Source organism: Castellaniella sp., assembly GCF_034675845.1.
In the GTDB taxonomy this organism is placed as follows: domain Bacteria; phylum Pseudomonadota; class Gammaproteobacteria; order Burkholderiales; family Burkholderiaceae_B; genus Castellaniella.
Window position 1 is genome coordinate 1895945 of sequence record NZ_JAUCCU010000001.1, and the last position, 225366, is coordinate 2121310.

Here is a 225366-nt window from a genome sequence, read left to right on the forward strand (position 1 = left end):
CCCGCGCGTTTGGCGCGCGCCCCAATCCCGAGCTCCGGACCGAGCAGTCCCGGCCATGCCGGGACCGGCCGACCTGCGCCATTCCATCCCGCCTTTGCGCGGGCGGATTTAAAACCCGGGTATCAGTCCGCAGGGACTTATCTTAAGGTGCAGCATCTCCCCACCTCCCCGCCTGCAGGCGGGTCGGATGAGATAGGCAGCGGACAGTCCGCAGGGATTTATCCCTTCATCACATGGAATAGTTCGGGTTCTGGGCCGATGCGGCCATCGGCCTTGTTCAACGTCGCGATACGGGCCATCGCCGCGTCATCCAAGTGCAGATTCCAGAGATTGAAATTTTCGCGGATACGATCCGGATTGGCAGATTTCGGGATCACAATATGCCCCATCTGAATATGCCAGCGCAAAATCACCTGTGCCGGGCTGGCCTGCAGCTGATGGGCCAGTTCCTGGATCACAGGGTCCGTCAGGACCTGGCCCTGGCCCAGCGGGCTCCATGCCTCAGTCAAAATGCCGTGATCAGCATGGTAGGCGCACAATTCGGTCTGCTGGAAATATGGATGCAGCTCAATCTGGTTCACCACCGGCAGCACGCCGGTTTTATCCAACAGATTTTGCAGATGATCCGCATTGAAATTGCACACGCCAATGGACTTTGCCCGGCCATCGTCGCGCATCTGGATCAAGGCCTCCCAGGCCTGCAGATACATTTTTTCCTTGGGGACAGGCCAGTGGATCAAGTAAAGATCCACATAGTCCAGCTGCAGGCGGTCCAGACTTTCCTGCAGGGCGGATTTTGCGCTGTCCAGCTCGTGACGGTTATTCCAGAGCTTGGTGGTGATAAAAAGGTCTTCGCGAGGGACGCCTGATTGGGCAATACCCTGTCCGACTTCAGTTTCGTTATAGTAGATGTAGGCCGTATCAATGGCCCGGTAGCCTGCTTCGATGGCGGCCTGGACGGCCGGTGCAGTCGCATCGCCAGTCACCTGCCAGGTGCCCAGACCCAATTGCGGGGTGCGGCGTCCATCATAAAAGGTCAAATAAGGTTGATTGGATGACATAAAAGTCTCCGATAGTTGGGCGGGCGTATGGCTCGCAGATTGTCGGTCAGTCACCGAGGTCGGATGCCCCGATTATGTCTGTTTTGGGGCGGTCGCCAACAATGGATTTTTTCTGGAGTAGATCAATGAGTGTACATAGACCAGCGCAGCGCGTCACGGTGCCGCAGCTGATGGCTTACAAAGGCACACGGAAAATTGCGGCACTTACCGCCTATATTGCCCCGATTGCCCGCTTGCTGGACGAATCCGTGGACATGATTCTGGTGGGGGATTCCACCGCCATGGTGGGCTATGACATGCCCGATACCCTGTCCATCACCACCGAGATGATGTCAGCGCATGCCGCTGCCGTGGTGCGTGCCACCCAACAGGCCTGCGTGATCGTGGACATGCCTTTTGGCAGCTACCAGCAGTCCCCCTCCCAGGCCTTTGCCAATGCCGCCGCGATGCTGGCGGCCAGCGGCGTGGCCGGGGTAAAGATCGAAGGCGGCCGGGTGCTGGCCGAGACCACGCGATTTCTGGTGGATCGCGGCATTCCAGTGCTGGCCCACGTAGGCCTGATGCCGCAGTACGTCAACACCATGGGGGGCTTCAAGGCCCAGGGCATGACGGATGTCGCCGCCCGCCTGATCCTGGAAGATGCCCGGGCCCATGCCCAGGCAGGTGCCTTTGGCGTCGTGCTCGAAGGCATCAGCGAACCCCTCGCCCGGCAGATCACTGCCGATCTGGACATCCTCACCATCGGCATTGGCGCATCACCGGGCTGCGATGGCCAGATCCTGGTGACGGAAGACATCCTGGGCCTCAGTGGCGATCGAATCCCAAAATTCGCAAAACGCTTCGGCGATGCGGCACAGGTCATCCGGGATGCGGCACGGGATTATGCCCAATCCGTGCGGGAAGAAACCTTTCCTACGTTAGATCACTGTTTTGGCGTGCGGCCAAAGGCATAACATAACGAAACTATCATTTTCAATTCGGGTATTCGTGGGGATGCCTTTGCGTTGCCACGAGGCCCGTCCAGTACATCATGGAAATACGCCAACTAGAGGCGCTCAATGCTGTAGTCACCAGCGGTAGCGTCACGGCAGCGGGTCGGCTGTTGGGGCGCTCTCAGCCCGTGATCAGCCGCCAGGTCAGCGACCTGGAAGCCGAGCTGGGTTTTGTGCTGTTCGAACGAACTCGCCCCACCATTACCCTGACCGAGCCCGGGGTCCAGTTTTATCAGGATGTACGCAGTATTCTGGCGGATCTGCAACAGTTGGAATCCCATGTGATGGGGCTGCGCAGCGGCGAAATCCGCCCCTTGCGCATTCTGGCCACAGCCGATCTGGCGCATGGCTTGCTGCCGACCGCGTTGGCGTTGGTGGATCGCTTCAATGCTGTTTTCCCCCAGAAACTCATCCTGGAAGAGGCCGTCTACGAAGTCACGGCGCGCAGCGTACTCGAACGCCGGGCGGATTTTGCGCTGATCAATCTGCCGATCGATGTGGATGGACTGCAGGTGCATTGGTGCGGTCAGGCGCCGTGCCAGTTGGCAATGCCCGCCTCTCATCCCTTGACCCGGCAGTCCATGATTCACCTTGAAGATATCCACAATACCGATGTCATTACCCTGCTGGGGCGCTACCGCATGCGCTTTCAGTTGATCAACAGCCTGGTGCAACTGACTTCCCGCGATAAACGTCGTCACATCGAGGTCGCCAGCCAGCAGACCGCTTTGTCCATGGTACGGGCGGGTCTGGGTGTGGCCTTGATCGATCCCTTTTCCGTGCATCCGCATTCCGCAGCCGACATCGTATTGCGTCCGATTGCCACGGATATTCCATACCGCATCGGGGTGGTCTCCCCTGTGAATCATATCTTGACTGAAGGTGCCACCCGTCTGATCCGTGGGCTCTATACCCATGTGCGCAGCACCATCCCTCAGTTTCTCGATACTGATGTCAATGGTCTGCAGGCCCAGACCATCAATCCGCTGACTAATTTGAAGCAGGCCTGATCCCTGGCATGTTGCTGTCTGATCTTCCCTGGTTGTTGCTGGCGCTCCTGCTTGGATTGGTCGTGGGGTGGTGGCTGGCCCGTCGCCCCTTTGCGGATCTACAGGCCGAACTTCATGATCGAGACCTGACGCTCATCCAGTTGCAGGCCACCCATCAGGAAAAGCTCGTTGCTCTGGCTGAAATCAAACAGGCCTTCGAGCAATCCAAGGCCTCTATGCAAGCGGAGTTTCAGCATCTGGCCAACCAGGTACTAGAGGAAAAAGGCCAGGTTCTTTCCGCCCACAGCCAGGCCTCACTGGATGGCTTGCTGCGGCCTTTTCGCGAGCAGATCGATGGCTTTCAGAAGCGCGTGAACGACATCCATGATGCGTCCCTGCGCGGACAGGCCCAGCTAGGCGCCGAAATCCGCCATGTGCTGGAGATCGGTCTGAACATGAGCGCACAGGCGCATACCCTGGCCACCGCCCTGAAGGGCGACAAAAAAACCACCGGTAACTGGGGCGAGGTCCAACTAGAACGCAGCTTGCAGTTGGCCGGCCTCATGCCGGGCGACCACTACCAGGCCCAAGCCAGCTTGCGCGATGAGGCGGGTAATCGTCTGCAGCCGGATTTCATCATTAAACTGCCCGATGACAAACATCTGGTCATCGACAGCAAGGTCTCGTTGGTGGACTATGATCGCGCCATTGCCGCAGACACGGATGCCGAACGCGAGTCCGCCCTGGCTGCGCATGTACAGGCGGTACGCCGCCATATGGACGACCTGGCCCGCAAGGACTACAGCAGCCTGATCGGACTGAAAAGCCCCAGTTTTGTATTGATGTTCATGCCGATCGAACCTGCCTACATCGAAGCCATGAAGCATAGTCGGGATTTGTTTGATCACGGCTATCGCCATCATGTCATTTTGGTCTCGCACACGACCTTGATGCCGATTTTGCGGACGGTGGCCAATCTCTGGATGCTGGCCCGCAGCAATGAACAGACCCGGGCGCTCAGCGACATGGCCGGCAGCCTGTATAAACAGGTGGCCACGGTGGCCGAGCGCCTGCAAAGACTGGGCAACACCCTGAATACGGCGAACACACAATACAATAGCGCGGTCGTGGCAGTGGCTGGCCAGCAAGGCCTATATGGCAAGGTCAGTCGTTTCGCCGAGCTTTCCACCAAGGCCAATAAACAGCTGCCGGTGCTAGAGCCCACGCACGCCGATATCGAGGTCCAGCGCCTGGATCTTGTCCTGGCGGACCCAGCGGCATCAGCCGCAGGGGTGGCCGGAGCTTCCACGGATATTGTTCAGGGCGCAGACATCCAAAACCATGATGCATGACGAGACATTGGACAGCGCCTTCCAGCAGGCAATGGTCGCTTCGGCCCTGTATGCCGTTGGTCAGCCTCCCCAGCCTATTGGCTTGCACCAGCTGGGCGAGGCCGCCGCTGCACCTGGCCTGTTGTGGGTTGGATTAAAAGACCCCACTCCCGATCTCTTGCATGCCATTGGAGAGCAGCTGCGCTTGCCAGAGCGCGCGCTTGAGGAGATCATCACACTGCACCGGCGTCCGAAAATCATCGAATATGATGGTTTGACGCTGTTGGTGGCGATTACCGTTGAAGTCACCGAAGAACGGCCTAGCTTCGGGGATACCCAGATGCTGATTGGCCCAGGTTATTTGTTGACGATCCGGCGGCATGCCCAGGGAACGCACCAGATGCTGCGCAGTCTGCTGGCCGAATCACCCGAGTTCCTGGGGCGGGGCGGCGATTTTGTGGCCTCGGCGCTGCTGGATCTTCTGGTGGATCGCTACGTACAGGCGCTGGGTCACATGGAAGCCAGGGTCGAGAGCCTCGAACATCAGTTTTTGCTGCGCGGCTTTCAGGAAAAAGATATCCGGCATCTATACCGCTTGCGGCGGGATTTGCTGCGCATCCAGACGGCAATTTCTCCGTTGGTTGAAATCTGCCGCCGCTTGGCCCGGGTGGAGACCCGGAATATCGACTCGGATAGCCGAGTCTACTTCGGCGAGGTTGCGGATCGCATCCAGCGTGTCATCGAGGGTTTTGCCGGCTTGCGTGAAGCACTGGTCTTCGCCTTCGAGGCCAGCATGATGATCAGCCAGATGCAGCAAACCGACATCACGCGCAAACTGGCAGCCTGGGCGGCTATTTTGGCCGTGCCGACTGCCGTGGCGGGGATATACGGCATGAACTTTCATGATATGCCCGAACTCAGCTGGGCCTATGGGTATCCCGCTATGTTGCTGGGGACAGGCAGCGCATGCGGGTGGCTGTACTGGAAGTTTCGCCAGATCAAGTGGCTGTAGCGGGACGGCGGCGAATCATCCATACGCCTGTGGGTCGGTCGCTATCGATGGCGTTGCCGTGTGCTCAGAAGATAGGCCCCATAGGCCAGGGCGGTAAAGCCCGTCAGAGTGGCAGGGACCAGCAGGGCATGTTCGCCCAAACGCTGGAATAACCAGGCCCCGACAATGCTGCCTGCCACAAAAGGACCCACCACCATCAGGCATAGGCTCAGGCGCAGACGGTCCACTGGTATGCCGCGCAGCATATGTCCCAGATAAATGCCCAGGTCGGTCAGAATTCCTGTGACGTGACTGGTGCGCACCACCGCACCGCTGTAGGCGCTGACCATGCCGTTTTGCAAGCCCATGGCCATGGAAGCCAGATACAGGCCAAGCGGGTCCGAGGCATCCAGGAAGGGCACCGCCGCAAACAGCAGCAAAGACTCCAGCCCCAGGGCCGCGCCGTAGCGTCGGCCCAGTTTCAGCGAGGTCTGTTGCACGATCGCGCCGCTGGTGGCGGCCCCCAGGATGAACGCCGCGATGGTCAGGCCCCAGTGGATTGCCTGCGCCTGATCGAAGTCAGCCAGGGCAATGCCCAACAAGGTGGTATTGCCGGTCAGGTTGGTGATGGGCTCGTGCTGAAATCCCAGATAGCCAATGGCATTGACCAGACCGGCAATCAGGGCCAGGATGGCGGAGCCTATCCAGGCCCAGCGGGGTAATTGTCGTAAGACAGGCATAATAACCAAGGTGATGGATTAATGATGGGCGGCGATGAGCGACTATACCGAAATCATTCGATTATTGAATCAACAGGGCTGGGCGGTTTCCGATACGGTGGTGTCCGAGCAATGGCAGGCCGATCTGCTGGCCCAGGCGCAGCAATGGTGGGATGCCGGGCAGTTTTCGGGTGGGGAAATCGGCCGCAGCGATACTGATGCGCGCCAGCCCGCGATACGCGGGGATTCCATCTGCTGGGTGCAACCTGATGCAAAAATTGTGGAGCATCCCTTTTTTACCTGGATGACGCGGTTTCGACAGGTATTGAATCAGGACTACGGCATGGGACTGCGCAGCCAGGAATTCCATTTTGCGCGTTATGACCAGGGGGCAGGCTATAAAAAGCACATCGATCAGCACCGTGGCACCGACCACCGCAAAGTCTCTATCGTGCTGTACCTGAACCCTGGCTGGGACGCGCGCAATGGTGGTGAACTCTGCCTGTACGACCCTTATGCACCGGATGTCGAAATCCAGCGGTTTTCCCCCTTGGCCGGGCGGCTGGCAATTTTTGTCAGCGGCGTGCTGCCGCATCAGGTATTGCCTGCCCATGCGCCTCGCTGGAGCCTTACAGGTTGGCTGCGGACCGACACCATCGCCGGGGTGCCTGAATAGCTGATCTCAAAAAGGCGGGTCCAGGTCTGCGTCCTCGTCGGCCTGACCTGCTGCGCTGGCCAGATCGGGAATATCCGAGGCGTCCAGGGCCTCGGCCAGGGCCTTTTCCACCGCATCAATCCGTTGTTTGCAGACCTTATAGGCGGCCACGGATTCATTGACGATATCCAGCAGATCGTCGATGTTGGGCTCGGTCTGATCGCGCAATGTGCTGGCGTGCGTCTGCAGTACATCATAGGCTTGGCGAAACGTATGCAGGGTTTGGGTGGTTTTTCGGGTCATGATGGTTTTACGGGCAGTTGCCCGTCCTTGAATTGAATCTGCAGCTGGGCTTGGCCCTGGGCCTGGCTCAGACTGCTGATGGGGCGCTGGTCGGACGCGCGCACAATGACAAAGCCGCGAGACAGGGTTTTGTCCGGGCCTTGACCAATGATCTCGCGCAGCAGGCTCTGGGATTCTGTCTGGGCTGATCGGACCGACACCTGGGCGCGCTCGAAGATACGCTGCACTTGGGTCAGAATGGCTTGGCTGGCAATCTGCCGGGTGGATTGTGATTGCGACAATACCGCCAGAAAAGATCGCTCTGCGTGCCCTTGGGCGTGCTTGATGTGCTGCTGTGCCTGGTGCTGCACGCCCTGCATCAACTGGGGCACCCGTCGGGCAGCGCTGGCGACGTGCAGGCGGGCCTGATCGCGGATACGGGTTTGCATCAGGTCTACGGCGGTAGCGCAGTGGTGGGTGCTCGACTGTGCATATCCGAAGACGGTCTGTACCAGGGCGGCGGCTTCGCGCACGCGCTGCACGATGCGCTGTTCGATGCCGGTGATGACCTTGCTGGGCGTGTCGAACCGTAAATGCGCAACCTCGTCTGGCAGGGTGTTGTCACGCTCGTGACCGATGCCGGTCAGTACGGGGATGCCCAGGTCGCAAATCGTGCGCGACAGATCATAATCATCCAGCCAGGCCAAGTCGCTGACCGCCCCGCCGCCCCGAATAATGGCGACGGCGTCAGGGAGGGCATCAGGCGGGAAGTCCGCCAGCGCGGCGTGCAGGGCCGCCACGATATCGCGGGCGGCGCCTTCGCCCTGGAAGCGGCTGTAGGCATAGACGAAACGGCAGACGCCATGGCGCTGCAGTCGTTCAGCCTCGCGGTGGAAATCGCCCAGGCCAGCCGCCTGGGCAGGGGCAAGCACCAGCACGCAGCGGTAATCCCAGGGGGTCGGCAACTGGCGGTTCTGCTCGAATACGCCTTCGCGTTTCAGGCGGGTACGGATCTCTCGGCGGTGAGCTTCCAGTTGGCCCAGGGTGTAGTCGGCGTCGATGGCGTCGATCTGCAGGCTCAGGCCATATTGCACATGAAAGACGGGGCGGGCATGCACCAGCAGCTTCATCCCGGCCCCCAGCACTGCGCCGGTGGCTTGTTCGAAGGCGGGCAGGATACGGCTGGCCACGGATTCCCAGATCATGGCGCGGGCCTTGGCCAATTGTCGGCCATCGGCATCGCGTTCCGAGACTTCCAGGTAGACGTGGCCTTGCGCCCGGGCCTCGGTAATTTCTACGATGATCCACACGCCTTGGGCGTAGGCCTGGGCGACCAGGGATGAGATGCCCTGCAAGAGCTGCGATAAAGGGATGCCGCGCAGCGTATCCATGGCGCTGCCGGTGCTTGTGTGGGCAGGGCGGGCCAGGGCGGCGTCGGTGTGCTCGTCTGCGGCGGTGGGCAGGCTGGGCCTGCCGACAGACGCCGGCAGCAAGCTGTCCTGCGCCTGCATGGGCGGCAGCCAGCGGGCAAATTGTTCCGGGTCCATGCCTTCCAGGATGTACCAGCGCTTGCTCTCCCAGTCGAAGCGTGCCCCCAGGGACTTGGCTTGGTCTTTTTCCCGGAAGGGGACATCAAGGTACTGCTTGCTCATGGTGCCCTACTGAAAAAAGCGGGATTCGTTTTTTTGCAGAATCACCCGTAGGCGCGCCATGACGTCGAGGTTGTTGCGCTCCATGTTGGCCAGGGCGGCCAAAGCCTGTTCATGCTCGCCGGCATGAAAATACGTAATGGCCGCACGGGCCTGGCGGTGTACTTCGCGGTGGGGGATTTCCAGGGCCAGAAAGCCTTCGTCCTGGGCAAACAGCGAGTCGCCGTCGCCTTGGTAATACCATTGCCCCAGGCGGCACTGGGTTTCATCAGGCACATCGTCGGCGGTGGCGTTGGATAGTCCCAGAAAGATACGGTAGACGTTGAGCTTGATTTCCAGTTCTTCCAGATTGGCCAATTCGACTTCGGACAGAATGGCGGCAAAGGCCAGCGTGGCGTTGCTGCCGTGAGACAGCGCCAGCATTTTCGAGGTGCGCTCCAGCACCGTGTGTGCGTCGGTGCTGAGGGCGTCGGCATGGTTGGCGTTGCGTTGGTTCAGGCCGTCGATTTCGCCCGTCTGGGTCTGGATGTCGGAGATCAGGTGGTTGATCTCGCGGGTGGCGTCCCCTGTGCGTCCGGCCAGGCTGCGGACTTCCTGGGCGATCACGCTGAAGCCGCGTCCGGCGTCGCCCGCCCGGGTGGCCTCGATGCCGGCATTGAAGGAAATCAAGTTGGTGCGCTTGGCCACGTCGTCGATCAGGCCGACGAAATCATCAATGCGCTTGGTTTCGGTCCGCAGAGAGGCCACTCGGGTTGCGGAGTCTCGCACCCCGGTATTCATGTCGCTCAGGCCCTGGACAATGGTCTGCAGCGCGTCCCGGCTGGCTTCGGACTCTTTGGCGGCGCGTTCGGCGGATTCCCGGTTATTGCCCAGCAACTGGGACAGGTCGCCAAAGGATTCTTTCAGGGTGATGACCGAGTCACCGAATCGGGATAGGTTTTCCAGCAACAGGCGACCAAGGGCCTGTTCTTGTTCCAGAACCTGATTGCGCTGCTTCAGGTCGTCGCATTCCTGGGATAGGGCCTCGATGCGTTGGCGGGCCTGAACCGAGCCCAGCAATTGTTCTTCGACAGTCTTGCGCTTGCGTAGCATAAACAAGGGGAGTCTCCGTGGTGTGAGTATCAACCCCTTGATTCTAACGGCTTGGTCCCGCGGCCATGCGGCCGCGCGATGCGGCGGTGGGGATTAGCTGTTGGCTTGGCAGGCCAGCAGGTCGTCGTCGCGGATGGTCCAGCTGTCCGAGCCGTCGATGGTGACCTCCGAGATAATGCATTCGTCGCCGTCTTCATCGACCACGCGCACATCCCACACGCCCTTGCTGACATCCGATAAGGTCAGGGAGTCGCCTTTTTCCAGGATGTCCTTGCCCAGATGGTCCTCGCCCCAGTTGGTCTGACTGGAGGGGGCAAAATAGATTTCCTGGATATTCCAGGACGACTGATTGATGAACTTGACTTGTGCAGCCTGGGCGATCAGCGGAGCACAGAGGATTGCTGCGGTCAGCGCCAGGGTGTAACGTAGTTTCATGTTAACTCTCCTTGGGAAAAAGACGTCCTGTTATAGGACGATGATGGGAGATCGGATTCTACGGTGGCGGTTGACTAGGCAGTAAATTTTTTTCAGGCCTGATGTGAAGATGCAACAAAGCTGTTTTTGGGTGCAACTTGTGCTTGATATTGTCAATATTGACTGTGTGGTTTTTTGATATATTCGTCTAAACTGTCTAACAATCAATAACAACGAGACACCTTATGCCCATTACTCAGATTAGTGCGGGGCCGCAGCGTTCCGTGGCGCTTAAATCCAATGGCATGGCCTGGGGCTGGGGGGCTTTCAAGACCGCCTATCCGCCGGTGCCGGATGATCTTCCTGCTGAATTGTGCGCGCCGGATAAGGCCGAGGTCGGCCACCATCGCTACGCTCAACCATATCCGCAGATGATTAATCCCGGTACGCCATTTCAGTATGTGGCGGATGGGGCGGTGCATGTGTTGGGGGCCTGCGCCAGTGGTGCCTTGCTGGCCTGTCGACCTGTGATCGCGCCAGACCATGGCGCAGCGCACCGGCCTGTACCGTCTGTGCCTGCGCAGATCCAGCAATTGCTCAGCATGCAGACGGTCAGCCTGGCCTTGCTGGCGGACGGAGCCGTCTGGTCCTGGGGCTTTCAACAACAAGGCCAGTTGGGCCGCCCGGCACAGCCCGGACAGCACTCGCCAGCCGTGCTGGACGGCCTGCCACCAGTTCAGCAGTTGGCCTGTGGCACCGCCCATGCTTTGGCACTGGATCACGCGGGAGGGCTCTGGGCTTGGGGCGCCAATCAGGCCGGGCAACTGGGGCAGGGCAACCTGCAGGTATCCATGCGGCCTGTCCAGATTGATATGCCTGTGGCGATCAGCCAGATTGCGGCAGGGGATACCCATAGCCTGGCGCTGGATGTGGCCGGTCGGCTTTGGGCCTGGGGGGCCAATAACCATGGGCAGGCCGGTCGTGCCGATGCGGCCTATTTCACCCGGCCCGTTCAGGTGGATACCGCCTTTGTTCCGCAGCGGCTTGATGCGGGCATGTTTTATACGGTGGCCTTGTCCGACCAGGGCGAGGTCTTTGCCTGGGGCTGGAATGGCCTGGGACAAATTGGGCAGGCGCAGGCCCATTCGTCCCCTCAGGCGGTGCAGATTCAGGGCTTGGCCCATATCACCCAGATTGCCGCAGGCGCTGGCCATGTGTTGGCCAGCGATGATCAAACCGTCTATGCCTGGGGCGATAATCGCAGCGCGGCCTGTGGGCGATCCGCCGACCAGACTATTGTCTTGCGGCCTAACTCCATTTACCTGGCCTAAGGGGCATCCTCATGAATCAGTCTCAGCAACCCGATGCCGCCGACCCCAAGCGCCGCGATATTCTGCGCTGGACGGTAGGCTTGTCTGCCGGTCTGGTGCTGGCCCCGCTGGCGGGCTGTGATGGCGGCAGTGATGACAGTTTTAGCGCCACCGTCGACACCCTGCCCGAGGCCCCCCGCATCGTGGCCAAAAACGGCCTGATCGATATCGACCTGGAAGCCGCCTATGCCCATAACAGCGTCCAGCTTGCCGCCAGCGCCCAGAATGCTTATCCGGGCGAATCGACTCAGCAGGCCACGGATCTGCGCAGTTATAACGGCGCCATGCTGGCACCCACCTTGCAGTTGAATGCAGGCGATACCCTGCGCGTCTTGCTGCATAACAAGCTGCCAGGCAACAATACAAAATACTCGTCCTTGCCATACCTGAACTACCAGAACAGCACCAATCTGCATTTTCATGGGTTGCACGTCAATCCCGGCATCATCCGCCCTGGGGTGTATGGCGATTATGTGGTGGATACGCCGGATGCCGGGGTAGTGCCGGGGGCCAGCCGCCAGCACGAAATCCACCTGCCTGCCGACCATACCAATGGCGTTTATTGGTATCACCCCCATTTGCATGGCTCTACCACCACGCAGGTGGCCAATGGCATGTTTGGGGCGATTCTGGTCAACACGCCGCGCAATGATTTCGATTTGCCGGATGATGTTCGCGACCGGGTGATTTTCGTGCATCGCCTGAACCTGTCCGATGGCGGCCGCAGCGATAATCTATACGACTACGTCAATAACAAAAACAGCGCCTTCATGCTCAATGGCGTCTACCAGCCCACCATCGTCATGCGTCCGGGCGAAATCCAAAACTGGCATTTCCTGAATTCGGATGTGTTCTATCCATTCAATCCCGTGTTGGATGAACACACCCTCTGGCAATATGCCCGCGACGGCAACTCTTTTGATCGCGTGTTCCGTCCGGTCAATGCGGCGACCTCCGTCCAGATGGATGGCCGTCACTGGCCGGGCAATGTGCTCTACCCGGGCAACCGCAGCTCGGTCCTGGTGCAGGCCAGCCAGACCCCCGGCACCTATTATCTGCGGGCGGCAAAAGCCCCTTCCAGCACCGGCGAGGAAATTGTGGCGCGTATCGTGGTCGAAGGCCGTCCGGTCGAAGCCGCCTTGCCCAGCCCGCATCGTTTGCCGCTGTATAACGCGCACCAGCCCATCACGGATGCTGAACTCGCCCAGCATGGTGGAAAAACCCGGGCGGTGATCTTGGCCATGCTGAATAAGGACAGCGACTTGTTGGTGCAGCCCATCCCCGCCGGCGAGGAATGGTTCATTCCGCCTGGTGATGGCGTGTCTTTGACCGACACCGTCTTTGCCACTGGCAATGTCGGCACTAAGCTGGCTCCGTTTCAGTCCGATTTGGCGGTGACCCAGACCATTGCGCTCAATGCTGTCGAGGAATGGACCTTATATAACCTGAACGGCTATCCGCATCCATTTCACATCCATGTCAATGACTGTTATGTCGTCAAGGTCAACGGCGAAGACATAGAACCCTATTGGGCCGACACCATTCCTTTGGCACCCAACGGCACCTCTGATCAGCCTACTTCGATCACTTTCCGGAGTCGTTTCACAGACTTCACCGGCAAATTCGTCTGGCATTGCCACGCACTGGATCATGAGGACCTGGGCATGATGGAATTGGTCGAGGTGCGCACGTAGGAGCAGATATATTGGTTTGTGGGCAGGGGGATGCTGTTAGCATAGGGCGTCTACCATAAAATCACAGCCGGTGGGCCACCGGCTGATTCAGTCATGCCAATATCCAACTTTAAAATCAAACTTCGCCCCCTGGAGCGCGTCGACCTGCAGTTCGTGCATCAGCTGGACAATAATGCCATCGTGATGCGGTATTGGTTCGAAGAACCCTACGCCACTTTCACCGAGCTGCAGTCCCTGTACGATCAACACGTGCACGACCAAAGCGAACGCCGTTTCATTGTGGAATGCGAGGGCGAGAAGGCCGGTCTGGTCGAATTGGTGGAAATCGATCACGTGCATCGGCGGGCCGAGTTCCAGATTATCATCGCCCCCGAATACCAGGGCAAGGGCCTGGCCCCCCGAGCCACCAAGCTGGCTTTGGAATACGGATTCAAGGTCCTGAATCTATATAAAATCTATCTGATTGTGGATCAGGAAAACAAAAAAGCCATCCACATCTATACCAAGCTGGGTTTCCAGGCCGAAGGCCAGCTCAAAGACGAGTTTTTTGTCAATGGCGAATACCGCAGCGTGATTCGCATGAGCCTGTTTCAGCAGGATCATCTGAAACTGCACAAGCCTGTCGCCCCCAAACAAACCGAAAACGCAGCGCTCTAAGGCAGTGGTTCAGGTGGGTGCCTACGCCTGCAATTGGTAAGCTGCAATGCCTTGTTGGCGGGCGTAGTCGGTGGGGCCGCTGCTTTCCTGGGGCTTGCTGGTTTCTTGCAGGAGTTCCTGCTGGGCCTTGATCATCATGGCCATGGCCTGGGCCGCAATCGCGCGATCCTGGCTGGAAGGGTCGCTGGGGGCCGTGGCGGCTGCGCGCACGGTGCGCATCTTGTCGATGGTGGCCTGCGGGTTGCCCGACACGGTGGACATATCGATCGAGACTTCGCCGCCGATGGCGTATAGCTGGCCATCCGGACCGCGTTCGTAGCTGAAGCTGGCCGACCCGGCCAAGGCACCCCCGGCCGCCTGGTGGGCGGCTTCGTGTTGGCGGACTGCCTGATCGCGGGCCTTCAGCTCCTGAATCTGAGCGAGCTGTTCTTCGGAGTATTCCCGATCCTTGTTGCCGGCCTCGGATTCCTGGGGGCGGAATCGACCGGCTTCGGTGCCGTTGGCAACGCGATCATGGTCTGCCCCTGGCGTGTGGGCCACGGCCGACAGATAGGTGGTTTGGGGCTGGACACCCCCGATGGCAGAAATGGGCATGAGTGCCTCTCGGGTGGGATATTCAGCCCATTATAAGGCGTGATCGCGCCGCAGCAGCACGGCGCTGATGGCCACCACCACGCAGACCACGGCCAGGGCGTCTTGCCAGCTGGGCCATTCACCAATGAAGATGCTGCTTAGTATGCCGACAATCGGCACGGCGGTGACGCTCATGGCGCTGGTGGAAGCCGGCAAGGCGCGGGCCATGGCGAACCAGATCACCTGGGCTGCGCCATAGTTCAGCAGCACCGACCACAGCAGCACTCCCCACATGGCTGGGCTGAAATCCCAGGAAGGCGCAGGCTCGGTGCTGGCGGCCAGCACACCAATGGCAATCGACGATAAGCCCAGCATCCAGATCACCAGGGTTTCGGGGGCCAGGGTCAGTTTGGCGCGCTGCATCCAGACGGTGCCCAGCGCCCAGCAAAAGGCCGCCGCCTGCATCCAGACGATGCCTGCGGGATTGCCCGCCAGTGCATTGAGTTCATTCCACAGCAGGAGGGCAATGGCCACCAGCACGGCAGCGACTGCCAAGGCCAGCCGCCTGGTGAAGCGTTCGCCATAAAAAAGCACAGCCAGCAAGACCGTAAAGACCGGCATGGTAAAGCCCAGGATCGCCGCCCGGCCGGCAGGCAATAGCGATACCCCGATGATGGACAGCCCGTGCCAGCCCATGACATTGGGCAGGCCCAGCACCACGACGCTGCGCCATTGGGCCTTGCCGCGCGGCAGCACCGGGATGCCCTGCCGCCGGTAGTAGATCAGCAATGCCAAGGCACCACCAGCCATGGTGATGGCCCGAAACCACAGCGGGCTCCAGTCGCGCAGGCCCAGTTTCATCACAGGCCAGTTCAGGCCCCACATCAAGGTCAGCAGGACCAGGCCGAGCAGTTGGCGAGCGTTCAAGGAAAGGGCCGTTTTGCAAGTAATTAGTGTGAGATGAACCAAGCTCCGGCTGCCGTCAGGATTTTCTGCGGCGTGCAAGAAGGCTTGAGACAGCGTGTTGGTCGCCATCGATCACAGAACCTTATCACGACTGACGGAGCGGGGAGCTGCCGGCAGCGGCGGATTTTCGATTGTCGGCAGTCTTCCCTTGTAAAATTCTGTGGTGCCGGGTGGCATGCTTGTCGTTGATCGCTGTCCTCATAGGGAAAAATCATGTCGGACCCTTCGTCCTCGCTCAGAGAACTCACGTTGCGTGGCGTGCTGCTCGGGGCGTTCATTACGCTGGTGTTTACCGCCTCCAATGTCTATCTAGGCCTGAAGGTGGGGATGACATTTGCGTCATCCATCCCGGCTGCGGTCATTTCCATGGCCTTGTTGCGCGTTTTTCATGACTCCAATATTCTGGAAAACAATATCGTCCAGACACAGGCCTCGGCGGCGGGCACGCTGTCGGCCATTATTTTCGTCTTGCCGGCACTCTTGATGATGGGATATTGGTCTGGCTTTCCCTTGCTGCAGACAGCCATGATCTGTGCCGGGGGTGGAATTCTGGGGGTGGTGTTCACCGTGCCGCTGCGCCGGGCGCTGGTGGTCAATAGCGACCTGACATATCCAGAGGGCGTCGCTGCGGCAGAAATTCTGCGGGTCGGCCAGGCCAGTCAATCGGACGCGAGTCCTCAAAAAGGCCAAGGCTTTCGAGAAATCCTGCTGGGCGGTGTCTTGGCCGGGGGCTTTAGCCTGTTGACGGGCGGGTTCCGGCTGGCCGCCGATAGCGTCAGCCATTGGTTCAGTGTCGGGCGGGCAGTGTTTCAGCTGCCGCTGGGGCTGTCGTTTGCCCTGGTGGGGGCGGGCTATCTGGTGGGTATCACCGGGGGTATCGCCATGCTGGTGGGGGTGTTTCTGGCCTGGGGGGTGGCCGTGCCCTGGCTCACGCAGTTGGTGCCCATGCCGGATGGGACGACGCTGGCGGGCTTTGCCTCCGGGGTCTGGGTGGCCAAGGTCCGCCTGATCGGCGCTGGCATGATTGCGATTGCCGCCATCTGGACGCTGATTACCTTGATTCGGCCCATGCTCGAAGGCATGCGGATTTCCCTGTCCGTCCTGAAAAACAGCCGAGAGACCGTGCAGCAGTCGCGGATGGATACCGACTTGTCGCCGGGGTTGCTGGCCAAGCTGACCGGGCTGATCGTGTTGCTCCTGGGGGCGACCTTCTGGTCTTTTGTGGCGGATTCCGGCCTGCCGCCGGTCGCCGCCTGGACCCTGGTGGTCGCGGGCACCCTGATGGCCTTTTTATTCGGGTTTTTGGTGGCGGCGGCCTGCGGCTATATGGCGGGCCTGGTGGGCTCATCGGCCAGCCCGATTTCCGGCATTGCCGTGATTGCCATTTTGGCGACATCCATGGTGTTTATCGGCCTCGGTCAGGCCCTGCAGGTCTTGGACAGCCCTGAATCCATCCGGTTTTTCACGGCGTTAGCGCTGTTTTGCACCTCGGTGGTGGTGGCCGTCGCGGCGATTTCCAACGATAACCTGCAAGACCTGAAGACCGGCTGGCTGGTGCATGCCACCCCGTGGCGCCAGCAGATTGCGCTGATCATCGGTTGTGTGATTGGGGCGCTGACGATTCCACCGGTGCTGGAGCTGCTGTACAACGCGTATGGTTTTCTGGGCAGCCTGCCGCGCGCGGGCATGGACCCCAGTCAGGCGCTGTCCGCGCCTCAGGCGTCCTTGATGATCACGATTGCCGAAGGCCTGTTCAGTCATACGCTGGACTGGACCTATATTCGCATCGGGGTTTATGTCGGGGTGGCCTTTATTGTCTTTGATGCGTTGCTGGGGCGGTTGGCGGGCCATCGCCTGCCACCGTTGGCAGTGGCCATGGGGGTCTATCTGCCGCCCTCGATTGCAACCGCGCTGTTTGTCGGGGCCTTGATCTCCTGGTACGTCAAGCACCGTATCCGGGTGCAGGCCACCACGGGCAATCAAGACGCAGCCCCCCGCCTGGAGGCCGCCGAACGCCAGGGGACATTGTTTGCCTCTGGCTTGATCGTGGGCGAAAGTCTGGTCGGCGTGGCGCTGGCTATTGTGATCGTGGCCTCTGTTGCCTCCGGCGGCAGTGATGCGCCGCTGGCCCTGGTGGGGGCCAGTTTCCAGCCAACGGCTACCGTGCTTGGCCTGCTGGCCTTTGTCGGCATGTGCCTGCTGTTTATCCGGCGCTTGCTGGCTCGGGCGTAGTGGGTTCGGCAGATAGCAGCGCTGCCGCCTCGCGGGCCGCCACGCGGCCCTCGTCGGTGGGGATCACCCAGATTTCGATGCGACTATCGGGGGCGTGAATGGCCCAGGCACTATGGCCTCGGGCCTGTAGATTGCGCTCGGGGTCGATGCGCAAACCCGTCCAGCTCAGGCGCTCGCAGACCTGTTGGCGCAGGACGGCGTCGTTTTCACCGATGCCGCCGCTGAACGCCAGCAGGTCCAGGCCATCCAGGCAGGCGGTCAGCGCGCCGGCCTCGCGCACGATGCGGTGGGTGAACTGGTCGATGGCACGTTGTGCGTTGACGCTGCCGTCGGCCCGCAGGCGGCGCATATCGGCCGAGATCCCGGAGACCCCCAGCAGGCCGCATTGTTTATACAGCAGCTTTTCGATGCGTTCGTGGGTCCAGCCCTGCTCCAGCAAATACAGCAGCACGCCGGCATCCAGCGAGCCGCTGCGGGTGCCCATCATCAGCCCGTCCAAGGCGGAAAATCCCATGGTGGTGGCGACGCTGACGCCATCGCGCATGGCGCACAGGCTGGCGCCGTTACCCAGGTGCGCCATGATGGCGCGCCCACGCCCGCGCAGCGTTTTTTCTTGCAGCACCGATTGAATATATTGGTAAGACAGGCCATGAAATCCATAGCGGCGGATACCCTGAGCCTGCAGCGACAGGGGCAGGGCGAAGGCATAATCGACTTCCGGCATATGGGCATGAAATGCCGTGTCAAAACAAGCGATCTGCGGAATGCTTGGGAAGGCGGCCTGAAAACGCCGGATGCCTTCCAGATTATGGGGTTGGTGCAGCGGAGCCAGGGAATTCAGGCGGGACAGGTTTTCCAGCACCTGCGCAGTGACGCGGACGCTATGGGTATAGTCGCTGCCGCCGTGCACCACCCGGTGTGCCACCGCCTGGATGCCCTGAGCGGCATCCAGGGTCTGGACCAGCTTCTGCAGCCGCTCTAGTGCGACATGAAAAGCCGACTGTCCGGTTGCCACCGATAGGCTTTCCTGGTGCGTCTGTCCCTGGTACGTCCAGGCCATTTCCGGCTGACCGCCGGGCTCCAGTCCCTGGATGTTGCCTGCCAGATTATGGGGCTGGGCGTGTCCCTGGTGCAGGGCATGTAAAGAGAACTTCAATGAAGAAGATCCGGCGTTGACAGCGAGAATGGCCATGGATGTGCTCCGTCAGGCAGTTGTGTGGGATCAGCCCAGCTTCCAGGCGTCCTGGGTTTGTTTCTGGCGTTCGTGATGTGCCGCCAGAACAGCCAGGATGGCAGAGGCCACGCGCACGCTCGGGCCATCGGCCCGGCTGGTCAGGGCAATCGGCACGCGGGCGCCCAGCACCAGGCCGGAGCCGCTGGCCCCAGCCAGATACTCCAGCTGCTTGGCCACCATATTGCCGCTTTCCAGATCCGGCGCGGCCAGAATATCGGCCTGCCCCGCGACCTCAGAGCGGATGCCCTTGGTGCGGGCCGCCTCCATGGAAATGGCATTGTCAAAGGCCAGGGGGCCGTCCAGCAGGCCGCCTGTGATCTGTCCGCGATCCGCCATCTTGCACAAGGCCGCCGCATCCAGGGTGGACGGGATGCTGGGGGTGACCGTCTCGACGGCAGACAGAATGGCGACCTTGGGCTGTTCGATGCCCATCACCTGGGCGAATTCGATCGCATTCTGGATGATGTCGGCTTTTTCCAGCAGGTTGGGACGGATGTTGATGGCTGCATCCGTGATGATCAGCGGTTTGGCGTAGAGCGGCACGTCGAAGCGAAAGACGTGCGATAGGCGCCGTCCTGTGCGTAGACCGGGCTGAGACAGGACGGCCTTAAGCAGTTCGTCGGTGTGCAGGCTGCCCTTCATCAGGGTTTCGACCTCGCGGCGGGCCGCCATGCCAGCAGCCAGTTCGGCGGCGGCATGGCTATGCTCGACGGCGATGATCTCTGCGCCGCGCAGATCAATGCCGGCTTCTTCGGCGATGCGGCGAATACGGCCCTCAGGGCCAATCAGCACCGGCTGGATCAGGCCGTAGCGGGCAGCGTCCATGGCTCCCTGCAGGGAACCGGCATCCACCGGATGGACCACGGCGCAGCGCACGGTTTCCAGTTCGCGGGCCTGGTCCAACAGCGCATTGAAGCGGGCCTCGGGGTCGAATAGCTGGATATGCGGGGCGTTGATCCGTTGCACGCGGACTTTTTGCGTCGGCGGCATAAGCTTGGCCTCGCCCTTGAGGACGACTTCCCCGTTCTGGTTGGTCACCAGACAGGCCATTTCGACCCGTTTTTTCTCATCGTCTTTTTTCGACACGGTGACTACCACAGTCAGGGTGTCGCCGATGCGGACGGGCCGGGTGAATTTCAGTTCCTGACCCAGATAGATCGTGCCCGGGCCGGGGAACCGGGTACCGAACAGGGCGGAGATCAGGGCGGCGCCCAGCATGCCGTGGGCGATGACACCCTCGAACATGGTGGCGTCGGCGTAGGCCGGGTTCAGGTGGGCGGGGTTGATGTCGCCCGACACGGCAGCAAAGGCCTGGATATCATCCAGCGTGACGGTGCGCAGCAGCCGGGCGCTTTGGCCAACGTGGAGCTCGTCGTAGGTGACGTTCTCCATCCAGGCATCGTCAGTGGTGCTGTCTATATTGGTGTGTGTGTTCATCGCTTGGCAGTCCGCAGTCAAGGTCAATCCATGGCGTGGACGCCGCCGTCCACGTAGATAGTCTGGCCGGTCATGCCCGAGGCGGCATCGGAGCACAGAAAGGCGCTGAGCTGGGCGATTTCATCCAGCGTCACCAGGCGCTGCAAGGGCGCTTTACCCAGGGCAGTTGCCATCAGTTCGTCAAAGTGCGCAATGCCAGAGCCTGCGCGGGTCAGGATGGGGCCGGGCGAGACAGCATGCACCCGGATGTTTTTCGGACCTAGCTCCATGGCCATGTACCGCACCAACGATTCCAGGGCGGCCTTGACAGGCCCCATCAGGCCATAATTAGGTACGACTTCGCCCGAGCCCAGATAGGTCATGGACAGCATGGCCCCACCATCCGGCATGTGCGGTGCGCACAAGCGGCCCAGCTCGGCAAAGCTATGGCAGGACACGCTCATGGCGCGGCTGAAGCCTTCGCGCGAGCTATCGACCACATTGCCGTGCAGGTCAGCCAAGGGTGCCCAGGCGATCGAGTGGATGACAAAGTCCAGCTGTCCGAAGCGCTCGACGGCGTGATTCACAATGGCTTCCAGTTCGCCGGGAACCTCTACATCGCAGTGCATGAGATGCATGCCCAGCGGCTCGGTGTGCGGCTCGACAAAGCGGCGTGCTTTGTCGTTCAGGCAGGAGACGACGACGTCGGCACCCTGGGCGCGCGCCAGACGGGCGCAGCCAAAGGCAATACTGCTGTCGTTGGCAACACCGAGGATCAGGCCTTTTTTGCCGGCCAGGCTAAAGAGTTTGGCAGTCATGAAGAATGTCGGAGATCAGAAGGGGGAAGGGTCTGACGGGGTGATTGACGCCCGGCAGACACAGGGAGGGGAAAACATGAGGTAAAGAGGAATATCGCCAATGGCTAACCTTCGATGTCATCGAAATGTGCTTGCAGGCTAAGGCCTGGGGCGTCGTGGGCAAAGCCGCGTTGCTGCAGGCGATGGCTGGCGATCAAAAGAATGTCGCGGGTGGCGGGGGGGCCCACTTGGGTGCTGTGGGCCATTTGGGTGATTGCCTGATAGCGCATCAGCAGCAAGGCGCGGAGTTCGTCGCGCATGACTGCCTGGGGGCCGACGGCGCGATTGTCCGCAGCGTCATCCTGCAGCACGGCATCCACTTCGCTGGGGCTGCGCAGCGGCAGTCCCAGCGAGCGGGCCAGCAAAGCGATGCGGGCGCCCGTGCTCTCGAAGTAGCAGACCATGCGCTCCAGCTGCCTGGCCGCCGCATCGCGGCGGGGATTGGATTCAGTCGGCATAGCGTGTCATCACATAGGTGCCTGGCGCGTCGCACAAGGCCTGGGCCTTGGGAATAGGTCGTGCCGCGATGGGTTGGCCAGAGCGCGCTGTCAGCCAGGCGTGCATGGCCTCCCACCATGAGCCCTGTGTCGTGGGGGCTTGTGCCTTCCAGTCGTCAGGATCGGTCCAGCCCATATTGTCCTCGACGCTGTCGATCTGGTAGCTGCGGCGGGGGCGGCCGGGTTCGGAGACGATCCCGGCATTGTGGCCGCCTTCGGCCAATACAAAGCTGACGTGGGTATCGGTTTGCAGGTGGATCTTATAGACGGACTTCCAGGGGGATACGTGATCCCGCGTGGTCGCCACCACCATCATGGGGGCGTTGATGTCCATCAGCGCCACGGTCGTTCCGGCAAAACGGTATTGGCCGGCGGACAGGGCATTATTCAGGAACAAGGCGTTCAGGTATTCGGCGTGCATCCGGGCCGGCAAGCGCGTGGTGTCGGCGTTCCAGCTCATCAGATCAAAGCTGGGGTCGTCTTCGCCCATCAGGTAACGGCGCGTGTTGCGTCCCCACAGCAGCCCGCGCGAGGCCAGATAGACAAAAGACCCGCCCATTTGCTTGCCGGACAGGTAGCCGCGTTCATTCATGCTTTGCCGCAGCGTGGCCAACTGCGCATCGTCGATGAATACGCCCAGGTCGCCGGGTTCAGCAAAGTCAGTCTGGGCCGCCAGCAGGACCACAGACGCCAGTTCGGGCAGATCGGCAGGGATCAGGGCCTGTTCCTTGGCTGTGCGTTCAGTGGGCTTGCGCGCCAGGCGGCCCAGCGTGGCGGCGACGATGGCCAGGAATGTGCCGCCCAGGCAGTATCCGACGGTATGCAGGCGCGGTGCCCCGCTGGCGGTCTTGGCGGCGGCCATGGCGGCCAGTACGCCGCTGCTGAGGTAATCCTGCATTTTCAGATCGCGGTCGCTGGCATCGGGGTTGCGCCACGAAATAATGAATACCGTGTGTCCTTGATCGACCAGGTATTTCACCATGGAGTTATGCGGCGACAGATCCAGGATGTAGTACTTCATGATGCATGAAGGCACGATGAGGATGGGCTCGGGCTGGACCTTGTCGGTGCTGGGGCTGTATTGGATGAGTTCGATCAGGTGATTGCGAAACACGACTTTGCCGGGGGTAACGGCGACGTCTTTGCCTACCTGGTATTCCAGGGGTTCCAGCGCGTCGGCCGGGGTATCCGGGTTGGCGGTCAACTGCTCCTGCATATCTTGCAAGAAGAACTCCCAGCCATCGCGCAGCGATTGCCCACCGGTTTCCTGGGCAGTTTGCAGGACTTCCGGGTTGGTCCATAGCCAGTTGGACGGCGACAGCGCATCCAGAGTCTGGCCGGTGAAGAAGTTCACCATATGCTGGTGGTGGGCGCTGACGCCGTTGCCTTGTTGGGCGGCCTCGCGAAACCAGGTGTCCATGGCTTTATAGCCTGCGGTGATGGCGTTATAAGGCCATTGCCCCCAGGCGGGGTTGCTGAATCGGGCGTCTTTTTCCGTGGTTTCTGACGTGGCTGGGCTCATGGCCGATGCCCATGCCTGCTGCCCCAAGTCCAGTGCGCGCTGCGCCAGCATGGCCTGGCGTCCAGGGGAACTGAGCATGTGCATGGCCCAGTCGGTATGTGCCAGCGCCAAGGCGATGGGCGACAGCCCGCCACAGGTGCGCGCCCACTGGGCGCGGACGGATTCGTCCAGCGCTTGGGCGGCAGCGAGTTGGTCATCCTGGCGGGTGGCGGCCGTGGGGGCTGAGCGTTTAGTCATGGTGAAAATCTCGTCCGTATCAGTAGGGGGCCAACGCGAGAAGCGCTTTATATATTTACTGGATGAAATAATGTTTTTCGCGAATCCTCTATTATCGCCGAAATAACATTACTTTCAATATGGTTATTGCTGAAATTTTCGATCTTAAGTGTAGAAGTCGACCTGATGATGACTATTATCAACATGATGCGGGTACATGGATTTGAGGTGGATCAAATGCAGTGAGACTGGTATGCAAGTGTGATAAAAATGACTCAAATCACTTCTGCTTCTATGGAACGCCATGCAAAATATCCACCAACAGGCTGTCCTCGATGCGCATTTGCTGCAGTTGGTATCCCATGACCCTCGCCTGGAGGCCGTTCGGCAGGTGGCTGGACCATTGCACCCGCGCATGCACCCGTCCGGGTTCGAGGGCCTGGCCCGGGTGATTTGTGGTCAGCAGCTGTCTGTGGCCAGTGCGGGCGCCATCTGGCAGCGTTTTTCCGAGCGCGGAGATGCTGCGCGTGATCCGCAGGCTTATCTGTTGCGATACGAAACCGGTCTGGAGGGCGTGGGCTTATCACGCAGCAAAATCCTGACGCTGCAACGGGTGGCTCAGGCCCTGGGGCAGGGCCAGTTGGACCTGGATGCCGTGGTTGGTTTACCGGTAGCTCAGGCCATCGCCGCCTTGACCCAATACAAAGGCATAGGCCCTTGGACGGCAGAGATCTATTTGATGTTTTGCGCCGGGCATCCCGATGTGTTTCCGGTGGGGGATCTGGCCTTGCAAAAATCGGTCAGCCAAGCGCTGGGTCTGGAGCCGGGTATCAAGCCCGCAGCGCTGGCTCGGGTCGCTTCAGCCTGGGCCCCCTGGCGATCAGCGGCAGCGCTGTTGTTCTGGCGGTACTACGGGGTGCAAAACCGCAAGGACGCCCTGCCGGTTTAGCCAATCATGGGGCGGCAGGGAGGGTGACAGACTGCGTTTGATTCGTGGTGGCTTTAGTTCAGCTTTTGCAGTTGTTTGGCGATGCCCTGCAGCATGCTGTTCATATCGGTAGGGGGGCTGGGCAGCACAAACCGCGCGGGGTCGGGTTTTTTGCTGGAGACAGTCTTTACTGCGTATTTTCCCGAGACCTGAAGTATGCCCTGATGGTCTTTGGGCAGGGCTTGTCGGATATCCTGCACGGCCTGCGTGCTGGTCATCATCGCTGCAGCGGTATTCAGATAGGCTTGGCTGAGTTCCGTCACCGTGGCGTCGTCGGTCAAGACGGCAGTCAGGGTTTCAGGTGGCTGCTTGGGCTCGCGGATCGTGATGTTGTAGCTGACCCCCCGGATGCCGGCCACGGTGACAGGCTTGCCGGTATTCTGGACCGATTCGATGGCCGGGATGCGGTCGGAAATATCCAGTCCGGGCTGATTCAGGCCTTTGGCGACCTGGCTCAGTGTGCGCATCATTTCGCCCATTTCCATCACGCTGCCCTGTTCGGCTTGGACCATATAGGCCTTGCCGTCGCGCAGCACCATGTATTCGTTGGCGTTTTGTTCGCCCATGCGTACCGTCTGTGGGTCCAGCCATTCGACCTGGAATGTCTTGTTTTCATCGGTGGAGATGGTGGCGCTACCCGCTGCATGGGCCAGCGGCGTCAGCCCCAGGCCTGCGCACAGCAGTATCCAGGCTGGCAGTGCTGAAGTACGCCGATGGCTGGTGCGGTCTGCGGGGGGCGGCGTAATCATCGAAGCCGAATACGGATGGTCATTGTGATGAGACATAGTTGAATGGGCTGGGTGAATGTGTGAAAGAAGCCGGGACGCCTGTATATCCGCCCGATCCGAGATGCCCAACCATACACCAAGAGACATCCGATTGGCAGAAAAAAAAGTAGGTTATCAGTAGGGTTTTGCGTTAAGCTTCAAGCAAAGTCACCTGATGGCCCGGGGGAGACTTGGCCGAAAAGGAGCGCACTATGTCTGCGATAGCAAAACGGTATTTGTCTTTTTCTGCCCTGGCGGTCATGTCGATGCTGCTGGCCGCGTGTTCTGATTCGGGCTCGTCATCGGGTGGCGAACAGCACGCATCCGCGAAACCCAACATTCTTTTTATCGTGCTGGACGATCTGGGTGTGGATCAGATGACGTCCTACGGATATGGCGGTGCCGGCCCTGCCAAAACACCCAACATGACCGCGATTGCCCGTGCCGGGGTGCAGTTTCGCCATGCCTGGGCCATGCCGGACTGCACCCCGACGCGGGCCTCTTTCTTCACGGGGCGCTATCCCTCCAGCACCAATGTTCTGAATGCCCTGGTGGCCACCGATTTGGCCAATTCTTCGCCATCTCCCTACGAGATGACTTTGCCGAAGCTCTTGAAAACACAAGGCTACGTCAATGCCCTGATTGGCAAGATGCACATTACCGGGTCGGACCTGAACGGTGCATTCAATCTGCCCTATGGCTACGACAGCATGTGGAAGCTGGGCTGGGATTATTTTGATGGGTTTCTCGATGGCGCCCCCTATAACATTGATACGCGGGCAGGCCTGGCAACCTTGGGGGACGACGTCAACGGCGGTCCTTATAAATGCGGTTTTGTGCCGACGACCCGCATTGATGCGACTCATGGCGCGGATGCAGGGGCCTGCTATTTGGCCGATGGTACTTGCTCGACGCTCTCGATTGGTGGCGATGTGGTCACGCCGGGGCGCAGTTGCCTGGAACGTGGCGGGATTCTGGACCCAGGTCAATCCTGCAAGGCGACCCTGCCCAGTTATCTTGATTTCACTGCACAAAACGGTTATTACACTGGACGCTGGGTAAAAAGCACTGCCCAGGGCGGTGGCCATGTCATTCCGGCCTCCGATCCGTCGTCACGCGGTTATCGCAGCGTTCTCGAGACCGAGCGGGCGCTGGAGTGGGCCAAGCAACAGTCTCCCAGCCAGCCTTGGATGCTGACGGTGGGGTATTCGGCCATCCATACGCCCTTGCAGTTGCCGCCTGTGGCGTTGATTGCGGAAGATACGCCGGGCCGCAATGACAATCTGGTATGTTCACCGCTGGCCGACTCCGAAAGCACCCCCGTGCTCACGCAGGCGACCGATATCATCGATAGCCATCTCATCACGAATCTGATGGTCGAGGCGGTGGATAGAAAAATCGGCGATTTGTTGGTCGGCTTGGGGCTGGCCAGCTACCAGAACGGCGTGCTGGATTACCGGCCCGAACAAACGAATACCCTGGTGGTGGTCGTGGGGGACAACGGCACCTATGTCAACAGCGTCAAGTTCACCGCACCGGGGCGCTTCGATCCCACCCGTTCCAAGGCGACTCCTTACCAGACCGGCGTCTGGGTGCCGTTGCTGATGGCGGGGCCGATGGTCGCCTCGCCGGGCCGTGAGGTCCCGCACATGATCAGCTCGGTGGATCTATATCAACTGTTCGCGGATGTCGCCGGGGCGGACATGAACGCTGCCATTGCGCCTGACCGCCCGGTGGATGCGCAGCCGATGCTGGCTTACCTGAATAACCCCGAACAGCCTCGTATTCGTGCCACCAACTTTACGGAAATGGGGACCAATATTCGCGCGGTGGGATCGGCTGCTAGCGAATATCCCTGCGTGGTGCCTGCTGCAAACAACGTCTGCACAACCTTGTTTCCCCAAAAAGGGGTGTGTCTGGCCCAGGGGGGCATTTGGTATGGAGACAATCAATCTTCTGACACCGCGGGTGTGCCGGCCGAGGGCTACAACAACTGCTGCCAGGTACAGGCATACCGTCTGGCACAAAATCAGGCCACGACCTTCCTGCCCACCGCCACCAAAGCCGTGACGGATGGCACCTACAAGCTGGTGCGTCAGACCCGCAATCAGTGCGATCCAACCATGGGCAGCGCATCAGACCCTAGTGCGTATGCCTATAGCCCGACCCGCTTTGAAGTCATGGACGAACTCTATCGGATCAATACGGCGGCGCCGAACCCTCTGCTGGATCGGGAGGGCAGTGAACTCATCGCCATCAGTCCGCCCCCCCTGAACACCGCCGCTCTGGACGGCGAGCAGCAGCGCGTCTACGCCAGCCTCAGTGCCGAGATGGATCAGCACGATGCGGTCGCCAGCTATAACCAGGACTATGACAGCGTCAGTTGTCCGGGCGATGGCAACCGCGATCTGGTGGTCAACCAAGCCGACCTGGATCATTGGCAAGAGCTCAGCCGCCTGAACAACGGCCAATCCAGCTGGTACGACTTCAACCACGATGGCAAGACGGACGCGGCGGATCGGCAGATCATTCAAAACAACCTGGGCATGGTCTGCAGCAGTAGTTGATAAACGGTTCGACAGGCAGCTTGGCGCCATCTGGATGATGGCGCTGGGTTGCTGATGCCGAAGGATACAAGGGTGTAGTATGGTGCCAGAGTAGTCTTCGCAACCATTGAATCCAGAGGAATTGCACTATGACCGTTTCCAATGTTCAGGCTGGCACTGTTCTCAGCCTCAAGGGCAAGACGGCCCTGATCACTGGCTCTGCCAGTGGCCTGGGCAAGCGCATTGCCGAAGTCTATGCCGAGGCAGGTGCCAGCGTGGTGATTGCGGACCTCAAACTGGAAGCAGCTCAGGTCACCGCCGATGAAATCACCAAAAGTGGCGGCAAGGCCATGGCCGTGGCCATGGATGTGACCAACGAGGATTCCGTCGACCAGGGCTTTGCGGCTGCCGCCAAGACCTTTGGCGAGGTGGACATTGCCATTGCCAATGCAGGCATCCAGATTGTGTGCCCGATTCAGGATTTCCCCTTTGCCGACTGGAAAAAGCTGCTGGCGGTGCACTTGGACGGTGGCTTTTTGACGGCGCGCGCGGCAGTGCGTCAGATGATTGCCTCCAAGCGCGGTGGTTCAATCATTTTCATGGGGTCGGTGCACTCCAAAGAGGCCTCGAAACTGAAAGCGCCTTATGTCACGGCAAAGCACGGGCTTGAAGGCCTGGCCAAAGTCATTGCCAAAGAGGGTGCTCAGTACAATATCCGCACCAACGTTATTTGTCCCGGCTTTGTCCGCACACCGCTGGTCGAAAAACAAATCCCCGAGCAGGCCAAGGCACTCGGCATCACCGAGGACGAAGTCATCAAGACCGTGATGCTCAAGGACACGGTGGACACCGAGTTCACCACTGTGGATGATATTGCTCAGGCCGCACTGACCTTTGCCGCCTGGCCCAGCAATGCGCTCACCGGTCAGTCGCTGGTCGTCAGCCACGGCTGGTTCATGCAATAAAGCTGATCCGTCGTTCGTCTATACGGCTCGGGGCCTGCTGCTTGCAGGCCCCGAGCCGTATTCGTCAGACGATTGATTGGCAGACATCGACCCAGTGGCCGTTGGCCAATTCCGCCAGCCGCGCGGGGGTGATGCGCACGGCGCTGTCCAGTGAGCCGGCGGCAGGCATGACGATGGGATAGTTTTGCAGGCGGATGTCACAGTACACCGGCAGTGCTTGCGCCAGGCCAAACGGGCAAACACCCCCGACAGGGTGGCCAGTCAGCGCGGCGACTTCGTCAGCGTTCAGCATCTTTGGGCGTCCGCCCAGGACATGTCTCAGCTTTTTATTGTCCAGCCGGGTATCACCACAGGCCACCACCAGGACCACTTGATCTGCCGTCCGCAAGGATAGGGTCTTGGCGATTTGACCGGGCTCCACCCCGTGCGCCTGAGCCGCCAGTTCGACGGTCGCAGTGCTTTGACCCAGTTCCAGGATCTGGATGTCGGGGGCGTGTTCCGCAAAGAATTCGCGGACGGATTCAATCGTCATGCTTGTTCCCTGATCTATTGTTGGATATGTCCGGCCCGAACCGATAAGGGCCAGGTGATTTTCCGCAGGACGGTGGGGCCTCCCCAGCTTTTGCGCAAGGTGGCTGCAAGTTCATCCACGGGATTGATTCCCAGGGCATTTTCTGCCGCTTTGACGGCTGACCATGTCTTGAGATAGCCAATCAGATCATCCAGGCGCCACTGCAATTCGATGGCCAGCGGGGGTAGGGCAAGTTCCTTGAACGGGAATGGCAGGTTGCGGTAGCCGGTGTCGACATGGCGGCGCTCAGTCGGCCAATAGGAAGCAATCGTGTCGTGATAGAAGTGTTGGATTGCGGCATCGACAGCACCGTCCACATGCAGCACACCATAGGTGATCAGAGCAATGGCTGCTTGTGGCCGGGCCACGCGTTGCGCCTCGACGTAGAACTTTTCCAGGTTCAGCCAGTGGGCAGCTTGGGCCACTGTAATCAGGTCTACGCTGGCATCGGGAAGTCCACAGTCCTCTGCCAGCGCTATGCGGTAGATCACGCGGTCGTGCGGCCGCGCCTTTTCGATCTGGGTGGCGCTGGCATCGCTTGCAATCACCTCATCGAAACGATCAGCCAACAACGTCGATAGCTGCCCGGTGCCGCAGCCGCAATCCAGCGCCCGGGTCAGGGCGGGGCTGAGTCGCGCCAGTTCCTGCACCAGCGAGAGGGGGTAGCTGGGTCGATGGGCTGCGTAGCTGGCAGAGTTGCTGGAGAAAAAATCTTTGAAGTGTGTTGTGGCCATTTGCGCCTCTTGCTTGGGTCCCGGCTAGGCCATGGCAGACGCCAAAGGTGTCAGGGCGGCTATTGGGGCAGGCTTTGGGGGGTTCATCATACCGCCAGGACGCCACTGAACGGAAATGCCTCGGTGCACACCAGAACATCTTACGGTGCACGATAAGACAAATGCTCCGCTGATTTGATGCCTAACATGAAAGGAATAAAAAATATCGTAGGAGACACGCATGATCAACACGGATCAGCAGCCCGAACTTGCTGCCATTCGGGAATATATGGTGATTGATGGCCAACCCTGTACGGATGGGGTGGGGCGTTTGCCAGTATTCAACCCGGCTACCGGGGAAGTCATCGCCCAGCAAATCGAGGCCGGTCCGCAGCAGGTTGATCTGGCTGTCCAGGCGGCCCGCCGGGCTTTCGAATCATCGGCATGGCGCGCCTCGCTGCCTGCCACCCGAGAACGCCTGCTGCTTGCGTTGGCGGACCGCATCGAGGCCGAGGGCGAATCCCTGGCCCGGCTTGAAACCCTGAATAACGGCAAGCTGCTGGCAATCTCGCAAATGCTCGAGGTCGGTGCCAGCGCTCAGTGGCTGCGCTACATGGCGGGGTGGGCCACCAAGATCACGGGTGATACGCTCAGTCTTTCCATTCCGTTTCCTCCGGGGGTCAAATACCACGGCTATACGCAACCAGAGCCCGTCGGCGTGGTGGCTGCCATTGTGCCCTGGAACTTCCCGCTGCTGATGGCAGTCTGGAAAATCGCGCCGGCGATTGCCGCTGGCTGCACCATTGTGCTCAAACCCGCAGAAGAAACACCGCTGACTGCCTTGCGCTTGGCCGAACTGGCTCTTGAAGTCGGCTTTCCACCTGGGGTCATCAATGTCATTACAGGGCGCGGTGAAATCACCGGCGCGGCGCTGGTCGCACACCCAGATGTCAACAAGATCGCCTTCACGGGCTCCACTGAAGTCGGCAAGCTCATCGCGCATGCGGCAGTTGACGACATGAAGCGGGTGTCCCTTGAACTGGGCGGAAAATCACCGGTTGTCATCATGGATGACTGTCCCGTTGATCTTGCTATCCAGGGTGCGGCTGGCGCGATCTTTTTCAACCAGGGACAGGTCTGCACGGCAGGGTCCCGGGTATTCATTCAGGACGGCATTTATGATCAGGTCGTCGAAGGCCTGGCGGCAGCGGCGGATAGCCTGAAAATGGGGTCCGGGTTTGACGGAGACACCCAAATCGGCCCCATGATTTCCGCCCGCCATCGGGATCGGGTATCCCGCTACATCGACGAGGGGCGTGCTTCGGGCGCACAACTGCTGGCGGGTGGTCAAACCTGGCAGGGGGCTGGGTATTTTGTCCATCCCACGGTCTTTGCCAATGCCACGCCGGATGCATCCATTGTGCGCGAAGAAATCTTCGGCCCCGTGGTCGTTGCCGCCCGCTTCCAGCAAGAAGAAGACGCCGTGCGCTTGGCCAACGATACCCGCTTCGGGCTTGGGGCCAGCATCTGGAGCAACGACCTGGCCCGCGTTCAGCGCATGGTGCCGCGCATACAAGCCGGAACAGTCTGGGTCAATACGCACAATATGCTCGATCCCTCCATGCCGTTTGGCGGCTACAAACAATCCGGCGTCGGGCGCGAACATGGCCGGGCGGTGATTTCTAACTATATAGAAACCAAATCAGTCTGCATTGCCTATCCCGATTCCGTTTAAATTATTTCAATTTTCAGTATCACCCTGACGATAGAGCCCGCACAGATCGGGCCTCAAGGAGACAACGATGACGTTAATGCGTAAAGCACGCAATGCAGTGCTAGTTGCTGCGCTGGCTGCGGCAGGTGCCGCACAGGCGGGGGACCCCAGCGCCCGCGATTGGATTCCGGCGCCTCCGGGCACCAATCTGCTGGCTGTTTATTTGCTGGGCCTGGGCTCACATGGTTTCTACGACCAAGGCAATCGGCTGGATGGCGGGCCGACGGTCGACGTGCAGGGTATGGTGCTGCGGCCCATGCACTTTGGTGAATTATTCGGCAAGACGGTCCAGTATGAACTGATTTTGCCGGCTTTCCGCACCACGATCGGCATGGATGGCTTTCCGGATGATCGGGTGACCGGGGTGGGGGATGCTCAACTGGGCGCCGCCGTCTGGTTCGTCAACAACGAGGAAACCAAGACGTGGTTTGCCTGGGAACCCTTCATTACCGTACCTACTGGTAAATATCACAGCAACCATGCAGATGCCTCCCCTGGCAAGAATCGCTGGACTACTCTGCAGGACTTTGCCTTTGTTCAGGGATTTGGTGAGTCCACCTTCCTGGAAGCAGTGGCCGAGTTCGAGTTCTTTGGCGATAACAACAATTACTACGGTTCCACGCTCAAAAAATCCCCGGCCATTCGCCTGATGGCACTGGCGTCCACCAACATTACGGCAGACACCTATGTCGGCATGCGCTATCGCTATGAAACCGGCGGGCGCGAAAAAATCGATGGTGTCGAGGCGGTTGGCCGTGCCAACAATCACCAGTTGGCCTTCGAGGTAACCCACCAGCTGAATGACGCCAACCAAGTGCAATTGCAGTACATCCATGACCTCAAGGTCGAGAACGGCCCTCGCATGCGTGGCGTACAGCTGCGCTATGTCTACGCCTTCTAAGTCCTACCCAAGGAGACACACAATGAAAAAAGTAGTCTTTAGGCTCTCATCGCTGGCAAGCCTGTTGTCCATGGCTCTGCTGGTGGGGGTCACGACCAATGTCACCGCCCAGAACCTGCCTGTCGAACAGCTGACGGGCGGTCATTCTGTCAAGGTTGATCCGGCTGATCGGGTTTACGTCATGGATGCTGTGTTCATGCACCTGACTGATAGCCGATTCAATCAGTTCGACCGTAATACCGGCAAATTTCTAGGCATGATCCCCACGTCGTTCAATGGCTTTGCCCAGGTGTCCAAAGACGGCAAGAACGTCTATGTGGCGACCACCTACTACGAACGTGTCACGCGCGGCAAACGCACGGACGTGATCGAAGTCTGGGACAACTCCACCCTGAGCTTCGTCAAAGAAATCGAATTGCCCCCCAAAAGAGCCGGCGCGCTGAACTACAACGGCATGTTCCGGCAAACCAACGATGGCCAGTTTCTCTTGCTCCAGAATGCCACGCCGGCTGCCTCGGTCAGCGTCGTGGATATCCAGAAAGGTGCTTTCGCCTCTGAGGTCACCTCGACAGCAGGCTGCTGGAGCACCATTCCCCTGCCGGGTACGCCGCGCAGCTTTTCCACCATTTGCGGGGATGGCGCGCTGCTGACGATCAACCTGGACAAAGACGGCAAGGTACTCAGCCAGAACCGCAGTCAGCCCATGTTCTCGGTCAAGGACGATCCCGTCTTCATCACGCCCGGACTGCTGTCGGATCGCATGGTCTTTGTGTCGTTTTATGGCAATGTTTATACGGCCAAACCCAGCGCAGACGGCATGAGCTTTGAGCCCAGTTGGTCATTGCTGGACCAGGCCGATCGCGCCCAGAACTGGGTGCCGGGTGGCTATAATCTGCTGGCTGTCGAACCCAAGAGCGAACGCCTGTACATCTTCATGCACCCCGAAGGCAAGGAAGGCTCGCACAAGAACCCGGCTGTCGAGCTCTGGGTATACGACCTGAAGTCCAAGAAACGAGTCGCCCGCATCCCCGGATTGGATGCCTTGTCCATGGACATCATTCCCGGGAAAAAGCCCCAATTGTTGACGCTGGACGGGGGTAATGCGCACATTTACGACATCTCTGCCCCAGAGCCCAAGCTCGTGCGGACGATTGAAGGGGTCAGCGAGTCAGCACTGCAGATCATGGGGTGGTCGGGGAGCGGCAATGGGTGATCCAATCATTGTCTATTCAGCCTTGGCCGTGCTGGTCGTTGTGCTCTGGCTGGGGGCTTTGGATAAGCTGCGCCACTTCGCCGAGTTCGAGGCGGCGGTCACTGCCTATCAACTGCTTCCGGCTGCACTGAATAAACTGTTCGCCGTGGTGTTCGTTGCGGTTGAACTGGCCAGCGGGGTTTTGCTGCTGATGCCGCAGGCTCGAACCGAGGGAGCCCTGGCCGCACTGGGTATTGTGCTGCTGGCTTCAGTCGGCGTCGTCGTCAATCTACTCAGGGGCCATACCCGCATCAGTTGCGGCTGTGGTGGGCTGGCGCAGGACTCCACCGGCTTGTCCTGGTGGCTGGTGCTGCGCAATGCGCTGCTGGCCATGTTGGCCGGGGTCGTTATGGCGGGCATGGGCGTGCGCGACCTAGGTTGGCTGGATGGCCTGACCTTCTTTGGTCTGACGCTTTCGCTGCTATGCCTGTATCTCGTTTTCAATCAGTTGATCGCATCACATCTAGAGATGCAAAAAAGGAGTCAATCATGACGGCATTGATCATATCTAACGTGATGTTGTGGGCGGTTGTGCTGGCCTTGCTGCTGGTGGTTCTGGCGCTCACACGACAAATCGGCGTGCTCTATGAACGGGTCGCTCCTATGGGGGCGTTGACCATCGACAAGGGGCCGGCGGTTGGTGATCCGGCACCGCACTTTGACATGAACGATCTGCTGGGACGGCCGCATCAGATCGGTTATGCGGGCACGCACAGCCAACTGCTGTTTTTTGTTTCTCCCACCTGCCCGGTGTGCAAGAAACTACTGCCTATCCTGAAATCGGTCGCGCAAACCGAGCGCGCCTGGTTGAACATTACCCTGGCCAGCGATGGTGAAATGCCCGAACACCTGGCTTTTTATCGCAAGGCCGGGCTGGAATCCTTCCCCTATTTGTTGTCTACTGAATTGGGCATGAAGTTCCAGATCAGCAAGCTCCCATATGCCGTTTTGATGGATGAACAAGGCATTGTGCGGGCCAAGGGCCTGATCAATTCGCGTGAACAGCTCGAAAGCCTGTTCACCGCCAAGGAAATCGGGGTGGGGTCTGCCCAAGAATGGCTTGAGCAAACCTCCGTCAAGGAAATTTCACGCAAGGAGAACAGCAATGCGCTGGCTTGATCAATTCGGAGAGGCCTTTACCCGCAAAGTGGCCCATCAATCGTCGCGGCGCAGTGTCTTGTGCTCGATCAGCAAGGCATTAGTCGGGTCTGCTTTCATCATGCCGGTCTTGCCTGTCCTGCGTAATGCAAACGCGGCAACCGCCAAGACAGACCTGGACGTCGCCACCGAGGAAGAACTTTCTTCTTGCGACTACTGGCGCTATTGCGCGGTCGATGGTTTCTTGTGCACCTGCTGCGGCGGCTCTGCCACCAGTTGCCCTCCGGGCAGCGAACCCTCGCCAATTTCCTGGGTGGGCACTTGCCATAATCCCAAAGACGGCAAGGATTATCTGGTCAGCTATCATGACTGCTGCGGCAAGACAGCGTGTGACCGCTGTTATTGCGGTGGCCAGGTGCGCGAGCGTCCGGGCTACGAGTTCTTCCTGCACAATGATGTCAACTGGTGCATGGCCAATAGCAATACGATCTACCATTGCACAGTATCCACCATTGTGGGGCTGGGTAAGAATTGATCTTTTTGGAGTCAATGCCATGTTCAAGCCCAAGCATCTTGCTTGGGCCGGCCTGGTTCCCGGTCTGGTTCTAGCGGTTTTTGTCCAGGCCGGAGAGGTCGGTCTATCTCCACAGCAATCCATGGTCGAGACCTTGAGTGCCAGCACCTCGGCATACAAGGACTACATGCTGAATTGTGGGGGGTGTCATCGCTTCAGTGGCGAAGGGGTTGCTCGTAATGCCGTTCCTGATTTTCGCAATTCGATTGGGATGTTCACTCACTTGCCTGAAGGGCGGGAATACATGATACGCGTGCCGGGTGCGGCGCAATCCTTGCTGGGCAATGCCGAACTGGCAGAAGTGCTCAACTGGATTGTCGCCACATATAGCCCGGCACAGCTAGCGGCTGACTTCAAGCCGTTCACTGCCGGCGAGGTCGGGGCGGTGCGGCCATATCGCTTTGATAATGTGGTGGTAGAGCGCCGTAAATTGACCGAGCGTCTCAATGAACAGGGGCTGACGCCATCTGCTTATTTATATGGTGCTAATTAATGTTGCTTGCCGCCGGATGCCTACGGGTTTATCCGGCTGGTCTGGCGAAGCAGAGGCCTGTAGATTCACATAGGTCTTCAGTAGGAAGGCCCATATTAAAATGATAGCCCTCGCACCTTCCCCAGAACCACCAGTCACGCCTGGCTGCTGGCTGCAAAGCAAGCCGCGCCGGTTCAACGACCGGGCAGCGTGGTCGGACGCCATCAGCCAGCACTTTGTGCCCCTGGAAGTTGAAACCCCCGACGCCGGGCCTTTTTATAATCTGGCGGCCAACGAAACCCTGGGGTGTCTCCAGGTGTCCGAACTGATCACGTCCGCCCAGCGCGTGCGGCGCACGCGTGTATTGGCTAACCGTTCTGATTCGGCCCAGTATAAATTCAGTATTCAGCTTTCTGGACGATCTCAGATCGTGCAGGACGGGCGCACGGCGATTTTGCTGCCGGGGGATTGGGGGTTTTACGATACTTCGCGCCCCTACGAGGTCTGTGTCGATTCCAACGCCCATTTTCTTGTACTGCGCATCCCCTCCGCGATCTTGGCTGTCTGGGAATCCACGCTTCAGACGCAGTTGGCCACTTGTTTTGGTTCTGGCGATGGCAGCGCCCGGATTGCTGTGGATGCCTTGCGTTCATTGGTGGGCCAGGGGCAGGCCTTGACGTCAGAACACGCTGACCGGATTTCCGCCACGGTCATGCAACTGTTCGCCCTCAGCCTGGTTGGCCCATCCGATACGGTTGCCGAGGCCAAGCTCGATGATGTCCGGCAAGGCCAACTGCGGGTCATCATGCGTCATATCCATCAAAATCTGCATGATGCCGACATGACTGCCACGACATTGGCCCTGCGCTTCAGGATGTCGCGCCGATATTTGTATAAGCTGTTTGCCATGCAGGATCTCAAACCCGCAGATTACATTCTGGGCGTCCGGCTAGAACGCTGCCGTGATCTGTTGGGCGACGACGGCTGTGCGCGCTCGATGACCGAGATCGCGCATGCGCATGGCTTTCTGGATTCTTCTGCCTTCAGCCATGCCTTTCGCCGCCGCTTCGGCATGTCTCCCACCGAATGGCGCTCAGAATCGCTGCAAAAACCAGTCTCCTGATTTTGCCGCAGCCCCCATTGTTTTGATGCAAACAAGCAGGTGCCACAGAAATTCAGTAGGCATGCGCTTGTCATGGGTATTTTCATCGGATGATAATCATCATTCACCGAAGAAGCGGGGAAATAAGCTAGTATGTAGCAATCCATTCTTGATGGTTTCTGGAATAGAAAGGAAAAAAAAATGTTTAAACGACTTTCTATTCAGGCAAAGCTGATGCTCAGCATGCTGGCCTGTCTGTTGCTCTTTGCGATGATTTCCGCCGCCCTGAATTTCATTCTGATGGGCAGCAGCTTGCGAGATCGCGCGGTGACCCAAGAACTCCCCGCCGTGGTGGGCGAAATTCGTAACGACGTCTTGCGCCAGATTGCCGCGCCGCTGGCGGTGGCGCATTCGATGACGGCCAATACCTATCTGCTGGATTGGGAAGCCCAGGGGCTGCCTGACGCCGGGGCGGACGGTTGGACGAAGTTTGCCCGCTCCATCAAGGATCGCTTCAAGGCTGCCACCGTGTTCTGGGTTTCTGGGGCGACGGGAAAATACTATACCGATGTTGGCCTGAATCGCACTTTATCGCGTGATGATGCCCGCAATCAGTGGTTTTATAGTTTGTTGGAAGCCCCCGAGCCGGATCGCCTGGATATCGACCGGGATATGGGCGCAGGCGCCACAGAGGGCTATATGTTGTTCATCAACACTCGCTTCGACGCGGGGGATGGCAAGATCGGCGTCACGGGTCTGGGTTTGTCTATCGATGACATGGCAACGGCTGTCAGCGCCTACAAGATCGGAGAGTCCGGCTCAGTCTCCATCGTGGGTGGTGATGGCGCCTATTTGATGAATGCCGATCCCGCCCTGATTGATGGCAAGCATTTCGTCCGGGATCAACCGGGTTATACCCCGGAATTCATCCAGATGTTGTTCAATCAGCAGCCTTTTGCATACGTAATCCGTGCCGGACAGCATGGCAAACAGGTGGTCGCATCTTCTTATGTGCCCGAACTCAGGATGTATGTGCTGGCCGAGGTCCCCGAAAGCGAAATCCTGGGTGCGGCGCAGCGCACCTTGTGGCTGACCACGCTGATTGCCGCACTGGTGGGCGGTGGCCTGGGTCTGATCGTCATCTATCTGGTCAGTCGGGCGATTGCCGCGCCGGTGTCGCGGGCAGCGCGCATGCTAGAGGAAATCGCGGATGGCGATGGCGATCTCAGCCGTCGGCTACAGGTTGAGACCAACGATGAAATCGGTGTGTTGGCACGGGCGTTCAATCGGTTCATCGAATCCCTAGAGCGCATGGTGGGGTCCGTGCGTTATTCCGCCGATTCGATTTCTCTGGCGACCTCAGAGGTCGCACAAGGCAACCAAGACCTTTCTGCGCGCACCATCAACCAAGCCAGCGCCCTAGAGGAAACAGCAGCCTCCATGGAGCAGCTGGGGGCCACCGTGCATCAGAATGCGGATAATGCCCAGCAGGCCAATCAACTGGCCCTGCGTGCCAGCGAAATCGCAGAGCGCGGGGGCACCGCAGTGGCCGAGGTCGTACAGACCATGCAAGGCATCAACCAGGCCAGTCAGCGGATTGCCGACATCATCAAGGTGATTGATGGGATTGCCTTCCAGACCAATATTTTGGCCCTGAATGCTGCAGTCGAAGCGGCCCGTGCTGGTGAGCAGGGGCGCGGCTTCGCCGTGGTCGCCAGCGAGGTCCGCGCGCTGGCCGGGCGCAGTGCTCAGGCAGCCAAGGAAATCACCGTCTTGATTCACGACAGCGTCGAGCAGGTGGGCAAGGGCAATGTCCAGGTCGAACAGGCCGGCGCCACCATGCAAGAAGTGGTGGATGCGATCCGCCGGGTGACTGGCATCATGGGGGAAATCAGCGCCGCCAGCCGAGAGCAGGCCACCGGGGTCGCGCAGGTAGGGGAAGCCGTCGCACAAATGGATCAGGCCACGCAGCAAAACGCCGCGCTGGTCCAGGAAATGGCCGCCGCTGCCGACAGCATGCAGGCCCAGGCTCAGGAGTTGGTGCAGGCGGTCGCGGTATTCAAAGTCGTGGAAGCCAGGCATGCGCAGCCAGCCCTTGGCAAGGCCTCAAACGTGGTCCTGCTGAAGTAAAAATCACTGGGCTGGCGGTCGTCCCCGCCATGCGGCCCATGCGATCAGCGCCCAGGCGCTGATCATCAACATTCCGCCAATGGGCGTGATCGCGCCTAGCACCCGAGTGCCGGTCAGGACCAGCAGATACAGGCTGCCGCTGAAGATCAATACGCCGACCAGCATCAGTCTGCCGGCCCAGCGGGCGCAGGACTGGGCCAACTGGGGCCACAGCACGGCAAGCAGCAGCAGGCCCAGGCCGTGCAGCATCTGGTACTGCGCCGCCGTCCGCCAGGTCTCGAGTAGCTCGGGGACGACAAGGTGACGCAAGCCATGGGCGCCAAAGGCACCGGCAGCAACCCCTAGCGCCAGCAGCAGTGCGCCGCAGAAAATCAGTATGCGGGGACTGGTTGGAGGTAGTGGCATGCGTTTCCTTTCGTGTGTTTTGCCCAACAGTCGCAGGCAGATTCAATCGACATATTGGTGGTGGTCTGGTTTCTGGGCCTTGTCCCGATACATGCTGGCGTCGGCGTGCGCCAGCAAGGCAGTGCTGTTGTTGCCATCCTGGGGGAACTGCGCCCGCCCGATGCTGGTGTCGATTTGCAGGGGCGTGCCATGCCAGAGAATGGGTTGCCTGAGCGTGTTCTGGATGCGTTTGATCAGCGTGGTGATCTCGTCGGCCTGAGAGGTTTCAGGCATATCCGTCGTGATAATGACGAATTCGTCGCCGCCCAGACGGGTGACGGTGTCGGTGTCCCGGACGCAGGCCAGCAGGCGCTGGGCGATTGTGCGCAGCACGGCGTCGCCGGCGGCATGACCAAACGTGTCGTTGATGGGTTTGAATCGATCCAGGTCCAGCAGCAGGACGTGGCCCTGCAAGCCCGTGCGTGCGGCCCGGCGGATGGCGCGGCTTAAGTGCTCTTCCAGTAGCAGGCGATTACCCAAGCCCGTGAGGGAGTCATGACGTGCTTGTTGGCGTAGTTCTTGCAACTGGGTGTTGTATGTCTGGGTGACTTCGGAGATTTCTTCAGTCCAGCCCGTTGGGATCGGGGACAGCATCCGGTGGTTGCGCATGGCGTGGCGCAGTTGCTGGAGGGGTTGTCCGATGGTGCGATTAAAGGTCCAGAGCGCGCTAGCCAGCACGGCTGCCAACATGGATAAAAAAATAGCCAGTTGTGGCACCAAGCCACGGGAAACGGCGGCAAAGACTGAAATTGGCTGGAACGCAATGCTGAGGTCGCCCAGGAGGTGGGTACGGCCGTTTTCATCGACATAGTGCAGCGGGGTGCTGACAGTGTCTTCGCTATCGAGGTTGGGCAGTTTACCCACCTGAATCAGCTTTTGAGCGCATTGGTCCGGTGCGCTGGCCCCTTGTACGCTGGCCTGCAAGGACATGGCCTGGATAATGCCGCGCGCCGTCAGGCTATTGCAGTCCCACAGCGGTTTGATCAGAACTTGGGCGAAGGTTTTCAGGGTCTGGCTGCGTTGGTTCTCGGCTTCTGTGCGTTGATCCTGGTAATAGAGCCCGGTGGTAATGGCAGCGGCCAAAATATAGGCTAGGGCCAGTAATGGCAACAGCAGGCGCAGGAATTGCGTATACAGTTTCTGGGGTTGCGATGTCACGATATCTGTGGGTGCAGCAGCAGATGCTGATATTTCTGGGGCACGATGTCCTGAGCATAGAACGGGTTGTCCAGATCAATGACCGTGCGTCCCTGCCAGGCGCTGCTGGGCGGCAGGTGGCGAGTCTGAGCCCAGACGGACTCGAATTTACCGTTGCTGCTGATGATATCGAAACCTTTTTCCAGGGCTTGGTACAGTGCGTCAGCACTGGGATGCGAAGAAACCCAGACAAAACGATACCATGGATAATGCAATAACAAGGACTTATCCAGGGCAAGCTGTGGGAAAGACTGGCGGAAATGCCGCAGAAAATAATTCAGGGATTCTTCCAGGCCCATGGGAAACAAGTCGATCACCCCGGCTTGCATTTGTTCGGCGAATTCGCCGTTGCGCCAGGCCTGGACTTCGCGTGTGGTGATGCCTGCTGCGCGGTAGACTTCCACATCCCACCAGCCTGGGCCCTGTCCGATGATCAATGTTTTCAGGTCGGCCAGATTGTGCACCTGGGCGAGCTTGTCTTGCTGATTTTGCAGCACAAAGGATGCGCGCCAGCCCAGCAGGCCGCGCTCTAATGGCACGGCAATCATTCTCATGCGTCCTTCGCGCACCATGTCCAGGCGGGTGGGGGTGGCCGGCAGCAAGTTGATGTGAATGCGGCCCGCGCTGATTTCATGCAGATTGCGTTCTTCGGAAGCGTGGGGTGCTTCGACGAATTCCGCCGGAAAATCTGCGGCTTCCAGTGCGGCATGCAGTAATGCGATACAGTGCGCCAGGGATGGTTCGGTTTGCACGACAAAACGCGGCACTGTTGCAGCGGCAGAAAATCCGGGCAAGCAGGCGCCTGCCACTAAACCCAGCAGATCACGGCGGCGGATCGAGAATGCGGTGTTCATCCAGAGGGGCATCGTATTCGGGGTGAGTCGGATAGTGTACTGTAGCCCATGCTGCACTGGACCAGGTCGAGTCGGGGCCTGTGTGGGTATTATCTCCTTTCAACCACAATAAGCCTTGTGTCATGTCTCATCAAAATGCCTCGCGACATCGTCGTCCTGCCGGGGCGCGGCGCATCGCGCAGGTGCCTCCTGCGCAGCCCCGCTTACTGCTGTTCAACAAGCCCCATGGGGTTCTGACGCAGTTCAGCGACGATCAGGGGCGTGCCACATTGAAAGATTTCATCGACGTGCCGGATGTTTATCCGGCCGGCAGGCTGGATCGTGATAGTGAAGGTCTGTTGTTGCTGACTAACGACGGACGCCTGCAGGCCCGTATCGCCGATCCTCGGTACCAACAGGCTAAAACCTATTGGGTGCAGGTGGAGGGCCAACCGAGCGAGGCCCAACTGAGGCAGTTGCGCACTGGTGTGGTCCTGAAGGATGGTCCCACCCTGCCCGCGCAGGCGAGCCTCTTGGCAGAGCCATTGCTTTGGGCGCGCATCCCGCCGGTGCGGTTTCGTAAAAGCATCCCGACCGCCTGGTTGGAGATCACCATTCACGAAGGTCGCAATCGTCAGGTGCGGCGCATGACTGCCGCAGTGGGCTTGCCGACCTTGCGCCTGGTTCGGGTGCGTATTGGTCCGTGGGATCTGACCGGGCTGCAACCCGGCATGTGGCGCGAGGCCGCTACGCTGGTCTGATGGCGATCGGCGATTCGACGCGGATCAGGTTCGGCGGCCCCATATGCCGATACACAAGGTCATCAGAATGCCCGCCAGGGCAAAACTGCCGGTCGCCAACCAGGTCCACTGCCATCCACCGGTCGCGTGGACAACCCAGGCCACCACGGGCGGCCCCGAGAACTGTCCCAGGGATGAGCACTGCTGCATCCAGCCGACCGTGGTCGAGGTGGTCTGCGGTGTCGGGGCATAGCGTATCGCCAGGACGAACAAAGTAGCGGGGATCAGGCCACCCACCATAGAAAACATCAGAACGGCAAAGAACTGGCCGGTGGTCGACAAACCTGCGCCAAAGGCGGCAAAGGTGCAGACGATCATGGTCAGAAAGCCGGTCATCAGCAACCGACGCGCGGATATGCCCTGATGCAGCAGCTTGCCGGCCGTCAGGTTGCCGATGATGTTGGAGCCGGCGACCAAGGCCGTCAACAGGCCGGCAGTCGAGCCTGAAATCCCTGCTGTCACATAGATCGACGGCAGAAAACCGATGACGGCGATCCACTGCCCTGCATAGACCCCGAACACCAGGGCAATCAGCCAGACGTTGGGCGAAGCCAGCGTGGTGCGGACCAGCGACCAGGATGACTGGCGTTTTGGTGTTTGAGCGCGGGCGACCGGATCGGGCGGGACAATACGCAGGGTCAGCAGCATCACCAGCAGGGTCAGAGCGCCCAGCGCCAGCCATAGCGCCTGCCACGAGGCGATGCTCAGCAGCCAGGAGCCGCTTAATAGGATCAGCACCGTGCCGAGTGGCATGTAGCAGCTCCAGAGGCTCATCAGACGGCTGAGGTACTCGGAGGGGACCAGACGTTTGATCAGTGCGGGCACCGGCATGACGGCCAGTAGAAAGCCGCAGCCTTCCAGCCCGCGAAACAGCAAAATCAAGGTCTTGGACTGGAATAGAGCGCCAGTCGCCGATGCCAGGGCCAGAATCAGCAGGCCCGTGATCACGCAGCGGCGCAGTCCGATCCGTTCGGCAAAAAGACCAGCCACCAGCCCCAGGGTCATGCCGCCCAGTTGTACGATCGACAGCAGAAAGCCGGATTCAACCAGATCCAGGCCCAATTCGATCTGTAGCGCAGGCAGCGCGGGAGGCAGCTTCCAGATGTGCAAGGCGGCGCAGATACCGACCAGCACCAGAAAGAATGGAGCTCGTAATGGGTGGGCAGGGCGTGTGGGGAGGGGGGGTTGGGTCATGGGACTCATTGCCGAGTTTCTTTCGGGGTAAAGCTCAGGCAGGCATGGCCGGTTGCTGCCCGGACATCGTGCTCGGGCAGGCGGTAGCTCTTGAAGCCCATCGAACGGCAGCCGTAGGGGAGGCGTGGGTCGAAGGTGATGTAGAAATGCGCGCATTGATTGCAGGCGATCGGGAGACGGACATTGTGGTTCACAGAATCATTCATACATGGGCCCCCCACCTGCAGTGTCGCTATCGAAACACCACTGTGCGTTTGCCGTTCAATAAAATACGATGCTCGACGTGCCAGCGCACCGCGCGTGACAGCACCACGGATTCTATATCGCTGCCGATTCTGGAAAGATCCTGCGGGTTCATGGCATGGTCGACACGTTCGATATCCTGCTCGATGATCGGGCCTTCATCCAGGTCTTGGGTCACATAGTGGGCGGTTGCGCCAATCAGCTTGACACCGCGCGCGTGCGCCTGGTGATAGGGGCGTGCGCCCTTGAAGCTGGGCAGAAAACTGTGATGAATATTGATGGCCCGACCTTCTAATGCCTTGCACAAGTCGGTCGACAGGATCTGCATATAGCGCGCCAGCACCACCAGATCAGCATGGCTTTCTTTGACCAAGGCAAGCAGGCGTGCTTCTTGCGCGACACGCGTGTCGGCCGATACGGGCAGATGATGGAAAGGCAGACCGTGCGCGGCAGCCATCGGCTGAAGGTCCAGGTGATTGGACGCTACACCCACGACTTCCGCTGCCATCTGTTCGTTGCGCACTCGAAAAAGCAGATCGTTCAGGCAATGCCCCTGGCGGCTGACCAGAATCAGCAGCCGCGTTTTGCGGCTGGCATCGTGAATGTGAAACTGCATGCCGAAGCGTTCAGCCACTGCTAGAAAGTCTGCTTCGAGTTCCGTGTCGGTGCAGTGCGCCGGCAGGGAAAAATGCACGCGCAAAAAAAACTGCTGGCTGTCCAGATCGCCAAACTGTTGCGCATGCACGATATTGCCGTGATGTTGCAGCAACCACGCGCTGAAAGCGTGGACGATGCCCATGCGGTCGTGACAGGAAAGCGTCAATATGTAATCGTGCATTAAAGCAGGGTGATTTCCGGGAACAGGCCGGTCGTCACGGGTCCGTTGTTTTGTCAGCCGTCACTGTACAACAGGTGCCTGTGCTTTGGCGCCGAGACAGACTATAGTCCGGGGAATCGAACTTACACGGAAGTTAACGGCCACCCGCCGGAGGTTTTTAATCTGACGCAGGGTGGCAGTGGGAGACCTGACCATGGAGTTGGTAAAAATCGCCCTTTTATTTGCCGTGACGGCGCTGGCCGAGATCATTGGCTGCTATTTACCCTGGCTGGTCCTGAAACAGGGCAAGCCAGCGTGGCTGTTATTGCCGACTGCTGTATCGCTGGGTTTGTTTGTCTGGCTGTTGACGCTGCATCCGACGGCGGCGGGGCGCACCTACGCGGCTTACGGCGGGGTGTACGTCGCTGTTGCCCTGATCTGGCTGCGCTGGGTCGATGGGGTGGTCCTGACGCGTTGGGATATGGCGGGTGCCGTCATCGCCTTGGTCGGTATGGCGATCATTGTTTTGCAGCCATCGGCGGCTGGCTAAGCCCGGCTGTGGGGTACGTCTTAGTATTCCCTGACCTTGCCGCGTAACTGCTTGGTTGCGCTGCGTTCGGATTTGGCCTGCAGGCGGCGCCGTTTGGCGCCCTGGGTCGGGCGTGTGGGCCGACGGATGACCGGGACGTCACTGGCTTGGTCGATGATTTCCTGCAATCGGGCCAGTGCCAGCAGCCGGTTATGCACCTGGCTGCGGCTGGTTTGTGATTTGATGACGATGATGCCTGCCGCCGTGATGCGGTGGTCAAGCAGGTTCAGTAGCCGTTCCCGGATGTGTTCGGGCAGCGACGATGCGTGAATGTCAAAGCGCAGATGAACCGCGCTGGAAACCTTGTTGACGTTCTGGCCACCGGCGCCTTGGGCCCGGATGGCGGTGAATTCAACCTCGTGTTCCTGGATAAGATGCCTGTGGTGTGTCAAAGCCTGATCTCGTCTGAAATGGGTGGATGCTATTCAAGCAGCAAGAGCGCATCGAGATCAAGAATCGTCATCTGGCGCTGCCCAGTCTGCAGAATCCATCCGGCGTCTTCGAACTCTCCCAGTCGACGGCTGATGGTTTCAGGCGTCGTGCCGAGAAACGAGGCGAGATGCCTGCGGCTCATGGGCAAGTCGAATTGGGTAGAGTTCACTCGTTCCGCCTGATCGGCCAGGTACTGGGCCAGGCGGGCGTTGATCGAAACTGTGGTAATCGCCGCTGTTTGTTTTTCACTGGAGCCTAGGCGCCGGGATAGTTCTGCCAGCATGTGCAGGCCGATACCGGGATATTGCAGCAGAAGTTCCTGCACGTCGGCCCGGTGGATGGTACAGATTTCGGATGCCTGCATGGTCTCGGCGTAGGAGTCATGGGCCGTGGCCGAAAACAAGCTCAGCTCTCCGGCAAAATCACCTGGACTCAGGATACGGACCAGTTGTTTTTTGCCTGTGTCGGCAAGGCGGTAGACCTTGATCGTGCCTTGATGGATGATGAAGATTTTATTGGATGGGTCGCCAGGGCGATGAATGAACTGTCCGCTTTCATAGCTGTGCATGGATGCTTTGTCGGCAATCACCGCCAGTTCGTCAGGCGGCAGATGATTGAAGATCGGCACGCGTGAGACGCACAGCGCGGGGATATGTTCGCACATGGCATCGGGTGGTTGACGCGGTATGGGGCTCATCTTGAGACCTTTTTAGAGATGACCGAATCGCCGCAGATGCTGTGGGCACCAGGCTTGAGCATCTGCTGCGATCCAGCCCTGATTCAGGTGGCGGGCTGGTTCATTGGGCCAGCGTGGCCGGTTACGTCATGGGCATTCTTGCCTGCCGACCCTTGTGCGCGATAGCGTATGAGTCTAACGGCATTCAGGGTGACCAGCAGCACGCTCAGTTCGTGGACCAGCATGCCGGAGGCCAGGAAGATCTTGCCCAACAGCACGCCTGCGAGCAGTAGAACCACGGTGCCGACCGCCAGAATCGTATTTTGCTGCATATTGCGGACGGTGGCCTTGGCAAGAGAATAGGCATGTGCGAACTGATCCAGCCTATCCGACATCAGGACAATATCCGCTGCTTCCATCGAGATGTCCGTACCGCTGACACCCATGGCCAGTCCAACGTCGGCGGTCGCCAACGCGGGGGCATCATTGATGCCGTCGCCCACCATCGCGACCCGGTAGCCTTGGTTTTTGAAGGTATTGACCCATGCCACTTTATCCTCTGGCAGCAATTCGGCGTATACCGCATCCAGGCCAAGCGCATCTCCAACCAATTGGGCCGTATGGCGATTGTCGCCGGTCAGCATGATGGCTTTTTTCACGCCCGTGCGGCGCAGTTGTCCGATGGCGGTCCTGGCCTCCGGTTTGATCTGGTCGGCAATCGAAATGACGCCGGCCAGCTGTTTGTCGATGGCGATCAGCACGGCGGTATTGCCTGTTTTTTCGCGCTCGGTGGCATAGGCCTCGATGTGATCCGCAATAGCGACGCCCTGGTCTGCCATGAGCTTGCGGTTGCCGATAGCCAGGTGTGAGCCAGCGACGGTGGCGATCATGCCCCCGCCTTTGATGATGGCGACATGCTGCGGCTCCTGGTCCAGGATGAGTTTGCGCTTCCTGGCTTCAGCCACGATCGTTTGCCCCAGGTGGTGTTCGGACAACCTCTCGGCCTCAGCCACCAGGCGCAGTAGCACGTTCTCGTCCATGCCCCAGCTTTTCAATTCGGTGACTTCGGGCTTGCCCTTGGTCAGGGTGCCGGTTTTATCGAAGATGACCAGGTCGATTTTGGACAGGTTTTCCATGATTTCACCGCCCTTGACCAGTACGCCGTTACGCGCGCCGTTCCCGATGCCTGCCACCATGGATACGGGGGCGGAGATGACCAGTGCCCCTGGACAGGCGATGACCAGGAAAGTCAGTGCCAGTTCTACGTTGCGTGTCAGGGCGTACACCAGCACGGACAACACGACGATGGTCGGGGTGTAGATATTGGCGAAGCGATCGAGAAATTTCTGAGTGGTCGTTTTGGATTCCTGGGCATCTTCCACCATGTCGATGATTTTGGCGAAAGTGGTGTCGTCGCCGACGCGGTTGGCGGTGACTTCGATATAGCCATTATCGATCATGGTGCCGCTGAACACGCGGTCGCCCAGAGTCTTGCTGGCCGGGACGGATTCGCCGGTAATCGCGGCTTCGACAATCAGTGCCTGGCCCGAAACAATGACACCATCCACGGCAATTTTTTCGCCGGATCGGATCAAGACCCGATCCCCCTTGTTGACCTCTTCGACCGGGACTTTGATATGACCCTCTGGCCGGATCACAGTGGCCTCTGTGGGGGTCATGTCGATCAAGTTGCGTAGAGAGGATCGCGTCTTTTCCAGGGTGCGCATTTCCAGATACGCACCAAAAATAAAGAGGAAAGTCACCACGGCAGATTCGACGTACTCGCCGATGATCAAGGCGCCGATGACCGCGATGGTGACCAGCAGCTCGATACTGAAGGCCTTCATGCGCAGTGCCTTGAAGGCTTTGATGGCAATGAAATAACCTGCCACGACAGAGGATGCGATCAGGACGTAGTCCTTGTACTGAGCCAGGCCTGTCAGGTGCAACGCAAAGGCAATCAGCAGCATCAGGCCGGTCACGCCGGCGATATGGGAGTTTTTGATGTGGTTCATGACATGCTCCGGGGTATCGGGATCGGGTTATCTGGATTTCGACCCCGATCAGGGACCGAAATCCAAGCGTCTTTATTTAGGCGACTTTCTTGGATAACACGGGATAACCGAGCTTGACGATGATGTCCTGCAGGGCGTCGGCATTGGTTCTGTCGGCATCGAATTCAGCCCGGATCCGCCCTGAATTGAACATGACTTTGACTTCCTGAACGCCATCGGCTTTGCCTACCGTGTGTTCTATTTTCTTGACACAGGAAGGACAGGTGAAGGGTTCCATATTGAAAACGACCTTGCTCATGGCTTGGCTCCTTAAGAATGAATGGATAGCTTCATCTTAAGGAGAGCAGGTGCTTGCATGCCTTGACGGGGGACAAGTTTCAGAAATGGTGGAGGTTTTATCCGCCAATTAATGCATGGCTGCTACCGTTTTAGCGGTGACATCACCTTGTTGTCCCCCAAACTCGACCCGCACATAATTGATCAGTTCCGCAAGCTCGGCATCGTTCAGCGCCCCCGCGAACCCAGGCATCGCCTGCCGCCCCTGATTGTCGGGAAAGTCTTTTTGGCCCAGGCCGTGCAGCATGACCTGAAGCAGGTTGTTGGGGTCCGGATTGCGCACGGTCGAGTTGCCCGCCAGTGCGACGGTCACATTGGGCTTGCCTTCTCCGCTGGCCGAGTGGCACCCTGCACACAAGGCCAGATAGTGCTTGCGGCCTGCCTGGACGGAGGTGACTTCGGCAGGCGTGGCCGGTGCGAGCAATGTCGCCGCAGCCGGCGAATCGCCAGTCAGGTATCTGACAGCCGCCTGATTGTCGGCGTCCGATAGATGTCTGAGGCTGTAATGAAAGGCTTCGTACATGCTGCCATAAGCGGAGCCTTGGGGTGCAATCCCTTTGGCCAGAAACCGCTGCAGATCTGCTGTGGTCCAGCCGCGGTCTGCCAGCGCGGTCGGCGTGATGTTGGGTGCATGGATGGCTTCGGCGTCCCCGCCTTCCAGGCTTTTTGTCAGTGTCATCTGGCCGACGATGCCGCGCGGGGTATGGCATTCGATGCAATGCCCAAGCACGTTGACCAGATAACGGCCGCGCACCCATTCGTCAGAACTGCCCGTCGACACGGCAGGCAATTCCTTGCTCAGGAAAAGCAAGTTCCAGCCGCGCATCAGCACTCTGATGTTGAAGGGGAAGGGAACGCCGTTCTTTTGGTTTGGCACGGCGGCGGGTTCGATGCTCTGCAGGTAGGCAAAAATGGCATCGCTGTCTGTGCGCGTCATCCCCCGGTACGAGGTATAAGGCATGGCGGGATACAGGGGGTGATCGGGTGCGATGCCATCATGCAGCACCTTATAGAAATCAGCCGAGGTCCAATCTCCGATGCCATAGTCCCTGTCGGGCGTGATGTTGGTGCCATAAATGGTGCCAAACGGGGTGGCGATGGGTACACCGCCCGCAAATGGCGCGCCGTCTTCGCTGGTATGACAGGCTGCGCAATCGCCCGCCTGGGCCAGGTATTTGCCACGCGCCAGCAGTTGCACGTCCGGGACATTGCCCTGCGCATCGACCGCCGACGTCTCGTAGGTGGGTTCCAGCACGCCCGATAGCACAACCCCGCCAACGACCAGCGCAAGCACAGCAACAGTTCCGGCAACGGTAGTCATTTTCATGGCAGCTCGTTCTTCGTGAGACCCGGCGTATTCAGAATGACATCCTTGACTGCTTGGTGATAGCGCACATAGCCCGTACATCGGCATATGTGGTCATTCAGCGAGTCAGTGACATACGTTTCGATCTGGTCTGGCGCGATGGGTTCGCGCTGCAGGCGTTCGAGCAGAACCGTGGCGGCATTGACGAAACCAGGTGTGCAGTAGCCACATTGAAAACTATAGAAATCCAGAAATTTTTGCTGGATGGGCGACAGTGCGGTGATCGCGCCGTTTTCGTCGCGCTGGGCATGGCCTTCTATGGTGCGCAGCTTGCGGCCATTGAAGTAGCCGACGCCGGTAATACAGGTGCGTATTTCCTCGCTGTGCCCGTTGTCTCGGTCGAGTATGACGACGCAGGCGCGGCAGACACCCTGTCCGCAGCCAAGACGAGTGCCAGTCAGATGCGCGTATTCGTGCAGAAAGTCGATCATCATCAGGGTTTCAGGCACCTGCACTGGCCCGATGGACTGCCCATTGATCGTCATGGACACTGTGATCGTGGCGATGCTCATGCCAGTGCCTCCTGAATTTTCTCGGGGGTGACCGGCAGGGAATAAAACCGTTGCCCGGTTGCGTGGGCAATGCCGTTCACGATGGCGGCCACAATCGGAATCATCACGACTTCGGCCATGCCCTTCGGGGGGTCGGTGTCAGATAGCGGCGGGAGGATTTCTGCGGTTTGCTGCCAGAGCGCCACGTCTTTGGCGAGAGGCAAGTGATAACGGTTGAAGTTCCAGGTGCCGTTGCCGGGGCCGTCTTCGTACAGCGGCAGATGTTCATGGAGCGCATGCCCGATCCCCATCGCCAGTCCGCCCTGTATCTGACCTGAAACCAGTTGGGGCGACAGCAGCGTGCCGCATTCGATGATGGAATGATGGTTCAACAGTTCAACCTTGCCACTGGCAAGATGCACCGCTATTTCGGCCAGCGTGCCCATGGCGGAATAGTAGGTCACGGCGGCATTGTTGCGCTGGACGGGCGAGTAATAGACGGCATGTCGGCGGATCACCTGATAGTGGCCCTTGGTCGTGCTTTGGGTGCCCAGGGTATCGTCCAAACCTGCGTCGATGCTGACCACGCGCTGGTCGGCCGATCCATTGGTCCGACCAGATGGGTTTTTGTCGGTTAGTTGTCCATCGGCTGGTGCTTGGGCGCCAAAGCACAGGGCCAAGCCATCCAGCGGTAGTCGTTCGGGCTTGTCGTTTATCATGAAATCGGCTTCTGCCCACTGCCAGCGGTTAAAGCCGTGAACCACGGCCCCTACCACCAAGCCCATTGCGTGGGCCTTACTGGCCAACTGCGCCAGGCCGAGCGGCTGCATGCCGTCAGCGGTCAGCATGCCTTTGACCCAGCGTGCGTCTTCCCGGCGGACCACGTAGGGCGCGGCCTGCCCGCCGCCGATGCCACTGGTCCAGATGGCTTGCGCCGCAGGCCACAGGCCGTGCGTGAAAACAAGACGTGCTGCCTCGCGCGTGGTGTGCGTGTAATAAAAAGCCGAATTGGAGGCACTGGCGGGTGAGGCCAGGGCCGGAGTCCAGGCCGGATCGGTCGATAAGCGGTCCTGGTCTGCCTGGCTCATCAGATAAGGGTCGCCGGATGACACCATCGGCAGATCGGGCCAATCGACGATGGCGACACCAATATCATTGGCAGGCTGCCCTAGCCAGCGCACGCAGGCCAGTGCTTGCGACGTGCTCATGCCTGTGCCAATCTCCGTGCCGGTATGGCGCAGCAAAATACGGCCATCGGGCGAGACTTCTACTTTTGCAAAGGAAGACTCGGCACCTGTACCGAAGTCCTTTTGTACGCACGCAAATCCCACGCCGTACAGCTTGCCCGGATGTTCGGTCTCGTAGGCGTTTTTGCGTTGGACGCGTTCGGTCCAGAGCGGATGTAATTGTGCTCTTTTCAGGACGTCTTCGGCGCGGACCTCTCCGGCGGGGATGGCACCCTGGGTGTTCTTCATCCCGGTTTTCAGCACATTTTTAAGCCGGAAATCAATCGGGTCCAGCCCAAGCTCTTGGGCCAATTCGTCCATCAGCATTTCGGTTGCCGCCATGGACTGCAAGGTGCCATAGCCCCGCGCCGAGCCCGCGTCCACCGCCCGCGAGGCATCCGCCCTGGACATCATGTCGGATTTGGGCAGGTAATAGATCGACTGCGCCGCCGTGGCGCTTACCATCACCACGGATGGCGACAGATTGCAGCGCCCGCCGCCGTTGGCCACCATGTCCACGACACAGGACTGGATCATGCCGCTGTTGCGGTCGATACTGATCTGGTAATCCATGTCAAAAGCATGGCGTTTCAGCGCTGTCTGGAATTGCTCGTAGCGATCATTGGCGATACGCACCGGCCTGCCGTCTGAATACAGTGCACAGACCAGGCCATAGAAGGGCATGCTGAAGTGATCCTTGGAGCCATAGCCCACGGTATAACAAGGATGCATCACCAAAGTCCTGGCCCCGAAGCGGCTCTTGGCCAGCATGTCCGCCGCCGTCGCAGCGACTTCACTGGGCGACTGCGTAGGCACCACCATGTGCAAGGTCTGATTTGTCTGGTCGTACCAGCAGTTGGCGTTATCGGGCTCCAGTGCGGCGGTATCGACCGATTGGGTCTGGTATTTGCGCTTGAATACCAGCCAATCGGGGGGCGGGTTTTCCAGCTCTTGGCGGATCTGTTGCGCGTAGTACATCCCTTCTTCGCCGACCGCGCCGTGGTTTTTGCCATCAGGCCATACCGGCAGCCGCTTACGCATCTGGCTGGGGAATATCGGTGCGTCCTTGAGGCTGGAAAACACGTCTTCGGCATAGCCGTCCTGGCCACCCACCCGCACATAGCGAAAAGTGCCCCAGGGATCGCGTTGCAGCGGCCCGGTGTGCTGGCCGTACTGGATGACATCGTCCTGAAACTTCAGGGCGTCCTTAGCCAGGCGGAATCGGGCGAAATCGTGAAAAATAAGAATCGCCACCGCATGGCCCAGATACGCCGGTGTCTTGCCTGCCGGCAAGAGCATGTCCTCGCCGTAAAAATCGGAAAACGCCACGCCGTCGCGCTGCAGGTCGTCGGCGGTCACAATGCGATCGGGCTTCAAGTCCGCGCCCAAGCGCGATAAATCAAAGCCGGTATAAATCGAATCGGCGAGGGTAGCGCGCAATATCAGCGCGTGGCTTTGCTGATCTGGCCAGTTAGGCAGGTCGCGCGCCCGGATGTCGCGTGCGAAGATTTTGCTGCCGGTGACCTTTGCAATGCCATCGACCCGGAATCTGGCCAAGCCCGTGGACGGGTCCCAGTGCATGGGAGTCAGCAGCTTTTGCTCAAAGAGTGCTGCGTAGGCGGATGACCCGAAGGGCGCGATATAAGTGGTAATGCCTGCCAGCGATACCGCTTTCAGGAAATGGCGCCTCGATATTTTGGCACTGGTCATCTCTTTTCTTGGGCCCCTGGAAAGATGCGACGGAATAACAGCTTTATACCGCCCGGCAGTTAAACAAGCTAGCCGGGACAAACACCCAGCCAAGCCCATATTGCCATCACGCCGGATACATCGACACACCGTCGTATCATGTAAATTGATAGCAAAGATATTCCCCAAGGGACCTCCATGACACAACTGCCCGCCACATCGGCGCCCACCGTGATTGTTCTGGCAGCAGGCCAGGGTCAGCGGTTTCGGCTGTCCGGCGGCGGCATGCACAAGCTGGATGCCCCGTTGAATGGACTGTCGGTGTTGCAGCGGGTACTGCAGGCTGTGGCTGCGTCGGGGTTGCCTTATCATGTGGTTCGGCCCGAACAGGACGTGGAAGGTGATGCTCCTGGCATGGGTGACTCTATCGCGCGCGGTGTGCGGGCGACGGCGCAGGCCACAGGCTGGCTTATCCTGCCTGGCGACCTGCCTTTGGTCACGTCCGATAGTCTGTGCCAAGTGGCGCTGAACCTGGTGTCGCACCCTGTCGTGGTGCCTAGGTGGAATGGGCAACCAGGCCATCCGGTCGGGTTTGGCGCAGCGTGCTTTGCCGCGCTGACCGCCCTGCGCGGTGATACGGGCGCAGCTTCCATTGTCCGTGTGCACCGGCAAGCCGGCACCTTGCTGACCCTGCATCTGGACGATCCTGGCATTGCGACAGACATCGATACCCTGGACGATCTGGCACGGGCCGAAGCATTGCTCGCCGCATGTCATTCTTGATGGAATACAGCGCCATGGAAAGCACGGATATTCGAGTTCTATGCACGCTAAGAGACTGGCGCGCCGAGGGGCAGCGGGCATTGTTGGCAACCGTCATCCGGACCTGGGGGTCTGCGCCCCGGCCTGCGGGTGCGCTGATGGCCTTGCGCGAGGATGGGCGCGTCGTGGGCTCGGTGTCCGGCGGCTGCATCGAGGATGATTTGATTTTCCGCTATACGCGTGCGCATGACGGGCCAGGCATGCCCGCTGGCCTCCCCCAGGTTGTGCGCTATGGCGTGGACGCAGACGACGCGCACCGGTTCGGACTGCCCTGCGGCGGTACACTGGAAATCTTGCTGGAATTCGACCCGCAGCAGGCCTTGTTAGGGGAACTGGTGCACAGGCTGAAACAAGGCGAACTGGTGCGCCGCACAGTCTGTTGTGACGATGGCCGCGTCACGCTAGAGCATGCCGAAGCGCCTCAGTCGCTGCGGTTTGATGGCAGCCGCCTGACGAATATTTTTGGCCCTGAATACCGCATGTTGCTGATCGGTGCGGGGATATTGGCCGAATATCTGTCCACGATGGCGTTATTCAATGGTTTTGCCGTGACGCTATGCGATCCACGTGTGGAGCACATGGGTGCCTGGTCCTTATTGGGCGTACACAAAACCACCGAGATGCCCGATGACGCGGTGGTCGCGTTCCAGCCTGATCGGCGTAGTTGCATCATTGCGCTCAGTCATGACCCCAAGCTCGATGACCTGGCGCTGCTGGAGGCAATTCACAGCCCTGCGTTTTATGTGGGTGCCATCGGCTCGCGCCGCAATAACCAGCGCCGCCGCGCCCGGATGATCGAGTATTTTGATGAAACCGAAGCATCGCTGGAAAACTTGCGCGGGCCTGTTGGCCTCTATATCGGCAGCAAGACCCCAGCCGAAATCGCGGTAAGCATCATGGCGGAAGTCCTGGCCGTCAAAAACGGGGTGCATCTGCCCCGCGAACTATCTTTTAGCTGAATATTGCATGCCCGTCTCCGAATCCTTCAATTGCCCTTGTGGGCTGCCGAACACTTATCATGCCTGCTGTGGCCGTTGGCATCATGGGCCCTTGCACCTGCAGGCGCCCGATGCACAGGCTCTGATGCGGTCACGCTACAGCGCCTATGTGCTGGATGAGATCGACTACCTGCTGCAAACCTGGCATCCCCGCACCCGTCCGGCCTCGCTGGCGCCCAATGAATCAGGCACCAAGTGGCTGGGTTTAGAGGTGCGACACCATGACAGCCAGGATGCGGAGCATGAAACCGTGGAATTCGTGGCGCGGGTCAGAGTGAATGGCCGCGCATCGCGCATGCACGAAGTCAGCCGTTTCGTGCGCGAAGCCGGGCGGTGGCTGTATGTGGACGCGATGGCAGAAGCCTAGCATCCTGGGCGATTCCGCCGTCTCTTACAGGAGGATTTTGTGAATTACATCCAGACGGAAGCAGCATCGCGTGTCGCGATCTTGATTGACTGCGACAACGTTTCACCAGATATCCTGGAATATGCACTCCTGATATCAGCACAGTTTGGCAGAGCCACAATACGACGCGGTTATGGCAATCAAAGAACCTTGGCCGATAAGTGGCGTGACGTGCTTGTTTCTTCCGCATTTACCCCTTGTCTGCAATACCAATATGCCTCTGGTAAAAATACGGCCGATCTTGCGCTCGCACTGGATGCGCTTGAGGCCCTATTTGACGAGCAAGCTGATGTATTCTGTCTAATCACCAGTGACTCGGACTTTGCCTATCTTTGTCGTAAGCTACGCGAACGTGGAGCCATGGTTTACATCATTGGAGAACCCAAGACGCCAAGCGCTCTGCGTAATGCCAGCGATCAATTCTTTGAATGGATCCGCGAGGAGGGCGTGACTACACGGCTCGGGGATGCGAGCCCAGAGGACTGTAAGCAAAAGATAGCGGGCGCCGAGGATATAGTAAATGACAAGCCAAATCGTCAGCAACGGCCTATTTTTGTTGTTAAAGCAGTCACCTTGCTTGCTAGTGAGTCAGCGGACGATAAAGTCCATCTTGGTCAGCTCGGACAATATCTTAAGCGCACTGACCCAGCCTTTTCACCAAAGACATACGGGCATACAGGTTTGTTGGAGATGCTGAGAACGTATGACCTACTTTCCGTGCATAAGGAAAATACCGGGGGATGGTCTGCGAGCTTGGTGAAAACCAAGCACTGAGCGCTGCTTTAGAGGTGTTCCCGCATCTGGGCTGCGATAATGCTTGTGTAATGGCTTTTGATACTTTTGAGGCAGATGATTGTGTCATTAGGCATATCATATGGCTGGACGAATGGGCGATTTACACAGAACTAGCAGCATGGCAACTTCCTTACCGAACCATACCGATAGCGGCCAATGGCTAGCGCAAATACGAGCCTGGGCGCACGAACTCGGGTTTTCGCAAATTGGCGTCTCGGGCGTGGATCTTTCCTCGGCCGAGCCGGATTTGCTGCAATGGTTGGCCCTGGGTTACCACGGCAACCTGCATTACATGGAGCGCCATGGTCTCATGCGGGCGCGTCCAGCCGAACTGGTTCCAGGCACGATCAGCGTGATTACCGCACGCATGCCCTATTTGCCGCGTGCTACCACCCCACCTGACTGGCAAACACGCGAACTTTCAAGACTGGATCAACCGGGCGAGGGTGTGGTGTCGCTTTATGCGCGGGGACGCGACTATCACAAGGTCGTGCGTGCGCGGCTGCGAAAATTATGCGATCGCATCGAGACGCTGGTCGGCCCATTTGGTTATCGCGCTTTTTCGGACTCGGCGCCTGTGCTGGAAAAAGAGCTGGCCAGCCGCAGTGGCCAGGGCTGGCGCGGCAAGCATTCCCTGGTGCTCTCACGCGATGCCGGGTCGATGTTCTTTTTAGGCGAAATTTTTGTGGATTTTGCACTGGAGCCCACCGACCCGGTCAGCGCCCATTGCGGCACCTGTACCGCCTGTATCGACATCTGTCCCACGGGGGCGATTGTCGCGCCGGGCGTGGTCGATGCGCGCCGCTGCATTTCCTATCTCACCATCGAAAATCATGGCCCCATCCCCGAGGAACTGCGCCCGCTGATGGGCAACCATATCTATGGTTGCGATGATTGCCAGACGATCTGCCCTTGGAACAAATACGCGCAGACGACCGATCTGCCCGACTTTGACGAGCGTTCGCCGCTGGTGGGCCATCAACTTGTGGCGCTGTTTGCCTGGGACGAAGCCACTTTTTTGAAAAACACCGAGGGCGGGCCGATCCGGCGCATCAACCACGAACGCTGGCTGCGCAACATCGCCGTGGCGCTGGGCAATGCGCTGCGTCAGGCCGATCCGGAGCAGGTGCAGGCCTTGCGTGCCGCGCTGCTCAGCCGTGCCGACCACGCCAGCGCCCTGGTGCGCGAGCACGTTGCCTGGGCGCTGGCACAGCGCGACTAGGCAGGTGGTCGCCTATACTGGAGCCCTTATTGACTATCTCGCAGCTTGCGCTGTGCCTTGTAGCCAACAATGACTGATTTTCCCAATTGCCCCGAATGCGCCGCCCAGGATACCTACCAGGATGACGAGCACTATATTTGTCCGCATTGCGCACATGAATGGTCTGCCGAAGCTTCGCCTGCCGACTCATCAGACGAGGCCCGAGTGGTCCTGGACAGCAATGGCAACCCCTTGGTGACCGGAGATGCCGTCATCCTGATCAAGGACCTGAAGCTCAAGGGCTCGTCCAACACCATCAAAAAAGGCACCAAGGTCAAGAACATCCGCATCGTCGATGGCGATCATGAGGTGGACTGCAAGGTCGATGGCATGGCGGTGATGCTCAAGGCCGAGTTTCTTAAAAAGGCCTGACACTTTGTTTTGAGAAAGCAATATCATTTTCGCCAAGGTCCCCAGGGGCTGCTGGCCTGGGATGTGGATCGCCTGCTGGTGTTGGCGGCAGGCCTGGATGCCAAAGAAATCCCGCTGGAATCGCTGGGCGAACTGGACGAGCCTTATTGGTACGAAATCGGTAACGCTGTCCCGACATGCCGGTCCATCGCTGAGCATCTGTGCTTGGTGCAGGCCGCTGACCTTGCCTACCCAATCATTTTGTGTCCGGCCGGTCGGATCATGGACGGCATGCACCGTGTGGTGAAAGCCCTGGTGGCGGGCTATCCGACCATTGCTGCGGTACGTTTTACTGAAATGCCCGCTGCGGATTATGTGGGCATTGCGCCGGATGATCTGCCTTATGACGATGCTTGAAAGCCTTGGCCTATCGCCGGTGGATGGCAAGCCAGATCGTGGGGCTATCGGGAGATGTGGCATCCACACGGTGCCTGAGGCCCGCCGGAAGCCAGTAGTGGTCGCCCGGTGCCAGTACAACAGCGGTGTCATGGCCTTCGACTTGCAGTGTGGCTGACCCTTGCAGGACAATAACCCATTCGTCTTCGTCTTGTTCATACCAGAAGCCAGGTGGGCTTTTCTGCCCATGGGAGACAATGCGTTCAATCCGCAAGCCGGGCATATCCAGCAGATCATCGAAGGCCTCGCAGGAGGTATCTGCAGGCATGCTCGCAAAGAGGTTAGCTAGCATATTTGGGTTGTCCTCACTGATTTTTCTGACGTTAATCTGGCCGAAACATCAGTCCGCCGTGATCGATTGTGACCCGGACCGCCTCCAAGTTATGGGGGGTGACGTGGATCATGCCTTTGCCAGGAATGTCGATTTCGGAAATCATGAACAGGGCAAGTGATGTGACGATTGGAACCACGAGCAGCAAGACATTGCTGTCTGATTTGCCGCGCATGTTGTAGCCAATCAGAAAATTAGAACAAATGCCGAAAAGAATCAAAATAATCCAGGCAGTGCCTGGGATTTGGTGCCGCCAACTGGCCATGGTTTTCTGTTGAGCGGTGTATAGATCGTTGGCGGCGTTCAGGGCGCTGGTCATGACCGAATTGGGGTGTTCTTTGGCAATCCGGCTGATCAATTTCCACATATGGGTCTGTGTGCGGATGGATTCCAGGCGAATGGCGTCACGCTGCTCTTCATCCGCCGTATCAAAGAACTGAATACGCAGATCCAGATAATCATGCAGCAGCTTTTGGGCCTGTGTTTGTTGGCTGGCATTGGCCAACAAAGTGGTGCGCTGAAAGGCATTGCCAATGGCGATGGCTTCATATTCTTCTGCGCTGATGCGGTTGTTATAGCCGTCGATGGCAATCGACAAGATAAACCCCATCAGCAGGCCAAACAAGGAAAGGGTGGCGCCCAGAATAATGCCTAGTTCCTCGCTCAGGACTGTATCCCGTTTCTTATGCCGTACCCACAAGTGCTTGCCCAGAAAGGCCGAGGCCCCCAAAATCACAAAGATAGATAACAGCATGGCCCAGGAGTACATGTCGATGAAGTCAATAAAGCTATCCATGAAAGCAAGGTCCTATCCTGTTGTGCTGTGTGGTTTTTCGAGGCATGGTACTCGGGTTTGCGCCTGTTCAAACGCCCGTGCCAGGGCGTCATAATAGCCTTCATCGTCCATGCCACAGTAGTTCAGAAAATCGCATGCTCCTTTGCCGCCCTGTCATACAACGATTCGGCATCAACACCAAAGGCCGGGATCTTGCTGTGGGCGACATTCACGGATGTTTCAGCAAGCTGGAATCTATGCTGCAAAAAATCCGGTTTGCGCCGGAGGAAGATCGGCTTTTCTCGGTGGGCGATCTGGTTGATCGCGGACCAGAATCGCACCATGTGCTCGATTGGCTGAATCGCCCTTGGTTCCATGCTATTTGCGGTAATCATGATCTGATGACTTGGCGCAGGGCTATCGGTGATCCATATCCCGGCGTCGATCATACGATGCACGGCGGGCAATGGCTGGATGCATGCAATACAGCCGAAAAACAACAGATCGCGCAGCGCCTGCGTGCATTGCCTCTGGCGATAGAGGTGGAAACAGCGCAGGGCATCATCGGGATCGTGCATGCTGACTTTCCTTATGATGACTGGCAGGCCATGCACAGAGAACAACCCAGTGATGATGACGAAAAAATTTGCCTGTGGTCATCGGATCGTTATCGTGCGCAGTACACACAACCGATCAAGCATGTGCGAGCTGTGGTGCATGGGCATACGACTCTGCCGAAATTAACCCAATTGGGCAATGTTTTCTATATTGATACAGGTGGTTGGCGTGCCGATGGAAGGTTCACGCTGTTGGATTTGCAGAGGCTAAAAGCGGTTTGCTGATTACTTCATTGTCACGCCGATCTAACGCGGCTCCGGCATCGCTGGGGGACGGCTCCACTGAGCGTTGTGGATTTTCCTGCTTCAGGGCGTCGTCATGTCTTTGATTTACTGGCTAAAATACGCCAATTAAATTAAGGAATCATTCATGAATGCCCGTCTGATGCGGCTGTGTGGGGCGCATTTTTACTTGCAAAGGCTGGGTGGGCCCGTCATTGTCATGTGCGTGCTCGCCTGGTTGCTGCTTTCGTTGCCGGGGGTTGCCCGTGCTGCGGTCGAAGACATTGTCTTTCCGGCACAAGTGCAGCAAGGTGCCATGGTGATCGGCAAGGTGCCGCCCAATAGCCAGGTCGTCTATGGCGAACGCAGTCTGTCTGTGACCGATTACGGTACCGTCGTATTTGGCGTGGCTGCAGATGCCAATGGGCCTTTGCAACTGCGGGTGATGCCCCCCGGGGGGGCTGCGGTTCAGGTCGATATCACGGTGCAGACACGCGACTGGCCCACTGAACGGGTCAGTGGCCTGCCGCCCAAAACCGTTTCACCACCGCCCAAATTGGCCAAGCGCATCCAGGCAGAACAGGTGCGCGTGGCCCAGGCGCGTGCGCACAGCGATTTGGGGACCGGCTTCGCGCAGGCCTTCATTTGGCCCGTGCGCGGGCGTGTGTCAGGGCGCTTTGGCAGCCGACGTGTCTACAATGGCGTACCAGGGGCCGGGCATTCGGGCATGGACATCGCTGTCCCACAAGGCACCCCCGTCAAGGCACCCGCCGGGGGCCGGGTGGTGTTTGCCGATCCCGATCTGTACCTGACTGGGGGGACGGTGCTGCTTGATCACGGCTATGGCATAGGGTCTAATTTTCTTCACCTGTCACGCCTGGATGTTCGTGTGGGTGATGTGATCCGCCAAGGCCACGTCATCGGGCTGGCCGGTGCAACTGGCCGGGCCACAGGCCCCCATGTGCATTGGGGCATGACGTGGTTTGATGTGCGCATCGACCCCTTGCTGGTGGTAGACAGGCGGCCGTAACGCCTTGTGGCTGCGTCATGATGGCGAGCTTTTATGAAAAGCGCCAGCAGGCGTGCAGCAGTGGGGTACTGAGTATGCTGATCAGGTGGCGGTTCAGGTAGTCGGTTTTATCCGGATTTGGTCTGAATCGTAATGTTGCAAGCCCAGTGAAGGTTGCAAATCTGCGTAGACACCGATGAATATACAGGTGTGTGGCTGTTTCTTCTGGCGGCCGGGTGTAGCGGCCCTCTTCGGGCAACTGGCTTTGCAGCATAGGAAAAGCCCTTAGGAATGCCTTTGCGTAAAAATCAACAGGGCGTTCGTCTTTACCGTATTTTTCCAGCAAATATACGGTGAATAAAAAAGATTGCTGGGCGAAGGGTAAATCAGGATAGCGATCCCAATAGGCCCAATTGAATTGACGGATATAGCATTCCAGCAGGGCTGGATACAGGCCATCACCGTCATTGTTTTTTAGTAATTTTCGGCATTTCTGGCTGATGATCAGCCGCCCTTTGTATTTGCGGACAAAACCAGCCAGCGTGGCAAGGACATGCACGATGTGCAGTTCGATGAAGTCTGTCTCTGTACTGACGGGGCCATACCAACCATCGTCGTCTTCATGAAATGTTGATCGGTAGTCCTCGGCCAGTGTGCGGCAGACTGCGCGAGGCAGGTTGCCCTTGGCCGTCGGCTTTAACCCGTCATCGCCCATAGCATCTCTCAGGCGCAGAAATAACCAGACTAGCGGCGTCTGACTGCATGCGCTCAGAGGCACTTTATCTTGGAAGGCAACCAGGGCAGGGCTGTCGAATGGTGCGTACAGGATCTGGCTCATCTGTTCGGGTGACAAGCCATGGAAGTCATCCACTGCGCGGCGGTTGTGCTCGATAAAGAATGTCTCTGCGCAGGTCTGGGCGGATTCGATTGTTGGGAACGCATCTTGCGACATGGCGTCTTGCAAGGCTTTGATGATTGGGTTTTGTCGATTGATGTCTGACATGATGAGCAAATGTTGGGGGTGCGAATTCAGGCGTCCGCCCGGAATCGCTGCACGATAATATCAGCCGTTCGCAGGCTGAGGGCGGCGATGGTCAGGGTGGGGTTGGCGGTGCCTCCAGTGGGGAACACGCTCGAACCCAGCACGTACAGATTGGGGTGATCGTGGCTGCATGATTGTGCATCCACGACCGAATGGCGCGGATCGGATCCCATGCGGCAGGTGCCCATGATGTGTCCGGCGCCAAAGAAATCCGGCGCGTGCTGTATGGCGCTGGCGCGCAGACGCCCGAAGATTTCTTCATGATCTTGCCGGGCCTGTCGCATGCCCTGGCGCGCGTAATCATCGACGCGGTAGCGGATGTGCGGCAGTGGCACCCCGTAAACGTCTTGCTTCTGGGGATCCAGCGTCACCTGATTATCGGCTTCGGGCAGTTGTTCGGTCAGGGCGGTCAGGCGCAGGTGGCGAGCCGTTTCATGCTGCAGGGCACGATCCAAAGCCTGTGCATCTAGACCGCGACTGGCTAGCTGGGCTGCCAGTGGCAGTGGGCCGCCGGTGGGCCAGTTCCAGCCATCGTTGCCGATCTCGATGCGGTAGGCGCTGTGATCGCGACGAAAATCGCCGTCGCGCAGATTTTCGATCCCAGACGTAGACAGGGGCCCCCGGTAGGGGTAGACCGGGTCCTGACTGAGCGCCCACGACAGTTGGACCGGGTGGTCCATCAGATTGCGTCCCACCTGGTCTGAGCTGTTGGCCAGTCCAGCAGGCCAGGCTGCGGACCGCGAGGCCAGCAGCAGCCGGGGGGTTTCGATGGCATGGCAGGCCAGGATGAATATGCTTGCCTGAACCTGCCCTTCGGATTGATCCCAGCGGCGGAATCGGGCGGTGGTGATTTGGCCCTGGGCATCCGGGATCAATTGCACCACTGTGCTTTGATCCAGCAAGCGGGCGCCGGCCGCCTGAGCTTTTTTCAGGTGGGCAGTGGCGTCGTATTTCGCCTGGATCGGACAGACCGGAATGCAACTGGAGCTGCCGCAGCATGGTGGTCTTTCATCATGTACGACCGAATTGCGCGCCTGTGGCGTGGCCTGGACCTCGAAGCGGGTGTCGCCCAGGGTCTGGGCCAGCGTGTGGTCCAGATAGGTTTGCGGGATGGGCGGCAGCAGAAACGGGCCGCTGCGCGGTGAACCCAGATCGTGGCTGGAATCCCCCGACACCCCGAGCGCATGCTCGGCTTGCAGGTAGAAGGGCTCCAGGTCGGCATACGTGATCGGCCAATCCACCCCGCGGCCGAACCGGGTTTGTGTCTGAAAGTCGCTGGGCACGAGGCGCAGGCAGGTGCCTAGCCAGTGCCAGGTGGTACCCCCCACCACCTTCAGGTAGGTGCTCTTGAAGAAGTCGGGGCCTTCCTGCTGATACCAATCGCCCAGGCGGTCCGAGGTGGGATGGATGGCCTCGGGCTGCACTGGGTAGGCGCATTCGGGCACCTTGATGGCGGCATCCCGGAAATGTTGCACCGCTTGATTGCGGTCCACGGGTTTGCCCGGCCTCAATGATGAGAATCCGCAGGCCGGCTTGCGCCAGCCGCGTGGCGGCCAGCGCGCCAGCGATGCCGGAGCCGACAATGACAACATCCGCTTGTAAAGGTTGGGTCATGCGTTTTTCTTGGAAGTTTCAGGTAGATGGAGTCTGGGGTGCTTCGGACCAGTAGCCGGTCGGCCCGCCGCAACTGCCCGGTGCGTGCAGGAACGAGGCGCTGCCCCAGGCCAGGGCGTGCACGAAACCCACCAGGACGGCGCCATCGGAGGTCTGTATCGAACCGGAAAACCAGGCAGCCCGCAATTCGTCGGCCAGGGGCGTGTCGTTTTTTACGTTCTGGTACAGCGCCTGCAGGCGGGAGAGTTTTCCCTGGTCTTCGAGTGCATGCAGAATGCGCTGCGCCATGCCGCGATCCAGCGCTTCCGGGGGGCGTCCGCAGAGTTCGGCGCTGAACTGAATGAACGTGTCGAGCGGCATCGGGACGTCTTGCGCCCATCCGGCCTTAGGCAGTCCCAGCGTTAGCGTGGAAAGAGTGCCCAACATCAGGGAGCGGCGTTGTGTATCCATGCAGATGCCCGTCTTTGGTAGAAGGGCGGCTGGATGCCGACCCCAGGTTCATGATAACCCGAGGTGGCCGTGCTTTCGCATTGATGAAGCCCGTTGCAGCTAGGGTGCGGTCCTCTGAATGTGATCATTCAGAGCACTGATGGGCATTTTGGCGCGTTCATCTGGTTCTCCATGCAAAATAGGCATAGTTTGAACGGATGAGCAAATAAACCCGCTTACGTTCTTGTTTTGCTGTATTCGATAGAATACAACTGCTCATGTACACGACTGAGGCTGCCTCGCAGCTGGGCGTGTCGCGCGTACAGTTTTCCCGGTTCATCAACGGGCGGTCTGGCGTGAGTGATGCCAAGGCGCGGGCAATGATCGTGTGCAACGGCATCGCGCGGGCCATCGACTACTGGCGCGAGGTATCGGACTAGCTTGACAGACACTGCTTCAGGCTCTTGAAAAATGGCTACTCGAGCCCGCCTTGCCGCTTCCAGCGTTTCAAATCCAGATATAGCCGACGCGCACTTTCCTGGTAGCCATCCAGGGTGAAGTGCACCAGATCCTTGCCGACCAGGCCGCGTGCTTGCCAATCCAGCATGGGGCAAGCCCCCCCCATGGCGCTTTCCCAATCCCAATAAAGGGTGTGCTGGGATTTGGCCACGGTTAATTGGGCCTGTTTGACCGCTTTGTGATGCGGTGGTCGCCGATGGGCACAAGGCAGATGATCGTCCGTGGCAGCTTGTAGGGCGTCGGGGGCGGCAATCAGCAAAACGGCTGCTTGGGGCAGTGCGTTACGCACGGTGCGGATGCCGGCTGTCAGTGATGCTTGCAGGGCAGTTAGGTCCAGATCCGGGTCAAAAGATTCGTTTGTGCCATAGGCGATGATGACCAAATCAGCCTGGGTGGCGGTCAGGTTGGGCCGGCCAGTCGGCCTGCCATTTGGCCCAGATGTCTTGACGTGCCCCATTGCTGCCGATGGGTGAAACCAATACACCGTGCTGAGTGTCTTTTTCTAGCCAAATACCCCCGAGTTCAGTTTTTTCGGCGTCAGGGGCTGTCAAGGTAAAGGGCAGTTGCACCAAGGTGCTGACATAGGCCCAGCCGCCAATCGGTTCGGTCTTGGTCTGGGGGGCGGCCAGGGTGTAGCGACCTGCGCGGCTGCTGACGTGCAAGGCCTGGGCATCGGCCGTTTGGCGCAGCAGCAGCGTCGCCCGGTAACGCTGGGTGTTCGGCTGGTGGCTATCGACCCGTATCCAAGCGTTTTTCTTGCTGGCCCGGGCAATATAGCCGCCCAAGGGAAAATGGTTGGATGTATCGGTGCGGCTGCTGGTGAGCTGCCAGTCTTTCGACTGAGTTTTGACTAGGCTGTGTCCCATGCCGCGTACATTCATGGGGGTGATCCAGCCGATGCCGGCATCGCCCATGTCGGCTTGCAGGCGTGACCGCAAGCCCTTGGTGAATGTATCGGATGCCGTGTGTGAATCACCCAGTTGGACAATGCGTAAGAGGCGGCCTGCCTGCAGGTGTTGTTTTAAGGCGGTGGCATGAGGGTCGCCAAAATCTTGCAGGCCCAGGTGATGGGTTGGGCGCTGGTAGTCGGGGGGCGGTGAAGGAACGCGGCGTGGTGTCAGCGATTCTGGGGGGGGCGGGGCCGAGCAGCTGGCAAGCAGTAGCAGGCTGGTGCTGATGCTTGCCAGAGCAGCCCATCGGGCCGTGTGATGCCGTAATGAAAACATGGAAAATGCAGTGGTTTGGTTTCAATCTTGTGGTGTGTTGGGGGCTGGTCCCTGAATGCGTGTCAAAATAGCCTGAGACAGCAGTTTTTGCCCCGTGACGGTAAAGTGTACGCCGTCGTCGATACGCACTTTGACCTTTTTGTGGTCGATATCGGCGTATGCATTAAATTTGCCGGCGGTCTGGCCCAGGGCTTGGTTGCTGTCGATAATGATTCCTTGGGCGGCGTCTACCTCGGTGGCATATAGCGTGTTCAGATATCGCATGCCATCGTCCAGTTTTTTGTTTTTCATGACAGGGGCTTGCAGCCAGATGATGGTGGCTTGGTGGGCGCGGGCTGTATCCAGCAGGGTACGGATACGGGCACGGTATGCGGTTTCCCAGGCTTCGGATTTGAATTTGGCATAGGGTTGGCCTTTTTCTACGGCAAAGGCCCAAGGGTCGTTGGGCCCTAAAAACACCACCATCAAGCGGATATCCGGGTATTGATCAAATGTGGTTTCTACTGTTTTGGGCCAGTTGAAAAAGCCGGGGTAGGCCAGACCGGTGCTTTGTTTGCTCAGGTCCAGGCTTTCGATGCCGTATTCTTTGGTCAGAACACGGCGCACATGCGGGGCCACGCCTTGCATCATCGAATCCCCCACAAAGAAGACACGGTCTGTTTTATTCAATACGATGGTTTCATGGGGCGTTGCCGCGTTGACAGACTCTGGAAAAACTGGGTCTGGCTCTGTTTCAGGGTTGGCCTGGAGTGGGGGGAAATCCTGTGTGGCCAAAGGGGTTTCGGGGGCCAAAACGGGTTCTGAGGCCAATGTCGGGACAGTAGCCAGGGGGGGGTCTGAGGGCAGAATGTCCGCTGTGCCAGCATAAAGGTTTGAAGCTAAGTCTGCTGTGGGGTGGAGGGCTGGTGCTGTCTGCCACAGCAAGGGGAGGATCTGCGTGGCGTGTGTGTCAAATTGCTGCCAACGCTCGACCCAGGCTTGTCGCTTGGCGTCCATGCCCTGTTGCCATTGCGCACCCAATTGCCCGATGGGCCCGGCCGACCAGGCGCTCCAGGGTGGTTCCTGGTGATAGGTTTGGCGCCAGTATTCGTCGATTGACCCTTGCATCAGCCAAGCCAGACCGATCGCCACCGAAAGCAGCGTGACAAACAGGCCCGACAGGGCCCGGCCCAATGGGGTTGCTGTAGGTAGAGCGGGCGGGGTGTCGGGTTTAGAAGCTGGCATAGATAAATGAGGGTATCCCCGGGGGAGATAAAAACAGGGCTAGCCAGACCAGCAGGCCAATGGGCAGGGGCAGAACGGCCCAGTGCAGACGATGGACATGATCCAGCCCCCACTGTGTCCCCTGCGCTAGCAAGGGATAAAGCCGTAATACGATCCATAGGCCAAACAGATACAAGGGTGAATTGAATTGCAGGGTCTGGCTGTAGTGGGTGCTGAGGGTGTTCAGAAAAGCCAGGCTCTGGGTCAAATCTGTGCTACGGAAAAAAATCCAGGCGATGGAAACCAGCAAAAACGTGCTGGCATTGGCCAGCACGGGCATGGTGTTTTGCACCCGGTCGCGGCCCAGCCAGCGGTCGCCCATGTTCAGCAGCACCATGCCCAGGCCGTGGATACCGCCCCAGATCAAGAAGTTGGCACTTGACCCGTGCCACAGCCCCGACAGCAACAGGGCAATCATCAAATTGACCTGAGTACGCCACCAACCCAGGTGTGACCCCCCCAGGGGGATATACACATAATCGCGTATCCAGGTGGACAGACTAATGTGCCAGCGTTCCCAGAAATGGCGCAGGTTGCTGGCCAGATACGGCGCACGAAAATTGACCGGCAGCTTGAACCCCAGCAGCAGGGCCAGGCCCGTGACTAGGTCGGTATAGCCTGAAAAATTAAGGTATAGCTGCCATGAATACGCCAGCAAGCCCAGCAAGGCATCCAGGGCGTGGTAGCCGTCCGGGTCGGCAAATACCGGGTCGGCCCAGGCATTGGCCAGCCAGGCGCCCAGGCAGACTACTTTGGCGATGGCCAGCGCAATTAGCAACAGACCTTTTTGGTATTGCATCAGTTGCCGTGGGTTCTTACAGTCGATTTGTGGCAAAAAGACCTGGGCGCGGTTGATGGGTCCTGCCACGATGCTGGGGAAAAAGGCTAGGTAAAGGGCCAAGGTCGGTAGGGATACAGCCTGGATTTCTGCCCGCTGCAAGGCGACCAGATAGCTGATGGAATGAAAGGTATAAAACGAGATCCCTAGCGGAACCATAATCTGGATAGCAGGAATCCAGGAGGTCAGACCCGCTGCCATCAAGGCGGTATTGATGCTGTCGCGAAAAAAATCAAAATATTTGAAAATCGCCAGATTCAGGGTGGCCAGCGTCAGGGCCAAGATCAGAGCCAGGCGGTTCTTTCCCCGCGTGCGCACAATGGCATGACCGCAGGCATAGATGCCCAGCGAATAGGCAATGACCATCAAGACAAACCACGGGTGGGCACTGGCCAAAATGAAATAGCTGGCGGCCAGCAACAGGACATTTTGTACGTCGGGCCAACGCACACAGCTCCAGTACAAAACCAGGAACAGCAAGAAAAAACTGGAAAACTCCAGTGAAAGAAAATTCATGAAAAATTGCGCAGCCAAGTGGCCGAAAGATTGTAAGAGAAAACAGGCTAAACTCGGATGGCAGCAGGTTAAGAAAAAAGCTGATGACGGTCAATCTCTGCGTGGGGCCTTAGGGAACTTCTGGTCGGGGGCCGATCTCAATGTCGGGTTTGAGCACCTTGAAGCCGCGCTCGATGTCGGCCAGAGACTTGTAGCGACTCACCACGTCCTGTGGCGATAGGTCCGGGACATTAGTCACCAGCAGCAGTTTGCCATCCATGGCGCGCGCCAAGGCCAGTGCCGACTCGTCGATCTGATAGGTGAAGAGTTCGCTTTTGAGATCTACCCGGATGATGCATCGCAGATGCAGTTCAGTTACGGGGGGTTTATGGCTCGGAAGTATGCATTATTATTCTGAGGCTGATAAATAAAATCAGTTAGAGAACAGCCTGTTCATTGGATCGATATGCGTCATCAAGGTCAAATTACTACATGGAAGGATGACAGAGGGTTTGGCTTCATCGCACCCAGCGGTGGTGGGGAACAAGTCTTCGTACATATCAACTCATTTTCCAACCGACTGCGTCGGCCGGAGATAGACGAGTTCGTTACCTACGAACTCGGTGCTGATGCTAAAGGTCGCTCTCAAGCGAAAGCGGTTGCGTTTATTGGTGAGCGGGCCACGATGTCCAAAGCATCGGGACGCAGTGACCTTCTTGCTGTACTTGCTGTGTGTTTTTTGATTTTGATTGCTGGTGCTGCTCTTGTAGGCTGGATTCCCAACGCTGTGCTCGCGCTTTATATCGTTGCAAGTATTGTTGCCTTCCTCTCCTACGCCAGGGATAAATCTGCTGCCTTACGGCATCAATGGCGAACCCGAGAAAGGACATTGCACTTATTTGCCCTTCTTGGTGGCTGGCCTGGCGCCTTGATCGCGCAGAGGCTACTTCGGCATAAGTCGTCCAAGGTTTCCTTTCAAGTCATTTTTTGGGCGACTGTCGTGCTTAATTGTGGAGCGCTTGGCTGGTTGTTGTCGCCCTTGGGTGCTGAGATCTTGAATGAGCTCTTTGCTATCCAATTGTGATTCTACAGAATGGCCAAAAAGCCTTCTTAGTTGGCCTTGGGCTTCTTGCAGCATAAGAGCATGGTATCCAACACCGTGGCTGCTGCGCAGCCGGGCGTGTGCTGGATGTGACGGCTGCGCAGCGTCGTCAGTGCAGCGTCTCCGGGCCGAGGCCGAGGCCGCCGCTGGGATGGGGGTCATCCGCGCTGTACTCGTCGATGTGCAGGCTGGGCGCACCCTGCGCGTTTTCCCAGAGGCGCAGGGGCACGCAGGTTTGCAGCCGGACAATGGCCTGGTGGATCAGCGCGGCGTGCAGGTCGTGACCAACGCCCGAGGCGATATCCAGGGTCACGTCGCCCTGCAGTTCCGCCAGGCGAGCATGGACTTGGCGTGCCTGATCCATCGGCGCAATGCGGTCCTCCGCGCCGTGCAGCAGATGTAGTGTTGCCGTTCGCGGCGCATCGCTGGGCAGCGTGGCAAAGCGCGTGGAAAACAGGATCGCCCGGCCCGCCAGGTCCGACGTCGCACACACGGCTTCCAGTGCCACGGCGGCGCCTTCCGAAAAACCGACCAGCGCCGTCTGCTCGCCGTCCAGGCCGTGCTGGCTCTGCCAGGCGGCGATGTCGGCAGCTATCGCGGTGGCGGCGGCCGAGATCAAGCCCACATAAGCGTCCGCATCCGGGGCCGCCTCGGCAATCCAGCGGCGTGTGTCGCCGTCGCCGAAAGGCCCGTAGGGCTGGATGATCACGGCCTGCGGAAAGCCTGAACGGATGGCTGCAACCAGGTCCAGCATCTGGCCGGGCTCGGCGGATTCGCCATGCAGCAGGATGAACAACTGGGTCGGCGAGCCGTCGGCAGGCAGGATGAGCAGCGGATCTGGCCTTGCATCAGGGGGATTGGACATGGAAGACTCCGGGGCACAGACAGGATTCATGGTATCACCAGCGTTTCACCCCAGTCGCCCCCTCCAGACGACATTAAGCCCAACCGAAAACGATTGGGCTTAATGTACTTGGTGGTGCAGTCGGTCCCTGAATCACAACGCGTTCTCCATGCGGGATAGGCATGATTTGAATGGACGGGTAAAGATTGCTTGCAAGGCATCTGTAGATTGCATTGATCCCAAGACGGGACTATCATCCTCTTATGAGAGTGATTGCCGTCACCACCCTGCGAAAATTCTGGGAAAGCCATCCAAGTGCAGAGCAAGCACTCAAGGCGTGGTTTGACGAAGCTATCCAGGCCAAGTGGATGCAGCCAGCTGATGCCAAGGCTCAATATCGTAGTGCCAGTGTGCTCAAAAACCGGCGCGTCGTCTTCAATATCAAAGGAAACGACTATCGGCTGATCGTTGCCATTGCCTACAAATTAGGCATCGTCTACATCAAGTTCATCGGCACCCACGCTCAATATGACAAGGTCGATGCTGAAACCGTAGAAATGGAGTGAACCATGGAAATCCGTCCTATTCGTACTGATGCAGATTACAAGGCTGCGTTGAAGGTCATTTCCCGCCTGATGGAACACGACCCAGACATCGGCACTTCGGATGGAGACCGTCTGGATGTTTTGACGACGCTCGTGCAGGCGTATGAAGCCAAGAACTTCCCAATTGATCTTCCTGATCCAGTCGAGGCGATCAAGTTTCGTATGGAGCAGGGGGGGCTTACCCCCAAAGACCTGGAGCCCATGATAGGCCAGCGCAATCGTGTTTATGAGATCCTCAATCACAAACGATCCTTGACCCTGCCGATGATCTGGCGACTGCATAAGGGCCTTGGAATACCGGCAGAGAACTTGATCCAGCCAGTTGCTTTGCGCGGATGAATTTCGGATGCACAATCCACCTCACCCGGGCAGCCTGAGTTCCGGACGATCTCGAGACCAGCAACAAGGACAAAGAGGAGGAGGGATCCGTAACGCGAATTCGTCCCATGGTAGTTCGCAGTATCGGTAAATATGGAGTGGCAGAGAGTTTCTGCAGCGCCACCCAACGGTAGTCCTCTCATCCTGCTTATTGTGCAAATCAAGGTATCAAGGCATGGATAGAGAGTAAATCACCCACATCCTGGCATGACACTGAGGGAAGGCGTAAGCAGTGCATCTTCCCCATTATTCCCAGGCGGCGAGATTCATGACTAAATCTTGGTCATGAGTATTCCACGGCAACAGCGCCTCGATTTCGTCCTCTGTTTATAAGCCTCCGATGAACGCATCTTGGCTTGTATGACACTGTGGTGGCGCAAGAATTGTGATGCTTGGCAGTGCGCTGTTCAGTAATGGTAACGCCCCTGCAGAAACTCGATTCGATCAACTTTTACCAGATAGACACAGCGATGCTCTTGTGTGATCCGTCGCGACCAGACATCTGAGCCGAGATACTTCAGCGGTTCGGGATTGCCGATGCCCTTGAATGGGTCGTCCACGACTGCTTTGACCAGCCCCAGCAATCGCTTGGCAGTACGCCGTTCAGTTTCGACCCAATAGCTTAAGTCTTCCAGGAATTCAGGTTGAAAGACTGCAATGCGCTTGGCTTCAGTCTTGGAGGCCATAGCGCTTCTCGAGGGTGTCGGTAGTCGTGGGCGCGAGATCGCCGGTTCGGGCGCGCGCCAGGGCTGCGAGCAAGCGTTCTGCGTTTTTTGGCGAGCGTAACAGATGTGCAGTCTCTAGCAGACTTTGCAGCTCGTCGGCAGCGATCATGGCGACTGCATCGCCCGAGCGGCGGCGCACCACGACGACTTCTCGGTCATTCACTGCACGGTCCATTAATGTTTTGAGCTGCTCGCGTGCCTGGCTGTAAGTGGTTTCAATGGTCATGACGGACTCCTTTAGCTGTACAGTATTATTGTACAAATTCATTGTATGCTGACGGATACATTACGCGCAACTTGCATGATCAAACCGGTAGGGGATTCATGAGGCGGGCTACTTTGACGTGGGCTGTCTCCAGGCGGATCGCCAGCTTGAAGCTGATTGCAGCCTTGCCGTTAAGCACTCGTGAGAGGGAATGGCGAGATACGCCCAGTTTTTCAGCGGCTTCACTGACGGTGAGGTGTAACGGTACGATGACGTCTGCCTTTAGAGTCATGCCGGGATGCTGTAGATCGAAGCCTGGCAGGTTCATCTCTGCGTGGGTCAGCGCATCCCGGTGGCTGACCTTGCCAGCGCCCTGCGGTTTTACCTCCCATGGGAGATGATCTCGGCAGCTGTTTGGCCGTGTGCGGCGTAGGCTCGACCTGGTAGGTTTTCCCGTCGGTGGCAGTGGTTGCAAATTCCGCAACCACTGAATCATGGTCTTTTTCATTCGGGTTGAGGCTGTTGCGGTAGTCAGCCACGATATTTTGCGGCTAGGTGTTTTCGGACTTCCACAACAGACAGCGCCTGCTCGGGGGCATTCGTGCAATTCCTCAGAAAGGGTTCGCTGCATTGTGGAGTCAGCCATAGTATGGTCAGGCTATCAAGTCATCGATGTCAATTACAAGTGGCAGTATCTTTCCCTGACGTGAGATGCGTGTTGCCATAGACGGCGTTGCGCATCCCTATAATTCAATACTGAGGGGATCAATATGGTGAAGATGATGATTGGGGCCGTGGCCCTTGCGGCGCTTGCTGGTTGCTCGACTTATTCGGTCAGTAGGTATGCCATTTCTGCAGATAATGTCGTGGCGTTGCGGTCATTGCAGGGGCAGACGGTAGGCGTTGGCGAGTTCACATCATCACCGAAGAATGAGAAGACAGGGGCGGATCTTGCCGAGATCATGTGCAGAGGTGTCGGTCCGATCAAGACGTCGGATGGGGAGTCGTTTGCGAGCTACATCAAGAAGGCGATGGTCGACGAGATGAAGATGGCTGAAATCTACGCGCCCGACGCAGCCACTGCAATTTCAGGCAACCTTGATGCCGTTGATTTTTCATCGACAGGGGGGCACTGGGACATGCGGCTGACGCTGAAGTCGAGCAATGGCAGATCAATGAGCCTGACAGAGTCTTACCCCTATACGACAAGTTATTACGGAGAGACAGCCTGCAATCAGACGGCCCAGGCGCTTATGCCTGCCGTACAGGACTTGGTTGGTAAGGCGGTGAGCTCAGCTGAGTTCAAGACTTTGGTAGTCCAGTGAGGTGGTTTGGCGCTAGGGGCTGAAAATCCGGGGCTGTGGTTGGAGTTGCGTACCGTTTCCATAGTGGTTTCCCTCTCCAACTGGGCGGCTTGGAGCCCGCATAAATGCTGGCTATCACCCCTTGTTGTGCCAAGAGCTCAACCCTCAAACCCCCGCCAACACTGGCGCACACGACAAAAAGCCCAACCGAAAACGATTGGGCTTGATGTACTTGGTGGTGGAGTAGGGGCCTGAATCACAACGCATTCTCCATGCGAAATAGGTATGGTTAGAACTGCCGGGTAAAGGACAGGACCGATATTGCGTCGTGTATCTATACAAGATACAATGCCGTATGATCAAAAGCTTTCGACACAAAGGCGTTGAGCTGTTCTTCGAGACAGGGTCGAAGGCGAAGATTCAGGCCGCTCATGCTTCTCGCTTGCAGCGTCAGCTGATGGCGTTGAACCGCGCTACCAGGCCAGAGGACATGGATGTGCCAGGCTGGCGGCTGCATCCGCTGAAGGGTCTGGAGCTACGGGGGCACTGGTCGGTCTGGGTCAATGGCAACTGGCGCCTGACCTTTGCCTTTGATGGGCAGGACGCCATTTTGGTCGACTATCAGGATTATCACTAGGAGCGCATGCATGCGGATGCACAACCCACCTCACCCAGGCAGCCTGCTGAAAGAAGACGTGCTGCCAGCGTTGGATCTCACCGTGACCGAAGCTGCCACGCAGTTGGGCGTGTCGCGTGTACAGTTTTCCCGGTTCATCAACGGGCGGTCTGGCGTGACGCCAGAGCTTGCTTTGCGTCTGGCCAAGTGGATACCCGCCCCGACAGCCATCATGTGGTTGCAGATGCAGGCTGACTATGACTTGTGGCAGGCCGAACACTCTGGGCGTGTGCTGGATGTGACGGCGGCGCAGCATCATGCGCAGGCATAGCTAGATGTGAGGCCGGGCAATCGGCTCATTTCTTTCTGCGCTCGATTTTTCCTGTTCCTAGTCCCTCTGCATTCAATCGGCTGACGACCGGCTGCCCAGTGCTTTTCTCCAACTGCAGGCGGGCTGCCTTGGCGGTTTGTGCGCCTTCGGCGGCCACCGTAGCGCTCTCGGCCAGGCCCTGGGGGTTGCGCACCAATGAGATATCCGTGGCAGCCACTTCGGCCAGCATGTTCAGCACCAATTCGGTGTTGGTCATGTTGTCACGCAGGTTTTCTTTTTTCAGCCCTTTGTGCTGCTTGTATTCACGGGTGCTCAGGTCGCTCCAGACGCGGCTCATCAGGTCCGTCAGTGCCGCATATTCTTGCCCTTGCTGCACACCTGCCTTGTCCTATTCATCGGTCAGGCGTTGCTTGCCGTCGGCTGCTTGCATCTTCAAACCGTGACAGCCTGTCACGGTTTGATTGCCTTCTGCTTTCAGGCGCTGCTTGAGCTTGCGCCAGTAGGCAGTTGCATCTACGCTTTCCGTGAGGACGGCAACAATATCCACCACCGAGAACCACCACTTCTCGTGGTCTGTATCCCATTCGGCCCGGACCTGGTGGGTGTCAAAGAGTTTGATTTTGTCCGTCATGGGCGTGCATCCCCGATTGAACCCGTCAGGATTTCCGACAACTTGGCTTGCGGATTGCTCTGATGTCGATGGCCCGCCTTCTCCGATAGGGGCCCCGTCACCTTGCCCGCACCCGTATGATGCCCAATCATATCGTCCATCCGCGCGTGTTCTCCTTTCACCGCATCCCAGCACCAGCATCTTGCCACTGGCCAGTCGCACCAGGTAGTCCGGGACGTATTTGCGCTTGCTGTCATGTCACAGATAGTAGATCTGGAATCCCAAGTGAGCGTTCTTGGCGTAGGCTGCTGTGACGTCCTCGCGGACTTCCTGCCGTTTGTCTGTCATCTCGTTGGGCAGGGTAATGCTGAATTGCTGGGTTGAACGCATGGCTGATTTTCCCTGTCAATGGATGTGGGATTAAATCCTATAGTGAAAGGCTCATGATGACCAGTGCTTGTGAGCTATCGGGTGCTATTCTCATGACGCTGTTGACGCTGCGTTGATGTGATATTACGGGAGGGTACTCATGGCAAAGGGAAAAACGCAGGAGTCCGATCTTTCCTCCGTGGATCTTTTTGATCAAATTGATGCGCTGACGGTAGAGGATTATGCTGCAGCACTCGATGAGATTTTGCCAAAAATAACTCGAAGTCAACTGGCCATGCTGGTTGGTCATGCATCGGCGGCTCTCCAAGTGATGACCATGGCCCAGATCGCCGCTTTGGGCGGTTACGATTCCTACGGAACAGCAAACCTACAGTATGGTCGCCTTGGTCGCTTGTTTGCCATATATTTCGGAATTAATGGTTTGCCAAATCAGGTGCAGGCCCTTGCTTACGGCATCGGTACAGGGAAGGTGGGGCAGTTTCAATGGGGTGTGTTGCCTCAGCTTTTTGGTGCATTAGTGCAGCGTGGCCTAGTCAGACCGCACTGCGGAGATCTCGAGTTACTTGCTGATCTCGGCGTCGAGGTAGAGCACGATGCTGACGTGGTGGACTACCAGTATGTTGGCGCAGCCCTTGAGCTCGCTGATGACCCTTCGGTACAGAGCATGTCGGAAACCGAGCGTAGGACGCTAGTCAACGCACGTATCGGTCAGGGTGCTTATCGACGCAAGCTGCTGCAACTGTGGGACGGAAAATGTGCAGTGACTGGGTGTGATATTCGAGCTGTCCTTGTTGCATCTCATGCAAAGCCGTGGGCGCTATCCCATCATGGGGAGCGGCTTGATGAGTACAACGGTCTTCTGCTTTCTGCTGTATTTGATCAGCTCTTTGATGCAGGGTTGATTTCGTTTTCTGACAGTGGGGAAGTCCTATTTGCTCCATCAGTATCGGAGGCATCGCTTGCGCTGCTTGGCGTAGGTCGTGGGTGTCGTCTGCGAATGGTGGCAGAACGGCATAAGCCATATCTTCGTGCGCACCGAAAGTTTTATGGGTTTCCTGGATAATCTGACCTTCGTTGGAAGGCTACTTGCAGTTTTCAAGGAATATCTTCAGTAGATCCCAGATGCTGGACGTAGTGCGCGAATATGCATAGCTATAGGCTGCTCGGTTGAGGTCGGTCACCCATCCCCTGTCGCGTGGGGCCTTTGGGTCCAACCCGGCAGGCTTGCTGGCCAAGTAACTATTTTTACTTTTATGAGGTAGAGCCCAATTTCGCTTGATGGCTGGCCGGTGATCATGCCCACTAAAGTGGACCCCGGAATCGAGACAGCGGTTTAAGCTGTAATCCGAGGAGGAAAGCAGCGTGACAGAGGTTAAGAAACGCAAGGTTCACAGCGCAGAATTCAAGGCGAAGGTGGGCATGGAAGCGATCCGCGGGGAGAAGACGCTCAACGAAATAGGACAACAGTACGGTGTGCATCCCGTGGTGGTCAGCCAGTGGAAGAAGGCAATCCAGGAACAGGCAGCCACGCTGTTTGCCAGCAAGCGTGGCCCAAAGCCTGCAGAGCACGCCGACGAGGACCGCTTGTACAGCGAGATCGGGCGCCTGAAGATGGAATTGGATTGGCTCAAAAAAAAGTCCGGACTATGAACGCAGACGTACGGATGAACTGGGTCATGCAGGACACGTCCCTGCCGATTACTCGCCAGTGCGAGCTCGCGCAGGTGCCCCGGGCAACTTTCTATGGCCGCAGGCCCGCCAATCTGGCCAGTGATGAAGACTTGCTGTACATGCGGCTGATCGACGAGGAGTACACCCGCCACCCGTTCTACGGCAGCCGCCGCATGGTGGTATTTCTGCAGCGTGGGGGCCACGAAGTGAACCGCAAACGGGTGCAGCGTCTGATGCGCGTCATGGGCCTGGCAGGTATGGCGCCGGGTCCGGCAACCAGTCATCCACACCCCCAGCACAAGATCTATCCGTACCTGCTGCGAGGTTTGCAGATCGTGCGGCCCAATCAGGTCTGGAGCACTGATATCACCTATATCCGGCTGGCGCGTGGGTTTGTCTACCTGGTGGCTGTCATCGACTGGTACTCTCGACGGGTACTGGCCTGGCGCATCTCCAACAGCATGGACACGGCGTTCTGCGTGGACTGTCTACAGGAAGCATTGGATCAGCATGGATGTCCGGAGATCTTCAACAGCGATCAGGGTTCTCAGTTTACGAGCGAGGCCTTCACCGGCGTGCTTAGAGTTGCCGGGATCGCCATCAGCATGGACGGGCGTGCGCTGGACAACATCTTTGTGGAACGGCTCTGGCGTAGCCTCAAGCACGAGGACATCTACCTGAAGGGCTACAGTACGGTGGCTGAGCTCACGCTCGGACTGGTCGAATACTTCGCGTTCTACAACGGCGAGCGGCCCCATCAGGGACTGGGAAACCGCACTCCTGACGAGGTCTATGCCGATGGTATTGGCGGCGGCGCCAGGATTGCTAATCACTTTGACCGGGACGGAAATCCTTCCAGCCCGGTCGCATCGGGGCAGCGCCGTTCGGCTGCAGTAGAAGCAATGGATTTAGCTTAAACCCGGATGAAATCTGTCTTGACAGATGGGTCCACTTTACACCCCTGGTTCAAAACGGGTTCTCCATGCGAAATGGGCATAGTTAGAGTGAATAGGTAGTAGAGGGTAGTATCCAGAGAATGTTGCGCGTTGCGCAGCGAGCGGCTACCATAAAAATGATCAAGTCATTTCGTCACAAAGGCCTTCGCCTTTTCTTTGAGACCGGTAGTGCCGCAGGCGTTCAGGCAAGCCATGTCAGGCGCTTGCGTATGCAGCTGACCGCCTTGGACACGGCAATCACAATTGATGATATGGATTTGCCTGGTTTTCGTCTGCATCCGCTTAAGGGTGAACAGAAAGGCCGGTGGGCCGTGACTGTCAACGGGAACTGGCGCATCACGTTTGAGTTTGTCGATGGTGATGCGTCCGTCATCGACTATGAGGATTATCACTGATGATCATGTACAACCCTCCGCATCCTGGTGAGTTCATTACCGAGATTTATCTCGCGCCCTACGGCATCAGTACGCGAACGCTGGCTTCTCGTCTCGATGTTGCGCCATCAACGGTCAGCCGGATGCTCAAGGGCACCAGTCGCGTGACTCCGGATATGGCTCTGCGTCTCTCCAAGGCGCTGGGTCGCAGCCCGCAAAGCTGGCTGGCGATGCAGGATGCGCATGATCTCTGGGTGGCCAAGCAACACTTGGATCTGTCCGGCGTCAGTAGGCTGGAATTGGTCGAAGCCTGATCTGGTGCTCACTGTGCAGATGCACAATCCACCCCACTCCGGCTGGCGTCTGCATCCGCTGAAGGGTTTGGAACTCCGAGGACACAGGTCAGTCTGGGTCAATGGCAACTGGCGGCTGACGTTTGCCTTTGATGGGTCGGATGTCATTTTGGTCGACTATCAGGATTATCATTAGGAGCGCATCATGAGGATGCACAATCCCCCCCACCCGGGCAGCCTGCTGAAAGACGACGTGCTGCCCGCATTGGAACTCACCGTAACCGAAGCTGCTGCACAGTTAGGCGTATCGCGTGTACAGTTTTCCCGGTTCATCAACGGGCGGTCTGGCGTGACGCCAGAGCTTGCTTTGCGGTTGGCCAAGTGGATTCCCGCCCCGACAGCCATCATGTGGTTGCAAATGCAGGCAGACTATGACTTGTGGCAGGCAGAGCACTCTGGGCGTGTGCTGGATGTGACGGTGGCGCAGCATCATGCGCATGCGTAGACTGGATGAGGCGCAGGACTTGTTCTGTATCAGCGGCGTCGGTTTTGTAGCGCTTGCCATCGGCGGCTACCAGTTTCAGTTGGTGAGTGGTACTAAGCAACTGGCTGCCTTCTGCAACTAGCTTGTTTTTAGCCATTTCTAGTAGTTTTTGACCTTTTTGTGGTCAGGCTGGTCAGTCAGGATGGCAATAATATCCACCACTGAGAACCACCATTTTTCGTGGTCTGCATCCCATTCGGCCCGAACCTGGTGAGCGTCGAAGAGTTTGATTTTGTCGGCCACGGGCGTTCATCCTCGGTTGGTCTTGTCGGGGTTGTCGACAACTTGGCCTGCAGGCCGTTCTGATGTTGAAGTTAAAGACTCTTTGTCTGAATCGCCCCGGGAATCGCGGAGGCTGTTTGGTCAAAGTAAAACAGGCTCTGCAGCCCGGGCTGCGAGTTGTTGATAGTACCTTTGTTCAGCCTCGGCTGGCGGGATATCACCAATCGATTCCATCAGGCGTTGGTGATTGAACCAGGAGACCCATTCCAAGGTTGCCAGTTCAACGGCAGCCTTGGTTTTCCAGGGGCCGCGCCTATGGATCAGCTCGGTTTTATATAGACCATTGAGGGTCTCGGCCAATGCGTTGTCGTAGGCATCGCCCGTAGCGCCCACCGAAGGGCTGATTCCTGCCTCACCCAGCCGTTCTGAGTACCGGATCGAGACGTACTGCGAGCCACGATCCGAATGGTGCACAAGCCCCCCGGCCGGATCGGGACGCCGGTCATAGAGCGCTTGCTCCAGGGCATCCAGCACAAAGTCTGTGGTCATCCGCGAACTGGTGCGCCAGCCGACGATGCGTTTGGCATAGGTATCGATCACAAATGCCACATATAGCCATCCCTGCCAGGTCGACAGTAGAGTAAGAGACAGGGCGTAGTCGAACTATTTCCCTGCCTCTCCTCTCCGAACCGGACGTGCACCTCTCAGCGCATCCGGCTCTTCATTCAAGTGTTGCTCATAGCAAAGGCGACATCGACATAACGCGATTCAATGGTTCTGCGTATCTCATCACGCATGATGTATGGATTTTCCGGTGGCATACGCCACCGGAATTGACCCTTGCGGCTGGTAACAAGACGCCGAAGCGCCACCGCCCCATACCAGCCTCGACTGTTTTGGCCTTGTAGTACCCATGTCGTAGCCTGTCCCGGCTCTGGTGCTCGGATGTAGTCACGCATCAGTGACCGGAATCCGCGCCGATACTTGCGCGCGAGCCAGTACCCGAATTTCCAGAAGATAGTTCGGTCCAGTTTTCTAAACACGGTGGCCGTGTAGTCGGTGTATTGATAGAAGGCAGCCCAGCCAGCAATTTGCCGGTTTAGGCTTTCTATGAGATCCATCCGATTCATACTGTAGTTGCCAGACAATTGCTTGGCCAGTCTTTCGGCAAAACCCCGGTACTTCTCCCACGGAATCGTCGTCACAGGTCGCATGCGACCGCGTGGTCCACGCTTGCGGATGATTCGGTGACCCAGGAAGACGAAGCCGTCATTTACATGCGTAATATGGGTTTTCTCCATATTCAGCGTGAGCCTCAGTTCGCCTTCAAGGAATCCGCGACATGCTTCACGTACGGTCTCAGCATGTTCACGAGTTCCCTTGACTACGATCACAAAATCATCGGCGTACCGGCAATAGGCTACAGCAGGTATCCATTGCCGGTTTTCCCGCACAGCAATGGGCCGCTGCTTGAGAATGCCGAAGTTCCACGCCCACCGATCCCTGCGCACCTTCTTATTCAGGTAGTTCGCCTCCATCCACGCATCGAACTCATGCAGCATGATGTTGGATAACAGGGGTGAGATGACACCGCCCTGAGGAACTCCTTTGCTCGAAGCACAGAACAGATCGCGATCAACGCAGCCCGCCTTGATGAGCTTCCAGAGCAGGGCAAGGAAGCGCTGGTCGGCGATCCGCTTTCGGATTCCCTTCATCAGCAAGCGATGATGCACCGTATCGAAGTAGCTGGCGAGATCGCCCTCGATTACCCAGCGTCCGGCGGCACTTTGTTCACCACCATCTTGCAACTGAAGCTTCACCGTGCGAATCGCATGATGAACGCTACGGGCCGGCCTAAAGCCATAGGAAACCGGGTGGAAATCGCTTTCCCATATCGGCTCCATGACCATCAGCATGGCCCGTTGCACGATCCGATCCCGCAGGCTCGGAATGCCAAGTGGCCTGAGCTTGCCGTTCGCTTTCGGTATATACACGCGTCGTGCGGGTAGAGGGCTGTACGAGCCCGCTAACAGTTCGTCACGTATCGTCGATAGCTCATCATGGAGATACGCTTCCATCATGCGTTTATCGACCCCGTCCACGCCCGGCGTGCGAGCCCCGCTGGAGGCCAGCGTAATACGGGCCGCTTCACTCAACCAAGACCTGTCAGCAACAAGTCTCAGGAGTCGATCGAACTTGCGTTCTTTGTCCTCCGTTGACCATGTCGCCAGTTTGCTTTGCATTTCACTGATTATCAAAGGTCTTCACCTCACTATGGTCAGTTAATCAACTCAACAAACCACTTAAACTGCCCGCCTTCGCCATGTGGCTGGCTTTCCCAGCCTCGGACTACTACGCGGGCTCCGCCAGCCTGCACATCATCGGGGGCACACTCCCTTGGCATTTGTGCAAGCCTTCCCCAGTTCACATGCTGGACTTAAAAAAAACGCATGGGTGAGGTTGCCTGTCGCAGTCTTTATCCTTGCTTGTCGCAAGTCGTCGCAAATACTGCGGTCTAGCTGCGCGCTCCCCGCGGTTCCCTGCTGCTCAGCATACCTATCCAAGCAGCACTCGTGGCGCTGGACCCTACGTGTGCCCAGCTCCAGTTCGCGTCCTGCCCGTAAAGCGGTGTGGGCAGGGGTGACATTTCAACCCTCAGATGCGATTTAACAGGTTCGTGTTCCTCAACCGTCCCATGCTCAGCCTAGAGACTCATCTTGGCGTAACCGCTTCGCCGCAAGCCCCGTTTCCCACGGACTTCGTCACCTTGCCAGTGTCGGCAAGTCACCGCCGCTTCGGCTCACTTTCTCTCGCAGCAGAGAAAGGGCATGCCCCGGTACTGCAACGTTTAACGTCTCCGGGTACTGCATTCCAAACATGCTCAAGCAGCTTCACCCCCATGCAGGCGGGCTACGCTGGCTGGGCGTACCATAGGTGAAGTCTGCTACCCAGAGGCTATTAGGGCGATCAGCGTGGAAAGCCCGACGCACCAGGTCGCGGGGGCTGGGTCGTGTGGTGTCGGGAACCGTTGTGCGTATCCGTTTGCCACGACGCACGCCCTCGATGCCCAAGCGGCCCATGAGCCGCTCTACGGTGCAACGGGCGATGGGCAGGTTCTCCCGGTGCATCTGTCGCCAGACCTTATGTGCCCCATAGACCTCGAAGTTCTGCTTCCAGATGCGCCGTATCTCAATCATTCGCTGTTCATCCTGTTTGGCCCGGTTGCTACGCAGCGCTGGGTTGCGGCACCGGGCGGCATGAAGCCTGTAGGCTGATGGGGCGACCTGCAACACCTTGCAGATCGGCTCGACCCCATACAGATCACGATGCTGATCGATATAAGCGTTTATTTCTTCAGTTCGCGGTCGAGCGCCGCCTGGGCGAAAAAAGCGCTGGCCGTCTTCAGTATCTCGTTGGCTCGGCGCAGTTCCTTGACCTCACGCTCCAGGGCCTTGACGCGCTCTCGTTCCTCGCTGGTGACCCCAGGGCGAGTGCCGTTGTCCGTCTCGGAGCGTTTGACCCAGGTAAGCAGCGTTGATTGATTGCAGCCGATCTTGGGCGCAATTGAGCCCACCGCTGCCCATAGGGATGGATATTCTTCGCGGTGCTCCTGCACCAACCGTACGGCACGTTCACGCACTTCAGGGGAAAAAGATGATTGGTTCGTCATAGCTCCATTCTCTCAAAGGTTGGAGCCTCCTCAAAACCCGGGGGGATTCAGGCCGGGATCGAACGGGACCGACATATTGGCTACCAGAACCCGTCTCGGCGGTAGGAGCCTGAGATCCATCCACACTCCCTGAAGCCTTTTATCCGAGCCACTACTGGCATCCATGAGTTAGCATTAGACCGGTGGGCGCTGATTCCCCATTTTGCCGAGACGGCAAAACTGTCGTATCAGACTAACAATGTGCAGACGGAGTAATTGGATAGTTGACCGGGAGGGCTTACCAACGGATCACGGTTTCCGAGTGCTGCCTCCAAGAGGCGAGTTGCCTTGTAAGTGATCGCTGCATTTCTTGATCCATGCTATTCGTTGGTGGTTTTTGTCGAGGAGCCTTCGTCGCCATCTATTTATACGATATTCGTTGTGTGCAATTCAAAAATCGACCGATGCCAAAAATTGAACGAGTCCTGAAGGTTTTTCTCGCTAGCCCCACTGATGTTGGCGAAGAACGATATTACGTCGATGCGTTTGTCACTGAGTGGAATGATCTATGGAGCGACGAACTTGGAGTTTATGTCAAGCTACTTCGATGGGAGACGCATGCCTATCCTGCCATCGGTAGAGATGGGCAAGACGTGATAAATGAGCAGATCGGAGAAAAATACGATTTATTTGTTGGGATTATGTGGAATCGGTTTGGCACGCCCACGAAAAGAGCAGCTTCAGGAACAGTAGAGGAATATGAACGTGCTTTAAATCGACATCGTGTGACGGGGGAACCTCAATTGCTGCTTTATTTTAAGCAAGGGCGTCCTCCGAACGAGGCTGTCGAGGAAACGCAAATTAGGGCAGTTCAAGATTTTCGTAGGACGGTCGCAAAGGATGGCTTGCTTTATTGGGAATTTGAAGCTTCAGAGCAGTTTGGAAAACTCGTCCGTATCCATCTAACCCGTCATATTCAGAATTGGTCGAAACGATTCCCATATCGTTTCGATGTTGAGCACCCAGATTATCGAGGATTGCTCTCCCGCTATGCAGAATATACGGCTAGCGTTAAGAGGGGCAGTAGCCTTCTTGCCGACTTGTGTGTCAGGTTTGCAAGTACTCTATCTCAGCATCTATCCCAGAATAAGCGTCGAGCTAAGCAAGTGCGGAGTATGTCTGACGAGGAACTAACTTTTGAGTTCATGAAGCGATCTACCTTGGAGATTACAGCCGCGCTGATGAGTTTTGCAGAGCAAACTGAGCGTTTTGAGGCTAATTATGAACAGGCCTTCTCCAATTTCATTGAAAACATTCTGGGACTGGCTGCTATTTCCATAGCGGTTCCACATACCAAAGTGGACTGTGTAAGTAATGATATTGGCAAGCTGCGGACACAGCTTCGAGAGAACAGTAAAGCGATGGATGGATATGTGAAGGGATTGCACGAGACGCAACCGCGGCTAAGTGGGGTCATGCTCTCCGCTAATAAGCGAAGCATAGAGGCACTAAGTAAGTTCATTGAGCATTGTGATTTCGGTGAGCGCATGCTAAGAGAAGCTGAAAAACTGTTTGATGTGGGGCTGAAACTCGGGAAACGCTGAACAGTTTCCGTGGTTTAACCATTTCCGCTGTCCAGGATGCGGGATGATCTCGGTATTTATACGGCAGGGAGCATGTCAGCAAAGATGTTTTTCAGCATTATCGCGCCGTGAATTCCGCAAAAAACTTTTCGTCGACTTCGTAGGTGGTCACTGGCTTCAACCCCAGTTCCAGATTCTCCAGCATGTCGATCAGCTTCTCGCTGTCGACCAGCTCAATGGGGGGAGCGCCATCACGACTGGCTTCGCGGCGAGCTTCGGCTGTGAAAGTTCCCGTGGTAATGATGATGCCCTTGTCGGCGCGGCCCGACATGGCACCTCTAAAGTCTCGCACGATGGACGGCGTGACAGAATTGGCGTAACGCTTGCATTGAAATAGCACTTTGAAGGACACCAGCGGGTTGACCTGCAGGATGCCATGGCCGTCGATGCCGCCATCGTTGCTTTGGCCGGTGACCTCGACATGGATGAATCCGGCCTCGCGCAGCAGGCGCTGTGACAGGCGCTCGAATCCGGCGGGCGGTAGATTGCGCATGATGTCCAGAATGGCCGCTCGGTAGTCCCCCGTCGGGGTTTCGGCTTCTTCGACGGTCTGTTCTTCCATCGAGACGGTATCGGCCGTCTTTGTGCGGCGTTGCTCCTGGAAGATTGCAACCCAGCGACGGAAGATGTCGTGGGCCTGTTCATAGGTCAGTGTGGTGGCGCGTCCGCGCTCGGTCAGGCTCCAAATCCCGCGTCTGGATGAGCCCAGCAGCCCTTCCTTCGTTAAATAGAACCGCGCCCAGGCGACCTGGTTCTTGAAGCGTGGTTGGCCAGAGGATGTCAGCTCGTTTTGGGCATCGTCGGATACCGCGTGGTCGGCCGCGATTTGGTCGACCACCTCGTCGGGCGATCCCGAGCCACCCAGCTTGCGCAGTGCGTCCAGTAGCGGTCCGAACCAGTTGACGAACTGCGCACCTTCGTTGTGGCCTCCCATGCCTCGATCCTTGTTCTATTCTTGGACCGAGATATCGTATCACCAGAGTTGAATACGGGTCGTCCCCGCCCACCAATCTCCAGCACCAACCCGCCGCCCCGAAACCCGCATAAACCCTAGCCACGACCTTGCGCGCGCTCGCGAGGCAAAGAGATAAAAACCGAGAACAGAGAGGCCAGACAGGACCGGAACCAGACCACCCAGCACCTCCACGCTCGCGAGCCCAACCCGCAAACCCCCGCCAATCCTGCCCCTCCAGCCAACAAAAAACCCAACGGAGAACCGTTGGGTTAGTTGTAACTGGTGGCCCGGGGCGGAATCGAACCACCGACACAAGGATTTTCAATCCTCTGCTCTACCGACTGAGCTACCGGGCCAAGACGACGAATATTACACGATTTTTTCCTGCTTTGCAGCAAGGGGGGCTAAAAAATGGCCCAAGACCCTATGGGCGACCTATAATGTGGCAGTCTCCTTATCAGAAGCTTTCTGCGGCATGTCCGTTGATGTCCTTACCTTTGGCCTGAATCATGTATCCGCGCCGGTGTCCGTGCGCGAACGCGTGTCGTTTCCGGTCGACCTCCTGAAGCCCGCCCTGTCGGCCTTGCGCACTGCGTTTGGTTCCTCGGTGCGCGAGGCCGCGATCCTGTCTACCTGTAATCGCACTGAAATCTACTGTGCGGCTGATCCGGGCGTGGGCGAAAAAATCCCTGCCTGGCTGGCGGATTTCAATCGTCTGGAAGCCGGTCAGCTGGTGCCTCACCTGTACCAATACCAGCACAACGATGCCGTGCGGCATGCGTTTCGCGTGGCCAGCGGCCTGGACTCCATGGTGCTGGGTGAACCCCAGATCCTGGGCCAGATGAAAAATGCGGTGCGTGCCGCCGAACAGGCCGGCACGCTGGGCACCCTGCTGCACCAGTTGTTCCAGCGCACCTTTTCCGTGGCCAAGGAAGTCCGTTCCCAGACCGCCATTGGGGCCCATTCGGTCTCCATGGCGGCGGCGGCCGTGCGCTTGGCCCAGCGCGTGCTGGGCGATCTGTCCGGCGCCAATGTCTTGTTCATCGGCGCGGGCGAAATGATCCAGCTTTGTGCCACCCATTTTGCGGCGGTGCAGCCGCGTCAGATCGCGGTAGCCAATCGCACCCTGGAACGCGCCCAGTTGCTGGCGACGCAGTTCGATGCCCGCACCCTGAAGCTCTCCGCCTTGCCGGATCATCTGGCCGAATACGATGTGGTCGTTTCCTGTACGGCCTCATCCTTGCCCATCCTCGGTCTGGGGATGGTGGAAAGGGCTGCGCGCTTGCGGCGCCACCGCCCCATGGTCATGGTGGACTTGGCTGTGCCGCGCGACATAGAACCCGAAATCGCGCGCTTGGCGGATGTCTATCTGTACACGGTGGATGATCTGGGCCGGATGGTGCAGTCGGGCACCGATGCGCGACGTGCCGCCGTGGTGCAGGCCGAGGCCATCATCGAGGCCCGTGTCCAGCATTTCATGCACTGGCTGTCCAATCGCGCCATCGTGCCGGCCATCATCGACTACCAGCAGTCCGCCGATGCGTTGCGCCTGGCAGAATTGGATCGTGCCCGGCGTCTGTTGGCGCGAGGCGACGACCCCCAGGAAGTTCTGGAATACTTGGCCTATAGCCTGACGCATAAATACATGCATGGGCCGCTGTCGGCACTGAACCGCAGCGAGGGCGCAGAGCGCGACCAGATGCTGGCCTTGCTGCCGCGCCTGCTGCCCGAGGCTGGTACTACTACGCGTCGCCGGTAGCGACGCTGTCCCTTTGCCTGTCTGTCGATCCGCCTGCCGATGCAGCGGATCGTGCCTTTTTCAACCCCCAAAACCCTCCCTCTCCCTATGAAAATCTCGATGCGCAGCCGTCTGGAACAGCTTAGTCACCGCTTGGCGGAAATCGACGCCATGCTGGCTGAACCGGATGGTGCCGACGACATGGATCGATTTCGCAAGCTGACCCGCGAACGCGCCGAGCTTGAGCCGGTGGTCGAGGTCTTTACCGCCTGGGAACGAGTCTGCGCCGATCAGGAAACCGCCCGCGAGATGCTGGCTGACCCTGATATGAAGGAGCTGGCCCAGGAAGAGCTGGCCGGGGCTGATGAACGCATGCAACAACTGGAATCCGATCTGCAGATCTTGCTGCTGCCCAAGGACCCCGATGATGATCGCAGCGTTTTTCTGGAAATTCGCGCAGGGACGGGGGGGGGACGAGAGCGCGCTGTTTGCCGGAGATTTGCTGCGCATGTATGCCCGTTATGCCGAAACCCGGGGCTGGCGGGTCGAGCTCATCTCCGAGAGTCCGGCTGAGATCGGGGGCTACAAAGAAGTCATTGCCCACATCGAGGGCGATGGCGTGTACGGTCAACTGAAATTTGAGTCCGGCGCGCATCGTGTGCAACGAGTGCCGGAGACCGAGTCCCAGGGCCGGGTGCATACATCGGCCTGCACGGTGGCGGTGATGCCCGAGGCCGATGCCCAGTCGGATATTCAGATCAACGCCAACGATCTGAGGATTGATACTTTTCGCGCCAGCGGGGCAGGCGGGCAGCATATCAACAAGACCGATTCGGCGGTGCGTATCACGCACTTGCCCACGGGGCTGGTGGTCGAATGTCAGGATGACCGTTCACAGCATCGCAATAAGGATAAGGCCATGCAGGTGCTGGCGGCACGTCTGAAAGACCGCCAGCAGCAGGAAGTCCATGCCCGCGAGGCCGCCCAACGCAAAAGCCTGGTGGGTTCGGGCGATCGGTCCGAACGCATTCGCACGTATAACTTTCCCCAGGGGCGGATGACCGATCACCGCATCAATCTGACCCTGTATAAGCTTGCCCAGATCATGGATGGTGATTTGACCGAGCTGACCAATGCCCTGCTGGCCGAACATCAGGCCGAGCAACTGGCCGCCCTGGCGCTGGACTGATCCGCATGAGCCCCAGCCTGCGCACTTGCCTGGCCGCCAGTCCTTTGCCGCGCCTGGAGTTTCAGATGTTATGGCAGCAGGTGCTGGGTGTGTCGCGGGCGTGGTTGCTGGCGCATGATACTGACCCCCTGAGCCCAGCCGCACTGGCTGCTTATCAAGTCCTGGAGGCTCGCCGGGTGGCGGGCGAGCCCATGGCGTATATCCTGGGCCATCGGGAATTCTGGGGGCGAGACTTCCAGGTGACGCCCGCCGTGCTGATTCCCCGGCCAGAGACTGAGTTTTTAGTCGAATGCGCCTTGAATGCCATTGCCGATACTGCTGGCCCCCACGTGCTGGATCTGGGGACGGGCAGTGGCATCGTGGCGATTTCCATTGCCCTGGATCGCCCGGATGCCCAGGTTCAGGCAACGGATCTGAGCCTGGATGCCCTGAAAATCGCTCAAATGAACGCACGCAGTCTAGGGGCAAAGCTATTGTTTTCCCACGGGAATTGGTACGATAGTCAGTTGGGTTCGAAGCGTTATCACCTGATTGTCTCGAACCCGCCCTATATCGACGCACAGGATACCCACCTGGTGCAGGGTGATCTGCGCTTTGAGCCTGTCACCGCCCTCACGGATGGTGCCGATGGGCTGGATGCCCTGCGCTGTATCGTGCAAGGCGCCCCCGGGCATTTGTTGCCGGGTGGGGCCTTGTGTGTTGAACACGGTTGGGACCAAGCCGCCCCAGTGCGGACTTTGTTTCAGACGATGGGCTTTATCGCAGTTGCCAGCCTGCGGGATCTGGCTGGCATCGAACGCATTACCTGGGGCCGCTGGCCGGCCTGAACTTTACACAGAGACCACCATGAGCGAAGCAGTGCAATCCGAAGTCCACAACTTCATCCGCGAGACCGTCACCAGTCACCCTATCGTCCTTTTCATGAAGGGTACGGCACAGTTTCCGCAATGCGGATTTTCCGGACGTGCCATTCAGATCCTGAAGGAAATCGGCGTCACCAAGCTGGTCACCGTCAATGTGCTCGAGGACGCCGAGGTCCGCCAGGGCATCAAGGACTACGCCAGCTGGCCCACAATTCCCCAGCTCTACGTCAAGGGCGAATTCGTTGGCGGCACCGACATCATGAACGAACTGCACGCCAGCGGCGAACTGGCCACTTTGATCAAGGACGCCGGGGCCATTGAATAATGGCCCAGCCGCGTCGGCTGGCAGTTGGTATCAGCGGGGCCACGGGGGCGCAATATGCCCTGCGTCTGCTGGTTTTGGCACGCACCCAGGGGATTGAAACCCATCTGGTGGTATCGCCCTCGGGCGTGCTCAATATCCGCCATGAACTCGGCCTTAACCGCCAGGACGTGCATGCCTTGGCTGACCATGTCTATAGCCCGCGCGATGTCGGTGCAACGCTGGCCAGCGGCAGTTTTTCCACCATGGGCATGGTCGTCGTGCCATGCTCCATGCGGACGCTGGCGGCGGTCGCCCATGGGCTGTCCGACAATCTTATTACCCGGGCAGCGGATGTCACCCTCAAGGAACGCCGCCGTCTGGTGTTGATGGTGCGCGAAACGCCATTTAATTTGGCGCACTTGCGCAACATGACTGCTGTCACCGAGATGGGCGGGGTGATTTTCCCTCCATTGCCGGCGTTTTACATGCGCCCAACCAGTCTTGATGAGATGATCGATCACACGGTTATCCGGGTGCTGGATCTGTTCGATATTCATGTGCCTGGCCCGCGCTGGGAGGGCATGGATGCTCCCAGTAAGCAAACTGGGCAGGCTTTCAATACAATCTGATCCGTTCAAGACTCTTTTTCGATAGCCCCATGATCAAGAAGGTTCCGATTGCTCAGTTGCGTACTGGCATGTATATCCAGGATTTGGGTGGGTCATTTCTGACGCATGGATTCTGGCGTTCGCGTTTCCTGGTTTCCAATGATCGCAAGCTGCGCAAGCTGCATGAGTCCAACCTGGAGTGGGTGCTGATTGATACCAATCGCGGCTTGGACACGGCAGATGCTGATCCAGCCGCACAGGCGGCCGCGGCTACTGCTGTTCAGATCAGTGCGCCCGTGGTGTCTGCGGCCGAGGCCGAAAAGCAATCCTTTGATGATGCCCGGGAAATCATTGACGAGTCTCGCGAGCAAGTCCAGCAGTTGTTTGGCGATGTCGACGTGGGCGGTCGTATCGATCTGACCCAGTTGCAGGGCTTGGTGCAGGAGATGTCGGACTCCATCGATGGGCACCCGGATGCGTTGACCAGCCTGTCGCGCCTGAAAAAGGCCGATCAATACCTATATGCGCATTCGGTGGCAGTGGCCGCCCTGATGACTTCTTTGGCGCGTGCCATGCGCCTATCAGAGGCGCATGTGCGCATGGCGGGAATGGCGGGACTGCTGCACGATATCGGTAAAATCCGCGATCCTGCAGAGATGGCCGGCAAGGCAGGCCGCATTATCCAGGCTCCGCAGGAAATTCTGCATCGGCACCCAGAGGCAGGCGCGGCGGTGTTGCGGGCCGATCCCTCGGTTCCACCCGAGGTCATCGAAGTCTGTCTGCACCACCACGAACGCATGGACGGCACGGGTTTTCCCGACAAGCTGGCGGGCAAGCAAATCGGCCTGCTGTCGCGGATGGCGGCCATCTGCAATTTTTACGATGAAATGACGTCCAGCCAGCCCTATCGCAAAGGCTGGGACCCCGCCTTTGCCCTGTATAAAATGCTGAAGTCCGAAGGGCAGTTCGATATGGATGTGTTGGGGGCTTTTGTGCGGGCAATGGGACGCTATCCCGTGGGTTCCATCATCAGTCTGATCAATAGCGAACTGGGCTTGGTCGTGGCCCAAAACCCCGATCTGCCCGAGCAGCCCATCGTCAAGGTTTTCTACTCTATCCGCTGGGCGCATGCCATCCCCGAACGTCGGGTGGATTTGTCCGATCCTGACTGCGGCAGTGGCGTGCTACCGGTGCGTGCGCCGGTGGATTGGGCGCAGTCCGGCCTGCCTGTGCCGCCGATTATGGGCTAGACCAACGGCCGCCCGCGCGGTAGCCAGCGCCAGAACATCCAGGCGGCCACCATGCCCAGGCTGCCAACGGCCACGATGCCGCTGGCCAACGAGGCGACGGCGGTCAGGCCGGACAGCAGCAATGGCCCGCCACTGCCGCCGATGTCGGTGATCTGCCGCCAGATGCCCAGAAAGACAGTGCGACCTGCCGCAGGTGACGCATCCGCGCCTATCGTCATGACAATGCCCGATCCGATGCCATTGCCAAAACCCAGGGCCAGGCACACGATCAACAAGCTGACCCAGTCGCTGGTCAAGGGGATCGCCATCATGCTCAGTCCCATGACTAGCATGCAGGGCAGTGCGACCCACAATCGCCCATGGATATCCATGACGCGCCCAGCGGGATAAAACAGCAGCATGTCCACCGCCCCCATCAAACCGTAGATCATGGCGGTGGTGGCGGCATCCAGGCCGATGTGATCGGCCCAGAGCGGAATCACGATCTGGCGGCAGGCGCGCAGGGCAGCCACCAGCGCCGTACCGATTCCCAGGGTCAGCAGGACGTGAGCATGTTGTCTGGCCATGGCCGACATGCTGAGCCTGGGGGCGGGTTTCCCGATGGAACTGGTTTTGGGCGCCAGGTCAGGGACCGCCAGGGACACCAGGCCTGCGCCCAGCATGGCGAGCGCCGCTACCCAATACGCTCCCGACAGGCCCATGAAATGGATGGCTCCCGCGCTGGCAAAAGGCCCGACAAACATGCCGATGCGCATGGTGCCGCCCAGCGTGGACATGGCTCGGGCGCGCATGTGCAGCGGCACTGCCTCGACCAGATAGGTTTGGCGGGCCAGCAAGAACACGGCGCTGGCCAGCCCTACCATGAACACCCCCAGCCCGAGCAGCCAGGGGCTGTTTGCCAGCAGGCACAGAATCAGCCCCAACAGGCTGAAGATCGCTGCGCCTACCATGGCGCGGCGTTCGCCATAGCGGGTGGCGAGTGCTGCTGCGGGAAGGTTGGCCAATAGCGATCCGACCCCGACCAATGCAACGATCAGCCCGGCAGTGGCCGAGCTGGCGCCCAGATCGCGGGCGCTGAGGGCCAAAATGGGGAAGATGGCACCTTCGCCAAAACCGAACAACAGGGAAGGGCCAAAGGCCGGCAGGGCGATAGCACGCAGGCTGAAATGATCGGGGGAGGTGGGCACGGCACGATGGAGGAAAAGGAATATTTCATTGTCTCACAGTGCTTGTCGCAGAGTGTATTAGGCCTGAATGATCGGTGTTATTACCGATTGTGCTGAATAGCGGAAAAGGCGCAAAATTCCTGAGCTCTCGTTTCAATTAAAAAACGGTAAAAAAACCGGGATTTATCTTAACTCTTAGGGGCTCTCTCTCATGCAACGTCGTTCCTTTCTCAAGAAGGCCGCCTTTGGCGTGGCCGCTGGCGGCACCACCTTGGCCGCTCCCGCCTTCGCCCAAGAATCTCCCACCCTTAGCTGGCGCCTGGCGTCCAGTTTCCCTCGCAGTGCCGACGCCATCTATTCGGGTGGTGAGCACCTGGCCAAATATGTGTCCGAAGCCACGGATGGAAAATTCCAGATTCGCGTCTTCCCCGGCGGCGAACTCCTGCCTGCCCTGGGCGTGCTGGATGGCGTGCAAAACGGAACCGTCGAATGCGGCCACACGGCGTCTTACTATTACTACGGCAAAGACCCCGCCCTGTGCTTTGACGGTGCGGTGCCGTTTGGCCTGAACACTCGCCAGTACAATGCCTGGATGCGCAAGGGCAATGGCACCACGCTGCTGCGAGAACTCTTCGCGAAATTCAATATCGTCAACTTTCCCTGCGGCTATACAGGCACCCAGATGGGCGGCTGGTTCCGCAAGGAAGTCAAAACCGTCGAAGACCTGCAGGGCCTTAAATTCCGCACCGCTGCGTTTGCCGGTGCCGTGTTGATGAAACTCGGCGTGGTGCCGCAGCAGATTGCCGGGGGGGATATCTATCCTTCCCTGGAAAAAGGCACCATCGACGCTGCCGAATGGATCGGCCCCTATGACGACGAGAAACTGGGTTTCCACCGCGTGGCTCCGTACTACTATTTCCCCGGTTGGTGGGAAGGCACGCTGCAGGTGTCCTTGTACGTGAACAAGGACAAATACGAAGCCCTGCCGAAACACTATCAGGCCATTCTGGATCAGGCGACGTCGCTGGCCAGCAACGTCATGATCGCCACCTATGACGCCGAAAACCCCAACGCGCTCAAACGCCTGATCGGCGAAGGCGCAAAGCTGCGCGTTTTCCCCAAGCCCGTGATGGATGCCTGCTATAAGGCTTCTCAGGAACTGTACGGCGAACTCTCCGCCAAGGACTCCGGCTTCAAGAAAATCTACGAAGACTACAAAGGCTTCCTGGATCACGAAATCCCCTGGTTCCGTATTGCTGAAGGCAGCTTCGACCAATACATGGCCACGACGGTATCCAATAAATAAAAGCCATGACGCCTCCCCGGCCCTCCCGGGCCGGCGTCATTAACGTCGGTTCTTGAACTAGCCTCCGCGTAAACGGGGGCTAGCGCGCGTCCGGTTGTTTCAAACTTCTCATTGGCTCTCACCATGAATGTACTCCTTGCCCTGTCGCGGCTGATCGACTCGATCAATCGCCGCGTGGGTCAGGCGGTGACCTGGTTGATTCTGATTGCCGTGCTCGTCAGCGCCACCAACGCGACGGTACGCAAACTATTCAACGTCAGTTCCAACGCTTGGCTCGAATTGCAGTGGTATCTGTTTGGCGGCGTCTTTTTGCTGGCTGCCGGCTACACCCTGCTGAAAAATGAGCACGTCCGCGTGGACGTGCTGGCTTCGCGCTTTTCCCGCCGCACCCAGGTCTACCTGGAAATCATCGGGACTGTGTTTTTTCTGCTGCCTATGGCAGCTTTGATCATGTGGCATTCCTGGCCTTTTTTCATGGATGCTTTCGAAAATATGGAGCAGTCCTCCAATGCCGGAGGCTTGATCCGCTGGCCCGCCAAGCTCTTGTTGCCGATCGGCTTTGGCTTGTTGTTGGCCGCCGGGATTTCACACCTGATCAAGTGTGTCGGCTTTTTGCAGGGCTTGTGTGCCGACCCCCGCGAAGTCCACAAGGGTAAATCAGCCGAGGAAGAACTGGCTGAAGAAATCGTCCGCCAGGCCACGCAACGCGAGGTTACCTCGCACAAGGAGGCTTGAGCATGGAGGCGATTCTATTGGCCTATATGGCCCCCATCATGTTTATTTCGCTGGTGGTGCTGCTGTTGCTGGGCTTTCCGGTGGCGTTTTCCTTGGCCGCCAATGGTATTTTGTTCGGCCTGATCGGCATCGAGATGGGCCTGCTCTCGCCCGCGCTGTTCCAGGCATTGCCGCAACGGGTGTTTGGCATCATGTCCAACGAGTCCCTGCTGGCAGTGCCATTTTTTACCTTCATGGGCTTGATTCTTGAACGCTCCGGTATGGCCGAGGACTTGCTGGAAACAGTCGGCCAGCTGTTTGGCCCTCTGCGAGGCGGGCTGGCGATTGCCGTGATTCTGGTGGGTGCCATGCTGGCTGCCACCACCGGCGTGGTCTCGGCTTCGGTGATCTCGATGGGCCTGATTTCTCTACCCATCATGCTGCGCTATGGCTATGATCGACGATTGGCCACCGGGGTGATTGCCGCCTCGGGGACTTTGTCGCAGATCATTCCGCCGTCACTGGTGCTGATCGTGCTGGCCGACCAACTGGGCCGATCCATCGGGGACATGTACAAGGGGGCCTTTTTGCCGGGCTTTGCCCTGACGGGACTGTACATTTTGTATGTCGTCGCCATTGCCATCATCCGGCCAAAGGCCGCGCCGGCCATCCCTCCGGAGGCCCGTACGTTCATCGAACCCAGCGGTGGCCACGGAATTCCATCGCTGCTGGCCTTGATGGCAGTCTCGGTGGTGGTTGCGCATTTTGGGGTGGGCTATCTGCTGCCGGAATCGCCCCATGTGGATGAGTTAATCGTCACCAGCATCTTGCTGTGGGGGGGGGCCGCCTTTGTGCTGGCGTTGCTGAACAAGACCCTGCGCCTGGGGCTGTTGTCCAAGATCGCTGAACGCGTGACCTTTGTGATGATCCCGCCATTGGCACTGATCTTCCTGGTGCTGGGTACGATTTTCATCGGTGTGGCCACGCCCACGGAAGGCGGGGCCATGGGGGCGGTGGGGGCTTTGATCATGGCGATCTCCAAGCGCCGTCTGAACTTCAAGCTGCTGTGCCAGGCCATGGACACCACGACCACACTGACCTGCTTTGTGGTGTTCATTTTGATCGGCTCATCGGTCTTCAGTCTGACTTTCCGCGGTGTCAATGGCGATCTGTGGGTAGAACATCTGCTGACCGGTTTGCCGGGCGGTGAGATGGGCTTTCTGATCGTGATCAGTCTGCTGACCTTTTTCCTGGCGTTCTTTCTGGATTTCTTCGAGTTGGCCTTTATCATCGTGCCCCTGATCGGGCCGGTAGCCGACAAAATGGGAATCGATCTGATTTGGCTAGGCGTGTTGTTGGCCGTGAATATGCAGACTTCGTTCATGCATCCGCCTTTTGGGTTCGCGCTGTTTTATTTACGATCCGTGGCACCCAAGGACGACTACAAGGACAAGATTACGGGCCAGCCTGTCGCCAAGGTCACGACCGGACAGATCTACTGGGGCTCCATTCCCTTCATCATTATCCAGATCGTCATGGTGGTGGTGGTGCTGTCCTATCCGGGCATCGTGACGCATTACAAGGCTGATCGGCCCGAGGTCAATATCGAGGACATCAAAATCGATATGGGCGGGTTTGCCGGCTATGGCGATGCCGGTTACGGCAACACGGATGGTTATGGGCCAACAGAGGGTGCGGACGGGGCGGCCGCGCCGGATTCCAGCACTTCCTCTGATGAGGATTACAACAATATGTTCAAGTAGTCCCCAGTCGTACAAAAGGCCGTCATTCTTGCGGGGATGGCGGCCTTTTTAATGGTCAGCGGATAGCTGGCGTTTTCGGACGCGCTGGATCCATGTGTCGATGGGCATGGGGCGCGCCAGCAAAAAGCCCTGCAAGGCATGGCAGTCGTGTTGGAACAGCACGCGGGCCTGATCGTCGGTTTCCACGCCTTCAGCCACGACCCTCAGGTTCAGTTGGTCGGCCATGGCCAGGATCAACTGCACGATGGCAGTGCTGTCGTTGTCGTCGGGCAAGTCCTGAATCAGGCTTTTGTCGATCTTGAGTTCGTAGAGCGGGAGGCGTTTCAGGTAGGCCAGATTGGAATAGCCGGTGCCGAAATCGTCAATGGAAAAGCGGATGCCCAACTGCGCCAAGGCCTGCATGCGCAGGGCCACCGCCTGGATGTCCTGAATCAAAACCCCTTCGGTGATCTCAAAGATCAGGCGGTTGCCAGGGACTTTCTTGCGTTCCAGGGTCTCGCGCACAAAATCCACAAAACGGACTTCCATCAGGTGTTTTGGGCTGATGTTGATGGACAGCGGGTAGATTTCGCCCAAGGCCTGCAGCGTCAGGATGGTGTCGCAAGCCACCCCCAGCGTCCAGGTACCCAGCAAGTTGATCAGGCCGGATTCCTCGGCGACCGGGATGAACAGCGCCGGTGATATCGGGCCGTGCGTGGGGTGCTGCCAGCGAGCCAGGAGCTCGCCCCCTGTGATCTGGCCGTCTTTACCGAATTGCGGCTGCAGGTGCAGGCTGAGTTGTGGGGTGCCGATGGCTTGCAGCAGGTCTTGCTCCAGCCACAGGCGCTGTTCGACTTCGGCCTGCAGGTCTTGCTTGTAAAAAGTAGCTTGGTTGCCGCCCTGGTCTTTTGCCCGCTGGGTAGCCATGTCGGCCTCGCGCATGACGGTGTCGCAGTCGTGGCTGGCTGCATTGATCAGGGTCAGGCCGATGCTGGCCGTGATCAGGACGGGGATATTCTGAATCATCAGGGTATTTCCGCTGATGGTCTGGCGGAGATTTTCGGCAATGGACATGGCGATGCGGGCGGACTCGTGGGAGTCATTGCCCAGCGCGTCGACCAGGACCACGAATTCGTCTGCGCTGGTGTGCGCCACCAGATCGTGTTCGCGCGTGGCTTTGCGCAGGCGTGTCGCCAAAGCCGCCAGCAGTTCGTCGCCAGTGCGATAGCCGTGCTTGTCGTTGATTCTTTTGAATCCGTCCAGGTCGATTTGAAGCAGCGCGCCGTGTGCCTGGTTATGCCGGGTGCTATCGATGATTTGCTGCAGGTGTTCCAGTGCCATGCGGCGATTAGGAAGCTGGGTCAGGGTGTCGTAGTACGTCAAGCGGTGGCGGGTGTGTTCGGCTTGAACATGGTCCGTGATGTCGGTGCCCACCGTGCAGATGCCCTCCAGGGTACCGTTGGCAGCCCATAAGGGCGCTTTGGTGGTCAGCAGCGTGCGGGCTGAGTCGTCCTGGGGCCGTTGGATGGTTTGTCGGATAAAGCTGCGCGTACCGGTTTCTATGATGGCCCGGTCGCTTTGCTGGATGGTGGCCAGGGTATCGGTGTTGGTATAAAAATCGGTGTCGGGGCGGCCCACGAGATGGCCCGCGCTAGCCCCCAGGAATTGTTCAAAGCGCTGATTGCCCATCAGATAGCGCCCGTCAGGGGTCTTGATACTGACCAGGGCGTTGATGCTGCCGAGAATCGTGTCGAATTGGCGGGTCTTGGCCTGCAGTTGGCGGCGTAAACGCGTATGCCGGATCTGTTGCCAGATCAGCAGTATCAGTAATAGGCTCAGGCTCACTGCCAGCGTGATGATGAATCTGATTGCATGTGGTCCTATGGTGTTGGGGGTCTGGACCAGACGCCAGTGGTCCAAAGTGCGGAAATAAAAAGAATTGGGATCGGCTTGCCAGAGGCTGAGGTAGTGGTCTATGGCTGCCAGCACGGTGGCGTTCTGGCCCTTTTGGGTGGCAAAAAACGCCTCGGTCGGTTGAAACACGATCGAGGTGGTGACCAGGCCGTATTCTCGGGCGCTGAGTTCGCCAATGTAGAAATCCGCCGCGACGGCATCGGCTTGGTGGCGGCTGACCAGTTGGAAACCATCTGTCAGGTCCTGCACTGGGATCAGATCAGCTTGGATGCCCAGGCTGTGCAGGGTTGTGCGTAGATAGTCTTCCTGGGTCGATCCTGCCAGTACCGCGATGCTCAGGCCGTTCAGGTCAGTAATGGCGCGCAGGGTATTGCCTGCCTTGGCGTACATCTGCGACCAACTGTGCAGGGCCGGGACATGATGGAAGCCTAGTGTTTTGGCCCGTTGGGCGGTGTAGTACACGTCGGGCAGCAGGTCGATATTGCCGTCGTGCAACCATTGCATGCACTGTTGCCAGCTGCATGGTTGTGTTTCCAGGGTCCAGCCCTCGCGGCGGGCGATTTCATTCAGCAGTTCGCCCAGAATTCCTGCCGGGTGGTTATCTGGGCTCAGGTAGATATCGGGTTGCTGCTCGTAGATGCCGACCCTCAGGACCTGTGCCTGTACCCGCGTTGCGGCCAGCCCCAGCATCAGCGTCAGGGCTAATTGGATAACCACCAGAAAAATGGACAAAGGCTGGCGCATGGATCTCGATATGAAACTATTGTTGCAATCATAGAATGCCGCGTTTCGGACCAATGTACGGCACAGGCCACCGGATTGCCAACTGTTTGTAGGATTATAGGGATGGCGGTGGCGGCGGCGTACAATATGACGCACAGTTTCAACCCGCTCAGGGTCTCTCACATACCCCCCAAAAAGGTGGATCATGTCACAGGCATTCCTCGCTGATCTCCATGCCCGGATCGGGCAGTTGCGCACCGACGGTTACTACAAGTCAGAACGTGTTATCGCCAGCCAGCAGGCGGCACAGATACAGTTGGCCGATGGCCAGCCAGTCTTGAATTTTTGCGCCAACAATTATCTGGGCTTAGCCAACGACCCGCGCCTGATCCAGGCTGCTCAGGATGGCTTGGCGGCCGACGGCTTTGGCATGGCCTCGGTGCGCTTTATTTGTGGCACGCAGGCAGGGCATAAGGCGCTTGAATCCGATCTGGCCCAATGGCTGGGCATGGGCGATGCGATTTTATATTCCAGCTGTTTCGATGCCAATGGCGGTCTTTTCGAGGCCTTGCTGGACGAGCAGGACGCCGTTGTCAGCGATGCCCTGAACCATGCCAGCATCATCGATGGCGTGCGGCTCTGCAAGGCCCGCCGCTACCGCTATGCCAATAACGATATGGCCGATTTGCGCACGCAGTTACAGGCGGCTCGCGATGGCGGGGCTCGCCATGTGATGATTGCCACCGATGGCGTGTTTTCCATGGATGGCATCATTGCCGATCTGTCCGCCATCTGCGACCTGGCCGACGAATTCAATGCTCTGGTCATGGTCGATGATTCGCATGCGGTGGGGTTTATGGGGGCCGGAGGCCGGGGTACGCCCGAGGCCTGCGGGGTACAAGGCCGGGTGCATATCCTGACCGGCACGCTGGGCAAGGCCTTGGGCGGCGCTTCAGGCGGTTATGTGGCGGCTGATCCGGTCGTTATCGATATGCTGCGCCAGCGCTCGCGCCCCTATTTGTTTTCCAACACCCTGGCGCCCGCCATCGTGGCGGCTTCGCGCCGGGTGCTGGCTTTGCTGCAGGGAACCGAAGGCGAGCAACTGCGGCAGCGCGTGCATGCCAATGGCCAGCATTTTCGCCAGGCCATGCAGGCATTGGGCTTTGCGCTGGTGCCGGGGCATCATCCCATTATTCCGGTGATGCTGGGCGATGCCGCTTTGGCGGGCCGCATGGCGGATGCCCTGTTGACCCAGGGTATTTATGTCATTGGTTTTTCGTATCCTGTCGTCCCTAAAAACCAGGCTCGCATCCGTACCCAAATGAGCGCTGCCCACAGTACGGCCGATATAGACCGCGCTGTGGCGGCTTTTGCGCAGGTCGGGCGCGACCTGGGCGTGATTGCGTCCGCTTAGGTTTTCCTGTTTTTCATCCTGGAGTATTCATGAGAGCCTTGGCTAAGATGCAGCCCGTCGTCGGGTTGGAAATGGTGGATGTCCCGAAGCCCACCATCGGTCATAACGATATCCTGATTCGTATCCGCAAGACCGCCATTTGCGGCACGGACATCCACATCTGGAAATGGGACGAATGGGCCGCGCGCACCATCCCGGTGCCCATGCATGTGGGGCACGAATATGTCGGCGAAATCGTCGAAATCGGCCAAGAGGTCCAGGGCTTCAAGATCGGCGACCGGGTCTCGGGCGAAGGCCATATTACCTGCGGGTTTTGTCGGAACTGCCGGGCAGGCCGCCGCCACCTGTGCCGCAATACTCAGGGGGTAGGGGTTAATCGTCCCGGCGCCTTTGCCGATTATCTGGTTATTCCGGCCTTTAATGCCTTCCGTATCCCGGACGACGTTTCGGATGATCTGGCCGCTATTTTCGACCCCTACGGCAATGCCACCCATACCGCCCTGGCATTCGATCTGGTCGGCGAGGACGTGCTGATCACCGGCGCCGGCCCCATTGGGGCCATGGCAGCAGCCATTGCCCGCCACGTGGGTGCACGCAATGTCGTCATCACCGACGTCAATGATTACCGCCTGGATCTGGCCGCCCGCATGGGGGCTGGTCGGACGGTCAACGTGACCCGCGAGAACCTGGGAGATGTGATGCGCGAGATCGGCATGACCGAAGGGTTTGATGTGGGCTTGGAAATGTCAGGGGTGCCCAGTGCCTTTGCCTCGATGCTGGAACAAATGAATCACGGCGGCAAGATCGCAATGCTGGGCATCTTGCCTGACGGCGTGGGCGCCGCCTGGAGCCAGATCATCTTCAAGGGTTTGGAAATCAAAGGCATCTATGGCCGTCAGATGTTTGAAACCTGGTACAAGATGGTGGCTATGCTGCAAAGCGGCCTGGACCTGTCCCCCATTCTGACCCACCACTATCCTGTGGCTGATTACCGCCAGGGCTTTGAAGCCATGCTGTCAGGCCAAAGCGGCAAGGTCATCCTGGACTGGGCCTGATGCGAAGGATGGCGGGCTGGTTTTATTGGTCCGCCAGCAATTGGGCGATTGCCTGCGGCGTCCAGCCATGCGCCAGGGCGACCCGCAGCAGGATGCGGGCCTGTAGCGGGTTCAGGTGATGTGCGGCCAGCAGGCCCAGGCCTGGGTCCGAGGCCTTGGGCGTCACGGTGCCGCGCGGCACCCGGCTGGCGCGCACGCAGACCAGACCTTTGCGCACAGCCTGTGCGCAGCCGCGTTCGGCGGCGGTGCTGAGGCTGCCATTGCCCATGCCCGCCACCACGATGCCCCTGGCCCCCGCCTGAATGGCAGCCTGATAGGCGTGCAGGGGGGCGTCCTGGTAATCGTGAATGATATCCACCATGGGTAGGCTGCGCAGCCCTGCCAAGGGCAGCACAGGCTGGCGGCGGGGGTCTGGTCGCAGGGCGTAATGCACGGCGCCATCGCAGACGTTGCCCAAGATGCCCAAGCCATCGGCTCCAAAGGCATCCACGCGGGTCGTGTGGGATTTTGCGGCCCAGCGGCCCGCCAGGATGCTGTCGTTCATGACCACCAGGACACCGCGTTCGCAGCTGTCCGTGGCATTGGCCACGCGCAGCGCGTTCAGCAGGTTCAGCGGGCCATCCGCACTGGGGGCGGACGCGGGGCGCATGGCCCCGACCAGCACGACAGGCTTTGGGGTGTCGATCGTCAGGTGCAGGAAAAAAGCGGTTTCTTCCAGGCTGTCGGTGCCATGGGTGATGACGATGCCATCCACCGCAGGATCGTCGGCGGCCTGGCGTACGCGCCGCGCCAGGCGGATGACCTGGCTGGTGCGCAACGCCCGGCTATCGATATTGAACAACTGCTCGCAATGTACCTGGGCAATATCGGTCGCCCCAGGGATGGCCGCCAACATGGCGTCTATCCCCTGGGTGACCTGATAGTCGGTGAGGCGTTGCGTGTCGGTGGCCGTGGCGGCAATCGTGCCGCCCGTGCCGATCAACAGCAGGCCAGCCATCAGGGATAGAGGCCGCGCACCTGGCGGGCTTCGAGGATGCGCGAGCAGGCCACAATGAAGGCCGCCGTACGCAGCGATACCCCGTGCTGGCGGGCGACGGCGGACATGCCGCTGTAGGCCGCCCGCATCATGGCTTCCAGGCGGTGGTTGATTTCCTGTTCGGTCCAGAAGAAGCTGGAGAAGTCCTGTACCCATTCGAAATAGCTGACCGTGACCCCGCCTGCGTTGGCGACGACATCGGGCACGATGATGGTGCCTTTGGCGGAAATGATGTCGTCGGCCTCGGGGGTGGTGGGGCCGTTGGCGCCTTCGACCAGAATGCGGGTGTGGATCAGGTCGGCGTTGTCGCGGGTGATCTGGCCTTCGAGGGCAGCAGGGATCAGAATGTCGGTTTTCAGCGACCAAAAATCATTGACGCTGAGGGTTTCCGTGTCGGCAGCACCCGCCACCCCGCCGGTGGACTTGACGTGCTCGACCAAGGCCGGAACATTGAGACCACGGCTGTTGTAGACGATGCCGGTGTGATCGTAGACGGCAACCACGTGGGCGCCGGCCTCGTTGAACAGCCGCGCGGCGGTGCCGCCCACATTGCCGAAGCCCTGGATGGCGATGCGCGCGCCCTTGATGTCGATGCCGGATTCGCGTGCGGCTTCGCAGGCCACCACATAGACACCACGGCCAGTGGCCTCGATGCGGCCCAGACTGCCCCCCAATGAGACGGGCTTGCCAGTGACCACGCCGGTGGTGGTGCCACCCTCGTTCATGGAGTACGTATCCATCATCCAGGCCATGATCTGGCCGTTGGTGTTGACGTCTGGGGCGGGGATGTCTTTGTTCGGGCCGATGATGTCGTGGATTTCGCTGGTGTAGCGACGCGTGATGCGTTCGATTTCGGCCATGGAATGCTGGCGCGGGTCGATGCGGATGCCGCCCTTGGCACCCCCGAACGGCAGGTTCACGGCGGCGGACTTGACTGACATCCAGGCCGACAGGGCCATGACTTCGGAGAGGGTGACATCCTGGTGGTAGCGCACGCCGCCCTTGCCGGGGCCGCGGGAATTATTGTGCTGTACCCGGTAGCCCTCGAAGTGGGCCACGGTGCCGTTGTCCAACTGGATGGGGACATCGACGATCAGGATCCGTTTTGGGCGCTTCAGGGTCTCGATCCAGCGCGACAGGTTTCCCAGGTAAGGGGCGACTCGGTCGACCTGTTGCAGGTAAATGCCCCAAGGGCCGGGGTGGGATGAGTCCAGATATGAAGGGAGGGTATGCGAATGTGGTTCAGCCATGACGTGCAGCCTTTTTTATGGATTAAAGATCGACGAGGACAGATAACTGGCACCATTTTAGTGCGCTAAAAAAATTCTGCATGACTTCCTGGTGCGGTTATATAAAACCAACCATTCAATCGTTCCGTTGCGCTGGTTGGGCCGTCACACTGATGGCATGTCAGAAAATCTCCCAATCTCCGATGCGCTGTCGCGCCGCTGGTCTGATCTGCTGGATCGCCTGGACGATATCGCCACCACCTATCCCGATGCGCTCCTGGCCTCATCCATGGGGGTCGAGGACAGCCTGTTGATCCATGCCGTGGCTCAGCGTGCGTGCCCACTGGGGGTGTTCATGCTGGATACCGGCCGCCTGCATGCCGAGACCCTGGCCATGGTCGATGTCGTGCGCCAGCGCTATGGCATCGAGGTGCGCGTCATGCACCCCGATCCCGCTGCCGTGCAGGCACATGTGACGGCCCATGGCGAATTTGCCTTCTACGAGAGCGTGGCCCTGCGCAAGGAATGCTGTGGCATTCGTAAGGTCGAGCCGCTGCGTCGGGCGTTGACAGGGCATGCGGCGTGGATTACCGGCCAGCGTCGTGAGCAGTCCGTCACCCGGACAGAACTGCCCGAGTCACAGTGGGACGACACCTTCGGGCTGCAGAAATTCAATCCCCTGGCCGACTGGAGCAGCGCTGAGGTCTGGGGCGTGGTACGGGCGCTGAGCGTGCCCTATCACCCTTTGCATGATCGAGGCTATCCCTCCATCGGCTGTGAACCCTGTACCCGCGCCGTGCGCCCTGGCGAAGACCCGCGTGCCGGACGTTGGTGGTGGGAGCAGCGTGACAGCCGCGAATGCGGTCTGCATGCCGCCAACCTGATTGATCGTCCGCGTGTGCGCCCTCGGGCAGCAGACGCGGTTTCTTCCGATTCTTGACCCTGGTTTTTGATGATGACTAGTGCTATTGCATCTGCGACCCGTACCCACCTGGATTGGTTGGAGTCCGAGGCTATTTATATTTTGCGAGAAGTGGCCGCTGAGTGTGCCCGGCCCGTCTTGCTGTTTTCCGGCGGCAAGGATTCCTGCGTGCTGTTGCGCTTGGCCGAAAAAGCTTTTCGTCCAGGGCGGTTTCCGTTTCCCCTGATGCATATCGATACGGGGCATAACTTTCCCGAGGTCATTGCCTTTCGCGATGAGCGTGTGGCTCAGTTGGGCGAAGAACTGATCGTGCGCAGCGTCGAGGATTCCATGGCGCGCGGGACGGTGGTGCTGCGTCATGCGGGGGATTCCCGCAATGCCGCACAGGCCACGACCTTGCTGGAGGCTATTGCCGAATTCGGTTTTGATGCCTGCATAGGCGGCGCCCGCCGCGACGAGGAAAAGGCCCGCGCCAAGGAGCGTATCTGTTCGTTTCGCGATGAGTTCGGCCAATGGGACCCAAAGGCCCAGCGGCCCGAACTCTGGAATCTCTACAACACCAGAGTGCACCCGGGCGAGAATATCCGCGTGTTTCCGATTTCGAATTGGACCGAGCTGGATGTCTGGCAGTACATCGAACGCGAGCAGCTGGATCTGCCGCCGCTGTACTACGCTCACGAGCGAACCGTCGTGCGCCGCCAGGATCTGCTGGTGCCGGTCACGCCGCTGACGCCGCTGGGCGAAGGCGAACAGGCCGAGCGCCTGAGGGTGCGGTTCAGGACCGTGGGGGATGTGACCTGCACCTGCCCGGTGGCTTCCGATGCAGACAGCGCCGCCGACATCATCCGTGAAACCGCCGTCGCCACGCTGACTGAACGTGGGGCTACCCGGCTGGATGACCAGACTTCCGAGGCCTCGATGGAGCGCCGCAAGAAACAAGGATATTTTTGATGAATGCGATCAATGAGCAATGGCCGGAGGCCCAGGATACTGCCGTCCTGCGACTGATTACGGCGGGGTCGGTGGACGATGGGAAATCCACCCTGATCGGACGGCTGTTATTGGATAGCAAGGGCGTGTTCGCCGATCAGCTGCGGGCGATTGCGGGCTCGAAGTACACCCGAGCCCCGGACCAGCGGTACGATCTGGCGCTGCTGACCGATGGTCTGGAGGCCGAGCGGGAGCAGGGCATTACCATCGATGTGGCCTATCGGTATTTCGCCACCCCGGTGCGTAAATTCATTGTGGCCGACGCACCGGGCCATGAGCAATACACGCGCAATATGGTGACGGGTGCCTCTACCGCCGACGCAGCCATCATTCTGATCGATGCCAGCCGCGTGAAGGATGGCCAGTTGCTGCCGCAGACCAAGCGCCACAGCACCCTGGCCCGACTGTTGGGGCTGCAGCATCTGGTCGTGGCCGTCAATAAAATGGATCTGGTGGGCTGGGACGAGGCGGTGTTCAACCGTATCCGGGACGCCTACCAGGACCTGGCCGACCGCCTGGGGATTGCCGCTTTTCACATGATTCCCTTATCGGCGCTGTCTGGCGACAATGTCGTGCAAGGCAGTCCGCATACGCCCTGGTATCGGGGCTTGCCGCTACTCAGCCTGTTGGAAACCTTGCCCTTGGACCCCGTCCGGGATACCGGTCAGGTCCGGTTTTTCGTCCAGTGGGTCATTCGCCATCAGGGCAGTGGCCCGGATGCCTTTCGGGGCTATGCCGGTCAGATCCAAAGCGGTTCCTGGCGCGTGGGCGATACCGTGCAGGTGCTGCCCAGCGGCCAGACCGCCACCATCACCCGCTTGCTGCGGGGCCAACAGGCGCTGGACGAAGCCTTGCCGGGTGACAGCATTACCGTGGTGTTGGATCGCGAGATTGACGTGTCCCGGGGGGATCTGCTGACCGATGCCCGGGTGCCGACGAATGTGCGCCAGGATTTCGAGGCCGATTTGTGCTGGCTGGATCAACAGGCGCTGAACCCCGCCCGACTGTACTGGCTGAAGATAGGCACGCGCCTGACCCAGGTGCGTATCCAGGCGGTGCACACCCGCCGTGATATTCACGAACTGCGTGCCGTCGCCTGGAACGGCACGCTGGCCATGAACGATATTGGCCGCGTCAGCTTGCGCACCCGCGATGCGCTGGTCTTGGACGACTATGCCAGCCAGCGCTGCACCGGGTCTTTCATTTTGATTGATACCGCCACGAATCAGACGGCTGCGGCGGGGCTGGTCCGACTGGCGTAGCAGTCTCGGGGGCGTGGTGCCGCTAGGCCCGACGGTGTGGTTATGACACAATGCGGGCTCATTCGCTTGGATTGTGTGTGAACCCCCAAGATGGTGTCACTAGCCCCGCAAAATATCCGTTTGCCATCCCTGGCATCCATCCGGGCCTTCGAGGCCGCTGCCCGGCTGGGGTCGTTTGGCCGTGCGGCCGAAGAACTCTGCATCACGGCCAGTGCGGTCGGCAAGCGGATTACCCAGCTCGAGGCCTGGCTGGGCCGCGCGCTGTTCGAGCGCGGCAGCCGGGGGGTGTTGCTGACGACGGCGGGGCACGAATATCTCGAGCAAATCGATACAGCCTTGCGCCTGTTGTCGAATATTCCTTTGCACCATCGCGCGGAAAAGCCCCGTGACAGCCTGCGCCTGGTCACGACACCGTCCTTTGGTCATTCTGTGCTGGGGCCGCATCTGCACGAATTCATGCAGGCCCACCCCAATCTGGACATGAGCGTGGTCATGTCCATCCCGTATCTGGATATTGGCCCGTCTCAGGCGGACTTCTGGATACGCTTTGGCCTGGGCCGCTATCCAGGCGCCGTGTCCGAACTGTTGACCGATGACGTGGTGTTCCCTGCGTGTTCCCCGGATTATCTGCGTCGTCATGGGCCGTTGCGCCAGCCATCCGATCTGAAGTTCTCTGATTTGCTGCATAGCCCTCTGGACCCCTGGAAACCGTGGTTCGAGGCCGCCGGCCTGGATTGGCTCGAGCCCGACAAGGGACTTAGTTTTTTCGATTTGGGCATGGCCATGGAGGCCGCTTGCGCCGGGCATGGCGTGATGATCACGCGCCGCAGCCTGGCCAGCCGCAGCTTGCAGTCAGGCCAGCTGATTGCGCCGTTTTCGGTCACGGCCGCGCCGGACTCCCACTACTATTTATGCCGGGATGCCTCCATGCCACTGACTGGCATCCGCCTATCGTTTTCCCTATGGCTGCGTGATCTTTGCCGCCGAATTCCCCGGATTCCCCTCTGAGCCAATTGGGTGCGGAATTATTTTCCGCATAGGCCCGATTTGATTTCCAACCGCTCCTGATCTAGGCCGATAGACTTTCGCTGAACCTTTAATAAGGTCGGCATGAGAGCCGGCCGTGTGGATATCAGGAGACATCATGAATCTGAGCAAAACTTGTCTGGCGGCAGCCCTGTCGCTTTCGATGGCTGCGACTGCGTATGCTGCCGATACGATCAAAATCGGGGTGTCTGGCCCCTATACGGGGGGCTCGTCCTCGATGGGTGTCAGCATGCGTGCCGGGGTGCGGCTGGCCGCCCAGGACATCAATGCCAATGGGGGCGTGCTGGGCCGTCAACTGGAACTGATCGAACGCGATGATGAAGCCAAGAATGAACGTGGCGTCCAGATTTCCCAGGAATTGATCAGCCGTGAAAACGTGGTTGCCACGGTCGGTTTCATCAACACCGGGGTTACGCTGGCCGGGACGCGTTTTTATCAGAAAGCTGAAATTCCCGTCATCGTGAATGTGGCCACCGGCACCGTGGTATCCAAGCAGTTCGAGCCGCCCAAGTATGAACACAACTACGTGTTTCGCACCGCTGCCGCCGACAATATTCAGGCGCCCATGATTGCCGCCGAAGCGGTCACCAAGCGTGGCCTGAAGAAAGTGGCCATCATGGCGGATTCCACCAACTACGGTCAGTTGGGCCGCGAGGATATGGAAAAAGCCCTGGATAAGCTGGGCGTCAAGCCAGTGGTCATTGAAAAGTTCAATATCGGCGACGTGGACATGACCGCCCAGCTGTTGCGCGCCAAAGAAGCCGGTGCCGAAGCCCTGCTGACGTATGGCATTGGGCCCGAGCTGGCGCAGTTGGCCAACGGCATGGCCAAGCTGGGCTGGAAAGTCCCCATGATCGGCAGCTGGACGCTGGCGATGGCCAACTTCATCGACACCGCGCGAGCCAATGGGGATGGTGCCTTGATGCCCCAGACCTTCATCCAGAACCCCAATACACCTAAGCGCAAGGCATTTATCGATGCCTACATCAAGGACAATCAGCCAAAAAATGGGGTGATCGAGTCCGCCGTGTCGGCTGCCCAGGGCTATGACTCCCTGCTGTTGTTGGCCGCTGCCATCGAGCAGGCGGGCAATACCAAGGGCCAGGATATCCGGGCAGCCCTGGAAAGCCTGAACAAGCCGATCGAAGGCGTCATCATGACTTATGAGCAGCCATTCTCGGTCTCGGATCACGAGACGATCGGCAGCCCGGATGTGGTGTATATGGGCGAAGTCTCGAAGGGGCGCGTGGTCTTCGCACACCCCGAAGACGAGCAGCGCAGCGTGGCCAATTCCGGACAAGTCGCACAGAAATAAACCCGCATAAGCAGTGGGGCACACGGCTGGACATGATGGATAGACCTTGATCAGCCGTGCCGCCTTTTGGTCTACCTGTTTGCTCTGTCTGATTCGGATAGGGCGGGTATTTTGCAGTGTCGTCCAGTGTGGATTTACTGCGCTGGGCGGCGCGTTTTGTTGGAATGTGTCATGACGATTTTTTTGCAGCTGGCTTATAGCGGCATTGCACTGGGCATGATTTATGCGGTCATTGCCTTTGGCTATCAACTGACGTTTGCCACCTCCGAAACCCTCAACTTTGGTCAGGGCGATGCCTTGATGCTGGGGTGGCTGGTGGGTTTGACTTTGGTGGGATTTGGCGTCAGTTATTGGCTGATGATCCCGCTGGTCTGTATTTTTGGGATGGTTCAGGGTTCGGTGGTGGAACGCGTCGCCGTGCGCCCGGCCATCGAGGCCCGATCTGAATTCGGCTGGATCATGGCCACGATTGCCTTGGGGATCATTTTCCGCAATACGGCAGAAAACGTCTGGGGGCGCGATGCCATGCCGTTTCCATCCCCCGTGTCGGAAGTGCCCTTTACTGTGCTGGGGGCAAAAATCCTGCCCATGGAACTGCTGGTCGTCGGGGGGGCTTTGCTGATTATGGGCGCCATCGAACTGTTCAACCGCACGTCGATTTACGGCAAGGCCGTGGTGGCGACGTCGGGTGACCGGGATGCAGCGGGCTTGATGGGGATCAATACCAAGCTCGTTATTACATTCTCGTACGCTTTGTCGTCGTTGACGGCCGCCTTTGCCGGGGTGTTGATTGCGCCTTTGACCTTGACCGGTGCGTCCATGGGGGCTGTGCTGGGTCTGAAAGCCTTTGCGGTGGCCATTGTTGGCGGATTGAATAGCGGCTTGGGGGCCATTGTGGGTGGCCTGCTGCTGGGGTTGTTGGAGACGATGACTGGGTTTTATTTGTCGACCGGCTATAAGGATGTGCCAGGCCTGATTCTGTTGCTGCTGGTACTGACCTTGCGGCCTGCCGGTTTGTTTGGCAAAACTGCAATCAAAAAGGTCTGAGCCATGAACAAGAAAGCATTTTTCTCATTTGTGGTGCTGGCTGTCGTCTTGGCTGCGGTGCCTTTGGTGGTGACGAACCCCTATTATCTGCATTTGATTGAAACCATTCTGATCTATGCCGTGCTGCTGTTGGGCCTGGATATTGTGGTGGGCTACACCGGGCAGGTATCTTTGGGGCATGCGGGTTTGTTTGGGATTGGCGCCTATACCGTGGGTACCCTGATCCTGCACTTAAGCCTGCCTTTTTGGCTGGCGATTCCGGCGGCCATCATCGTCACTTCGATTTTTGGCGCAATTCTGGCGTTGCCCTCTTTGCGGGTCACAGGGCCATATCTGGCCATGGTTACCTTGGCGTTTGGGACTATTATCCAGATCCTGATCAATGAAATGGATTTTCTGACGGATGGCCCCATGGGGATCAGCCTGGATAAGCCCATGATCGGCGATCACATGATGACGGGGCCGCAGTTTTTCTGGATGGTGCTGGCGTTTTTGGTCTTGTCGGTGCTGTTTACCGAGCGCGTGGCAAAGTCCCACTATGGGCGTGCCTTCGAGGCCCTGCGCGATAGCCCGATTGCATGCGATTGCATGGGTGTATCCGTCTATCGCTATAAGGTCGTGGCGTTTGTGATCAGTGCGGGGCTGGCGGGCTTGTCCGGGGCCTTGCATGCGTATTCCGAGCAGTATATTTCGCCCAATACCTATACCTTTGAATTGATGGTGCTGTTTTTGCTGGCCATTATCATGGGGGGGCGCAAGACCCGGTCCGGGGCGCTGCTTGGGGCGGCCATCATCGTGTTGTTGCCCAAGATGCTGGATGATGTGTCTACGTTTCGTCCGTTGGCCATCGGCCTGGCCGTGATTGTCATGGTTGGTTCTACTTGGGCGGTGCGCCAGGGACGGGCGACTTGGCGGCGCATGGCCGCCCCGGTTGCCGGTGCCTTGTTGTTGGCGATCGGGTCCCTGGTCCTCGAACAAATGACGGATTGGCGTCTGTCGATTTTTGGTCTGATGATTCTGTTCGTGGTGTATTACCTGCCCGACGGGATTGTGGGGTTCGTTACCCAGTTCTGGTCGCGTCACAAAAAAGACACCAGCCCCGTGACTATTTCATCTGAGTATATTTCGCAGATTGGTCATGAGCCGGATGCGTCGCATGGGGTGCTGCTGTCTGTCAGTCAGGCGATCATGCAGTTCGGTGGGCTCAGGGCGCTCAATGAGGTCGATCTTGAGGTCCGCCGGGGGACCGTTCATGGCTTGATTGGTCCCAATGGCTCGGGCAAAAGCACCATGATGAATGTTCTGACGGGTATTTATGTACCCACATCGGGATCGGTCGTGTTTGCCGGGAAGGACCTGGCCGGCCTGACCTCATCGGAGATTGCTGCCCGGGGCGTGGCGCGCACATTTCAGAATGTGCAGCTTTTTGGCGAAATGTCGGCGCTGGAAAACGTGCTGGTTGGTCTGCACCACACGTTTACCAGCCAACTGAGCAGCGTGGCCTTGCACTTGCCCTTGTGGCGGCGAGAGGAAAACACTGCCCGGGCGCGTGCCTATGCCTTGCTGGACTTTGTCGGTCTGGCCTCGTTGGCCCACGAAGAAGCCCGCAACCTGCCCTATGGCAAGCAGCGACTGCTGGAAATTGCCCGCGCTTTGGCGCTGGACCCGCAACTGTTGTTGCTGGATGAACCTGCCGCAGGGTTGACCGCACCGGATATCGTGGAATTGTTGGCCATTATCCGCAAGATCAAGGATCGTGGGTTGACGGTCATTCTCATCGAGCACCATATGGATGTGGTGATGGGGGTGTGCGATGCGGTATCGGTGCTGGACTTCGGTCAGAAGATCGCCGAGGGTTTGCCGCAAGATGTGCAGGCAGATCCCCGTGTCGTCGAAGCGTATCTGGGTGGTGAACAAGCAGGAGCCCAAGCATGTTGAAAATCGAAAAACTTGAAGCTGGCTATGGCAAGGTCAGGGTGCTGCACGGAATCAGTCTGGAGGTGCCGGAAGGCAAGGTCGTGACGCTGATTGGTTCCAATGGCGCAGGCAAGACCACGACCATGAAGGCCGTATCAGGAATGCTGCGGCCCACCGCCGGAAAAATCACCTTGGGCGAGCATCAGATTCAGGGCTTGGACTCGCACAGTATTGCCCGTCTGGGCCTGGCGCATTCGCCTGAGGGTCGGCGTGTATTTCCGACCCTCAGCGTGACGGATAACTTGCTGCTGGGGGCCTTTCCTCGCCTGACCGGCAGTCGGCCGAAAGGCGATGTCCCGCATGATCTGGATCGGGCCCTGGAGCTGTTTCCACGTCTGAAAGAGCGTCGTACCCAACTGGCGGGCACCTTGTCCGGGGGCGAACAGCAAATGCTGGCCATGGCCCGCGCCGTGATGCTCAACCCCGAAGTCATTTTGCTGGACGAACCGTCGATGGGCTTGGCGCCTATTTTGGTAGACGAGGTATTCCGGATTATTTCCAGGCTGAAAAGCGAAGGGGTCACCATGTTGCTGGTCGAGCAGTTTGCGGCGGCAGCCCTGGCGGTGGCCGACTACGGCTATGTGCTGGAAAATGGCAAGATCGCCATCGAAGGGCCGGCCCAGCAGCTGCGTAACGACCCTGCCGTGGCCGCCGCCTATCTGGGAGGGCATTAAGGCGTTGCGCTGCTGTTGTCGTCACACCCCATAGCGCTTCAGCCCGTCCAGGTCCAGCACCTGGACGGCGCCGTATTCGATCTTCAGCAGTTCGGCTGCTTCTAGGGCGCGCAGGGCCTGGTTGGTGCGCTGGCGGGATATCCGGGCCAGATAGCCGATCTCTTCCTGGGTGATCTCCAGCCGGGGTGATTTACAGGGATAAAGCAGCGGATTGAAGAGCTCGGCCAGGCAGCGCGCAACGCGTGCCTCGGGGTCGAGCAAACGGTCGTGTTCGGCCTTGCCGATGAACTGCGAGACGCGCTCATTGAGCTGATTGAGCAAAAAACGATTGAACACGATGCTGTTGTCCAGCAGCCAATCAAAGGTTTCGCTGCGCAGCCGCGCAATGCAGCTGTCGCGTAGGGCGATGATGTCGTATTTGCGGGCCTCGCGCTTCAGCAGCGAGCCTTCGCCAATCCACCCACCGGGTGGCACGCCAGTGAGCGTGGCCATCTTGCCGTCTATATTGCTGACCGAGACTTTGACCAGGCCCTGGATGACGCCCATCCACGTGGAGGCCACGACCCCCTTGTGTTCGATGAGCGTGCCCGACTGTACATGCGCCAGCGTGGTGGCTTGCAATACCTGATCCTGTTGATCGGCATCCAGCAAGTCGAACCATGGAGCATGGGTTTGCAGCGCGTGAAGCAGATTCATGGGGAATTACCCTAGGTCAGACTGAAATGTCATCCGAATGTCGTATGTACGACAGTTGCCTTGGACGTTGCTCTGTACTGTTAAGGCTCAAGAAGCAAACAACATGCTACCGCATTGTCCTGAGTTACAGGGTTTAGCCCGCTAACAAGAGGGTAAAGAGGATGACAATATGTCGGCATTAGCTGCCCACGCAAACAAGGATGTCGTTTTGTCCTGCAGCCACATGAGCCGTTGGTTTGGCGGGCTGCAGGCAGTCAAGGATGTCTCCATTGAAGTCAGACGCGGCGAGATCCTGGGTCTGGTCGGGCCCAATGGCTCGGGCAAGACGACCACGGTGAATGCCATCACCGGGTTTTTCCCGCCCCAGGAAGGCCAGATTCTTTTCGGCGCCACGCAGCTCAATGGCATGCCACCGCACCGCATCGCTCAGCAGGGCATTGCCCGCACCTTCCAGAACGTCGCCTTGTTCAAGGGCATCAGTGTGTTGGACAACATTCTGATCGGGCGCCACAACTTCATGCATCCGGGCATCTTTTCCGCGATGTTTTATTGGTGGTGGGCGCGCAAGGAAGAAATCGCCAACCGCGACAAGGTCGAGGAAATCATTGACTTGCTGCAACTGGAAAGCGTGCGCGATGAAATGGTGGACGTGATTCCGTTGGGCACGCAAAAGCGTGTCGAGCTTGCCCGTGCCCTGGTCGCCGAGCCCAGCTTTTTGATTCTGGACGAGCCCATGGCCGGCATGAATCAAGAAGAAAAAGAATACATGGTGCGCTTCATCCTGGATGCACAGCAAGCCTTGGGCCTGAGCATCTTGCTGATCGAGCACCACATGGATGTGGTGACGGCAATCTGCGATCGCCTGGTGGTCTTGAACAACGGTGAAAAAATTTGCGAGGGCATACCCAAGGAAGCGATGAGCAATCCAGATGTCATCGCGGCATACATAGGCAAGGTCGGGGGGGAGCATGACTGAACAAAAAACGCTTGCGCCCGGCGCTGATTTGCACCCGAATTGGCAGACGGACGACCATTTGCTCGCCTTGTTGGCGGATAACGCAAAGCGGTTTCCGGACCGGGTGGCCCTGCGCGAATATGACCATGGCATCTGGCACGAGTACACCTGGCGTCAATATCTGGACGAAGTATTAAGTTTTGCCGCTGGCCTGGAAGCCCGTGGCGTCGGGCCGGGCGACATCGTGCTGATCGTGGGCGAGAATCGTCCCGCCCTGTATTTCAGCATGTTGGGGGCCATCGCCTTGCGTGCGATTCCGTCGCCGGCGTATCCGGACGTGCCGCCCGAGGACCTGATCGGCCAGATTCAGCGGGAATCCATCCGCCATGCAGTGGCCGAAGACCAAGAGCAAGTGGACAAGTTGCTGCATGCCGCCGAGGTCGCCAAGACCGAGTGGGCCTTGATTGTCTATGACGACGGGCGTGGCCTGGAAGACCAGGCGGGCCTGCAGGCCTACCTGACCCTGCAGGCCGAAGGGCGTGCGCGTCTGGCCGCAGAACCCGGCCTGGCGCAGGATTTGTGCACGCGCGCATCGGTGCATGATGTGGCGGCGCTGCTGCACTCATCAGGCACGACGGGGGCGCCCAAGGGGATTCCACTGAAGCACGGGCATGTCTTGCATGGGGTGCGCAATGCCGCCGCTGCGGGATATTTCCAGGAAGGCGAAGTCCACATGGCCTATCTGCCGATTGCCTGGGTGGGGGATTTCATTTTCTCGGTGGGGGCGGGCATTGCCTTGCGCTTCATCGTCAATATTCCTGAAACCCGCGAAACCGCACAGCGGGATTTGCGGGAAATCGCGCCCACTTTGTATTTTTGTTCGCCCCGGACCTGGTCCAGCATGCATACGCGCATTCAGGTGGGGATGGATGAGTCCTCGCCATTCAAGCGTCGCTTGTACCGGCACTTCATGCCGTACGCCATCGACCTTGAGCGCCGCCGCATGGGCGGTCATGTCCCGACCCTGGGACAGCGCCTGTGGCGCCGCCTCGGAGAGATACTGATTTACGGCCCCATCAAGGACCGTTTCGGTCTGTCACGCGTGGTCCGGCCCTATACCGCCGGCGAGGCCATTGGCGAGGAAATCTTTCTGTTTTTCCGTGGCTTGGGCCTGAATCTGCGCCAGTTTTATGGCCAGACGGAAAACTGCGCCCTGGCCGCCGCCCAGGCGCCCGACGAGGTCACCTTGCATACCGTGGGCCGCCCCTTCCCGGGGGTGGAACTGCGCGTGGACGAGCAGGGTGAAATCCTGATGCGCGCAGACAATGTATTCGACGGTTATTACCAGCAGCCAGAGGCCTCCGCCGAAGTCCTGCAGGATGGTTGGCTGCATACGGGCGATGCCGGTTTTCTGCAGGAAGACGGCCAGTTGGTGGTCTTGGGGCGGGTCTCCGAGGTCGTTCATACCCGCGCCGGAGAACGCTTCATCCCGACCTACATCGAAAACCGTCTGCAGTTCAGCCACTACATCCAGAATGTCTGCGTGCTGGGCCAGGGCCGTGATTGCCTGGTCGCCATTGTGTGCGTCGATTTTCGTGCGGTGGGGCATTGGGCCCAGGAAAACAATGTGCCCTACTCGTCCTATGCCGAGCTCTCCCAGCATCCGCGTGTTTATGACCTGATCCAGGAAGTCATTACCCATACTAGCCGGGTTCTGCCGCAGCCTCTGCATATACGACGGTTCGTGAATTTGCACAAGGAATTCGACGCAGACGATGGTGAGATCACCCGCACGCGCAAGCTGCGCCGCAAGGTCATCGACAAAAACTACAGCAAGATCATTGAGGCTTTGTATTCGGACGCGCATTCGGTGGAATTCGAGGCCTCCATCATGTACGAGACAGGCGATGTCGGCGTGCTCAAGCGCGAACTCAGCCTGCGCACCGTATCGGGTAGGGGGGAATAACGGTCATGTCTTACTTCTTCGAACTGCTAATCAATGGCTTTCTGACCGGCCTGATGTATGGCTTGGCTGCCCTGGGCTTTGTACTGATCTACAAGTCCTCCGGGGTGGTCAATCTGGCTCAGGGCGCAATGATCATGATCGCCGCCTACATCGTCTGGCTGTTGACGTCGTTTGGCCTGTCCGTGTGGCTGGCGATTCCTGGCGGCATCGTGCTGATGTTCTGCTTCGGCCTGTTCGCAGAGCGTTTCCTGCTGCGCAAGATGGTGGGCCAGCCCATCATCATGATCGTGATGCTGACCCTGGGTCTGGAAATCCTGCTGCGTGGCGTGGGGCCGGGCTTTCTGGGGGCGGCCCCCAAGCAAATCGATATCGGGATTCCCTTCACGCCCATTATTTTTGGCGATGTGTTCATCAACCGGACGTATCTGATCGGCGGGGCCGTGGCCTTGCTGCTGATCGGTGCTTCCCTGCTGTTCTTCCGCACGCGGCTGGGCACCAAGCTGCGGGCGGTGTCCGACGACCACGTCTCCAGTTGGTCCGTGGGGATTTCCGTAGAACGCGCCATTGGGATTTCCTGGGGGCTGGCCGGTTTGTCGGCGATTGCCGCCGGCGTGGTGTGGGGCTCGGTACAAGGGGTGGACTGGACTTTGTCCACGCTGCTGTTCCCTGCGATTGCCGTGGTGATTCTGGGCGGGCTGGACAGCGTTGTGGGGGTGCTGGTCGGTGGCCTGATCGTGGGTGTTCTGGGCAGTGTCATCCCTGGTTATCTGGATGAATTCGCCGGTGGAGGCACGCGCGACGTCGTGACTTCCATCCTTATTCTCGTCACTATCATGATTCGTCCGTACGGTATTTTCGGGCGCGAAGACATCGAAAGGGTATAGCCATGTTTTATCGCTTATCGGGCATTCATCACACGCGCTACGCCTCGGCCCGCCAATTGTGGCCCATCCCGGCGGATCGCTGGCAGGTGGCAATCCTGCTGGCGCTGGCGCTGGCGGCCCCGCTCTTGTTCAGCCATTTCGTCCTCATGAGCTATCTGCTGCCGTGGCTGATCTTCAGCGCGGCCGCCCTGTCGCTTACCTTGCTGATGGGGATTGCGGGCCAGTTGCATTTCGGCTTTGCCGCCGTCATGGCCATCGGGGCATATGCCAGCATTCACTTGACGCGCCTGGGGCTGCCTTTCGGTGCTGCCTTGGTGGGGGCGGGGTTGGCCTCGGCCGTGATCGGTACGATCTTCGGGGCGGCAGCCTTGCGGGTCAAGGGTTTGTATCTGGTGATGGCGACTCTGGCCATGCAGTATCTGGTGGACTGGGTGATTATCAATGTGCCCATCATCAGCGGCGGAGCGCAGGCCACCCTGCAGGCGCCTCATGTGGATTTTCTGTCCTTTTCCCTGCAAAGCGACGGTGCCCGCTATTACACGGTTTTGTTGTGGGTGGTGTTCGTGACCTTGCTGATCCTGAACATCAAGCGCTCCAGCATTGGGCGGGCACTGGTGGCAGTGCGCGACAAGGACTACGCCGCTGCAGTCATCGGGATCAATGTGGTGCGCTTCAAGCTCACGGCCTTTTTCGCCAGTTCCTTTTTGGGCGGGGTCACGGGCGCCATTCTTGCCTTTTGCTACTACCAGGCGGTTACACCAGAGCAATTCACCTTTGATGTATCGGTGCAACTGGTGGCCATGGTGCTGGTCGGGGGGTTGGGTAGTGTGTTGGGGGCATACCTGGGGGCGGGCTTTGTCTTGCTGATTCCCATTGGTTTGACCAATCTGATTGCCTGGCTAGGTGATTTGGGCCTGATCTCGGCCTCGACCAATCTGCTGGCCCATATTCCGCTCATGATTTACGGTGCCCTCATCATCGGCTTTCTGCTGCTCGAGCCGCTGGGGCTGGGCAAGATCTACGACAACACGCGTAAATATTTTCTGGTTTGGCCATTTCGCCATTCCGATCTATAGAAAGGGCTGCGTGCATGCCAGGCCTGACCGCCTGCGCAGGCATCGTGGACCCAGTCTATGTATTTCATGCCTGTAAAGGCCCATCTGGAAGGAGACCATTCATCATGCGATTCATCAAAAAACTTGCCGTGTGTGCCGCAGTCGGTGCCATATTGGGGGTTGGGCCGGTTGCAGCGGCTGATAAAGCACCCATTAAATTCGCCACGCCGCTGGATTTCACGGCTGTCTATACCTTTCTGACCGACGAGTACAGCCAGGGACAAAGGGATTACATCACGCTCGTCAACGAGCAAGGCGGCATTGACGGCCATCCCGTGGATCTGTCTGTGTCCGATACGGGAAATCAACCGCAGCGTGGGATCGAGGCGTACAACCGTGCCAAGCGTGACGGGGCGATCCTGGTGGATTTCCTGAGCACGCCGGTGGCGCGCGCCATGGTGGATCGGGCCAACGAGGATGGGGTCGTGATGATTACGGCCCTGCATGGTCGTGGGGATGCCAGCGATGGCGAAACCTTCCCGTTCGTGTTCCCCGCCATGGCCACGTATTGGTCTCAGGCAGCCACCCTGGTGGATTACATGCAGAAGGCGGAAGGCGGCCTGAAGGGCAAGAAAATCGCCCACGTCTATATTGATTCGCCGTTTGGCCGCGAGCCGATTCCCGTGCTGGAGGCCTTGTCCTCGGAACTGGATTTCACACTCAAGACCTTCCCTTATGCCAGCCCGGGGAATGAACAGTCCTCGACCTGGTCCGAGGTGCGCCGCTACAAGCCCGATTTTGTCATTATCTGGGGTGCCGGTGGCGGGCAGGCCGTATCGGTGCGTGATGCGATCCGCAATGGGCTGTCCCCAGAGCAGATTTATTCCGTGGTCTGGCTGGCGGAGGCCGATATGGACAAGGTGGGCCGGGATGTGGCCAAGGGGGTTCGGAAATTCCAGCCCACGGTGTCGGGCACTGATACGCCTGTGATCAAGGCCATCCAGGAAAAGGTCGTGGATGCCGGCAAGGGCGCGGGTCCCAAGGAAAGCGTGGGTCGCACTTACTACAACATCGGGGTGGCTACCATGGCAATCCCGGTCGAAGCCGCCCGCCTGGCCCTCAAGGAATTCGGCGAGCCGCTGACCAGCGACAAGCTGCGCAAGGGCTTTGAGCTCATCAAGGATTTTGATGCCCAAGGCCTGATGCCGCCGGTCACCTTCTCGGCGCAGGATCACCAGGGTGGCGGCCTGGGCCGCGTGGCCGAATGGGACGGCAATGGCTGGAAACCCCTGAATGACTGGCATGCGTCGTACCAGGATGTGGTCTGGAAAGAAATCCGCGAAGGCGCCAAGGACTACAAGGAGAATAAGAAATAATGCTTAGCCTGAGTAACGTCGAGGTCGTGTATGACAAGGTCTTCCTGGCCATACGCGGCGTGTCCCTGACAGTGGAGCCAGGCGGTATGGTGGCGCTGTTGGGGGCTAATGGGGCAGGCAAAAGCACCACGCTCAAGGCCATCAGTGGTTTGTTGGCCCCCGAGCGGGGGCTGGTGACCCGCGGCGAAATCAGCTTCCAGGGCCAGGATCTCCTGGCCCTGGGGGCCGCGCAGCGGGTGCGCTCCGGCGTGGTGCAGGTCATGGAAGGCCGACGCATTTTCGGGCATTTAACGCCGGATGATAATTTGCGCGCGGCCTTTCGGTCCGGGGGTTCGCGCAGCGAACTCAATCGCCTGCGTGAACAGGTGTATGCGTTTTTTCCGCGCCTGACGCAATTTGCACATACCAAGGCGGGCTATTTGTCCGGTGGTGAACAACAGATGCTGGCCATTGGCCGGGCGTTGATGACCGAACCCTCCTTGTTGATGCTGGACGAGCCCAGTCTGGGCTTGTCGCCGCGCCTGGTGCAGGAAATCTTTGCCATCATCCGGCATATCAATGTCGAAACCAAGACCAGTATTTTGCTGGTCGAACAAAACGCTACTGCGGCACTGGAGATCGTCGATCATGCCTATCTGATTGAAAACGGCCAGATCGTCATGAATGGCGAGGCTTCAGTGTTGCGTCAGAACCCTGACGTGAAGGAGTTCTATCTGGGCGGCAGCGGTCAGGTGGATTATCACAACGTCAAACATTACCGTCGGCGCAAGCGCTGGTTGGCTTAATCGGTAAAGGAACATCATGGACGCTTACTACGAAGCGCGCGAGACCCAGTCGGCGATGGCGCGCGAGCAGCAGCTGTTTTCTCGTCTGCCGGATTTTCTGGCTCAGGCGAGCCAGCAGGCATCGGGGCTGGCGCGGCGTCTGGCAGGCGTGGAGCTGGCTCAGTTGAACAGCCGTCAGGCGCTTGCGAAAATCCCTGTTTTACGCAAAAGCGCTTTGTTGCAGGCACAGCATGAAAGCCACGTGCTCGCAGATTCGGCGTTGCACCGTGACGAGCGTGATCGTGTTTTCGGCGGCTTTTCCTCTGTCGGTTGGGGGGCTGCACGCCGGGTTTTTGCATCCCCGGGGCCCATTTATGAACCCGAAGGCGCAGACCCTGATTATTGGGGCTTCGCCCGCGCCCTGTATGCGGCGGGCGCGCGCCCCGGCATGCTGGTGCACAACTGCTTTTCCTATCATTTCACGCCGGCGGGCGCCATGATGGAGACGGCTGCCCATGCGCTGGAGTGCACGGTGTTTCCGGGCGGGGTGGGGCAGACCGAACAACAGGTTCGCGCCATGGCTGATCTTGCCCCGCATATGTATGTGGGCACGCCCAGTTTTTTGCGCATCATCCTGGAAAAGGCGGATAGCATGGGGCTGAGTCTGCCTTCTTTGCGCTATGCCTTGTGTTCGGGCGAGGCATTTCCGCCCTCTTTGGTCGCCTGGCTTGGACAGCGCGGCATTACCGGCTATCAGGCTTACGGCAGCGCGGATCTGGGCTTGATTGCCTATGAAACCTCCGCCCGTGAAGGCTTGATCGCCAACGAAGACTTGATCCTGGAAATTGTGCGTCCGGGCACGGATCAGCCGGTGCCCGATGGCGAGGTCGGCGAAGTGGTGGTGACGCGCCTGAATCCCGCTTATCCCTTGTTGCGCTTTGGCACCGGGGACTTGTCGGCAGTCTTGCCGGGGATATCGCCTTGTGGGCGCACCAATGTGCGGATTCGGGGCTGGCTGGGACGCGCGGACCAGACCACCAAGGTGCGCGGCATGTTTGTCCACCCGGAACAAGTCGCTCGCGCGCTGGCTCAGCACCCCGAAGTCAGCCGTGCCCGGCTGGTAGTGTCGGGCGCAGCAGGCCAAGACATCATGACCTTGAAGGTCGAGGCCGCCACGGCGGTGGATACCGAAGCCCTGGCCACCACGGTGCGCGAACAGACCAAGCTGCGCGCCATCATCGAATTGGTATCGGCGGGCAGCCTGCCCAATGATGGCAAGGTCATCGAGGATGTGCGTTGTTACGACTAATGCATATGGGTTTTGGCTATATGGTTTGTGGGATTGCCTCAGTTATTATGTGGCAATCCATAAAGCACACAGAGGGGAGATATTCCATGCGTGGATTGAAAATAATGGCAGGCCTGGCAGTAACGCTGGGGGTTGCAGTGCCTGCGGCCCAGGCCGATACCCTGGCGGTAGTCAAGGACCGGGGTGCTTTGCAGTGCGGGGTGACCACGGGTTTTGCTGGATTCTCGGCACCTGACTCCAAGGGCGAATGGCAGGGCCTGGATGTGGACATGTGCCGCGCCGTGGCAGCCGCTGCGCTGGGGGATGCCTCCAAGGTCAAGATCGTCCCCCTGAATGCCCAGCAGCGCTTCACGGCCCTGCAGTCCGGCGAGATCGATCTGTTGGCGCGCAACACCACGGTGACGCAGTCGCGGGATACCTCGCTGGGGGCGATCCATGCCGGCATCAACTTCTACGATGGTCAGGGTTTCATGGTGCCTAAGTCCCTGGGGGTCAAATCCGCCCGCGACTTGAATGGCGCCACCGTCTGCATGCAGACCGGCACCTCCAACGAGCAGAACATGGCCGACTGGGCACGGGCGAACAACGTCAAGTACACCCCGGTCGTCATCGAGCAGTTCAACGAGGTGGTCAATGCCTTTTCGGCGGGCCGCTGCGATGTGTTCACCACCGATGCGTCCGGCCTGGCGTCCATCCGGATCTCCAAGCTCTCCAATCCCAATGATTATGTGATTCTGCCCGAGATCATCTCCAAAGAACCGCTGGGGCCGTTTGTGCGCCAGGGCGATGACGCCTGGTTGAATCTCGTCAAGTGGTCCCTCGAGGCCATGACGGGGGCCGAGGAACTGGGCATCACGTCCGACAACGTGGACGAACAGCTGAAAAGCACGAATCCCAATGTGCAGCGTCTGCTGGGCGTGACGGGCAGTGCGGGCAAGAACCTGGGTCTGGACGAGCAATGGGCCTACCGTATTGTTAAGCAGGTGGGCAATTATGGTCAGTCCTTCGAGCGCAATGTGGGGATGGGCAGCCCCTTGCAGATTCAACGTGGCCTGAATGCGTTGTGGACGGATGGCGGGCGCATCTATCCGCTGCCGATTCGCTGATCCAGCAAGCATCAGGGACGAAAAACAACCGGGTCAGGCATGTTGGTGCCTGACCCGGTTGTGTTGTGGGCCAGGCCTTCTGCCACCAGGCCCGTCGTTACTTAGGTAGTCTGATCAAGCGGGGGCTTTTTTCAAGGCCAGGGCGCGGCCGGCGCGGCTGGCGGTCGGGCGACCGATCTGCTGCGAAATCCAGGCGCCGATGTCAACCACGGCATCCAAATCCACCCCAGTGTGCAGGCCCTGGCCGTGCAGCAGATACAGCACGTCTTCGGTGGCGACATTGCCGGTGGCTCCTTTGGCGTAAGGGCAGCCCCCCAGGCCAGGCGACTGAGCTGTGAAAAATACGCACCCCGGATTCCAGCGCCGCCAGGATGTTGGCCAGTGCCTGGCCGTAGGTGTCGTGGAAGTGTCCTGATACCTGAGTCTGCAGCTTGGCGACTTTGCCCACGGCCTGCAGCACTTGCTGGACCTGGGCAGCGGTACCCACGCCAATGGTGTCGGCCACATCGAGTTCGTCGCAGCCCAGTCGCAACAGGCGTTCGGCCACGTCCACGACGGCAGCGACCGGGGTCTGGCCCTGATAGGGGCAGCCCAGGGCGCAGCTGATGCTGCCGCGCAGGCGCACACCGGCGTTCTTGGCGGCGGCGGCCACGGGCTCGAAGCGGGTGATGGATTCGTCGATGGAGCAGTTGATATTGCGCTGCGAAAAGGCTTCGCTGGCGGCGGCGAAGATCACGACTTCGTCGGCCTGGGCGGCCAGGGCGGCTTCCAGACCCCGCATATTGGGGGTCAGAGCCGAATAGATCGTGCCGGGCTGGCGCTGAATGCCCGCCATGACCTGGGAACCGTCGGCCATCTGGGGGACCCATTTCGGGGAGACGAAGGAGGCGGCTTCGATGTTGGGGAAACCGGCAGCGGTCAGGCGATTGATCAGTTCGATCTTGGTGGCGGTGTCAACGAATTGTTTTTCGTTCTGCAGCCCGTCGCGTGGGCCGACTTCGACGATTTTGATGTGCTCGGTCATGAGAATCCTGGGGTAATGTTTGCTACTTGATCATAGCGCGGTACCCCAGCGTCAAGGCAAGCGCTGGTAGCGGCCATCGGCCTGGCGCTCCAGTTGGCCGTTCAGCTCCAGCAGGGTCAGTTGCGTCATCAACTGTTGTACCGGCCAGCCGGTGCGTGCCTGCAGCGTATCCGCATCGGTGGGTTCGTATCCCAGTGCCTGCAGCAGCTGGGCGGCGACAGGGTCTGTCGGGCAGCTGTCCGTGACGGTGGTGGGCGAGGCGTCAGGCCGTAAGTGAGTGGGCCTGGGCCGCATGGCGGCGATGGGGTGGGCCATCGGCAATTGGCTTTGCTGCAGTTCTTCGACGATGTCCTGGGCGGATTCGACGAGCTTGGCCCCCTGGCGAATCAAGGCGTGGCAGCCGCGTGAGAGCGGCGAATGAATAGAGCCGGGGATGGCGAAGACCTCGCGTCCCAGTTCGCCCGCCAGCCGGGCGGTGATCAGAGAGCCGCTGCGGGCGGCGGCCTCGACCACCAGAATGCCTTGGCTCAGGGCCGCCACGATACGGTTGCGTTGGGGGAAATGATAGGGCAGGCCCTGCGTGCCCAGGGGGAATTCCGACAGCATCAGGCCGTGCTCGACCAGACGATGGGCCAGGGCGCGATGCACGGATGGATAGACGCGGTCGATGCCGGTGCCCAGGATGGCGATGGTGCCTCCGCCCGCAGGCCCGGCATCCAGTGCACCGGCATGGGCGGCGCCATCGATACCGCTGGCCAGGCCGCTGACCACGCACCAGCCTTGGGCAGCCAGATATTGAGCAAAATCGCGGGCATTACGACTGCCTTCGGGGGTGGCGCTACGGGCTCCCACGATGCCCAGCATGGGACGGTTCAGGGTATCTAGCTGACCGTGGGCAAACAGCACGGGCGGCGGGTCGTTCAGTTGGAACAAGGCCTGGGGGTAGGCTGGGTCGGCCAAGGTCAGCAGGTGATGCCGGGGTTGGTCCAGCCAGTGCAGGGTGTGATCGATCGCCTCTTGTGTGGCGGCATCCGGGGCCTGGCGCAGGCGGGCGGCCAGCGTGCCATCCAGGTACTTGGCCAACTGGCTGGTGGTGGCCTGACAGATGTTTTGTGGCAGGCCGAATACGGACAATAGCAGCCGGATGCGGGCTGCTCCGAGTTCGGGTTCCAGGCTCAGGCGTATCCAGGCCCGTTGTTCTGTCTCGTCGATAGTGGGTGACATGGAGGCAGTGTGCCATGGTTTTCAGCAGGGCTGATCAACGGTGTGATGATTGTGTCGCGACAGCTGCTTTATCATAGAGCTTTACGTATCGTTCAATCAGGCATTCATCATGGCTTTGCTTCCCATCCTCAAATACCCGGACCCCCGGCTGCACAAGGTCGCTGCGCCGGTGCAACAGGTGGATGATCGTATCCGGCAACTGGTGCGCGACATGGCCGAGACCATGTATGCCGCCCCTGGCGTTGGCCTGGCAGCCACTCAGGTCGATGTGCACGAGCGGATCGTCGTCATTGACGTCTCCGAGAACGGCAACGATCTGCACGTGCTGATCAATCCGGAAATCACCTGGAAAAGCGACGAGCAACAGGTTTACGAAGAAGGTTGCCTGTCGGTCCCCGGGGTGTACGACGAGGTCCAGCGATCGGCTCGCATCCATGTGCGCGCCCTGAACGAGCAGGGTGAATCTTACGAATTCGACGCCGAGGGCCTGCTGGCGGTGTGTGTGCAGCACGAGCTTGATCACTTGCTGGGCAAGGTCTTTGTCGAATATCTCTCCGTCCTGAAACAAAACCGGATTCGCACGCGGCTGCGCAAGCAACAGCGCGAGGCCGAACGCGAAGCAGCAGAGGACTGATTGCATGCGGATTGTTTTTGCCGGTACGCCGGAATTCGCACGTCAGGCCCTGCAGGCAATTCTGCAGGCGGGCCATCAGGTGGTGGGGGTGTTGACCCAGCCGGATCGTCCTTCGGGACGCGGCATGAAGCTGCAGTCCAGCCCGGTCAAGCAGCTGGCGCTGGACGCAGGCATCCCGGTGCTGCAGCCACGCAGCCTGCGCCTGGATGGCCGATATCCCGATGAGGCCCGGACTGCGCACGATGCCTTGCAGGCCATGGCGCCGGATGTCATGGTGGTGGCAGCCTATGGGCTGATTCTGCCCCAATGGGTGCTGGACCTGCCTGTGCATGGCTGTTTGAATATTCATGCCAGCCTGTTGCCGCGCTGGCGAGGGGCAGCCCCTATCCAGCGGGCGATCGAATCCGGCGATGTAGTCACTGGCATCACCATCATGCAGATGGACGCGGGCCTGGACACCGGCGCCATGTTGTTGCGGGTGGAAATCCCGATTGGCCCGGAGGATACGGCGGCCAGTCTGCACGATGGTTTGGCGCAGGCGGGGGCGCAGGCGGTGCTGCAAGTGTTGGGGCAGTTGGATGCACAAGCCACCCTGCAGGCAGTCCCTCAGCCCTTGGATGGCATCACCTACGCTGAGAAATTACAGAAATCCGAATCGTCGCTGGATTTTTCCCAGCCTGCGGCAGTGCTGGCGCGTCGTATCCGGGCTTTTGATCCGTTTCCCGGCACGACGATGATCCTGCCGGGGCTGGATCAGCCGGTCAAGGTCTGGTCGGCCCAGGCTTGGTCCTGGGATGATTGGTCCGGGCAGGTGGGTTCTGCCACCGCCATGGATCGGGCAGCCGCGCCCGGCACGATTTTGCGGATGGGACCTGCGGAGATTGATATTGCAACGGCAGACGGTGTCTTGCGGCTGACGTCACTGCAGCGTGCTGGCAGCCGCCGCCAGCCTGTGGATGTGTTTCTGCAGGCATATTCTAAGAAAACCTGAGTTCAATTGGCACAGGTCATGGTTCAAGTCGCAGGTCGGCCAACAGGAAATATTTGCCTTGTATTAGGGTTTCTATAATAAAGTCAAGTTAATCTGAAAAACACGCGTAAGCCGCTGTTTTCCCGTCTTGCCGAGACTTTGCGCGTGCCAGCGGTCCGCTACACCTATGGAGCGCCTGCGCTCGCTCGCTGAATCTCAGCCAGCCTGGGTACGGCAAAAGGGCCGACGTCTGAACACGTCGGCCCTTTTGGTTTTCGCAGGCTTGCTGCTATACGCCCCACCAGCGCAAAGTGCCCGACAGGTGGTCACGGACAGCCCGCATGGCCTCGTCGGCCTGACCATCCAGGACGGCATCGATGATGTTCAGATGTTCGTCCATGGCCGGGATGATGCGCTCGGGCAACAGGCGCCGCGAGCGCTGCAGCACGATGATGCGATCAAGGTTGCTCGCATACGCATCCAGCGCCAGGGGATTATCCAGTGCGTGCGCCAGTGACTGGTGCAACTGCCAGTCGATTTCGATGGCGCGGTGCTGGAGCGCCGGTGTGATTTCTTTGCTTGCCTGTTGGCGGACATCCAGGTGCTCTTGGCGTAATGCGGTCAGGCTATCGACCTGTCGGCGTGTGGCCAGTAGACGCGCGCCTTCCTGGTCGAACAGATAGCGCAGATTGAAGCAAGCCAGCACGGTCTGCGGGGTGGGTTCGATCACCAGCAGGCCGCGGCGCGGCAAAATCTGCATCAGCCCGACGGATTCCGCATGCTTGGCGGCTTCGCGTACAGGTGCCAGCGGCAAGCCGGTGGCTTCGACCAGTTCGGCCACCGAGACTAGCTGACCTGCCCGGACGCTGCCATCCAGCAAGAGATTCCGAATCGCCTGGAAGGCTTGGTCGGCAAGCAAGACGTTGGTCATTCAGGCCTGCCCGCTTGCCGTTGATGCTGTGGATTGATTACCTTCCAGCAAGGCTTCGTCGGCATCGCCCTGGTCGCTGTCGCGCAGGTCGACGATGACACGGCCATCCAGCACATCGTGAGCACGTTTATAGTCCACATCGCCTTCCCAGGCGCCGATGACGATGGTGCCTACGCAATTGCCAATCATATTGGTCAGGGCGCGTGCCATGCCCATGAACCAGTCCACTGACAGCACCAATACCAGGCCGATGGCAGGAATATCGGGAATTACGCTGAGGGTGGCTGCCAGGATCACAATCGCTGAGCCCGGCACGCCGTGTGCCCCTTTGGAGGTCAGCAGCGATACCCCGAGAATGAGCAGCAGATGGGAGAATTCCAGTGGCGTATCTGTAGCCTGGGCGATAAAGACGGCTGCCAGTGTCAGATAGATCGAGAAGCCATCCAGATTGAATGAATAGCCAGTCGGCACTACCAGGCCTACGGTGGAGCTGCGGATGCCCATGAGTTCCAGTTTGCGCATGATCTGCGGCAGGACGGCATCAGACGATGCGGTTCCCAGTACGACCAACAGTTCTTCTCGCAGATATTTCAGCAGCTTGAAGACATTGAATCCGGCCAGGCGCAGAATGATCCCCAGAACCCCCAGCACGAAGATCACGCAAGTCACATAGAAAAGCACGACCAGCAGGCCCAGCGAGCCCAGTGTGCCCACGCCGTACTTGCCGACGGTGAAGGCGATGGCGCCCAACACCCCCAGTGGGGCCAGCTTGACGATGAAGCCGATGATCTTGAAGAACACATGCGACAGGCTGTCGACCAGGCCGACAATGGGTTTGCCGCGCTCGCCCAAGAGGGCCACGGCCACCCCGAACAGGATGGAGATCAACAGCACCTGCAGGATGTCACCCGAGGCAAAGGCCCCGATAAAGGTGTTCGGGATGACGCGCATCAGGAAGTCGATCGTATTGGTGGCGCCTTCCACGCGTGAGGTGTAGGCGGACAGGGCGCTGGGATCCAGTGTGCCGGGGTCGACGTGCATGCCGTGTCCCGGCGTAAAGAGATAGGCCAGCGCAATCCCCAGCGCCAGGGCAAAAGTGGTGACGACTTCGAAGTACACCAGCGCCTTGACCCCGACGCGTCCCACTTTGCGGATATCGCTGGTGCCACAGATGCCGTGCACGATGACGCAGAACACCAGCGGTGCAATCAGCATCTTGATCAGCTTGATGAAGCCATCGCCGAAGGGCTTCAGGGAGACCGCAAAGTCGGGCCAGACCACCCCGACCAGGACGCCCAGGATCAGGGCGATCACGACCTGTCCAAATAGACTTTTACAGAAATTTTTCATTGCTCAGCCTTTGGTTTCGTTTGTGTGTTGATTCAAACAACTACGAATGTCAGCCGTTATGTCTTGATAAATTTAATCTGACATTTCAGAAGCCATATAAGGAGAATATTATCCTGGGGCTTGACATATTTATAGCTAGGGAAAACACGGAAAGAATCCATCCCTGGCAAAGGGCTGGGATGGTGAAAATGGACGCAAGATGCATGCCGACACGTCAAGGTCGGGGAGATGCATCAGCGGTTTGGGGGGGGGAGAAGGACGGGGGAGGCTGGGCGGTGGCGGCTGCAAGCGGGTATTCAGACCGCTGAGGATTTTTTCCTGGAGGTATCGATGCCGAGCTGCTTGAGTTTGCGGTATAAGTGGGTGCGTTCCAGGCCCGTGCGTTCGGAGACCCGGGTCATGCTGTGGTTCTCGTGCAGCAGATGGTATTCGAAATAAATGCGTTCGAATTCGTCGCGGGCCTCGCGCAGGGGCTGGTTCAGTGAAATCGAGCCCAGATGGGAATCATCGATGACTGGCGCCGCGACCGGGATGTTGGGGTGTTGGACCGCCGCGCCTGCTAGTGCGGGTGCTTGGGTAAAGACCGGATCGGGCATGATCGGGCGTTCGGTGCGGCTGCGCATCGAGGCCGGAATGACTGGGCGCGCCAACCCGGAGGCCACGGCTTTCAGGAGTTTTTGGAGCGTAATGGGTTTTTCGAGAAAATCCACTGCGCCGATGCGGGTGGCCTCGACGGCAGTATCCACGGTGGCATGGCCGCTCATCATGATCACCGGCATATTCAGCAGGCCCTGGCTGGACCATTCTTTTAGCAGGCTGACCCCATCGATATCCGGCATCCAGATATCCAGCAGGACCAGGTCTGGCCGTTGGCGCAGACGATAGTCGCGAGCCTGGGCGGCGTTTTCGGCGAGTTCAACCGAATGACCCTCGTCGTAGAGGATTTCGGATAAGAGTTCGCGAATGCCAATTTCATCGTCGACCACCAGAATACGGGCCATATCACCTCTCGTGTTGATTATGCGTATTATCCTGTGCCTGAGCCGTTGCGTCCAGCCGAACGGCAGAGTCCGCCAGAAGGGAGAACAGGATGGAGATGCGCGCACCCCCTTCTGTGCGGTTGGAAATATCGACTTGGGCGCCGTGTTCCTCGGCAATTTTCTTCACAATCGCCAGGCCCAGGCCCGTGCCGGTCGCCTTGGTCGTGACGTAGGGCTCAAAGACCCGGTGCAGCACTTCGGGGGCAAAGCCAGGGCCGTTGTCCGAGACCGTCAAGCAGACTTGGGCATGCGCTGCCGGGCCTTCGGCGGGGATCAGCCGGGTTTGCACGCGGACTTCGGCGGTGCCTGGGGCCGCGTGGGCGCTGGCCGCATCGCGTGCATTGGCCAATAGGTTGTGGATGACCTGGCGCAATTGCGCCGGGTCGCCTTGTATGTCGGGCAGGGTCTGGGCCAGTCTGGCATCGATCCGCAGGCCGGTCTGCCGCCGCCCGTGTTCGGCATCGTGCGGGTCCCAGCCGTATAGGCTAAGCACATCGGCCAGCAGTGCATTCAAGGAGATATCCTGCATTTGCGCTGGCGGCGTTCGGGCGTATTCGCGGAAATCATCCACCATGCGCTTCAGGGAGCCAACCTGATTGACAATGGTTTGGGTGGCGCGCTGCAGCATGGCTGCGTCGTCCGCATCAAGGCTGTTCGCCAGTTTCATGGCCAAGCGTTCGGCGGAAAGCTGAATCGGGGTCAGGGGATTCTTGATTTCGTGGGCCAGCCGCCGGGCGACCTCGCCCCAGGCCACGGTGCGGCTGGCGGAGATCACCTCGCTGATATCGTCGAACACGACCAGATAGGCGGTTTCGTGGTCCTCCATGACCAGGCGGGTGCCGCGTGCCAGCAAGGTAATAACGTGTTTTTTGCGCTCGTTGTCGCTGGCTTGCTGCAGCTCGATTTCGAATTGCTGCTGCCAGTAGGGCCGTGTGGATTCGACCGCGTTATAGGTGGCAAAGGCTTGCCGGATCAGGGTGGACAAGGCCAGCGTGCCTTCGACGGTTTCCAGCGGGCGGCCCTGACAGGTGCGCAAGTCCAGGTGCAAGATCGCCTGCGCCCCGTGGTTGAACAGCGTCAGCCGGAAGGCGTCGTCGAATACCAGCACACCGGATGACAGATTGCTCAGGACTGTTTCCAGGTAGAGATTGCTTTGTTCCAACTGGTGGCGATGGCGGTCAACCATCCGGCGCGCCTCGTCCAGCTGGCGCGTCATGGCATTGAAAGATCGTGTCAGTTGGCCGACCTCGTCGCGGGCAGGCGGTTCGGGCAGGGGACGGTAGTCGCCTACCCCGACGGCCTGTGTGCCCGATGCCAGGGTCAACAGGGGATGCACCAGCCGCCTGGATACCGCCAATGCGGCCACCACGGCGGCGAACATGGCCAGGATCAGGGCCAGGGTCAGCGTGATGCCATAGAGTTTACGCAGACCCAAGCGCGATAGGGCGAGTTCTTGATAATCCTGAAAGCCCTGCTGGACCTGGTTGGCATTGTGGGCAATGCTTTCGGGGACGGCCTGGATGACTTGCAGCCACCGGCTGTCGCTGCCCAGCCCCATGGGAGTGCCCAGACGATCTGCGGTGGAGCCCAGAGGGACGACGATGCGCAAATGCAAGCCCCCACTGACGGGACCGCTGGCCGATGGGATATTGGCTTCGGCAGCGGCATAACCCTGGGCAACCCGCAGTTGGTTCATCACGCTGTTGGGCGGGAGGTCCGGCAGTAATTGACCAAAATTCGATGAGGAAAAGGCCACCAGACGGCCATTGCCGGTGAATACCATGGCCTCGTCGATGCTGTTTGATTCTCGCAGCGAGGTGATCAGCAGGGTGGTTTCCGCATCGTTGACGTTATTCAGGCGCAGCGCCATGCTGTGCGCGCGTCCATTGAGTTCGGACAGCTGGGCATCCAGTGCCGCCCGCCCCAGGTTCAGGCCGGCTTCCAGGGCGCTGTCCACCCGTACATTGAACCAGGACTCGATGGAGCGGGACATGAACTGCACGGACAGCACATAGATGATGATGCCCGGCAAGACGCCGATCAGGGTGAAATACAAGGTGAATCGTGCCGTCAGCCTGGCGCCGAACTGGCGTCGCCGCACCTGGCGAACCAGGCGGATGACCAGCAGGGCGACCCAGGACATCAGGGCGATGGCCAAAATGCCATTGAGCAGCAGCAATAAATCGTATTGCTGGGCATAGCGCGAGGCATTGCCCGTCGACCATACCAGTAGTCCCAGCAGGGCCAGGGCGCTGACGGCGGCCACCAGCAGAGCGATGCGCAAGGTCCAGCGGATCAGTCGCGGAGTGTGTCGGCGGAAACGGTGAAAGTGAAATTTTTCCATGGCGTGGTGAGTGACCAGGCATTGCTGTTGAGAGCATCCACCTGGAATGGCCGGGCTAGACGGGCCGTGTCCAGACGCAGGCGCAATAAGCCCTGGTAGTCGACGTCAGGCTTGAATTGGCTGATGGGGCCGACGCGCCAGTCGCGGATATGGCGCACCAGGTTCAGGGCTTCGTCCAGGGTCGTGGCGGGCAGGGACAGCTCATCCAGGGTGACGCGCCACTGGCGGGTGAGGGCATTGAATTGAATGCGCCAGGTCTGGCCGGTGGTGACCAGGGCCTTATCGAACCACCACCAGCGGGGTTCTCGAATTTCCAGGTCTACGGTGAAATACAGGGGCACCCCCTTTTGGGCGGCATTGCGCAGCTCGCCGCTAAGGGTGAAATCAATGTCGGCCTCGATGACCAACTGGCCCGCCTCGATTGTGGGCGCGATGCGGCTGACCTGGCTTTCTTGGGCATAGGCGGCAGGCAGCAGGTGAAACAGAAAAAGAATCAGGGCAAACAGTAGGCGAGGCATGCGCAAGTCTGGATAGACAATGGATGGCAGTATTGTTGATGACCCTGTCTCCCAGTGCAAGTCGGGGGGGCTTGCGGGGGTGCGGAGCGTGCGCCGGGGCTCATGTGGTTTCAGGCCTTTTGCAAGAGCGCATAGAAAAACCCGTCGCCCTGGTCCGGGCCGCCGGGCAAGATCTGGCCGGGCGCAGCCAGGCGCAAGGCATCGGGGTGGCGCTGCAGGAATGCCTGGATCTGGCGCTCGCCTTCTTGGGGGAAAATCGAGCAGGTGGCATAGAGCAGATGGCCGCCGGGTGCCAGCAAGGGCCACAGCGCATCCACGATCCGGGCTTGCAGGGCGGCGGTGCGGGCAACATCGGGGGCGCGGCGCAGCCAGCGTATATCCGGGTGGCGCCGTACCACGCCGGAGGCCGTGCAGGGAACGTCGGCCAAAATTGCATCAAAAGGCTGTCCATCCCACCAGTCGGCGGCTTGGGCGGCGTCGGCGCATGCCAGCCGCACGGTGTCGGCGTTCAGTTGCAGGCGCTGCAGGTTGTCGGCCACGCGCGTCAGGCGACTTTCATCACTGTCCAGCGCGGTCAGGCGCAATGCGTGACGCTCCAGCAGATGGGCGGTTTTGCCCCCTGGGGCGGCGCAGGCGTCCAACACGCGCATGCCGTCGCGCACTGGCAGTAGCTCGCCGGCCCGCTGGGCGGATGCGTCCTGTACCGACCACCAGCCCTGGTCAAAGCCAGGGATGGCTCGCACGGGATAAGGGCGATCCAACACCAGCCCTGCGTCGGCGACTGGCTGGGCCGCGATGCCTGCCTGCCGCAGTTGCGTCATCAGCGCGTCGCGCGATAGCTGGCGCGTATTGGTGCGCAGCGTCATCGGAGGAGCTTGATCGGATGCCTGGAGGATGGCTTGCCAGTGCTGCGGCCAGGCGTCCCGCAGGGCGGATACCCACCAGTCAGGGTGATTCCATTGGGCCAGTGGCTGACCGAGAATCTGGGGTAGCAGCGTACTGCGTTCGCGGCTGTAGCGGCGCAGGACGGCATTGATCAGGGATTTGGCTGGCCTGACCTTGCGATGGGATTGCGCCGCCTGCACGATTTGGTGGACCAGTGTGTGTTCGGTGTAAATGGGCGTGTTTTGCGGCAGCACGTCCCCGTCGGCCTGACGCAAACAGGCCTCCAGCAAGCTGAGGCCTAACAACAGCAGGGCCTCAGTCAGGCGATCCGGCGGGCGGCGAGGGGCCAGAATGGCCCGCGCCGTCTGGGCAAAGCCCAATTGACGCATGGCATGAAAAGCCAGGGCCTGAGCGGCTGGCCGCAGAGCAGCCGGGGTCTGGTCCAGGGTGTCGGACAAGGAGCGTCCGGCCATCACGCCCTGGATGGCCTGGGCCGCAGCCAGCAGCTGTTCGGATAGTGGAATATCAGCGTGTGGCGGGGGGTCTATGTAGGCGGGTTTCAAGTGTTTTCGTCGGGTTTGCGCGGCACGACGCGGGGGGCTGGCTTGCCGTCCACCAGCGGCTGGGCGCGTTTGAAGACAGTGACGGGAAGGTCGCCGAATACTCCGCGGCGCGTCGCTACCCGCCAGGCATGGCCGTAGGCGACCTCCAGGCTGAGGTGGATGGTGCCGTCCGCATGGCGGCGGCGCTCCAGCGCCTGGATCAGGCGGTTGCGCCAGGCGCGGCCTGCCAGGCCGGTGCGTCGCTGAGTATGCGGATTGCCGCCCAGCGCCTGCACGTCATCCAGCAGCTTTTCGGCGGTTTTATAGGTCAGGGTGATGACTTCCTGGTCCATGACCGGATCGGCGAAGCCCACCTGCAGCATCAGGTCGCCGAAGTCGTGCATGTCCACGAATTCCATGGGCTGGGTATCCAGGCCTGCTTCGGCCACGGCGTCGCGCAGCTCGCGCAGCGATCCCGGCCCCAGGCTGGAGTACATGGCCAGGGCGTCGTTGCGCAGGATGCGACGCCATTCCTGCAGCACCAGATGGGGTTCCGGATGCCAGTGCAAGGCCAGGTTGGACCACACCAGGTCCAGGCTCTCGTCGGGCAGGCCGGAATCGGCCATATCGGTCTGTAGGAATTCGGGCTGTGGGGTGGGCTTGTTGCGCAATCGGTGCCAGAAGCCAGGCTTGCTGAGGTAGCGGGCACGGGCCGTGTCCAGCAGGGCGGCGCAATGGTCCTGGCCGATGTAGTGCAGGTCGGGGTATTGCGCGCGCAAAGGGTCCAGGGCGTGGGCCGCTCCACAGCCCGCATCCAGGATGTCCTGCGGTTTGATGCGGATGTAACTGAGGCGGCGCAGCATGCGCTGGGCGATTTCACCGAACAGGAACTGAGGAGCGTCCAGGGGCGCGCGCCGGGCGAATTGGCGTGATACGGCCTTGGGGTCGATGGGCAGGCGGGGAAGCTGTGACATAAAGGATCAGGACGGCGACTGTCGCGACCGTATCCATGCTGAGATAGGACCGGTGAGCGATGAGGAAGGTGACATTATGCGGCATCTGCGTGCTTGGCGCGACTGGCGCCAGTGGGTTCCGGCGGAATGCCCTGGCTGTGATCGACGTCAGCGCGGCCAGGGGCTGTGTGCGGCGTGCCGGGCGGCGCTGGCCTGGAATCCCGCGATTCCGGGTTGCCGGATCTGTTTGCACCCGCTGGTGGCTGGCGTCTGTCCGGATTGTCCGCCCGGCGGGGTGGCCTATGAACAGATTGTGGCGGCCTTTGCCTATGCGGGGCTGGGCCGTACGCTGATTCATGATTATAAAATTCGCTGCCGCCTGTCCCTGGCTGCGGTGCTGGCGGATCATCTGGCCCAGGCCGTGCAGCGGGCCGGGGTGTTGCAGGCCCCGCCCGATTGGATTGTGCCGGTACCGGCCCGCCGTCAGGGCGTGCGCGATCGCGGCTTCAGTCCAGCGGCGGAAATCGCCCGCCTGCTGGCGCGGCGCCTGGGTCTGGCGTATTGCCTGGATGGCGTGCGCCGCCATCATGATGGCACCAAACAGGCCGACTTGGGCCGGGATCGGCGGCTGCAGGCGCAAATGGGGCTGTACGTCTGTGATGCGACGGATATTCAGGGCGGGCTGCTGTCCCGGTATCGTCGCGCGATTCCCCTGTCTGGTGCCCGGGTGGCGGTCGTGGATGATGTGCTGACCACGGGGGCCACCATGCAGGCCGTCGCCACGGCGCTTAAGGCTGCCGGGGTGGTCCAGGTGCAAGGCTGGGTGTTGGGTCGCACGGTGCTGCCGGGATCGCGCTTTACAATACAGCCGACTGAAGCTCTGTCCTATACCCATGTTTAACATCGTTCTTGTTGAACCGGAAATTCCACCCAATACCGGCAATATCATTCGGCTGTCGGCCAATACCGGCACATTTTTGCATCTGGTGCGCCCCTTGGGCTTTCCGCTGGACGACGCCCGCATGCGTCGGGCGGGGCTGGATTATCACGAATGGGCTTCCATGCAGGTGCATGACAGCCTGAGCCAGGCGCTGGCCGCGATCGGCGGAGACCCCGCGCGGCGGTTTGCCTTGACCACGCGGGGCTCATCGCTGATTGCGCAATGCCCATTGCAGCCGGGGGATGTGTTTGTCTTTGGCCGCGAGACCGCCGGCTTGTCGGATGAACAACTGGCGATTTTTCCGTCTGCCCAGCGTATCCGCCTGCCGATGCGGCCGCAGCAACGCAGCTTGAATCTGTCCAATGCGGTGGCGGTGACGGTGTTCGAGGCCTGGCGTCAGACCGGCTATGCCGGGGGCGTCTAAGCAACAGCCCCGAGGCGTGGCTTGATCTGTGGGGGGAGGCCGAATCCCCAGTCAGGGTTCTGGCTGCTGTGGTAGCGGCTTATTCGGCGCGGGCGTCCCGAGCCAGCAGGCTGGCGACCGCGTGGCGGGGCGATACCCCATCGAACAGCACCTGGCAGACCGCCTCGATGATCGGCAGATCCAGTCCGTGATCCTGGCTGAGTGCCAATGCCGCCTGGGCACAGCGCACGCCCTCGGCGGTCATGCCATCCGCCAGAATGGCATGCAGGGATTTTCCCTGGCCCAGTGCAAGCCCCACCTGGCGGTTGCGGGACAGATCGCCCGTCGCGGTCAGGACCAGGTCGCCCAGGCCCGTCAGCCCCATGAAGGTCTCTGCGCGTCCGCCCAGCGCTACCCCCAGTCGCTGGATTTCCGCTAAGCCGCGAGTAATCAGCGCGGCCCGGGCATTGGTGCCCAGCTGCAAGCCGTCGCTGATGCCGCAGGCAATCGCCATGACGTTTTTAAGCGCCCCGCCGACTTCGACGCCGATGACATCATGAGTGGTGTAGATACGCGCCTGACGGCCATGGAATGCTGCCTGGGCAGCCAGGCCGGTTTCGACTTCGGTACTGGCCAGCGTCAATGCGACCGGCAGCCCCTGGGCGACTTCGCGGGCAAAAGAAGGCCCCGACAACACGCCGGCCTGCAGCCAGGGTCGTTGTGGCAGGGCGCCATCAATGATCTGGTGCGGCCACTGCCGGGTGTCCGGACTGATGCCTTTGCAGGTCCAGAGCAGATGCACCGGGTCGACAGAAGCCTGGGGCAGGTCCTGGGACAGGCGCAGGCAGACGTCGGCCAGCCCGGCCATGGGCACCCCCAGCACGACCAGACGTATGGCATCGGCTGGCCCCTGGCGCAGGTGAGCCAGCGCTGCTGCCCAATCGTGGGTGGCCTGTAGCGCATCGGGTAGGGCAATGCCGGGCAGGTAGCGCGGGTTGTGGTGGTCTTGCTGGATCGAGTGGGCCACGGCAGGGTCGCGGGCCCAGAGCAGCGTATCGGCCTGACGACAGGCCAGTGCAGCCAGGGCGGTGCCCCAGCTGCCGGCGCCCAGGATCGTCAGCTGTACGGGATGCATGCTGGGGCCGTGTGCGGGTTTAGTTACGCGCGCCCGGCGGCAGGATCAGGCCGGAGTCTTCGCCCTGGGCCGGTTCGCCGCCTTGTTGCTGGGCCAGACGCTGTTCGTACAGGGCCTGGAAGTTCATTTCGCTGAGATGCAGCGGCGGCAGGGTGGTGCGGGTGATGGCATCGGCCACATTGGCGCGCAGATACGGGTACAGCATGGTCGGGCAGACGATGCCAAGCAGCGGGTCGAGCTGCTCGGGCGGGATGTTGGAGGCCTCGAAGATGCCGGCCTGGCTGAGTTCGACCAGATACAGGATTTTGTCGCCAATGCGCGTGGTGACGGTGGCGGTGACGACGGATTCGAACACGGATTCAGCCAGTTGCTGGCCACCGACCTGGATGGAGACCTCGACGGTGGGGCCTTCTTGCTCCAGGAAAATGCCAGGGGCGTTGGGCATTTCGAGGGAGAGGTCTTTAACGTAGGTGCGTTGCAGACCAAAGCTGGGTGCTTGGCCGTTGGCAGATTGGTTTTCTTCAGACATGGATGTTTCCGTGCAAGAGTAAGTCAGAGGGTTGAACAGGATCAGGCCTGCAGCAGCGGCAGCAGGCCATTGGCGCGATCCAGGGCGGCCAGGTCATCGAAACCACCGATGTGGTGTTCGTCGATGTAAATCTGAGGGACAGTGCGCCGACCGGTGCGTTCCATCATGGTGGAGCGCTGGGCAGGGTCGCGGTCGATGTAGATTTTATGGATATCCTGGACGCCACGTTGTTTCAGCAGCATCTCGGCCCGTGTGCAGTAGGGGCACACGGTGGTGCAGTACATGGTGATGTTAGCCATAATAAAAATAAGGTCAGGATTTTTTGAGCGGCATGCCGCCTTCGGCCCATGCAGCTAGGCCACCATCCAGGCAGGATACCTGTTTAAAGCCGTGCTTGCGCAACTGGGCGACGGCGCGGGCGCTCTCGCGGCCACGGGCGTCGACCAGGACGATGGGCTTGTCCTGGGGCAGGGTGCCCAGGTGGGACTCAAGCGTATCCAGGGAAATATTACGTGCCTGGGGGATGTGGCCGGTCTTGAATTGATCCGCAGGGCGGATGTCGACAAAGAGGCCTTGGTCGTTGTTGATCTGCTGCACAGCATCCGCCACGGCCAGACGCGGCACCGAGCGTCCACGCCCTAGGTTGGGCCACAGCAGCATGGCGCCGGATGCCAGGGCGATCAGCAGGATCCAGAGGTTGTTCTCGCTAAGTAAAAAGTCCACAGTGGTTCCTGTAACGGGGGTCAGAAAGAATTGTATGCTGGAGGATTATAAAATGGTCCACAGTTTTCAACTTTGCAGGCGTTTATATCATGCACAAACTGGTCCTTATGCGCCATGGCGAGAGCCAATGGAACCTGGAAAACCGCTTCACCGGCTGGACCGATGTGGATCTGACCGACACCGGCAGGGCACAGGCGCGTCAAGCCGGCGAGCTGCTGCGCCAGCAGGGCTACGTCTTTGATCTGGCGTTTTCTTCGGTACTGAAGCGCGCCATCCGTACATTATGGCTGGCGCTGGATGCGATGGACGCCATCCACACCCCGATTCGTCTGGACTGGCATCTGAACGAGCGCCACTACGGTGCTTTGCAAGGTTTGAATAAAGCCGAGACCGCCGCCCAGTATGGCGAGGCTCAGGTGCTGCAGTGGCGCCGGGCCTATGATATCGCCCCAGACCCCCTGGCCCTCGACGATCCGCGTCATCCGCAGTTCGATGTCCGCTATCGCCAGGTGCCGGCCGACCGGCTGCCGGCCACCGAGTGCCTGCGTGATACGGTCGACCGGGTCGTGCCGTTCTGGGACGAGGCCATTGCCCCGGCCATCCGCGCCGGCCAACAAGTCCTGGTGTCGGCCCACGGCAACAGTCTGCGGGCGCTGATCAAGCACCTGGACGGTATTTCCAATGCCGATATCATTGGCTTGAATATTCCCACCGGTCAGCCGCTGGTCTACGAACTGGACGACGATCTGCGGCCCTTGCGTCACTATTATCTGGGCGACCAGGACCAGATCCGTGCCGCCATGCAGGCCGTGGCCAACCAGGGCAAGGCAGCTCAGGCCTGATATGCGTCGTTTCGGCTTGGGGCTGGCGCTGGGGCTGGCCGTGTTCTGCGTCCAGGCACAGTCTTCCCTGCAGACCCGCCAGTCTCAGGCACAGCAGGATCGTGCCGCTTTGCGCGAGCAGATCGACGTGCTGCGAAAGCGCATCGAATCCTCGGAGTCGGCTCGCCAGGATGCCAGCGCGGCCCTGAAGGACTCCGAGCAGGCGATTTCCGATATCAGTCGGCGTTTGCATGACCTGGAGCAGCGCCATCAGGCGCTGGATGCGTCCTTGCAGCGGCTGCAGGCCGCCCGCCAGCAGCAGGGTGCCGAGTTCGAGCGCCAGCGCCAGGCGCTGGCCGACCAACTGCGTGCCCAGTACGCCAGCGGCCTGTCGCCCTGGACTGCCCTGCTGTCGGGTCGGGACCCCCAGGACATCGGGCGTGAACTGACGTATCTGGCGTATGTGTCGCGGGCACGCGCCGATATTTTGCAGACCCTGCAAGGCACGGTGGTTCGTTTGGCTGATCTGCAGCAGCAGACGGATGCCAGCCAGGCCGAACTCGAAACGCTGCAAGCCGAGACTCAGGCAGAAAAGCAATCCTTGCAAGGCCAGCAGGCGCAGCATCGCCAGGTTCTGGCCCAGGTGCAGGCCCGCCTGAAGGACGACCAACGCCAGGCCACAGACCTTCAGGCGCGGGATGCGCGTTTGGGGGGGCTGATCGAATCCCTGGAAAAAGAAATCGCCCAGGCTGAAATTCGCCGTCAGGCGGCCTTGAAGGCCGAAGCCGAGCGTCTTGCCAAAGAACGGGCCGAGCAGGCCCGTCGTGCTCAGATTGAAAAGGCCCGCCGCGAGCAGGCGGCCAAGGAAGCGGCTGATCGGGCAGCGGCAGAGCAAGCGGCAGCCAGCCAGGCCAACGATCAGGCGCGTCAGGATCGCGCCCAGGCTCAGGCCCGGGAGGCTAATAAAGAAGCCAAGGAAGCCAAGGAAGCTCAAGAAGCCAAGGAAGTTCAAGAGGCTAAGGCTGCGCAGGCGGCTGCAGCCCAGTCAGCGTCCGAGGCAGAGATTCCGGAACAGGGCTTTGCCGGGCTGAAGAAAAACCTGCCCAGACCGGTGGCCGGCGAGACTCAAGGGCGGTTTGGCGCCCAGCGGCCTGATGGTGGCCTGTGGCGTGGTGTCGTGCTGCGTGCCGCTGCCGGCGCGCCCGTGCGCACCGTGGCCCCAGGCCGGGTGGTGTATGCCAGTTGGCTGGCCGGTTTTGGCAATTTGCTGATCGTCGATCACGGTCAGCAATATCTCAGTGTATATGGCTATAACCAGGTGCTGCTCAAGCAAGTCGGCGATATCGTGCGCCAGGGCGATGTGGTGGCGCAGGTGGGGGCCACCGGAGGTCAGGTCGATCCTGGTCTGTATTTTGAATTGCGTCATCAGGGGGCGCCAATCAATCCCCAGCTATGGCTGAAGCCTTAAGGTTTCTGTACTATGCTGAGTTTGGTGCGCTATGTTTTCCTGCTGGGGTTTTGACCGCAAGACAGGTATTTTTGGCGCATGGACGCACGCTTAGTGACACGCTTAGGGATATGCATGGGCATCCGAAACAAAAAATCATTTGGCTGGATTCTGGTGGGGTTTCTGGCTGGGATCATGGTCAGCCTGGGAATCACGGCAGCGGCCCAAAAGGCCGAGCCCCTGCCCTTGAAAGGCCTGCAGCAGTTTGCCAATGTCTATGGCGCGATTAAAGCCAGCTATGTCGAGCCCGTCGCCGACCAGCAACTGATCAATGACGCCATCCGAGGCCTGTTTGCCGATCTGGACCCGCATTCCCTGTATCTGGACGAGGACGGCTATAAGCAGATGCAGGACATCACGCGGGGCGGTTTTGGCGGCCTGGGCATCGAGATCGGCACCCAGGATAATATGCCCAAGGTCATTGCCCCCATCGAGGACACGCCCGCTGCCCGGGCCGGTATCCTGACGGGCGACCTGATCACGCAGATTGACGGCCAGCCCACCAAAGACCTGTCCCTGAACGAAGCGGTCAAGAAAATGCGCGGCGAACCCGGCACGTCGATTGATCTGACCGTGCAGCGTGTTGGCAGCCCCAAGCCCCTGAAGTTTCATATTGTGCGCGAGATCATCAAGACCCAGAGCGTGCGGGGTGAAATGCTGGCCAATGGCATTGCCTATGTCCGCATCAGTCAGTTCCAGGAACGCACAACCGCCGATCTGATCAAGCTTTTGGCCGATTTCTCTAAAAAACAAGCCCCCAAGGGGCTGATTCTGGACCTGCGCAATGACCCGGGCGGCCTGTTGAATGCGGCCATCGGCGTGACGTCGGTCTTCATTGATCCCGGTAAGCTGGTGGTGTCCACCAAGGGCCGTATTCCGTCCTCCAACGAAGAATTCTACGCACGCGCTCCAAATCGCGATCATGGGGTCGATATCAATGTCGCTTTGCCGACCTGGACGCGCAGCGTGCCCATGGTGGTGCTGGTCAATATCGGCTCGGCGTCCGCTTCCGAAATCGTGGCCGGCGCCCTGCAGGACTACAAGCGCGCCCAGATCCTCGGCAATCGCACCTTCGGCAAGGGCTCGGTGCAGTCCCTGTTGCAACTCAGCGAGGACACCGGGATCAAGCTCACCACGGCGCGGTATTACACGCCTAGCGGCCGCTCCATCCAGAATACCGGCGTGATGCCCGACCATCAGGTGGATGACAGCGCCGCAGGCAATCTCTTTCATATGCAGCGCGAGGTCGATTTGCGGCACCACCTGGGCGACCAGGCCGAAGACGCAGACCCTGCCGTTGATGCGGACGCGGTTGCTGACGACTTTGTCCCAGGCGAAATCAAGATGTTCAAATTCGGTGGTGAAGATGATTGGCAACTGCAGCAGGCCATTAATGCCCTGCAAGGCCGTCCGGTGCTGAAATCCGACCCTGTGCTGGTGCGACAGGCCCGTGCCGCCGCAGGTGTGGCGGATGCCGCTCAGGCCAGCCCTGCCCCCTTGGCTGAAAAAAAAACCCTGAATGACGGCGGTGCCCAGGGGCCTGTCGATCGCTACCGGGTCACGCCAGACGGTCTGATCAAAGTCCAGTAATCATGTCTGCTCAATCGACAGCCCTGGACGACGATGCGCGATTGATGCGCTACGCCCGGCATATTTTGCTGGACGAACTGGGCGTCGAAGGCCAAGAGCGCCTGCTGGCGGCGCGGGTACTGATCGTCGGTGCCGGGGGGCTGGGTTCACCGGCTGCCCTGTATCTGGCGGCTGCCGGGGTGGGCCAGCTGTTGCTGGTGGATGACGACGTGGTCGAACTCAGCAACCTGCAACGCCAGATCCTGCACACCACTGTCGGCCTGGGCCGGGCCAAGGCCGAATCCGGCCGCCAGGCCTTACTGGCGCTGAATCCCGACATCCAGGTGCAGGCCCTGGTCGAGCGTCTGGATGATGTGCGGTTGCGTGAATTGGCGGCCGGCGTCGATCTGGTGCTGGATTGTTGTGATAATTTTGCCACCCGCCATGCCATCAATCGGGCCTGTGTGGCCACTGGTACGCCGCTGGTGTCCGGGGCGGCAATCAAATTTTCCGGCCAGGTCAGTGTGTATGACTTGCGCCGCGACGACTCACCCTGCTATTGCTGCTTGTTCCCAGAGGCCGATGATGTCGAGGAGCTGCGCTGTGCCACGACCGGGGTGTTGGGGCCGCTGCTGGGCATGGTGGGCAGCGTGCAGGCCGCCGAGGCCATCAAGCTGATCGTCGGCATGGGCGAGCCCCTGGTGGGGCGGTTGCTGTCGGTGGATGCCTTGCGCATGCAATGGCACACCATTCGTTTCAGGCGCGACCCGGCCTGTCCGGTATGCGCCCGGCGTGGGCCTGCAGCAGCAGCGTGCTCAGGCGATTGACCCGTACATCCACATATAGGTTGCGCCCGTGCTGCTGGCGCGCAAATGGCGAGCCCGGGTGGTATAGATAGGCGGTACGCATGCCCGCCTGGCGGGCGGATTTCAGGTTTTTCAGGGTGTCTTCCACCAGGATGATGCGCTGGGGCGGGACGTCCAGCCTGGCGATGATCTGTCGCATCAGCGCCAGGGAAGGCTTGGGGCGGGGCAGCCCCATGGGCATCATGTGGTCGATGGCCCACAAGCCGTCGAATTCCTGTGCGATGCCCAATGCATCCAGCACCCGACGGGCATAATGTCCCGGGGCATTGGTCAGGATGATGCGGGTGCCCGGCAGGGCTCGTAGACGGGCTTTCAGGCCGGTTTCGGCATGGACCAGCGGGCGCACATCAAAATCATGGCAGGTCGCCAGGAATTGCTGCAGATTCACCCCGTGGTGGCGGGCCAGGCCAATGGCGGTAGCCCCATAGCGCTGCCAGTAGCGGCGGCGTAACTGATCGGCTTGATCATGCGGCACCCCCAGGGCCTGGGCCACGGCAGTGCCCATGCGCTGATCGATCTGGGCAAAAATCCCGCGCGAGGCGTCGTGCAGGGTATTGTCCAGGTCGAACAGCCAGACGGGATCGTCTGCGGCGATGGGCCGCCCCCGGCGCAGTGGGCTCAGGGGGCGCAGCGGCGTCATCAGTGCGAACTGATCATGGTGCCGACCCCGCGGTCGGTCAGGATTTCCAGCAGCAGGCAGTGCGGCACACGCCCATCGATGATGTGGACGGAATTGACGCCGTAGCGGGCCGCGTCCAGTGCCGAGGAGATCTTGGGCAGCATGCCGCCCGACAGCGTGCCGTCCTGGAACAGGGTGTCGATGGTCTGGGCGGACAGGCTGCGCAGGAGCTTGCCGGATTTGTCCAGCACACCCGGGGTATTGGTCAGCATGACGAGTTTTTCAGCCCCCAGGACCTCGGCCATCTTGCCCGCCACGACATCGGCATTGATGTTGTAGGCCTGGCCGTCTTCGCCGTAGCCGATGGATGAAATAATGGGGATGAACTGGTCATCCTGCAGGGCCTTGACCACGGCGGGTTCGATGCGTTCGATGTCGCCCACAAAGCCAATGTCCAGGGTTTCGCCTGGGTGATCGGGGTCGGGCATGAGTTTTTTGCGGGCCTGGATCATGCAGCCGTCCTTGCCGGTCAGGCCCACGGCCTTGCCGCCGGCCTCGTTGACCATCATGACGATATCCTGCTGGACCTGGCCCCCCAGGACCCATTCGACGACTTCCATGGTTTCGGCGTCGGTGACGCGCATGCCCTGGATGAAGGTGCCTTCCTTGCCGATGCGTTTCAGGGCGCTATTGATCTGTGGGCCGCCCCCGTGGACGACAATGGGGTTGAGCCCGACGAGCTTCAGCAACACTACGTCGTGGGCGAAGGTACGCTGCAGGTGCTCGTCGGTCATGGCGTTGCCGCCGTATTTGATGACGACGGTCTTGCCGTGGAAACGGCGGATATAGGGCAGGGCCTCGGACAGGACTTCAGCCTGGATGGCGGCTGAAAGGGCTGGGGAAGTATCTGCAGGAGAGGTCATGAGGCCAGTGCCTTTTCTACGGTGGCCATGAAGGCCTGTTCGTCATAATTGCCCAGGTAGCGCTTGATGATGTTGCCGCGTTTGTCGATGAGAATCGCGGTGGGGGTCAGGCGGATATCGCCAAAGGCCTTGGCGATGGCGCCCTGAGAGTCGAGCACCACGGGAAACGGCAATTTCCGGGTTTCAGTGTAGTTTCTGACGTAGCTGGGCGGGTCGTATTCCATGGCCACGCCGATGGTGTCGAAACCTTGGGATTTCAGTTCTTGGTAGTGGCGGATGGTGTCGGGCATCTGGGCGATGCAGGTGGTGCAACTGGTGGCCCAGAATTTGACCAGCACGACCTTGCCGCGCAGGTCCTGGGTGGTGACAGTATTGCCCTGGAGGTCAGTAAAAGCCACATTGGGTGCGGCCTGGGCGGCACCCTGAGATTGCCAGAGGGCGGCAGCCCCGCCAATCGCGACGACTGCAGCCAGGCCGAGAAAGATTTTTTTCATTGCACAGGCATGGTTTGTGCGCCCGCGCTATCGCCAACCGGCGGTGACGTGGTGGCGCTGGGAGAAGCAGGATCGACAACCGGAGCCGGTTTTCCATCATCCGTGATGAGGCTTTCCCGGGAGACGATCTGGAATAATTTGATGACCTGGTTGACCCCGCTGACACCTGCAGCGGTCTTGGCGGCGATGTCGCCTTCGGTGGCCGTGACCTTGCCCATCAGATAGACCACGCCGCGCTCGGTGGTGATCTTGATGGTGCGAAAAGGAACCCCCTTGGTCGCCACCATCTGGGTTTTGACCTTCGAGGTGATCCAGGTGTCGTTGGAGCGGACGCTGAGTGCGGTGAGATCGCCCACCCGGAGATAGTTATCCACGCTGGTGACCTGGGGGATGACGCGGGCGATGTCTGCGGCTTTTTGGCGGTCGGCCTCGGTGGGTACGTCGCCCACCAGCAGCAGCCTGCCGGCGTAGGACATCCCGGTAATCCGGGCGGTGTCACCGAAAGCCTTGGTCATGTCGTTGGCGGCCCGTAGTTCGATGGTCTGGTCGTCGACCTGTTCGCCCGCCGTGCGGCGGTCAGTTGCCACGGCTGCCGTGGTCGCGGCGGCGCCACCCACCACCAGCAGGCCGCAGCCCGACAGAGCAGACAGGCAGGTCAGGACCAGCAAGGCGCGAGACAGGTGGCGGGGCAGGCAAGCAGGCATCAGAGCGGGTCTCCGAGCAACAGGGCGTCAATGCCGTCGCACAGGGCATGCAGCAGCAGAATATGGACTTCCTGGATGCGCATGGTGCGGTCGTGTGGCACGCACAGATGAATGTCGGTTTCGTAGAGCAGGCTGTTGATCTGGCCGCCGCCCTTGCCCGAGAGGGCAATGACCTGCATTTCGCGTTCGTGGGCGGCTTCAATGGCCTTGATGATGTTGGGCGAGTTGCCGCTGGTGGAAATCGCCACCAGCACATCGCCAGGCTGCCCCAGGGCGTTGACCTGGCGCTCGAAGATGGAGGCAAAGCTGTAGTCGTTGCCGACTGCCGTCATGATGGAGGTGTCGGTATTCAGGGCAATGCCGGCCAGGGGCAGGCGGTCGCGCTCGAAGCGGCCAACAAGTTCTGCCACGAAGTGCTGGGCATCAGCCGCCGATCCGCCATTGCCGCAGGCCAGGATGCGGGCGTTGTTGGTCAAGGCGCCAAACAGCAGATCAGCCCCTGTGGCAAGTGCGGGGGCGAGTTCGCGGGCGCTGGATTTGAATGTGTCGATGGCATCGTCGAAATGCGATGTCATTCTAGAGGTCATGTCCATAAGATGATTATCGCATGACTTTCATAGGCGAAAGGCATCAGCGATCCAGTCGATTTTATCCATTTGTACACTGATGACGTCAAAGCGGCAGGGGGGTTCATGCCCGGCAAAATAATGGCGACAGATAGTGGGCAGAAAATACCTGGCGGCCCGGATCAGGCGGGCCTGCTTGGTCCGGTTTACACTGGCGGCGGCTCCGCCATAGCGGCCATGCTTGCGTTGACGCACCTCGATGAAGATCAACGTGCCATCCAGATAGGCCAGCACGTCGATTTCACCTGCCTTACAGTGCAGATTGCGGACCAGGATGCGCGCCCCCTGTTGTATCAAATAGTTGCAGGCGCGGGATTCGGCCGCGTGACCTTGGCGCTGGCTGGGCGATCCTGGGGTCAGTGGCTGGCGCCAGGCCTGCAGGGGCTGCCGCCGGGCAGCGGCCTGGATGGCCCGGATTCTGCGTTTGCGGGCCAGTTGCTGGGCAAGCTGGGCACGGCCATGGGCGTCGGTCAGGAAATCCATCGGCATGGGTGGGGCAATTTCAACTTTGAGGATTTCAGTATGACGCAAGCCTCGCTGGACGAAACGGCGTTGACATGGAAACGTCACGCCGAACAGGTGGCTGGCCAGCATTGGCCCGAGGCCAGCTTGTATGTCGTGGCCACGCCGATCGGCAATCTGGGGGATCTCAGCCTGCGGGCCTGGGAGGCCCTGCGCCGCTGCGACGCCATTGCGGCCGAGGATACCCGCACCACCCGCCAGTTGCTGGATGCCTGGGGGATTTCCACGCCGCTGATGGCGGCGCATCGCCATAACGAACAACAGGCTGCGGAGCTCATCATTCAGCGCCTGTCCGGCGGTGAACGCATTGCCCTGGTGTCCGATGCCGGCGCCCCGGCAGTCAGCGACCCGGGGGCGCGCATCGTGCGTCAGGTGCAGGCCGCAGGCTACCGGGTGGTGCCGCTGCCTGGGCCTAGCGCGGTCGTGGCGGCCTTGATGGCCAGTGGCGCCACGCGTGACGAAGACCCAGGTTTTGCGTTTGCCGGATTCATGCCCTCTAAACCCCTGGCCCGGCGTAAGTGGCTGGCCCGCTGGCTGGGCTGGACGATTCCCGTGGTGTTGTTTGAAACACCACATCGCCTGCAGGCGGCGCTGGAGGATCTGCGGGATCTGGCTGGCCCAGATCGGGTGCTGACCTTGGCGCGCGAATTAAGCAAACGTTTTGAGGAAATCCATACCTTGCCGCTGGGGCAGGTCGCCGAGTGGCTGGCTCAGGACGCGCATCGCACCCAAGGAGAGTTCGTCTTGATTTTGCATGCTGCCCCAGCGACCGCCGAGATTTCCGATGACCTGTCGCCCGATCAGCTACGCGTCATGCAGGCATTATTGGCCGAGTTATCGGTGCGCGATGCTGCCCGTATCGGGGCGGCAGCCACTGGCGTGCCGCGTGACCGCCTGTATCAGTGGGCCTTGCGTCAAAGCCCCTGAATCAGGGCTACGACAGGGTCAAAGCCTACGTTGGATGCCAGTGTGCCGGCGGTTTGGTGGGCATGGTCCCTGGAAGCAAATGGCCCGAGCAAGACCTTATACAGCGGCGGCTGGTGGCTGACGATGGCCTGGCCCAGGGTGCTGTCCATCTGGGTATTGACCCGTTGGGCCAGTGCCTGGGCATTGTCCGCCGAGGAAAACGCCCCGAATTGCAGATAAATCCCGTTGCCCATCATGGGGCTGGCCGCCATCAGGCCCGCCTGCCTGGTGGTGGCTGGGGGGGCTGCGATGGGCTGGGCGGCGGGCTGGCTGGATACCGGGATGGCGGCGACAGAGCCAGATGCGCCAGGGTAGTTGCCTGCCAGAATATTGGCGTTGGTAATGGCTTGTACGGTGACACGGCCGCTGCCTGGGCCGATCAGGCCGAGTTTTGCGGCGGCCACATAGGATAGATCAATGATGCGGCCAGGGTGGAATGGGCCGCGGTCATTGATGCGCACCGTGACCGAACGCCCGTTGACCTTGCTGGTGACCCGCGCATAGCTGGGAATGGGCAGGGTGGGGTGGGCGGCGGTCATGGCGTACATATCGTAGGTTTCGCCATTGGCTGTTTTTGCACCGTGAAATTTTCGTCCATACCAGGAGGCAATGCCTTCCTGGCGGTAGGCTTGGTTTTCTGCAATCGGCGTGTAGCGAACCCCGAAGATATCGTAAGGCCGGAAGTTTGCGGGTGCATGGCGCTCGATGCGCGGCACGGCATCCGGGATAGAGGCGATATCCGGGGGGATGCGGCTGCCTGGGCCGTCATCCTTGTAGTAGCCACCAGAACGGGATGCACAACCCGCCAGCACGGCCAGCAGCACGCACAATAGGGCGATGCCCAGCAGCCGCCAATGAGGCTGCGCTGCCTGCTGGGGGGCCGCTGGCGGCATCATGGGGCGGGCCTGTGCAACAGCGGGTTGCGGTGGCGCACCAGCAGGGGGGCATGGTCGGCAAAGCGGCTGGCGAGTTGTTCGGTGACATAGACAGACCTGTGTTGGCCGCCCGTACAGCCAATGGCGATGGTGAGGTAGTTGCGGGTGTCCTGCATGTACAGGGGCAGCCATTTTCGGATGAACCCGCTGATGTCCTGGATCATGGCCTCGACGCTGCCGAACTGTGCCAGCCAGGCAGCCACCGGAGCATCGCGACCCGTCAGCGGGCGCAGCAGCGGGTCATAGTGGGGGTTGGGCAGGCAGCGGACGTCGAAGACCAGATCGGCATCGTGGGGGACGCCGCGCTTATAGGCAAAGGACTCGAAGGTCAGGATGATGGATGCGCGGGTGGCCTGGACCAGATCGCGTACCCAACTGCGCAACTGGCCGGGTGTCAGGTCGGAGGTGTCAATCACGTGTTCCTGGTCCCGCAGGGGGGCCAGGAGTTCGCGTTCGCGGGCAATGCAGTCCTGCAGCGAGGCATCGTGGCCTTCGGCTTGAAGGCGGTCGGTCAGGGGGTGGCGGCGCCGGGATTCTGAGTAGCGCTGCATCAGGGTGTGGTCGTCTGCATCCAAAAAGACCACGTGCAGCGCGGTGCCCATGGCGCGCAGGCTGGTCAAAATGCCGGGGAGTTCGTCCAGATCGCCGGGGGTGCGCACATCGATCGCGACGGCCACACGCTCTAGGCCGTTTTCGCGGGTATTGGCGATGAATTCGTGCAGAAAACGTGCGGGCAGGTTGTCGATGCAGGTATAGCCCGTGTCTTCCAGCATGCGCAGGGCGACGGATTTGCCTGAGCCGGAGATGCCGGTGATGAGGACGATGTTGAGCATGATGGGCCTAAGGGCGTTTATCGCGGGTGCTTTCCATGATAGCCAATGCCTGGCGTTCAATGAAGTCGTTCATGGTGTCGATGCCGCGCAGACTGAGGATGGTGTTGCGTACGGCTGCCTCGACCAGGACGGCCAGGTTGCGACCTGCGGCGACCTGCAGCATCACGCGGCGGATGGGGATGCCCAGGATGTCCTGGTATTGGTCCTGCATGGGCAGGCGCTCGAAATTATCAGGGGTCAGGCGCACCAGGTGCACGATGAGTTTGATTTTCATTTTACGGCGTACCGAGGTTTCGCCGAAGATGGTGCGGATATCCAACAGGCCCAGGCCGCGAACTTCCAGTAGGTTTTGCAGCAGGGCGGGGCATTGGCCTTCGACGAAATTAGGGGCGGTGCGAGAGAGTTCGACCGCATCGTCCGCCACCAGCCCGTGGCCCCGTGAAATCAATTCTAGTGCGAGCTCGCTTTTCCCCAGGCCGGATTCTCCGGTGATCAACACGCCCAGGCCCAGCACATCCATGAATACCCCATGCACGGTGGTCTTTGGTGCGATGCGCTTGCCCAGGTAGATGCGCAGCAGGTCGATCAGGTGGGCAGCGTCGGTGGGGGTGCCCACAAGCGGAATTGAGAATTCTTGGCAAAAGGCCTGCAGGTCGGCGGGGGCCTCGGTGTCGCCCGCCAGGACGATGGCCGGCACACCTCCGGCGACCAGGCCTTCCAGGTGATGGCGGCGGAGCTTGGGGTCCAGGCGTTGGTAATAGGCGATTTCCTCAGCGCCGAAAATTTGGATGCGGCTGGGGTGAATCAGGTTCAGGTGGCCCACCAGGTCAGCGGCGGCCTCGCGGGTATCCGGAATCGCACGCTCGGCGGCGGCTTCTTGGCCGGCCAGCCAGGTGAAGGTGATTTTTTCGGTGTTATCGCGGATCAGTTCTTGGATGGTCAGCATGGTCAGTGGGCTGGGCAGCACCGCCGCCGAGAATCAGTTGGTGGATTTCCTGGGGGTCGGTGGAATGCGCCAAAGTATGGCGCACCTGGGCGTCAGACAACAGGCGGGCGATCCCGGCCAGCAGATCCAGATGAGTCTGGGTGGCGGCTTCGGGCATCAGCAGAAAAAACAACAGTCGCGCCGTGCGCCCGTCGTTGGCGTCAAAGCGGATGGGGTTGGCCAGCCGGATGAAGGCCGCGTGGGGCTCGCGCAGGTCTTTCAGGCGACCATGCGGTATAGCGACATCATGGCCCAGGGCGGTGGAGCCCAGGCGCTCGCGCGCCAACAGACTGTGGAACACCGACATGCGTGCCACGCCCTGGTTGTTTTCAAACAGCAAGCCCGCGTGTTCAAAGGCGCGTTTCTTGCTGGTGGCTGCCAGGTCCAGGGCAATGTTGTCAGGTGGCAGAATGCGGGAGCTGAGGTTCATCACAACATTATAGGGGGCCAGACGTCAACATGGCCCCGAAGCATTGCTGCGAGGCCATGATACATGCTGGCTATCAGTGGATAGTCAGGTGAACGCGCATCTTATTCAGCGTGGATGTCCATGCGTTTGGCGGGTTCGTGGGCGTAGGTTTGAGCCTTGGATTTGTATTTGATCACCTGACGGTCGACCTTGTCGACCAATAAATCGATGGCCGCATACAGATTTTCATCCGTGGCTTCGCAATGCAAGTCCTTGCCACGCAGACGCATGGTGATCTCGGCCGTGTGTTTCAGTGGCTGGATGGAGAGCAGGACCTGGGTATCGATGACCTGATCGAAGTGCCGTAAGACGCGAGCTGTCTTGGTGTGTACATATTCGCGGATGGCGGGGGTGATTTCCAGATGGCGACCGGTGATTGTCAGGCTCATAGTGCGGACTCCTTGCAGGGAAACAAAGGTACTGTCGTGTAAACCAAGGTGAAGATCAAAGATGGTCTCCTGTGTGATCACGATGGCTTTAGTGTACCGATTGCAGAAAACCCAGCAAGGGGGGTGAAAAAAGGTAATATAGTGGGATCGGCTACATTCGGAAGTTTTTGCCCAGATAGACTTGGCGCACGGCTTCGTTGTCGACGATTTCGTTGGGATGGCCGCTGGTCAGTACCCGGCCTTCGCTGATGATATAGGCGCGGTCACAGATCCCCAGGGTCTCGCGCACATTGTGATCGGTGATCAGCACCCCGATATTGCGACCCCGTAAAAACTGCACGATGCGTTGGATTTCGATCACGGCAATCGGGTCGACCCCGGCAAAAGGCTCGTCCAGCAAAATAAACCGCGGGTGGGTGGCCAGCGCCCGGGCAATTTCCACCCGGCGGCGTTCTCCGCCGGACAAAGACAAGGCCATGTTGCGCCGGATATGTTCGATTTGCAGCTCGTCGATCAGTGATTCCAGGCGTTCTTCCAGGTCATGTCTGGACAGCGCCTGGCCATTGGTGTCGCGCTGAAGTTCCAGGACGGCACGGATGTTTTGTTCTACCGTCAGGCGGCGAAACACGGATGCGTCCTGGGGCAGATAGGACAGGCCCAGACGGGCGCGTCGGTGCATCGGGACGCCGGTGACCTCGTGGTGATCGATCACAATCCGCCCGGTGTCGGCGGGGATCAGGCCCACAATCATGTAAAAACTGGTGGTCTTGCCCGCCCCGTTGGGGCCCAGCAGGCCGACGACTTCGCCGCTATCGACCGACAGAGACACATCCTGCACCACGGCGCGTCGCCCAAAGCTTTTGCCCAAGCCGATGGCCTGCAGGCTGCCGGCGGTGCGTGGGGCTTCAGTGTGTAGAGATGACGTCACGACTGACCAGCCTTGCATTTGGCAATGGCCTGGTCGACGCGCGATTGAGACTGAGCCAGCGATCGCACCCGCCCCCCCGATGCGGCGGAATTTTTTCCACCAAAGGCTTCGTAGGTACCGGATTTCTGGTGATAAATAATCCGTGCGCCTCGGACATTATCGACGGCTTGGCCGCAGATTTGTCGGGTGACGGTGGCCTGGCCCGTCAGGGTGATGTCACCAGACTGGCCGACATAATCGGCCTGCAGCCCCGTGGCGATCAGGGTTTCGAATTTTTCCGGGTTTTCCTGGCGGATGGTGACATGCTCGCCCTGGCCCGCCGTGGCCGAGCCGAACTGATTGCCCTGGGCGTCTTCGTGGGTAGTGAGCTTGGCAGCCCGCAGGGTCATGGGGCCGCGTGTGAGCACGACATTGCCCGTGAAGGTGCTGGTCTTGCTGATGTCATCATAGTGCAGGGAGTCAGACAGAATGATCGTGTCGGGATCGGGTTCGGGGGCGGTCTGTGCGGGTGCGGCTGTCGTGTTGGCTACCAGGGCCAGGCAGCCAGCGGCTGCCAACAAGGCAAGAGGCAAGGTTTTCATGGTTGGCTGTTTTTGGTTGGGGCGATGGATTTGTTGGCCTGATCGGCGCCGGATATCTTGACGTCGCTGGCGGATTCCACGTTCAGTTGGCGGGTGCGGTTATCGTAGCGCATCCCCAGGCCGCGCATGGTTGAATTGCCGTTGATGACCAGCGCCGGACGGTCGGTATGGACCAGATCCAGGTTGGGCTCGATGATCAGCTGTTCGCTGCGTACATCCAGGAGATTATGTGTGGCATCCGGTTGGCGTTGCAGATGGGCGTTGCCATTCAGGGTGATGCGTTCGCCGTGCTGGTCCAGGGTGGCAGAGTCGGCGGTGCCTACCGTGACTGGGGTGTCCGGCTGGTGGCCAACGGCACGGGGATTGGCGATGTCATAGCTGTCCGTGTCCGGGAAATGATCCATGCTGGAGCCTTCCAGGCGGTTGATGGCATGCCCTTGGGGGTCGGTGCGGATCATGACGAAGGCGCTGGCCCAGGAGTCTCGTTCGTGGGTCAGGCGGCGGGGCGGATCGACCTCGATGGACTGCAGGGTGTAGTCGGATGCCCACCAAGTGCCCAGCACCAGCAATCCCAGCAACAGGACGGCCACCAGCCCGGGCAGGCGATCCCTCATTGGATGGCACCACCCAAGGTCGACAGCGATGCGGTGAAGCACGCGCCCAAGCGGCCTTGAGCAGCCAGGATCAGGTCGCAGCATTCGCGCACGGCCCCGCGTCCGCCAGACAGATTGGTGATCCAGTGTGCGGCTTGGCTGACGTAAAAGGGCGCGTTGGGGACGCTGACGGCCAGGCCCGCGCGCTGCAGGACCGGCAGGTCGATGATGTCGTCGCCCATATAGCCGACCGCATCCAACGACAGGCCTGCCTCGCGGGCCAGGTCCTCGACGGTGGTGATTTTGTCGTGAATTCCCTGCAGGACCGGCGCAATGCCCAGTTCAGCCGCGCGCCGGGCGGTGATGGCGCTCTTGCGGCCACTGACCCAGGCCACCCGGATGCCTTGTTCGCGCAGCAGCCGCAATCCGTGACCATCCAGGGCGTTAAAGGGTTTGGCAGCTTCGCCGTGTTCGCCGTACCACAGACTGCCGTCGGTCAGGATGCCGTCTACATCAAAGATCATCAGGCGGATGGCGCGGGCGCGGGCGCGGACGTCGGGACTGATGCGGGCCAGGATCTGGGCTTCGGCAGGGTGGGAAAAACTGGGGAGTTCGTTCATCAGATGACCTTGGCGGCGAGTAGATCGTGCATGTGCAAAGCACCCAATAATAGCCCGTCGGCATCCAATACCAGCATCTGATTGAGCTTGTGCGTATCCATGATGCTGGCGGCTTCGATGGCCGGAGCGCCGGGGGCGATGGTGCGAGGGTGGTGGCTCATGCCGGCCGAGACTGGCAGGGCGCGGATGTCGCCGTGCTGGGCGATCATGCGCCGTAGATCGCCATCGGTGAAGATGCCGGTCGGGCGCTGGCCATCCAGGACGATGGTCATGCCCATGCCCTTGGAGGACATCTCGGCCAAGGCGTCGGGAATCAGGGTGTCGGGAGATACCCGGGGCAGTGCTGCGCCGCTGCGCATGATGTCGGCGACCGAGGTCAGTAGCCGTCGGCCCAACGCCCCGCCAGGGTGGGAGCGGGCGAAGTCATCGCGGTTGAAGCCACGGGCTTCCAGACAGGCCACGGCAATGGCGTCACCCAAAACCAGCGCCGCTGTGGTGCTGGCGGTGGGGGCCAGGTTCAGCGGACAGGCTTCTTGGGCGACGGCGGCGTCCAGGCTGATGTCGGCATGGGTGGCGAGCTCTGAATCCGGGTGGCCGGTCATGGCGATGATGTGGGCGCCCATGCGTTTGGCCACCGAAATGATGGTGATGAGTTCTTGGGCCGAGCCGGAATAGGAGATGGCGAGCACGATATCCTGGCTGGTGAGCATGCCCAGATCCCCATGGATGGCTTCGGCGGCGTGCATGAAAAAGGCCGGTGTCCCGGTGGAGGCCAGCGTGGCGGCGATCTTGCGGGCGATATGGCCGGATTTGCCGATGCCGGTGACGACCACGCGCCCCTGGCAATCCAGGATCAGGCGGACGGCCTGCTGGAACTGCTGATCGATACGCCCGCGCAAGGCCTGCAGGGCCTGAATTTCGATGTCGAAAGTGCGCAGGGCGCTGTGATGGAGCGCGTCGGGCTGGGGCTGGGGCTGGGGGTGGCTGTGCATCTGCCGATTTTACCCGCTGCTCAGGCCTCTGGACAGCCGGGCCGCACCCGCCTGCGCTACACTGTGGCCGCGCAGCTTTCTTTGACAGGATTCCATCATGCAAACCGATCCGGCTCAGTATATTCGCGACACGATTCGTACCGTGCCAGACTGGCCCAAGCCGGGCGTGCAGTTTCGGGACATTACCCCCGTGCTGCAGGACCCGCGTTCATTCCGGGTGCTGATCGACCTGTTCGTCTATCGCTATATGCGCCAGCGCCTGGATCTGGTGGCTGGCATTGATGCCCGGGGGTTTATCGTGGGCTCGGTGCTGGCTTACGAACTGAACCTGGGTTTTGTGCCTGTGCGCAAACAGGGCAAGCTGCCCTATCGCACGGTGGCCGAGGAATACGCCCTGGAATATGGCAATGCCACGGTCGAAATGCATACGGATTCCGTACGCCCCGGCCAGCGTGTGCTGTTGATCGACGACTTGATCGCCACCGGCGGCACCATGCTGGCAGCGTCGCGTCTGCTGCAGCGTCTGGGGGCCAACGTGGCTGAAGCCGCCGCCATCATTGACCTGCCCGAACTGGGCGGGTCACAGGCGGTACAGGACTCGGGCCTGCCGGTCTATACCGTCTGTGCGTTCGACACGGACTAGAGTCCTGATTCAGACCAGGACGCGTTCGATCCCGCCCGCGTTGGCTGCCTTGACGTAGTCCGGCAGCCAGTCCTTGCCCAGCAGATGGCGGGCCATCTCGACCACGATGTAATCGGCGGACAAGCCTGTATCCTGTTCGTAGCGGGCCAGTCCCTGCAGGCACGAGGGGCAGGATGTAATCATTTTGACTTCGCCCTGGAAACCATCGGCCCGAATGGCTGCCGCGTTCTTGGCCAGTTCCTCTTGTTTGCGATGGCGGATCTGGGTGGAGATATCGGGCCGCGAGACAGCCAGGGTGCCGGATTCGCCGCAGCAGCGTTCGGTTTTGATGGCATTCGATTCGCCCAATAGCGATTTCACGGTTTTCATCGGGTCTTGCTGCTTCATGGGCGTGTGGCAGGGGTCGTGATAGATGTAGCGCGTCCCCTGTACGCCAGCAATATCCACGCCTTTTTCCAATAGGTATTCGTGAATGTCGATCAGGCGGCAGCCAGGGAATATCTTGTCGAATTCGTAGCTTTCCAGTTGGTCGTAACAGGTGCCGCAACTGACCACCACGGTTTTGATGTCCAGGTAGTTCAGGGTGGTGGCCATGCGGTGAAACAGGACCCGGTTGTCGGTCACCATTTGTTCGGCCTTGTCCGTCAGGCCGTTGCCGCGCTGCGGGTAGCCACAGCATAGATAGCCGGGGGGCAGGACGGTCTGTACCCCGACATGCCACAACATGGCCTGAGTGGCCAGGCCCACTTGGGAGAACAGGCGCTCGGACCCGCAGCCAGGGAAATAAAACACAGCTTCGCTGTCCGGCGCGGTGGCCGTCGGGTTGCGGATAATGGGGACGATGTTGGGGTCTTCGATATCCAGCAGTTTGCGGGCAGTTTGCTTGGGCAGGCCACCGGGCATTTTTTTGTTGACGAAGTGGATCACTTGCTCGCGGATCGGGGCCTTGCCCACGGTGGCGGGGGGGTGCGCCATCTGTTTTTTGGCCATGGGCGCCAGCAGATCATGGGCCAGGCGTTGTGCCTTGTAGCCCATGCCGATCATGACGCTGCGGGTGGCCTTGATGACGCGCGGGTCTTTGGCGTTCAGAAAAAACATAGAGGCGGCGGTGCCAGGATTGAAGGATTTTTTGCCCATGCGCCGCAATAGCGCGCGCATATCCATGGAGACATTGCCGAAGTCTATGTCCACCGGGCAAGGGTTATAGCACTTGTGGCATAGCGTACAGTGGTCGCCTACGTCCTCGAATTCCTCCCAGTGGCGGATGCTGACCCCGCGCCGGGTTTGTTCTTCGTATAAAAACGCTTCGATCAACAGAGAGGTCGCCAGAATTTTATTGCGCGGCGAATACAGCAGATTGGCACGGGGGGCATGGGTGGCGCAAACGGGTTTGCACTTGCCGCAGCGCAGACAGTCCTTGATGGCATTGGAGATCGCCCCGATCTCGCTGCGCTGCATGATCAGCGATTCATGGCCCAATAAGTTGAAGCTGGGCGTCCAGGCGCGGGACAGGTCGGCCCCCGGCATGAGCTTGCCTGCATTGAAATGACCATTTGGGTCGATGCGTTGCTTGTAGTCCTGGAAGGGCGCCAGTTCGGCTGCTTCCAGGAACTCGAACTTGGTCAGACCGATGCCGTGTTCGCCCGAGATCACGCCATCCAGGCTGCGGGCAATGCCCATGATGCGGGCCACGGCCTGGTTGGCTTCGCGCAGCATCTCGTAGTCGTCAGAGTTGACCGGGATATTGGTATGGACGTTGCCGTCGCCTGCATGCATGTGCAGGGCGACGAAGACGCGGCTTTTCAGGATGCGGTCGTGGGTGGCTTGCAGACCGGCCAGGACTGCGGCGCATTCGGCACCGGCAAAATGGCGCTCCATGGGACCGCGTATGTCGGTTTTCCAGGAAATCCGCAGGGTATGGTCCTGGATGATATCGATCAGTTGGCTGTCGGGCTGTGTGTCCAGGCGTTCCTGCAGGGCGGGCAGCCGGTGGGCCAGGTTCAGTGATGCCAGCGTTTCCAGGTGTTGAGCCAGCGGGGCATCCAGGTGCTCCAGTAGCCAGGTCCAGCGTCGGCGCACGGCAGCCAGCGTGTTCAGAGCGTCCTGGCGCCGGGTGGACAGGATGAATTCACGGGTGTGTTCCGCGTCATCGGGGTCCTCGGCCTTGCCTACCGGGAGTTCACCCTGCAGATAGCTTTCCAGGGCATCGATCAGGCGCAGCTTGTTGCGGGTGGATAGTTCGATGTTGATGCGTTCGATGGCATCGGTGTATTCGCCCATGCGGGGCAGCGGAATCACCACGTCTTCGTTGATCTTGAAGGCATTGGTGTGGCGCGAGATCGCCGCTGTGCGGGCGCGATCCAGCCAGAACTTCTTGCGGGCCTCGGGGCTGACGGCGATAAAGCCTTCACCTTGGCGCGAGTTGGCGATGCGGACGACCTCGCTGGCGGCCAGCGCGACCGTGTGTTCGTCGTCGCCGACGATGTCGCCGATCAGAACCATTTTCGGCAAAGTGCCGCGCTTGCTTTTGGTGGCATAGCCCACGGCACGCAGGTAGCGTTCGTCCAGGTGTTCCAGCCCGGCCAGGATGGCACCGCTGGCGCGGCCGGTGGTGTCCAGATAGTGCTTGACCTCGACGATGGAGGGCACGGCGTGGCGGGCTTGGCCGAAGAACTCCATGCAGACGGTGCGCGTATGCGCGGGCATGCGATGCAAAATCCAGCGGGCTGCAGTGATCAGACCGTCGCAGCCTTCTTTTTGTACGCCGGGCAGGCCTGCCAGAAACTTGTCGGTGACGTCCTTGCCTAGCCCCGTTTTACGAAAACGCTGGCCTTCGATCGTCAGAGTTTCCGAGCGCAGGGGTTTTTTTCCCGGGGGGTATGCGCCGTCAAACCAGGCCAGTTGGAATTGGGTCTGTGGCGCATCGTGGATCTTGCCCAGATTGTGTGCCAGCCGGGTAACTTCCAGCCAATTGCCGTCTGGGTCCACCATGCGCCACCAGGCCAGGTTATCCAGTGCCGTGCCCCACAGCACGGCTTTTTTTCCGCCCGCGTTCATGGCCACATTGCCGCCCACACAGGAAGCATCGGCCGAGGTTGGGTCCACGGCGAATACATGGCCGGCGGCCTCGGCGGCCTCGGCCACGCGGCGAGTGACCACGCCGGCGCCGGTCAGAATGGTATGCACGGCCTGTTCGACCCCGGGCAGGGCGACGACTTCGACGGTGCCGATGGCGTCGAGCTTTTCAGTATTGATGACGGCGGAGCGCCATGTCAGGGGGATGGCCCCCCCGGTATAGCCGGTACCGCCCCCACGCGGCACAATGGTCAGCCCCAAATGAATACAGGTGCGTACCAGGGTGGCGATTTCGTCCTCGGTGTCAGGCATCAGGACGACAAAGGGGTATTCCACCCGCCAGTCGGTCGCATCGGTGACATGGGAAACCCGCGAGAGGCCGTCAAAGCGGATGTTGTCCCGTTTGGTGTGGCGCGCAAGCTGCTTGAGCGCGTCGTGCCGTAGTTTTTCCACCGTCACGAAGTGGGCCTCGAAGGCGGCGACAGTCTGCCGCGCAGTGGCCAGCAACTGCTGGACCTTGGCGTCCCGGCTGCCGTGATCATCGTCGCGGCGCTGGTCGACTTCGTTCAGCCGGTGATTCAAGGCCTCGACCAACTGATGGCGCCGTTTGGGATTGTCCAGCAGGTCGTCTTCCAGATAGGGATTGCGCTGTACCACCCAGATGTCGCCCAGCACCTCGAATAGCATGCGGGCGGACCGACCTGTGCGCCGCTGGCCGCGCAATTCGGACAATAGCTGCCAGGCGGGCTCGCCGAGCAGGCGGCAGACGATCTCGCGGTCGGACCAGGAGGTGTAGTTATAGGGGATCTCGCGCAGGCGAGGAGGATCGACAGGTTCCAGCAGCTGGGGAGGGAGAGGGGCGTTCATGTGGGGATCGTGGCGACGGTACCCCTATGAAAAAGAGGGGCAATGGGCTAGTGTAAAGGCAAATGCGGGTGGCGGGCGATAGGTGGGTACCTACCACCAGCCTGCCAGCCAGGTCCAGGCGTGCATGAGCGCGGCGGTCATGAGGATATAACGCAATAGTTTGCCGATGGCCATATATAGGACACAGGGCCAGAAGGGTAGTCGTAGCCAGCCGGCCACGGCACACAGGGGGTCGCCAATGCCGGGTAGCCACGACAGCAGCAGCGCCGGGGGACCAAAACGCTGGAACCAGTTGGTGCTTAGTCGCTGCCAGCGCCCCCCCGCAGTCACGGGCTGATCCGGTTGCGAGGCCGGGGGCATGTCGGCGTCTGTGGCAGCGCGCCGCCAGCGCAGCCAGGCGGCTTGGGCGCCTGCACCCATGGCATAGCTGATGATGCCGCCCAGCGTATTACCCAGCGTGGCCACCAACACTGCTGGCCAGAACATCGGTGGTGCCAGGTGTACATAGGCAAAGACAGCCGGCTCGGACCCCAAAGGCAATAAGGTGGCCGATATCAGGCTGATGAGAAAAATCGCGGGCAGGCCTATGCTGGGGAGCGCCAGTGCTGCCAATAGGGCATTAATAGTGGTTTGCAGCCAGATTTCCATGATGCGGCAGTGTAGTCCAGCAGGAGAAGGCGTCAGTTTTGCAGGTCGGGCCGCCACCAGAGAAACTGATTGCGTCCGGCGTTTTTGGCGGCATACATGGCAGTATCTGCACGACCTACCAAGGTATTCAGGTCTTGGCCATGCTGGGGGTACAGCACGGCGCCGATGCTGGCGGATATCTGTACTTCGTGGCCCTGGAGATCAAAAGGCTGGGCCAGTGCAATCAGGATATTCTGGATAATGCGCTCGGCGTCGTGGCGTTCGGACAGATTACTGAGCAGCAAGGCGAATTCATCGCCGCCGAAACGCGCTACCGTATCGTCTGATTCTGATCTGACCTGGGTGTTCAGGCGCTGGGCGATTTGCTGCAGCAGCAAATCGCCGCAGGCATGGCCGTGTAAATCGTTGACAGCCTTGAAGCCGTCCAGGTCCAGATACAGCAATACCAGGGATTGGTGGTGCCGCAGGGATGCATCCAGCGCGCGCAGGCAGCGGTCCTGGAACAGAACCCGGTTGGCCAGCCCGGTCAGTGGGTCGTGGGTGGCGGCATGCGCCAGGCGGGTTTCGCTGGCCTGCAGTGCCAGATAGATGGCCCGTTGCCTAGCCAGGCCCAGGATAATGCCCAGGGCGCCTGCCAATAGCACCAGGGTGGCTGCCAGGGTTACCCAGAGATAGTGGGTCTGGCGTAGTTGTGCCGTGGCAATGGCTTCGTCGTAGGCTGTGCCGATGACCACCATCAGAGGATAGTTGGCCAAGGTGCGATAGCTGATCAGGCGGCGCACGCCATCGAATCCGTCTTTGTCTTCGAAATTTCCGTGTCGTCTGTCCATCTGTCGGGTAAACCAGGGCAGGGCTTTGGCGGACTCGTCCATGCCGATGTCCTGGCCGATTTGGCGCACGCGTGTATAGCCGTCCAGGCCAGTGACAGCCAGCAAGTCCTGGCTGCCCAGGCCTGCCAGGCGATAGAAGGTACTGAGATTGGGCGGGTCGATGGCGATCACGACCACGCCGCCGAAACTGCCGTTGGCTTGGTTGATGCGTAGCGACAATGGGATGCGCCACTGGCCGGAAACGCGCCCCAGGACGGGACGGTTGATATACAGCTTGTCGTTTTGCGCATGGCGCTGAGCCAGGAAAAAATCGCGGTCTGCATAGTTCACCGAAGGGGGGGTAGGCAGGGTGCTGTCGACAATTGCGCCGTCTGCGTTGACGACGCTGACGATGGTGAACATGGAGTCGCGAATGATGTCACGATCCAACCAGTCCTTCAGATCCAGAGAGTCGCCCCGGTGCACGGCTTCTTCGCGCACAAAGGCCGCGACTTGTTCGGCGGATTTCAGGGTGCGGTAGATTTCCTGTTCGAAGGCGATCGCCAGGTTGGCGTTGGCGTGCATGGCCGCCTCGACGGCTTGTTCGCGCTCGGTGTAGATGCGGTGGGTGACGGCAAACCAGATAAAGGAAATGATGGCTAAAAACAACAGTCCGACAACGGCGCTTAAAGGCTTGTCGAAGACATAGCGTTGTTTAGGAGTGTCCATGGTGTGGCGGTGGCAGTCCAATCAATGCTGTACTGTACTGGTTTCGTTGGGATTGCGCCGAGAAATCAGGGGGCCGGTGCTGTGATATTCTTTTCAGTTCCCTTTTTCTCTTTGCCTGTGCCATGTCCATCGATTATCTCAAGCGCATTCTGACGTCCAAAGTCTACGACGTCGCCCATGAAACCTCCTTGGACCTGGCCCCCCGAATTTCCAAGCGCATTGGCAACACGGTGTTGCTCAAGCGCGAGGATACCCAGCCCGTGTTCAGCTTCAAGCTGCGGGGCGCCTATAACAAAATGGCCCACCTCAGTCCAGAGGATCTGAAGCGTGGTGTGATCGCCGCCTCAGCGGGCAACCACGCCCAGGGGGTTGCCCTGTCGGCCAGCCGCCTGAAATGCCGCGCGGTGATCGTCATGCCGGTCACCACGCCAATGGTCAAGATCGACGCTGTGCGTGCGTTGGGGGGCGAAGTCGTGCTGTTTGGCGATAGCTTTACTGAAGCTGCCGAACATGCGACCGAGATCCAGGCGCGTGACGGGCTGACCTTTGTGCATCCTTTTGATGATCCGGATGTGATTGCCGGACAGGGCACCGTGGGCATGGAAATCCTGCGCCAGCATCCGGGTCCGATCGATGCCGTATTCGTGGCGATTGGCGGGGGCGGATTGATTTCCGGGGTGGCGGCTTACATTAAGCAATTGCGCCCAGAAATCCAGATCATTGGCGTGCAGACGAATGACTCGGATGCCATGGTGCGCAGCGTGCAGGCCGGGCGGCGGATAAAGCTTGCCGATGTGGGTCTGTTTTCCGACGGCACTGCAGTCAAGCAGGTCGGCCAGGAAACCTTCCGCCTGGTGCGTGAATATGTGGATGATTTCGTCACCGTGGACACGGACGCCATTTGTGCCGGCATCAAGGATGTTTTCCAGGACACGCGCAGCGTGCTGGAACCTGCGGGGGCTTTGGCGCTGGCCGGGGCCAAACGATATGCCGCCCAGCACAAATGGAAGGGCAAGACCCTGGTGGTGATCACCTGTGGCGCCAATATGAATTTTGATCGGCTGCGGTTTGTGGCCGATCGCGCAGACGTGGGCGAAGCGCGCGAAGCCCTGTTTGCCATCACGTTGCCCGAAAAACGCGGCAGTTTCCTAAGTTTGTGCGAGGCCGTGGGACAGCGGGCCGTCACCGAGTTCAATTACCGTATTTCAGATGCGGAACAGGCCCATGTGTTTGTGGGACTACAGATTCGATCCGAGCCTGAAATCGAAAAACTGGCGGCGCTTTTCCGCAAGCAGGGTTTTCCTACTTTGGATTTGACCGGCAATGAAATGGCCAAGACGCACCTGCGCTATATGGTGGGGGGGCACTCCGGCCTGGCAGAGCACGAGGTCTTGTACCGCTTTGAATTCCCCGAACGCCCCGGCGCCTTGATGCGGTTTTTGGGGGCGATGAATCCCGACTGGAATATCAGCCTGTTCCACTACCGCAGCCAGGGCGACGACTATGGTCGTATTCTGGTGGGTATGCAGGTGCCACCAGACGATAAAAAGGCGTTCAAGGAGTTTTTGTCCACGCTGGGCTATCCGTACTGGAATGAAACCGATAACCCTGCGTACCGCCTGTTTTTATAGGGCTTGGGCAGCCTGCTTGCTTTGTGGTGGCGCAGCGGATGCGTCACACACGCGGCTGGCCGGAAACCGGATTGTGAAGGTGCTGCCTTCGCCGGGTGTGCTGTCTATATCCAAGCTGGCCTGGTGGCGCAAGGCCACGTGTTTGGTGATGGCCAGCCCCAGTCCGGTACCGCCGGAAGCCCGCGAGCGACCACGATCTACCCGGAAAAAGCGTTCGGTCAGGCGTGGGATGAGCGCGTAGTCGATACCGATGCCGGTGTCGGCTACCTGATAGCTGGCCTGGCCGTCTGGCAATAGCGCCCAGCGCACGCGGATGGTGCCCCCGGCCGGGGTGTAGCGTACCGCGTTGGTCAGAAGGTTGCTGATGGCCGAGGATAATTCGCTGGCCTGCCCGATGATGGCTAGGGTATCGCTGATCTGTACGTCGAATAGGTGCCTGTCTTTGGAGATTGCCTGGGCTTGTGTCAGGGCAGTGCGAATCAGCGGCGCCAGCACGACGGGTTCGCCCTGACCATTGGGCGAGCTTTCCAGGGCTGACAGAGTCAGCAAATCAGACACCAGGGCCTGCATATTATGGGCTTGCTGTTCCATCAGGTGTAGATAGCGGCGGCGTTGGTCCAGCGGGATGGCATCGTCGGGCAAGTCCAACAGGGTTTCGATAAAGCCGGACAAGACCGTCAGGGGTGTACGCATCTCGTGTGAGACATTCGCCACAAAGTCTTTGCGGGTGCTCTCCAGTCGTTCGATTTGCGTAATATCGCGGGTCACCATCAGAAATTGCCCCACGGCATATGGCGTCATGTGCAGCAGCAGCGTGCGCATGTGCAGGCCTCGGCCCAGATGCAGGGTCAGTGGCTTGTCCCAGTGGTCCTGGTGGGCATAGCGGGCGAACTCGGGGGTGCGGATAATGTTCAGGATGCTGTGGCCGCGATCCCGGCTCAAGTCCAGCCCCAGGTGGCTGGCCGCCGTCTGGTTGCACCACAGCAGGGATTTGTCCGGTGCCAGGGTCAAGGCGCCGTCCGGCAAGGCCTCGGCGGCCAGCAAGGCCCGTTGAAAATTACGGTTGCGTTCTTTCAGATCCAGGCGGTTTTGTTTGAGCTTGCGGTAAATAGGAGCCAGGATTTCGTCCCAGGGGCCGATGGATGGCGGTGGCGGTTCGTCGATGTGGTGGACCCAGCGGGCGATGCGCGAGAGCTGCAGGCCGCTGACCAGGACCATGATCAGCAGCCCCAGCGCAAAGACGGCCCAGCCAGTGGCCGCCCCCAGCCAGGCGCCCAGCAGCCAGCCCCCCAGGGCCCAGAGTGCGATGGAAACAATGGTTTTGCTCATTCTGATTGTGTTGTGCTGAAACGGTAACCGGCTCCCCGGACCGTCTGGATAAGGAATTCCTGGCCTGCGGGCGACAAGGCCTTGCGCAGCCGTCGGATATGGACGTCTACCGTGCGTTCTTCCAGAAAGACATGATCGCCCCAGACCTGATCCAGGAGCTGACTGCGGCTATAGACTCGCTGTGCGTGCGTCATGAGAAAGTGTAGCAGGCGAAACTCGGATGGCCCCATGGGCAGGCTGAGATCGGCACAGCTTACCTGGCGGGATTCGGGGTCCAACGTCAACTCGCCCGCCTGAATCAGGTCGGCAGTCAGTTGGGGAGCCCGGCGGCGCAGCAGGGATTTGATCCGGGCGTGCAGCTCGCGCAGGGAAAAGGGCTTGGTCAGATAGTCGTCGGCCCCGGCCTCCAGACCGTCCACCTTGTCTTGTTCAGTGCCGCGGGCAGTCAGCATGATCAGGGGGATTTCACGCGTGCGGGAAGCTGCCCGCAACTGTTTGGCCAGGTGGATGCCGGGTTGATCCGGCAGCATCCAGTCCAGCAGGATCAGGTCGGGCAGCACATCCTGGATCTGTTCCTGAGCCTGGCGGGCGTCCTGTGCCGTACGGATAACATAGCCTGCGTGCTGCAGATTGATCGACAGCAGCTCCAGGATGGCAGGTTCGTCTTCGATGATCAGGATGGTGGCGGGCATGATGGACACAGAGTAAGAAACACGGGCGCAGCCGGTCGATTGAGCGAACTCATGATACCGCCACATTATTTCATTCCTGTGACGGTTTCGCTGCCGGTGGTGTCCACACCGCCGCCGGGGATGCGGTACGATACGAGCATCATGACAGAACCATCCGACGCAGCCGGCCAGGGGCCGCAGACACACTTCGGTTTCGAAACAGTGCGCGAGGCCGACAAGGCCCAGCGCGTGGCCGAGGTCTTCCATTCAGTGGCCAGCCGCTACGACATCATGAATGATCTGATGTCCTGCGGCCTGCATCGCGCCTGGAAGGCCTTTACCATTGGTCGGGCGCAGGTGCGCGCCGGTATGCGGGTGCTGGATATTGCCGGAGGTACTGGCGACCTGACCCGCGCATTTGCCCGGCGGGTCGGCCCCACCGGCCAGGTCTGGCTGACCGATATCAATGATTCCATGCTGCGGGTGGGCCGCGACCGCTTGCTGGATCGTGGTCTGGTCACGCCGGTGGCGGTGTGCGACGCTGAATGTCTGCCTTTCCCGGATCATTACTTTGATCGGGTGTCGGTGGCTTTCGGCCTGCGCAATATGACCCATAAGGATCGTGCCCTGGCCGAAATGCGCCGGGTACTGAAGCCCGGCGGTAAATTGCTGGTGCTGGAGTTTTCCCGCGTGGCCCCGGCTTTGGCGCCGGTCTACGACTGGTATTCCTTCAACGTCCTGCCAAAAATCGGCAAGCTCGTGGCATCGGACGAATCCAGCTACCGCTATCTGGCTGAATCCATCCGCATGCATCCCGACCAGGAAACTCTGGCCGATCTGATGCGGACCGTGGGCTTTGGGCGGGTGCAGTATTTCAATATGTCGGCGGGCGTGGTGGCCCTGCATGAGGGCGTCCGGCTGGATTGACGATAGATCCTATATTTATTGTTCAGGGGCTGCACGATGCAGCCCTATTTTTATGGTAATTTATCAGTATTCAGCTTGTTGTCAGATTTGACTGACGCCAGGCCCTTCTTTCTCGCTTTTATAACGACCTCATTGCGGAGACACCATGTCTGTTCAATTGCCTCGCTGGATCGTGGCTACCCTGCTGCTCGTTGCAGCCTTGATGATGCTGGCGGTCACCTCGGATGCCGAGGCCCGTCGCTTTGGTGGGGGCTCCAGTTTCGGCCGCCAATCCTCTAACGTGACGCAGCAGCGTCAGGCCGTGACTCCGCCAGCGGCCAATACCACCCAGCGTGCTGCTGCGCCTGCCGCCGCCGCGGGCACTGCCGCCGCTGCCGGGGCTGCCAAATCCGGTATGTCCCGTTTTCTGGGGCCGCTGGTCGGCATTGCCGCAGGCCTGGGGATTGCCGCTTTGCTGTCCAGTATGGGGCTGTCAGGCGCTTTTCTTGAATTCCTCTCCAGCGCCCTGTTGATTGGCTTGGTGATTTTTGCCGTCATGTTCCTGGTGCGCCGCCTGCGCGGTGCCCAGCGGCCATTGGCCGCCGCTGGTGCGGGTGCGGCGGGCAATAATAGCTATCGCCAGGCACAGGGCATGGATTCATCCCCGGCGCCCGTCGGCTTTCCCGCACCGTCGGGCAGTGCATCCACTGCCGCAGCGCCCGCCGCTGCGCCGATCGAGGCCGTCTCTTCCGCGCCCCAGGACCCCTCCTGGTTCATCCCTGGCGATTTTGACGTGCCTGCCTTCCTGGCCCAGGCCAAAAAGCAGTTCACGCAGATCCAGTCCCTCTGGGATGCCGGTAATCGTGATGCCCTGCGCGAATACCTGACAGACGACCTGTTGGCCGAAATCACCCCCAGCCTGCCCCAGGTCACCGAGGGCAACCGCACCGAAATCGTGCTGCTCAATGCCGAACTTCTCGGGATCGAGGCCGTGGCCGGCGGCCATCTGGCCAGCGTGCGCTATTCCGGCATGTTGCGTGATGCCCCGGGCGCCGAAGCTTTCCGCCTGGAAGAAGTCTGGAACCTGTATAAGGCCGATGGCGCGGGCTGGCTGCTGGCCGGTATTCAGCAACTGGATCCTTCTGCCTGATCGCTGACTTGGGTCGTTCTCCCGCTTTTCTCGAGAACGGCCCGAGAGCCCCTTCGCCCTGAGCCTGTTCTCAGGGCGTTTTTTTTAGGGGTTGCCTTGGCTGGCAGGTAAAAACGGTAAACTGGAAGCTTGATGGCGACCTCGAAAGAGGCCTCGTCTTGATCCTCCGCCTTTTGGATGCATTTGGCCCGTCTTGGCTGGGCAGTGTGCATCGCTGTGCTCTGATATGTCCTTCCCCTCCTTTTTGCCTCATCCCGCCAATCTGCTGTTGCAGGGCTTCAATGCCTTGTTGCGCCGAGAACCCTGGGCCAGCGAACGCCTGACGGCGCACGTCGGCAAATCCGTCCGCTTGTCTGCGGGGGCTTGGTCGCTGCAGGCCAGCATCACGTCTGGCGGTATGCTGCAGCGTTGTGAATCGGCCATCGTGCCCGACGTCACCCTGTCTGTTCCCGCCGATCGCTTGCGGGATTTGCCCGCAGCCTGGCGTCAACAGGGCCTGGCTGGCGTCACGGCGCTGGCACAAATCCAGGGGGATGCCGGCCTGGCGCATCTGGTGTCGGACCTGGCGCGCGAGTTGCGCTGGGATGTCGAAGACGACCTGGCCCGGGTGGTGGGCGATTCTCTGGCCGTGCGCCTGACCCAGGGGGCCCGTCAACTGGCGGCGGGCTTGCGCCAATCGGCGGGCCGGGCGCAGGATAACATGGCCGAATACCTGACGGATGAATCCGGCATAGGCCTGCGTGGTGCGGATTTCCGCCAGTGGCAGGCTGATGTTCAGGCTCTGGGCCAGCGTCTGGATCAGTTGGATCGCCGCCTGCAGCGTCTGTCGGGGGTGGCATGCTGACGCTTTTTCGTTTGGTTTACATCCTCTGGATCTGTTTGCGGTACCGCCTGGATGAACTGGTTCTGTCTGGCTTGCAGCATCCCTGGGCGCATCGTTTGTTGCGCCTGGCGCGCCTCGGGCGTGTGCCTCAGCAGCCGCGTGGCACGCGCCTGCGCCTGGCTTTGGAAACCTTGGGGCCCATCTATGTCAAATTCGGCCAGGTCTTATCCACGCGCCGGGATCTGGTGCCCGCCGATATTGCCGACGAACTTGCCCGCCTGCAGGATCGCGTGCCGCCCTTTCCGTCCGACCAGGCGGCCGCCATCATCCAGGCATCCCTGGGGGCGGCTCCCCAGGCCCTGTTTGCGCAATTCGAACGCGATCCCGTTGCCTCGGCATCCATTGCCCAGGTGCACTTTGCGGTGCTGCACGATGGTCGCGAGGTCGCGGTCAAGGTTCTGCGCCCCGGCATGCAAGAAGCCATCGAGCGCGACCTGACCTTATTGCGGTCTTTGGCTGGGCTGGTCGAACGTCTGGCCCCGGATGGCCGACGCCTGAAACCTCGTGAAGTCGTGGCGGAATTCGACAAATACCTGCATGACGAACTGGATTTGATCCGTGAGGCGGCCAACTGCAGCCAGTTGCGGCGTAACTTCGGGCCGGATACCGATCGTGCCAATCTGCTGATGGTGCCTGAGGTCGTCTGGGAATACTGCACCAGCCAGGTCTTTACCATGCAGCGCATGCACGGGGTGCCTGTCAGCCGGGTGCCGCGCCTGCGCGAGCTGGGTGTCGATATATCGCTGTTGGCACGCCAGGGCGTAGAGATTTTTTTCATGCAGGTGTTTACCGATGGGTTTTTCCATGCCGATATGCACCCGGGCAATATCTATGTGTCGGATGCACCAGATACCCTGGGGCGCTATATCGCGCTGGACTTCGGCATCGTAGGGTCTCTGTCCGAGTTCGACAAAAACTATCTGGCTCAGAACTTCCTGGCGTTTTTTCGTCGGGATTATCGCCGTGTGGCGCAACTGCATATTGAATCCGGCTGGGTGCCGCCCAGCACCCGCGAAGAAGAACTGGAAGGCGCGGTGCGGGCGGTGTGCGAACCCTATTTCGACCGGCCATTGGCTGAGATTTCTCTGGGCCAGGTGCTGTTGCGCCTGTTCCAGACCTCGCGGCGATTCAATGTCGAGATCCAGCCACAGCTGGTATTGCTGCAAAAAACGCTGCTCAATGTCGAGGGCATGGGGCGCGAGCTTGACCCCAATCTGGATCTTTGGCAGACCGCCAAGCCCTTTCTGGAGCGCTGGATGCACCAGCGCGTCGGCCTGCGCGGCCTGCGTCAGCGTCTGGACCAAGAGGCCAGCCAGTGGGCGCAGATCCTGCCGCAGATTCCGCGCTTGGTCTATGCCCGTCTGAACCATCCGGATTCCGGTTCTGCCACGCGTGATGAACTTGAACGTCTGCGTCGCGTCCAGGAAAGCACCAACCGCCTGTTGGGGGTGCTGTGCGGTATTCTGGCCGTGGGTCTGGGTGTGGCGGTATGGGCCCTGACGCACGGAGGCGGTTTCTGATGACGACGGCCCGTTTCGAATCCAAGATTCTGGACCGCGCCGCCTGTGAGCAGGCCGTGCGCGATGGGCGTTTTGCGCGTCCGCTGATCTTCACCAATGGCGTATTCGACATCCTGCATCGCGGCCATGTCACCTATCTGGATCAGGCGGCCTTGCTGGGGGCCTCGCTGATCGTGGGGGTCAACACCGATGCTTCCGTGCGTCGTCTGGGCAAAGGGGATGATCGCCCCCTGAACCGCCAGGAAGACCGGGCTGCCTTGTTGGCTGCCCTGGCTTGCGTGGATGGGGTTGTGCTGTTTTCCGAGGATACGCCGCTGGAATTGATCCAGGCGCTGCGGCCTGACGTGATCGTCAAGGGTGGCGACTACGACATGGATACGCTGCCGGAAACCGCCGTGGTGCGTCGTTGGGGCGGGCAAGCCGTGGCGATTCCGTTTGAACATCAGCGCTCGACCACTGCGCTGTTGCAAAAAATCCGCCAATAAGTCCAGTCCTGGCAGGCAGACTACACGGATAAAACCAATCAATGTGCATTGCTTATCTTGCCTTGGGGCACCCGGAATGGCCGGTGCGGGTCGCGGCCAATCGGGATGAATTCCATGCGCGTTCCAGCGTGGTGGCCGGGCCTTGGCCCAAACATCCTCAAGTGCTTGCTGGGCGCGATCTCAGCGCTGGCGGCACCTGGCTGGGTGGGGGCCAGGGGGGCCGTTTCGCCTTGCTGACCAATTTCCGCGAGCCCGGTTTCTCAGTGCCTGCCCACGCGCCTTCGCGGGGGATGCTGGTGCGTGATTTTTTGCTGGGAGCAGCCACGCCGCAGGCGTATTGCCGTGACATCGCCAGGCATGCCCAGGCTTGGGCCGGATTTAACCTGATTGTGGGGGATCTGGACGATGTCTGGTATTTCAGCAATCGCGACCCTGCCGAGGCGGCCCGTTGCCTGGCGCCTGGGCAATATGTATTGTCCAACCATTTATTGGATACGCCCTGGCCCAAATCCAGGCGCTTGCGGGCCGCATTGGATGCCTTGCCGGCCTTGGATTGGGTGCGCCACCCGCAGCGGGTTTTTGATGCGCTGCGCGACACCACGCAGGCCACGGTCGATCAACTGCCCGATACGGGGCTTGATTTACAGCGCGAACAGCTGGTCAGCAGTCCTTTTATTATTGATCCGCAATATGGTACGCGCTGCTCGACGCTGTTGGTGGCCCGAGCCGATGGCCAGCTGTGGCTGGACGAACAAAGCTATGATCCTGCGGGCCGGGCTGTCGGGCGCCATGGTGGCTGTCTGCCTGGACACGGCCAGCAGCCATGAGCTGAGCGGCTGTCGCTCGGCATCAAATGCTGCGCCGGTTGCCGGCGCAGCAGGGCACATCAGAATTGAAAGCGTGATTGCGCCGTGCCGCGCAGGGGCTTGGTCCAGGTGTCGAAGATCTGGGTGGTCTCGAAGTCGCCCGCGCCGGTGCGGGTGATGCGACAGGCAGTCATGATGGGGCTATGGCCCACGATGGCCACCAGGCGGCCCCCGACGGCCAACTGGTACTTCAGGGCGTCCGGCACACAGGGGACGGCCCCGGTCACCAGGATGGCGTCGTATTCGGCGGTGCCCCAGCCAGCATGCGCGTCGCCGGTTTCCAGGACGACATTGTCGATATGCTGGCGGGCCAGATTGGCCTGGGCAAAAGCTGCCAGACGGCTGTCGATTTCGATGCTGGTGATCTGCTGGCACAGGCGCGACACCAGGGCGGCCTGATAGCCCGAACCGGTGCCGATTTCCAGAACACAGTCGCTGGGCTGCAGCAGCAGTTCTTCGATCAGCTTGGTCTCGACCTTGGGCGAGAGCATGTGTTCGCGGGAATCAACCCCGTCGATGATCAGGGGGAGTTCCGTATCCGTGAAGGCCAGCGCCCGCATCTGCGGTGGCACAAAGTATTCGCGGGGGGTATCGAAGACGATTTTCAACAGACGTTCGTCCTGGACATTCCAGGGGCGGATCTGCTGCTCGATCATGTTGAAGCGGGCACGTTCGGCGTCGGGGATATCGTTGACGTTCATCTGAGAATAAGCCTTAGGGTTAACGTGAACCGATTATAGGCGACTTAGGCTGAAGCGCCCCATAGCGCGTGAAAATGCTGCACCGGGCCGTGACCAGTGCCGACCTGCAACTGGCCGGAGGCCGCGATGGCGCGTTCCAGGTAGTGTTTTGCCTGGCGTGCGGCCTCGGGCACGTCCTGGGTGCGGGGCAGCAGGGCAGCCAGTGCCGCAGACAGTGTGCAGCCCGTGCCATGGGTGTTGGGGGTGTGGATGCGGCGCCCGGGTAGTTCGATCATGCGGTCGCCGTCGTGCAGCAGGTCGATGGTGTCGTCACCCGGCAGGTGGCCGCCTTTAAGAAAGACCCAGTGGCTGTCGTTGTCGGGCAACAGTCGCCGCAGGCGTTCGGCCACGCGGCGCATTTCTTTCAGGGTCTCCACCGGGCGCTGGTCCAGCAGCACCCCGGCTTCGGGCAGATTGGGCGTGATGATGCTGGCCAGGGGCAACAGGCCGTCGCGCAGGGCCTCGACGGCCTGGCGCTCAAGCAGGAGGTCGCCGCTTTTCGCCACCATCACGGGGTCCAGCACCAGGTATGCGGGCTTCCAGTGGGCCAGACGATCCGCCACGGTGCGGGTGACGCCAGCCTGGCCCAGCATGCCGATCTTGACCGCATCCACCCGGACGTCGGCAAACAGCGTGTCGATCTGTGCGGCCACGAATTCAGGCGGGACTGGTGAAATGCCGGTCACGGCCTGGGTGTTCTGGGCGGTCAGCGCCGCAATCACTGCCATGCCGTAGGCCCCCAGGGCGCTCATGGTCTTGATGTCGGCCAGCACGCCGGCTCCGCCCGAGGGGTCGACGCCGGCAATGGATAGGGTATTGGGGATCATGTTGGTTTCAGGCAGCGTGGGTGGATGGCAGCAGACCTTCGGTGGGCGAGCTGGGGTCGGCGTCGTAGTATTTGCGCTTCACCCGGCCTGCCAGATAGGCCTGGCGCCCGGCATCCACCGCCAGCCGCATGGCATGCGCCATGCGGATCGGGTCGCGCGCACCGGCAATCGCAGTATTCATCAAAATCGCATCGCAGCCGAGTTCCATGGCGATAGCCGCATCCGAGGCCGTGCCCACGCCTGCGTCCACCAGCACTGGCACCCGGGCCTGGTCAATGATCAGGCGCAGATTCCAGGGATTGATGATGCCCATGCCCGATCCGATCAAAGAAGCCAACGGCATGACGGCAGCCACCCCGATGTCTTCGAGCATGCGACACTGGATGGGATCATCGCTGCAATACACCATCACGTCAAAGCCATCGGCCACCAGTGTGCGGGCGGCGACCAGGGTCTCTGGCATGTTGGGAAACAGGTTGCCTGCATCGCCCAGGACTTCCAGTTTGCAGAGCGTATGGCCGTCCAGCAGTTCGCGCCCCAGGCGCAGCGTGCGTACCGCATCGTCGGCGGTGTAGCAGCCTGCCGTGTTGGGCAAAATGGTATAGCGGTCTGGCGAGAGGAAATCCAGCAGATTCGGTTCGCCTGGATTCTGGCCGATATTCGTGCGGCGGATGGCCACGGTGACGATTTCAGTGCCGCTGGCCTCGATGGCGTCGCGGGTCTGATCGAAATCGCGGTATTTTCCGGTGCCGACTAACAGCCTGGATTGGAAGGCACGATTGGCAATGATGAGAGGATCTGCGGTGGTCATGTTGTACGTCGTGGGTTGGTCTGTCATGGGAATGATCGCACGGAGCGATCCCCAACAAGAATAATCCATTTATGATGAACTGACATACAGTTCCAATTTGTAATGTATTGATGGATTATGCATTATAATTTGACCTTATTCCTGGGAGGAAACACGGTGAAGGGAAAGATTATTGATTTCAGTGTGCAGAACAATCAGGGGCTGATTTCGGGTGATGATGACAATCGCTACACCTTTAGTGGCTCTGAATGGAAAGCGCAAGGGGTAGTACCCACTGTTGGATCTATTGTTGATTTCGAGGTGCACGAGCGTGAGGCGCGGGGGGTCTATCAGATTAGCGCTGGTGCAGCCTCGTCCGGTTTGTCGAAGCGAGTTGTTGCTGCGCTGTTCGCTTTTTTCCTAGGAGGGTTCGGGGCGCACAAATTTTACCTTGGCCTGACAAAGCCTGCCGTCATCATGCTTTGTCTCTGGATTTTCGGTTGGATTTTATTTGGAATCCCAACCTTGGTGGTCAGTGTCATCGCCTTCATCGAGTTTGTTCTCTATCTGACTAAAAGCGACGAAGAATTCGAGCGCATTTACGTGGTTGGCAAGAAGGGCTGGTTCTGATCTTGATGCTTTATAAATAGAATGTAATAAAGTAATAGCTTTCAATCATCCAGGGAGGGTGTGTTCATGAAAGGGAGTGTATTGGACTTTTCGATCCAACAAGGGCAGGGGATTATCACTACAGAAGAAGGTCGTCGATATACCTTTGTGGCTTCCGAATGGAAGGGGCAAGATCATCCAAAACGAGGCCAAGCTGTCGACTTTGATGTCAGTGCGGATGGTGAGGCTGTCGGTGTGTATATTGCCTTAGGTTCTACTACATCTTCCATGAACGCTAAGCTGCAATCAGCTATTTCTAGTTTGGATGGTAAGGCTCGTTCGTCTTATAACCCATTTGATTGGTTTATTCTTGCGTTTAAGAATTACGCTAATTTTAAAGGCCGGGCTGAGCGTCAGGAATATTGGTTTTATATATTATTTTATTTCATCGGCATTTTGGGTTTATCGGTGATCGATGAAATTTTATTTGGTGTTCCTTATTCTGATTTTGGCTTGCTCTCTTCAGTTTTTATGCTTGCAAGCCTAATGCCAACAGTTGCTTTGTCCGCGCGCCGCTTGCATGATTTAGGTAAATCTGGCTGGTGGCAATTGCTGAGCATCATACCTGTTATTGGTACTATCATTCTGATCATTTGGTTTGCTACAAAAGGACAGGATGTAGAAAATGCCTATGGTGTCCCAGTATCCGCATGATTTAGTCGCCCCTGCAGTATCAATAACACATTGATTTCATGCAATAATATTGACATCCAAAACCACCAAATCTCCCAGAAACGCCTCCGTTGCAGGTCATTTTCTGGGAGAAATGCCAAACGCCCCATGAGTGAAATCGACGATTTTTTCCGCAGTCGCCTGGATCAAATGATCGATCTGCGTAAACCGCTGGCGGTACTCGCCACGCATATCCCTTGGCAGGAATTGGAGGCCTCGGTGGCCCATCGATTTGCTCGCCAGGTGCGCACAGGAAAGAAAGTTTCCGATGTGGATTTGTTTGGCCCGAGCGTGGCTGTCGTGGGCGGTGCGATTTCAAACGCTGGGCGCCCGCGCCTGCCAATGCGGCTGATGATCTCCTTGCTGTATTTGAAGCACACCTTCAACGAAAGTGATGAAGGCGTATGCGAACGCTGGAGCGAGACGCCAGTCTGGCAATACTTTTCCGGCCAGGAATATTTCGAGGATCGCCTGCCGTGCGATCCCAGCGCGATCAGCCGTTTCCGGGGGCTATTGGGCGAAGATGGCGTCGAAGAACTGCTGGTGCAAACCATTATGGTGGGCATGAAGCTGGGGCTCATCGAGCGCCGGGCGCTGGAAACAGTGATCGTGGACAGCACGGTGCAGAGTAAGGCGGTGGCACACCCCACCGACAGCCGCCTGCTGGAAGTGGCACGTGAAAAACTGGCAACCGCTGCCAAGGCCCATGGCATTTGCTTGAAGCAAAGCTACGCCAAAGAAGGCCGGGACCTGGCCAGGCGGGCTGGGCGCTATGCGCACGCCAAGCAGTACCGCCGCATGCACAAGGCGATCAAGCGCCAGCGCACGATTCTGGGCCGCTTGGCCCGCGACATCGAGCGCAGCAAGACGATGCTGGCCCAAAGCATCCAGCAGGCCTTGGACCCACTGCTGGCCCGAGCGCATCGAATCGCAGAGCAGAGCCGTCGCAAGAAGGCGGTGAAGGGCAAGGACAAGATTGACAGCTGGCATGCCCCCGAAGTCGAGTGTATCGGTAAGGGCAAGGCCCGCACCCCGTATGAGTTCGGCGTCAAGGTGGGTATCGTGACCACGTTGACAGGGAACCTGATCGTGGGCGCACGCAGCTTCCCAGGCAACCCGTACGATGGCCATACGCTAGCAGAAGCGCTGGAGCAAGCCAGTATCCTGCTGCAGGACACCGGCGTCAAACCCAAGACGGTCTATGCTGATCTGGGGTATCGCGGGGTAGATGGTGAAATCCCGGAATATGCACTGAAGCACCGTGGAAAATTCAAACGCTTGACACCCAAAGAGCAGCAGTTGCTGAGACGGCGCCAGGCGATTGAACCGATCATTGGGCATCTGAAAAGCGATCACGGCATGAATCGCTGTCACTTGAAGGGACAAATTGGAGACGCCATTCATGCGGTGCTGTGCGCGGCAGGCTTCAATATGAAATGGCTGTTGCGCATGATTGCCCGAAAGGGCATTCGCCCTTTTTTTGCGCCTTATTTTTTGACCTGGATTTGGCAGCGGATTCAGAAATCATCCCTGTGGGGTGAGCTACCCCGCCAGAGTTCGTGGCCTCAGATCGCCGGAAATCCGGCGTGATATAGGTGAAATGAATTCTTCAGGGACGACGATTTAATTGCTATTAATTATGCATATATAAAAACAGTCGATTCAGAAATCGGCTGTTTTTCTTTAGGGGCAATGTGTGTTTTTTGGTATTGCTAGTACAGACTGTTGTAGGGCTTCAGTGATGTGTGTTGTATCTCGCGCGGTGTATATACGGCCACCGCTTTCCTTTGCGATGCAATCCGATAGCCCACGGCCTGAAATATCCACGACATTGAATGTTAGTCTGGGTTGTTTTTCAGCAATCCGGGCAGCAACTTCACATTGGTTGCGGTCGCAGCCGTCTTCTCCGTCTAGGAAAGCAACCACAATCGCGTCACGATTTTTTCCATCGACCATGCTTGCAGCAGCCTCCAGGCTTGTGGCCAATGGTGTGCCACCATCAACTTCTAAATCCTCAATATACTGAAGCAGATCTGCGTGTTGTTTACCAAGAAACGGACCTTGGCGCGAAGGAGGAGCCGAGCAACTATTGAAAGTGACCAAGCTGATATCTTGATCTTCAGGGAGGCCCATAACCAAACTTCTTAGAGACTGTTTGGCTGTTTCTACTCGGCTAGGGCGGGAAAACAGAGATAAGACTCTCGCTTTGTCTACTTGTGAGAGAGTAGCTCTTTGCTGTTCGTTCAAGCTATAGAGCCAGTCTTCTTCTTTTATATCGACATTAATATTCAGTTCCATAGAAGCTGATGTGTCGAAGATAATGACTAGCTCGGGCGGTTGGGATGTCACAGTAAGTGGTGGGCATGTTAGCGCTATTGTATTCGTGGGTATTATGGGTGTTTTCCACCACCATACTATTGCAGCTAGCAAAGCGAGCAGCAACGCAATGAGCCACAAAGGCCAGAGTCTGCGCAGCCACGAGGCAGACGTGGCTGTGCTGATGGCCGCAGCAGGAACGACGACAGGGTTGGGCGGTATCGTCTGAGGGCCTGTCATGGAGCCTGTTGGCGGGGAGGTAGCCAGACCAGTATGCCAGTGCGTAATCAATGGCTTGCCATTGATCGAGTACAAATGGTCTGTATTAGCTATTTGAGGCAGATTTTGAAGCAGTGCAGCGTCTGTCGTCTTCCCTTGTTGTCGGCGGAGCGTATTGCCTAGCCGGTGAAGATCAGCCAGGGTGTTTTGGCATTGTGCCAACAGCTCTGCTTGAGCACGTTCATCTAAACTGCCATAAGGCTGTGGTTGCCCTTCCAGAGTTGTCCACCATTCGCGTAAGTCTCCGGCACCATTTCGAGGCAGGGCGAATAGCCTAAGCTCGTGCGATGGTAATAATCTGTGCAGGAGATCGATAGCTGGCTGGTGCTCTGAAATAGGCAAGCCGTGGACCGTATCACGAAAAACGCGCTGCATTAACCGCTCCGTTGACTAATAGTCCAAGCTTTTTTGCAGCATCACTACTTTTTTCTGCAAGGCGGCGAGTTCTTTTTGCTTTGCAGCGATGGCTTCTGGGTTACCCTGATTTGTTCCGATTTGCTGAGATTCTTTCAATTTTTTCTGCAGATCATTCAACTCATTTTGAACCTGCGCATTGTTGGCATGCTTGGCTTTTAATTGGTTCAGTAAGCGGCCCAGAGACGAATCCAACGCGGCCTGCTTTTTCTTTTGCTCGGATAGTTTTTGTCGGCTGGCAGCTTGGCGCTGGCTAATGTCTTCGTAGACTTGTCGGAACATCTGGTTTTCCTCTTGGGCAGAAACCAGCTCCTGTTCCTTCTGATCAATGCCTGCGCGGTAAGCACCTGATGTGTCACAACTGAATTTAGTGAGGAATCCGGCATCGCGGTTCGAGGGGTTGCACTGGCTGGGGGTGGTGGCGCAGCCGGCCAGACCGACAGCTAGCATCAGGGCTATCAGGGGGCGGTGGAGAGTCATGATTCTTTACCCCAGCGTGATAGCACTGCGCTGCATGTAGAGCTCGTCTACTTCAGTTTCCAGCGAGGCGACTTTTTGTTTCATTTTCGAAATTTCGCTGTCGATGTTTTTGACCTGCTTGGTATTACCACTTTCTTTTTCGGCTCTAGACACATCTTCGTATTGTTTAACTTTATTTTTCATGTTGTCGACGTCGGCACTCATGACTTCGATGTTTTTGTCGATCTGTGCTAGTTGTTGCTTGGCTTTGTCCTGATCCAGCTGCTTGGCTTTCATGTCCGATTGGATTTTATTCAGCGTGGTTTTGTTGTCGCTGATCACCTGCATAGCAGTATTGGTGCGCTCGATGACCTTTTGAGTATCAGCTTTGACGTCAGTGGTCATGGCGTTCAGACGCTCTCCTGTGTTGGCATATTGGCTACGGCGGTAATCCAGATAATAGTTGGCACCCATGGCAACGCCGCATGCTGCGATGCCGGCGACGATCGCGCAGGTGGCCTTATTGTTGGAGTTTGAAACCATGCAGGCCAGAATGCCGACGCCCGCACCGGCAGCACAGGCCTGAAAGCCAGATTTGCTGAAGAATTGGGCGTCATTTCCTGTTGTCAAGCGTGGATCAGCGGCGGGACCACTACTTAAAAGTGAGCTGCCTGTGCTGGCGCACCCGCTTAGGACAAGCAGCATAGCGATTAGGGCTCCCGAGGCCCAGCGGAGATAGGATGGTGCAGCGGTTGAGTAAGTAGTCATAATGGTTCCCCTCGTGTAGTCATTGAATTTATTGTTGAATTCTATGCGAAATCAGGATCCGGATTGGACTGCCTTGCAGTCTTTTAACCAGCGATCAGGATCACGTTTTTCTGTTTTCAAATAGCTGTGGGCATGCGCCCAGTAGGTTTGCAGATAGGGTACTAGCCCCTGGACGCGTTGGTCCTCATGGAGCATCTGTTCTTGGATAGGGACTTGCTGTTCAACTTGCTGCAGGCTGTAGACACGTCGGGCGCTCGCCATGGTGCTGGCATAGTAATTCCCTAGTTTTTGTAATCGGTCTTGCTGATCATCCAGACGTGCCTTGCGGGTTTGACAGATTTTTGCGTCGTTTTCATCGGCCTGTTCGCAGTTGATGCTGTAGTTTTTCTGCAGCAGGTCTACAAATAGACCATCGTCCTTTAGCTTGGTACACAGAAAGGCACCTAGGTTCAGATTGGCCCGGATTGCTTCATCGCGCGCGTTTTCATTTTCCTGGTTGCTGGCGCGCAATTGTTGTTCTAGTGTACGCAATTTTTTCTGTAATTCCTTGTCCTTGACTGAAGTGGTCAATGTGCTCAATCCTTGGACTGTATCAGGCTGGTCTGCGTCTTTGCCGCTCTGGTCTGTACCCAGTTTTTGCCAGCTTTGGTCGATGGCAGCCATCCGGTCTCTGGATGTTAGGGCTGGCGCCACCATGACTAAGCGCATACCAATGGTCTGGTTACGGTGTTCGCCTTGTTGGTCGTAATAAGGCACTTCCTTACGCGCGGCAGTACGGAATTCCGTGTCTGACACCAAATAGTTATCGCCTCGGACGATGAAGCCGCCAGCTTGCCCATGCAGACGGTTGATCTTGTTCAAGTGAAAAGGTTCAAACATCATTTCCGCTGCGTTCCCCAGCATGTCATGCAGGCCAAGAGGGTTGGGTTTGAGTAGGCCGATGGCTTGCAGCTTGCCACTGGCAGACTTACTGCCGGCAAACCATTCATAGCCTGAGAGGCCTTCTGACGGCATGGGGTAGGTGATATCTCGAAATTCGGCAGTACTGATTTTTTGGCCTCCGCGTGCCGCAAATTCCCATTCGATTTCCGTTGGCAGACGCACGAAGCCGGGGACTTTGTCTTCGTGCGGGATTTGTTCCAGAGCGTGCTGGTGCAGCCATAAGTTATAGCGGTTGCCTAGCGCGATGGCTTCGAACCAGCTGATGTTGGTCTGCGGCGTGCGTAGTATTTTGCTCGTTGGCTTGGGGCAGTCAGTTTCCTGGCTCAATGCTTGGTATTGTATTTGGTTGAGTTCATATTTGGCGATCAAGTAGTATCGCTGCTGAGCGGATTTACCCTCTTCTGTAAAACTGCCAGCGATGAAAGCCGGTCGGGATTGCTCGATATAGCCCCATTCTGGGCTTTCCTGGCCGATTTCGATCGGGTAGTCCTTCAGCGGCTCAGCAAAAGGGACTGTCACTTTACGAAAGGCCATAAAGCCATCGCAGGGCATGGGCAGGATGACATCATCCTCCAGGGGCTTGGGGTTGTACATTTGTGGCGGCCAGGGCTCCGCCTGGCTGACGGCACATAGAACGGCCAGCAGCATTCCCGCTGAAAGAGATGATTTATAGTTCACGCAGACTCTCCGCAGGTTGGACGCTGATGGCGCGGACAGCACCAATCAGTGAGGCGATCAGGGCAACGGTCCAGGTTAAACCTAGGCCTGTCAGGACATGAGTGATGGTGATTTCACAAATGAAGCCATCGGTGGCTTGGGCTTGACCCAGCAGCGTATCGAAAGCCAAACTGCCGATGGCATAGACACCCAGGCCGCATAGAAATGCCAGCGTAGTCAGGGACCATGCCTGTGTCAGGACGAACCCAATAATGGCGGTTTTCTGAAAGCCCAACAGCCGCAGTACCGCCAGCTCTTTGCGTTTGCGGTCAATGTTGGCGATGAATGCCCCTGTCAATGAGGCAAGGCAGCCGGCGACTGCAGTAAGGGCAATGACGCTGAAGATCAGCCCGAGAACTTGGTTGATTGCCTTGATGTTATTGATTTCATGCAGTCGACTGGTGGTTTCGATCCGCTGGGTGTTCAACCAGGCTTCCAGTGGGGCAACCTTATCTAGGTCGTACGCATAGACTCGCGCGCGCGCAAATTGGATTTCCTGCGTGGGGCTTGGCTCGCCTGTCAGTATCCCTAGCAGAGGTGCCTGGTATCCGTCGAAGAAACGTTCCAAGGCAATCTGTAATGACATGGGAACCAGCACCAGCGGGCGCCGACTAAAGGATGGGTCCAGAATAGCGGCGACACGTACCGCCATATTGCCGTGTTCACGTGTGCCTTGGCGTTTGCGTTGTACTTTGAGACGTACCATATCACCAGGTTGGACCTGCAGTTGAGTCGCAAGTTTTTCGCTTAAGGCGATGTCATTGTCAATCAGGCCTTGAGCGAGCTGTGGCAGCAGAGGGTCGCCAGCGGCCGAGGGAAGAATTTCTATATTCGAGGCAAAATGCGTGCGGTCTTTCAGGATGTCGGCGACCGCGCTCAGGGAGCGCGTCTGTCCAACAATGAAACCGACATCTGCGCGTTGCGCGAGTGTCGCCAGCCAGTCGGAGGACAGACTGCCATTACCCAGCATGCGGATTTCAAGGTTGATTGGGTCGCGCAGCAAGGCGGATTGCATCTGGCTGACGACACCGTGTTTGAGGCCAAACAGCAGCAACAGGGGGGCGATGACTGCGACCAGCGAGGCGATCAGGTATAAGGATAGCTTGTAGTCATGGCGTAAATCATGCCAAGCAAGCTTGGCGATCAACGGAGATGCACTCATGTCACAGTGTCCTCCGTGAAGCGGGTCGGCGTCTGGGGGGTGTCTCCTCTTGGTTGAGCATGTAGGCGGCGCAACCCGAAACGATTCACAAGTTGCCAGTCGTGGGAAACGATCAGGGCCGCGATGTTCATGGAGCAGACGAGATCCAGGATTAATCGAAACAAATCATTTGCGCGGCCTGGATCCAGGGCAGCCGTCGGTTCATCGGCCAGCAGCAGGCTGGGCCCATGAGCAATCGCGCGCACGAAGGCTACGCGCTGTCGCTCGCCAATCGACAAGGCTTGCGGCTTGGCGTCCATTCGGCCTGATAAGCCTAGTGTTTCGATGGCTTCCTGTTCCTGGGGGCTGCTTGTCTGTTGACCGATCAAGCGTCGAGATAGGGCGATATTGTCTTTGACAGATAAATAGGGCAGCAAGCCGCCGTTTTGTAACACGAAACCCAAATGGCGGGAACGGATTGCCGCCAGTCGACGTTCGTCGCGTTCTTCCAGTAGAGCTTTTATGGATCCGGCTGCTCCCAAGTGGTAACGTTGCAGTCGCCAAGGAGCCAGCAGCAAGCCGATGCTTTCGAGCAGCGTGCTTTTGCCACAGCCGCTTTCCCCTGTGATTGCTACTACCTCGCCCTTGTTCAAATGCAAACGGGGCAGTTCGACATGGTAGGCATTTGGCGCGCTGCCGCGCCGCACATGTAACCCCTCTATCTCCAGCAGTGGCATTACGGCATGGCCTCCAGGGGAACCGGATAGACGTTATCGCGTGCATCACTGCCCGTCGTGAGCGACACCCAGCGGTCTACGTCTTCGTTGTATCGTTGGTACAGCCGAAGTTTCGAGTTAAGGGTACGGATGAATTTTTCCTGGCTTGAAACATCCCAGTTTTTCCAGGTGTCTTCGTCCAGGCTCAATACGTCACTGTGATAGGGCAAGCCTTCCATGTATTCGCCCATAACACCCAGATCCTTGAGTGTGGATGTTGAGTTCTGCTGGAGTTGGTTGGGATCGGCCCCCATGGTTGCCGCGACAGAGCGCAGGCGGGCAAACATATCAGCAGGTGAGATCAGGCCTTCGTTGGCCGCTTGAAGAACCTTGCGGACTACATCGTTTAAGTCGCTAAGCTGCGCTTTGGTCAGCAATACGCGTACATCCGTGGTGGCAATGTTTTGCTTGATTAGATCGCGATCTGATATCCATGCCTGAAACACAGGTGGGGCGGCTGTGCCTGTTGTCGAGCCGAGATAGGCCAGCCTCATTGCATGCCCGATTAATGCGCTGTCCTGTAGCATGGGGTCTTGAGCAGCAGCGTTGTCATCATCCTGTGCGTTGGATGCGCTGCCAATGGCGTCATCGCCGCTGTAGGCCGCCTTGACCTGGGTTGTGATGGCAGTGGCCAACGCGTCAACTTTGGCTCCAAATTCGTTGACATCGCCTGCGTTGACTGGGTAATACAGCGTGGTGTTCGTGCCCGCGTAGGTGGACAGATCTCGATATTGGCTTTCAGCGCGGGCATGATCTTTTTTGCCTGCGTTGGATTTCAAGTGCAGGGTATAGATAGCGATGCCGGGACGACCTGCTTCGAGCCGTACTTGACTGGCATCTAGCCCAGTGGACGACAGCGTGTTGTTGCCGTCAATAGCACTGGCGTCGGTGATCAGGACAATATAGCGGGCTCCAAAATTATGCCAATCTATGTTGTCGATGGCCGTCATGACGCCGGCATAGGCATCTTCGGCATAGAGTTTGCTGGAAACTGATGCCTGCTTTAGGCTGGCGACTTTGGCAAGAAAATCCTGACCATCCTTGACTGTATTGGGGTCGGCATACATTTTGCTGACGTACTGCAGGCCGGATACTGCTTGGGTGCTGGATCGGAAGGCGACAAGGCCGAATTTGACCTGTTGGCCCAAATGTTCGGCTTCGATCGTTTGGTAGATCTTGCGTACGGCTTCGCGCGTGCGATCGATATAGGGATCCATTGAAATCGTCGAATCAATCACGAACACGACGGCAGCGGTGAATTCCTTCATGCGGCGCGTGGTGTCAGCGGTTGCATTGCTCGCATTGTGTCCGTCGGGGGGCTGCGGGGCTTCGCTGACCGAGGCAACATTTAGCAGGCGCATGCGAAAGCCTTCCTCCGTCATGACCTCTTCGCCGCTCAGGATAGGTAAAAGGTAAAATTGTTTCTGTAAATCGATGAAGGTCTCTGGCTCTTGTGCCAGGATTTCATCCGTGGTTTTTTGGTGCTTGAGCTTGTTGCGTAGAGGAGCAATTTGGGTGACTGGGTCTGGTGCATCCATGATGGATTCCAGTGCTGTTCGATCTTTGAAGAACAGCAGCCGATCGCGATTAGCAGGATTTGTAAAAGCCAGGGTCAGCTGTATTTTCCAGTCCACTGTGCAGTTCGCCTTCATCCAGCCGATGGTTTTTCCAAAGGTATCCGGCCCGATCCGCAGCCAATCCTGCTGCTGTGACTGTTGTCGCTCATAGATGTAGAAGCGGCTGAATGCAGGCTGAGCCGTGCCTTGAGCCTCGCCCGGCGCCGTGACGAGTTGGCAGCCTGGCGTAGTCAGCACGCGTTGATATAGGGTTTTTTTACCCTCTTGCAATAAAGGTTTGTCGGCAGCCTGAGCCAGGCCGCAGCAGACGCTCAAGGCCAGCAGCAGTCCGGTGCGGGCCAGTATATTGACGCTCATTGCGAAAGCTCCTGCAGACGCTCTTTGGCCTGCGCGTTATCCGGCTCCACTGCCAGTACGGCTTCATACCAGTAGGCAGCGATGGATGGATCGGACTCCTTGAAGCAGGTGTTGTTTTGGTGGAATTTCGGATCGTATTCGCGCGCATAGGCCAGGGCGATCCGGCTGTCGCCGGATTGACCGCGATTGGCATATAAGCGTTGGGCGATGCCGCATTGACCTGCTGCCTTAGCTTGCGAAATGGTGCTCAATAAAACATCAGAGCTGGCGTCAGAGGTTGCGCATGTTTTTACGAAGGTCAGCTCATTGGGTGGTTGGTAGCCCGCCAGATCGCAAGGGCTGATCGGTGCGGCAGCGATCGGTGGAGTGTCGGTTGTCGTTGGTTCAGCGGCAGCAGGTGGGGTATTGGCTGCTGTGGGCTCGGGAGGTTCGACGGCGACAGAAGAGGGAGGCGCCGTATCGCTTGAGTGATTGCGTTGTGACCACCACCAGTACGCGCCTGCAGCGATCAGGATCAGGATCAGGAGTAACACGCCATACAGCAGGGCGCTGTGTGTCGGTTTTTGGGGTTGTGGTGCTGGCGGCGGACTCGGTTCGGCAATTGGAGCGGCTGGAGCACTGAGCTCTGTGGCGGGGTCGGGGATTGTCTCTGACAGAGGTATCTGTAGTCGGCCGAAAGCGTAGGTGGAGACGGTTTCCCCGCTGGCTGTCGAGCCTAGCAGATTGCGGTCGCACCGTAGGACATTTTCTTCTTGATGGCCGTCCGAGTCCTGCATTTCGACTTTGAAAGTGGAAGTGACACTAATAGCCAGTAAAGGGTCTACGACTTGGGGGCCTACGGGTACTGATAGCAGGTCTTCATGAGAATCTAGTTGATCAATAATGAACCAGTATGGCGGTGAGTTCCATGAGCTGTCTGCCTGCAGATAGTAGTGGTCCTGGTTGCGCTGGATAGTGAGCTTTAGGTCCGTGCTGGCGCCACTCCATTTGCGAATGCAAAGCAACGCTTCGCCCGGCAGGTTGCGTTCGGTCGGGTCCAGGTTAAGCTGCATTTGAGACTCCTGGTATGGGAAAGGTATTGATGACCTGGGCCAGGGTTGCGTTCTGTGCGACGCTGATTTCACTGCCGGCGGTATGGCCCGCATTTTCGATGATGGCGCTGTATAGCGCCGAGAGCCAACTCTGTGTAAAGACTTTGCTCTGGTCTAATGCCTGTGGGGGTAGGGTGGGCAATTGGCCGGTAGGGATCACCGGTAGTGGGATAAAGGCCTTCTGCCCGGAGACCCACAGGTTGCTGGGTTGACGATCTTCCGGCAGGCTGGTACTCCCTAGGTTAGCTAGAAAATCGCCCAACAACAGATAGGCAGCCAGTGCGCGGCGCGCGGCCAATTGATCTCGCCGCGTGCCGCTTTGAGCGCGTTGCAGGAAGATGCTTTGCAGCTTGTCTTCAATGTTCAGGCGACTGGCGATGGTGATGATCTCGTCAACAAGGTCGTCAGCTACGGGTTTGGATAGCCTCGCTAGATGGAGTTGAGCGTTGCGTTGAGGGAACTGGCGCAGATGGCTGATCCAGGACCGGAATACTAGGTGTGCGTATTGGTGGTCCAGGCTTTGCCGTTCGGGGGGGGGGGGACGCTGCTGGAGCAGTGGCAAAAGGAGAGGCCAGATCAGAAGGTGTACTGGCAAATGGGTTGTTCAAGCCTTGTTCAAGCTTATTAGCGTGCCCAACTGACGCTGTGTCTCGTGCGCTTTGGGTATCTTCTGGATTGGTCTGGGTGTCTGGTTCCTGGGCACCATTCAAGTAAATTTCGCGCAGTGTTTGTTCCTCGGGCTTAAGCGCGAGCAACAGTTCAGACAAAGCTGGAATCTGCAGCAGAGCTTCAACCAAAGCCTGAGCCTTTTTTTGTTGTTTTTCCCCGGCGTTTGCGCCGCCTTGGTGTAGCCAGGAACCAAGCTTCTTGGTGACCAGTTCGTCCAGGATCGCATGCAATTGTTCTTCAAGACGATCCAGTTTGAAGTCGAGTGGTGCGATTTTTTCTAAATGATCGCTCAGGCGGCTTAGGCCGCCGTCATTGAGTGTCATCAAGGCTTCCCATGCTTTGGTGGGCGATCCTATGTGGCGCTGGATGGAAGGGTTTTCTTGGTAAGCGATTGCTGCGGTTTGCAGGCGCTCTTTGAAGCCCTCCCGAATGCCGGTTTCATACTGATCCTTGTCTTCATCCAGGAAAGAGGCCCCCATCCCTGGTTTGCGCAATAGGAAAGTATTGTTGAATGGCGTATCTGGCATCCACTGGTGTAGCCAATCGAATTGCTTAAAACGCTCGGCCATACTCATTTTGATTAAGCCATCCCAGCTTTCGGGCAGAGTATTGGCGGCTAGCTTCACAACGTCTTGCAAGCGAAGATCCATCATGGTGATGGCCCACATCAGGCCAGGCGTGCGCTGGCTGCGCTCTGTGGCGTCTAGTCCCTGGGTTTTCTCGATCCATCGAGTCAGCACTGGACCAACATCGTTGACATCGCTTTGCTTGATAGCGCTGGTGCACAGGACTAGACCGTTCATCTCCTGGTCGTCGGTGTAGCGTTCGAACAGGTAAGAGACTTTGCTGCGCAGGATTAATTCGGAGATTGGGTTGCTGCCGTCCTGGCTCGCCGAGGCGATGTCGATGATCCTCAAGCGTCCACGGTAGCCAGGGAAGTCAAGTAGATCGACAGCCTGGGCCGCTGAGCGAGTTGGTTCATTAATCAGAGGAAAAGTCAGCTCAGCGGTTAATGCGGCCAGTTGGGCAGTCGGGACTGAGATGGGACGGCCATGTGATTCTTCGCTGGATTCAGATACGAGAACAGGAAGCACCTGGATAGACGTGTCATGCGCTTGCCCTAGATTTTCCAGAGTGTCTACGTTCATGATGCTATCGGTTTGGCGGTATCCATTATTGCCGTCAGGCTGGACCAATGCAGATAGTGGGGCGTAAATCCGTTCAGCGTGCCCCAATTTATTCAGTGTATTGGCTAAGTCGCGGTAGGCTTGGGTAAGCGTAGTTTGCTCGCCCCACAAGATCGAGAACAGAGTAGCGCGATCGTTGCTGTTTAGTCTGGGCGCCAGATAGAAAGCCTGCGGCCAATAGCCTGTTTCCAGCGCAGCCACCTGATTTCGATAATTGTTACGGACGTAGTCGTACAGTTCTACCACGTTGTCAGTGTCCACCCCACTGGTGGTTTCTGAGGGCTGGGTGTTCTTGTCTTCGACTTTCGCCAGCAGGGCTCGGATACGATTCTCATCGATGCTGTAATTAACCCGAGTTTGGTCGAAATCGTTGAAATAGGCATTCGTGAAGAGCTTGGCCAGTTCGATTTCGCGAAATAGCTGTAATTCGATGGGGTAGCCATCTGGGCCAGTCTGGGCAGTGGGGCTGAATCGGGTGACTAAGCCGGTGGCTTCCTTCCCCCCACCGGGCGGATTTACGTGATCGATAAAATTGATTTTTTGGCCGCCGTAATTGGTCATCAAATGACCATCGGCACCTGCCGCCAGAGCAGAAATCAGATAGGATTTTCCGGCCTGGGACAGTCCGAAGAAACCGACGGTCATGGGGCGTGTGGCTACGCGGCGCAAGGTGCGAGCCTGGTTACGAGCCTGGCGCAGCCGTAGGTTCAAGCTGTCTGCTTCGCTTTCCAGCCTTGGTGTGTTCTTGCTGCGAGTTTGAGCTATCCAATCCAATGCTTGGCCTGCGCCCTGGTGGACGGCTGCCCATTGATCACGGATTTTATTTTGTCGGTTTGTCATTTGTTTCATACTCGTTTGACGCTCCCGCTATCTAGCCAGTATTTGTTGTTACCTAATCCGGCGCCCAGCATGGTGTTTAATTCCAAAGTAATGAGTCGCTTCATGTCCTCACCATCTTTAGAGGTGGCGCTGGCGATTTCCAGGCGATCACTGATTAGGCCTGTGGCGGCCAGTTTTTTGGCGCTTTGGGGTTTGACCCTGAGCGCTACGCGCAGTACTAGCGACTGCCCCGATTGGGCATAGGTTTTGCGGCCTTTATCTGTATATTTCAGGTTATAGAGCGGTGAGGCTGACCAGCGTTCTAGCGATAATTGGCGGAAACCCAGGCGAATATCACCGCGCATCTCGATGGCAGGGCCAGTGTCTGTGTATTCTGGTAGTTGGATGCAGTTGCTGTCAGTGTCTACTAGAATATTTTCATAGGCCAAATCGGCATCTTTGATGATGTTGTTGCTATCAATAATTCCGAGATGTCGCAGGGTCGAGTAAGGCTTGAGTTCCGAAGTTTGAAAATAAAAATTGGGTAGGCGAGAATTTTCACATAACCAACACAGCATGGCGCCCACGGATGCGGTGCTTTTTGGGTCCTGGATTCTGCCATTGACATGGAAGGGAAACCAACTGCCGCTACGGTAATGTTGTAGTGGCAAGATGCGGCTGGGAACGAGCGGCATAAGTTTGCGCACGAACAGGGGGATGCCTGGCAAGCTGGATGGACGGCCTGTTAGCAGCAAAATATCGCACTGGTAAAGGTGCACGACTTCGCAAAGCGCCGTCAATGTTTTGCACAGGTTGAATCTTTCCAAGAAGAAAGCTTCATGCACTGCCGCGAGATTTATGGTTAGTTGGACATCACTCAGTTCAAAAGCACCTGCTCGCCCGCAGGCCCTAGAAACTGCTGTATTAATGAAATCTCGTACAGATGGGCTGATCACCTGGTCGCCGAGCCATTCTTGGTAGCTTAGGGTCTGGCTCTGGGTGGGGGTGTCTGGATCGTAAACCTCGTAGTCTTTCAGCAGGCGCAAGGCCAGAGGCGTGAAGACTTGCAGGTTTAATTGTTGGCGTAATACGCTATCTTGCACACTAACACTGTCGCTGCCGCAAAGTCTGGACATCAGAGGGCCAGGATCCTCAATGTTGGCTTGCTTCAGTGCTTGTTCCAAACTGGGCAGAATAAATAATTGGATGACGTCTAGTAGTATGTCATCGCCAGCCACCTTGAAGCCATCCCGGAAGCGCTGCTCAGGGACGATGAATACATTGCTGCCCGAATTTTGGCCGCCATTCAGGCGGTAGTCGGTAATGACGAGGTCCGTGGTTCCGCCGCCAATATCGATGGTGCCGACTGTGATGCGATCTCGCTGGGGCTTGTCCGCCTGAGCCAGATCGGCAAAGAACTCTTCGGGGTGCCCGGCATAGTTTTCGCAGATCTCGGTGTATAGATAGACCATCTGTCCACACGAGGCCTCATCCCATTTCATGATGATGTCTGGGATTTGAACCTCGTTTTCGAGCTGGAAGGTTCCTGGTTCTAGGTCGCCATCAATCCACCCCAGACTGGCCCAAACGAGATTGCGGGCCTGCACCACGCGTTCATGGAATAGGCTGCGTTCGGCTTGAGGCATGCCCGGCGGTACGGTCAGGATGATCTTGCGTAAGCATCGGGGGGTACGTGCGTGTCCTTGGCGCGAACGTTGCCCCGGACTATTGATCTGCGATAAAGCTTGGGTCAGGACTTCAGCCAGCATGAAGGTCATTAGAGAACTGCGCGAGTATTTTGGTGAAAATACTGGCATGCGTTCGTCTTCTTCCAGAGTATAGAGAGCCTCTCCCAGGTCGTTGATCAGCGTGGAAAATGGTGCTGCTGTTGCTAGGGGTTCGTTTTCTGAAGCCACATAAGCGGTGTTACACCGCCAACCATGGTCGTATGCTTTTTCATCCCAGAGATAGCGCTTCGGGCTGGATAGTCCAGTGGATCCTTCCGTGCCGATACGCCGTGCCGCTAGCCGTGCTGCTTCGCCGCCCACGCGAGCAATGGTGGGCCACTGAAAGGCGTCATGGCGTCCGCTTTTGACCGATAGATGATCTTTCCCAAACGATGCCTGGGAAAATTCCACACTGCTTTGAAAAGCTTCACCATATACTTGGTCGGGGTGACCTAGATCGCGTAGCTGCAGGATGTAGTTCTGCTGCAAGCCAGAGCCGGATTGGGCGTGATCTTCGATCAAGATGCCACAAGTACGTGAATTACCCACATCCAGAATCAGATCGACGCTGATGGGTTTGTTGCCATGGCCACCTTGCTTGTCTATCACTTTGATATTGGGAATATCGATTTTGGCTTGAGCCTCGCTTTCACGAGAGATTGCGGTGCAGCTCATGAGGCTGAGAAAATTCAGGTAGTGCGCTAGATGTAGCAAATCCTTGATATCAGCGTTGATCTCATCCAGTGGCTTGCGGCCAATGCGTTCACGGTAGGTTTCCTGCAACCACTCTGATACCCAGTCTTGAGACAGGAACCAGCATATTTCCTGGCAGGTGAATGCAATGCGAAACAGGGAGCCTGATCGGAGGTCTTCCTCATTGGGTGCCAAATAGGCAGCCCCCTTGGCCGAGGGCATCAGTCGGGTGTCAAACGCTAGCGTCAGGCGGTGGGTGTGGCCCTGGATATCGGGTTCAGATAAAGCAATTAGGCGGGCGCGTGCCCAGTTACATGGACCTTCTTCGAAGCGGGCCGGGTGTGTGAAGCGGAAAAATGGCAGGGGTAACCAAAGACCATCCAGCAAGGCGAGGCTACTTTTCATCGAAGTATCCAGATCATCCAGGGGTTTGATGGTTTGGACTTCGCCAGGGATGGGTTCGTAGAAGTAGTAATCTCTGTCAGCGTTGTGGAAGAGCCGGGTCAACTGCTTATCGGATAGCCGAGCAAACTGCCCGGAGGGTTCCTTGCGGATATCCAGGGATAAGGCAAAATCCATGAACTGTAGGCCTGTGTCAGCGACCAGGCTAATTTCACTTTCGTAACGCGGAATCTCGGGGTACATGTCAAACCTACTCTGGGTGTATGCGGGGGCTGAGCCTCAGTTTTTCGCTTGGCGCATGTTTAGCGGGAATTGCATGTTGCCGTAGTTTCCAGTGCAATCCGCCGAGGTCGTGGCGCCAGGTTTGCACAGGATTTCGGGCAATTCATACTGGCCACCGTCTGAGCAGTGAGCCTGCCCGTCCGGGGTGATCTGCAGAGCGCCCGACTGCATGGCTGCTGAGACTGGGCCTTGGCAGGACGCGTTACCGCGCGTCACCGTTACTTGGCCCTGACCGTCCTGAAATTGGTATTCCAGCCGAAGAGGCTTTCCTGTCTGTGTATCCTGAATGCCGGCACCGGCACGCCACCGACCATTGAGAAAGTTGGCGGGCCCATTGGACAGATTGGGCGGCAAACTGAGAGCATCCAGCGGGGGAGTGCCAGTCGCAAGAGGCGCGGCAGCATCAAGAGGCGGCGGTAGTAGGACGGCATCATCTTCAGGCGCCTGGGGCTTGTTGGCTAATGGATCGGGGCTTGTGTCATCTGTTGTAGTGTCTGGCAGGGGGGGCGGATTGACGTCTTGCGCAGGCAATGTTGTATCTGGCACAGCGACGTCTGGGGGGGGCTGTGAAGGGGCAAGATTGCTTGGGTGTGTGTCAGACAGAGGTGGTAATACTCTGTTGGGCAAGAGCAGGTTGGGGTCCGAGACGCCCGTCGCGTTGGATACGGGTGCTTGTGTGGTGGGCAGTCTGTGCGTTGGAGTCGTAAATGGTAGCCACGAAGGCCATCCTGAGCTGCCTAGCGATGGGAGAAATCCAGTAGGTGTGCAGGCTCTGAGCCCCAACAATAAAACCAGCAGCAAGGGCAGTAGCAGTAGCCACCACCAGAGTCTCCACCAAGGACTGTCAGCTACGACCACGGTTGTTGCGAGGGGGGCCTCAGGGGAGGGTGTCATTAATGGGGGCGCAACCAATGGAGGGGCTGCCGGGACGGGGGCGGGCGGTGGTGGATAGAGGCACAGCAATGGGTTGCGCTTCCGATCTGATTCTATGTGATCAAACCCCCAGAAAGTGACAACAGGCAAGCCATCCACTAGGTAGATGTAGGATTCGTCGGGGAAGTACGGTACACGGTTCAGGAGCTTGGCAAATAGCGTGGCGTCGCTGTCGGGGGTTTCTGTATTCGAGGCCAACAGTCGGGCGCTGACTGTCCGCAGTCCGGCCATGAGGGCTTCCATCTGGGTACGAGCCGGGATGCGCTCATCTTCAGTGGATGCCGACCAGGGGATGACTGGTCCAGGTGTGGGCGCATACCAGTCGATGCGGTCGCCCGCCTGATTGATTTGCGGGATTGCAAGGTGAGCCACCAGATCTGGGCTTTTGCGGCGCACGGCATCACGTAGCTGTATAGCTACCCGGTAGACAGGAGTTCCGACCTCACCAAGAGCATCAAGGTTTTCAATCTGCTCGCTACGAAGTAAAGCCCCTCGCATATGGACCTCAGTTGCCAATGTGTTATTAAAAGAAAGCGATGCGTAATACTAACATTTTGAATTGGATTGAAAAAATTGAGTAGGTGGTTGATCGCTGAGCTATTTGCTGAGGATGAGGAAGGACGGATTTTCTCGTGATGCTACTAAGGGTGAGCATTCAGGACAGAGTATCCAGACTCAGTTTAGGAAAAGGTCGTTTAGTCGTTTGCTATCGCCCAAGTCCCGGCAAATCACTTCTGCAGCATCCACCAGCCTGGGGCCGGGTCGGTGCAGCCAGTCGGGGTCTACTGCATAGGTCCGATGGTTCAGGGCGGCCGCCAGGCCGCGCTCGGCCCACCACCGAGTGCGAGTCTGCAGGGTGTCGCGGCCATTGGGCGACACAATCAAGACCTGGGGGCTCAGGTGCAGGACTGATTCCACACTGACTTGCGGGGCTGCCACGCGGCTATCGGCATAGGGATTTTGTCCGCCGCAGCGTGTCAGCAGGTCGTTGATCAGGGGAGCATTGCCCAAGGTGTATAGCGGGTCGGTACTGATTTCGATAAAGACGGAGACAAGCGCAGTGTCGGGTGGGCCTGCAACTGCAGATTTCTGGTCCGCGATGCCTAGTGCATCAATGCGCTGCTGCAGCGCCTGGGCGTTGGCATCTGCCTGCACCTCGGTGCCCAGGCGCTGGCCCAGTTGCCGGATCAGGCCGGGGAGATCGTCCAGCGACTGGGGGTTGGCGTACACCAGGGGAACTCCCAGGAGTTGCAGCCGTTGAGCCAGTGACTGGGTGATGTCGGTGGGGTACCAGGCCACCACCAGGGTAGGGCGCAGGGCCAGAATGGCTTCGTCGTTGGGCTGTACGCCGTCGCCGATGCGGGGGATGGCGCGGGCGGCAGGCGGATAATCGCTATGCAGCACAGTGCCCACAATCGCATCCCCGGCGCCTGCGGCGTAGACCAGTTCAGTGACGCTGGGGGCCAGGGTGATGACGCGAGGCGGCCCGTCTGGGCTTGTCGTGGCGGTCGCCAAGGGCTGCTGCAGGGACAGGGCCGACATCAAGTCTGCCGCCGAGACGGCCCCGAAAACCGGCAGTGAGACACTGATTAGCAGCAGCCAGCCGACCACCAGCTGGCGGCAGGTGGAGATTGCCTTGCCGACAGGACACGGACGGCGGCCCATGCCCTTACATCCGCCAGGCCAGGTTCACAAACACATTGGACCCGGGCGTGCTGTAGCCATCCACCCGCACATAGTCCTTGTCCAGCACGTTGTTCCAGCGCACCTGCATGCCCAGTGACTTGTTGAAGTCGTATGCGGCAGTCAGGTTGACCAGGGCATAACCGCCCAATGTGGTGCGGTTGGCGGCGTCGGCGTAGCGATTGCCGGTGTACTGGTATTCAGCACCCAGTTTCCAGGCCGCGATGCGGTGCTCCACAGCGGCATAAAAGACCTGACGCGCGCGCAGTTGCAACTGCGCGCCTTCGCCGATGCCGGGGTCGTCGTTACGCGGGTCCAGCAAGTCCACGCTGCCGCGTACTGTGGTGCTGCCCAGGGTGTGTTCACCTGTCAGGGTCAGGCCGCGCAGGGTGGCCTGGTTGACGTTTTCCGGGCTGGTCATCCAGGTGATTGGGTCCGATACATTGATGATCATGTCGCGGATTTTGTTCTGGTAAGCGGTCAGCCGCACCTGTGTGCTGTCATCCTGGTACTGCAGGTGGGCCTCGATGTTGCGGGATTTTTCAGGTTCCAGCTTGGGGTTGCCCCGGTAGAACATGGATCCGCTCTGGTATAGGTCGGCGAAGGTGGGCGCTCGAAACCCGGTGCTGCCTGCGACGCCGATCTGCCAGGCGTCCGTCAGATCCAGGTTCAGGCCCAGGCCGCCGGTCAGCTGATTGCCGTGGTCACTGTAGTCGTCGTTGCGCAGGCTGGCCTGAGCTTGCAGGCGGTCTAGGCGGCCCTTGTAGATCAGCGCCAGGCTGTTGATGTCGCGCCCGTTTTCATCGTATTCAAAGTCGCTGTTGATGCGCTCGGCGACATGTTCGCCCAGTACCGACAGGCGATGATCTGGATGAACCTGGATATTGTGCTGCCAGGACCAGGTGCGTTTCAGACTGGAATGTACGAAAGAGCCTTCGGTGGGGCGGCGGTAATCCAGCGCATCCTGGGCCCAGCCAAAGCGCAGCACGCTTTCCCAAATCGGGGTGATCTGGTTTGTGCTGGTGATGGCGTAGACCTGCTGGTGCACCAGGTTGCGCACATTGTCTTCGGTGGCGTAGGGGAAATCATCCTGCGAACCATCAGAATCCGCGTGCAGATAGCTGCTATAGGCCATCAGGCCGATATGGTGGCCAGGCTGCCATTGATAGCCCAGGGTGCCGGACCAGCCGTGGCTGTAATAACCATCTTTATCAGTGTAGTGGCCCCAGCTGTCGGTAGACGTGTTGTTGGCAAAATGCCCGCGCATCACATCGAACCCCTGGCTGCTGGCGATGCTGCCGGCGAGGCTGTAGTCCCAGCCGTGGCTGGCGCCCGATAGCCCGGCGCTGGTTTTGAGGGTTTCGCTGGTGCCGTAGCCCGCATTGGCCCACACAGATAATGGGCGATCATGGCGGCCTGTTTTGGTGATGATGTTGATCACCCCGCCGATGGCGTCCGACCCGTACAGGCTGCTGGCCGCGCCGCGCAGGATTTCCACCCGTTCGATCAGGGCCGGGTCGATGGTTTCCAGGTGCGTGCCGCCGGATTGCAGTTCGGAAATGCGCAAGCCATCAACAAGCACCAGCGTTTGATTGGAATTGGCCCCGCGCAGGAAAATCCCGGCAATGGTCTGTGGCCCGCCATTGCTGATGAATTGCACGCCGGGCTGGCGACCGATGATGTCGGCCATGCTGTCGCCTCGGGCGTCGGCCAGCTGTTGTGCGTTGATGATCGTGATGTCGCCGCTGGCATCGGCCAGAGGCTCGGCGCTGCGGCTGGCCGTGATGACAATATCGTCCAGGGTCTGGACTGTTGTGCTGGGGGATTGGGCCGTGGCGGCCAGGGGGAATAGACAGAAAACGGCAACCGATGCGTGCCGGAAAAAAGGGATGGTCATGGTAGGTCCTGCTGGGTGCGCGTCCCCGCACACCGGGCTAGTCGGAACCTGCGAGCCATGGATCGGCCAGGAAAATAGGCGGCTGATCAGGCGAGCAGGCAATCAGGAAGTCGAAGCAGGCTGGTATCGGGCTGGCGCGAGCCAAGCACTAGGCTTGGCGGATGCGCGCACCGTTGCGGGGGCAGCACAGCCGGGTTCGTGAAGGAACCGTCTGTTTCCCATTTGAATATCGGGTCTGATGACCCGATATACCTGTTTCAGCGGTTATTATAGTGCGCTGAATTTCCTGTCACTGCCTTGCTCTTTTCCCCATGCTTGCCAACGCATTGCGTTGCGACCAAGCTGGGGTTTTCTGTTTGGGCTCAGGCGTAAGCCGTATCGCGGCGGCCCAGCAGCGCATTCAGGATACGGGCCATCAGGCTGGCCTGGGGCTGGGCGGCGCGTGCAACGCGTTCTTCAGCCATCATGCGCTCGAAAGCTGCGTTAACGGGATAGTTAGAGAAGGGTACCAACATGCTGCTCTCCTTTTATAGCTGCTTGTCGCAAAGTAATTGGTGAAAACCCTTAAGGGTTAACCCTAGGATAACAAAAATTCAGAGAAAACACCAACTATTGTTTCAAGTGGGCTGAAGAACATGAAAAAGACTTGGTTTCAGGCTGGCGCTTTGCTGTGTGCTTTGTATGGATACACCGCTGGTGCGCAGGCTGGTGAATCTCAGGTGGTTGCCCGCGCCGATGGCACTCCTGTGTTTGATGTGCGTTTTTTTGGGCCACAGGATGGTGGATTTTGGTTTGGCGACTGGGAAGGCGCGTCCCGGACTTCGACCTGGCCGCTGTCTGTGGATCAAAAGGCCAACATCCTGCAGGCCGCGCAGTATTGGGCGTCCGTCATCCGCCCTGTGCCGGGTGGCACGGTGGGGGTGCTGAATATCGGCACCTTTGACGGCGAGGGCGCTTTTGGCGCCAGCCTTCCCCTGGGCAATGGGACGGCATTCAAGGTGCCCCTGCAAATCGCCCTTCAGGGCGAGGCCTTGTCCGCTGCGCAGCTGCCTTATGGAACGCACGGTATTTTCACCATGGGGCTGATGGATTGGACGCCGGGGGTTGATCGCCAGTCGCAGATTGGTGACCGCGATGGCTTGAATATGACGGCGGTGGCGGTGCATGAATTCGCCCATACCTTGGGGGTGATGACCACATCGGCCCAGGGGTCGCCCAATCAGTTCTTTTTTGGCGATGAATTCACTACTTGGTCGACTTACCTGGTCGATGACAACGGCCGTGCAGGCCATGCAGGACAAGAGATTCTGTGCGCTGCCTGCGCCAATACCGACCCGGCCGGCTTTGATGTGCGCCAGAATCAGGGCCGGTTTGTCGGCCCCCATGTACTGGAGGCGCTGGAAGGCGGCCTGTCCGGCATTCCGGTCACGATGATGCGGCAGGACCCCCTGGGCAACGAGTCCCTGGACGCCGACACCATGAGCCACATGGAGCTCAAGAACAGCCTCATGAGCCATCAGAAGTACCGCAATCACACCCGCCTGATGGAGGCCGAGCTGGCGGTGCTGCAGGATCTGGGATATGGACTGGACCGGCGGGATTTCTTTGGCCGTTCCGTGTATGGCAGCGGCTTGGATGTTGTCAACACGCGGGGCTACTTTGCCCGCAACACTGAGGGCACGGCTTATCTGGATGGCCAGTACAACCAGACCACCCTGGGGATGGGACTGCATGTGTATGGCAGCCATAATCGTATCCGTCAGGCCGCTGACTTATTAAGCCTGGGCGCTGGTGGGGCAGGGGTACGTATTGATGGCGAAGGCAACCAGCTGACCATTGATCCCGGCGTGCGCGTGCATGCCCAAGGCGACAATGGGCAGGGGGTGATGCTGGTCTATGGCAGGCACCACCAGTTGGCGGTGCGTGGCGACGTTCAGGCGCTGGGCGCCCAGGGCGTGGGGCTGCGCTTCGATTTCGGCCATAACCTGGGCAGTGGGGACAGCGTCGAGTACCGGGGTTCCTATATCCGCACATCGGCGGATGGCCCCTTGCCGATGCTGGAAGAACTCAATGGCGCCTTGGCGGATCGGGTGGATATCAGCGGGACGGTCGCCGGGTCGCAGGCGGCCTTGTATATGTCGGAAAGCGCCCTGGTCGGCCAAATCAATATTCTGCAAGGCGCGCAGATCCAGGGCGATATTGTGTCCGATTATGCCCAGCGCGATGCCCAAGGCCGCTGGCGCTTGACGACCGTGACCTTCGGTCAGCAGGCAGATGGCGCCGGTTGGGCGACCGGGCAGGCGGATGCGGATTTTGATTGGGCCTATGCAGGCAATATGAAGGGTCGGGACAACCTGAACCTGTCCTTTGATGGGGGGCGCACCCGCCTGGACGGCCATCATGTCGTCCAGGGTGCCGTGATCCAGCCAGGGGCCTGGTTGTCAGGCAATGCCACCTACGATCTGGCGGACGGGTCGTTCTTTCTCAATCAGGGGGGGCTGACGCCGGGTGTGCTGCCCGAACGTGCGCAGATCGTCGGGGATTATCGGCAGGGCTCAAGCGGGATGCTGTTGTCCGCTTTTTCAAACACAGGCCTGGTCAATCCACTGTCGGTCAAGGGCACGGCGCAATTGGCCGGCACGCTGGGCCTGCAGGCGCTGCCGGACTGGTATGCCGATGGCTGGACATCGAATGCGCAGCCAGTGCAGGCCGACGCGCTGACGGGGGCTTTTGGCCAGGTAGACTTGGTGTCGGTTTCGCCCACCTTGTCGTTTGCGGCGGACGCGCTGGGTATCGGCCAATACCGTCTGGGCGTGACGCGCCCGGTGGATGCCTACAGCCAGTATGGGCGTGATGCCAATGACCGGCGTGTCGGGCAGGCGCTATCGCAGTGGGCGGCCAGGGGAGCTGCGGATGCGCAGGACTTGTTCACGCAGCTGGATTTTTCTCGTCCCGATGGGCAGGATGTGGAGCAAGCGCTGTCACAACTGTCTCCCGCTGCCTATAGCGCGGCCTTGGCGGCGTCCCTGCGGCGCGACCGCCTGGCGCTGGATACGGCACTGGGCGGTTTGTCCGGTCCCGATATACAAAAAAATAACGCCGACCACACTCAGGCTCGTGCCAGCAGTTGGTCGGGACATGCCAGCCTGTTCGGCGGAACGGGGCGCCAGGACGCACAGGGCGATCTGGTGGCCAGTCGCGACACCTTGTATGGCGTGGTGGCGGGGGCCAGCCGCTGGTTGGAATCCGCCCCGGCGGTACAGTTGGGCGTGGCGCTGGATGTGTCCGAACAAACCAGCGATCTGCGAGAGTCCTGGGCGGGGCAGGCGAAGTCCACTGCGCTGGGCATCAGCGGCCAGTGGCGCTATCAGCCCGATGTGTGGACGGGGCCGTATGCCCTGGGTGGCGTCCGTCTGGGGCTGGAGCATGGCCGCTTGACGCGCAATCTGGGGTTTGCGGCTTACAGCGCCAGTCATGATGCTCGTTGGACAGGCTATCAGGCGGGCGTTCAGGTGGCGGGGGGCTGGCAGTATGCCCTGGCGGCCTCGGCATCGGTGGGGCCGTATTGGTCGCTGGATTACAACCGGCTCAGCCGTCCGGCGGTGGATGAGTCCGGCCCGCAAGCCACACGCCTGCAGCTGGATCGCCAGCATGCCGACGCCTTGCGCACCCGGCTGGGGGTGACCGCCCGCGCTGCCTGGGATATCGCCGATGGCGGCGTGGTGTCGGCGCACGCACGGGCGACTTGGGACCGCGAATGGCTGGCACAGGATGTACGCCAGGGCGCGCGCTTTGCCGCGCAGCCATCGGTGGACTTGGACAGCGTCAATGACCTGGCGTCGGCCAATTTACTGGGCTTGCGTGCTGGTGTGGCCTGGCAGCGCGATGATCGTCTGTCCGTGGCTCTGGATATTGGCAGCCAGCTGGGTAGCGGTTATCGGGCCGTGGACGGGCAGGTTCGCATCCAGTGGGCCTTTTAAGTTTTCAGTCAACGATACAATCAAAGCTTGTTCTTCCCCGCATTGGAATCCGCCGTGTCCTACCCTGCCTTGCCCTATCCCATCGAAACCTATACCCATGGCGCCGACTTCGTGCGCCTGCTGGGGCAGCGCATTGTCGTTCTGGACGGTGCCATGGGCACCATGATCCAGCGCTATAAGTTAAGCGAAGCCGATTTTCGGGGCGACCGTTTCGCCCAGCATGAACACGATGTCAAGGGCGACAACGAGCTTCTGTCTCTGGTGCGCCCCGACGTCATTCGCGAAATCCATACGGCGTATCTGCAGGCCGGGGCCGATGTCATCGAAACCAATACGTTCGGGGCCACCCGCGTCGCCCAGGGCGACTATGGTCTGCCGGATATCGCCTACGAGCTCAACCTGGCATCCGCTCGGCTGGCCCGCGAGGCCTGTGATGCGGTCGCAACCCCCGAACACCCGCGCTTTGTCGCCGGTGCCCTGGGGCCTCAGCCCAAGACGGCCTCCCTGTCGCCCGACGTCAATGACCCCGGTGCCCGCAACGTCACCTTTGAAGAACTGCGTGTCGCCTACACCGAGCAGATTCACGGCTTGATCGACGGCGGGGTGGATATTCTGCTGATCGAAACCGTTTTCGACACCCTGAATGCCAAGGCCGCGATTTTTGCCATCGAATCGGTCTTCGAAGAGCGCAATATTCGCTTGCCGGTGATGGTTTCCGGTACCGTCACCGATGCGTCCGGCCGTATTCTGTCCGGCCAGACCGTCGAGGCCTTCTGGAACTCCGTGCGCCACGCCCGTCCCGTCACCATCGGCCTGAACTGCGCCTTGGGGGCCGCCCTGATGCGTCCCTATGTGGCGGAACTCTCAAAAATCTGCGATACCTACGTCTGTGTCTATCCCAATGCGGGTTTGCCCAACCCCATGGCCGAAACCGGTTTCGACGAAACCCCGGCGGATACCTCCAGCCTGCTAGAGGAATTCGCCCAGGCCGGGCTGGTCAACGTGGTGGGGGGCTGCTGCGGCACGACGCCCGAGCACATTCGTGAAATCGCCGAAAAGGTCCGCAGCCTGCCTCTGCGCCAGCCGCCTGTCATCCCGGTCAAGACCCGCCTGTCGGGCCTTGAGGCCCTGAATTTCGATCGCGACACCTTATTCATCAATGTGGGCGAACGCACCAACGTCACGGGCAGCAAACAGTTTCTGCGGCTGATCCGCGAGGAAAAATTCGACGAAGCCCTGTCGGTGGCACGCCAGCAGGTCGAAAACGGTGCCCAGATCATCGACATCAATATGGACGAGGGCATGCTCGATGCCCTGACCATCATGCCGCGCTTCCTGAATATGCTGGCTTCAGAGCCCGATATTTCGCGTGTGCCGGTGATGATCGACAGCTCGAAATGGCCCGTCATCGAGGCCGGTCTGCGCTGCGTGCAGGGCAAGTGCGTGGTCAACTCGATTTCCATGAAGGAAGGCGAGGAAGCCTTTATTGAACAGGCAAAACTGTGCCGCAAATACGGCGCCGCCGTGGTGGTGATGGCGTTTGACACCGATGGGCAGGCCGACAGTCTGCAGCGGCGCATCGATATCTGTTCGCGGGCCTATGACATCCTGGTCAATCAGGTGGGTTTCCCGCCCGAAGACATCATCTTCGATCCCAATGTGTTCGCTATTGCCACAGGTCTGGAAGAACACAACCGCTATGGCCTCGACTTCATCGAAGGCGTGGGCTGGATTACGGATAATCTGCCCCACGCCCGCACGTCCGGGGGGATTTCCAACGTCAGCTTCTCCTTCCGGGGCAATGAGGCCATGCGCGAGGCCATTCACGCAGTGGTGCTGTATTACGCCACCCAGCGCGGCCTGAGTATGGGCATCGTCAATGCCGGCCAGTTGGGGGTGTATTCCGATCTCGACCCCAAAGTGCGCGACACGATTGAAGACGTGGTCTTCAATCGTGAATCCCCTCTGGGCAAGACAGATCCCGCCGACGAGCGCACCAACACCGAGCGTCTGGTCGAATTGGCCGAAACCATGCACGGTGCGGGCAAGAAAAGGGAAGAAGACCTGGGCTGGCGTGAAGGCACAGTGCGCGAGCGCCTGACCCATTCATTGGTGCATGGCATTACTACCTTCATCGTCGATGACACCGAGGAAATCCGCGACGAAATCATGTCGGGTGGCGGGCGCCCCATCGAGGTCATCGAAGGCCCGTTGATGGACGGCATGAACGTGGTGGGCGACCTGTTCGGCGCGGGCAAGATGTTTCTGCCCCAGGTGGTCAAGTCGGCCCGTGTCATGAAGCAGGCCGTGGCGCATCTGTTGCCCTTTATCGAGGAAGAAAAACGCCAGCTGGCCGATGCCGGTGGCGATGTGCGATCCAAAGGCAAGATGGTCATCGCCACGGTCAAGGGCGACGTGCACGATATCGGCAAGAACATCGTCACTGTGGTCTTGCAGTGCAATAACTTCGAAGTCATCAATATGGGCGTCATGGTGCCCTGCGCCAAGATTCTGGACAAGGCCAAGGAAGTCGGGGCCGATATGGTGGGCCTGTCCGGCTTGATTACCCCCAGCCTCGAAGAAATGGCCTATGTGGCGTCGGAAATGCAACGCGACCCTTATTTCCGCGAGCGCAACTTGCCGCTGTTGGTGGGGGGGGCCACCACCAGCAAGGTCCATACCGCCGTCAAGATCGCGCCGCACTACGACGGCCCGGTGATTTATGTGCCGGATGCCAGCCGTTCAGTGGGGGTGGCCACCAGCCTGATGTCGGATCAGGTGGACGTCTACCTGCAGAAAGTGGCCGATGAATACGAGCTGGTGCGCGAACGTCATGCCAACCGCAAGGCCACGCCGATGCTGACCATCGCCCAGGCGCGGGCGGCCAAGCCCGTCATCGACTGGGCCAATTACACCCCGCCGCGTCCGAAGTTCATTGGTCGCCGGACCTTCAAACACTATGATTTGCACGAGATTCTGAAATTCCTGGACTGGACGCCATTTTTCCAATCCTGGGGCCTGATGGCGCAGTTTCCCGCCATCCTGACCGACAAAGTCGTGGGTGAACAGGCCGTCAAACTGTTTGAGGAAGGTCAGGCCATGATGAAGCGCATCGTCGAAGGCCGTTGGCTGACCGCCAATGGCGTGGTGGCATTCTATCCGGCCAACAGCATCAACGACGACGACATCGAAATCTACACCGACGAAACCCGCAGCCAGGTTTTGCTGACCTGGCGCGGGGTGCGTCAGCAGACCGAGAAGCGCGACGGGGTGGACAATAAATGTCTGGCGGACTTCATCGCGCCGAAATCCACCGGCATCATGGATTACATCGGCATGTTTGCGGTGACCGGTGGCCTGGGCATCGAAAAATACGAGCGGCAGTTCCAGGAGGCAGGGGATGACTATTCCGTCATCATGCTGAAAGCCTTGGCCGACCGTCTGGCCGAAGGCTTTGCCGAAACCCTGCATGCCCGTGTGCGGCGAGATCTGTGGGGCTATGTGCCCGACGAGGATATGCCCAATGTTGACGTCATTGCCGAGAAATATCAGGGGATCCGCCCTGCGCCCGGTTACCCGGCCTGCCCCGAGCACCTGGTCAAACGGGAGATGTTCGACATCCTGCAGTGCAGCGAAATCGATATGCAGTTGACCGATGGTTTCGCCATGATGCCCGCCTCCAGCGTATCCGGTTTTTACTTCAGCCACCCGGCATCCAAATACTTCAACGTCGGCAATATCGGCGCGGATCAGGTGGCCGACTTTATGGCCCGCACAGGCCGGGACGAGGAAGATGTGCGCCGCACCCTGGCCAGCGTCCTGCGCTAGGCATCATGCGTGACGACGAGACCCGCCGCCAGTCGCTGGGGGCATTTCTGCGCAGTGCGCGGGCGCGGGTCAGTCCTCAGGCGCTGGGCTTGCCGCCGGGGCTGCGCCGCCGCACGCCCGGCTTGCGGCGCGAAGAACTCGCCTCGTTGTGCAGCATCAGCACCACTTGGTACACCTGGATCGAGCAAGGCCGCGAGATTTCCGTGTCGGCAGAAGTCTGGGGGCGACTGGCCGATGTGCTGCAGCTGGATCGCGCCGAGCGTCACTATCTGTTCAGTCTGGCGGAATGCGCTGATCCCCAGGCAGGCCACCTGGAAGGGGTCGCGCTGCCCGATGGCCTGAGCGACTGCGTGGATCGGATCTGTGATCCGGCCTATATCCTGGATCAGGCCTGGAATGTGCTGGCCTGGAACCCGCCCTTGCAGCAGCTGTTCGATGGCTGGCCTGCCCGGGGGCGGCCCAATCTGCTGCACTATATTTTCATGGACCCGGCGGCCCGGTCCCTGGTGGTGGACTGGGAAGAACGCGCCAGCCGCGTGGTGGCGGAATTCCGGGCCGATGTGGCCGCCGTGGCAGGCGACCCGGCCATTATTGCGTTGGCGGGAGAACTGCAGGCGGGCAGCTCCTGGTTTGCCCATTGTTGGACGCGTCAGGCTGTGGTGGATCGCGAAGGAGGCGCGCGCGAATTTCAACATCCCCGGCGCGGCTTGTTGCAGTTTCGTCAATTCACGTTCCGGCTGGCCATCCGTCCCGACTGCAAACTTGTCATGCTGCTGCAGGCCGCCTAGGGCATCCGCCTGCAAAATGCACAGGTGCTGTAAACTTGGCCCCATTGAACATCGTCATCGACCCTATCATGGCAAATAACTACACTTCTGAACTCACCCAGTTCCTGACGCAATACAAGACCGACCATCCCGACACCGAGGCCGACCAGCGTGCGGGGCGGTTCCGTTTGTGGGACAAAGACCTGAATACCGAGCAACAGGACGGTTTCCGCGCCTCGAAGATCGCCCAGGACCCCTACGTCTACTACCAAGACGCCTGATCCAGCACCATGCCGTCTGCGGACCCCGGGCTGGACGCCTTGATGGCCCCGGCGGTGGACAGCACGCCTGATGTCATTGATCACATCGCCTTGGCGCGGCTCTATGGCGAGCCGCTGTTTGCGATTCCCCAGGACCTCTATATTCCACCGGATGCCCTTGAAGTTTTTCTCGAAGCCTTCGAGGGGCCGCTGGATTTGTTGCTGTATCTGATCCGCAAGCAAAACTTCAATGTGCTGGATATTCCCATGGCCGACGTGACCGCACAGTATCTGGCCTACGTCGAGCAGGTCCGCCGCACGAATCTGGAACTGGCGGGCGAATACCTGTTGATGGCGGCTTTGCTGATCGAGATCAAGTCCCGCATGCTGCTGCCCGTGCGCCAGTCGGATACCGGCGAGGAGCCCGATGATCCGCGCGCAGAACTCGTGCGCCGCTTGCTGGAATACGAGCGCATCAAGCTTGCCGCCCAAGAGCTGGATGCCATGCCGCGCGTCGGGCGTGACTTCATGGTGGGTCATGCCCAGGCCGACCTGACGGTCGAAGCCCAGTTGCCAGAGGTCAGCGCAGCCGACCTGCGCGAGGCCTGGGCAGCCATCATGCAGCGCGCCCGACTGAATGCCAGCCATCGCATCACCCGCGAGCAACTATCCGTGCGGGACCACATGAGCCATATTCTGCGACGTCTGTCCGATGTGCGCTATATGGAATTCACCGAGCTTTTTTTAGAACGTGTCCAGACGGGGGAGCCCGCTGCGGTGATCGTCGTGCATTTTCTGGCGCTGCTGGAACTCTGCCGCGAATCCTTGCTGGACATTACCCAGGCGGCGCCTTATGCGCCGCTGTATATCCGTTTATCTTATACGCGTTCGGCCTGAGCCATTACCGGAGCTACTCTTGAAAGTCGTTCATTCCATCGAAGAATTACGCGATCAGCTGCGTGGCCAGTTGCGCGTGGCCTTTGTGCCCACTATGGGTAACCTGCATGCAGCCCATCTGTCTCTGATGCGGCTGGCCCGCCAGCATGGCGACCCCGTGGTGGCCAGCATCTTTGTCAATCGGCTGCAATTCGGTCCCAACGAAGATTTCGACCGCTATCCGCGCACCCTGATGGATGATATTCAGAAGTTGGAAGGCGAACGCGACGTCTACGTGCTGTTTGCGCCCGACGAACGAGAACTCTATCCCGAGCCCCAGAATTTCCGTATCCAGCCCGGTGATTCTTTGGGCCAGATTCTGGAAGGCGCATTTCGGCCGGACTTTTTCATGGGCGTCAGCACGGTGGTGCTGAAGCTGTTTTCCTGTGTGCAGCCGCGCGTGGCCGTATTCGGCAAGAAAGACTACCAGCAATTGATGGTGGTGCGCGCCATGTGTCGGCAATTCCAGCTGCCTGTCGAAATCCTGGCTCATGAAACCGTGCGCGATCCCGATGGCTTGGCGCTGTCCTCGCGTAACCGCTATCTGTCCCCGGAAGAACGCACCGAGGCCCCGACTTTGTACGGTTTGCTGCAACAGGTGCGCGACACGGTGCGGCAAGGTCAGCGGGATCTGCCCGTCATCGAGGCCCATGTGATGCAGACGCTGTCGTCCCGGGGATGGGACCCTGATTATGTGGCAGTGCGCCGCCAGCGGGACTTGCAGCCCCCTAAACCGGATGAGCTGGATACGGGCGAGCCCCTGGTCGTATTGGCGGCTGCCCGGTTGGGGGCTACCCGTTTGATCGACAATCTGGAATTCGACGTCTTGCGCTGATTTTTTGGATGTGATGGATTAGTCCCGCATCCTGTCAGGCTTGACAGCTGTCCGGCGTGGTGAAGCATGAAAGAATCTTCTTACAAAATACAATATTTAAAGAGGGGATTCATCATGTCATTGCCTTATCCACATCCCGGCAGCCAATCATTGGGCATTTCGCCTTGGCAGCGGCTTACCCTGCGCGAACGCCAGGTTGCCAACTACATCACGGCCGGGCGCTCAAATAAGGTCATTGCCGCCGAACTTGGTCTGTCCTACCGCACGGTCGAGGCCCACCGGGCACGGATCTTCAATAAGGTCGGGGTGCGCAACGCGGTAGAGTTGACCCAGCGCTGTATGCGCTGGCATCAGAAAGTCCCTATTAAAGAAGATGGCCTGTCAGGCGGCTGGGCAGGCCTGGGCAGGCTGCGACGATAGCTCGGTGATCGGGTCCAGATCAGCCTGGCGGGTCAGCCTGGATTCCAGCACGGGCGCCTGGCCGTTCAGGCGCAGCAGCTTCAGCACATTGGATTGAACCAGTTCCAGGCTGGCGTAGGGCTGTTCGCCGGCTTGCAGCACGATACGCACAGGATCGGTATGGGTCAGAAACCAGCAGCCCATGGCCGTGCTGGCTGGACTGCTGCCGTCGGCGGGGGTGTTGCGAGCCCGCCATTGGCCATCTGGCGCCAGGGTCAGGGTCAGGCGGCTGGCCGAACAGGGGGCCGCGCCGGTGCAGGCAACTGTGCCCAGATAGGTGCGCGTATCGGCCAGCGATTGCGGCAAGCCTTGTCGGTTGGCGCCTGTTGTGGCGGCGGTCTGGCCCAGCGCGACCGCCACGGGAATCGCATTGCCCGCGTCTTCGGGGGTGCCCGTGGCTGGCTTGGCTTCTGTCTGGCCCCCAAAGCCCAGCTGCAGCTGCGACGGTGCAATCGCAGTGCCGCCGCCCTGGGCGCGATGCATGGCATCGGACGCGGTGCTCTCGCGGGGGGTGTCGTAATAGCCAGCCTGTTGGGCGCAGGCCCCCAGCAAGCCCAGCAGGCTGATACTCAGTAGGCGGGTAAACAAGGGAATAGGACGCGGCATGGGGTGTCGGCTTGGGTTGGCGAAAACACCATTTTACGCATTTGCCGCAGGCTGTGGCGCAGGTGCTTTTCTGGATCGGACCATGGGCATTGAATTCGTCGCTTATCTGATCCCGGCAGGGCTGGTTGCCTGGTTGGTGGTCGGGTTTGACGCCTGGTCCCGGGAATACACCCGGCGGCTGTGCGCTGGGGCGCCTGCGGATATGCAGACCTTGTGGGCAGCGGCGCGCGCGGTGGATCGGCGTGCGGCGTATCGGTGCCTGGACTGCCTGCTGGGCGCCTGGGCTGGCGGGATGGCCCTTTGGCTGCTGGTCGATCAGTCCTGGCCAGGGCTGATTTCTGTCGTTTTGCTGCTGGGCTTGCTGGCGCTGGCCTGGTTGGACTTGCGTAGCGGCTTGTTGCCCGATGCCCTGACGTTGCCGCTGATGGGGCTGGGTTGGTGTCTGGGACCATTGGGGCTGGTGTCTGCCGTGTCGGCTTCCTTGTTGATCTGGGGCGGGGTCGCCGGGGTGGCCTGGGTTTATGGACGGTGGCGGGGGCGGGCGGGCTTTGGGGGTGGCGATATTAAGTATCTGGCCATGCTGGCTGCCTGGCTGGGAGGCCCGGACACATTGACGGTGCTGTGGATGGCTTCGCTGCTGGGGATATTGTGGTGGGCGATAGGTTGGACCGGGCGTCGGCCCGCTTATCCCTTCGGGCCTTGTTTGACCTTGGCTGCCTTGCCGTGGGTGCTGGCAGGCCCCTTGCGGGACTGGCCGGATGCCGTCCTGTTGCTGGGTGTGTCTGCTTCACAATTTCTTCAAACTTTCTTGTTACGATGATGCCAATCGGGGGCGGGTCATGGCTTTTGCCTGAGTCACGACTTGTCTTCATAGGGAATTTCGTCTGATGTCCGATATGTTTTCGATTGGCCTGACCGGGGGCATAGGTTCCGGGAAATCTCAGGTCGCCCAGTGGCTGGATCAGTGGGGGGCTGCCGTCATTGATACGGACCAGATCGCCCATGCGCTGACCGCCGCCGGGGGGCAGGCCATTGCTGCCTTGCGCGGGGCCTTTGGGGCTGCCGCGATTGCTGCCGATGGCAGTCTGGATCGCGCCTGGATGCGGGCGCAGGCGTTTGCCGACCCGGCGGTGCGGCAGCGCCTGGAAGGCATTGTTCATCCCTTGATCACACAATCCGCCCAACAGCAGGCCGCACAGGCCAGTGGTACTTACTTGGTGTATGTGGTGCCTTTACTGGTCGAAACCGGGCACTGGCAAGCCCGTGTTGATCGCGTCTGCGTGGTGGACTGCGATCCGGATACCCAGGTGCGCCGGGTCAGCGCCCGCAGCGGGCTGACGCCAGAGGCCATTGGGCGTATCATGTCCACTCAAGCCTCCAGGGAAACCCGCCTGGCAGCGGCCGACGATGTCATTGTCAATGATGGCACCACCTCGCTGGATACTCTGCGTCAGCAATCCTGGCGCCTTCATCAGTTCTGGTGCGGTCATGCCTTGCGGTCTCGTACTCTGACTCTCCCCCCAAAATAGGGTTTTAGCGTGTGATTCTGTACGAATATCCCTGCAACGAACGTGTCCGCACCCTGCTTAGGGTCGAATACCTCTTTGATCGTCTGTTTTTCTTCGCCCGGGGCGAAGACCCCCATTATCACCAGATCGCGATGGCTACGCTGTTCGATCTGCTGGATATCTGCGAACGCGCGGATGTACGCACGGCGGTGCTGCAGGATCTGGATCGCCATCGCTCGGCCTTGTCGGCCCTGCGCGAACATCCCGGGGTTGATGTGACGACGGTGGATGGCCTGCTGGCGGATATCCAGGCCGCTTCGGCGGCCTTGGCGGGCCAGGGCCGCATCGGTCAAAGCCTGCGCGATAACGAATGGCTGTCCAGCCTGCGGGGCCGTATTACAGTGCCGGGGGGCTCGTCCCCGATCGATCTGCCGTCTTACTATGCCTGGCAGATCAAAGCGCCCGAGACGCGTGTCCAGGATATACAGGGCTGGATAGAGCCCATGATGTGTCTGCATCGGGCCATGGCGCTGATCCTGAAATTACTGCGCGATGCGGGTGATGCACGCGATCACCAGGCCAGCCAAGGGGCCTACCAGGAGATGCTGGGGGGCAAGACCTTCCAGTTGCTGCGTGTCTGGGTGGATCGTGCCTACGGCGTATTCCCTGAGATCAGCGCCAATAAATACGTGATCTGGGTCAGGTTCTCCGCGCAGGATAACGTGGTCAAGCCTCAATCTGTCACGCGTGACGTGGCCTTTCGCTTGGCTCGCTGCAATCTTTAGGGTTTTCCGTCATGAAGAATTCCACGCCGCCGCCTGTCAGCGTGCGCCGACGGATGTGGGTATGGGCCACACTCTGTGTGTTTATCGGGTTGGCGGTATGGCTGTTGTGGCCACGTGCGCCGGGCCAGCCGCCTGGTCGGGGTTTTCGCGGCATGCCGGGTCAATCTACGCCGGTTGCGGTGGTCACGGCAGCGTCGGGGCAGGTGGATCGCAGCTTGCGCGCCTTGGGCACGGTGACCTCTCCTGCGACCGTGGTGATTCGTTCCCGGGTGGATGGTCCCTTGCAAGCCCTGCATTTCGTCGACGGTCAGGCGGTTCGGGCAGGGGATCTGCTGGCGGAAATTGACCCTCGGCCATTTCAAATCCAGCTAGAGCAGGCCACCGGCCAGCAGCGGCAGCATGCTGCGCAGCTGGCCAATGCGCGCCAGGATCTGGCCCGCTATGAAACCTTGTTCAAACAGGATTCCGTGGCGCGTCAGCAGTTGGACACGGCGCGGGCCCAGGTACGCGAACTCGAAGGTCAGGCGCAGATCGATCAAGCGGCGGTTGATAATGCCCGCCTGCAGCTGGGCTACACCCGGATCGAAGCGCCTCTGGATGGCCATCTGGGCATGCGCAAGATCGACGTGGGCAATATGGTGCATGCCTCGGATACCGAGGGGCTGGTGGTATTGACCCAGAACCAGCCCATCGATGTGGTGTTCTCGGTGCCGCAGACGGCCTTGCCATTGCTGTCACAGGCGCGTCAGGTGGCGCCAGCCCTGCAGACGCAGCTGTTGGCTCAGGCTGGGGGGGCGGTGCTGGAAACCGGAAGCCTGCTGGCGGTGGATAATCAGATCGATGTGGCCACCGGCACGGTGCAGTTGAAGTCCCGCTTTGATAATCCGGACGAACGCCTGTTTCCCAATCAATTTGTGCAGGTGCGCTTGCGTCTGGGGTTGGAGTCCGGCCTGGTGTTGCCCTTGCGGGCGGTGCAGCGCGGCGCCAGCGGCGAATACGTTTATCGCGTGGATGCCGACAAAAAAGCCCAACGCGTCGCCGTCGTCACGGGGGTGGATGATGGACATCAGGTTGTGATCGAATCCGGCCTGCAGGCCGGTGATGTGGTGGTGCTCGAGGGTACGGACCGGCTGCGGGATGGTGGTCTGGTGGAAATCGTGGAACCCGCTGCGTGAACCTGTCCCGCCCCTTTATTCTGCGGCCCATTGCCACGACTCTGGCCATGATCGCCCTGGCCTTGGCGGGTTTGCTGGCTTACCGTGAGTTACCCGTGTCGGCCCTGCCGCAGGTGGATTTCCCCACGATTCAGGTGACCACGCTGTATCCGGGCGCAGGGCCGGATGTCATGACGGCGCTGGTCACTTCGCCGCTCGAACGCCAGTTCGGCCAGATGCCGGGCCTGGCGCAGATGTTGTCCACCAGTTCCGGGGGCTCATCGCGCATTACCTTGCGCTTTGATCTGGGGCTGTCGCTGGATGTGGCCGAACAGGAAGTCCAGGCGGCAATCAATGCGGCCTCGAATCTGTTGCCGGGCGATATGCCTTCGCCGCCCATTTATCGCAAGGTCAACCCCGCCGACGCGCCGGTCATGACCTTGGCGGTGACCTCGCCCACCATGCCGTTGGATCAGGTGCGCGATCTGATCGAGGTGCGGGTGGCGCAAAAGCTTTCGCAGATCAATGGGGTGGGCTTGGTCAGCGTGGCCGGCGGCCAGCGGCCGGCCGTGCGTATTCAGGTGGATTCCCAGGCGTTGGCAGCCCACGGACTGGCCATGGCGCAGGTGCGCCAGGCGGTGGTGCAGGCCAATGTCAATCAGCCCAAGGGCAATCTGGACGGCCCGCAGCGTTCCATGACCATTAGCGTCAACGACCAACTGAAGGAAACCGCCGATTACGAAAACCTGATTCTGGCCTATGAGAACGGCGCACCGCTGCGTCTGCGCGATGTGGCCCAGGTCAGCCGGGCTGCCGAGGACCTGTATCAGGCCGCCTGGTTTGACCGCACGCCCGCCGTGTTGCTGAATATCCAGCGTCAGCCCGGGGCCAATGTGATTCAGGTCGTCGATGAGGTCGAGGCCTTGCTGCCGGGATTGCGCCAGACCCTGCCGGTGGGCGTGGACTTGCAGGTCGCAGCCGACCGTACGCACACGATCCGGGATTCGGTAGACCATGTGCAGATCGAGATGCTGCTGGCGATTGCCCTGGTGGTGGCCGTCACGTTTGTGTTCTTGCGCACGTGGCGCGCTACCCTGATTCCGAGCATTGTGGTGCCCTTGTCTTTGGTGGGGACGTTTGGCCTGATGTTTCTGCTGGGCTTCAGCATCAATAATCTGACCTTGATGGCCCTGACCATTGCCACGGGCTTTGTGGTGGATGATGCCATTGTCATGATCGAGAATATCGCCCGCCACATCGAGGAAGGCGAACACCCCATGACGGCATCTTTGCGTGGGGCGCGCCAGATCGGCTTTACGCTGGTGTCCTTGACGGTCTCTCTGATTGCCGTGCTGATTCCGCTGCTGTTCATGGCCGATGTAGTGGGCCGGTTGTTTCGGGAATTCGCCGTGACCCTGGCCGTGGCAATTCTGCTGTCTCTGTTGATTTCCCTGACGCTGACGCCCATGATGTGCGCCCGCATGCTGCGTCCGGAGTCCGAAGAGTCGCCGCATGGCCGAGCCATGCAGTGGGCCGGACACCAACTGGATGCGCTGGTGCGCCAGTATGATCGTGGCCTGCACTGGGTGCTGGCACATCAGGGGGCGACCTTGTGGTTTGCCGTGGGGACGCTGGCGGTGACGGCCGGCTTGTATGCCGGCATTCCCAAGGGCTTTTTCCCCCAGCAGGATACCGGGGCCATCCAGGCGATTACCCAGGGGCCGCAGACGGCTTCGTTTGCGGTCATGTCCCGTTTGCAACAAACCGCCGTGGATCGGATTCTGGCCGATCCGGCGGTGGCGTCCGTGACGTCCTTTATCGGGATCGACGGTGATAACACCACCCTGAATACAGGCCGCTTGCAGATTACCCTCAAACCGCTGGCGGATCGGGACCTGCGGGCCGATCGGGTGATCGAGCGCCTGGGTCAGGACCTACAGGATATTGTTGGCTTGCAGGCCTGGCTGCAGCCAGTGCAGGAACTCTCGGTCGAGGATCAGATCAGCCGGGCCCAGTTTCAGATGACGGTGTCCAGCCTGGATGGGGAAACCTTGAGCCTTTGGGTGCCGCGCCTGGTGCAGGCCATGCAGGACTTGCCTTCCGTGCAGGAGGTGGCGGGAGACCTGCAGGATCGTGGCCTGACTCTGGCGGTGCAGGTGGATCGGGATGCGGCAGCCCGACTGGGGGTGACGCAGTCCGCCATTGACGATGCCCTGTACGATGCCTTTGGCCAGCGCCTGATTTCCACGATTTACACCCAGTCGGCTCAATACCGGGTCGTGCTGGAAGCCGACGCAGCCCTATTGGACGGCGGCCCGCAGGCCTTGGCCGATCTCTACGTGCCGTTGGCGAATGGCGGTGTGACGCCGTTGGCGACAGTGGCGCAATTGGTGCCAGGGGTAGGTCCGCTGGCCGTGCAACGCCTGGGCCAGTTTCCGGCCAGCACCGTGTCGTTCAATCTGGCCCCAGGGGCCGCCTTGTCTGATGCCGTGCAGGCGATTGAGTCGGTCCGGATGGCGCTGGGGGTGCCCGATGCCGTGGATATCCGTTTCCAGGGTGCGGCTCAGGCGTTTCAGGCCTCCTTGTCCAGTACGTTGTGGCTGCTGCTGGCGGCGGTGGTCACCATGTATATCGTCCTGGGGGTGCTCTACGAGAGCCTGATCCATCCGGTGACGATCTTGTCTACCTTGCCGTCAGCCGCCATCGGGGCCTTGCTGGCTTTGTGGCTGGGCGGGGTCGAACTCGATATGATCGGGGTGATCGGCATCATTCTCCTGATCGGCATCGTGAAGAAAAATGCCATCCTGATGATCGACTTTGCCCTGGATGCCCAGCGTGAACGCGGGCTGGGGCCGCAGGCGGCCATCCACGAGGCCGCCCTGCTGCGGTTTCGACCGATTCTGATGACCACGCTGGCGGCGTTTTTCAGCGCAATTCCGCTGATGCTGGCCAGTGGGTCGGGCGCAGAACTGCGTCAGCCACTGGGCCTGGCGCTGGTGGGCGGGCTGCTGTGCAGCCAACTGCTGACGCTGTTTACCACGCCCGTGATCTACTTGTTTTTTGAACGCCTGGCGCATCGGCGTGCTGCTGTGCCATGAGATTCTTTGCCCTGTTTCTGCGTCGGCCAGTGGGCACCTCTCTGCTGTGTCTGGCCATGGTGCTGGTGGGTGTGCTGGCGCTGCGATTTTTGCCGGTGGCGCCGTTGCCGCAGGTGGATTTCCCCATGATTTCCGTCTCGGCATCGCTGCCGGGTGCCAGTCCGGAAACCATGGCCTCCAGCGTGGCCATGCCGCTGGAACAATCCCTGGGGTCGATTGCCGGGGTCAGCAGCATGAGTTCCCGCAGCAGCGAAGGGCAGACCGAAGTCTCTTTGATGTTCGACCTGGACCGCGATATCAATAGCGCGGCACGGGATGTGCAGGCCGCCATCAATGTGGCCCGGCCCATGCTGCCTTCCGGCATGCGGGGCAACCCGGTCTATCGCAAGGTCAATTCTTCATCATCGCCCATCATGACCTTGGCGCTGACTTCGCCGACCGCGACTCGGGGCGAACTCTATGATCTGGCTTCTACTGTACTGGCCCAGAAACTTGCGCAGATCAGCGGGGTGGGGCAGGTGACCATAGGCGGCAGTTCGCTGCCGGCGGTGCGGGTTTTGCTCAATCCCCGTGCGCTGGAATCCATGGGCGTGCCGCTGGACCGGGTGCGCCAGGTATTGCAGGATGTGAATTCCCTGCGGCCCGGGGGGCTGGTGCGGCTGGATGCGCAACAGTGGCAGATCCGTAGCGGTGGCCAGTTGCGCAAGGCCGCTGATTACGCGCCGCTGATCGTCGCCTGGAAGGACGGTCGTCCGATTCGTCTGAGCGATGTGGCGGACATCCAGGATTCGGTCGAGGACACCAACCAGGTTGGGTATTTCAACGATCAGTCGGCAGTCCTGTTGATTGTCCGGCGCCAGACCGATGCGAATATCATCGAGACCGTCGATGCGGTACGCGACTTGCTGCCCAGGCTGCAGGCCTTGCTGCCTGCGCAGGTGCAACTGACCATCGCTCAGGATCGTACCCCCAGTATTCGCGCCTCCTTGTATGAAGCCGAGCTGACCCTGGTCTTGTCGGTGTTGCTGGTGGTGGCCGTGGTATTTGCGTTTCTGGGAAACTGGCGCGCGGCCCTGATCCCGGCGATTGCCGTGCCGGCGTCGCTCATCAGTACCTTCAGCCTGATGTGGTGGTTCAATTTCAGCCTGAACAGCATTTCATTGATGGCGCTGATCGTGGCGACCGGCTTTGTGGTGGACGATGCCATCGTGGTGCTGGAGAACATCATGCGCCACATCGAACGCGGCATGCGGCCAGCGCGGGCCGCTTTGCGCGGGGTGACCGAAGTCGGCTTCACTGTGGTGGCCATGAGCGTCTCGCTGGTGGCGGTCTTCATCCCCTTGTGGCTGGTGGGCGGCCTGGTGGGGCGGCTATTCGAGGAGTTCGCCGTCACCCTGTCTGCCGCGATTGGCGTGTCGCTCCTGATTTCCGTCACCCTGACGCCCGTCATGGCGGCCCGGCTGCTGCGGGTCGTGCCGCCGGATCAGGCTGTGCGGCGCAATGGTCTGGCGCGCATGTCGCAGCGTCTGGGCCAGGTCTGCCTGCAGGCCTATCAGCAGTCTTTGAGTTGGGCGCTGGATCACTCGAAAATCGTCTTGCTATTGCTGTTGGCCACCATCGGCCTGAACGTCTATCTGTATGTTTCTGTGCCCAAAGGATTTTTCCCCCAACAGGATACGGGCCAGTTGATGGGGTTTTTTCGGGTGGATACCGGGACGTCATTCGAGGAAACCCAGCAGCGCCTGAATGATTTTCGCCGGGTCTTGCTGGCGGATCCGGCGGTGGATACGGTCACGGCGTATGCCGGGGGGCGCGGCGGCAGCAATTCCAGCTTTATCCAGATTCAACTCAAACCGCTGGATGCCCGCAGCGCCAGTGCGATTGAAGTCGTCAATCGCCTGCGTCCGCGCTTTGAGCACGTGCCGGGGGCCCGCATGTTTCTGGTGCCGCAGCAGGATATTTTTGTGGGCCATTCCTCGCGTGCGGGTTCGTATTCCTATCAGTTGATGGGCAGCGATCTGGCCTTGCTGAACGCCTGGATGCCCCAGGTCCGTCAGGCTTTGGCCGCCTTGCCGGAACTGGTCGATGTGGATGAGGATGTCGAGGACAAGGGACGACGGGTAGAGCTGGAAGTGGATCGCGATGCGGCGCGTCAACTAGGGGTCCAGATGGCGGACCTGGCCGGGGTATTGAACAACGCTTTCAGCCAGCGTCAGGTAGCGGTGCTGTATGGCACGCTGAACCAATATCATGTGGTGATGGGGGTGCAGCCGCAGTACGCGCAGGACCTGCATTCCCTGCAGGCTTTGCAGGTCATCAATGCCCAGGGCGACCGGGTGCCGTTGACTGCTTTTACGCGCATCACCGAGGGCACGGCACCACGTTCGGTCAATCACGACGGCCTGCTGGCTGCGGATTCGATTTCATTTGGTCTGGCACCGGGGGTGTCCCTGGAGCAGGCGCTGGCGGCCATTGACCAGGCGGTGGCCCGCATCAGCCTGCCCAGCCGCGAACTGCAGTCCGGTCTGGATGATAGTTCCAGCATGATGCGGGATTCGGTGGCTCAGCAGCCGTGGATGCTGCTGGCGGCCCTGGTGGCCATGTATCTGGTGCTGGGCATGCTCTACGAGAGCTCCATCCATCCGATCACGATTCTGTCGACCTTGCCATCCGCAGGCATCGGAGCCTTGCTGGCCTTGCGTTTGTTTGACATGGAATTCACCTTGATTGCGCTGATCGGGGTTTTTTTGCTGATCGGCATCGTCAAGAAAAATGCCATCATGATGGTGGATTTTGCCCTGCAGGCGCAGCGCCGCGAGGGTCTGGACCCGCGAGAAGCCATTTATCGGGCCTGTCTGGCACGGTTGCGTCCCATTCTGATGACGACTTTATCCGCCATGTTGGGCGCCTTGCCGCTGCTGTTGGCGACAGGGGCCGGGGTTGAAATGCGCCAGCCCCTGGGGCTGACGATTCTGGGTGGTTTGCTGGTTAGCCAGATATTGACGCTGTATACCACCCCAGTGGTATATCTCAGCCTGGATCGCCTGCGTGGCCGTCGCGCACGGGATCGCCAGCACGTCGTGGTGACCACATGAACCTGCCCTTCGAGAGACTTCCAGTGCCTGCCATTTCATTAGATGCCCCTGCGTGTTCGGTGCTGCTCAAGCGCAGGCTGGGCGGGTTGCGCAGTCTGCGCCTGGTCGGTCTGGGCGTGCTGGGCTTGATGCTGACTGCTTGCGCCGTCGGCCCGGATTACCAGCCGCCGACGCAGGACGTCGGGGCCGCCTATGCCCACGCGCCGGATGGGCAATGGCAGCCGGCCCAGCCGGTGGACAGTGCCTTGCCGCTGCAGTGGTGGCGCTTGTTCGATGATCTAGGGCTGGATGGCCTGATGGTTCGCATGCCACTGGCTAATCCGGATCTGGCTCAGGCTGAGGCGCAGTATCGTCAGGCGCAGGCTGCCTTGGGCAGCGCCAGGTCCAATCTGTTTCCCTCGTTGGATGCAGGTCTGTCCGGGGCGCGGGCAGGGCAGGGCATCTCCAGCGCGAATAATCCGGCCACCAATTACTCGCTGTCGGCAACGGTCAGTTGGGAGGTCGATTTATGGGGCCGGGTACGCCGCGATATCGAGGCTGCCCAGGCTGGTGCCCAGGCCAGCCAGGCGGATCTGGCCGCGATGCGCTTGAGCCTGCAGTCCACTCTGGCGCAGACGTACTTTGCCGTGCGTGCCAGTCAGCAGCAGGATATTCTCTTGGGCCGCACACTGGACGAATATGAGCGGGCCTTGCAGGTCACGCGCAATCGTTACCAGGCAGGTGTGGCTTCATCGGCTGATGTGGCTGCGGCTTCTGCGCAGTTGGATCAAGCCCGGGTGCAGCGCATCCGGTTGACATGGCAGCGCGAGCAGCAGGTGCATGCGCTGGCGATTTTGCTGGGCTTGGTGCCCGCCGGTTTCCAGATGCCGATGGATGCGGCTTTGCCGTCTGTGCCCGATGTGCCGACTGGGGTGCCCTCGGCGCTGCTGCAGCAGCGTCCCGATGTGGCCGCCGCCGAACGCCGGGTGGCCCAGGCCAATGCCAGGATCGGGGTGGCCCAGGCGGCCTGGTTTCCTGACCTGACCCTCAGCGCCCAGGGCGGTTTTCGGGCGGGTGAATTCGCCTCCTGGATTATGGCGCCCGCGCGTTTCTGGACATTGGGCCCCAGTCTGGCGCTGAGTCTGTTCGATGGCGGTGCCCGCAGCGCAGCGGTGGATGCCGCCCGCGCCGACTACGATGCCCAGGCGGCTGCCTATCGTAAAACCGTGCTGGAAGCCCTGCGCGAGGTCGAGGATGCCTTGGTCCAGTCGCAGGCCTTGGTGGATGAACAGGCCGCTCAGGACCAGGCGCTGGCGGCTGCCCGTGAAACACTGCGGCAGACCAATAACCAGTATCTGGCCGGCCTGGTGGATTATCTGAACGTAGTGCAGGCTCAGACCAGCGCCCTGTCGGCCGAGCAAAACGCCCTGGATCTGCAATCCCAGCGGCTGACTGCGACGGTGCGCTTGATGGCGGCGCTGGGCGGGGGCACGCAGGGCGCCGCCAGCCCCGAGATCGAATAAACGATTTCGGCATCAAGTCCTAGGGTAAACACTAATATATTGACTTGATTGAATCTAAGTAATATTCTACGCATAGTTTGGTCCAATTGTTGGACCAAACTATCAAAAACCTGGATTCTTCCTGCCGATGAGAACTTCTGCCGTCCAATATGTGCTCGACATCCTGAAAAAGGAAATCCAGTCGCAATATTCTCCGGGCGATATTTTGCCCAAAGAACGCGAGCTGGCTGAACGCTTTGATGTCAGCCGCAACACGGTGCGCGAAGCCATGATTTTTCTGGAGGCGTATCAACTGGTGGAAAAAACCCAGCGCGGCGCCCGCGTTCGCGAGCCTAGCTTCGAGCCGATGTTCCATATCTTCAGCGATGCCTTTGGGCCATCCAGCAAAACCGCCCAGGATGTCCTGAGCTTTCGCTGCATCGTCGAGCATGGCGTGCTGTCGGATGTCATTGCCCATGCCAAAGAAGCCGATATTCAGGCCATGGAGGCCGCCATCGAGCGCATGGATCGTGCTCGTACAGTGCGCGAGGCCGCCCAGGCTGATCACGACTTCCATGCCGCCATGGTTTTTGCCTCGGATAACCATGTGCTGCAGCAACTCTACAAGATCATGGCTGAAACCCTGATCTATTACCTGGAAATCGGCAAATCCAACGCTGACCATAACGTCAAGGCCAGCGCACAGCATCGCGCCATTGTGGACGCCTTGCGTGCTCGTTCGCTGCCTGCCATGCAGGCCGCCGTGCAGGGCCATTTTCAGCATAGCGATGCCGTGCGTACCCGAGAACACCCCTTTATTGGTGAAACAGATGAAAGCACTACAAATTGAATCCGAAGGCGTCAGCGCCTTGCGTGATATTCCCCAACCGGCCCCGGCAGCAGGCGAAGTCCTGGTGCGTGTGCGGCATGTGGGCCTGTGCGGCAGCGATCTGAATACCTACAAAGGTTTGAATCCACTGGTCAGCCTGCCGCGTGTGCCCGGCCATGAGATCGGCGGCGAAGTCGCGCAGGTCGGCACCGGTGTGCCAGCCGATTATGCGCCCGGCAAACGCGTCATCGTGATGCCCTACACCAGTTGCGGCCAGTGCTCGTCCTGCCGCAAAGGGCGCGTCAATGCCTGCCGTTCCAATCGCACGCTGGGCGTCCAGCAAGAAGGCGGCTTGGCCGAATACGTCAGCCTGCCCTACGAAAAACTGATCCTTAACCATACTTTGGAAGCCCGTCATCTGGCTTTGGTCGAGCCTCTGTCCGTGGGCTTTCATGCGGCTGTCCGGGGGCGTGTCGGCCCTGGGGACAAGGTAGTCGTCATCGGCTGCGGCATGATCGGCATGGGGGCGGTGGCGGGCGCTGCGCATTATGGCGGTCAGGTGATTGCGCTGGACACGAGTGCCGATAAGACCGCACTGGCGCTGACATTTGGCGCCGCCCATGCCGTGGATGCCTCTGCGGCGGATGTACAGGCGCAAATCCTGGCCCTGACCGATGGCGAAGGCGCCGATGTGGTGATTGAGGCCGTGGGCTTGCCGCAAACCTTCACGCAGGCCATCGACCTGGCGTGCTTTGCCGGGCGGGTGGTGTATGTGGGCTATGCCAAACAGCCCGTGTCCTATCAGACCCAGTATTTCAATCTCAAGGAGCTGGACATCATGGGGTCGCGCAACGCCACGATGGCGGATTTCGACGCCGTGATCCAGTTTCTGGAGCATCAGGACAATATCGACGCTTTGATCAGCAAGGTATTTCCGCTGAATCAGGCGGATCAGGCATTGCCGTACTGGGCTGCCGAACGCGCCCATACGCTCAAGGTCATGATCGAGTGCTGATGAAAATCCAGGCCGGTATCGGGCTGGTGCATTGCTCTTTTTCCACCACATCGACAACTCTGTTGGAGACACACATGAAGCTGTCCTCTCTGGTCAAAAGCATTTTGGCGGTTGGCACTCTTGCCATCGGCCTGACCTCCCCCGCATTTGCACAAGACCCCGTCACCCTGAAGGTCGCCTATGAGAATCACCCCGGCGAGCCGCTGGACAAGGTGATGCATCATTGGGCGGACCTGCTCAAGGACCGCAGCCAGGGTCAGATTCTGCTGGAACTCTATCCCAGCTCTCAGCTGGGTGCGAAAAATGACGTCATGGAACAAGCCATGATGGGCATGAACGTCATCACGCTCAGTGACGTCGCGTTCCTGGCCGATTACGAGCCCGATCTTGGCGTGCTGTTCGGGCCTTATCTCAGCAGCGATCCGGACAAGCTGTTCAAGATCTACGAGAGCGACTGGTTCAAGTCCAAGGAAGAAGCCCTGAAGAAAAAGGGCGTGCATCTGGTCATGACCAACTACCTGTACGGTGTGCGTCAGCTCTTGGCCAAAAAACCCGTCTTGACACCCGACGATCTGAAAGGCATGAAGGTGCGCGTGCCCAGCAACGTCATGCAGATCAAGACCTTCGAAGCCATGGGCGCCAGTCCCACGCCGATGCCGTTGGGCGATGTGTACCCGGCGCTGACGCAGGGCATGATCGATGGGGTGGAAAACCCGATCTCGGTGCTGTATGGACAGAAACTGCATGAACAGGCCAAATACCTGTCCATGATCAGCTACATCACCAACACATCGGTCTGGGTGGGGGGCGAGGCCTTCTTCAGCACGCTGGACCCGGCCGTCGTCAAGATGATTCATGAAACGGGCTACGAGGCGGGCTTGTATAGCCAGAAAGTCGCGATGCAAGAAGACGAACGTCTGATCGAGCAGATGAAGGCAGCCGGGGTAGAGGTCATCTATCCGGATGTGGCGCCATTCCGCGAAAAGGCGTTGCAAGTCTATGGGCAGTTCCCCGAGTGGTCGCCCAATCTGTATGAAACCATTCAAGAACAGCTGAAGTAATTTTCTCTGCAATGTGCCGGTGGACAGGCTCTCTGTCCGCCGGTGCATGACATGACTGCCCTCCCGGAACCGCCCATGAAGATACTGGAAAAACTGGCCTCATTTCTGTCTGGCCTCATCCTGTTTGTGTTGGTGCTCATCACGATCGGCAGCGTCATCATGCGCTATTTTTTCAATGCCCCCTGGCATTGGACCGAAGAAATGTCGGGCTTGTTGATGGTCTGGATTGTTTTCATCGGCATGGCCGCAGCCGAACGACAGGAAACCAATCTGACCATTTCTTTTATCACGGACACCCTGCCGATTCGTGTGTCCGCCCTGGTCAATCTGCTGATGTGTGTCGCATCGGTGGGCCTGCTGCTTTACATGGGGTGGCTGGGCTACATGCTGTCGGGTTCTGTGCAGTTCCGCCTGACCCAGATTTTGAAAGTGTCCTGGTATTGGATGTATATCGCCGTGCCGGTTGGCGCGATCCTGACTGCTGTGTTCACTGTGCCACAGATACGCCGTCATCTGTGCGCCTTGCTGGGCTCTAAAGAGGCGCAAAAATCATGACCTGGATGTGGATTCTGCCCATTATGTTCGCGCTTATGCTGCTGAACATGCGGATTTATCTGGCCATGTTTTCGGCCATCATTATTTATTTCATTTTCTTCAGCAATGTGCCGATGGCCATTGCGGTGCAGCGTCTGGTGGCACCCACGCAGAATAATTCGCTGCTGGCGATTCCGTTTTTCATTTTGCTCGGCACCTTATTGTCCCATACCGGGGTGGCCGAACGGATCTTGCGTCTGGCCGGCCTGCTGGTCGGGCGCTTGCGTGGCGGTCTGGCCATGGCTAACGTCATGATGAGCACCCTGATGGGCGGGGTCAGTGCGTCTAATCTGGCCGATGCGGCCATGTTGGCCCGCATGATGGTGCCTGAAATGGAACGCGCCGGCTATAACCGTGCTTTTGCCGCTGCGGTGACCGGCTGTGGGTCGCTCGTCACCCCGATCATCCCGCCCGGCATTGCCTTGATTATTTACGGCATGGTGGCTGATGTGTCCATCGGACGCATGTTCATGGCGGGCATCTTGCCGGGGCTACTGTGCGCGGCATTCCTGATGATCGCGATCTGGCTCGTCTCTCTCAAGCGCGGCTATCAGCCTGCTTTGAAAGCCTGGCCCAAACCGCGCGAATACGGCTCGGCCCTGGTTCAGGCATGGCCGGCCGTGCTGGTGCTGGTTGGCGTGATCGGCGGGATACGCGCCAATATCTTCACGCCCACCGAGGCGGGTGCAGCGGCAGTGTTGCTGGTGACCTTCATCGGTTTTGTGATTTACCGGGAAATGCGGATCGACCATGTGACTTCGGCCCTGGTCGAGACGGCGCGCTCGACGGCGGCAGTGATGCTGGTCATCATGGCCAGTTCAGCCCTGGCCTGGATTTTTTCGCTGGAACACGCAGGG

217 protein-coding genes, 1 tRNA gene, 6 pseudogenes, 1 riboswitch and 1 other annotated feature (1 of these 226 running past the window's edge) are annotated in these 225366 nt (G+C 59.4%); of the genes and pseudogenes, 113 read left to right on the forward strand and 111 right to left on the reverse strand.

Going from position 1 to position 225366, the window contains the following annotated elements; translation table 11 throughout:
- Positions 1–218: 218 nt before the first annotated feature.
- Positions 219–1061 (reverse strand): aldo/keto reductase, encoded by an 843-nt coding sequence (locus VDP81_RS09115; protein ID WP_322996023.1) that lies wholly within the window; start codon positions 1059–1061, stop codon positions 219–221.
- A gap of 125 nt (positions 1062–1186) precedes the next feature.
- Here VDP81_RS09115 and panB point away from each other — a divergent pair, with 125 nt between their 5' ends.
- The 4 genes from panB (at position 1187) to VDP81_RS09135 (ending at position 5385) form a co-directional block, all read left to right on the forward strand.
- Complete coding sequence (gene panB, locus VDP81_RS09120; protein WP_322996024.1) at positions 1187–2014, forward strand: 3-methyl-2-oxobutanoate hydroxymethyltransferase; 828 nt, start codon at positions 1187–1189, stop codon at positions 2012–2014.
- Between the two features lie 77 nt (positions 2015–2091).
- Entirely contained in the window at positions 2092–3063 is a 972-nt protein-coding gene (locus VDP81_RS09125; protein WP_323012110.1) for a LysR family transcriptional regulator, read from the forward strand.
- An 8-nt stretch (positions 3064–3071) separates the two neighbouring features.
- Positions 3072–4394, forward strand: a complete 1323-nt coding sequence (locus tag VDP81_RS09130) for a DNA recombination protein RmuC (protein WP_323012111.1) — start codon at positions 3072–3074, stop codon at positions 4392–4394.
- Positions 4384–5385, forward strand: coding sequence for a magnesium and cobalt transport protein CorA (locus VDP81_RS09135; protein ID WP_323012112.1), 1002 nt, complete (start codon positions 4384–4386; stop codon positions 5383–5385). The genes VDP81_RS09130 and VDP81_RS09135 overlap by 11 nt, the downstream gene beginning before the upstream one ends.
- Positions 5386–5426: 41 nt before the next feature.
- Here the strand turns inward: VDP81_RS09135 and VDP81_RS09140 are convergent, their stop codons facing one another.
- On the reverse strand, positions 5427–6104 hold the full coding sequence (locus VDP81_RS09140) for a YoaK family protein (RefSeq protein ID WP_322996028.1): 678 nt from the start codon (positions 6102–6104) through the stop codon (positions 5427–5429).
- A 34-nt stretch (positions 6105–6138) separates the two neighbouring features.
- Between VDP81_RS09140 and VDP81_RS09145 the strand changes: the two genes are divergently transcribed.
- Complete coding sequence (locus tag VDP81_RS09145) at positions 6139–6759, forward strand: 2OG-Fe(II) oxygenase (RefSeq protein WP_322996029.1); 621 nt, start codon at positions 6139–6141, stop codon at positions 6757–6759.
- 6 nt (positions 6760–6765) lie between these two features.
- Here the strand turns inward: VDP81_RS09145 and xseB are convergent, their stop codons facing one another.
- The 4 genes from xseB to VDP81_RS09165 form a co-directional block, all read right to left on the reverse strand.
- Positions 6766–7041: an exodeoxyribonuclease VII small subunit gene (gene xseB, locus VDP81_RS09150; RefSeq protein WP_322996030.1), complete on the reverse strand. Its 276-nt coding sequence runs from the start codon at positions 7039–7041 to the stop codon at positions 6766–6768.
- Positions 7038–8672, reverse strand: a complete 1635-nt coding sequence (gene xseA / locus VDP81_RS09155; protein ID WP_322996031.1) for an exodeoxyribonuclease VII large subunit — start codon at positions 8670–8672, stop codon at positions 7038–7040. The genes xseB and xseA overlap by 4 nt, the downstream gene beginning before the upstream one ends.
- A 6-nt stretch (positions 8673–8678) precedes the next feature.
- Positions 8679–9761, reverse strand: coding sequence for a methyl-accepting chemotaxis protein (locus tag VDP81_RS09160; protein ID WP_322996432.1), 1083 nt, complete (start codon positions 9759–9761; stop codon positions 8679–8681).
- Positions 9762–9854: 93 nt separating this feature from the next.
- Positions 9855–10196, reverse strand: coding sequence for a hypothetical protein (locus VDP81_RS09165; RefSeq protein ID WP_322996032.1), 342 nt, complete (start codon positions 10194–10196; stop codon positions 9855–9857).
- Between the two features lie 224 nt (positions 10197–10420).
- Here VDP81_RS09165 and VDP81_RS09170 point away from each other — a divergent pair, with 224 nt between their 5' ends.
- From VDP81_RS09170 to speG, 3 genes are all read left to right on the forward strand, one after another.
- Entirely contained in the window at positions 10421–11506 is a 1086-nt protein-coding gene (locus tag VDP81_RS09170) for a hypothetical protein (protein ID WP_323012113.1), read from the forward strand.
- Positions 11507–11517: 11 nt separating this feature from the next.
- Complete coding sequence (locus tag VDP81_RS09175; protein WP_323012114.1) at positions 11518–13239, forward strand: multicopper oxidase family protein; 1722 nt, start codon at positions 11518–11520, stop codon at positions 13237–13239.
- A gap of 93 nt (positions 13240–13332) precedes the next feature.
- Positions 13333–13896, forward strand: coding sequence for a spermidine N1-acetyltransferase (speG, locus tag VDP81_RS09180; RefSeq protein WP_322996035.1), 564 nt, complete (start codon positions 13333–13335; stop codon positions 13894–13896).
- A gap of 21 nt (positions 13897–13917) precedes the next feature.
- Here speG and VDP81_RS09185 read toward each other — a convergent pair whose 3' ends face one another.
- Together VDP81_RS09185 and VDP81_RS09190 are read right to left on the reverse strand one after the other, a co-directional pair.
- A complete protein-coding gene (locus tag VDP81_RS09185) occupies positions 13918–14490 on the reverse strand; it encodes a putative metalloprotease CJM1_0395 family protein (protein ID WP_323012115.1) in 573 nt (190 codons plus the stop codon).
- Between the two features lie 30 nt (positions 14491–14520).
- Entirely contained in the window at positions 14521–15396 is an 876-nt protein-coding gene (locus tag VDP81_RS09190; RefSeq protein WP_323012116.1) for a DMT family transporter, read from the reverse strand.
- Positions 15397–15648: 252 nt separating this feature from the next.
- On the opposite strand from VDP81_RS09190, the gene VDP81_RS09195 reads away from it, so the two are divergent.
- Positions 15649–17667 carry an OPT family oligopeptide transporter gene (locus tag VDP81_RS09195; protein WP_323012117.1) on the forward strand — a complete coding sequence of 673 codons (2019 nt, stop codon included), beginning with the start codon at positions 15649–15651 and terminating at the stop codon, positions 17665–17667.
- Here the strand turns inward: VDP81_RS09195 and VDP81_RS09200 are convergent.
- The 5 genes from VDP81_RS09200 to VDP81_RS09220 form a co-directional block, all read right to left on the reverse strand.
- Positions 17639–18859: an acetate/propionate family kinase gene (locus tag VDP81_RS09200; protein ID WP_323012118.1), complete on the reverse strand. Its 1221-nt coding sequence runs from the start codon at positions 18857–18859 to the stop codon at positions 17639–17641. The genes VDP81_RS09195 and VDP81_RS09200 overlap by 29 nt on opposite strands.
- A 30-nt stretch (positions 18860–18889) precedes the next feature.
- Positions 18890–20338, reverse strand: a complete 1449-nt coding sequence (locus VDP81_RS09205) for a bifunctional enoyl-CoA hydratase/phosphate acetyltransferase (RefSeq protein WP_322996041.1) — start codon at positions 20336–20338, stop codon at positions 18890–18892.
- A gap of 23 nt (positions 20339–20361) precedes the next feature.
- Positions 20362–21135 (reverse strand): enoyl-ACP reductase FabI, encoded by a 774-nt coding sequence (gene fabI / locus VDP81_RS09210; protein ID WP_322996042.1) that lies wholly within the window; start codon positions 21133–21135, stop codon positions 20362–20364.
- Positions 21136–21239: 104 nt separating this feature from the next.
- Positions 21240–21632 carry a hypothetical protein gene (locus VDP81_RS09215; protein ID WP_322996043.1) on the reverse strand — a complete coding sequence of 131 codons (393 nt, stop codon included), beginning with the start codon at positions 21630–21632 and terminating at the stop codon, positions 21240–21242.
- The gene (locus VDP81_RS09220) at positions 21622–23430 is read right to left on the reverse strand and encodes a PHA/PHB synthase family protein (RefSeq protein WP_323012119.1); all 1809 of its coding nucleotides are present in this window, start codon (positions 23428–23430) and stop codon (positions 21622–21624) included. Before VDP81_RS09220 ends, VDP81_RS09215 begins: the two co-directional genes overlap by 11 nt.
- Positions 23431–23713: 283 nt before the next feature.
- On the opposite strand from VDP81_RS09220, the gene VDP81_RS09225 reads away from it, so the two are divergent.
- Positions 23714–24358 carry a DNA-3-methyladenine glycosylase 2 family protein gene (locus tag VDP81_RS09225; protein WP_323012120.1) on the forward strand — a complete coding sequence of 215 codons (645 nt, stop codon included), beginning with the start codon at positions 23714–23716 and terminating at the stop codon, positions 24356–24358.
- 53 nt (positions 24359–24411) lie between these two features.
- Here VDP81_RS09225 and VDP81_RS09230 read toward each other — a convergent pair whose 3' ends face one another.
- Positions 24412–25182: a hypothetical protein gene (locus tag VDP81_RS09230; protein WP_322996046.1), complete on the reverse strand. Its 771-nt coding sequence runs from the start codon at positions 25180–25182 to the stop codon at positions 24412–24414.
- Positions 25183–25376: 194 nt separating this feature from the next.
- On the opposite strand from VDP81_RS09230, the gene VDP81_RS09235 reads away from it, so the two are divergent.
- Together VDP81_RS09235 and VDP81_RS09240 are read left to right on the forward strand one after the other, a co-directional pair.
- A complete protein-coding gene (locus VDP81_RS09235) occupies positions 25377–27731 on the forward strand; it encodes a sulfatase-like hydrolase/transferase (protein WP_322996047.1) in 2355 nt (784 codons plus the stop codon).
- A 128-nt stretch (positions 27732–27859) separates the two neighbouring features.
- The gene (locus VDP81_RS09240; RefSeq protein ID WP_322996048.1) at positions 27860–28675 is read left to right on the forward strand and encodes a 3-hydroxybutyrate dehydrogenase; all 816 of its coding nucleotides are present in this window, start codon (positions 27860–27862) and stop codon (positions 28673–28675) included.
- 64 nt (positions 28676–28739) lie between these two features.
- Here the strand turns inward: VDP81_RS09240 and VDP81_RS09245 are convergent, their stop codons facing one another.
- Together VDP81_RS09245 and VDP81_RS09250 are read right to left on the reverse strand one after the other, a co-directional pair.
- Positions 28740–29207 (reverse strand): YbaK/EbsC family protein, encoded by a 468-nt coding sequence (locus VDP81_RS09245; protein ID WP_323012121.1) that lies wholly within the window; start codon positions 29205–29207, stop codon positions 28740–28742.
- A gap of 14 nt (positions 29208–29221) precedes the next feature.
- Positions 29222–29980, reverse strand: coding sequence for a class I SAM-dependent methyltransferase (locus tag VDP81_RS09250; RefSeq protein WP_323012122.1), 759 nt, complete (start codon positions 29978–29980; stop codon positions 29222–29224).
- A 220-nt stretch (positions 29981–30200) separates the two neighbouring features.
- On the opposite strand from VDP81_RS09250, the gene VDP81_RS09255 reads away from it, so the two are divergent.
- The 9 genes from VDP81_RS09255 (at position 30201) to VDP81_RS09295 (ending at position 39262) form a co-directional block, all read left to right on the forward strand.
- Positions 30201–31694 carry an aldehyde dehydrogenase family protein gene (locus VDP81_RS09255; RefSeq protein WP_322996051.1) on the forward strand — a complete coding sequence of 498 codons (1494 nt, stop codon included), beginning with the start codon at positions 30201–30203 and terminating at the stop codon, positions 31692–31694.
- A gap of 67 nt (positions 31695–31761) precedes the next feature.
- Entirely contained in the window at positions 31762–32634 is an 873-nt protein-coding gene (locus VDP81_RS09260) for a transporter (protein ID WP_322996052.1), read from the forward strand.
- Positions 32635–32656: 22 nt separating this feature from the next.
- The gene (locus VDP81_RS09265) at positions 32657–33847 is read left to right on the forward strand and encodes an amine dehydrogenase large subunit (RefSeq protein WP_323012123.1); all 1191 of its coding nucleotides are present in this window, start codon (positions 32657–32659) and stop codon (positions 33845–33847) included.
- Positions 33840–34379 carry a MauE/DoxX family redox-associated membrane protein gene (locus tag VDP81_RS09270; protein WP_323012124.1) on the forward strand — a complete coding sequence of 180 codons (540 nt, stop codon included), beginning with the start codon at positions 33840–33842 and terminating at the stop codon, positions 34377–34379. The genes VDP81_RS09265 and VDP81_RS09270 overlap by 8 nt, the downstream gene beginning before the upstream one ends.
- Positions 34376–35005 (forward strand): methylamine dehydrogenase accessory protein MauD, encoded by a 630-nt coding sequence (gene mauD, locus VDP81_RS09275; RefSeq protein ID WP_323012125.1) that lies wholly within the window; start codon positions 34376–34378, stop codon positions 35003–35005. Before VDP81_RS09270 ends, mauD begins: the two co-directional genes overlap by 4 nt.
- Positions 34992–35519 (forward strand): methylamine dehydrogenase light chain, encoded by a 528-nt coding sequence (locus VDP81_RS09280; RefSeq protein WP_322996056.1) that lies wholly within the window; start codon positions 34992–34994, stop codon positions 35517–35519. The genes mauD and VDP81_RS09280 overlap by 14 nt, the downstream gene beginning before the upstream one ends.
- A gap of 19 nt (positions 35520–35538) precedes the next feature.
- Complete coding sequence (locus VDP81_RS09285; RefSeq protein WP_323012126.1) at positions 35539–36051, forward strand: cytochrome C; 513 nt, start codon at positions 35539–35541, stop codon at positions 36049–36051.
- Between the two features lie 100 nt (positions 36052–36151).
- Positions 36152–37153: a helix-turn-helix domain-containing protein gene (locus VDP81_RS09290; protein ID WP_322996058.1), complete on the forward strand. Its 1002-nt coding sequence runs from the start codon at positions 36152–36154 to the stop codon at positions 37151–37153.
- A 180-nt stretch (positions 37154–37333) separates the two neighbouring features.
- Positions 37334–39262 carry a methyl-accepting chemotaxis protein gene (locus tag VDP81_RS09295; RefSeq protein WP_323012127.1) on the forward strand — a complete coding sequence of 643 codons (1929 nt, stop codon included), beginning with the start codon at positions 37334–37336 and terminating at the stop codon, positions 39260–39262.
- A 3-nt stretch (positions 39263–39265) separates the two neighbouring features.
- Here the strand turns inward: VDP81_RS09295 and VDP81_RS09300 are convergent, their stop codons facing one another.
- The 3 genes from VDP81_RS09300 to VDP81_RS09310 are packed head-to-tail and all read right to left on the reverse strand — an operon-like array spanning position 39266 to position 41757.
- Positions 39266–39667, reverse strand: a complete 402-nt coding sequence (locus VDP81_RS09300) for a DUF423 domain-containing protein (RefSeq protein WP_322996060.1) — start codon at positions 39665–39667, stop codon at positions 39266–39268.
- A 42-nt stretch (positions 39668–39709) separates the two neighbouring features.
- Complete coding sequence (locus tag VDP81_RS09305; protein ID WP_323012128.1) at positions 39710–40864, reverse strand: GGDEF domain-containing protein; 1155 nt, start codon at positions 40862–40864, stop codon at positions 39710–39712.
- Positions 40861–41757, reverse strand: a complete 897-nt coding sequence (locus VDP81_RS09310) for an amino acid ABC transporter substrate-binding protein (RefSeq protein WP_323012129.1) — start codon at positions 41755–41757, stop codon at positions 40861–40863. Before VDP81_RS09310 ends, VDP81_RS09305 begins: the two co-directional genes overlap by 4 nt.
- A gap of 122 nt (positions 41758–41879) precedes the next feature.
- Here VDP81_RS09310 and VDP81_RS09315 point away from each other — a divergent pair, with 122 nt between their 5' ends.
- The gene (locus VDP81_RS09315; RefSeq protein ID WP_323012130.1) at positions 41880–42497 is read left to right on the forward strand and encodes a pseudouridine synthase; all 618 of its coding nucleotides are present in this window, start codon (positions 41880–41882) and stop codon (positions 42495–42497) included.
- Between the two features lie 24 nt (positions 42498–42521).
- On the opposite strand, the gene VDP81_RS09320 is transcribed toward VDP81_RS09315, so the two are convergent.
- Genes VDP81_RS09320 through purU form a run of 3 tightly spaced genes read right to left on the reverse strand, consistent with a single transcriptional unit; the run spans position 42522 to position 44811 of the window.
- A complete protein-coding gene (locus VDP81_RS09320) occupies positions 42522–43730 on the reverse strand; it encodes an MFS transporter (protein WP_322996064.1) in 1209 nt (402 codons plus the stop codon).
- 5 nt (positions 43731–43735) lie between these two features.
- Positions 43736–43936: a hypothetical protein gene (locus VDP81_RS09325; protein WP_322996065.1), complete on the reverse strand. Its 201-nt coding sequence runs from the start codon at positions 43934–43936 to the stop codon at positions 43736–43738.
- Positions 43937–43962: 26 nt separating this feature from the next.
- A complete protein-coding gene (gene purU / locus VDP81_RS09330; RefSeq protein WP_322996066.1) occupies positions 43963–44811 on the reverse strand; it encodes a formyltetrahydrofolate deformylase in 849 nt (282 codons plus the stop codon).
- 193 nt (positions 44812–45004) lie between these two features.
- Between purU and VDP81_RS09335 the strand changes: the two genes are divergently transcribed.
- Positions 45005–45340: a YnfA family protein gene (locus VDP81_RS09335; RefSeq protein ID WP_323012131.1), complete on the forward strand. Its 336-nt coding sequence runs from the start codon at positions 45005–45007 to the stop codon at positions 45338–45340.
- Positions 45341–45360: 20 nt separating this feature from the next.
- On the opposite strand, the gene arfB is transcribed toward VDP81_RS09335, so the two are convergent.
- From arfB to VDP81_RS09370, 7 genes are all read right to left on the reverse strand, one after another.
- A complete protein-coding gene (gene arfB, locus VDP81_RS09340) occupies positions 45361–45771 on the reverse strand; it encodes an alternative ribosome rescue aminoacyl-tRNA hydrolase ArfB (RefSeq protein WP_322996068.1) in 411 nt (136 codons plus the stop codon).
- A gap of 29 nt (positions 45772–45800) precedes the next feature.
- Positions 45801–46508 (reverse strand): Crp/Fnr family transcriptional regulator, encoded by a 708-nt coding sequence (locus VDP81_RS09345; RefSeq protein WP_323012132.1) that lies wholly within the window; start codon positions 46506–46508, stop codon positions 45801–45803.
- A gap of 83 nt (positions 46509–46591) precedes the next feature.
- Positions 46592–48502 carry a cation-translocating P-type ATPase gene (locus VDP81_RS09350; RefSeq protein ID WP_323012133.1) on the reverse strand — a complete coding sequence of 637 codons (1911 nt, stop codon included), beginning with the start codon at positions 48500–48502 and terminating at the stop codon, positions 46592–46594.
- Between the two features lie 76 nt (positions 48503–48578).
- Positions 48579–48800: a heavy-metal-associated domain-containing protein gene (locus tag VDP81_RS09355; RefSeq protein WP_322996071.1), complete on the reverse strand. Its 222-nt coding sequence runs from the start codon at positions 48798–48800 to the stop codon at positions 48579–48581.
- A gap of 108 nt (positions 48801–48908) precedes the next feature.
- Complete coding sequence (locus VDP81_RS09360; protein WP_322996072.1) at positions 48909–50165, reverse strand: cytochrome c; 1257 nt, start codon at positions 50163–50165, stop codon at positions 48909–48911.
- Positions 50162–50716, reverse strand: coding sequence for a (2Fe-2S)-binding protein (locus VDP81_RS09365; protein ID WP_322996073.1), 555 nt, complete (start codon positions 50714–50716; stop codon positions 50162–50164). Before VDP81_RS09365 ends, VDP81_RS09360 begins: the two co-directional genes overlap by 4 nt.
- Entirely contained in the window at positions 50713–53631 is a 2919-nt protein-coding gene (locus VDP81_RS09370) for a xanthine dehydrogenase family protein molybdopterin-binding subunit (RefSeq protein WP_323012134.1), read from the reverse strand. Before VDP81_RS09370 ends, VDP81_RS09365 begins: the two co-directional genes overlap by 4 nt.
- 177 nt (positions 53632–53808) lie before the next feature.
- Here VDP81_RS09370 and VDP81_RS09375 point away from each other — a divergent pair, with 177 nt between their 5' ends.
- The 7 genes from VDP81_RS09375 (at position 53809) to VDP81_RS09405 (ending at position 58660) form a co-directional block, all read left to right on the forward strand.
- Entirely contained in the window at positions 53809–54393 is a 585-nt protein-coding gene (locus VDP81_RS09375; RefSeq protein WP_322996075.1) for a nucleotidyltransferase family protein, read from the forward strand.
- A 14-nt stretch (positions 54394–54407) separates the two neighbouring features.
- Entirely contained in the window at positions 54408–55391 is a 984-nt protein-coding gene (locus VDP81_RS09380; protein ID WP_323012412.1) for an XdhC family protein, read from the forward strand.
- Positions 55392–55398: 7 nt separating this feature from the next.
- A complete protein-coding gene (locus VDP81_RS09385; RefSeq protein ID WP_322996076.1) occupies positions 55399–55797 on the forward strand; it encodes a YchJ family protein in 399 nt (132 codons plus the stop codon).
- Between the two features lie 39 nt (positions 55798–55836).
- Positions 55837–56610: an NYN domain-containing protein gene (locus tag VDP81_RS09390; protein WP_323012135.1), complete on the forward strand. Its 774-nt coding sequence runs from the start codon at positions 55837–55839 to the stop codon at positions 56608–56610.
- A 139-nt stretch (positions 56611–56749) separates the two neighbouring features.
- Positions 56750–57853, forward strand: a complete 1104-nt coding sequence (gene queG, locus VDP81_RS09395) for a tRNA epoxyqueuosine(34) reductase QueG (protein ID WP_323012136.1) — start codon at positions 56750–56752, stop codon at positions 57851–57853.
- 69 nt (positions 57854–57922) lie between these two features.
- Positions 57923–58264, forward strand: a complete 342-nt coding sequence (locus tag VDP81_RS09400) for a zinc ribbon domain-containing protein YjdM (RefSeq protein WP_322996078.1) — start codon at positions 57923–57925, stop codon at positions 58262–58264.
- Between the two features lie 9 nt (positions 58265–58273).
- A complete protein-coding gene (locus VDP81_RS09405; RefSeq protein WP_322996079.1) occupies positions 58274–58660 on the forward strand; it encodes a hypothetical protein in 387 nt (128 codons plus the stop codon).
- A 10-nt stretch (positions 58661–58670) separates the two neighbouring features.
- Here VDP81_RS09405 and VDP81_RS09410 read toward each other — a convergent pair whose 3' ends face one another.
- The gene (locus VDP81_RS09410; protein WP_323012137.1) at positions 58671–58991 is read right to left on the reverse strand and encodes a cupin domain-containing protein; all 321 of its coding nucleotides are present in this window, start codon (positions 58989–58991) and stop codon (positions 58671–58673) included.
- A 31-nt stretch (positions 58992–59022) separates the two neighbouring features.
- The gene (locus VDP81_RS09415) at positions 59023–59826 is read right to left on the reverse strand and encodes a hypothetical protein (RefSeq protein ID WP_323012138.1); all 804 of its coding nucleotides are present in this window, start codon (positions 59824–59826) and stop codon (positions 59023–59025) included.
- Positions 59827–59960: 134 nt separating this feature from the next.
- Here VDP81_RS09415 and VDP81_RS09420 point away from each other — a divergent pair, with 134 nt between their 5' ends.
- Both VDP81_RS09420 and VDP81_RS09425 read left to right on the forward strand, forming a co-directional pair.
- Complete coding sequence (locus VDP81_RS09420) at positions 59961–60647, forward strand: metallophosphoesterase (RefSeq protein ID WP_323012139.1); 687 nt, start codon at positions 59961–59963, stop codon at positions 60645–60647.
- Positions 60648–60792: 145 nt separating this feature from the next.
- On the forward strand, positions 60793–61674 hold the full coding sequence (locus VDP81_RS09425) for a M23 family metallopeptidase (RefSeq protein WP_323012140.1): 882 nt from the start codon (positions 60793–60795) through the stop codon (positions 61672–61674).
- Between the two features lie 31 nt (positions 61675–61705).
- Here VDP81_RS09425 and VDP81_RS09430 read toward each other — a convergent pair whose 3' ends face one another.
- The 4 genes from VDP81_RS09430 to VDP81_RS09440 are packed head-to-tail and all read right to left on the reverse strand — an operon-like array spanning position 61706 to position 64759.
- The gene (locus VDP81_RS09430) at positions 61706–62656 is read right to left on the reverse strand and encodes a hypothetical protein (RefSeq protein ID WP_323012141.1); all 951 of its coding nucleotides are present in this window, start codon (positions 62654–62656) and stop codon (positions 61706–61708) included.
- 26 nt (positions 62657–62682) lie between these two features.
- On the reverse strand, positions 62683–63819 hold the full coding sequence (locus VDP81_RS09435; protein WP_416233248.1) for a GMC oxidoreductase: 1137 nt from the start codon (positions 63817–63819) through the stop codon (positions 62683–62685).
- Positions 63707–64309 carry an FAD-dependent oxidoreductase gene (locus VDP81_RS15360; protein ID WP_416233225.1) on the reverse strand — a complete coding sequence of 201 codons (603 nt, stop codon included), beginning with the start codon at positions 64307–64309 and terminating at the stop codon, positions 63707–63709. The genes VDP81_RS09435 and VDP81_RS15360 overlap by 113 nt, the downstream gene beginning before the upstream one ends.
- An 18-nt stretch (positions 64310–64327) precedes the next feature.
- On the reverse strand, positions 64328–64759 hold the full coding sequence (locus tag VDP81_RS09440; RefSeq protein WP_323012143.1) for a sugar dehydrogenase complex small subunit: 432 nt from the start codon (positions 64757–64759) through the stop codon (positions 64328–64330).
- 257 nt (positions 64760–65016) lie between these two features.
- On the opposite strand from VDP81_RS09440, the gene VDP81_RS09445 reads away from it, so the two are divergent.
- Positions 65017–65178: a hypothetical protein gene (locus VDP81_RS09445; RefSeq protein WP_323012144.1), complete on the forward strand. Its 162-nt coding sequence runs from the start codon at positions 65017–65019 to the stop codon at positions 65176–65178.
- Positions 65179–65213: 35 nt separating this feature from the next.
- On the opposite strand, the gene VDP81_RS09450 is transcribed toward VDP81_RS09445, so the two are convergent.
- The 5 genes and pseudogenes from VDP81_RS09450 to VDP81_RS09470 all read right to left on the reverse strand — a co-directional run.
- Positions 65214–65639, reverse strand: coding sequence for a hypothetical protein (locus VDP81_RS09450; RefSeq protein ID WP_323012145.1), 426 nt, complete (start codon positions 65637–65639; stop codon positions 65214–65216).
- Position 65640: 1 nt separating this feature from the next.
- Positions 65641–66483 (reverse strand): hypothetical protein, encoded by an 843-nt coding sequence (locus VDP81_RS09455; protein WP_323012146.1) that lies wholly within the window; start codon positions 66481–66483, stop codon positions 65641–65643.
- A gap of 21 nt (positions 66484–66504) precedes the next feature.
- Positions 66505–67707, reverse strand: a complete 1203-nt coding sequence (locus tag VDP81_RS09460) for an SGNH family hydrolase (RefSeq protein ID WP_323012147.1) — start codon at positions 67705–67707, stop codon at positions 66505–66507.
- Complete coding sequence (locus tag VDP81_RS09465; RefSeq protein WP_323012148.1) at positions 67694–69100, reverse strand: MBOAT family O-acyltransferase; 1407 nt, start codon at positions 69098–69100, stop codon at positions 67694–67696. Before VDP81_RS09465 ends, VDP81_RS09460 begins: the two co-directional genes overlap by 14 nt.
- A gap of 127 nt (positions 69101–69227) precedes the next feature.
- Positions 69228–69458 (reverse strand): annotated as a pseudogene (locus VDP81_RS09470) (IS1634 family transposase); the annotation flags it as partial.
- An 87-nt stretch (positions 69459–69545) separates the two neighbouring features.
- Between VDP81_RS09470 and VDP81_RS09475 the strand changes: the two are divergent.
- A complete protein-coding gene (locus tag VDP81_RS09475) occupies positions 69546–70163 on the forward strand; it encodes a cold shock and DUF1294 domain-containing protein (protein WP_323012149.1) in 618 nt (205 codons plus the stop codon).
- A 127-nt stretch (positions 70164–70290) separates the two neighbouring features.
- Here the strand turns inward: VDP81_RS09475 and ypfH are convergent, their stop codons facing one another.
- Positions 70291–71046 (reverse strand): esterase, encoded by a 756-nt coding sequence (gene ypfH, locus VDP81_RS09480; protein ID WP_323012150.1) that lies wholly within the window; start codon positions 71044–71046, stop codon positions 70291–70293.
- A gap of 242 nt (positions 71047–71288) precedes the next feature.
- Here ypfH and VDP81_RS09485 point away from each other — a divergent pair, with 242 nt between their 5' ends.
- Both VDP81_RS09485 and VDP81_RS09490 read left to right on the forward strand, forming a co-directional pair.
- On the forward strand, positions 71289–71591 hold the full coding sequence (locus VDP81_RS09485) for a type II toxin-antitoxin system HigB family toxin (RefSeq protein ID WP_322996084.1): 303 nt from the start codon (positions 71289–71291) through the stop codon (positions 71589–71591).
- A gap of 3 nt (positions 71592–71594) precedes the next feature.
- Positions 71595–71969, forward strand: coding sequence for a transcriptional regulator (locus tag VDP81_RS09490; RefSeq protein WP_322996085.1), 375 nt, complete (start codon positions 71595–71597; stop codon positions 71967–71969).
- A 446-nt stretch (positions 71970–72415) separates the two neighbouring features.
- Here the strand turns inward: VDP81_RS09490 and VDP81_RS09495 are convergent, their stop codons facing one another.
- The 3 genes from VDP81_RS09495 to VDP81_RS09505 form a co-directional block, all read right to left on the reverse strand.
- Entirely contained in the window at positions 72416–72694 is a 279-nt protein-coding gene (locus VDP81_RS09495; protein ID WP_322996086.1) for a Txe/YoeB family addiction module toxin, read from the reverse strand.
- Positions 72678–72959: a type II toxin-antitoxin system Phd/YefM family antitoxin gene (locus tag VDP81_RS09500; RefSeq protein ID WP_322996087.1), complete on the reverse strand. Its 282-nt coding sequence runs from the start codon at positions 72957–72959 to the stop codon at positions 72678–72680. The genes VDP81_RS09495 and VDP81_RS09500 overlap by 17 nt, the downstream gene beginning before the upstream one ends.
- 79 nt (positions 72960–73038) lie before the next feature.
- Positions 73039–73446, reverse strand: a complete 408-nt coding sequence (locus tag VDP81_RS09505) for a HigA family addiction module antitoxin (RefSeq protein ID WP_323012151.1) — start codon at positions 73444–73446, stop codon at positions 73039–73041.
- A 262-nt stretch (positions 73447–73708) separates the two neighbouring features.
- Here VDP81_RS09505 and VDP81_RS09510 point away from each other — a divergent pair, with 262 nt between their 5' ends.
- The 3 genes from VDP81_RS09510 to VDP81_RS09520 all read left to right on the forward strand — a co-directional run bounded on the left by VDP81_RS09510 (position 73709) and on the right by VDP81_RS09520 (position 75189).
- Positions 73709–74263 (forward strand): hypothetical protein, encoded by a 555-nt coding sequence (locus VDP81_RS09510; protein WP_323012152.1) that lies wholly within the window; start codon positions 73709–73711, stop codon positions 74261–74263.
- 334 nt (positions 74264–74597) lie between these two features.
- Positions 74598–74879 carry a type II toxin-antitoxin system RelE/ParE family toxin gene (locus tag VDP81_RS09515; RefSeq protein ID WP_322996090.1) on the forward strand — a complete coding sequence of 94 codons (282 nt, stop codon included), beginning with the start codon at positions 74598–74600 and terminating at the stop codon, positions 74877–74879.
- 10 nt (positions 74880–74889) lie between these two features.
- Positions 74890–75189 (forward strand): HigA family addiction module antitoxin, encoded by a 300-nt coding sequence (locus VDP81_RS09520; protein ID WP_322996091.1) that lies wholly within the window; start codon positions 74890–74892, stop codon positions 75187–75189.
- Between the two features lie 25 nt (positions 75190–75214).
- Here VDP81_RS09520 and VDP81_RS09525 read toward each other — a convergent pair whose 3' ends face one another.
- The 3 genes from VDP81_RS09525 to VDP81_RS09535 all read right to left on the reverse strand — a co-directional run bounded on the left by VDP81_RS09525 (position 75215) and on the right by VDP81_RS09535 (position 76189).
- Positions 75215–75565, reverse strand: coding sequence for a hypothetical protein (locus VDP81_RS09525; protein WP_323012153.1), 351 nt, complete (start codon positions 75563–75565; stop codon positions 75215–75217).
- Between the two features lie 12 nt (positions 75566–75577).
- On the reverse strand, positions 75578–75820 hold the full coding sequence (locus VDP81_RS09530) for a hypothetical protein (RefSeq protein WP_323012154.1): 243 nt from the start codon (positions 75818–75820) through the stop codon (positions 75578–75580).
- A 237-nt stretch (positions 75821–76057) separates the two neighbouring features.
- Positions 76058–76189: a hypothetical protein gene (locus VDP81_RS09535; protein WP_322996093.1), complete on the reverse strand. Its 132-nt coding sequence runs from the start codon at positions 76187–76189 to the stop codon at positions 76058–76060.
- Positions 76190–76328: 139 nt separating this feature from the next.
- Between VDP81_RS09535 and VDP81_RS09540 the strand changes: the two genes are divergently transcribed.
- The 7 genes and pseudogenes from VDP81_RS09540 (at position 76329) to VDP81_RS09570 (ending at position 80109) form a co-directional block, all read left to right on the forward strand.
- A complete protein-coding gene (locus VDP81_RS09540; RefSeq protein ID WP_322996094.1) occupies positions 76329–77252 on the forward strand; it encodes an HNH endonuclease in 924 nt (307 codons plus the stop codon).
- Between the two features lie 356 nt (positions 77253–77608).
- Positions 77609–78777 (forward strand): IS3 family transposase gene (locus tag VDP81_RS09545; protein WP_323012413.1). Its coding sequence is split into 2 segments (ribosomal slippage): positions 77609–77828 and positions 77828–78777, totalling 1170 coding nucleotides; the frame shifts between segments, so codons are not numbered across the junction.
- A gap of 155 nt (positions 78778–78932) precedes the next feature.
- The gene (locus VDP81_RS09550) at positions 78933–79211 is read left to right on the forward strand and encodes a type II toxin-antitoxin system RelE/ParE family toxin (RefSeq protein ID WP_323012155.1); all 279 of its coding nucleotides are present in this window, start codon (positions 78933–78935) and stop codon (positions 79209–79211) included.
- On the forward strand, positions 79211–79504 hold the full coding sequence (locus tag VDP81_RS09555; RefSeq protein WP_323012156.1) for a HigA family addiction module antitoxin: 294 nt from the start codon (positions 79211–79213) through the stop codon (positions 79502–79504). The genes VDP81_RS09550 and VDP81_RS09555 overlap by 1 nt, the downstream gene beginning before the upstream one ends.
- 40 nt (positions 79505–79544) lie before the next feature.
- A pseudogene (locus VDP81_RS09560) lies at positions 79545–79679 on the forward strand (type II toxin-antitoxin system RelE/ParE family toxin); the annotation flags it as partial.
- A 9-nt stretch (positions 79680–79688) separates the two neighbouring features.
- Positions 79689–79988 (forward strand): HigA family addiction module antitoxin, encoded by a 300-nt coding sequence (locus VDP81_RS09565; protein ID WP_416233226.1) that lies wholly within the window; start codon positions 79689–79691, stop codon positions 79986–79988.
- Positions 79975–80109 carry a hypothetical protein gene (locus tag VDP81_RS09570; RefSeq protein ID WP_322996097.1) on the forward strand — a complete coding sequence of 45 codons (135 nt, stop codon included), beginning with the start codon at positions 79975–79977 and terminating at the stop codon, positions 80107–80109. The genes VDP81_RS09565 and VDP81_RS09570 overlap by 14 nt, the downstream gene beginning before the upstream one ends.
- Before the next feature lie 17 nt (positions 80110–80126).
- On the opposite strand, the gene VDP81_RS09575 is transcribed toward VDP81_RS09570, so the two are convergent.
- The 4 genes and pseudogenes from VDP81_RS09575 to VDP81_RS09590 form a co-directional block, all read right to left on the reverse strand.
- Positions 80127–80270, reverse strand: a complete 144-nt coding sequence (locus VDP81_RS09575) for a hypothetical protein (RefSeq protein ID WP_323012157.1) — start codon at positions 80268–80270, stop codon at positions 80127–80129.
- 120 nt (positions 80271–80390) lie between these two features.
- A pseudogene (locus VDP81_RS09580) lies at positions 80391–80891 on the reverse strand (IS3 family transposase); the annotation flags it as partial.
- An 83-nt stretch (positions 80892–80974) separates the two neighbouring features.
- Entirely contained in the window at positions 80975–82507 is a 1533-nt protein-coding gene (gene ltrA / locus VDP81_RS09585) for a group II intron reverse transcriptase/maturase (RefSeq protein ID WP_323012158.1), read from the reverse strand.
- A 672-nt stretch (positions 82508–83179) separates the two neighbouring features.
- Positions 83180–83919: pseudogene (locus tag VDP81_RS09590) on the reverse strand (IS3 family transposase); the annotation flags it as partial.
- Positions 83525–83641: a sequence feature (AL1L pseudoknot), on the reverse strand. (Overlaps the previous pseudogene by 117 nt.)
- A gap of 356 nt (positions 83920–84275) precedes the next feature.
- Here VDP81_RS09590 and VDP81_RS09595 point away from each other — a divergent pair.
- Positions 84276–85502: a hypothetical protein gene (locus VDP81_RS09595; RefSeq protein ID WP_323012159.1), complete on the forward strand. Its 1227-nt coding sequence runs from the start codon at positions 84276–84278 to the stop codon at positions 85500–85502.
- Between the two features lie 97 nt (positions 85503–85599).
- Here VDP81_RS09595 and VDP81_RS09600 read toward each other — a convergent pair whose 3' ends face one another.
- Together VDP81_RS09600 and VDP81_RS09605 are read right to left on the reverse strand one after the other, a co-directional pair.
- A complete protein-coding gene (locus tag VDP81_RS09600) occupies positions 85600–86475 on the reverse strand; it encodes a restriction endonuclease (protein WP_323012160.1) in 876 nt (291 codons plus the stop codon).
- Between the two features lie 301 nt (positions 86476–86776).
- Positions 86777–86852, reverse strand: a tRNA-Phe gene (locus VDP81_RS09605).
- A 119-nt stretch (positions 86853–86971) separates the two neighbouring features.
- Here VDP81_RS09605 and hemA point away from each other — a divergent pair.
- The 6 genes and pseudogenes from hemA to VDP81_RS09635 all read left to right on the forward strand — a co-directional run bounded on the left by hemA (position 86972) and on the right by VDP81_RS09635 (position 92448).
- Positions 86972–88255 carry a glutamyl-tRNA reductase gene (hemA, locus tag VDP81_RS09610; RefSeq protein ID WP_323012161.1) on the forward strand — a complete coding sequence of 428 codons (1284 nt, stop codon included), beginning with the start codon at positions 86972–86974 and terminating at the stop codon, positions 88253–88255.
- 87 nt (positions 88256–88342) lie between these two features.
- Positions 88343–89423 (forward strand): annotated as a pseudogene (prfA, locus tag VDP81_RS09615) (peptide chain release factor 1).
- Positions 89424–89428: 5 nt separating this feature from the next.
- Positions 89429–90250: a peptide chain release factor N(5)-glutamine methyltransferase gene (gene prmC / locus VDP81_RS09620; RefSeq protein WP_323012162.1), complete on the forward strand. Its 822-nt coding sequence runs from the start codon at positions 89429–89431 to the stop codon at positions 90248–90250.
- Positions 90251–90269: 19 nt separating this feature from the next.
- Positions 90270–90611, forward strand: coding sequence for a Grx4 family monothiol glutaredoxin (gene grxD, locus VDP81_RS09625; protein ID WP_322996110.1), 342 nt, complete (start codon positions 90270–90272; stop codon positions 90609–90611).
- Positions 90611–91219 carry a UbiX family flavin prenyltransferase gene (locus VDP81_RS09630; RefSeq protein WP_322996111.1) on the forward strand — a complete coding sequence of 203 codons (609 nt, stop codon included), beginning with the start codon at positions 90611–90613 and terminating at the stop codon, positions 91217–91219. The genes grxD and VDP81_RS09630 overlap by 1 nt, the downstream gene beginning before the upstream one ends.
- A 29-nt stretch (positions 91220–91248) precedes the next feature.
- A complete protein-coding gene (locus tag VDP81_RS09635; protein WP_323012163.1) occupies positions 91249–92448 on the forward strand; it encodes an HD-GYP domain-containing protein in 1200 nt (399 codons plus the stop codon).
- Here VDP81_RS09635 and VDP81_RS09640 read toward each other — a convergent pair.
- On the reverse strand, positions 92445–93635 hold the full coding sequence (locus VDP81_RS09640) for an MFS transporter (protein ID WP_322996113.1): 1191 nt from the start codon (positions 93633–93635) through the stop codon (positions 92445–92447). The two genes, VDP81_RS09635 and VDP81_RS09640, sit on opposite strands and share 4 nt — an antisense overlap.
- Positions 93636–93825: 190 nt before the next feature.
- Here VDP81_RS09640 and VDP81_RS09645 point away from each other — a divergent pair, with 190 nt between their 5' ends.
- The 3 genes from VDP81_RS09645 to VDP81_RS09655 all read left to right on the forward strand — a co-directional run bounded on the left by VDP81_RS09645 (position 93826) and on the right by VDP81_RS09655 (position 97397).
- The gene (locus VDP81_RS09645; protein WP_322996114.1) at positions 93826–94920 is read left to right on the forward strand and encodes a TRAP transporter substrate-binding protein; all 1095 of its coding nucleotides are present in this window, start codon (positions 93826–93828) and stop codon (positions 94918–94920) included.
- 123 nt (positions 94921–95043) lie between these two features.
- Positions 95044–95655: a TRAP transporter small permease subunit gene (locus VDP81_RS09650; protein WP_322996115.1), complete on the forward strand. Its 612-nt coding sequence runs from the start codon at positions 95044–95046 to the stop codon at positions 95653–95655.
- Positions 95656–95657: 2 nt separating this feature from the next.
- Positions 95658–97397, forward strand: coding sequence for a TRAP transporter large permease subunit (locus VDP81_RS09655; protein WP_322996116.1), 1740 nt, complete (start codon positions 95658–95660; stop codon positions 97395–97397).
- A gap of 48 nt (positions 97398–97445) precedes the next feature.
- Here the strand turns inward: VDP81_RS09655 and VDP81_RS09660 are convergent, their stop codons facing one another.
- Positions 97446–100034 carry an EAL domain-containing protein gene (locus VDP81_RS09660; protein ID WP_322996117.1) on the reverse strand — a complete coding sequence of 863 codons (2589 nt, stop codon included), beginning with the start codon at positions 100032–100034 and terminating at the stop codon, positions 97446–97448.
- A 184-nt stretch (positions 100035–100218) separates the two neighbouring features.
- On the opposite strand from VDP81_RS09660, the gene VDP81_RS09665 reads away from it, so the two are divergent.
- The gene (locus VDP81_RS09665) at positions 100219–101427 is read left to right on the forward strand and encodes a glycine C-acetyltransferase (protein WP_322996118.1); all 1209 of its coding nucleotides are present in this window, start codon (positions 100219–100221) and stop codon (positions 101425–101427) included.
- Positions 101428–101456: 29 nt separating this feature from the next.
- A complete protein-coding gene (gene tdh / locus VDP81_RS09670) occupies positions 101457–102482 on the forward strand; it encodes an L-threonine 3-dehydrogenase (protein ID WP_323012164.1) in 1026 nt (341 codons plus the stop codon).
- Positions 102483–102504: 22 nt separating this feature from the next.
- On the opposite strand, the gene VDP81_RS09675 is transcribed toward tdh, so the two are convergent.
- Entirely contained in the window at positions 102505–103479 is a 975-nt protein-coding gene (locus tag VDP81_RS09675; RefSeq protein ID WP_323012165.1) for an asparaginase, read from the reverse strand.
- The gene (locus VDP81_RS09680; protein ID WP_323012166.1) at positions 103479–104768 is read right to left on the reverse strand and encodes a Glu/Leu/Phe/Val dehydrogenase; all 1290 of its coding nucleotides are present in this window, start codon (positions 104766–104768) and stop codon (positions 103479–103481) included. Before VDP81_RS09680 ends, VDP81_RS09675 begins: the two co-directional genes overlap by 1 nt.
- Before the next feature lie 157 nt (positions 104769–104925).
- On the opposite strand from VDP81_RS09680, the gene VDP81_RS09685 reads away from it, so the two are divergent.
- The 8 genes from VDP81_RS09685 to VDP81_RS09720 all read left to right on the forward strand — a co-directional run bounded on the left by VDP81_RS09685 (position 104926) and on the right by VDP81_RS09720 (position 113981).
- Positions 104926–105687: a phosphoadenylyl-sulfate reductase gene (locus VDP81_RS09685; RefSeq protein ID WP_323012167.1), complete on the forward strand. Its 762-nt coding sequence runs from the start codon at positions 104926–104928 to the stop codon at positions 105685–105687.
- A 15-nt stretch (positions 105688–105702) separates the two neighbouring features.
- Positions 105703–106620 (forward strand): sulfate adenylyltransferase subunit CysD, encoded by a 918-nt coding sequence (gene cysD / locus VDP81_RS09690; RefSeq protein ID WP_323012415.1) that lies wholly within the window; start codon positions 105703–105705, stop codon positions 106618–106620.
- Complete coding sequence (locus VDP81_RS09695; protein ID WP_323012168.1) at positions 106620–107921, forward strand: sulfate adenylyltransferase subunit 1; 1302 nt, start codon at positions 106620–106622, stop codon at positions 107919–107921. Before cysD ends, VDP81_RS09695 begins: the two co-directional genes overlap by 1 nt.
- Before the next feature lie 90 nt (positions 107922–108011).
- On the forward strand, positions 108012–108929 hold the full coding sequence (locus tag VDP81_RS09700; RefSeq protein ID WP_322996124.1) for a LysR substrate-binding domain-containing protein: 918 nt from the start codon (positions 108012–108014) through the stop codon (positions 108927–108929).
- Positions 108930–109065: 136 nt separating this feature from the next.
- Positions 109066–110283 carry an ABC transporter substrate-binding protein gene (locus tag VDP81_RS09705; protein WP_323012169.1) on the forward strand — a complete coding sequence of 406 codons (1218 nt, stop codon included), beginning with the start codon at positions 109066–109068 and terminating at the stop codon, positions 110281–110283.
- A 171-nt stretch (positions 110284–110454) separates the two neighbouring features.
- Positions 110455–111330, forward strand: a complete 876-nt coding sequence (locus tag VDP81_RS09710; RefSeq protein ID WP_323012170.1) for a branched-chain amino acid ABC transporter permease — start codon at positions 110455–110457, stop codon at positions 111328–111330.
- Between the two features lie 3 nt (positions 111331–111333).
- Complete coding sequence (locus VDP81_RS09715) at positions 111334–113268, forward strand: branched-chain amino acid ABC transporter ATP-binding protein/permease (protein ID WP_323012171.1); 1935 nt, start codon at positions 111334–111336, stop codon at positions 113266–113268.
- A complete protein-coding gene (locus VDP81_RS09720) occupies positions 113262–113981 on the forward strand; it encodes an ABC transporter ATP-binding protein (protein WP_322996128.1) in 720 nt (239 codons plus the stop codon). The genes VDP81_RS09715 and VDP81_RS09720 overlap by 7 nt, the downstream gene beginning before the upstream one ends.
- A 21-nt stretch (positions 113982–114002) precedes the next feature.
- Here the strand turns inward: VDP81_RS09720 and VDP81_RS09725 are convergent, their stop codons facing one another.
- Entirely contained in the window at positions 114003–114677 is a 675-nt protein-coding gene (locus VDP81_RS09725; RefSeq protein ID WP_323012172.1) for a Crp/Fnr family transcriptional regulator, read from the reverse strand.
- A 169-nt stretch (positions 114678–114846) separates the two neighbouring features.
- Between VDP81_RS09725 and VDP81_RS09730 the strand changes: the two genes are divergently transcribed.
- The 8 genes from VDP81_RS09730 (at position 114847) to VDP81_RS09765 (ending at position 124092) form a co-directional block, all read left to right on the forward strand.
- Entirely contained in the window at positions 114847–115653 is an 807-nt protein-coding gene (locus VDP81_RS09730; RefSeq protein ID WP_322996130.1) for an ABC transporter ATP-binding protein, read from the forward strand.
- Positions 115646–117598, forward strand: coding sequence for an AMP-dependent synthetase/ligase (locus tag VDP81_RS09735; protein WP_323012173.1), 1953 nt, complete (start codon positions 115646–115648; stop codon positions 117596–117598). Before VDP81_RS09730 ends, VDP81_RS09735 begins: the two co-directional genes overlap by 8 nt.
- 5 nt (positions 117599–117603) lie before the next feature.
- Positions 117604–118482 carry a branched-chain amino acid ABC transporter permease gene (locus tag VDP81_RS09740; protein WP_323012174.1) on the forward strand — a complete coding sequence of 293 codons (879 nt, stop codon included), beginning with the start codon at positions 117604–117606 and terminating at the stop codon, positions 118480–118482.
- 2 nt (positions 118483–118484) lie between these two features.
- Entirely contained in the window at positions 118485–119558 is a 1074-nt protein-coding gene (locus VDP81_RS09745; protein WP_323012175.1) for a branched-chain amino acid ABC transporter permease, read from the forward strand.
- Positions 119559–119662: 104 nt separating this feature from the next.
- Complete coding sequence (locus VDP81_RS09750; RefSeq protein ID WP_322996134.1) at positions 119663–120913, forward strand: ABC transporter substrate-binding protein; 1251 nt, start codon at positions 119663–119665, stop codon at positions 120911–120913.
- A complete protein-coding gene (locus VDP81_RS09755; protein ID WP_322996135.1) occupies positions 120913–121698 on the forward strand; it encodes an ABC transporter ATP-binding protein in 786 nt (261 codons plus the stop codon). The genes VDP81_RS09750 and VDP81_RS09755 overlap by 1 nt, the downstream gene beginning before the upstream one ends.
- Positions 121699–121714: 16 nt before the next feature.
- A complete protein-coding gene (locus VDP81_RS09760; RefSeq protein WP_323012176.1) occupies positions 121715–122986 on the forward strand; it encodes a phenylacetate--CoA ligase family protein in 1272 nt (423 codons plus the stop codon).
- An 86-nt stretch (positions 122987–123072) separates the two neighbouring features.
- The gene (locus tag VDP81_RS09765) at positions 123073–124092 is read left to right on the forward strand and encodes an amino acid ABC transporter substrate-binding protein (protein ID WP_416233227.1); all 1020 of its coding nucleotides are present in this window, start codon (positions 123073–123075) and stop codon (positions 124090–124092) included.
- 114 nt (positions 124093–124206) lie between these two features.
- Here the strand turns inward: VDP81_RS09765 and VDP81_RS09770 are convergent.
- Positions 124207–125116: pseudogene (locus tag VDP81_RS09770) on the reverse strand (hydroxymethylglutaryl-CoA lyase).
- A 51-nt stretch (positions 125117–125167) separates the two neighbouring features.
- Positions 125168–126340, reverse strand: a complete 1173-nt coding sequence (gene dprA, locus VDP81_RS09775) for a DNA-processing protein DprA (RefSeq protein WP_323012177.1) — start codon at positions 126338–126340, stop codon at positions 125168–125170.
- 109 nt (positions 126341–126449) lie between these two features.
- Here dprA and def point away from each other — a divergent pair, with 109 nt between their 5' ends.
- Positions 126450–126974: a peptide deformylase gene (gene def / locus VDP81_RS09780; protein ID WP_323012178.1), complete on the forward strand. Its 525-nt coding sequence runs from the start codon at positions 126450–126452 to the stop codon at positions 126972–126974.
- Positions 126975–126978: 4 nt separating this feature from the next.
- On the forward strand, positions 126979–127965 hold the full coding sequence (gene fmt, locus VDP81_RS09785; RefSeq protein ID WP_323012179.1) for a methionyl-tRNA formyltransferase: 987 nt from the start codon (positions 126979–126981) through the stop codon (positions 127963–127965).
- Between the two features lie 268 nt (positions 127966–128233).
- Here fmt and VDP81_RS09790 read toward each other — a convergent pair whose 3' ends face one another.
- From VDP81_RS09790 to VDP81_RS09820, 7 genes are all read right to left on the reverse strand, one after another.
- A complete protein-coding gene (locus VDP81_RS09790) occupies positions 128234–128875 on the reverse strand; it encodes a GntR family transcriptional regulator (RefSeq protein WP_322996141.1) in 642 nt (213 codons plus the stop codon).
- Entirely contained in the window at positions 128876–130225 is a 1350-nt protein-coding gene (locus VDP81_RS09795; protein WP_323012180.1) for a C4-dicarboxylate transporter DctA, read from the reverse strand.
- 296 nt (positions 130226–130521) lie between these two features.
- Positions 130522–131226 carry a response regulator gene (locus tag VDP81_RS09800; RefSeq protein WP_322996142.1) on the reverse strand — a complete coding sequence of 235 codons (705 nt, stop codon included), beginning with the start codon at positions 131224–131226 and terminating at the stop codon, positions 130522–130524.
- 1 nt (position 131227) lies between these two features.
- Complete coding sequence (locus VDP81_RS09805; RefSeq protein ID WP_322996438.1) at positions 131228–133561, reverse strand: sensor histidine kinase; 2334 nt, start codon at positions 133559–133561, stop codon at positions 131228–131230.
- Complete coding sequence (locus tag VDP81_RS09810) at positions 133561–134127, reverse strand: DUF4390 domain-containing protein (protein ID WP_323012181.1); 567 nt, start codon at positions 134125–134127, stop codon at positions 133561–133563. The genes VDP81_RS09805 and VDP81_RS09810 overlap by 1 nt, the downstream gene beginning before the upstream one ends.
- A gap of 110 nt (positions 134128–134237) precedes the next feature.
- Positions 134238–135575 (reverse strand): 16S rRNA (cytosine(967)-C(5))-methyltransferase RsmB, encoded by a 1338-nt coding sequence (gene rsmB, locus VDP81_RS09815; protein WP_323012182.1) that lies wholly within the window; start codon positions 135573–135575, stop codon positions 134238–134240.
- Entirely contained in the window at positions 135572–136528 is a 957-nt protein-coding gene (locus VDP81_RS09820; protein ID WP_322996144.1) for a methyltransferase domain-containing protein, read from the reverse strand. The genes rsmB and VDP81_RS09820 overlap by 4 nt, the downstream gene beginning before the upstream one ends.
- Positions 136529–136604: 76 nt before the next feature.
- On the opposite strand from VDP81_RS09820, the gene VDP81_RS09825 reads away from it, so the two are divergent.
- Both VDP81_RS09825 and VDP81_RS09830 read left to right on the forward strand, forming a co-directional pair.
- Positions 136605–137408 (forward strand): ComF family protein, encoded by an 804-nt coding sequence (locus VDP81_RS09825; RefSeq protein WP_323012183.1) that lies wholly within the window; start codon positions 136605–136607, stop codon positions 137406–137408.
- Positions 137401–137871: a tRNA (cytidine(34)-2'-O)-methyltransferase gene (locus VDP81_RS09830; protein ID WP_323012184.1), complete on the forward strand. Its 471-nt coding sequence runs from the start codon at positions 137401–137403 to the stop codon at positions 137869–137871. Before VDP81_RS09825 ends, VDP81_RS09830 begins: the two co-directional genes overlap by 8 nt.
- A gap of 79 nt (positions 137872–137950) precedes the next feature.
- Here the strand turns inward: VDP81_RS09830 and VDP81_RS09835 are convergent, their stop codons facing one another.
- The 4 genes from VDP81_RS09835 to VDP81_RS09850 are packed head-to-tail and all read right to left on the reverse strand — an operon-like array spanning position 137951 to position 140237.
- A complete protein-coding gene (locus VDP81_RS09835) occupies positions 137951–138985 on the reverse strand; it encodes an NAD(P)H-dependent glycerol-3-phosphate dehydrogenase (RefSeq protein WP_323012185.1) in 1035 nt (344 codons plus the stop codon).
- 19 nt (positions 138986–139004) lie between these two features.
- Positions 139005–139514, reverse strand: coding sequence for a protein-export chaperone SecB (gene secB / locus VDP81_RS09840; protein WP_322996148.1), 510 nt, complete (start codon positions 139512–139514; stop codon positions 139005–139007).
- Between the two features lie 41 nt (positions 139515–139555).
- A complete protein-coding gene (gene grxC, locus VDP81_RS09845; RefSeq protein WP_323012186.1) occupies positions 139556–139813 on the reverse strand; it encodes a glutaredoxin 3 in 258 nt (85 codons plus the stop codon).
- Between the two features lie 13 nt (positions 139814–139826).
- On the reverse strand, positions 139827–140237 hold the full coding sequence (locus VDP81_RS09850; protein WP_322996150.1) for a rhodanese-like domain-containing protein: 411 nt from the start codon (positions 140235–140237) through the stop codon (positions 139827–139829).
- An 89-nt stretch (positions 140238–140326) separates the two neighbouring features.
- Here VDP81_RS09850 and gpmA point away from each other — a divergent pair, with 89 nt between their 5' ends.
- The 4 genes from gpmA (at position 140327) to VDP81_RS09870 (ending at position 144961) form a co-directional block, all read left to right on the forward strand.
- Entirely contained in the window at positions 140327–141079 is a 753-nt protein-coding gene (gene gpmA / locus VDP81_RS09855) for a 2,3-diphosphoglycerate-dependent phosphoglycerate mutase (RefSeq protein WP_323012187.1), read from the forward strand.
- Position 141080: 1 nt separating this feature from the next.
- Entirely contained in the window at positions 141081–142526 is a 1446-nt protein-coding gene (locus VDP81_RS09860) for a murein hydrolase activator EnvC family protein (protein WP_323012188.1), read from the forward strand.
- Positions 142527–142640: 114 nt separating this feature from the next.
- The gene (locus VDP81_RS09865; RefSeq protein ID WP_323012189.1) at positions 142641–144155 is read left to right on the forward strand and encodes a S41 family peptidase; all 1515 of its coding nucleotides are present in this window, start codon (positions 142641–142643) and stop codon (positions 144153–144155) included.
- Positions 144156–144157: 2 nt separating this feature from the next.
- Positions 144158–144961, forward strand: coding sequence for a HesA/MoeB/ThiF family protein (locus tag VDP81_RS09870; protein ID WP_323012190.1), 804 nt, complete (start codon positions 144158–144160; stop codon positions 144959–144961).
- On the opposite strand, the gene VDP81_RS09875 is transcribed toward VDP81_RS09870, so the two are convergent.
- The 6 genes from VDP81_RS09875 to VDP81_RS09900 are packed head-to-tail and all read right to left on the reverse strand — an operon-like array spanning position 144891 to position 148855.
- Entirely contained in the window at positions 144891–145640 is a 750-nt protein-coding gene (locus VDP81_RS09875; protein ID WP_323012191.1) for a pyrimidine 5'-nucleotidase, read from the reverse strand. The genes VDP81_RS09870 and VDP81_RS09875 overlap by 71 nt on opposite strands.
- Positions 145640–146542, reverse strand: coding sequence for an acetylglutamate kinase (gene argB / locus VDP81_RS09880; protein WP_322996156.1), 903 nt, complete (start codon positions 146540–146542; stop codon positions 145640–145642). The genes VDP81_RS09875 and argB overlap by 1 nt, the downstream gene beginning before the upstream one ends.
- Complete coding sequence (locus tag VDP81_RS09885) at positions 146539–147036, reverse strand: TlpA disulfide reductase family protein (RefSeq protein WP_323012192.1); 498 nt, start codon at positions 147034–147036, stop codon at positions 146539–146541. The genes argB and VDP81_RS09885 overlap by 4 nt, the downstream gene beginning before the upstream one ends.
- A complete protein-coding gene (locus VDP81_RS09890; protein ID WP_322996158.1) occupies positions 147033–147740 on the reverse strand; it encodes a BON domain-containing protein in 708 nt (235 codons plus the stop codon). The genes VDP81_RS09885 and VDP81_RS09890 overlap by 4 nt, the downstream gene beginning before the upstream one ends.
- Positions 147740–148333 (reverse strand): phosphoheptose isomerase, encoded by a 594-nt coding sequence (locus VDP81_RS09895; RefSeq protein WP_322996159.1) that lies wholly within the window; start codon positions 148331–148333, stop codon positions 147740–147742. Before VDP81_RS09895 ends, VDP81_RS09890 begins: the two co-directional genes overlap by 1 nt.
- Before the next feature lie 21 nt (positions 148334–148354).
- Positions 148355–148855 carry a YraN family protein gene (locus VDP81_RS09900; protein ID WP_323012193.1) on the reverse strand — a complete coding sequence of 167 codons (501 nt, stop codon included), beginning with the start codon at positions 148853–148855 and terminating at the stop codon, positions 148355–148357.
- 33 nt (positions 148856–148888) lie between these two features.
- On the opposite strand from VDP81_RS09900, the gene rsmI reads away from it, so the two are divergent.
- Positions 148889–149815 carry a 16S rRNA (cytidine(1402)-2'-O)-methyltransferase gene (rsmI, locus tag VDP81_RS09905; RefSeq protein ID WP_323012194.1) on the forward strand — a complete coding sequence of 309 codons (927 nt, stop codon included), beginning with the start codon at positions 148889–148891 and terminating at the stop codon, positions 149813–149815.
- On the opposite strand, the gene VDP81_RS09910 is transcribed toward rsmI, so the two are convergent.
- The 10 genes from VDP81_RS09910 to VDP81_RS09955 all read right to left on the reverse strand — a co-directional run bounded on the left by VDP81_RS09910 (position 149803) and on the right by VDP81_RS09955 (position 157179).
- The gene (locus tag VDP81_RS09910) at positions 149803–150750 is read right to left on the reverse strand and encodes a septal ring lytic transglycosylase RlpA family protein (protein WP_322996162.1); all 948 of its coding nucleotides are present in this window, start codon (positions 150748–150750) and stop codon (positions 149803–149805) included. The genes rsmI and VDP81_RS09910 overlap by 13 nt on opposite strands.
- Positions 150747–151622 carry an RNase adapter RapZ gene (gene rapZ, locus VDP81_RS09915; protein WP_322996163.1) on the reverse strand — a complete coding sequence of 292 codons (876 nt, stop codon included), beginning with the start codon at positions 151620–151622 and terminating at the stop codon, positions 150747–150749. Before rapZ ends, VDP81_RS09910 begins: the two co-directional genes overlap by 4 nt.
- Positions 151623–151629: 7 nt before the next feature.
- Complete coding sequence (hprK, locus tag VDP81_RS09920) at positions 151630–152568, reverse strand: HPr(Ser) kinase/phosphatase (protein ID WP_323012195.1); 939 nt, start codon at positions 152566–152568, stop codon at positions 151630–151632.
- Positions 152537–153037 (reverse strand): PTS sugar transporter subunit IIA, encoded by a 501-nt coding sequence (locus VDP81_RS09925; RefSeq protein WP_322996165.1) that lies wholly within the window; start codon positions 153035–153037, stop codon positions 152537–152539. The genes hprK and VDP81_RS09925 overlap by 32 nt, the downstream gene beginning before the upstream one ends.
- Positions 153038–153138: 101 nt before the next feature.
- The gene (gene hpf / locus VDP81_RS09930; protein ID WP_322996166.1) at positions 153139–153465 is read right to left on the reverse strand and encodes a ribosome hibernation-promoting factor, HPF/YfiA family; all 327 of its coding nucleotides are present in this window, start codon (positions 153463–153465) and stop codon (positions 153139–153141) included.
- A 151-nt stretch (positions 153466–153616) separates the two neighbouring features.
- Positions 153617–154411, reverse strand: coding sequence for an LPS export ABC transporter ATP-binding protein (gene lptB / locus VDP81_RS09935; RefSeq protein ID WP_416233228.1), 795 nt, complete (start codon positions 154409–154411; stop codon positions 153617–153619).
- On the reverse strand, positions 154390–154974 hold the full coding sequence (lptA, locus tag VDP81_RS09940; RefSeq protein ID WP_322996168.1) for a lipopolysaccharide transport periplasmic protein LptA: 585 nt from the start codon (positions 154972–154974) through the stop codon (positions 154390–154392). Before lptA ends, lptB begins: the two co-directional genes overlap by 22 nt.
- Positions 154971–155588 (reverse strand): LPS export ABC transporter periplasmic protein LptC, encoded by a 618-nt coding sequence (gene lptC / locus VDP81_RS09945; protein WP_322996169.1) that lies wholly within the window; start codon positions 155586–155588, stop codon positions 154971–154973. Before lptC ends, lptA begins: the two co-directional genes overlap by 4 nt.
- Complete coding sequence (locus VDP81_RS09950) at positions 155585–156187, reverse strand: KdsC family phosphatase (protein ID WP_322996170.1); 603 nt, start codon at positions 156185–156187, stop codon at positions 155585–155587. Before VDP81_RS09950 ends, lptC begins: the two co-directional genes overlap by 4 nt.
- Positions 156187–157179, reverse strand: a complete 993-nt coding sequence (locus VDP81_RS09955) for a KpsF/GutQ family sugar-phosphate isomerase (RefSeq protein ID WP_322996171.1) — start codon at positions 157177–157179, stop codon at positions 156187–156189. Before VDP81_RS09955 ends, VDP81_RS09950 begins: the two co-directional genes overlap by 1 nt.
- A 97-nt stretch (positions 157180–157276) precedes the next feature.
- Between VDP81_RS09955 and VDP81_RS09960 the strand changes: the two genes are divergently transcribed.
- Entirely contained in the window at positions 157277–157822 is a 546-nt protein-coding gene (locus VDP81_RS09960) for an adenine phosphoribosyltransferase (RefSeq protein WP_322996172.1), read from the forward strand.
- 9 nt (positions 157823–157831) lie between these two features.
- Here VDP81_RS09960 and VDP81_RS09965 read toward each other — a convergent pair whose 3' ends face one another.
- The 3 genes from VDP81_RS09965 to VDP81_RS09975 form a co-directional block, all read right to left on the reverse strand.
- Positions 157832–161764 (reverse strand): FAD/FMN-binding oxidoreductase, encoded by a 3933-nt coding sequence (locus VDP81_RS09965; RefSeq protein WP_323012196.1) that lies wholly within the window; start codon positions 161762–161764, stop codon positions 157832–157834.
- A 90-nt stretch (positions 161765–161854) separates the two neighbouring features.
- Positions 161855–162412, reverse strand: a complete 558-nt coding sequence (locus tag VDP81_RS09970) for a YqaA family protein (RefSeq protein WP_323012197.1) — start codon at positions 162410–162412, stop codon at positions 161855–161857.
- 32 nt (positions 162413–162444) lie between these two features.
- Positions 162445–163950 (reverse strand): sensor domain-containing diguanylate cyclase, encoded by a 1506-nt coding sequence (locus tag VDP81_RS09975; RefSeq protein ID WP_323012198.1) that lies wholly within the window; start codon positions 163948–163950, stop codon positions 162445–162447.
- A gap of 122 nt (positions 163951–164072) precedes the next feature.
- Between VDP81_RS09975 and ilvA the strand changes: the two genes are divergently transcribed.
- The gene (gene ilvA / locus VDP81_RS09980; protein WP_323012199.1) at positions 164073–165581 is read left to right on the forward strand and encodes a threonine ammonia-lyase, biosynthetic; all 1509 of its coding nucleotides are present in this window, start codon (positions 164073–164075) and stop codon (positions 165579–165581) included.
- Here the strand turns inward: ilvA and phoR are convergent.
- A complete protein-coding gene (gene phoR, locus VDP81_RS09985) occupies positions 165576–166910 on the reverse strand; it encodes a phosphate regulon sensor histidine kinase PhoR (RefSeq protein ID WP_323012200.1) in 1335 nt (444 codons plus the stop codon). The two genes, ilvA and phoR, sit on opposite strands and share 6 nt — an antisense overlap.
- On the reverse strand, positions 166907–167602 hold the full coding sequence (gene phoB, locus VDP81_RS09990) for a phosphate regulon transcriptional regulator PhoB (RefSeq protein ID WP_323012417.1): 696 nt from the start codon (positions 167600–167602) through the stop codon (positions 166907–166909). Before phoB ends, phoR begins: the two co-directional genes overlap by 4 nt.
- 141 nt (positions 167603–167743) lie before the next feature.
- On the opposite strand from phoB, the gene ubiE reads away from it, so the two are divergent.
- From ubiE to VDP81_RS10020, 6 genes are all read left to right on the forward strand, one after another.
- On the forward strand, positions 167744–168508 hold the full coding sequence (gene ubiE / locus VDP81_RS09995) for a bifunctional demethylmenaquinone methyltransferase/2-methoxy-6-polyprenyl-1,4-benzoquinol methylase UbiE (protein WP_322996180.1): 765 nt from the start codon (positions 167744–167746) through the stop codon (positions 168506–168508).
- Positions 168509–168653: 145 nt separating this feature from the next.
- Positions 168654–169637, forward strand: a complete 984-nt coding sequence (locus VDP81_RS10000; protein WP_323012201.1) for a Tim44 domain-containing protein — start codon at positions 168654–168656, stop codon at positions 169635–169637.
- A gap of 226 nt (positions 169638–169863) precedes the next feature.
- Entirely contained in the window at positions 169864–170481 is a 618-nt protein-coding gene (locus VDP81_RS10005) for a ubiquinone biosynthesis accessory factor UbiJ (protein WP_323012202.1), read from the forward strand.
- Positions 170475–172040 carry a ubiquinone biosynthesis regulatory protein kinase UbiB gene (ubiB, locus tag VDP81_RS10010; protein ID WP_322996183.1) on the forward strand — a complete coding sequence of 522 codons (1566 nt, stop codon included), beginning with the start codon at positions 170475–170477 and terminating at the stop codon, positions 172038–172040. The genes VDP81_RS10005 and ubiB overlap by 7 nt, the downstream gene beginning before the upstream one ends.
- A complete protein-coding gene (gene rfaE2, locus VDP81_RS10015) occupies positions 172040–172525 on the forward strand; it encodes a D-glycero-beta-D-manno-heptose 1-phosphate adenylyltransferase (protein WP_322996184.1) in 486 nt (161 codons plus the stop codon). Before ubiB ends, rfaE2 begins: the two co-directional genes overlap by 1 nt.
- A gap of 41 nt (positions 172526–172566) precedes the next feature.
- Positions 172567–173352 (forward strand): NRDE family protein, encoded by a 786-nt coding sequence (locus VDP81_RS10020; protein ID WP_322996185.1) that lies wholly within the window; start codon positions 172567–172569, stop codon positions 173350–173352.
- A gap of 59 nt (positions 173353–173411) precedes the next feature.
- Here the strand turns inward: VDP81_RS10020 and VDP81_RS10025 are convergent, their stop codons facing one another.
- From VDP81_RS10025 to VDP81_RS10035, 3 genes are read right to left on the reverse strand one after another with little or no spacing between them, the layout of a single operon-like run.
- Complete coding sequence (locus VDP81_RS10025; RefSeq protein ID WP_322996186.1) at positions 173412–174092, reverse strand: protein-L-isoaspartate O-methyltransferase; 681 nt, start codon at positions 174090–174092, stop codon at positions 173412–173414.
- Between the two features lie 44 nt (positions 174093–174136).
- Positions 174137–174958, reverse strand: coding sequence for a bifunctional hydroxymethylpyrimidine kinase/phosphomethylpyrimidine kinase (thiD, locus tag VDP81_RS10030; RefSeq protein WP_322996187.1), 822 nt, complete (start codon positions 174956–174958; stop codon positions 174137–174139).
- 7 nt (positions 174959–174965) lie between these two features.
- Positions 174966–175769: a thiazole synthase gene (locus tag VDP81_RS10035; RefSeq protein WP_323012418.1), complete on the reverse strand. Its 804-nt coding sequence runs from the start codon at positions 175767–175769 to the stop codon at positions 174966–174968.
- A 156-nt stretch (positions 175770–175925) separates the two neighbouring features.
- On the opposite strand from VDP81_RS10035, the gene VDP81_RS10040 reads away from it, so the two are divergent.
- From VDP81_RS10040 to VDP81_RS10050, 3 genes are all read left to right on the forward strand, one after another.
- Positions 175926–176378, forward strand: coding sequence for a TM2 domain-containing protein (locus tag VDP81_RS10040; RefSeq protein ID WP_323012203.1), 453 nt, complete (start codon positions 175926–175928; stop codon positions 176376–176378).
- A gap of 66 nt (positions 176379–176444) precedes the next feature.
- Positions 176445–177071, forward strand: coding sequence for a DUF805 domain-containing protein (locus VDP81_RS10045; RefSeq protein WP_323012204.1), 627 nt, complete (start codon positions 176445–176447; stop codon positions 177069–177071).
- 126 nt (positions 177072–177197) lie between these two features.
- Positions 177198–178679 carry an IS5 family transposase gene (locus VDP81_RS10050; RefSeq protein ID WP_323012205.1) on the forward strand — a complete coding sequence of 494 codons (1482 nt, stop codon included), beginning with the start codon at positions 177198–177200 and terminating at the stop codon, positions 178677–178679.
- Between the two features lie 93 nt (positions 178680–178772).
- On the opposite strand, the gene VDP81_RS10055 is transcribed toward VDP81_RS10050, so the two are convergent.
- The 15 genes from VDP81_RS10055 to VDP81_RS10120 form a co-directional block, all read right to left on the reverse strand.
- The gene (locus VDP81_RS10055) at positions 178773–179387 is read right to left on the reverse strand and encodes a vWA domain-containing protein (protein WP_323012206.1); all 615 of its coding nucleotides are present in this window, start codon (positions 179385–179387) and stop codon (positions 178773–178775) included.
- Between the two features lie 687 nt (positions 179388–180074).
- The gene (locus VDP81_RS10060) at positions 180075–180578 is read right to left on the reverse strand and encodes a hypothetical protein (protein ID WP_323012207.1); all 504 of its coding nucleotides are present in this window, start codon (positions 180576–180578) and stop codon (positions 180075–180077) included.
- A 6-nt stretch (positions 180579–180584) separates the two neighbouring features.
- Positions 180585–181325 carry a hypothetical protein gene (locus VDP81_RS10065; protein ID WP_323012208.1) on the reverse strand — a complete coding sequence of 247 codons (741 nt, stop codon included), beginning with the start codon at positions 181323–181325 and terminating at the stop codon, positions 180585–180587.
- A 51-nt stretch (positions 181326–181376) separates the two neighbouring features.
- Entirely contained in the window at positions 181377–182945 is a 1569-nt protein-coding gene (locus VDP81_RS10070; protein WP_323012209.1) for a formylglycine-generating enzyme family protein, read from the reverse strand.
- On the reverse strand, positions 182935–184146 hold the full coding sequence (locus tag VDP81_RS10075) for an ABC transporter permease (RefSeq protein ID WP_323012210.1): 1212 nt from the start codon (positions 184144–184146) through the stop codon (positions 182935–182937). Before VDP81_RS10075 ends, VDP81_RS10070 begins: the two co-directional genes overlap by 11 nt.
- Positions 184143–184862 (reverse strand): ABC transporter ATP-binding protein, encoded by a 720-nt coding sequence (locus VDP81_RS10080; protein WP_323012211.1) that lies wholly within the window; start codon positions 184860–184862, stop codon positions 184143–184145. The genes VDP81_RS10075 and VDP81_RS10080 overlap by 4 nt, the downstream gene beginning before the upstream one ends.
- Positions 184862–186748 carry a vWA domain-containing protein gene (locus tag VDP81_RS10085; RefSeq protein ID WP_323012212.1) on the reverse strand — a complete coding sequence of 629 codons (1887 nt, stop codon included), beginning with the start codon at positions 186746–186748 and terminating at the stop codon, positions 184862–184864. The genes VDP81_RS10080 and VDP81_RS10085 overlap by 1 nt, the downstream gene beginning before the upstream one ends.
- Positions 186749–186831: 83 nt before the next feature.
- Entirely contained in the window at positions 186832–187887 is a 1056-nt protein-coding gene (locus tag VDP81_RS10090; protein WP_323012213.1) for a hypothetical protein, read from the reverse strand.
- Positions 187877–188443, reverse strand: a complete 567-nt coding sequence (locus VDP81_RS10095) for a virulence factor SrfC family protein (protein WP_323012419.1) — start codon at positions 188441–188443, stop codon at positions 187877–187879. The genes VDP81_RS10090 and VDP81_RS10095 overlap by 11 nt, the downstream gene beginning before the upstream one ends.
- Entirely contained in the window at positions 188331–190631 is a 2301-nt protein-coding gene (locus VDP81_RS10100) for a virulence factor SrfC family protein (RefSeq protein WP_323012214.1), read from the reverse strand. The genes VDP81_RS10095 and VDP81_RS10100 overlap by 113 nt, the downstream gene beginning before the upstream one ends.
- The gene (locus VDP81_RS10105; protein WP_323012215.1) at positions 190628–193666 is read right to left on the reverse strand and encodes a virulence factor SrfB; all 3039 of its coding nucleotides are present in this window, start codon (positions 193664–193666) and stop codon (positions 190628–190630) included. Before VDP81_RS10105 ends, VDP81_RS10100 begins: the two co-directional genes overlap by 4 nt.
- Positions 193667–193702: 36 nt before the next feature.
- The gene (locus VDP81_RS15365) at positions 193703–195136 is read right to left on the reverse strand and encodes an SrfA family protein (protein ID WP_416233229.1); all 1434 of its coding nucleotides are present in this window, start codon (positions 195134–195136) and stop codon (positions 193703–193705) included.
- Between the two features lie 177 nt (positions 195137–195313).
- Entirely contained in the window at positions 195314–196303 is a 990-nt protein-coding gene (locus VDP81_RS10110) for a cobalamin-binding protein (RefSeq protein WP_323012216.1), read from the reverse strand.
- Between the two features lie 4 nt (positions 196304–196307).
- A complete protein-coding gene (locus VDP81_RS10115) occupies positions 196308–198218 on the reverse strand; it encodes a TonB-dependent receptor plug domain-containing protein (protein WP_323012217.1) in 1911 nt (636 codons plus the stop codon).
- 100 nt (positions 198219–198318) lie between these two features.
- A riboswitch (cobalamin riboswitch) is annotated at positions 198319–198489 on the reverse strand.
- A 91-nt stretch (positions 198490–198580) separates the two neighbouring features.
- On the reverse strand, positions 198581–198733 hold the full coding sequence (locus VDP81_RS10120; protein WP_322996192.1) for a hypothetical protein: 153 nt from the start codon (positions 198731–198733) through the stop codon (positions 198581–198583).
- 120 nt (positions 198734–198853) lie between these two features.
- Between VDP81_RS10120 and VDP81_RS10125 the strand changes: the two genes are divergently transcribed.
- From VDP81_RS10125 to VDP81_RS10155, 7 genes are all read left to right on the forward strand, one after another.
- The gene (locus VDP81_RS10125; RefSeq protein WP_323012218.1) at positions 198854–202198 is read left to right on the forward strand and encodes an autotransporter outer membrane beta-barrel domain-containing protein; all 3345 of its coding nucleotides are present in this window, start codon (positions 198854–198856) and stop codon (positions 202196–202198) included.
- A gap of 54 nt (positions 202199–202252) precedes the next feature.
- Positions 202253–206026, forward strand: coding sequence for a methionine synthase (metH, locus tag VDP81_RS10130; RefSeq protein ID WP_323012219.1), 3774 nt, complete (start codon positions 202253–202255; stop codon positions 206024–206026).
- Between the two features lie 5 nt (positions 206027–206031).
- Positions 206032–206814: a helix-turn-helix transcriptional regulator gene (locus tag VDP81_RS10135; protein ID WP_322996195.1), complete on the forward strand. Its 783-nt coding sequence runs from the start codon at positions 206032–206034 to the stop codon at positions 206812–206814.
- Positions 206815–206849: 35 nt separating this feature from the next.
- The gene (locus VDP81_RS10140; protein WP_416233230.1) at positions 206850–207074 is read left to right on the forward strand and encodes a DUF3460 family protein; all 225 of its coding nucleotides are present in this window, start codon (positions 206850–206852) and stop codon (positions 207072–207074) included.
- Between the two features lie 9 nt (positions 207075–207083).
- On the forward strand, positions 207084–207950 hold the full coding sequence (locus VDP81_RS10145; RefSeq protein ID WP_322996197.1) for a ScpA family protein: 867 nt from the start codon (positions 207084–207086) through the stop codon (positions 207948–207950).
- A gap of 19 nt (positions 207951–207969) precedes the next feature.
- Positions 207970–208824 (forward strand): pantoate--beta-alanine ligase, encoded by an 855-nt coding sequence (gene panC, locus VDP81_RS10150; protein ID WP_322996198.1) that lies wholly within the window; start codon positions 207970–207972, stop codon positions 208822–208824.
- Between the two features lie 114 nt (positions 208825–208938).
- Positions 208939–209244: a helix-turn-helix transcriptional regulator gene (locus tag VDP81_RS10155; RefSeq protein ID WP_322996199.1), complete on the forward strand. Its 306-nt coding sequence runs from the start codon at positions 208939–208941 to the stop codon at positions 209242–209244.
- Here VDP81_RS10155 and VDP81_RS10160 read toward each other — a convergent pair.
- A complete protein-coding gene (locus VDP81_RS10160; protein WP_323012220.1) occupies positions 209206–209889 on the reverse strand; it encodes a hypothetical protein in 684 nt (227 codons plus the stop codon). The genes VDP81_RS10155 and VDP81_RS10160 overlap by 39 nt on opposite strands.
- A gap of 82 nt (positions 209890–209971) precedes the next feature.
- On the opposite strand from VDP81_RS10160, the gene VDP81_RS10165 reads away from it, so the two are divergent.
- From VDP81_RS10165 to VDP81_RS10220, 12 genes are all read left to right on the forward strand, one after another.
- Positions 209972–210709 carry an A24 family peptidase gene (locus tag VDP81_RS10165; protein WP_323012221.1) on the forward strand — a complete coding sequence of 246 codons (738 nt, stop codon included), beginning with the start codon at positions 209972–209974 and terminating at the stop codon, positions 210707–210709.
- A 76-nt stretch (positions 210710–210785) separates the two neighbouring features.
- Positions 210786–211418 (forward strand): dephospho-CoA kinase, encoded by a 633-nt coding sequence (coaE, locus tag VDP81_RS10170; protein WP_322996440.1) that lies wholly within the window; start codon positions 210786–210788, stop codon positions 211416–211418.
- An 11-nt stretch (positions 211419–211429) separates the two neighbouring features.
- Complete coding sequence (gene zapD, locus VDP81_RS10175; protein WP_322996202.1) at positions 211430–212182, forward strand: cell division protein ZapD; 753 nt, start codon at positions 211430–211432, stop codon at positions 212180–212182.
- 11 nt (positions 212183–212193) lie between these two features.
- Positions 212194–213357 carry an efflux RND transporter periplasmic adaptor subunit gene (locus tag VDP81_RS10180; protein ID WP_323012222.1) on the forward strand — a complete coding sequence of 388 codons (1164 nt, stop codon included), beginning with the start codon at positions 212194–212196 and terminating at the stop codon, positions 213355–213357.
- The gene (locus VDP81_RS10185; RefSeq protein WP_323012223.1) at positions 213354–216434 is read left to right on the forward strand and encodes a multidrug efflux RND transporter permease subunit; all 3081 of its coding nucleotides are present in this window, start codon (positions 213354–213356) and stop codon (positions 216432–216434) included. Before VDP81_RS10180 ends, VDP81_RS10185 begins: the two co-directional genes overlap by 4 nt.
- Entirely contained in the window at positions 216431–219529 is a 3099-nt protein-coding gene (locus VDP81_RS10190) for an efflux RND transporter permease subunit (protein WP_323012224.1), read from the forward strand. Before VDP81_RS10185 ends, VDP81_RS10190 begins: the two co-directional genes overlap by 4 nt.
- Complete coding sequence (locus tag VDP81_RS10195) at positions 219526–221031, forward strand: efflux transporter outer membrane subunit (protein ID WP_323012225.1); 1506 nt, start codon at positions 219526–219528, stop codon at positions 221029–221031. The genes VDP81_RS10190 and VDP81_RS10195 overlap by 4 nt, the downstream gene beginning before the upstream one ends.
- Positions 221032–221158: 127 nt before the next feature.
- Positions 221159–221860, forward strand: a complete 702-nt coding sequence (locus VDP81_RS10200; protein ID WP_322996207.1) for a FadR/GntR family transcriptional regulator — start codon at positions 221159–221161, stop codon at positions 221858–221860.
- Positions 221841–222854 carry a zinc-binding alcohol dehydrogenase family protein gene (locus VDP81_RS10205; protein WP_322996208.1) on the forward strand — a complete coding sequence of 338 codons (1014 nt, stop codon included), beginning with the start codon at positions 221841–221843 and terminating at the stop codon, positions 222852–222854. The genes VDP81_RS10200 and VDP81_RS10205 overlap by 20 nt, the downstream gene beginning before the upstream one ends.
- Positions 222855–222928: 74 nt before the next feature.
- On the forward strand, positions 222929–223915 hold the full coding sequence (locus tag VDP81_RS10210; protein ID WP_322996209.1) for a C4-dicarboxylate TRAP transporter substrate-binding protein: 987 nt from the start codon (positions 222929–222931) through the stop codon (positions 223913–223915).
- 51 nt (positions 223916–223966) lie between these two features.
- Complete coding sequence (locus VDP81_RS10215; RefSeq protein ID WP_322996210.1) at positions 223967–224470, forward strand: TRAP transporter small permease; 504 nt, start codon at positions 223967–223969, stop codon at positions 224468–224470.
- Positions 224467–225366, forward strand: partial view of a TRAP transporter large permease gene (locus VDP81_RS10220; RefSeq protein WP_323012226.1) — the 5' portion only. The gene runs 372 nt beyond the window's last position; 900 of the gene's 1272 nt are visible here — the first part of the coding sequence; its start codon is at positions 224467–224469; the stop codon falls past the right edge of the window. Before VDP81_RS10215 ends, VDP81_RS10220 begins: the two co-directional genes overlap by 4 nt.

Bases quoted from the DNA above. Each gene is read 5' to 3' on its own strand.
- VDP81_RS09860 (WP_323012188.1), top strand. From the start codon at position 141,081: ATGCGTCGTTTCGGCTTGGGGCTGGCGCTGGGGCTGGCCGTGTTCTGC.
- VDP81_RS15365 (WP_416233229.1), bottom strand. From the start codon at position 195,136: ATGCGAGGGGCTTTACTTCGTAGCGAGCAGATTGAAAACCTTGATGCT.
- VDP81_RS09760 (WP_323012176.1), top strand. From the start codon at position 121,715: ATGGACGCTTACTACGAAGCGCGCGAGACCCAGTCGGCGATGGCGCGC.
- VDP81_RS09270 (WP_323012124.1), top strand. From the start codon at position 33,840: ATGGGTGATCCAATCATTGTCTATTCAGCCTTGGCCGTGCTGGTCGTT.
- VDP81_RS09970 (WP_323012197.1), bottom strand. From the start codon at position 162,412: ATGGAAATCTGGCTGCAAACCACTATTAATGCCCTATTGGCAGCACTG.
- VDP81_RS10020 (WP_322996185.1), top strand. From the start codon at position 172,567: ATGTGCATTGCTTATCTTGCCTTGGGGCACCCGGAATGGCCGGTGCGG.
- hprK (WP_323012195.1), bottom strand. From the start codon at position 152,568: ATGCTGACCATCCAAGAACTGATCCGCGATAACACCGAAAAAATCACC.
- mauD (WP_323012125.1), top strand. From the start codon at position 34,376: ATGACGGCATTGATCATATCTAACGTGATGTTGTGGGCGGTTGTGCTG.
- VDP81_RS10000 (WP_323012201.1), top strand. From the start codon at position 168,654: ATGTCTGTTCAATTGCCTCGCTGGATCGTGGCTACCCTGCTGCTCGTT.
- VDP81_RS10135 (WP_322996195.1), top strand. From the start codon at position 206,032: ATGCGTGACGACGAGACCCGCCGCCAGTCGCTGGGGGCATTTCTGCGC.
- VDP81_RS09765 (WP_416233227.1), top strand. From the start codon at position 123,073: ATGCGTGGATTGAAAATAATGGCAGGCCTGGCAGTAACGCTGGGGGTT.
- VDP81_RS10065 (WP_323012208.1), bottom strand. From the start codon at position 181,325: ATGACTACTTACTCAACCGCTGCACCATCCTATCTCCGCTGGGCCTCG.
- VDP81_RS10155 (WP_322996199.1), top strand. From the start codon at position 208,939: ATGTCATTGCCTTATCCACATCCCGGCAGCCAATCATTGGGCATTTCG.
- VDP81_RS09955 (WP_322996171.1), bottom strand. From the start codon at position 157,179: ATGCACAGCCACCCCCAGCCCCAGCCCCAGCCCGACGCGCTCCATCAC.
- VDP81_RS09650 (WP_322996115.1), top strand. From the start codon at position 95,044: ATGAATGTACTCCTTGCCCTGTCGCGGCTGATCGACTCGATCAATCGC.
- def (WP_323012178.1), top strand. From the start codon at position 126,450: ATGGCTTTGCTTCCCATCCTCAAATACCCGGACCCCCGGCTGCACAAG.
- VDP81_RS09420 (WP_323012139.1), top strand. From the start codon at position 59,961: ATGCTCCTTTGCCGCCCTGTCATACAACGATTCGGCATCAACACCAAA.
- ypfH (WP_323012150.1), bottom strand. From the start codon at position 71,046: ATGTCCAATCCCCCTGATGCAAGGCCAGATCCGCTGCTCATCCTGCCT.
- VDP81_RS09895 (WP_322996159.1), bottom strand. From the start codon at position 148,333: ATGGACATGACCTCTAGAATGACATCGCATTTCGACGATGCCATCGAC.
- VDP81_RS09365 (WP_322996073.1), bottom strand. From the start codon at position 50,716: ATGAGCATCGCCACGATCACAGTGTCCATGACGATCAATGGGCAGTCC.
- VDP81_RS09185 (WP_323012115.1), bottom strand. From the start codon at position 14,490: ATGCCCATTTCTGCCATCGGGGGTGTCCAGCCCCAAACCACCTATCTG.
- VDP81_RS09675 (WP_323012165.1), bottom strand. From the start codon at position 103,479: ATGGCTGGCCTGCTGTTGATCGGCACGGGCGGCACGATTGCCGCCACG.
- lptB (WP_416233228.1), bottom strand. From the start codon at position 154,411: ATGCAAGGCTGGTCAGTCGTGACGTCATCTCTACACACTGAAGCCCCA.
- VDP81_RS09400 (WP_322996078.1), top strand. From the start codon at position 57,923: ATGACTGATTTTCCCAATTGCCCCGAATGCGCCGCCCAGGATACCTAC.
- VDP81_RS09695 (WP_323012168.1), top strand. From the start codon at position 106,620: ATGAATGCGATCAATGAGCAATGGCCGGAGGCCCAGGATACTGCCGTC.
- VDP81_RS09510 (WP_323012152.1), top strand. From the start codon at position 73,709: ATGGTGAAGATGATGATTGGGGCCGTGGCCCTTGCGGCGCTTGCTGGT.
- VDP81_RS09255 (WP_322996051.1), top strand. From the start codon at position 30,201: ATGATCAACACGGATCAGCAGCCCGAACTTGCTGCCATTCGGGAATAT.
- VDP81_RS09505 (WP_323012151.1), bottom strand. From the start codon at position 73,446: ATGAAAAAGACCATGATTCAGTGGTTGCGGAATTTGCAACCACTGCCA.
- prmC (WP_323012162.1), top strand. From the start codon at position 89,429: ATGAGCCCCAGCCTGCGCACTTGCCTGGCCGCCAGTCCTTTGCCGCGC.
- VDP81_RS10120 (WP_322996192.1), bottom strand. From the start codon at position 198,733: ATGTTGGTACCCTTCTCTAACTATCCCGTTAACGCAGCTTTCGAGCGC.
- VDP81_RS09540 (WP_322996094.1), top strand. From the start codon at position 76,329: ATGGCAAAGGGAAAAACGCAGGAGTCCGATCTTTCCTCCGTGGATCTT.
- VDP81_RS10200 (WP_322996207.1), top strand. From the start codon at position 221,159: ATGAGAACTTCTGCCGTCCAATATGTGCTCGACATCCTGAAAAAGGAA.
- VDP81_RS09885 (WP_323012192.1), bottom strand. From the start codon at position 147,036: ATGAAAAAAATCTTTCTCGGCCTGGCTGCAGTCGTCGCGATTGGCGGG.
- VDP81_RS09710 (WP_323012170.1), top strand. From the start codon at position 110,455: ATGACGATTTTTTTGCAGCTGGCTTATAGCGGCATTGCACTGGGCATG.
- VDP81_RS09440 (WP_323012143.1), bottom strand. From the start codon at position 64,759: ATGGATACACAACGCCGCTCCCTGATGTTGGGCACTCTTTCCACGCTA.
- secB (WP_322996148.1), bottom strand. From the start codon at position 139,514: ATGTCTGAAGAAAACCAATCTGCCAACGGCCAAGCACCCAGCTTTGGT.
- VDP81_RS09230 (WP_322996046.1), bottom strand. From the start codon at position 25,182: ATGTCTCATCACAATGACCATCCGTATTCGGCTTCGATGATTACGCCG.
- VDP81_RS09260 (WP_322996052.1), top strand. From the start codon at position 31,762: ATGACGTTAATGCGTAAAGCACGCAATGCAGTGCTAGTTGCTGCGCTG.
- VDP81_RS09535 (WP_322996093.1), bottom strand. From the start codon at position 76,189: ATGCGTTCAACCCAGCAATTCAGCATTACCCTGCCCAACGAGATGACA.
- phoR (WP_323012200.1), bottom strand. From the start codon at position 166,910: ATGAGCAAAACCATTGTTTCCATCGCACTCTGGGCCCTGGGGGGCTGG.
- VDP81_RS09250 (WP_323012122.1), bottom strand. From the start codon at position 29,980: ATGGCCACAACACACTTCAAAGATTTTTTCTCCAGCAACTCTGCCAGC.
- VDP81_RS09795 (WP_323012180.1), bottom strand. From the start codon at position 130,225: ATGAAAAATTTCTGTAAAAGTCTATTTGGACAGGTCGTGATCGCCCTG.
- grxC (WP_323012186.1), bottom strand. From the start codon at position 139,813: ATGGCTAACATCACCATGTACTGCACCACCGTGTGCCCCTACTGCACA.
- VDP81_RS10075 (WP_323012210.1), bottom strand. From the start codon at position 184,146: ATGAGTGCATCTCCGTTGATCGCCAAGCTTGCTTGGCATGATTTACGC.
- VDP81_RS10080 (WP_323012211.1), bottom strand. From the start codon at position 184,862: ATGCCACTGCTGGAGATAGAGGGGTTACATGTGCGGCGCGGCAGCGCG.
- VDP81_RS10115 (WP_323012217.1), bottom strand. From the start codon at position 198,218: ATGACCATCCCTTTTTTCCGGCACGCATCGGTTGCCGTTTTCTGTCTA.
- argB (WP_322996156.1), bottom strand. From the start codon at position 146,542: ATGACCTCTCCTGCAGATACTTCCCCAGCCCTTTCAGCCGCCATCCAG.
- VDP81_RS09285 (WP_323012126.1), top strand. From the start codon at position 35,539: ATGTTCAAGCCCAAGCATCTTGCTTGGGCCGGCCTGGTTCCCGGTCTG.
- VDP81_RS10145 (WP_322996197.1), top strand. From the start codon at position 207,084: ATGCCGTCTGCGGACCCCGGGCTGGACGCCTTGATGGCCCCGGCGGTG.
- VDP81_RS09740 (WP_323012174.1), top strand. From the start codon at position 117,604: ATGTCTTACTTCTTCGAACTGCTAATCAATGGCTTTCTGACCGGCCTG.
- VDP81_RS09660 (WP_322996117.1), bottom strand. From the start codon at position 100,034: ATGCGCCAGCCTTTGTCCATTTTTCTGGTGGTTATCCAATTAGCCCTG.
- VDP81_RS09235 (WP_322996047.1), top strand. From the start codon at position 25,377: ATGTCTGCGATAGCAAAACGGTATTTGTCTTTTTCTGCCCTGGCGGTC.
- VDP81_RS09680 (WP_323012166.1), bottom strand. From the start codon at position 104,768: ATGGCTGAACCACATTCGCATACCCTCCCTTCATATCTGGACTCATCC.
- VDP81_RS09700 (WP_322996124.1), top strand. From the start codon at position 108,012: ATGGTGTCACTAGCCCCGCAAAATATCCGTTTGCCATCCCTGGCATCC.
- VDP81_RS09725 (WP_323012172.1), bottom strand. From the start codon at position 114,677: ATGAATCTGCTTCACGCGCTGCAAACCCATGCTCCATGGTTCGACTTG.
- VDP81_RS09630 (WP_322996111.1), top strand. From the start codon at position 90,611: ATGGCCCAGCCGCGTCGGCTGGCAGTTGGTATCAGCGGGGCCACGGGG.
- VDP81_RS10100 (WP_323012214.1), bottom strand. From the start codon at position 190,631: ATGAAACAAATGACAAACCGACAAAATAAAATCCGTGATCAATGGGCA.
- VDP81_RS09735 (WP_323012173.1), top strand. From the start codon at position 115,646: ATGACTGAACAAAAAACGCTTGCGCCCGGCGCTGATTTGCACCCGAAT.
- VDP81_RS09645 (WP_322996114.1), top strand. From the start codon at position 93,826: ATGCAACGTCGTTCCTTTCTCAAGAAGGCCGCCTTTGGCGTGGCCGCT.
- ilvA (WP_323012199.1), top strand. From the start codon at position 164,073: ATGTCCATCGATTATCTCAAGCGCATTCTGACGTCCAAAGTCTACGAC.
- fabI (WP_322996042.1), bottom strand. From the start codon at position 21,135: ATGACTGCCAAACTCTTTAGCCTGGCCGGCAAAAAAGGCCTGATCCTC.
- VDP81_RS09430 (WP_323012141.1), bottom strand. From the start codon at position 62,656: ATGTCAGACATCAATCGACAAAACCCAATCATCAAAGCCTTGCAAGAC.
- VDP81_RS09280 (WP_322996056.1), top strand. From the start codon at position 34,992: ATGCGCTGGCTTGATCAATTCGGAGAGGCCTTTACCCGCAAAGTGGCC.
- VDP81_RS09600 (WP_323012160.1), bottom strand. From the start codon at position 86,475: ATGGGAGGCCACAACGAAGGTGCGCAGTTCGTCAACTGGTTCGGACCG.
- VDP81_RS09750 (WP_322996134.1), top strand. From the start codon at position 119,663: ATGCGATTCATCAAAAAACTTGCCGTGTGTGCCGCAGTCGGTGCCATA.
- VDP81_RS09520 (WP_322996091.1), top strand. From the start codon at position 74,890: ATGCGGATGCACAACCCACCTCACCCAGGCAGCCTGCTGAAAGAAGAC.
- VDP81_RS09240 (WP_322996048.1), top strand. From the start codon at position 27,860: ATGACCGTTTCCAATGTTCAGGCTGGCACTGTTCTCAGCCTCAAGGGC.
- VDP81_RS09345 (WP_323012132.1), bottom strand. From the start codon at position 46,508: ATGAGCCCCATACCGCGTCAACCACCCGATGCCATGTGCGAACATATC.
- VDP81_RS09170 (WP_323012113.1), top strand. From the start codon at position 10,421: ATGCCCATTACTCAGATTAGTGCGGGGCCGCAGCGTTCCGTGGCGCTT.
- VDP81_RS09360 (WP_322996072.1), bottom strand. From the start codon at position 50,165: ATGAAAATGACTACCGTTGCCGGAACTGTTGCTGTGCTTGCGCTGGTC.
- VDP81_RS09200 (WP_323012118.1), bottom strand. From the start codon at position 18,859: ATGGCCATTCTCGCTGTCAACGCCGGATCTTCTTCATTGAAGTTCTCT.
- VDP81_RS10210 (WP_322996209.1), top strand. From the start codon at position 222,929: ATGAAGCTGTCCTCTCTGGTCAAAAGCATTTTGGCGGTTGGCACTCTT.
- VDP81_RS09890 (WP_322996158.1), bottom strand. From the start codon at position 147,740: ATGCCTGCTTGCCTGCCCCGCCACCTGTCTCGCGCCTTGCTGGTCCTG.
- VDP81_RS09265 (WP_323012123.1), top strand. From the start codon at position 32,657: ATGAAAAAAGTAGTCTTTAGGCTCTCATCGCTGGCAAGCCTGTTGTCC.
- VDP81_RS09720 (WP_322996128.1), top strand. From the start codon at position 113,262: ATGTTGAAAATCGAAAAACTTGAAGCTGGCTATGGCAAGGTCAGGGTG.
- VDP81_RS09350 (WP_323012133.1), bottom strand. From the start codon at position 48,502: ATGAACCACATCAAAAACTCCCATATCGCCGGCGTGACCGGCCTGATG.
- VDP81_RS09445 (WP_323012144.1), top strand. From the start codon at position 65,017: ATGTACACGACTGAGGCTGCCTCGCAGCTGGGCGTGTCGCGCGTACAG.
- VDP81_RS09595 (WP_323012159.1), top strand. From the start codon at position 84,276: ATGCTATTCGTTGGTGGTTTTTGTCGAGGAGCCTTCGTCGCCATCTAT.
- xseB (WP_322996030.1), bottom strand. From the start codon at position 7,041: ATGACCCGAAAAACCACCCAAACCCTGCATACGTTTCGCCAAGCCTAT.
- hpf (WP_322996166.1), bottom strand. From the start codon at position 153,465: ATGAGCCTGACAATCACCGGTCGCCATCTGGAAATCACCCCCGCCATC.
- VDP81_RS09415 (WP_323012138.1), bottom strand. From the start codon at position 59,826: ATGGATAGCTTTATTGACTTCATCGACATGTACTCCTGGGCCATGCTG.
- VDP81_RS09870 (WP_323012190.1), top strand. From the start codon at position 144,158: ATGTCTGCTCAATCGACAGCCCTGGACGACGATGCGCGATTGATGCGC.
- ubiB (WP_322996183.1), top strand. From the start codon at position 170,475: ATGCTGACGCTTTTTCGTTTGGTTTACATCCTCTGGATCTGTTTGCGG.
- VDP81_RS10125 (WP_323012218.1), top strand. From the start codon at position 198,854: ATGAAAAAGACTTGGTTTCAGGCTGGCGCTTTGCTGTGTGCTTTGTAT.
- VDP81_RS10060 (WP_323012207.1), bottom strand. From the start codon at position 180,578: ATGACTCTCCACCGCCCCCTGATAGCCCTGATGCTAGCTGTCGGTCTG.
- VDP81_RS09925 (WP_322996165.1), bottom strand. From the start codon at position 153,037: ATGAACCTCAGCTCCCGCATTCTGCCACCTGACAACATTGCCCTGGAC.
- VDP81_RS09320 (WP_322996064.1), bottom strand. From the start codon at position 43,730: ATGACCCAACCCCCCCTCCCCACACGCCCTGCCCACCCATTACGAGCT.
- VDP81_RS09495 (WP_322996086.1), bottom strand. From the start codon at position 72,694: ATGGCCTCCAAGACTGAAGCCAAGCGCATTGCAGTCTTTCAACCTGAA.
- VDP81_RS09300 (WP_322996060.1), bottom strand. From the start codon at position 39,667: ATGCCACTACCTCCAACCAGTCCCCGCATACTGATTTTCTGCGGCGCA.
- VDP81_RS10050 (WP_323012205.1), top strand. From the start codon at position 177,198: ATGAGTGAAATCGACGATTTTTTCCGCAGTCGCCTGGATCAAATGATC.
- VDP81_RS09485 (WP_322996084.1), top strand. From the start codon at position 71,289: ATGAGAGTGATTGCCGTCACCACCCTGCGAAAATTCTGGGAAAGCCAT.
- VDP81_RS09125 (WP_323012110.1), top strand. From the start codon at position 2,092: ATGGAAATACGCCAACTAGAGGCGCTCAATGCTGTAGTCACCAGCGGT.
- VDP81_RS09460 (WP_323012147.1), bottom strand. From the start codon at position 67,707: ATGCCAGCTTCTAAACCCGACACCCCGCCCGCTCTACCTACAGCAACC.
- VDP81_RS09335 (WP_323012131.1), top strand. From the start codon at position 45,005: ATGGAGTTGGTAAAAATCGCCCTTTTATTTGCCGTGACGGCGCTGGCC.
- VDP81_RS09705 (WP_323012169.1), top strand. From the start codon at position 109,066: ATGAATCTGAGCAAAACTTGTCTGGCGGCAGCCCTGTCGCTTTCGATG.
- rfaE2 (WP_322996184.1), top strand. From the start codon at position 172,040: ATGACGACGGCCCGTTTCGAATCCAAGATTCTGGACCGCGCCGCCTGT.
- VDP81_RS09160 (WP_322996432.1), bottom strand. From the start codon at position 9,761: ATGCTACGCAAGCGCAAGACTGTCGAAGAACAATTGCTGGGCTCGGTT.
- rsmI (WP_323012194.1), top strand. From the start codon at position 148,889: ATGACGCAAGCCTCGCTGGACGAAACGGCGTTGACATGGAAACGTCAC.
- VDP81_RS09130 (WP_323012111.1), top strand. From the start codon at position 3,072: ATGTTGCTGTCTGATCTTCCCTGGTTGTTGCTGGCGCTCCTGCTTGGA.
- tdh (WP_323012164.1), top strand. From the start codon at position 101,457: ATGAGAGCCTTGGCTAAGATGCAGCCCGTCGTCGGGTTGGAAATGGTG.
- VDP81_RS09465 (WP_323012148.1), bottom strand. From the start codon at position 69,100: ATGAATTTTCTTTCACTGGAGTTTTCCAGTTTTTTCTTGCTGTTCCTG.
- VDP81_RS10105 (WP_323012215.1), bottom strand. From the start codon at position 193,666: ATGTACCCCGAGATTCCGCGTTACGAAAGTGAAATTAGCCTGGTCGCT.
- VDP81_RS09175 (WP_323012114.1), top strand. From the start codon at position 11,518: ATGAATCAGTCTCAGCAACCCGATGCCGCCGACCCCAAGCGCCGCGAT.
- phoB (WP_323012417.1), bottom strand. From the start codon at position 167,602: ATGCCCGCCACCATCCTGATCATCGAAGACGAACCTGCCATCCTGGAG.
- VDP81_RS10190 (WP_323012224.1), top strand. From the start codon at position 216,431: ATGAGATTCTTTGCCCTGTTTCTGCGTCGGCCAGTGGGCACCTCTCTG.
- VDP81_RS09665 (WP_322996118.1), top strand. From the start codon at position 100,219: ATGTCACAGGCATTCCTCGCTGATCTCCATGCCCGGATCGGGCAGTTG.
- queG (WP_323012136.1), top strand. From the start codon at position 56,750: ATGGCAACTTCCTTACCGAACCATACCGATAGCGGCCAATGGCTAGCG.
- gpmA (WP_323012187.1), top strand. From the start codon at position 140,327: ATGCACAAACTGGTCCTTATGCGCCATGGCGAGAGCCAATGGAACCTG.
- VDP81_RS09355 (WP_322996071.1), bottom strand. From the start codon at position 48,800: ATGAGCAAGGTCGTTTTCAATATGGAACCCTTCACCTGTCCTTCCTGT.
- dprA (WP_323012177.1), bottom strand. From the start codon at position 126,340: ATGTCACCCACTATCGACGAGACAGAACAACGGGCCTGGATACGCCTG.
- VDP81_RS09555 (WP_323012156.1), top strand. From the start codon at position 79,211: ATGATCATGTACAACCCTCCGCATCCTGGTGAGTTCATTACCGAGATT.
- VDP81_RS09875 (WP_323012191.1), bottom strand. From the start codon at position 145,640: ATGACGCCGCTGCGCCCCCTGAGCCCACTGCGCCGGGGGCGGCCCATC.
- VDP81_RS09145 (WP_322996029.1), top strand. From the start codon at position 6,139: ATGAGCGACTATACCGAAATCATTCGATTATTGAATCAACAGGGCTGG.
- VDP81_RS09375 (WP_322996075.1), top strand. From the start codon at position 53,809: ATGACACAACTGCCCGCCACATCGGCGCCCACCGTGATTGTTCTGGCA.
- VDP81_RS09295 (WP_323012127.1), top strand. From the start codon at position 37,334: ATGTTTAAACGACTTTCTATTCAGGCAAAGCTGATGCTCAGCATGCTG.
- VDP81_RS09225 (WP_323012120.1), top strand. From the start codon at position 23,714: ATGCAAAATATCCACCAACAGGCTGTCCTCGATGCGCATTTGCTGCAG.
- VDP81_RS09475 (WP_323012149.1), top strand. From the start codon at position 69,546: ATGCGTCATCAAGGTCAAATTACTACATGGAAGGATGACAGAGGGTTT.
- VDP81_RS09900 (WP_323012193.1), bottom strand. From the start codon at position 148,855: ATGCCGATGGATTTCCTGACCGACGCCCATGGCCGTGCCCAGCTTGCC.
- VDP81_RS10160 (WP_323012220.1), bottom strand. From the start codon at position 209,889: ATGCCGCGTCCTATTCCCTTGTTTACCCGCCTACTGAGTATCAGCCTG.
- VDP81_RS09315 (WP_323012130.1), top strand. From the start codon at position 41,880: ATGTCTCATCAAAATGCCTCGCGACATCGTCGTCCTGCCGGGGCGCGG.
- VDP81_RS09490 (WP_322996085.1), top strand. From the start codon at position 71,595: ATGGAAATCCGTCCTATTCGTACTGATGCAGATTACAAGGCTGCGTTG.
- VDP81_RS09755 (WP_322996135.1), top strand. From the start codon at position 120,913: ATGCTTAGCCTGAGTAACGTCGAGGTCGTGTATGACAAGGTCTTCCTG.
- VDP81_RS09975 (WP_323012198.1), bottom strand. From the start codon at position 163,950: ATGGACACTCCTAAACAACGCTATGTCTTCGACAAGCCTTTAAGCGCC.
- lptC (WP_322996169.1), bottom strand. From the start codon at position 155,588: ATGAGGGATCGCCTGCCCGGGCTGGTGGCCGTCCTGTTGCTGGGATTG.
- VDP81_RS10090 (WP_323012213.1), bottom strand. From the start codon at position 187,887: ATGCAGCTTAACCTGGACCCGACCGAACGCAACCTGCCGGGCGAAGCG.
- rapZ (WP_322996163.1), bottom strand. From the start codon at position 151,622: ATGCTCAACATCGTCCTCATCACCGGCATCTCCGGCTCAGGCAAATCC.
- VDP81_RS09135 (WP_323012112.1), top strand. From the start codon at position 4,384: ATGATGCATGACGAGACATTGGACAGCGCCTTCCAGCAGGCAATGGTC.
- VDP81_RS09370 (WP_323012134.1), bottom strand. From the start codon at position 53,631: ATGACCAGTGCCAAAATATCGAGGCGCCATTTCCTGAAAGCGGTATCG.
- VDP81_RS09965 (WP_323012196.1), bottom strand. From the start codon at position 161,764: ATGAACGCCCCTCTCCCTCCCCAGCTGCTGGAACCTGTCGATCCTCCT.
- VDP81_RS10055 (WP_323012206.1), bottom strand. From the start codon at position 179,387: ATGGAACTGAATATTAATGTCGATATAAAAGAAGAAGACTGGCTCTAT.
- VDP81_RS09165 (WP_322996032.1), bottom strand. From the start codon at position 10,196: ATGAAACTACGTTACACCCTGGCGCTGACCGCAGCAATCCTCTGTGCT.
- VDP81_RS09745 (WP_323012175.1), top strand. From the start codon at position 118,485: ATGTTTTATCGCTTATCGGGCATTCATCACACGCGCTACGCCTCGGCC.
- VDP81_RS09790 (WP_322996141.1), bottom strand. From the start codon at position 128,875: ATGACCAACGTCTTGCTTGCCGACCAAGCCTTCCAGGCGATTCGGAAT.
- VDP81_RS09205 (WP_322996041.1), bottom strand. From the start codon at position 20,338: ATGAACACACACACCAATATAGACAGCACCACTGACGATGCCTGGATG.
- speG (WP_322996035.1), top strand. From the start codon at position 13,333: ATGCCAATATCCAACTTTAAAATCAAACTTCGCCCCCTGGAGCGCGTC.
- VDP81_RS09635 (WP_323012163.1), top strand. From the start codon at position 91,249: ATGATCAAGAAGGTTCCGATTGCTCAGTTGCGTACTGGCATGTATATC.
- VDP81_RS09425 (WP_323012140.1), top strand. From the start codon at position 60,793: ATGAATGCCCGTCTGATGCGGCTGTGTGGGGCGCATTTTTACTTGCAA.
- VDP81_RS09570 (WP_322996097.1), top strand. From the start codon at position 79,975: ATGCGCATGCGTAGACTGGATGAGGCGCAGGACTTGTTCTGTATCAGC.
- VDP81_RS09325 (WP_322996065.1), bottom strand. From the start codon at position 43,936: ATGAATGATTCTGTGAACCACAATGTCCGTCTCCCGATCGCCTGCAAT.
- VDP81_RS09550 (WP_323012155.1), top strand. From the start codon at position 78,933: ATGATCAAGTCATTTCGTCACAAAGGCCTTCGCCTTTTCTTTGAGACC.
- VDP81_RS09455 (WP_323012146.1), bottom strand. From the start codon at position 66,483: ATGTTTTCATTACGGCATCACACGGCCCGATGGGCTGCTCTGGCAAGC.
- VDP81_RS09380 (WP_323012412.1), top strand. From the start codon at position 54,408: ATGGAAAGCACGGATATTCGAGTTCTATGCACGCTAAGAGACTGGCGC.
- VDP81_RS10180 (WP_323012222.1), top strand. From the start codon at position 212,194: ATGAAGAATTCCACGCCGCCGCCTGTCAGCGTGCGCCGACGGATGTGG.
- VDP81_RS09830 (WP_323012184.1), top strand. From the start codon at position 137,401: ATGTTTAACATCGTTCTTGTTGAACCGGAAATTCCACCCAATACCGGC.
- ubiE (WP_322996180.1), top strand. From the start codon at position 167,744: ATGACAGAACCATCCGACGCAGCCGGCCAGGGGCCGCAGACACACTTC.
- VDP81_RS09825 (WP_323012183.1), top strand. From the start codon at position 136,605: ATGCGGCATCTGCGTGCTTGGCGCGACTGGCGCCAGTGGGTTCCGGCG.
- panB (WP_322996024.1), top strand. From the start codon at position 1,187: ATGAGTGTACATAGACCAGCGCAGCGCGTCACGGTGCCGCAGCTGATG.
- VDP81_RS09565 (WP_416233226.1), top strand. From the start codon at position 79,689: ATGAGGATGCACAATCCCCCCCACCCGGGCAGCCTGCTGAAAGACGAC.
- xseA (WP_322996031.1), bottom strand. From the start codon at position 8,672: ATGAGCAAGCAGTACCTTGATGTCCCCTTCCGGGAAAAAGACCAAGCC.
- VDP81_RS09530 (WP_323012154.1), bottom strand. From the start codon at position 75,820: ATGACGGACAAAATCAAACTCTTTGACACCCACCAGGTCCGGGCCGAA.
- VDP81_RS10195 (WP_323012225.1), top strand. From the start codon at position 219,526: ATGAACCTGCCCTTCGAGAGACTTCCAGTGCCTGCCATTTCATTAGAT.
- VDP81_RS09950 (WP_322996170.1), bottom strand. From the start codon at position 156,187: ATGAACGAACTCCCCAGTTTTTCCCACCCTGCCGAAGCCCAGATCCTG.
- VDP81_RS09500 (WP_322996087.1), bottom strand. From the start codon at position 72,959: ATGACCATTGAAACCACTTACAGCCAGGCACGCGAGCAGCTCAAAACA.
- VDP81_RS10035 (WP_323012418.1), bottom strand. From the start codon at position 175,769: ATGACCACCGCAGATCCTCTCATCATTGCCAATCGTGCCTTCCAATCC.
- VDP81_RS10045 (WP_323012204.1), top strand. From the start codon at position 176,445: ATGAAAGGGAGTGTATTGGACTTTTCGATCCAACAAGGGCAGGGGATT.
- lptA (WP_322996168.1), bottom strand. From the start codon at position 154,974: ATGAAAACCTTGCCTCTTGCCTTGTTGGCAGCCGCTGGCTGCCTGGCC.
- VDP81_RS09310 (WP_323012129.1), bottom strand. From the start codon at position 41,757: ATGAACACCGCATTCTCGATCCGCCGCCGTGATCTGCTGGGTTTAGTG.
- VDP81_RS10025 (WP_322996186.1), bottom strand. From the start codon at position 174,092: ATGAACGTCAACGATATCCCCGACGCCGAACGTGCCCGCTTCAACATG.
- VDP81_RS09960 (WP_322996172.1), top strand. From the start codon at position 157,277: ATGCAAACCGATCCGGCTCAGTATATTCGCGACACGATTCGTACCGTG.
- VDP81_RS09410 (WP_323012137.1), bottom strand. From the start codon at position 58,991: ATGCTAGCTAACCTCTTTGCGAGCATGCCTGCAGATACCTCCTGCGAG.
- VDP81_RS09290 (WP_322996058.1), top strand. From the start codon at position 36,152: ATGATAGCCCTCGCACCTTCCCCAGAACCACCAGTCACGCCTGGCTGC.
- VDP81_RS10165 (WP_323012221.1), top strand. From the start codon at position 209,972: ATGGGCATTGAATTCGTCGCTTATCTGATCCCGGCAGGGCTGGTTGCC.
- VDP81_RS09515 (WP_322996090.1), top strand. From the start codon at position 74,598: ATGATCAAAAGCTTTCGACACAAAGGCGTTGAGCTGTTCTTCGAGACA.
- VDP81_RS10205 (WP_322996208.1), top strand. From the start codon at position 221,841: ATGAAAGCACTACAAATTGAATCCGAAGGCGTCAGCGCCTTGCGTGAT.
- cysD (WP_323012415.1), top strand. From the start codon at position 105,703: ATGACTAGTGCTATTGCATCTGCGACCCGTACCCACCTGGATTGGTTG.
- VDP81_RS09910 (WP_322996162.1), bottom strand. From the start codon at position 150,750: ATGATGCCGCCAGCGGCCCCCCAGCAGGCAGCGCAGCCTCATTGGCGG.
- VDP81_RS10215 (WP_322996210.1), top strand. From the start codon at position 223,967: ATGACTGCCCTCCCGGAACCGCCCATGAAGATACTGGAAAAACTGGCC.
- purU (WP_322996066.1), bottom strand. From the start codon at position 44,811: ATGCACGATTACATATTGACGCTTTCCTGTCACGACCGCATGGGCATC.
- hemA (WP_323012161.1), top strand. From the start codon at position 86,972: ATGTCCGTTGATGTCCTTACCTTTGGCCTGAATCATGTATCCGCGCCG.
- VDP81_RS09865 (WP_323012189.1), top strand. From the start codon at position 142,641: ATGGGCATCCGAAACAAAAAATCATTTGGCTGGATTCTGGTGGGGTTT.
- VDP81_RS09835 (WP_323012185.1), bottom strand. From the start codon at position 138,985: ATGCATCCCGTACAGCTGACGATCCTGGGCGCCGGCAGCTGGGGCACC.
- VDP81_RS09800 (WP_322996142.1), bottom strand. From the start codon at position 131,226: ATGGCCCGTATTCTGGTGGTCGACGATGAAATTGGCATTCGCGAACTC.
- VDP81_RS09115 (WP_322996023.1), bottom strand. From the start codon at position 1,061: ATGTCATCCAATCAACCTTATTTGACCTTTTATGATGGACGCCGCACC.
- VDP81_RS09655 (WP_322996116.1), top strand. From the start codon at position 95,658: ATGGAGGCGATTCTATTGGCCTATATGGCCCCCATCATGTTTATTTCG.
- VDP81_RS09245 (WP_323012121.1), bottom strand. From the start codon at position 29,207: ATGACGATTGAATCCGTCCGCGAATTCTTTGCGGAACACGCCCCCGAC.
- VDP81_RS09685 (WP_323012167.1), top strand. From the start codon at position 104,926: ATGTCAGAAAATCTCCCAATCTCCGATGCGCTGTCGCGCCGCTGGTCT.
- VDP81_RS09140 (WP_322996028.1), bottom strand. From the start codon at position 6,104: ATGCCTGTCTTACGACAATTACCCCGCTGGGCCTGGATAGGCTCCGCC.
- VDP81_RS09215 (WP_322996043.1), bottom strand. From the start codon at position 21,632: ATGCCGACTGAATCCAATCCCCGCCGCGATGCGGCGGCCAGGCAGCTG.
- fmt (WP_323012179.1), top strand. From the start codon at position 126,979: ATGCGGATTGTTTTTGCCGGTACGCCGGAATTCGCACGTCAGGCCCTG.
- VDP81_RS15360 (WP_416233225.1), bottom strand. From the start codon at position 64,309: ATGACCCAACCTTTACAAGCGGATGTTGTCATTGTCGGCTCCGGCATC.
- VDP81_RS09220 (WP_323012119.1), bottom strand. From the start codon at position 23,430: ATGACTAAACGCTCAGCCCCCACGGCCGCCACCCGCCAGGATGACCAA.
- grxD (WP_322996110.1), top strand. From the start codon at position 90,270: ATGAGCGAAGCAGTGCAATCCGAAGTCCACAACTTCATCCGCGAGACC.
- VDP81_RS10110 (WP_323012216.1), bottom strand. From the start codon at position 196,303: ATGGGCCGCCGTCCGTGTCCTGTCGGCAAGGCAATCTCCACCTGCCGC.
- coaE (WP_322996440.1), top strand. From the start codon at position 210,786: ATGTTTTCGATTGGCCTGACCGGGGGCATAGGTTCCGGGAAATCTCAG.
- VDP81_RS10005 (WP_323012202.1), top strand. From the start codon at position 169,864: ATGTCCTTCCCCTCCTTTTTGCCTCATCCCGCCAATCTGCTGTTGCAG.
- VDP81_RS09730 (WP_322996130.1), top strand. From the start codon at position 114,847: ATGTCGGCATTAGCTGCCCACGCAAACAAGGATGTCGTTTTGTCCTGC.
- thiD (WP_322996187.1), bottom strand. From the start codon at position 174,958: ATGATCCCCAATACCCTATCCATTGCCGGCGTCGACCCCTCGGGCGGA.
- VDP81_RS09195 (WP_323012117.1), top strand. From the start codon at position 15,649: ATGTCGGACCCTTCGTCCTCGCTCAGAGAACTCACGTTGCGTGGCGTG.
- VDP81_RS09385 (WP_322996076.1), top strand. From the start codon at position 55,399: ATGCCCGTCTCCGAATCCTTCAATTGCCCTTGTGGGCTGCCGAACACT.
- VDP81_RS09715 (WP_323012171.1), top strand. From the start codon at position 111,334: ATGAACAAGAAAGCATTTTTCTCATTTGTGGTGCTGGCTGTCGTCTTG.
- VDP81_RS09820 (WP_322996144.1), bottom strand. From the start codon at position 136,528: ATGTCACAGCTTCCCCGCCTGCCCATCGACCCCAAGGCCGTATCACGC.
- VDP81_RS09810 (WP_323012181.1), bottom strand. From the start codon at position 134,127: ATGCCTCGCCTACTGTTTGCCCTGATTCTTTTTCTGTTTCACCTGCTG.